Origin of the sequence: Streptomyces sp. NPDC102406 (assembly GCF_044765725.1) — a bacterium.
Lineage (GTDB): Bacteria > Actinomycetota > Actinomycetes > Streptomycetales > Streptomycetaceae > Streptomyces.
The window spans coordinates 57,672-282,949 of sequence record NZ_JBIWKP010000008.1 but is presented as its reverse complement, the minus strand read 5'-3'; the positions used below and the strand labels follow the sequence as shown (position 1 = coordinate 282,949).

Below are 225,278 nucleotides of genomic sequence, written 5' to 3'. Positions count from 1 at the left end.
GCCGCCGTCGCCGAGCACTACGGGTCGGGGCTGCTCGACGGATGGCTCGTCGACACCGTGGACGCCGGGGTCGTGGAGCGGGTCGAGTCGGCCGGTATCCGCTGCCGGGCCGTGCCACTGATGATGACCGACCCCGAGGAGGGCACCGCCGCCGCCGCGATGGCGCGCGAGGCGCTGCGGCTCGCGGAGGAGGTGCGGGTCGCGTGAGCTCTGCCGCCGCCCCCTCCTTCCGGGTCTGGGCCGTCGCCGGGATCCCCGAGGTCAGAGAAGGTGACGACCTGGCCAAGCTGATCGTCGCCGCCGAACCGTCGCTCGCCGACGGGGACGTCCTGCTGGTCACCTCGAAGATCGTCAGCAAGGCCGAGGGGCGGATCGTCCGCGCCGACGACCGGGAGGCCGCGATCGACGCCGAGACCGTACGGGTCGTGGCGCGGCGCGGGCCCCTGCGGATCGTGGAGAACAAGCTGGGCCTGGTGATGGCCGCGGCCGGGGTCGACGCGTCCAACACCCCGGCCGGGACCGTGCTGCTGCTGCCCGAGGACCCCGACGCCGCCGCGGCCTCGATCCGCGACGGGGTGCGGGACGCCCTCGGTGTCGAGGTCGGCGTCGTCGTCACCGACACCTTCGGCCGGCCCTGGCGGAACGGGCTGACGGATGTCGCCATCGGGGCCGCCGGCGTACGTGTGCTCGACGATCTGCGGGGCGGCGTCGACGCCCACGGCAACCCGCTGAGCGCGACCGTGGTCGCGACCGCCGACGAGCTGGCCGCCGCGGGCGACCTCGTGAAGGGCAAGGCGGGCGGGCTGCCGGTCGCCGTGGTGCGCGGCCTGAGCGGCGTGGTGGCCCAGGAGGGCGGCTCCGCGCGCGAGTTGGTGCGCGTGGCGCGGGACGACATGTTCCGCCTCGGCACCTCGGAGGCCGTACGGGAGGCCGTGACGCAGCGGCGTACCGTGCGGGCCTTCACCGACGAGCCGGTCGACCCGGGCGCCGTGCGCCGGGCCGTCGCCGCCGCCGTCACCGCGCCCGCGCCGCACCACACGACGCCGTGGCGGTTCGTGCTGCTGGAGTCCGAGGCGGCGCGGACCCGGCTGCTCGACGCGATGCGGGACGCGTGGGTCGCCGACCTGCGCCGCGACGGCAAGAGCGAGGAGTCGATCGCCAAGCGGGTCCGGCGCGGGGACGTGCTGCGCAACGCGCCGTACCTCGTCGTGCCCTGCCTGGTCATGGACGGGTCGCACACGTACGGGGACGCGCGGCGGGACGCCGCCGAGCGGGAGATGTTCGTCGTGGCCGCCGGGGCCGGGGTGCAGAACTTCCTGGTGGCGCTGGCCGGGGAGCGGCTCGGCTCGGCGTGGGTGTCGTCCACCATGTTCTGCCGCGACGTCGTACGGGACGTGCTCGACCTCCCGGCGCGATGGGACCCGATGGGGGCCGTCGCGGTGGGGCATGCCGCCGCCGCCCCCGCCGAGCGGGCCGAGCGGGCCGTCGCGGACTTCGTCGAGGTGCGGTGAGCACCGACCCGGCCCGGCGGGCGGCTACCACTCGGCGATGTTCACCTTGCGCATCTTGGGCTGCCTGCGGGGCGGGGCGACACCGCTCAGAAGGATGAGGCGGGCGGCCCGGTGGCGCTGGCCCGCGTAGGGGACGAGGAGTTCCAGCATCTCCTCGTCCGTCGCGTCCCGGTTGCCCGCGAGCGCGTAGCCGATGGTGTGCGGCAGGTGCAGATCGCCCGTGGTGACCTCGTCGGGGGCGCCGTTCGTGCGCTGGATCGTCTCGGCGGAGGTCCAGGGGCCGATGCCGGGGACCAGTTCGAGGCGGGCGCGGGCCCGGGCGGGCTCCATGCCGGCCGCCTCCTCCAGGCGGCGCGCCACCTGGGCGGCGCGGATGATCGTCGAGGCGCGCTTGTTGTCGACGCCCGCCTTGTGCCACTCCCAGGACGGGATCAGCGTCCACCCGCGGGCATCGGGCACGACACGCATCCGCAGCTCCTCACCGGCCGGTCCCGGCGCCGGTTCGCCGTGCCGGTGCAGCAGCAGACGCCAGGCGCGGTACGCCTCGTCCGTCGTGATCTTCTGCTCCAGGATCGACGGGATCAGGTTCTCCAGGACCAGGCCCGTACGGGTCAGGCGCAGGCCGGTGCGGCGCCGCGCCGACTCCGCGACCAGGCGGTGGCGCGGCTCGAACGGGGCCGGGTCGTCCAACTCGCCAAGCAGCGCGGGTAGTTGCTCCAGGAACCAGTCGGCTCCCGGGCCCCACGCCTGCGCCTGCACGGTGCCGTCCCGCTGGACGAGCCGGAGCGTGCCCGGGCCCTGCGGGGTACGGCTGGAGCGCCAGACGGCGCCGTCGGGCGTGGTACGGAACGTGGGGTCCGCGGGGCCCCGGCGCAGGACACCGAGCGTGAGGCCCAGGTGGAGGGGGGCCGGTGGGGTGTAGGTGCGGGTCGCCGCCGCCGTCCGGGACGGGGTCGCCGGGGCGGGCGCGGGCACGGCGGCCACGGGTACGCCCGTCCCGCCCGCGCGCACGGTGCTGGTGCGGGGCGGGGAGATCTGCGTACGGGGGGTGTATCGGCGGCCGGCCACGGGGGTCCTCGGGTGGGGCGGGTGTGCCCTACGAGGGTAGGGGACGCGGGGTCCGCTCGGGGCCCCGCTCCTCGATCGCAGGAAGACCCGTGGCCTCGCGGGCGCCTACTGGTCCGAGGAGAAGCGGACCGCCGCCGCCGGGATCGCGGCCTCGCACCAGACCCTGACGCCCGTCTGGAGCTCGTTGTCGGGGCCGACGTGCGCACCGTCGCCGATCACCGCCCCGGTCAGGATCGTGCGGGCCCCGACGCGGGCGTTCCGGCCGATCAGCGAGTCCGTGACCACCGCGCCCGGCTCGATCACCGCGCCGTCCAGGACCGCGGAGCCGAAGACGCGGGCGCCCTCGCCGACCCGCGCGCCCTCACCGACGACCGTGCCGCCGGTCAGCTTGGCGTCCGGGGCCACCGTCGCCGTCGGCAGGACCAGGCAGTCGCCGCAGCGGCCGGGCACCGCGGGGGACGGGGCGCGGCCGAGGACCAGGTCGGCGGAGCCGCGCACGAAGGCGCCGGGCGTGCCGAGGTCGAGCCAGTACGTGGAGTCGACCATGCCCTGGAGGTGGGCGCCGCTCGCCAGCAGTCCGGGGAACGTCTCCCGCTCCACCGAGACCGGGCGGCCCGCCGGGATCGTGTCGATCACCGAGCGGCGGAACACGTACGCCCCCGCGTTGATCTGGTCCGTGACGATCTCTTCGGGGGTCTGCGGCTTCTCCAGGAAGGCCGTGACGCGGCCCGTCCCGTCCGTGGGGACGAGCCCGTACGCCCTCGGGTCCTCGACGCGCGAGAGGTGCAGCGAGACGTCGGCGCCGGTCGACTCGTGCTCGTGGACCAGCGCCTGGATGTCCAGGCCCGTCAGGATGTCGCCGTTGAAGATCAGGACCGGTTCGTCGGGTCCTGAGCGCAGGCGCGAGGCGACGTTGCGGATGGCGCCGCCGGTGCCGAGGGGCTCGACCTCGGTGACGTACTCCAGGTGGAGGCCGAGGCGGGAGCCGTCGCCGAAGTACGGCTCGAAGACCTCCGCCAGGTACGACGTGGCCAGCACGATGTGGTCGACGCCCGCCGCCTTCGCCCGCGCCAGTTGGTGCGTGAGGAACGGCACGCCCGCCGCCGGGACCATCGGCTTCGGTGTGTTCACCGTGAGCGGGCGCAGTCTGGTGCCCTTGCCGCCGACCAGGAGGATCGCTTCTGTCACCTGTCGTCTCTGCTTCCTGCTGGGGCCGGCCGAACTGTCTTTCGACCGGCCAGTGTCTCAGACCGTGTGCGACCCGGGCCGACCGGCTTCAGCGGCCCTGGAGGCGGGCGGCGCTGCTGCGGGCATGGCCGAGCTTGTTGTAGAGACGGCGTCCCGGACATTCGGTTGCGAAGCCGTCCCGGTGGCCGGAGATCACATGCAATCGCACCTTCGTTCCCTTGCGGTACAGATTGCCACCACCCGACTTGAGATATGTCGTACCGCTCGGATTCGCCCCGTACAGGCCGAGCTTCCAGGCCGTGAGCCGCGCGATCGCGTTCACCGCGGCGGCGGGCGGGTTCGTGCCGCTGAACGAACCGAGCACGGCGACGCCCATGCTGTTCGTGTTGAAGCCGAGGGTGTGGGCGCCCATCACGGGCTTCGTCACGCCACCCGCCCGGCCCTCGTAGATGGTGCCGCATTTGTCTACGAGGAAGTTGTAGCCGATGTCGCGCCAGCCACTGCTCTTCACGTGGTAGCGGTAGATACTGCGAATGACGGAAGAGGCTTGTGAGCAGCGGTAGTTGTTGCCGGTCGCGCTGTGGTGCACGAAGGCCGCCTTCACCGTCTTGGTGTACGCGAACTTCTTCTCGCGCAGCTTCTCGTCCGCGCCCCAGCCCTTGCGGGTGACGATGCGCGGGCGCGCCCCCACGTACGGGCGGGCCGTGGTCGTCTCGACGTCGCCGCCGCGGGACACGATCAGCTCGTCCTCCGTCTCCTTCTTGGAGAGTTCGGGGATCTCCGTGGCCGTGTCGGCGGCGGCGTCCGTGGGGGTTTTGGCGGAGGTGCCGGCGGGGGTGGCGCCACCGGCCGGGACCGGGCCCGGACCGGGGGGCGAGGGTTCCGCGCCCGGGTCGACCAGCTCCAGGCGCAGGCCCCTGGGCAGCGGGGCCGGGGCGGCCGGCCGGGACGGGGCCTCGGTCCTCGCCGGGGCCTCGCCGTCCACCCGCACCTCCACGCCGTCGGAGTCGCCGACCCACAGGGGGGCCGTCGAGCCGCGGACGTGGCCCGACGTGTGCTCCGGGGTGTCCAGGTCCGGGGCGTCGTCGTTGTGCGTCTCCACGTCCTGCCAGGCCGACCACCTCGCCGTGCCGGTGGCACGGGTGCGGACCTGTACGTGGCCGTGGAGTTCGGCGTTCGGATCGTCCCAGACCACGCCGACCAGGGAGAACGGGCGGACATCGCGCTGCGGCAGGCCCTGTTCCTCCGGCGCGCCGGAGGCTCGGGTGGCGTTGGTGAGCGGGGCGAGGGCCAGCGACTGGGTGCTCCCCGGGATCGCGTCCCGCGCCGGGGAGGGGGCGGCGGCGTGCGAGGGGTCGGGCAGGGTGAGCGGGAGGGCCAGGGCGGCCGCGCAGGTGACGCCCACGGAAGAAGCAAGAAGTCCACGCATGCTCATGATCCTGGGCGCCCGGGAGGGGGTTCGGCCATCGGGCCGTGCCATATGGGGGGGGGTGCGGGGGGCCGCGTAGGGTGGTTCGGGTGAATGCCGCGCACCGTACTTCCGCCGCTCTCCTCCAGGCCGCTCTCGTCGCCGATCCGGGGCGGCCGCTCGTCACCTTCTACGACGACGCCACCGGGGAACGGGTCGAGTTGTCCGTCGCCACCTTCGCGAACTGGGTGGCCAAGACGGCCAATCTGTTGCAGGGCGAGCTGAACGCCGAGCCCGGGGACCGGGTCGCCGTGTTGTTGCCGGCGCACTGGCAGACGGCGGTGTGGCTGCTGGCCTGTTCGTCGGTCGGGGTCGTCGCCGAGGTGGGCGGGGACCCGGCCGCCGCCGATGCCGTCGTCAGCGGGCCCGACACGCTGGACGCGGCCCGGGCCTGTCCGGGTGAGCGGGTCGCGCTCGCGTTGCGGCCGCTGGGCGGGCGGTTCCCGCAGCCGCCCGAGGGGTTCGTGGACTTCGCCGTGGAGGTGCCCTCGCAGGGCGACCGGTTCGTGCCCTTCTCCCCCGTCGACCCGCAGGAGCCCGCGCTCGTCGTCGCCGGGGCCCGGTGGACCGGCGCCGACGTGGTGGACAAGGCCGTCGCCGACGCGCCGGGGCTCGGGCTGACCGGGCCCGGGTCGCGGCTGCTGTCCGGGCTCGCGTTCGACACGTGGGAGGGGCTGAGCGCCGGGCTCTTCGCGCCGCTCGCGGCCGGTGGCTCCGTCGTGCTGTGCCGCAATCTCGACCGGCTCGACGACGAGGCTCTCGCCAAGCGGGTCGAGAGCGAGCGGGTCACCGCCGTCGCCCGGTAGCCCGTTCGGCTCAGCTCTCCCGGCCCGTCGCCCCGGCGGGGTCCATGGTCGTAGAGACGCGTGCGACCGCATGCGGGACTTCGTAGCCGCCACGAGGGGACCCACGTGACCGACCCGGCAGCCATTCCTCCGCAGGCCGGCAGCGGGGCGCCGCTCGGCCCCGGTGGGGGCGCGACCCCTACCGGCGCCGGGCGCACCCGGCGCCGCAGGAGATGGCTGCGGTACTCGGCGATCGGTGCCGCGCTGCTGGTGATGGTGGCGGGCGGGACGGGCTGGATCGCGTACGAGCGGCTCAACGGGAACATCACGAAGGACGCGGACGCCGCCGCCGAACTCGCCCGCTACGAGAAGGAACGGCCCGGCGCGCTGGTCTCGGGGGCGCAGAACCTGCTGCTGATCGGCTCCGACTCGCGGGCCGGCGCCAACCGCGAGTACGGCCGCGACGACGGTACCCAGCGCTCGGACACCACGATCCTGCTGCACGTCGCGGCGGACCGGAGGAGCGCGACCGCCGTCTCGTTCCCCCGCGATCTGATGGTCGACGTGCCGGCCTGCCGCCGGTTCGACCACACCCGCAACGAGCCGATGTTCGCCATGTTCAACTACGCGTTCGAGGTGGGCGGTTCGGCCTGCACCATCCGTACCGTCGAGAAGATGACCGGGGTGCGGATCGACCACCACATGGTCGTCGACTTCAAGGGGTTCAAGGACATGGTCGACGCCGTCGACGGTGTCGAGGTGTGCCTGGAGGAGCCGATCGACGACGCGGACGCGCATCTGCGGCTGGCCCCCGGCCGGCATCTCCTCGACGGTGAGCAGGCCCTCGGCTACGTACGCGCCCGCAAGAGTCTCGGCAACGGCAGCGACACCGACCGGATGGACCGCCAGCAGCGGTTCCTCGGCGCGCTCGTCACCAAGGTGCAGAGCGACGGCGTGCTGCTGAACCCGGCGAAGCTGTACCCCGTGCTCGACGCGGCCACCTCCTCGCTGACCACCGACCCGGACCTCGCGAGTCTGCGCGGGCTCTACGACCTCGTGCGCGGGATGCGCGGCATCCCGGCCGACCGCATCCAGTTCCTGACCGTGCCGCGGCGGTCGTACGTCTATGACGCCAACCGGGACGAGCTCGTCCAGCCCGATGCCCGGCGGCTCTTCAAACGGCTGCGTACCGACGCGCCCGTGGTCGTCGCCCCGCAGACGCCCACGGACATCCGGGCCGGGAGCCGGCCCGCCCCCGCACCCACTTTCCGCGGCAACACGGCCCGGCAGAGCTCGTGCAGGTGAGGCGTCACAGCCGTCACGGGTAAAGCGGAAGTCATCAGTCGGCACACAGGTTCACAGAAATGAGCCGGAATGCCCAGTTGTAGGGGAGTGGAATTTGTCACCGTCGTCGCTCGACGCTGAGCTGGGCGGATAGTGTGAGCGATCCGGTGCACCCGGCCATGCTGTCCTGGCGAGGTCGCGCACTGCTTACCGACTGACCGGGCGCCTGCTTTAAGGGGGGCGAGGCGCCGCGTGGCCCCGACGGAGGATGCAGACAACCGTGGACGCGCAAGGCCGTGGGCGGGCCGACGACATCGACCCCGCAGACCAGTGGGTGCTCAACCCCAGCACCGGTGACTACGAACTGCGACTGGCCCCTTCCGCTGGGCAGTCGACCGTGCCGGCTCCCCGCCGCACCGCCCCCCGGGGCAGCAGGCGCGAGCAGCGGGACGTGCCCCCGCAGCGCAGGCGGCGCGAGCCGCCGCCGCAGCCCGCGGGGCCGGGGCGGCGCCGCTCGAAACCGAAGAAGAAGTCGACGGCGAAGAAGGTCCTGCTGTGGTCGTCGGGCAGCGTGGCCTTCGTGGTCCTCGCCGCCGCGGCCGGCGGGTACCTCTACTACCGCCACCTCGACGGCAACATCACGACGCAGGACGTCGTCGGCGCCAAGAACGGCTTCAGCAAGGACGAGGCGTTCAACATCCTCGTCATCGGCACCGACAAGCGCACCGGCAAGGGCAACGAGGGCTACGGCGACAAGGGCAGCGTCGGCCACGCCGACACGAACGTGCTGCTGCACGTCTCCAAGGACCGGACGAACGCGACCGCGCTGAGCATTCCGCGCGACCTGATCGTGGATGTGCCGGCCTGCCAGGTGAAGGACGCCGACGGCGGCCTCAAGACGATCGCGGGCTCCTCGAACGTCCGCTTCAACACCAGCCTGGGGCAGGACGAGCGGGACGCCGGCTGCACCATGGCGACCGTCAAGGCGGTCACCGGGATCACCGTCGACCACTTCATGATGGCGGACTTCAACGCGGTGAAGACGCTGTCGACCGCGGTGCGCGGCGTGGAGGTGTGTGTCGCCAAGGACGTCGACGACCCGGACTCGCACCTCAAGCTGAAGGCGGGCACGCACAACCTGCAGGGTGAGCAGGCGCTCGCGTTCCTGCGTACCCGGCACAGCTTCGGCAACCAGGGCGACCTGGACCGCATCAAGGTGCAGCAGAACTTCCTGAGTTCGCTGGCGCGCAAGATGAGTTCCGGCGACACCCTGACCAACCCGGGGAAGCTGACCTCTCTCGCCGAGGCCGCGACGAAGGCGCTCACCGTCGACAAGGGCATCGGAAGCCTGAGCAAGCTCAAGGACGTGGCCCTGGAGCTGAAGAGGGTTCCGCCGAAGAACCTGACGTTCCTGACGGTGCCGGTGCGGGACAACCCGGCGGACGGCGTCGTGCACAAGACGGTCATCGTCGACGAGGGGGCGGCCCCGCAGGTCTTCGACGCGATCAAGAACGATGTGTCGCTGACGGAGACGAAGAAGAAGCAGAAGGCCGCGGAGGACGCCAGGCTGAAGGGCGAGAAGTCCGCCGCGGGCGATGTCCGCGTCGACCTCTACAACGGCAGCGGCAGGACGGGCGCCGCGCAGGCGACGCTCACCTGGCTCCAGAACAGCGAAGGCGTCACCAAGTCCAGCCAGATGGGCAACAAGCCCGCCCAGGCCAAGACGACCCTGGAGTACTCGCCCGACCAGGCCGACCAGGCCCGCCGCCTCGCCGACATCATGGGTCTGTCGGGCTCCGCGCTGAAGGAGGGCGAGAGCGAGACGAACGACCAGGGGTTGCCGGCGATGGTGCTGATCCTCGGCAAGGACTTCAAGGGCGCGGGGACGCCCATCAGCGGTGGCACGGCGAAGGTCGAAGTTCCCAAGACGACGGCCGACAAGACTGTGTGTGCCAAGTGACCAACCTAGGCCGCCCTTCAACTGTCTAACCATGTGACAGCGGGGCGGCCGAGCCATGGTCGCGGGCGGGGAGGGTGGGGCAGGGACATGGGGCGAAGTGGCGTGCGCGGGGAGCGTGCTCGGACGGACCGCCGCGGTGAGGTGGCGTCGGGCGCCGGGGAGCCGGGGCGCGGCGAAACCGGGCAGGAAAACGTTTCCGCAGGTGAGAACAGGGCGCCGCGGGGCCGCAAACCCCTGAGCCACCGTCGGGCGGGCACCCGGCCGAGGCGGCGCAGACACCGGATACTGCGCTGGACCGCGGGCGTCCTCGCGGTCCTGGTGCTCGGCACGGCCGGTGCCGGTTACCTCTACTACCGGCACCTCAACGGCAACATCAAGACGGCCAAGCTCAATCTGGGCGAGCACAAGGTCGCCGGTCCCACCCCGAACGCGGCGGGCCAGACCCCGCTGAACATCCTGCTGATCGGCTCCGACGCGCGCGACAACAAGGAGAACCAGAAGCTGGGCGGCGCCAAGGAGACCTTCAACGGCACCCCGCTCGCCGATGTGCAGATGCTGGTGCACCTGTCGGCGGACCGCTCGAACATGTCGGTGGTCAGCATGCCGCGCGACACCCTCCTGCGCCTGCCCAAGTGCACCGACCCGGACAGCGGGAAGGAGTACGCGGCGACGATCGGCCGGCGGATGACGAACGAGTCGCTGGGCCGCGGCGGACCGGGCTGCACGGTAGCGACCTGGGAGCAGTTGACCGGCATCCACATCGACCACTTCATGATGGTCGACTTCTCCGGTGTGGTGTCGATGGCGGACGCGATCGGCGGCGTACCGGTCTGCGTGGACGCCAACATCTTCTCCAAGGACAGCCAGGGCCACGGCTCGGGGCTGAAGCTGCGGGAGGGCACGCGCCCCGTCAAGGGTGTGCAGGCCTTGCAGTGGCTGCGGACCCGCTACGGCTTCGAGGACGGCACCGACATCGCGCGCGCCAAGGCGCAGCACATGTACATGAACTCGATGGTGCGCCAACTGCGCGAGAACGCCACGTTCTCCAACCCGGGCAAGCTGCGGACCCTCGCGGAGAAGGCGACGAAGGCGCTGAAGGTCGATGACGGCCTGGACACCGTGAAGAAGCTGTACGACCTGAGCAACGAGCTGAAGAAGCCCGAGCCTGACCGCATCACGATGACGACGATGCCGTTCGTGTACGTGGGTGCCCGCGTCGCGCCCAAGGAGGGCGAGGCCGAGCAGTTGTTCCGCCTGGTGCGCGACGACATCGCGCTGGACGGCAAGGACAAGAAGAAGCCGGCCGAGGGCGGCGGGGACAAGGGCTCCACCGATCCGGCCGCGGCCGACGACAAGATCGCCGTGCAGGTGCGCAACGGTACGCGGACGGCGACGACGCCCGCGTCGGCCGGCCGGGCCTCCGCGGTGGCGCAGCTCCTGATCGGCAAGGGGTTCACGCAGACCGTGGCGGACCGGGGTCAGTCGTCGGTCGAGGACCGGACGGTGATCCGGTACCCGTCGGCCGATCTGGAGGGCGACGCGCAGCGGGTCGCCAAGTCTCTCGGTATCGGCCTGGGTTCGGTGCAGAGGTCGACGGACGTGTCCGGGGTGACGCTCTTCGTGGGCGCGGACTGGAAGACGGGGAACACCTACCCGAAGGCCGCGGCGAGCGACAAGGCCCCGCAGTCGGACCAGACCCAGAACGGCGCCGACACCGGCACGTGCATGCACGTGAACCCGGACTACACCTGGTAGCGCGGCGGGCGCGGCGGCGGGAGTGCCCTGGAGGGGGCAACTCCCGCTCCTTACGCGTCAGTTGGCGGCGGGCTCGCTGTGCACGGTCGGCCTGCGGGAGGCGATGACCTTCCGGGCGAGCGACTTCGGGCTCGTCAAGAAGCCCCAGCCCCACGACATGTGCATCGTGGCGAGGGCGACGGGGATCTGGGCGCGGGCCTTGAGGGGCAGCCCCTTGCCGGCCGGGACGGAGCCCGCGACGATCGCCGCCAGATAACCGGCCGGGAGCACGAAGGCCCACGGCGTGACGGCAGCGCCGACCACGATGCCCGCCGCGACGGCGACGAGGGCGGTCGGCGGCGCGAGGTAGCGCAGGTTGATGGAGCCCGCGTGGTAACGGGCGACCACATGGCGCCAGCGGCCGTAGTCCTTGTACTGCTTGGCCAGCGCCTTCACGGAGGGCCGGGGGCGGTAGGAGACCCTCAGCTCGGGCGAGAACCAGATGAGGCCGCCGGCGTCGCGGATGCGGAAATTCAGCTCCCAGTCCTGGGCGCGGATGAACTCCTCGTTGTAGCCGCCCTGTCGCTCCAGCGCCTCGCGCCGGAACACGCCCAGGTACACCGTCTCGGCGGCCTGCGCCGTGCCGCCGGTGTGGAAGACGGCGTTGCCCACACCGATCTTCGAGGTCATCGCGGCGGCGACGGCCTTCTCCCAGTCGTTGGTGCCCTGGGCGTGCATGATGCCGCCCACGTTCATCGCGCCGGTCTCCTCCAGGAGGCGCACGGCGGTCGTGATGTAGCCCGGCGACAGCGCGGCGTGGCCGTCGACGCGGACGACGACCGGGTGCCGCGACGCCTTGATCGCGGCGTTCAGCGCGGCCGGGGTGCGGCCCGTCGGGTTCGGCACCGTGTGCACCCGGGGGTCCTCCGCGACGAGCTGCGCGGCGATCTCGTCCGTACGGTCGGTGGACGGGCCGAGGGCGACCACGACCTCCATCTCGCCGTCGTACTCCTGCGCCAGGATCGCCTCTACGGCTTCGCGCAGGTGCCGCTCCTCATTGAGGACGGGCATGATCACGGAGACGGCCGGAAGCCGGTGGTTCGCGTTCATCGCGGATCACGTTACCGCTAACGGGGGACATGGGTGCGCGCCGCCCGGCTCACTACCGCGGTCTGGAGATCGTATGGGCCTACGGTGCTCGCGTCCCACGCCCGCCGCCGCGGAGGTGTCCCCCACGTGCCCACGCCGCCCCGCTCCCCCGCCCGTCCGAACCGCCGCCCGCCGCGGCCCGCGCAGAGCCGGCCGACCGAGCCCCTGCGCAGGAGGAAGCCCAGGTGGGGGATGCGGCTGGCCATGACGCTGTCCGCGACGGTACTGGCGGCCGCGGGGATCGGGCACGCCCTCGTCACCGGCATCGACACCGGCATCGCCCGCATCGACCCCTTCAAGGACATGAAGAACCGCCCGGCGGCCGGGCACGGCATGAACGTCCTGCTGGTCGGCACCGACGGCCGCGACAGGATCACCGATGCGGAGCGGCAGAAGTACCGGCTCGGCGGGGCACCCTGCCACTGCACGGACACCATCATGATCGTGCACATCTCCGCCGACCACGGGCGGGCGTCCGTGGTCTCCCTGCCCCGCGACTCCTACGCCGTGATGCCGCCGCACACCGACCAGAACAGCGGCGAGAAGCACCACGCCCACCCCGTCAAGATCAACGCGGCCTACGCGGAGGGCGGCCCGCAGCTCACCGTCCGTACCGTTGAGAACATGACGCACGTGAAGATCGACCACTATCTGGAGGTCGACTTCACCAGCTTCATGAGGACGGTCGACGTGCTCGGCGGCGTCGAGGTCTGCACGGCCCGCCCGCTCCGGGACTCCTACACCGGCCTCGACCTGGGCGTCGGCACGCACCGCCTCGACGGCGGCCAGGCGCTGCAGTACGTACGCTCGCGGCACACGGACGGCGCGGGCGACCTCGGCCGGATGCAGCGCCAGCAGCGCTTCCTGGCCTCGCTGATCGCGAGGACGACGTCGTCCGGGGTGCTGCTCAACCCGGTCAGGTTCCGCGACGTCACCCGGACGCTGCTCGGCTCGGTCCGCGCCGACAAGGGGTTCGGGACGGAGGAGCTGGTCCAACTGGCGGGCGCCATGCGGTCGTTCACCCCGTCGTCGTCGGAGTTCACGACCGTGCCGATCGGCAACCTCGACCACCCCGTCCCGAACATCGGCTCCACCGTGCAGTGGGACCCGGTGAAGTCCGAGAAGCTGTTCCGGGCGCTGCGCGAGGACCGGCCGCTCGCCGCGCACCGGTACCGCGAGAAGGCGGTCGCCGTCGACGTGTCGCCGCAGCAGATCCGGGTCCAGGTGGAGAACGCGACGATGGCGGCGGGCCTCGGCATGAAGGTCGACGCCGCCCTGAGGGCGACCCGGTTCCGTACGACCCGGACACCGGTGAACGCCACCGACCGCGCCGCGAAGCGGACGCTCGTGCTGTACGACCCGCGCTGGGACCGCTCGGCCGCGTCCCTGGCCGCGGCGCTGCCCGGGGCGCAGTCGCAGCCCGTGCCCGGGCAGGGGCCCGTGCTGAAGGTCCGGGTCGGGGCGGATTACCACGGGGTGCGGCGGGTGCGGGCCGAGGACGCCTACCAGGGCGAGTTCGGGGCGGTCACCGGCGACGAGGTGGTCTGCCCCTGACGGGGCCGTGCCCGTCAGTCGTCGGCAGGGCTGTTCGCGCGCAGTTCCTTGATGGCGCGGCGGCGCGCGAGCCGGTGCTGGCGGCGGATCTGCGCCTCCTGGTAGCGGCGCCGGTCGCGGTCGGTCTCCGGCAGCACCGGAGGAACAACGCGGGGCTTGCCGTCGGCGTCGACCGCCGCGAAGACCAGATAGGCCGAGCCGACCTGCTGCGCGGGCGCCGACTCGTTCCAGCGTTCGGCAAGGACCCGGACGCCGACCTCCATCGAGGTCCGGCCCACCCAGTTGACCTGGGCTTTCACATGCACGAGGTCGCCGACGCGGACCGGTTCGAGGAACGCCATCTCGTCCATGGACGCCGTCACGGCCGGGCCGCCGGAGTGCCGGCCGGCCACCGCGCCCGCCGCGTCGTCCACCAGCTTCATGATCACGCCACCGTGCACCGTACCCAGGAGGTTGGTGTCGTTGTGGGTCATGATGTGCGACAACGTCGTGCGGGAAGCCGAGGTCGGCTTGCCCGGAATATCGGTTTCCGCGCCGTGGGCCTGGTCTGTCATGCCTCCTACCCTAAGCGCGGCCCGATTGTGTCAGCTCTGCAACAGCCATGGCCCGATTTACCGACCGCCCTGTATGGCACACAGCCGTGCACGGCAGACTGACCCCATGAGCGATTGGCCCGAGGGGCGGAGCGACCGGCAGGGCGGCGGCAGCCGTGGCGGCTACGGCCGTGGCAGTGCGAGCGCACGCCCCGAAGGCGCGCGTGTCATGCCACACGTGCAGCGCCCCGTCCCGCAGCAGCAGCCCGGCTACGACGACCACCAGGCCGGGTACGACCCGTCCTACGACAGCGGCTACAACACGGGCCAGGTCTACGGCCAGCCCGCCCGCGCCGGTGGCGACGGCGGTGGCTACGGGCCGCCCGGCGGCCGTCCCGCGCGCCCGGCACCGAACTGGCGCAAGCGCATCAAGTGGACCGCCGTCACCGTGGTCACCGTGGTCGTCGTGACGAGCGTCTGCACCTACTTCTGGGCCGACTCCAAGCTCCACCGGGACGTCGACCTGTCCAAGGTCATCGACCGGCCCGAGGCGGGCGAGGGCACGAACTACCTGATCGTCGGCACCGACAGCCGCGAAGGCATGTCCGACGCCCAGAAGAAGGAGCTGCACACCGGCTCCGCCAAGGGCAAGCGCACGGACACCATGATGATCCTGCACGTGGGCGACAACGGGGACACCCTGGTCTCGCTGCCCCGCGACTCGAACGTCACGATCCCGAGCTTCAAGGGCGCCGAGTCCGGGAAGCTCTACCCGGGCACCGGCCGCCAGGTGAAGCTCAACGCCGCCTACGCCGAGGACGGCCCCGAGCTGCTGGTGCGCACCGTGGAGTCCAACACCGGGCTGCACATCGACCACTACGCGGAGATCGGCTTCGGCGGTTTCGCCGGCATCGTCGACGCGGTCGGCGGCGTCGAGATGAACCTGAAGGAAGGGTTCAAGGACAAGTGGTCCGGCGCCGACTTCAAGGCGGGCAAGCAGACCCTGAACGGCCAGCAGGCCCTCGCCTTCGTCCGTACGCGTCACGCCTTCCGCGCCTCCGACCTGGAGCGCACCAAGAACCAGCAGGCGTTCCTCGCGGCGCTCGCCCACAAGGTGGCGTCCCCCTCGACCGTCCTGAACCCCTTCAAGCTCTACCCGACGCTCGGCGCGGGCCTGGACTCGCTCGTCGTCGACAAGGACATGAGCCTGTGGAACCTGGCGTCCATGTTCATGGCGATGAAGTCGGTCTCCGGCGGCGACGGCAAGTCGATGAACATGCCCATCAACGGCTCGGTGGGCGGCAACCTGCTCTGGGACAAGACCAAGGTCAAGCAGCTCGTCGACCAGTTCAACAACGACGAGAAGGTCACGGTGACGAGCGGCTGACGCCGCCGCCATGACCACCGCCCTCGTGCTCGGCGCGGCCGGCGGCGTCGGCCGCGCCGTCGTCGCCCGGCTGATCGCCGCCGGGACCGAGGTCGTCGCCGTCGACCAGCAGCCGACGGTCCGTCAGCTTCCTGGGGTGACCGCCGCGTTCGAGGGCGACGCCACCGATGCCGACGTCATCGCCCGCGCCTTCGACGCGGCGCCCGAACCGCCCTCGGTCCTCGTGCACGCCCTGCTGTGGGAGCTGCGCGCGCCGCTCGCCGAGGTGACGCCCGCCCAGTGGCACCGGGTCTTCGACGTGGGCCTCGTCTCCGCGTGGCAGGCCGCCGCCGAACTGGTACGGCGCACGCCCGAGGGGGCCGGCGCCTCGGTCGTCCTGATCGGTTCGGTGCACGCGCACGGCGCCGCGCCCGGCTGTGCCCCGTACGCCGTCGCCAAGGCGGGGCTCGGCGCGCTCGCCCGCGCCGCGGCCACCGAATGGGGCCCGCTGGGCGTCCGCACGAACGTCGTCGAGCCGGGCTTCGTGGCCATCGAGCGCAACGCCCACCGCTGGCGGGACCCCGTGGAGCGCAAACGCATCGAGGCGGCCCATCCGCTGGGCCGCCTCTGTTCCCCCGCGGAGATCGCCGAGGTCGTCGCGTTCCTGGCGGGCCCCTCGTCCGGTTACGTCAACGGGGTCTGTCTGCCCGTCGACGGCGGGTCGCTGGCAGTCCTCCCGGAGGTCAACCGCCAGCCGCCACGAGGGAGTTGATGGGCCTACGGCAGGTTGCGGGCCATCACGATCCGCTGAACCTGATTCGTGCCCTCATAAATCTGCGTGATCTTCGCGTCGCGCATCATCCGCTCGACCGGGTAGTCACGCGTGTAGCCGTAGCCGCCGAGGAGCTGGACGGCGTCCGTGGTGACCTCCATGGCCACGTCCGAGGCGAAGCACTTGGCCGCCGCACCCTGGAACGTGAGGTCCTTGTCGCCGCGCTCCGACTTGGCGGCAGCCGCGTACGTGAGCTGGCGGGCGGCCTCGATCTTCATGGCCATGTCGGCGAGCATGAACTGGATGCCCTGGAAGTCGGCGATCGGCTTGCCGAACTGCTTGCGCTCGCGGACGTAGCCCTTGGCGTAGTCGAGGGCGCCCTGCGCGACACCGAGCGCCTGCGCGGCGATCGTGATGCGGGTGTGGTCGAGCGTCTTCATCGCCGTGGCGAAGCCGGTGCCCTCCTCGCCGATCATGCGGTCGGCGGGGATGCGGACGTTGTCGAAGTAGACCTCGCGGGTCGGCGAGCCCTTGATGCCGAGCTTCTTCTCCGGGGCGCCGAAGGAGACACCCTCGTCGGACTTCTCGACGACGAAGGCGGAGATGCCCTTCGAGCGCTTCTCCGGGTCGGTGACGGCCATGACCGTGTAGTACTCGCTGACGCCCGCGTTGGTGATCCAGCGCTTCACGCCGTTGAGCACCCAGGAGTCGCCGTCGCGCACCGCGCGCGTCTTCATGCCGGCCGCGTCCGAACCGGCGTCCGGCTCGCTGAGGCAGTACGAGAACATGCCGTCGCCCTTGGCCAGCGGGCCCAGGTACTTCTTCTTCAGCTCCTCGGAGCCGGAAAGGATGACGGGGAGCGAGCCCAGCTTGTTCACGGCGGGGATGAGGGAGGAGGAGACGCAGGCGCGGGCCACCTCCTCGATGACGATGACGGTGGCGAGCGCGTCGGCGCCGGTGCCGCCGTACTCCTCCGGTACGTGCACGGCGTGCAGGTCCGCGGCGACGAGCGCGTCGTGGGCCTCCTGCGGGAAGCGGGCCTCCTCGTCCACCGCGGCGGCGAACGGGGCGATCTTCGCCTCGGCCAGCGAGCGGATGGCGTCGCGGAGCATGTCGTGCTCCTCGGACGGGCGGTACAGGTCGAACTCCGGGTGGGAAGCCGATCCGGCCAAGGTGTCTCACGCTCCAAGCGCTGCTAATTACCGTTAAGTAACCCAAATTTTAGGTCCCGGGCCGCGTCAGGGATACGTGAGCTACGCGACAGCGTGAGAGTTGCCCGCCGAGAGGGTCTCCCATGCCCCGACTATGCTCGTCCGCGCACGCGACACCCACACCTCTGGAGCCCCCTATGGCCCTCAAGATCACTGTGATCGGTACCGGATATCTCGGTGCCACGCACGCCGCGGCCATGGCCGAGCTGGGTTTCGAGGTGCTCGGTCTCGATGTCGTGCCCGAGAAGATCGAGATGCTCACGCGGGGCGAGGTCCCGATGTACGAGCCCGGTCTTGAGGAGCTGCTGCGGCGGCACGTCGCCGGGATCGAGGGGTCCACCGGGCGGCTGCGCTTCACGATGGACTTCGCCGAGGCGGCGGCCTTCGGCGACGTGCTCTTCGTCTGCGTGAACACGCCGCAGAAGCACGGTGAGTACGCGTGCGACATGAGCTACGTGGACGCCGCCTTCACCTCGCTCGCCCCGCACCTGAAGCCGGGCGCGCTGGTCGTCGGCAAGTCGACCGTGCCGGTCGGCTCGGCGCAGCGGCTCGCCGGAATGCTGCCCGAGGGGGTGGAGCTGGCGTGGAACCCGGAGTTCCTGCGCGAGGGCTTCGCGGTCGGTGACACGCTGCACCCGGACCGGATCGTCGTCGGTGTCGGCAGCGAGCGGGCCGAGAAGCTGCTGCGGGACGTGTACGCGACACCGCTCGCCGAGGGCACGCCGCTCGTGGTGACGGACTTCCCCACGGCCGAGCTGGTCAAGACGGCGGCGAACTCCTTCCTTGCCACCAAGATCTCGTTCATCAACGCGATGGCCGAGGTCTGTGAGGCGGCCGGCGGCGATGTCGCGAAGCTCGCCGAGGCGATCGGCTACGACGACCGGATCGGGCACAAGTTCCTGCGGGCCGGGATCGGGTTCGGCGGCGGGTGCCTGCCCAAGGACATCCGGGCGTTCATGGCGCGCGCGGGTGAGCTGGGTGCCGACCAGGCGCTGACCTTCCTGCGCGAGATCGACTCGGTCAACATGCGGCGGCGCGGGGCGATGGTGGAGATGGCGCGTGAGGCGCTGGGCGGCGGGGCGTTTTTGGGCAAGCGGGTCGCCGTGCTGGGCGCCGCGTTCAAGCCGGACTCCGACGACGTGCGGGACTCGCCCGCGTTGAACGTGGCCGGGCAGATCCACCTCCAGGGCGGCCAGGTGACGGTGTACGACCCGAAGGGCATGGCGAACGCGCGGCGGCTCTTCCCGACGCTCGGGTACGCGGATTCGGCGCTCGACGCGGTGCGGGGCGCGGATGTCGTGCTGCATCTGACGGAGTGGCGGGAGTTCCGGGAGCTGGACCCGGCGGAGCTGGGCGCGGTGGCGTCGGCGCGGGTGATCCTGGACGGGCGCAACGCGCTGGACGCCTCGCTGTGGCGGGAGGCGGGCTGGACGTACCGGGCGATGGGGCGGCCGTCGGCCTGAGGGGCCGCGCCCGGGTTCGAAACGCGCGCGAGCGGTACAGAATCCTGTGCGGAACGGTAGGCACCGGTAGAAGGAGAAGCCATGGCCATCGCGAAGCTCGATGTCGTCGCTCTGGACTGTCCCGATCCGCGCGCGCTCGCCGATTTCTACGCGGCGGTCCTCGGCGGCACCCTGACGCACTCCGAGGAGGACGGTGCGTGGCTGGTCCTGGAGGTACCGGGCGGTCAGCGGTTGGCGTTCCAGAAGTCGCCGGGGTACGTGCCGCCGGCCTGGCCCGCGGCCGAGAACGGGCAGCAGGCGCATCTGGACCTGACCGTCGGGGACCTGGACCGTGCGGAGAAGGAGGTCCTTGCGCTGGGCGCGCGGGTGCTCGACGCGGAGGACCGCGACCGGAGCTGGCGCGTCTACGCCGATCCGGTCGGCCACCCGTTCTGCCTCTGCGCTGCCTAGCTAGGACCTGTTGCGCCGCCGCGCCGCCCGGGCCGTGAACTCGACGCCGCGCAGTACGCGCTGGACGTTGCCCCAGGTGAGCAGGGAGAGGTCCGGTTCGGGCCAGCCGCGGTCGATGAGTTCCGCGATGAGCGCGGGGTATCCGGTGGGGTCGCCGAGTCCTTCGGGGTGGGTGTCCCCGGTGTCGTACATGCCGCAGAGGCCGACCGTCTCGGGGCCCGCGATGTGACGTACGTGGTCCAGGTGGTCCGCCACGTCGCGCAGCGCGGGGCCGGTGCGCGCCACGGAGCAGGGGACCAGGCACAGGCCGCGCTGGGCGCGCAGTGCCGTCAGGAGGTCGTCGGGGGCGTTGTCGGGGTGGCTGTTGAGGGCGCGGGCGCCGGAGTGGGTGAGGACGACCGGGGCCTTGGACATGTCGAGGACGCGGTGGGCCGTCGCCGGGGCCGCGCCGGTGAGGTCGACGAGCATGCCGAGGCGGTTCATCTCGCGGACCATCTGCTCGCCGAGGCGGGTCAGTCCGCGGTCCCGCGGCGCCCAGGGCGCGTCGCTCAGGGAGAGGGCGCGCAGGCCGAGTGCGTGCAGGGCGCGCAGGGTGCCGAGGGAGTCACCCGCGGCGGCGGCCGGTGCGGGGCCGATGACGACGGCGATCCGGCCGTGGGCGCGGGCGTCGGCGGTCTCGGAGGCGCTGTGGGCCAGGCGCAGGCGCTCGGGGTAGCGGCTGACGACGTGCTGGACGAGGTCGAGCTGTTCCAGTGTCGAGGTGACCGGCCGGTCGGGGGCGGTGGCCAGGGCCCACAGCAGGGCGCCGGTGCCGCCGGCGCGCAGCCGCGGCAGGTCGGTCTCGACGGCGCACTCGCCCGGTTCGAGGTCGTACCAGGGCAGTCTGTCCAGCGCTCCGGGCAGTCCGCAGTAGCCGTCCGCCACCGGGTGCCGGGCCAGCAGGTCGCGGGCCTGGAGGGGGTCGGGGTGCGGGGGTTCGGCCGGCGCGGAGGGGCGGTCAAGCTCGCCCACTTCCGTGGTGGCGTTCAGTTCGTCCTGTAGGTCTGCCATGGCACGGCTCCGGCCAGAAGTATGGGGACAGGCGTGCGTCCACCGTGGCATGCGGGGGACGCCCCTTCGCGGTGGACGGCGCCGTTCGGGGGAGGCGCCGCCCGCTGAGCCGCGGTGGGTCAGCCCTGGCCGTCGAGCTGTTCGAGCGTCGCGTTGGAGGGTCCGCGCCGCGTCCGCAGCTCGCGTGCCACGTCCTCGGCGGCGCCCAGCACCCGTACGGCGTTGCCCCAAGTGAGCTTGGAGAGGTCGGTCCGGGACCAGCCGCGGGTGAGGAGTTCGGCGATGAGGTTCGGGTAGCCGGACACGTCGTCGAGGCCGTCCGGGGTGAACGCGGTGCCGTCGTAGTCGCCGCCGATGCCGATGTGGTCGACGCCCGCGACCTCGCGCATGTGGTCGAGGTGGTCGGCGACCGTGGAGACGGTGGCGCCGGGGCGCGGCCTGGACTCCTCGAAGGCGCGGTGCAGCTTCATCGCCTCGGGTGAGGAGTCGAGGTGGTGGAAGCCGTGGGCGCGCAGGTTGTCGTCGGCCGCGGCGGTCCAGTCGACGGCGGCCTGGAGGACGAACTTGGGCACGAAGGTCACCATGGCCACTCCCCCGTTGCCGGGGAGCCGCTCCAGGACGTCGTCGGGGATGTTGCGCGGGTGGTCGCAGACGGCCCGGGCCGAGGAGTGGGAGAAGATCACCGGCGCCGCCGACGTGTCGAGGGCGGCGCGCATCGTGGTGGCGGCGACGTGGGAGAGGTCGACGAGCATGCCCTCGCGGTTCATCTCCCGTACGACCTCGCGGCCGAAGGCGGACAGGCCGCCCACCCCGGGTTCGTCCGTGGCGGAGTCCGCCCAGGCGATGTTGTCGTTGTGGGTGAGCGTCATGTAGCGCACGCCGAGGGCGTACAGCGCGCGCAGGGTGGCGAGGGAGTTGTTGATCGAGTGGCCGCCCTCGGCGCCCTTGAGGGAGGCGATCCGGCCCTCCCGGCGCGCCGTCTCCATGTCCGCGGCGGTCAGTGCGGCCCGCAGGTCGCCGGGGTAGCGGGCGATGAGCTGGTCGACGCAGTCGATCTGTTCAAGGGTGGCGCTGACCGCCGCGTCCCCGGTCAGGTCGGTGCGTACGTACACCGACCAGAACTGGGCGCCGACGCCGCCGGCCCGCAGCCGTGCGAGGTCGGTGTGGAGGTGGGCGCTCTGGTCGGCGGCGATGTCGCGGGCGTCGATGTCGTAGGTGACCTGCTCGCGCAGGGCCCACGGCAGGTCGTTGTGCCCGTCGACGACGGGGAACTCGGCGAGTATCTCGCGGGCCTGCCGCAGCGCGTCGTCCGTCATGTCGTTCGCTCCCCGCTCTGTGCCGCTCACTTGCCGAAGCCGAAACCGGCGCCCGCGCCGTCGACCTTGGCGCGCAGCCGCTTGCCCTTCTCGGTGGCCTGGTCGTTCAGCTCCTGCTGGAACTCGCGCATCCGGGCGAGCAGTTCCTCGTCGTGCGCGGCGAGCATGCGCGCGGCGAGCAGGCCCGCGTTGCGCGCGCCGCCCACCGAGACCGTGGCGACGGGGACACCGGCGGGCATCTGCACGATGGAGAGCAGTGAGTCCATGCCGTCGAGGTACTTCAGCGGCACGGGCACGCCGATGACCGGCAGCGGCGTCACCGAGGCGAGCATGCCGGGCAGGTGGGCGGCGCCGCCCGCGCCCGCGATGATCGCCTTGAGGCCTCGCCCGGCGGCGTGCTCGCCGTAGGAGATCATCTCGTGCGGCATGCGGTGCGCGGAGACGACGTCGACCTCGTAGGGGACCTCGAACTCGGCGAGCGCCTTCGCGGCGCCCTCCATGACGGGCCAGTCGGAGTCGGATCCCATGACGATGCCAACAACGGGAGAGGTCATTCCGTGATCGTTCCTCTGAGATAGCCGGCTGCGTGACGGGCGCGCTCCAGCACGTCGTCGAGGTCGTCGCCGTAGGTGTTGACGTGGCCGACCTTGCGTCCGGGCTTCACGTCCTTGCCGTACATGTGGATCTTGAGCTGCGGGTCGCGGGCCATGCAGTGCAGGTAGGCGCTGTACATGTCCGGGAAGTCGCCGCCCAGGACGTTGCACATCACCGTCCACGGGGCGCGCGGGCGCGGGTCGCCCAGCGGCAGGTCGAGGACGGCGCGGACGTGGTTGGCGAACTGCGAGGTGATCGCGCCGTCCTGGGTCCAGTGCCCGGAGTTGTGCGGGCGCATGGCCAGTTCGTTGACGAGGACGCCGGGCTTCCCGTCGGGTCCGCGCGTCTCGAAGAGTTCGACGGCGAGGTGGCCGACGACCCCGAGCTCCTTGGCGATCCGCAGCGCCAGCTCCTGGGCCTCGCCCGCGAGGGTCTCGTCGAGGCCGGGCGCGGGGGCGATCACCGTGTCGCAGACGCCGTCGACCTGCTGGGACTCGACGACGGGGTAGGCGACCGCCTGTCCGTGGGGGGAGCGGACGACGTTCGCCGCCAGCTCGCGGACGAAGTCGACCTTCTCCTCGGCGAGGACCGGCACGCCCGCCTTGAACGGCTCGGCCGCGTCGGCCTCGGAGCGCACGAACCACACGCCCTTGCCGTCGTAGCCGCCGCGCACCGTCTTGAGGATGACGGGGAAGCCGTCGCCCTCGGCGGCGAACGCGGCGACGTCCGCCACGTCGCGCACGAGGCGGTGGCGCGGACACGGCACGCCGAGCGCGGTGAGCTTCGCGCGCATCTCGCCCTTGTCCTGGGCGTAGAGCAGCGCGGCGGGTCCGGGACGGACGGGGATGCCGTCCGCCTCCAGGGCCCGTAGGTGCTCGGTCGGCACGTGCTCGTGATCGAAGGTGATCACGTCACAGCCGCGCGCGAACTCACGCAGCGTGTCGAGATCGCGGTAGTCGCCTACGACGACATCACCGACGACCTGCGCCGCGGAATCCTGAGGAGTGTCACTGAGGAGCTTGAACCTGATGCCGAGCGGGATGCCCGCCTCGTGTGTCATACGAGCGAGCTGGCCCCCGCCGACCATGCCGACTACCGGGAACGTCACACCCCCAGGGTATCGGCCGTTCCACCGGCCCTCGCACGGCCTCCTTCTTGGAGGAACGTCCACAGGGGCTGTCCGGAGGCGGCTTCGGGAGCCCGTGGTTAGCATGGCTGGGTCGGTTCTCATGGGCCGCGCGACCACATCACGGGGACGACGGGGGCTGAGGCGACCACTATGAAGGCGACCACCGGCCGACGATCCGGCCCTGCGGGAAGCGGGCCCTCGTCCCGTATCGGCGCCCTGCGGCAGCGCTTCGACACGCTGGCCCGGGAGATCGCCAAGTTCGGTGTGGTCGGCGCGCTCGGTGTCCTCGTGAACTTCGCGGTCTTCAACCTGATGCGGCACGGCACGGACCTCCAGGTCGTGCGCGCCAGCGTGATCGCCACCGTCGTCGCCATCGCCTTCAACTACGTGGGGTTCCGCTACTTCACCTACCGCGACCGCGACAAGAGCGGGCGCGCGAAGGAACTGACGCTGTTCCTGCTGTTCAGCGTCGTCGGCCTGGTGATCGAGAACGGTGTCCTGTACGCGGCGACGTACGGCTTCGGCTGGGACAGCCAGCTCCAGAGCAACGTCTTCAAGTTCCTCGGCATGGGCCTCGCCACCCTGTTCCGCTTCTGGTCCTACCGGAGCTGGGTCTTCAAGGCGCTGCCCGCCCGGGAGACGGTGGCCCGTGCGGAATCGTTCCTGGACGAGTCGGACGTGCCGCCGGTCCACCGCGTGAAGCCGTAGGACACCACCGCCAGGGCCTGTCCTAGCGGACCGTGCCGGTGTCGGTGCCGTCCGGGTCGCTGCCGGGTTTCTTGAGCGGGGTCCGCGACAGGAACAGGCCGAAGACGGGCGGGGCCGCCTGGAGCATTTCGAGGCGTCCGCCGTCGGCCTCGGCCAGGTCGCGGGCGACGGCGAGGCCGATGCCCGTGGAGTTGCGGCCGCTGATGGTCCGCTCGAAGATCCGTGAACCCAGCTCGGGGGGGACGCCCGGGCCCTCGTCCGTGACCTCGATGACCGCCTGGTTGCCGGTGACGCGGGTGCGCAGGGCGACGGTTCCGCCGCCGTGCATCAGCGAGTTCTCGATCAGCGCGGCGAGGACCTGGGCGACGGCGCCCGGCGTGCCGACCGCCGTGAGGTGGTGCTTGCCGGAGGAGACGATGGCCCGGCCCGCGCTGCGGTAGGCGGGGCGCCACTCCTCCAGTTGCTGCTTGATCACCTCGTCGAGGTCGAAGCTGACGGCGGAGCCGATGCGCGGGTCGCGGGAGTTGGTGAGCAGCCGCTCGACGACGTCGGTGAGCCGCTCGACCTGTGCGAGCGCGATCGTCGCCTCCTCCTTCACCTCGGCCAGGTCGTCGGTCATGGTGATCTCCTCCAGGCGCATGGAGAGCGCCGTCAGCGGCGTACGCAACTGGTGGGAGGCGTCGGCGGCCAGGCGCCGCTCGGCGGTCAGCATGCGGGCGATGCGCTCGGCGGACCCGTCGAGGACGTCGGCCACGCGGTCCAGCTCGGGGACGCCGTAGCGCTTGTGGCGCGGGCGCGGGTCACCGGAGCCGAGGCGCTCGGCGGTGGAGGCGAGGTCGGTGAGCGGCGACGCGAGACGGTGGGCCTGGCGGACGGCGAGCAGCACGGCGGCGACGACCGCGAGCAGCGCCACGCCCGCGATGATCAGCAGGGTCCGGCCGACCTCGCGGGTCACCGCGGAGCGGGCCTCCTCGACGGTGACCTTCTCGCCCCGCTCACCCTTGGCGGTGTACGAGATGACGTCGCCCCCGGGTTCGGTGCCCAGCTCGATGGGGGCACGGCCCGGGATGGAGACGACGGCGTAGCGCTCCTCGACGGCGACCTGGTCGGCGAGGATGTCGCCGTTGACCTGCTCGCCGCTGAGCAGTCGGCTGTCCACGATGGAGGCGAGCCGGACCGCCTCCGACTCGACGCGGTCCTGCGCGCTGTTGCTGATGGTCCGGGTCTCCACGATGACGAGGGAGACCCCGAACACGGCGATGACGACCAGGACGACGGCGAGCGTGGAGTTGATGAGTCGGCGGCGCATGGGGTCAGTCTCCCGGATCGGGGCGGCGCCGCTCATGCGTGAACCGGGGGTTCACAGGCGGGCTCTCAGCTCTTCTCGAACCGGAAGCCCACTCCGCGCACCGTGGCGATGTACCTCGGGTTGGCCGCGTCGTCGCCGAGCTTCTTCCTGAGCCAGGAGATGTGCATGTCCAGCGTCTTGGTCGAGGACCACCAGGTCGTGTCCCAGACCTCGCGCATCAACTGGTCCCGGGTGACGACCCGGCCCGCGTCGCGCACGAGCACCCGCAGCAGGTCGAACTCCTTGGCGGTGAGCTGGAGTTCCTCGTCGCCCATCCAGGCACGGTGCGACTCGACGTCGATGCGCACGCCGTGCGTGGCCGGGGTCTCCTTGGGCTCGGCGGAGCCGCGCCGCAGCAGCGCCCGGACCCGGGCGAGGAGTTCGGCGAGGCGGAACGGCTTGGTGACGTAGTCGTCGGCGCCGGCGTCGAGGCCGACGACCGTGTCCACCTCGTCGGCGCGCGCGGTGAGAATCAGGATCGGCACCGTGTGCCCCTCGGCGCGCAGCCGGCGGGCGACCTCCAGGCCGTCCATCCCGGGCAGGCCCAGGTCGAGGACGACGAGATCGATGGATCCTTGCAGTCCGGCGTCGACGGCCGTGGGTCCGTCCTCCCGGACCTCGACCTCGTATCCCTCCCGGCGCAGGGCGCGAGCCAGCGGCTCCGAGATGGACGCGTCGTCCTCGGCGAGCAGTACACGGGTCATGAGGTGATGGTAGTCCGCGCCGCGGGACGGCCGCGGGGCGATCGGCCAGTGCGCGCGGCCGGGCCAAACGGAGCCGATGCCTCCGGGTTCGCTTCCTACGGCCATGGGGTGCGATCCTGGTAACCACCTTCGAATCAGCGCGCTGGTTCCACGAGGGCCTGTGATCCATCTCTCAAGTCCTTCCATATGCGCCACTGTCGTGTCGTATGGTGACCAAACGCCTGATGCACTAATGGGGGACCTTTAGGAGCGCACTGCGCACCGAGGTCCCTTTCCTGTGCGAGCCGACTGCGGTCGGTAATGACAAGGAACGACCTGTGGCCGGGCCCCGCGCGTAAGGAAGCGCGCCGGGGTGTGGATCTCGGGTCCGCCGTACCTCGTCCCGTCGCGACACCTCGCGCGGGCCATCCCCCCGGGCGTGGGGAGGACGGTAGGACTCCGGTGCCGGCCGCCCCCCACCGGGCGCGCAACCGCTCTGCGCTGCGCGTCCCGACACCCCACGAGGATCGACCATGGCGTCCAGCCTGACGAAGGACTCGGCCAGTACCCCTGGCACCGAGAAGACCTTCTTCGGCCACCCCCGCGGACTGGCCACTCTCTTCATGACCGAGATGTGGGAGCGTTTCAGCTTCTACGGCATGAAGGCCCTTCTCCCGCTGTACCTGATCGCTCCCGGCGGCATGCACATGAGTGCCACCACCGCGACGGCGATCTACTCGGTCTACATGTCGATGGTCTACCTGCTCGCCATGCCGGGCGGCTGGGTGGCGGACCGCTTCTGGGGTCCCCGCAAGACGGTCATCATCGGCGCCTCCGTCGTCATCCTCGGCCACATCACGCTGGCCCTGCCCAGCTCGGGGTCCTTCTTCGCCGGTATGGCGCTCGTCGCGCTCGGTTCCGGCCTGCTGAAGGCGAACATCTCCGTGATGGTCGGCCACCTCTACAAGGGTCCCGAGGACCCGCGCCGTGACGGTGGCTTCACGCTCTTCTACATCGGCATCAACCTCGGTGCCTTCCTCGCGCCCCTGACCATCGGCACGGTCGGCGAGAACGTCAACTGGCACTTCGGCTTCGGTCTCGCGGCGGTCGGCATGGCGCTGGGTCTGGCCCAGTTCGTGCTCGGCTCGCGTCACCTGAGCGACCAGAGCAGCGTCGTCTCCCAGCCGGCCACGCCCGAGCAGCGCCGCTCCGCCCTGCGCACCGGTCTGATCTGGCTGATCATCGCCGTCGCGCTCTACACGCTGATGGGCGTCACCGGGAACTTCGCCGACTGGGCGCTGATGCCGCTGATCATCGCGGGCCTCCTCATCCCCATCACCGTCCTGGCCCGGATGAAGCGCGACAAGGACCTCAGCACGCTGGAGCAGTCCAAGCTGTCCGGCTACATCTGGTTCTTCGTGGTCGCCGCCGTCTTCTGGATGATCTACGACCAGAACGGCTCGACCCTGTCGATCTTCGGCGAGGGCTCGACCACGAACCACCTGCTCGGGTTCGACTTCCCGACCTCCTGGTACCAGTCGCTGAACCCGATCTTCATCATGGCGCTCGCCCCCGTGGTCGCCTCCGGGTGGCTGTGGCTGAACAAGCGGGACAAGGAGCCGAGCACGGCGGTCAAGTTCGCCTCCAGCCTGACGCTCATCGGCATCTCCTTCGCCGTCTTCCTCATCCCGCTGATCGACACCGCCAACAACGGCGGCCGGGTCAGCCCGATGTGGCTGGTCGCGATCTACTTCATCCAGACCGTCGGCGAGCTGTGCCTCTCCCCGGTCGGCCTGTCGCTCACCACGAAGATGGCCCCGGAGAAGTACAGCGCCCAGATGATGGGTGTCTGGTTCCTCGCGGTCACCGCCGGTGACTCGGTCACGGGTCTGCTGACGTCCCCGCAGCTCAACGTGAACCTGAACAACTCCGGCGCCGTCGCCATCGAGGCGATCATCGCGGTCATCGCGGGCTTCGGCATCTGGACGTCCCGCAAGAAGGTCAAGGCACTGATGGGCTCCGTCAACTGACGCCCCGCCCCAGCCCCTGACAAAGGGCCGCCGCACCGTGGATCCGGTGGGGCGGCCCTTTGTCGTGTGGCGTCCGGCTTCGGCCGGTACCGTCGATGCTTATGTCCGTGCCCCGAGGTAGTGACGACCGCGACACCTGGCAGGCCACTGCTCACCTGCTGCGTTCCCCCGCCGACGCCCGGCGTCTGATGGAAGCGGTGGCTCGCGACCGCGCAGGCCAACCGGGCGTCACAAAGACGCTGGACGAGCTGCGCGCCCTCGCGGGGGACAAGGAGTGAGGAGCGCCCACCGCCGCGCCGGACCGGCGCGGCGGCCCCTTTGTTGTCGGGGGTGATTCCCGTACGGGGATCAGCGCGCCCGCAGCGACGCCACGAACGTCCCCCAGGCCGACGCCTCGAAGACGAGGGCGGGGCCGGACGGGTTCTTGGAGTCACGCACAGGGACGACGGCCTCCGGCATGTTGTCGGCGACTTCGAGGCACTGGCCGCCGTCGGTGTTGCTGTAGCTGCTCTTGCGCCAGGTCGCGGCGGCCAGGAAGTCGTCCGAGACCTCTACGCATTCGCCGCCGTCGGTGTTGCTGTAGCTGCTCTTGCGCCAGGTTGCGGCGGTCAGGTCGATCATGGTGCGCACGGTGCTCCCTCCAGCAGTTCCCCGATGAACTCCCTCGACGCGGCGGGGGACAACGCCAGGTCGCGCATCGCATCGTAGGCGAGTTGCAGCGGTTCGACTTGGCTGCTCTCCTCGATGAGTTCACCGTGGACGTCGTTCTCGGTGTACGCCACCGTACGTCCGCTCGCGTCACGCAGGAACATCACGTCGGTGTTCATCAGGCCGAAAGGCCCGGCACTGAATGGCAGCACCTGAAGCACAACGTTCGGGCGCCGGGACGCTTCCAGTAGGTGCTCGAACTGGGCGCGTTGCACCTGTGGGTCTCGCAGTCCCAGGCGCAATACGGACTCGTGCAGGATGGTGCGGAAGTTCGGGGCGCCACTCTTCGTCAGTAACTCGGCTCGGCCGAGCCGCGCTTCGACCTGCCGGGCGAGTTCTTCACCCTCGTGTCCGCCCGCGGCGAGCAGTTCGGTCGCATAGCCCTTGCTCTGCAACACACCTGGGGCGCTGCTGATGGCGAAGTGCCACAAACTCGTCGCCTCCGCCTCCAGGAGCATGTACCGGCGGTACTGCTGCTTGAACTGCGTCGGGTCGTTCTGTGCCAACTCCCAGAGGGTGAGCATGAACTCGGGGGTCCCGTAGACGTCGTCCAGGGCCTGGGCCAGTTCGGGCCCGCCCAGCGTCTGCCCGCTCTCCACCTTGCTGAGCTGGGACGCGTCCCACCCCGCCTTCTTGGCGAGCTGGCGGAGGCTGAGGCCGCTGCGCTGACGCATGACGCGGGCCTGTTCGGCATAGCGGCGGCGGGGTTCGGTGCTGCGGTCGGTGACCGTACGTCTCATCGGCATGGTGTTGCCTTTGTTGAATTTGGCGGCCAGAAGTTGCACTTGCGCTCTTTCAGGGCGTTTTCGGCTCCCCGGAGCGGCATCCTCGTAGCACCGCCCAACACGCACGGTAACTTCACCGCTGCGCCGCGTATGGGCGAATGCCGAAGAAGGGCCGGGTACGACGATGAAGACCGACAACAGCAGGGCACTCCCCCAACGGCGCAGGCGGCACGCGAGCCCGGCGCGTACATGGCCGGTGTGCGCCACCCCGGCCACGCTGCGGGCCGTCGAGCGGGCGCTGCTGCGGCTGGCGGCGGCATGAACGAGCGGGCGCCGGTCGGGTACTGCGACGTGTGCGCCGCGCTGCGGGCGCAGCGGGACGCGGCGCACGCGGCAGGGCGTGAGGGTGAAGCGGGCGTGCGGGAGCGGGAGTTGGGGGCGCACGGAAACCTGGGGCCCGCCGTCCCGGTCGCCGGGTGCGAGGTCTGTGCCGACCTCGCGGCCCGGCGGGCGCGGGCGCGTGCCGCGTACGACTACAGCGCGCAGACCGACATGAACGTAAGGCTCCGCGCCCACCTGGAGGAGGAGCACGGGGCGGCGCCGTCATGAGGTCGCGGCGGTACGACGGGGCGCTGTGGAGCGGGGTCCTCACTCTGTGCAGCGTGGGCGCGCTGCTCGCCGCGATCTGTGTCTTCGTGCGCCCGTGACCACGGCGGGGGCGGCCCGTGAGCCACCCCCGTCGTCGTCGTGTCACCGCGTCCTGGCCGCCCGGCGCGCTCGCGGCAGGAACGTGAAGACCGCGCCGCCCAGCAGGATCACCGTGCCTGCCACCAGGCCGAGCGCGCGCAGGGCGCCGTCGTGCGAGGCGCCCGTCTCGGCGAGGCCGCCGCCGCCCGCGGCGTCGGAGCCGCCCGCGGAACCGCTCGCGGAGCCACCCGAATCGGAGCCCGAGCCCGAGCCGCCGGACGCGCCGCCCTCCACCGCCGCCGCGTCGATCTCCAGGGAGACGGCCGTCTTGGTCGGCGTACAGGTCGTCGTCGTGCCCAGCGCCTTCACCGTCAGGACGCCCGGCGACAAGGTCGACTTCCCGTCCGCGCCCGGTTTGTACGTGCCGGTCAGGTCCGGAATCGTCATCGGGTCACCGGACTTGATGGGCGCCTTGTTGGTCGGGCCCTCGACGTTCACGGTGCCCTTGTCCGCGCCGCCCAGCTTCACCGCCATCGACGGCTTGACCGAGTCGGCCGGGATCGCGGCGGGGCTGTCCATCACGGACGCCCCGAACTTGACGGTCAGGGCGTAGTTCCCACCGTCCTTCTTGGCGTCGATCCGCACCGGGGACGTGGCGGTCTTGTCGCCGATCGGGGTCTTGCAGGCGTAGGGGACGGACACTTCCTTGCCGGTGAAGTCGGTCTTTCCGCCACCGCCACCGCCGCCACCGCCCCCGCCACCGCCACCACTGGTGGAGCCGCCCGTGGTCGTGGTTCCGCCGGTGCCGCTCGTCGTCCCGCCCGTACCACTCGTCCCGCCCGTACTCGTACCGCCGCCCGTACTCGTCCCGCCCCCGTCCGTCACCTTGACGGTCACAGCGGGCCTGACCGTCTCCTTCGGGGTGCACTTGGTGTCGGTGGAGATCGGCTTGTTGACGTTGATGGTGTACGCGTCCGGGGTCAGCGTCACGTCCCCGGCCGCGGTCAGTTTCAGCTTGCCCGTCATGTCGGACAGGATCATCGGGCTGTTCTTCGGGATCGCCGGGTTCTTCCGCGCGCCCTGCACCTTCAGGTCACCGCTCTGCGCGCCGCCCACCTTCACCGTGCCCGTGGGCTGCACGGTGTCGGCGCCGAGGTCGAGGACGTCCGGGTTCTTCGAGGCGGCCCGGGTCGTCTTCCAGACCACGTCGATCTCGTCGCCGACCTCGGCGGTCGCCGGGGCCGTGATGTCGGCGACCGTGGTGCCCTCGACCGGTGGCAGCCCCGAGACGGACGGCGGTATGCACTCCGTGCTGAACGAGGACTCGGCCGCCCGCGCCGGGGCGGCGGCCAGCCACAGCCCCGCACCGGACAGGATCAGGGCACAGCCGGCCGCACCGGCTCTCCGTTGCCTGCTCACGTGTTTCCTTTCGTCGTCCTGCTGTCGTCGGGCGGTGCGGAGAGCTGACCGGCCGTGGTGGCACCGGGACCGGTGTCCGGGGTGAACCACGGCAGGGTGGTGGTGGGGGACGCGGCGACGCCCGCCGGGTCCTGGGCGGGCGCCGGGCGCGGGGACCGGCGCGGGGGCCGCGCCTTCGGGAGCCGGGCGGTGAGTTCGGCCAGACGCTGGGCGCCCCGGTGACGGCCGGGCACGTACCGGTCGCGGGGGCGCAGCCGGTCCACGACCGCCATGCCGATCCGGAAGACGGCGGCGGGGACGACGACGCACAGCAGGGCCCAGAACAGCGTGACGCCCCAGGGGCGGCCCACTCCCCAGGGCTGTTCGGCGAGCACCTGCCCGCCGTACTTGAGCGACACGAGATAGTTGCCGTGGGCGCCGGCCGTCAGCTCGACGGGCAGTTCGATCCGCGCCTTGCGGCCCGGCGGGACGGTGCCGCGCCACTGCTGTTCCTCGTAGGCGGGCGCGAACACGCCGTGGGAGGTGCCGACCTGGAAGACGGGATCCTTGACCGGGGCCGTGCCGACGTTGCCGACGGTGAAGGTGAGGGTCCGCGCGGGGGGTGAGCCGAACCAGGTGAGGAGGCCGCTCGATCCGTCGAGGCGGGCGTCGGTGACCATGGAGAGCCGCCCCTCCGACTCGGCGGGGAGCGGCTTCACGGGGTGCCCGGCGACCACGAGGACGGCGTCCGAACGGGTCTTCGCCGGGCCGGTCACGCTCGCGACGTGGACGACGCACGGGCAGGGCCTGGGCGGCTCGACGACCGGTAGCTTCCTGCTGAAACCGCCCCGGGCGTCGGTGGTGACGGCGCGTCCGTCGCCGTTGGCGCAGGAGTTGGTGCCGCCGACGACACCGCGCGCGGGGCTCGACTGCCCGCAGACGAGCAGCATGAGCAGAGTCCTGGGCCGCCAGCCGTCGCCCTTGACGGTGATCGTTCCCCCGGTGCCCGCCCGTGACGTGGAGAGGCTGACGGTGGGCGCATCGGCGGCCGTGGCCCAGGGCGCCGTGCTCGCGAGGAGCGCGGCCAACAGGGCGAGGACGGCCGGCAGCCGCGTGACCGGCGCGCTGCGGAGGGTCATGGCGCACTCCTTGGGTGACCGGTGCCTTGGCGGCCTCGGCGTCGACGGCGTACGAGGCGGTGGGCGGCGCAGCCGGCGCCCGCGAGCACGGTGAGGGCGCCGCCCAGCGGACCCCAGGGCACGAACCTGGCCGTCGCCGTCGCCGAGTCGCCCGCGCCGCCGCCCGCCGTGACCGTCACGGCCACGTCGACGGCGTCGAGCGCGGGGGCGTCGTGCCAGGCTTCGGTGAGGTGGACGCGGCGGCCGGGCGGCAGCTCCACCGGCAGGGTGCGCGGCCCCTTGTCGAGGACGCGGCCGAGGATGCCGTCGGCCCTGACGGTGAGGCGGGGGGTGAGCGTCGTGTTGCCGCGGTTCACGACGTCGTACGTGATCCGGTCACCGGCGACGACCCGGACGTGCTCGACGGTGAGCGCGGCGAGGGTGGGGCCGCTGACCCGCAGGTGGACGCCGACCCGGGAGCTGCGCCCCGCGCCCCGCGCGACGATCGTGCCGGGGTGGTCGCCGGGGGTGGCGCCCGCCGGGACGGTGAGGGTGAAGGGGATCTCGGCGCGGGTGCGGGCGGGGACGCGTACGGACCGCTCGGCGAAGACGATCCAGGCGCCGGTGTCCTCGCTCCGGGCGCGCCGAGGGGAACCGGGGCGCGCGTCGGCGCCGCGCAGCGTGATCCTCAGGGGCGCGGCGGTCGGGTTGGTGACGGCCACCTTGTCCTCCAGGACGGTGCCGGGGGCGCCCTCCGCGTAGACGTACGGGCGCCCGTCCTGTGCGGCGGACGGTGGTCCGCCGCCCGCGGACGGGGTGATCGTCCAGTTCGGCGGCGCCGCCGTCACCGGCGTCGTGGCGAGGAGTGCCGACAGCAGCGCGCCCGCCGCCACAGCGCCGTAGGGGCCTCGGTCACGTCGGCGTGTGCGGCTCATGTGCGGGTCCGCGGCTCCCCGCTAGCGGGGCGTCCCCTGGTGGCGGCGGGTCAGCCACAGGGCGCCCGCGGCTCCGGCGAGGAGCACCGTGCCGCCCAGCGTGCCGAGGGCGATCGCCGAGTCCTGCGGGCCGGTCCGCGGGAGCTGGTCGCCGCCGGAGGGAGCGGAATTCGATCCGCCGGACGTGCCGCCTCCGCCCGCGCCCCGCACGGTCAGTTCCAGTGAGGGTTTCGGGCTGTTGGCGGGTGTGCAGGTCGTCGTCGTACCGAGCGCCTTGATGGTGAGGACGCCGGCCGTGAACGTCACCTTGCCGCTCTTCTTCGGCGTGTACGTGCCCGAGAGGTCACTGATCTTGATGGGTGTGTTGGCGGGGATCGCCTCGGAGTTCGCCGGTCCCGTCACCGGCACGGAGCCGCTGTCGGCGCCGCCGAGCCCGATCACCGCGCTCGGGTTCATCGCGCCCTTGCCCAGTTCGACCGGGCTGGAGGAGACGCCCTTCTGGAAGGACATCGTGATCTTGTAGCCGCTGCCGCTCCTGACGCTCCTCATGTCGATCGGGGAGACGGCTGCCTTGTTCCCGATCGGCGTCTTGCACTGGTAGTTGACGTTCTGCACCGTGGCCTGCGCCGCCGGGGCGGCCAGCAGCACCGCGGAGCCCGCCAGAGCGGCGCCGAGCGCGAACGCGGCGGTTCGTTCCTGGTACGTCCGGTACGACACCTCGATATCCCTTCGCCCGACGGTTGCTGACGGTTCATCAGATGCGGGTGGCTCAAGGTACGCCCGGGGACTTGCCGAGGGAAGACAAAGAGCACGCCGGATCGAGGACGATCCGGCGTGCTCAGGAAAGGGTGTCGGCAGGGCTCAGGCGGGGGCGCCCAGCTCCGCCCATACGGTCTTGCCCTCGACCCCGGGCGTGCGCAGGACGCCCCAGTCCAGGCAGAGGCGCTGCACGATGAACATGCCGTGGCCGCCGGGGCGCCCCGCGCGGTGCGGGGTACGCGGCTCGGGCTGTCCCGCGCCGTGGTCGGCGACCTCGATGCGCAGCACCTTGTTGTCGAGGGAGACCGTCAGCGCGTCCGGGCCACCGGCGTGCAGGCACGCGTTGGTGACCAGCTCGGAGACGACGAGCAGGACGTCCTCCGCGGCGGCCCTGAGTTCCGCGGTCGGGGCCGGCAGCCAGCCCCACGCGTTCAGCGCTTCACGGGAGAAATCGCGGGCCAGCGGCACGATGCCGCTCGCCCCTGCGAGGCTCAGCGTGCGGACCTGACGGCCGCCGGGAGCCGGTCGATCACCGGACTCGGGGCCGTGGTCGCCCGGCGAGTAAGGCCGGGTGGCACTCATCAGCACTTCACCTCACCGATTCACCAATGCAGCTTCTGCTGGGGGACTCAAGGGTTGCAGGGACGGTCGGATGTCTCCTGCCCTGCGGGACCGCGAGAACACCCGTTGATTCGACGTGGATCCTGTGACGCTGATAACGCCTCGATCACGCCGAGACAACTGGAGCGTAACTTCTCCGGCCCGGGAGTGTGGGGGCATCCGTTCACTCCACGGCGAGCGCCGCCGCCAGCGTTTCATGCACAGTGAAGACGGCGTCGGCGCCGGTGATCTCGAAGACCCGGGCCACCACCGGCCGCATCCCGGCCAGATGGACCCCGCCGCCCGCGGCCTCCGCCTTGAGGCGGGCCCCGAGCAGCACGTTCAGCCCGGTCGAGTCGCAGAATTCGAGGCGCGAGCAGTCCACGACCAGCCGGGAACCCCCGCTGACCAGGCATTCCTCAAGCGGTTCGCGCAGCAGATCAGCGGTGTGGTGATCCAGCTCACCCACCGGGGTCACCACGGCGCTCGCACCCTCTTGCCGCACCTCGACCAGAAGCCGGCCCCGGTGTGCGCTGCCGACTGTCCCGCGGTCCATGACGTCTCTCTCTCGCTGCCTTCGACGTGCCGATTGACGCCCTCGAACACTACGCCTTCTCCACAGCCCCCGGTACCCGAACAACCCCTAAGAAACGGACATTTGGGGCGATACCGCACTTGCGGGCCGGTGACGAAACCGGGTAGGCCTAGTAAGGACAGAAAACGAACCCGCGGGCTTGGGAGGCGCCGCACACCGCACAGTGCACGTATTGGCATCGGCAGCCATATGCCGAGAACGATGGAGGACATCATGTCACCCCGGCTCGACGCATCGCATACTGACCAGGCGACGTCGACACCCGCCCCGCACGGCGACCCCGACCTCGGGCCCGACGCTCTGGACGGACTCGACGGGCTCCCCGAGATCCCGCCGTTCGCCGAGGTCGGCGCGCTCGACGCCCGCGCCCTCTCCAAGACGCTCTTCGAGCGCCTGGAGTCCCTCGACGAGGGCACTTACGAATATTCCTATGTCCGCAACACGCTGGTCGAGCTGAACCTCGCCCTGGTGAAGTTCGCGGCCTCCCGGTTCCGCTCCCGCAGCGAGCCGATGGAGGACATCATCCAGGTCGGCACCATCGGCCTGATCAAGGCGATCGACCGCTTCGAGCTGAGCCGTGGCGTCGAGTTCCCCACTTTCGCGATGCCAACCATCGTCGGTGAGATCAAGCGCTTCTTCCGCGACACCTCCTGGTCGGTGCGCGTACCCCGGCGCCTCCAGGAGCTCCGTCTCGACCTCGCCAAGGCGGGCGACGAGCTCGCCCAGCAGCTCGACCGGTCCCCCACGGTGGCCGAGCTCGCCGATCGCCTCGGCCTCTCGAACGAAGAGGTGGTGGAGGGCATGGCGGCGTCCAACGCCTACACCGCCAGCTCGCTCGACGCCCAGCCCGAGGAGGACGACTCCGAGGGCGCGCTCGCGGACCGCATCGGCTACGAGGACCACGGTCTCGAGGGCATCGAGTACATCGAGTCGCTGAAGCCGCTGATCGCCGAACTCTCGTCGCGCGACCGCAAGATCCTCTCGCTGCGCTTCGTCGCCAACATGACGCAGTCCGAGATCGGCGACGAACTGGGCATCTCGCAGATGCACGTGTCGCGACTGCTGTCGCGCACCCTCGTCAAGCTCCGCAAGGGGCTGACGGTGGAGGAGTGAGCCCGTCACCTCCCGGCCCTCCGCCCGAACGGGCCCGCCTCCCTGATTCCCGGGAAGCGGGCCCGTTCGCGTACTCCGCTCAGGCGGCCCGGGCGCCCGCCCGCCACACCTCGCGCACCAACGGCACCCCCGGCCGGTACGCCAGATGTACGTGGCTCGGGGCGTCCAGGAGCGCCAGGTCCGCTCGGGCGCCGGGGGCGAGGTGGCCCACGTCCGTGCGGCGGAGTGCCTTCGCACCGCCCGCCGTGGCGGACCAGAGAGCTTCGTCCGGCGTCATACCCATGTCGCGTACCGCCAGGGCGATGCAGAACGGGACCGAGGACGTGAAGGAGGAGCCCGGGTTGCAGTCCGTGGAGAGGGCGACCGTGGCGCCCGCGTCCAGCAGGCGGCGGGCGTCCGGCCACTCGGCGCGGGTGGAGAACTCGGCGCCCGGCAGCAGGGTCGCCACCGTGTCGCTGTGGGCCAGGGCGTCCACGTCCGCGTCCGTGAGGTGCGTGCAGTGGTCGGCGCTCGCCGCGTCCAGCTCCACGGCCAGTTGGACGCCGGGGCCGTAGGAGAGCTGGTTGGCGTGGATGCGGGGGACCAGGCCCTTCGCCTTGCCCGCCGTCAGGATCGCCCGCGCCTGGTCGCCGTCGAAGGCGCCCTTCTCGCAGAACACGTCGATCCAGCGGGCGTGCGGGGCGCAGGCGTCCAGCATCTCGCCGGTGACGAGGTCCACGTACGCGGCCGGGTCGTCGGCGTGATCCGGCGACACGATGTGGGCGCCCAGGTAGGTGACCTCGTCCGTGTGCGCCGAGGCGATGCGCAGGGCGCGCTCCTCGTCGGCGGTCGTCAGGCCGTAGCCGGACTTGGTCTCGAACGTGGTCGTGCCCTGGCGCAGCGCCTCCGCGAGGTAGCGGGTGAGGTTCGCCTCCAGTTCGGCGTCGGTGGCCGCGCGGGTGGCCGCCACCGTCGTACGGATGCCTCCGGCGGAGTAGGCGCGGCCCTCCATACGGGCGTTGAACTCCTCCGTGCGGTCACCCGCGAAGAGCAGGTGGGAGTGCGAGTCGACGAAGCCGGGGATGACGGCGCGGCCCTGGGCGTCGTGCCGGGTGTCCGTGGCCGGGACCCTCGCGCTCGGGCCCACCCAGGCGATCCGGTCGCCCTCGATGACGAGCGCGGCGTCCCTGATCCGACCGAGCGGGCCGTCGCCCAGGCCTGGGTGGTTGGTGACGAGGTCGCCGATGCCGGTGATGGCCGTGGTGGTCATGCTCCTGGGTCCTCTTCCTGAAGTCACGGGGCTCCGCCCCGGGCCCCGCTCCCCGATCGCCGGAGGGGCTTGGTCAGTGCAGCGCCGCGATGGCTTCCGACAGCGCCCCCGGCACGTCGCCGACCAGCGCGTGCCGCCCGTCGCGGACGATACGGCGACCGCCCGCGAGCACGTCCGTGACGTCCTGCGCGCTCGCCGCGAACACCGCCGTCTCCGCGCCGAGCCGCGGCAGCGCGCCCGCGGTGCGGACCGAGCCCAGGTCGACCGTGACCAGGTCGGCCACCGCCCCGACCTCTATCGTCCCCGCGTCGTCCCAGCCGAGCGCCGCGTGGCCGTCGACGCTCGCCGCGCGCAGCAGGGCCGCCGCCGTCCAGTGGCCGCGCGTCCGGGACCGCAGCCGCTCGTTCAGCTCCAGGGCGCGCGCCTCCTCGAACGGGTCGATGACGGCGTGGCTGTCGGAGCCGAGGGAGAGCGGGGAGCCAGCCTGCTGGAGGGCGGGGGCCGGTCCGATGCCGTCGGCCAGGTCGCGTTCGGTCGTCGGGCACATGCAGGTGCCCGTGCCCGAACCGCCGATGAGCGCGATGTCGGCGTCGGTGAGATGGGTGTTGTGGACGCCTGTGGTGCGCGGGCCCAGCACCCCGTGTTCGGCGAGGAGTTGCGTCGGGGTGCAGCCGTGGGCGGCCCGGCACGCGTCGTTCTCCGCGGTCTGCTCGGAGAGGTGGACGTGGAGGGGGGCCTGCCGCGCGGACGCCCACTCGGCGACCGTCGCGAGCTGGTCGGCCGGGACCGCGCGCACGGAGTGGACCGCCGCGCCGATCCGGGCGTGCGGGCGCTCCTTGAGGAGGCAGGCGCGCTCGGCCCAGGCCTGCGTCGTGCCGTCGGAGAAGCGCCGCTGATGGCGGTCGGGCTCCTTGCCGAAGCCGGAGGAGACGTATGCCGTGTCGAGGAGCGTGATGCGGATGCCCGCCTCCCGCGCGGCCTCGATCAGCGCCTCGCCCATCGCGTTCGGGTCGGCGTAGGGGGTGCCGCCGGGCGCGTGGTGCAGGTAGTGGAACTCGCCGACCGCGGTGATCCCGGCCAGCGCCATCTCCGCGTACACGGCCCGCGCGAGTGCGTGGTAGCTGTCCGGGGTGAGGCGGTCCGCCACCGCGTACATGGTCTCGCGCCAGGTCCAGAACGTGCCGGAGCCGACCTGCGCCGTCGAGCGCAGCGCCCGGTGGAAGGCGTGGCTGTGGGTGTTGGCGAGGCCGGGCAGGGTGAGGCCGCGCAGGACGGTCGCGCCGGGCGGGGGCGCCGTGACCTCCTTGCGGACGGCGGTGATGCGGCCGACGCCGTCCTCGTCCGCCACGTCCACGGCCACGCCCGGCTCGACGACGGGGTCGAGCCAGGCGTGCTCCAGCCAGTACGTCGTCGTCTGCGTCTGCGTCGTCACGTGCAGGCCAGCCCTTCCAGTACGTCGGCGAGTGCGACCACCCCGGCCAGGCAGTCGTCCTCGGCCGCGGACTCGGCCGGGGAGTGCGAGACGCCCGTGGGGTTGCGTACGAACAGCATGGCGGTGGGGACGGACGAGGCGAGGATTCCCGCGTCGTGTCCCGCGCCCGTGCCGAGGACGGGGACCTTCAGCTCGTTCCCGGTGCCCAGGATGCGGGCCATTTCGTCGCGCAGCGCGTGGTCGAAGTCGACGACCGGGGTGAACGACTCCCGCGTCAGCGACACGTCGATGCCGTGCGCTTCGGCGTACTCGCGGGCCGCCTTCTCGATGGCGGTGACCGTCCGGTCCAGGGCGTCCTGGTCGGCGGCGCGCGAGTCGAGCCAGCCGCGGACCAGGGAGGGGATGGCGTTGACGCCGTTCGGCTCGACCGCGATCTTGCCGAAGGTGGCGACCGCGCCCGCGAGCCGGGCCTCCTCGCGCGCCGCGAGGACCGTCTGCGCGTACGGCAGCATCGGGTCCCTGCGGTCGGCGAGGCGGGTCGTGCCCGCGTGGTTGGCCTCGCCGCGGAAGTCGAAGCGCCAGCGGCCGTGCGGCCAGATGGCGCTCGCGATGCCGACCGCGTCACCGGACAGGTCGAGGGCGCGGCCCTGTTCGACGTGGAGCTCGACGAACGCGCCGACGCGGGCCAGGCGTTCGGGGTCGGGGCCGATCGCCTCCGGGTCGTACCCGGCCCGTTCCATGGCCCGCGGGAGCGTGATGCCGTCGGCGTCCGTGAGGGCGTACGCCTGCTCGCGGGTGAGATGGCCCGCGGTGAGGCGGGAGCCGACGCAGGCCAGGCCGAAGCGGGCGCCCTCCTCGTCACCGAAGTTGGTGATGGCCAGGGGCCTGGTGAACTCCGCTCCCCTGCGGCGGAGTTCGTCCAGGGCGGCGAAGGCGGAGACGACGCCGAGGGGGCCGTCGAAGGCGCCGCCGTCGGGGACCGAGTCCAGGTGGGAGCCGGTGACGACGGCGCCGCCGGTGCGCGGGTCGCCGAGCCAGGCCCACTGGTTGCCGTTGCGGTCCTGTTCATAGGCCAGGCCGCGGGTCTCGGCCTGGGCCTTGAACCAGGCGCGGCAGTCGGCGTCGGCGGCGGTCCAGGCGTATCGGCGGTAGCCGCGGGTGTCGTTGTTCCGGCCGATGGGGGCCAGGTCCCGCCACATCTCCAGGAAGCTCGACGAACCAGCCCCTCCGGCGTTCGAGACGCGGGGTCCGGGGCGGGGCCCCGGGTCGTCCGCCGAGTCACCGCCGATGGGGGCTGAGCGCGCAGTTCCCCGCGGCCCTGCGGGGCTCGTCACTTGCCCTCCCGCATGGGCACCCGTACGCCCCGCTCCGCCGCCACCTCGGCCGCGTGCTCGTACCCCGCGTCGACGTGGCGGATGACGCCCATCGCCGGGTCGTTGGTGAGGACGCGCTCGATCTTCTGGGCGGCCAGGTCCGTGCCGTCGGCGACGCAGACCTGACCGGCGTGGATGGAGCGGCCCATGCCGACGCCGCCGCCGTGGTGCAGGGAGACCCAGGAGGCGCCGGACGCCGTGTTGACCAGGGCGTTGAGCAGCGGCCAGTCGGCGATCGCGTCGGAGCCGTCCTTCATCGCCTCGGTCTCGCGGTACGGGGAGGCGACCGAGCCGGAGTCGAGGTGGTCGCGGCCGATGACGACCGGGGCGGACAGCTCGCCGCTCGCGACCATCTCGTTGAACCTGAGTCCGGCCAGGTGGCGTTCGCCGTAGCCGAGCCAGCAGATGCGGGCGGGCAGGCCCTCGAAGGAGATGCGTTCGGCGGCCATGTCGAGCCAGCGGTGCAGGTGCTTGTTGTCCGGGAACAGCTCCTTGATCGCGGCGTCCGTCTTGGCGATGTCCGCCGGGTCGCCGGAGAGTGCGGCCCAGCGGAACGGGCCGAGGCCCTCCTCGAAGAGCGGGCGGATGTGCGCCGGGACGAAGCCGGGGAAGTCGAAGGCGCGCTCGCAGCCGGCCTTGCGGGCCTCGTCGCGGATGGAGTTGCCGTAGTCGAAGACCTCGGCGCCCCGGTCGAGGAAACCGATCATGGCTTCGACGTGCAGGCGCATCGAGTGCCGCGCCTTGTCGGTGAAGCCCGCCGGGTCGGCCTCGCGCTCCTTGTCCCAGTCCTCGACCGCGATGCCGACCGGGAGGTAGGCGAGCGGGTCGTGGGCCGAGGTCTGGTCGGTCACGATGTCGATGGGGGCGCCGCGGCGCAGCAGTTCGGGGAAGACCTCGGCCGCGTTGCCGACGACGCCGATCGACAGGGCGCGGCGCTCGTCGCGGGCCTGGACGGCGAGTTCCAGGGCGTGGTCGAGGTTGTCGGCCTTGACGTCCAGGTAGCGGGTGCCGATGCGGCGGTCGATGCGGGTCTCGTCGACGTCGACGCAGAGGGCGACGCCCTCGTTCATGGTGACCGCGAGGGGCTGGGCGCCGCCCATGCCGCCGACGCCCGCGGTGAGGGTGATCGTGCCCGCGAGGGTGCCGCCGAACTTCTTCCGCGCCACCGCGCCGAACGTCTCGTACGTGCCCTGGACGATGCCCTGCGAGCCGATGTAGATCCACGAACCGGCCGTCATCTGCCCGTACATGGTCAGGCCCTCGGCCTCCAGCTTGCGGAACTCCTCCCAGTTCGCCCAGTCGCCGACGAGGTTGGAGTTGGCCAGCAGCACGCGCGGCGCCCACTCGCTGGTGCGCAGCACACCGACCGGCTTGCCGGACTGGATGAGCAGCGTCTCGTCCGACTTGAGGGTCTCCAGCGTGCGCACGATCGCGTCGAACGCCTCCCAGGACCGGGCCGCCTTGCCCGTGCCTCCGTAGACGACCAGCTTGTCGGGGTGCTCGGCGACCTCGGCGTCGAGGTTGTTCATGAGCATCCGCAGGGCGCCTTCCTGCTGCCAGCCGAGCGTGTTCAGCTCGGTGCCGCGCGGGGCTCGTACGGGGCGTGGTCCTGACATCGGCGGCCTCCTGGAGTGCTCCATCGTGATGCGGATATTCACATCCTGGCCATCTGAATAGAGCTAGTCAATACATTCCCAGGGGCGCCGTCCGGGTGGTTGGCTGGACCACATGGCATCCAGGGACGTATCCACGGACATCTCCACCCGACGCGACCAGGCAGTACACGCCGCCGTCAGCCAGGGACTCGTCGGCCCGGCTTCCCCCGTCACCGGACTCCTCGACGTCACCGGCGTCCGCGCCTCCGCCGCCGCGCTGGTCGCCGCCTTCGACGCCGTCACCGCTCCCGGCACCGAGGTCCTGCACGCCTTCGCCGTGAAGGCGACACCGCTCGTGCCCGTCCTGCGGCTGCTGCGCGAGGCCGGGATCGGCGCCGAGGTGGCGAGCCCCGGCGAACTCGCCCTCGCCCGCGCGGCGGGCATCGCGCCGACCCGCACCGTCCTCGACTCCCCCGCCAAGACCGGCGCCGAACTGCGCGAAGCCCTCGCCCTCGGCATAGCGGTCAACGCCGACAACCCGCAGGAACTGGCGCGCCTCGACGCGCTGGTCGCCTCCGCGCCCACCCGCTCCCCGCTCGGCCTCCGGGTGAACCCGCAGCTCGGCGCGGGCTCCATCGGCGCCCTGTCCACGGCGACCGCCACCTCCAAGTTCGGGGTGGCACTGCGCGACGAGGGCGCCCGCGACTGGGTCGTGCGGGCCTACCTCGACCGACCGTGGCTGACCCGCCTGCACACGCACTCAGGATCGCAGGGCGTCCCCCTGGAACTGATGGCACGAGGCGTACGGACCGCCTACGAACTGGCTGAGGAGATCAACGCGCTGGCCGGGCGGCAGCAGATCGACACGCTCGACATCGGCGGCGGACTGCCGGTCAACTTCGCCTCCGACGAACAGACCCCGGACTACGCCACGTACGCGGGGCTCCTCGCCTCGACCGTGCCCGGCCTCTTCGACGGACGCTACGGCCTGGTCACCGAGTTCGGCCGCTCGCTCCTCGCCAAGCACGGCACGATCCTCGCCCTGGTGGAGTACGCCAAGGAGAGCGGCGGACGGCCGATCGCCGTCACCCACGCGGGGGTCCAGGTCGCGACGCGGACCGTGTACGCCCCCGGGTCCTGGCCGCTGCGGATCGCCGCGTACGACGCGAAGGGGCGGCGCAAGACTGGGCCGGACGTCGCGCAGGACGTGGCGGGACCCGCCTGCTTCTCCGGCGACCTGCTCGCCGAGAACCACGCGCTGCCGCTGCTCGAAGCGGGCGACTACGCGGCGGCGCTCGACACCGGCGCCTACTACTTCGCCCAGCACTACTCGTACAACTCGCTCGTCCGGCCCGGCGTCCACGGCTTCACGGCCGACGGGGACGGTGTCCGGTTCGCCACCGTGCGCGCGCCGCAGACGATCGAGGAGATCGTCGCGGAGTCGGGCGGCGACCGCGCAGGCGCCCTGCTCGACCTGTAACGGGGCGGCGGATTCTAGCCGCCGCACGCATGTCCCACCGGAAAATGCCAGAACGCTCACCAGGTCACCGCACGGTGCGTAGCTTCGTCGTCACACAAACACCAGATATACCCGAACGTGGCGACCAGGTGGGGAGTTCACGGCGTGCCCGGAATCGACGAGTGCCTGCTTGAGGTCATGCGGCTGCCGGGGACGCGCGGCGCCTCCGTCGTCGACTGGACCAGCGGTCTCGCCCTGGGCACCATCGGCGACTCGCCCAACGGGGACCACGAGGCCACCGCCGCCGAGGCCGCCGAACTCGCCCGGCTCGCCGCCGAGCACCGGGCCTTCGCCCCGGCCGAGGGCAGCGACTGGTCCGAGGGGGCGGGCAGCGACAAGGCGCCGCCCGTCGAGGACGTCCTCATCACCAACCGCGACGGGTACCACCTGCTGCGTTTCGTACGGACCAGCTTCGACAGCAGCGTCTTCCTGCACCTGTGGCTCGACCGGGACGAAGGCAACCTCGCGCTCTCCCGGCTGCGCCTCGCCGACATCGCCGACCGGCTGGTCCTGGGATGAGCACCCTCCAGGCGAGCCTCTCGCCGATGCTCGGACGGCTCGCCGACGAAGGGGCCACCGGGGCGCTGATCCGCGAACACGGCACCCTCTACCTGGCGGACGGCCGCATCGTGCACGCCGAGTCGCCCGCGACACCCGGCATCGACGTGCTGCTCACGGCGGGCGGCGCGGTGCAGACCGAGCGCTGGTGGGAGGCCGTCGACCGGGCGGGCGCCCGGCAGCGCGTCGGCCGCTACCTCGTCGAGCAGGGCCGCCTCTCGGACGGCGCGCTCGAACTGTGCCACCTGGGCGCGGTCTTCGACGCCGCCTACTTCACGCTCGCGCAGAGCAGCGGCCCGACCCGCTTCCGGTACGGGGTCTCGCACTGGTTCGGCGCGGTACGGCCCGTGCCGGTCGCCGCGGTCGAACGCGAGACGCTGCGCCGCCGGGAACTGCTCCAGCGGATCTGGCCCGAACCCGACACCGACACGGCCCCCCTCGCCAGGTCCGGCGACCGGCGGCTGGCGGTGCCCGCGCGCAGGCGCCGCGTCCTGGAGCTGGTCGACGGGGAGCGGACCGCGTCGCAGATAGCGCTCGCCCTGGGCAGGCCCACCTTCCACACCCTGGTCGATCTGCGCCGCCTGGCCGCGGGCGGCCTGGTGACCACCGCCCCCTCACCGGAGGCCGCCCCGCCCGCTCCACCCCCCTGGATGGCGCACGCCGCTGTCGAGGACCCCGACATCGCGCTGCTGCGCCGGCTGCGCGCCGCGCTGGAGTCCCTGTGAAGCGCCTGCGACTCACCGGACGGGCCGGCTCCGCATCCCCCGCCACTCCCGGAAGGAGACCGCCGATGGCCGACGAGGCCGAAGTCCTCGGCGAACTACAGCGGCTGAGAGTCCGGGTGCCCCAGGTCACCGGGGCGCTCGCGGCCAGCGTCGACGGACTCGTGCTCGCGCAGGACACCACCGGCGTCGAGCCGGAGGGTGTGGCCGCGCTGACCGCCGCCGCGCTCGGCGTCGCCCAGCGCCTCTCCGACGCCACCGGGCAGGGCGGTTTCCGGGAACTCCTGGTGCGCGGCACGGACGGCTACGTCGCCACGTACGCGGCCGGTGGCACCGCGATCCTCACGCTGCTCGCCGAGGGCCGGGTCAACGTGGGGCGGCTGCACCTGGAGGGCCGCCGCTCCGGCACCCGGATCGGCGAACTGGTCGAGGCGGCCGTCGCCGACCCGCCCGTACGGGCCCGCGGCCGGTCCCGGGCCCGCACGGCGCCCACCGACACGCCACCGCCACCCGACGCCCCGGCGCCCGCCTCCACCGACAGCGGGCTGCCCGTCCGCACGCCCAGGCCAGGTCTTACCGAGCCCACCCTGAACCCTCGCACGACCCGATGAAGACAGCGCACCAGCACAGGAAAGGACCAGCACCATGGCCAACACCGAGACCGCTCTGAAGGACGCCATCGCCTCCATCGAGGGTGCGAGCGCGGCCGCCCTGGTCGACTACAACAGCGGCATGGCCCTCGGCACCATCGGAGGCTCCAAGAGCTTCGACCTGGAGGTCGCGGCAGCGGGCAACACCGATGTCGTCCGCGCCAAGCTGCGCACCATGGAACATCTCGGCCTCAAGGACGAGATCGAGGACATCCTCATCACCCTCGGCACCCAGTACCACTTGATCAGGCTGCTCAAGGGCCGCGGCGGCAACGGACTGTTCCTGTACCTCGTCCTGGACTCCGCCCGCGCCAACCTGGCGATGGCCCGCCACCAGCTCAAGAAGATCGAGGCCGACCTGGACGTCTGAGCACACCGGTCCCCGGCCTCATGCCCGGGCGGCGGCGCCGAGCCCCACCGGGTGCGGCGTCGCCGGGGGGTGCACACCAGCCGCACCTGGCACCTGGCACCTGGCACCTGGCACCTGGCCGCTCTCGCCCGTCACCGTCAACGTCTCGTCGGGCAGGGCGACTTCGCCCTCTCCTGGTGGTCCGCCCCCCACAGCCGCCGGAACGCGACCGCGGACATCGCGGACAGGCCGAGGACCGAGGCGCTGACCGGGCTCGCGTCCGGGGACATCGCGGACCTCGTCGCCCACACGACGAGCCGCCCTGGCACGTGAACCCGCGCCAGGCCGTCGTCCTGCCGACCCGGCAGGCATGACGCGGGGCGGGCTCTACTCCTCCCAGTCCGAACCCCGGCGTTCCTGCCGCTCCCGCCGCTCACGCCGCCGCTCCCCGAAGTGCGGCCAGGCGCCCGCGTGCAGGGCGTTCACGCCGACGATGCCGCCCCAGGCGATCAGCAGTCCGGGCAGGTGGGCGTTGACCACGGCGATCGCGGACAGCGGGATCGCGAGGACGAGGGTGACGACGGCGAAGCCGAAGCCCTCGCCCCAGCCGTCGCCGGCCGCGCGGCCGGTGCGCGCGTCGCGGGCGACGGCCATCTGCTGCTCGGCGAGCTGCCTGCGCACCCGGCGGTCCACGGAGGAGTCCAGGCGCTGCTCGACCTTGTCGAGGAACGAGTCGACGAGCGCGGTCTCGTACTCTTCGCCGAGTTCCCTGCGGGCGTGCAGGGTGGCGTCGAGTTCCTTCTTCAGTTCGGCGTCACGTGCCTGTTCGCGGGCTTCCATACCGTTCACGGTACGGAGCCGGGTCCCGCGGGGCATTGGGGTTAACCCCCCTTTCGCCGGTGCCGCGCCGGGCGAGCAGCCAGTACAGGGCGGCCGGGACGACGAGCCCCACGATCCAGGACACGTCCGCGCCGCCCAGCGGTGCGACGAGCGGACCGGTGTAGAAGTGGGTGGCCAGGAACGGGAGCTGGACGACGAGCCCGATCCCGTAGACGGTGAGCGCGTCCCGGCGCCAGGCGCCGTAGCGGCCGGCCGGGTCGGCGAGGGCCGGGATGTCGTAGCGCCCGCGCGAGATCAGGTAGTAGTCGACGAGGTTGATGGCGGACCACGGCGTGAAGAACGTCAGCAGGAACAGCAGGAAGTCCTTGAAGGACGACAGGAAGCTGTCCTTGCCCGCGAGGGCGACGGCCGTGCCCGCGACCATGATGACCGCGATGTACAGGGCCCGGCCGCGCCGCGACAGCACGCGCTGCCCGCGGAAACCGCTGACGCCCGTCACCATCGACATGAAGCCGCCGTACGTGTTGAGGACGTTGATGGTGAGCTTGCCGAGCGCGATGACGAAGTAGAAGAACGACGCGGCGAGGCCGGCGCCGCCGAGCGAGACGACGTAGCCGACCTGGTTGTCGAGGAACGCCTCCCCCGAACTCGCCGCGACCAGCACACCGAACGTCATCGACCACTGCGAGCCGAGCGCCGAGCCGGACAGCGTCCACCAGAACGTGGCCTTCGCGCTGGTGGTGCGCGGCAGATAGCGCGAGTAGTCGGCGACGTAGGGGCCGAACGCGAGCTGCCACGACGCCGAGAGCGACACGGCGAGCAGGAACATCGGCAGCGAGAAGTGCGCGTCACCCAGCAGCTCACCGAGGTCGACACGGTCCACGAGGCGGGCGCCCAGGTAGAGGAAGGCGAGCGCGCAGACGATGCTCGCGACGCGGCCGAGGACGTGGATGACGCGATAGCCGACGGCCGCGACGACGGCCGTGACGAGCGCGAAGACGACGATGCCGGTCGTGTCGTCGGTGTGCGTCAGTTCGGCGGTCGCCTGCCCGGCGAGGACGCTGCCGCTCGCGAAGAAGCCGACGTACATGAGGATCACGAGGAGCAGCGGCACGGCGGCGCCCTTGACCCCGAACTGGGCGCGGGACTGGATCATCTGCGGCAGGCCGAGTTTCGGGCCCTGCGCCGAGTGGAGCGCCATGACGGCGCCGCCGAGCAGGTTGCCGAGGACGAGCCCGGTCAGCGACCAGACCACGTCACCGCCGAAGACGACGGCGAGCGCGCCGGTGACGACGGCGGTGATCTGGAGGTTCGCGCCGAGCCACAGCGTGAACTGGTTGAACGCGCGCCCGTGCCGCTCACTGTCCGGGACGACGTCGATGGAGTGCTTCTCCACTACCGCTGCCATGCGCGGGCCTCCCTACTTCTTGCTGAGCCCGTGGCGGCGGGCGTAGTCGTGCGCGACGTCCTCGGGGTCCTTCTTGTCCTTGTCGACGAGCCGGTTCAGCTCGGTGAGCTGCGCGGTGGTGAGGACGTTGCCGAGCCTGGCCAGCGCCTTGCGGACGGTGGAGTCGGCCTTGCGGTCGGCGATCAGGGGGACGACGTGCTGGCCGGGCACCAGGTTCCTGGGGTCGGTGAGGACGACCCAGTGCTCGGCGGCGATGTCGGTGTCGGTGGTGAAGAGGTTCGCCACGTCGACGTCCCCCTTCTTCAGGGCGCCCTTGACCAGCGGTCCCGAGGAGTCCAGGGACTTGAACTCCTTGAACTCGACGCCGTAGACGTCCTTCAGGCCGACGGCGCCGACCTGTCGCTTCTTCACCTCGGGGGCGGCGCCGATGACGAGCTTCCCGTTGTGCCGCGCGAGATCCGCGAGCGACGTGAGCCCGTACCTGTCGGCCGTCTCCCGTGTCACCACGAACGCGTCGGAGTCCTCGGCCATCCCGTACGGGAGGATCTGGAGCCCCGCGGGGAGCGCCATGGCGAGGGCGTTCTGCATCTCGCCCTCCTCGGTGGCGGTCGACTTGGTGTCGAGGTAGTGCAGCAGGGCGCCCTGGTACTCGGGAAGCAGGTCGATGTCGCCGCCCTTGAGGGCGGGGATCAGGATTTCGCGGGTGCCGAGGTTGGGCCGCACGGTGGTCTTCACACCGGCCGCTTCGAGGACGGCCGCGTACAAGTGGCCGAGGACCTGGTTCTCGGTGAAGTTGGCGGTGCCGATGGTGACGCCGCCCTTGCTGGAGCCGCCGCCCGAGCCGCCGGAGCCCCCTCCGTCGAGCGAGGTGATGCCGCCGGAGCAGGCGGCGACGGCGGGGACGGAGGCCGCGGCGAACAGGCCGCCGAGGAGAGTGCGTCGGTTCATCTGGGGTTCTCCTAGGCGGACGTGAGGGCGGAGGGCCGGTGGCGGAAGAGGAGGCGCTGGAGGCCGGAGAGCGCGAGGTCGAGGACGACGGCGACGACCGCGACGAGGACGGCGCCGCCGAGCACCTGCACGAGGTCGCGCTGGGCGAGCCCGTCGAAGACGTAGCGGCCGAGCCCGCCGAAGGAGACGTACGCGGCGATGGTGGCGGTCGCGACGACCTGGATCAGCGCGAGCCGCAACCCGGTCATGATCAGCGGCAGCGCGAGCGGCAACTCGACCTGGAACAGCACCTGATGGGCCCGCATGCCCTGGCCGCGCGCGGCGTCCCGCACCTCCGGGTCGACCGCCGTCATCCCGGCGTAGGTGTTGGTGACGATGGACGGCACGGCGAGCGCGACGAGGGCGATGTAGACGGGCCACATCGACAGGCCGCTGGCCAGGAAGACGAGGACGACCAGCCCGACGGTCGGCAGGGCGCGGCCGAAGGAGGACAGGTTGATGGCGACGAAGGCGCCGCGCCCGGTGTGCCCGATGAGCAGGCCGACGGGCAGCGCGATGACGGCGGCGACGAGCGTGGCGATCAGCGAGTACTGGAGGTGCTCGGCGAGCCGGTGTCCGATGCCGTCGGGCCCGGCCCACTGCTCGCCGCTGACCAGCCAGGACCCGAGGTCCTTGAAGAGTTCGTACATGGTCGCTCACACCTTCCTGGTCCGGGCCCACGGCGTGAGCAGCCGTTGGACGACGACGAGTGCCGCGTCCGCGACCAGCGCGAGCAGCAGCGTCAGGACGACGCCGACGATGACGGGCGTCGGGAAGTTGCGCTGGAACCCGTCGGTGAAGAGCTGGCCGAGGCCGCCGTCGCCGATGTAGGTCGCCACGGAGACGAGGGAGATCGACATGACGGTGGCGATCCGTACCCCCGCCATGATCACCGGGAGCGCGAGCGGCAGTTCGACGGTGAGCAGGGTCCGCAGCGGCCTGGTGCCCATGGCCTTCGCGGCTTCCTTGGTCTTCTGCGGTACGGAGTCGAGCCCTTCGACGGTGTTCCGCAGGAGGACGACGAGGGTGTAGATCGTCAGGCCGGTGACGGTGGTGGTGCGGGTGAGCCCGGAGACCGGCAGGAGCAGCACGAAGACGGCGATGGAGGGGATGGTGAACAGGACGTTCGACAGCCCGAGGAGGAAGCCGCGCAGGGGCCTGACCCGGTGGGCGACGACGGCGAGCGGCAGCGATATCAGCAGTCCGCACAGGACCGCGCTGAACGCCGCTTGCAGATGGGAGAGGGTGAGAGTGGTGAGGTCGGAGCCGTGGGAGCCGATCCAGTCCCAGTCGACGGTCATGCGGCGCCCCGTCCGTTCGGCACATCAAGCCCCTCCGGCGACACATCAAGCCCCTCCGGCGATTGAGGAGCGGGGTCCGGGGCGGAGCCCCGTGACGGTGCGCCCGACAGGGCCGAGGCGTGAGCGGCCCCGGCTCCCACATGGATGTCGTCCCGGGACGAAACCCCGGTGAACACCCCGTCCGCGTCGACCCGCACCACCATCCCCACGGGCGACGCGACAGACTCGTTCAGCGCGGACAACAGCGAATCCGTATCGCGCAGCGGCCGGACGGGAAGCTCGTCCCCGGTGTCCCGCGCACGCCAGTGCAGAGGCTTGCGGGCGGCATCCAGCACCAGTTCCCACGACCCCCCGTCCGGCAACGGCGCCCGCGCCACGCCCCCCAGCACGCTCAGCGACAGAAGCTTGAGACCCCGCTCGGCCCCGAGGAAGTCCGCCACGAACGTGTCGGCGGGCCGGGCCAGCAGCTCCGCGGGTGCCGCGCATTGCACGAGGTGCCCGCCCTCGCGGAACACGGCTATCCGGTCGCCGAGCCGCACCGCCTCGTCGATGTCGTGCGTGACGAAGACGATGGTCTTGTTCAACTCCTTCTGGAGCCGCAGCAGTTCGTCCTGGAGCTGGGCGCGCACGACCGGGTCCACGGCCCCGAACGGCTCGTCCATGAGCAGCACCGGCGGGTCCGCGGCCAGCGCCCGGGCCACGCCGACGCGCTGCTGCTGGCCGCCGGAGAGCTGGTGCGGGTAGCGCTTGCCCATCTCGGGGGCGAGCCCGACCCGTTCGAGGAGGGCACCGGCGGTGGCGCGGGCCTTCTTGCGGCCCCAGCCGAGCAGCAGCGGGACGGTGGCGACGTTGTCGAGGACGGTGCGGTGCGGGAACAGGCCGGCCTGCTGGATGACGTAGCCGATGGAGCGGCGCAGCTCGGCGGCGTCCTGGTCGAGGACGTCGCGCCCGCCGACCCGGATGGTGCCGGAGGTCGGGTCGACCATGCGGTTGATCATCCGGAGGCTGGTGGTCTTGCCGCAGCCGGAGGAGCCGACGAAGACGGTCACGCCCCCTTCGGGCATGGAGAGCGACAGGTCGTGCACCGCTGTCGTGCCGTTCGGGAATCGCTTGTGGACCGCTTCGAACTGGATCATGGAGCGCCTCTGGAGTCCTCTTGCCCGGTCTGCATATCGTCATGCAGAGTTCTCGGTGCGTGAATAACTTGTCAATGGTCCCGCGTGAATCACCGGTGAATCCCCTCGGGCTGCCCGGAATGTGAGACGCACCTGCCCTGGTCAGGGCGATTGACACCCGTTCGAGGAGGAACAGCGCGTGATGCCCGATACGGCTCCCCCGGTCGTCGTGCTCGACGGCCACGGCCTCCCCGTCGACGACGTGGTCCGCCTCGCCGACGCGGGCGCCCGTCCCGTCCCCGGCACCGACGCCATGAAACGCGTCGAGGAATCCTGGAACGCGGCCCGCGAGATCGCCGCATGGGGCCGCGTCTACGGCCGCTCCACCGGCGTCGGCGCCAACCGCAGCGAGGACGTGCCCACCGAGGCCGCCGCCGACCACGGCCTGCGCCTGCTGCGCAGCCACGCCGGCGCGATCGGCGCCGAACTCCCCGAGCGCGAGGTCCGCGCCATGCTCGCCGTCCGCGCCAACCAACTCCTCGCGGGCGGCGCGGGCCTGCGACCCACCGTCGTGACCGCCCTGTGCGAAGCGCTGGAGAACGGCGCCCACCCCGCCGTCAACGAACACGGCTCGGTCGGCACCGGCGACATCGCCGCCCTCGCCCAGATGGGCCTGGCCCTCGCGGGCGAACACCCCTGGCGCGGCAAGGGCACCCCGCCCGCCGCCCAGCCGCTCGACAACAACGACGCGCTCGCCCTGATCTCCAGCAACGCCCTCACCCTCGGCCAGTCCGCCCTCGCCCTGCACGAACTGCGCGCACTCCTCACCGCCACCCAACTCGTCGCCGCCCTCAGCCTCCTGGCCGTCGACGGCTCCTACGAGGCCTACGCGCTCCCCGTCCACGAGGCCCGCCACCACAAGGGCTCCTACGACGTCGCCGCCCGGATGCGCACCCTCCTCGGCGCCCCCGACCGCCCCACCCCACCGCTCGGCCGCATCCAGGACCCCTACGGCTTCCGCTGCCTGCCCCAGATCCACGGCCCCGCCCACGACGCGGCGGACGCCCTCGAAGCCGTCCTCACCATCGAGATCAACGCCGCCGCCGAGAACCCGCTGATCTCCCCCGAGGACATGACCGCCTACCACCACGGCGGCTTCTACCTCGCCCAACTCGCCCTCGCCCTCGACCACTTCCGGCTCTCCCTCACCCAGGTCGCCCGCCTCTCCACCTCCCGCCTCTCCACCCTCAACGAACCCGCCTACACACGCCTGCGCCCCTTCCTCGCCGACGGCGCACCCGGCGCCTCCGGCGTGATGATCCTGGAGTACGCCGCCGGAGCCGCCCTCGGCGACCTGCGCGCCTTCGCCGCCCCCGCCTCGCTCGGCCACGCCGTCCTCTCCCGCGGCGTCGAGGAACAAGCGAGCTTCGCCTCCCTCGCCGCCCGCCAGACCCTGCGGCTTTGCGCCGCCTACCGCCAGATCGTGGGCTGCGAACTCGTCGCCGCGGTCCGCGCCCTCCGCCTGCGCGACCACCGCCCCGACCCGACCCTGCCGGTGGGCCGCGCCTTCGAACTGGCCGACGCGACCCTGGAGCCAGACCTCACGGACCGACCGCTCACGGGGGACGTGGAGCGGGCCGCACACCTGCTGACCCACTTCGCGGAGTGACTCAGAGCTTGCCGCCGACGACCCCGCGCCAGGTCAAGACCGCCCGTTCGAACTCCCACTGCTCCTCCAGGGCGCGCGCCTCGTGCCTCTCCCGGTCGAGCCGCATCCGGATCCGCACCGCGTGCGTCACCCGCGTCCGCGAGAAGAAGGTCTGCCGGGCCGGCTCCGCGATCCGTCACTGAGCCACCAGGCCGGCACCGCGCGATCCCCGGAACCCCTGGCGCCCCTCCGCCCGGCTGAATAAGCTCATGCACATCAATGCCCCCCTGAATGGACCGTCGGGGAGAACGGGGAGACATGAACGACCGCACGGACAGCGGCGGGCACGGTCAGGGCCCGGCCGCCCGCCTCCAGCACCTCTTCGAGGGCCACCGCCTCACACCCACCCAGCGACGCATCGCCCACTGCATGGTCCGGCGCGCCGCCGACGTGCCGTTCCTGTCCTCCGTGGAACTCGCCGAACTCGCCGGGGTCAGCCAGCCCTCCGTGACCCGGTTCGCCGTCGCCCTCGGCTTCGACGGCTACCCGGCCCTCCGCAGACACCTGCGCGAAGTGGCCCCCACCGAGCCCGCCACCACCACCGAGGCCAACGAGTACCAGCAGGCTGTCGAAGCGGAGATCGCCAACCTGCGCCACCTCGCCGATCTCCTCGCCGACCCCGAACCCGTCGAGCGCGCGGGCCGCCTCCTCGCCGCCTCGCAGCCGCTCCTGGTCCTCGGACTGCGCGCGGCGGCCTCCCAGGCCTACGGGTTCTCCTACTTCGCGGCGAAGGTCCACCCCGACGTCCGCCTCCTCGACGAGGGCGGCACGATGCTCGCCGACCGGATCGACACGGCCGTCCGCGCCGGCGCCACGACCCTGCTCTGCTTCGCCCTGCCCCGCCACCCCCGCGAGGTCGTCGACGCCCTCGCCTACGCCAGATCGGCCGGGCTCACCGTGGTCTCGGTGGCCGACTCGGCCTTCGCGCCGGTGGCCAAACACTCCGACCTGCTGCTGCCCGCCGCCGTCGGCACCGGCCTCGCCTTCGACACGGCCTGCGCGCCGATGCTGCTCGGCCGGGTCCTGCTGGAAGCGATGTGCGACGGCCTGCCCCAGGCCCAGGCCCGCCTCGACGCATTCGACGTACGGGCGGCGGAGCGCGGCCTCTTCGTGGAGTAGGGCGGCGCAACGAGAATTGCGCGGGGACCGCCGCACCCCCTGTTACGGGGGGCGGGACGACGGCGGTCCCCGCGAGGGGCACGACACCGAGTCAGGACCAGGTGTCACGCCCAGGGCGTCCATGGAGATCCGGGAGCCGCTCCGGAGATTCCTCGACGCCGCTTCTCGTCGTCCGAGGCGGGGAGCCGCTCCCGCCCCTTCCGACATCCACCAATGTGCCGGACCCGTGTTAAGCGGGTGCTGCGCGCACGTGACGCGCTCGTACCGTTTTCGCGAACCTACTTACCCGAGCTCTTCGCCAAAAAGGCCAGCAGGTCCTGACGGCTCACCACGCCCCTGGGCCTGCCCTCGACCAGCACGATCGCGGCGTCCGCCGAGCCGAGCACGGCCATCAGGTCCGCCACCGGCTCGCCGGAGCCGACCTGCGGCAGCGGCGCGGACATGTGCTTCTCCAGGGGGTCGCCCAGGGAGGCACGCTGGGCGAAGAGCGCGTCGAGCAGCTCGCGCTCCACGACGGAGCCGACGACCTCCGCGGCCATCACATCGGGGTGGCCCGCTCCGCGCTTGACGACGGGCATCTGCGAGACACCGTACTCACGCAGCACCTCGATGGCCTCGCCGACGGTCTCCTCGGGGTGCATGTGGACGAGTTCGGGCAGCGAGCCGCCGTCCTTGTCCTTGAGGACGTCGGCGACGCGCGCGCTGGGCCCGGAGTCCTCCAGGAACCCGTACGACGACAGCCACTCGTCGTTGAAGATCTTCGAGAGGTACCCGCGCCCGCTGTCCGGCAGCAGCACCACCACGACGTCGTCCGGGCCGAGCCGCTCCGCGACGCGCAGCGCCGCGACGACCGCCATGCCGCAGGAGCCGCCGACCAGGAGGCCCTCCTCCTTGGCGAGGCGGCGGGTCATCTGGAAGGAGTCCTTGTCGGAGACCGCGACGATCTCGTCGGCGACCTTGCGGTCGTAGGCGGTCGGCCAGAAGTCCTCGCCGACGCCCTCAACGAGGTACGGGCGCCCGGAGCCGCCCGAGTAGACCGAGCCCTCCGGGTCGGCGCCGACGACCTTGACGCGGCCGTCGCTGGCCTCCTTCAGGTAGCGGCCGGTGCCGGAGATCGTGCCGCCCGTCCCGACGCCGGCGACGAAGTGCGTGATGCGCCCCTCCGTCTGCTCCCACAGCTCGGGGCCGGTCGAGTGGTAGTGGGAGAGCGGGTTGTTCGGGTTGCTGTACTGGTCGGGCTTCCAGGCGCCCGGCGTCTCACGGACCAGCCGGTCCGAGACGTTGTAGTACGAGTCCGGGTGCTCCGGGTCGACGGCGGTCGGGCAGACGACGACCTCGGCGCCGTACGCCCGCAGCACGTTGATCTTGTCGGTGGAGACCTTGTCGGGGCACACGAAAATGCACTTGTACCCCTTCTGCTGCGCGACGATGGCGAGGCCGACACCGGTGTTGCCGCTGGTGGGCTCCACGATCGTGCCGCCGGGCGCGAGCTCCCCGCTCTGCTCGGCCGCCTCGATCATGCGCAGGGCGATGCGGTCCTTCACGGAACCGCCGGGATTGAAGTACTCGACCTTGGCCAGGACGGTCGCCCGCAGCCCTTCGGTCACCTTGTTGAGCCTCACGAGCGGGGTGTTGCCGACGAGGCTGATCATCGAGTCGTGGATCTGCACGTTGTCTCCGGGTCTCCTACTGAGGGTTGCGGCAAGGGTATGCCGCACATCGGCTCTTCATCTGCCGTTGCGATTGGCCGACGGTGATTACGGGGCAAGCACTTCATGGGCCGTAAAAGAGAAGAGGTGGCCGCGGAACATGTCGAGCAGGGCAAGGGTGGCACGGCGGATCGCCGCGGGTGCGGCGTACGGCGGCGGCGGGATCGGGCTGCTCGGCGCGGCCGCGGTGGGTGTGGTGCTGGCCGAGGTGCAGTTCGCGCGGCGCCAGGTGGGCAATCACGGGGCCGCGCCGATCCATCTGCCCTCGGCCGACGGGCTGTACGGCAGGGCGTACGGGGATGCGGGCACGGAGCCGGTGCGGTTCGCGATGCTGGGTGACTCGACGGCGGCGGGGCAGGGTGTGCACCGGGCGCGGCAGACGCCGGGGGCGCTGTTGGCGTCGGGGCTCGCGGCGGTGGCGGAGCGGGCGGTGCAGTTGCGCAATGTGGCGTTGCCGGGGGCCATGTCGGACGATCTGGACCGGCAGGTGGCGCTGGTTCTCGCGGATCCGGACTGGCGGCCGGACGTGTGCGTGATCATGATTGGGGCGAATGACGTCACGCACCGTATTCCGGCCACGAAGTCGGTACGTCATCTGTCGGCGGCGGTGCGGCGGCTGCGTACGGCGGGTGCCGAGGTGGTGGTGGGTACGTGTCCTGATCTGGGTTCGGTGGAGCCGGTGCAGCAGCCGTTGCGCTGGCTGGCGCGGCGTGCGTCGCGGCAGTTGGCGGCGGCGCAGACCATCGGCACGGTGGAGCAGGGCGGGCGGACGGTGTCGCTGGGGGATCTGCTGGGTCCTGAGTTCTCGGCGAATCCGCGTGAGTTGTTCGGCCCCGACAACTACCACCCGTCGGCGGAGGGGTATCAGACGGCGGCGATGGCGGTGCTGCCGACGTTGTGCGCGGCGCTGGGGCTGTGGCCGGACGAGGAGCGTCCTGACGTGTCGCGTGCGGAGGGTTTCCTGCCGGTGGCGCGTGCGGCGGCGAAGGCCGTGGAGGAGGGCGGTACGGAGGTGACGGCGGCGATGCCGACGGGGCCGCGGGGACCGTGGGCGTTGTTGAAGCGGCGTCGGCGGCGGCGTACGCCGGTGCAGGATCCGAGTCCGGCGAGGTTCAGTTCGTCGGACGTCTGAGCGGTCCGGGTCCGCCCACCCCCTGGACCACCCCCTGAGCAAGCGCTTAGAAAAATGCGGCAGGGGTCACACGGCCACACCGGTGACCTAGGGGATACGTACGGGTAACTTCCCAAGCGGTCCTGCATTTCGCCAGACACCCATGGAGCCGTGATGCCCGAAGCCGTAATCGTCTCAGCCGCCCGCTCCCCCATCGGCCGCGCTTTCAAGGGCTCTCTGAAGGATCTGCGCGCCGACGACCTGACCGCGACGATCATCCAGACCGCCCTCGCGAAGGTCCCCGAGCTCGACCCGCGCGACATCGACGACCTGATGCTCGGCTGCGGTCTGCCCGGCGGCGAGCAGGGCAACAACCTGGGTCGCATCGTGGCCGTGCAGATGGGCATGGACCACCTTCCCGGTTGTACGGTCACCCGTTACTGCTCGTCGTCGCTCCAGACGACGCGGATGGCGCTGCACGCCATCAAAGCGGGCGAGGGCGACGTCTTCATCTCGGCGGGTGTCGAGATGGTGTCGCGCTTCTCGAAGGGGAACTCCGACTCCCTGCCCGACACGCGCAACCCGTTCTTCGCCGAGGCCGAGGCCCGCACGGCGGCCGTGGCGCAGCAGGAGGGCACGTCCTGGCACGACCCGCGCGAGGACGGCCTGGTCCCGGACGCGTACATCGCGATGGGCCAGACCGCCGAGAACCTGGCGCGCCTGAAGGGTGTCACCCGCGAGGACATGGACGCCTTCGGTGTCCGTTCGCAGAACCGCGCCGAGGAAGCCCTCAAGAACGGCTTCTGGGAGCGGGAGATCACCCCGGTGACGACCCCCGACGGGACGGTCGTGAGCAAGGACGACGGTCCGCGCGCGGGCGTCACCATGGAGGGTGTCGCGGGCCTCAAGCCGGTCTTCCGTCCCGACGGCATGGTCACGGCGGGCAACTGCTGCCCGCTGAACGACGGCGCCGCCGCGCTCGTGATCATGTCGGACACCAAGGCCCGCGAGCTCGGCCTGACCCCGCTCGCCCGCGTGGTCTCGACCGGCGTCTCCGGCCTGTCCCCCGAGATCATGGGTCTGGGTCCGGTGGAGGCGAGCAAGCAGGCGCTGAAGCGGGCCGGTCTGAGCGTCGGCGACATCGACCTGTTCGAGATCAACGAGGCGTTCGCGGCGCAGGTCATCCCGTCCGCCCGCGACCTCGGGATCGACGAGGACAAGCTGAACGTCAACGGCGGCGCCATCGCGGTCGGCCACCCCTTCGGCATGACGGGCGCCCGCATCACGGGCACGCTGATCAACAGCCTCCAGTTCCACGACAAGCAGTTCGGTCTGGAGACCATGTGTGTCGGTGGCGGTCAGGGCATGGCGATGGTCGTAGAGCGGCTGAGCTGAGCCCGGGGGACCTTTCGGAGAGCGGCTGACCTGCGTCTGGCTATGCAATCGTGATCCAATCTCCCCCAGGATGTGACGTGCGTCTCGGGGGAGAAGCCTTTTCGCAGGTCAGCCGGTACCCGGCCCCTATAGGGGCTAAACGCATGGCCAAAAGACCTGTCCAATTCGTGACGTAATGCACTGACAGCCGGTTCGTCCAGGCTTCAAGCTGATGTAGGAAGTCGGGGGTCGACTTGAAACCGGGAGTACGTCAGTGAGCGCCATCCCTCTTGCATTGCTGCTCGCCACGGCCGCTGCCACAGCCGTCGGCGCCACCACCCTGCACAACGTCCGGGGTCTGCGACGGCAGCTCGCGGACCTGCGCGAGGAAGTGGCACGTGACCGCGCCGCCGGCGCGCGCCCCGGCGTGCCCACGCCCCGCACCACCTCCGCCCTGGCCGACACCGACGCCATCCGGGTCGCCGTGGCCGACGCGCTCGCCGAGGAGCGGGAGCGCGAGCTGGCGGAGGCGCGGGCGTTCTGGGCGGCGCAGGAGGCGCGTGACACCTCGGACCTGCCGCCGTTCCTGGCCGGTGGCAGTGCGCTGAGCGAGGAGTTCTTCCTGCCGCGGCAGGCCGATTTCGCGGGTCTCGAACCCCTTGTCGAGTCGGCGCTCGAACCCGAGGACGAGTTCTCCCCCAAGGAGTCCCTCCAGGGCGGCGCCCCCAGCGAGTCGCCCGAGCTGGCCGCGGCCCGGCGCCGGCACCCCTCGCACCCGGACTTCGTCCCGGTCCAGTCGCCGGTCGGCAGCGACCACGAGCGCACGGTGGCGTGTCTTGAGGAGCTGGCGCACACCCGCACGGCGCTCTCCGACGTCCGTCCGGGCCCGCTCGGCACGCTCGACGTCTACGTCTTCGCCGACGGTACGACGCTGTGCATGACCCCGGGCCACCGCGAGACGGCGGAACAGCTCGCCGCGGCGCTGCGCGACGGTGACACCCCGGTCCTGCTCGGCGGCTCCGGTGTCTCGGGCGCCTACGCCCTGACCTTCGAGTGCGCGGGCGCCACCGTGTACATCCTGGCCGACCGGGTCATAGCCTCCGCCTGACCCGGGGCGGCGGGCCCGGCCGGACCCGCTCCGGCCGGTTCAGACGCCGGCGCGCTTCATGGCCGTCTCGACCAGCTCGACGGCCTGTGCCAGTTCGTCCGCCTCCCGCAGGGCGACCGCCAGGTCCCGCGCGGCGACCGTGATCTGGTCGGCGGCGGCGAACATCCCGGCGTCCGGCATCTGGCGCACCTGCGCCCCCGGGTCCTCCAACCGCTGGGCCCGCGCCGACAGTTCTCTGGCCAGGCCCAGGGCCTCCGCGGCGGCACCCCGCTGGAGCCGACTCTGCGGGGCGGCCCGCAGCCGATCCGCGAACAGGTCCACCGCGGCGGTCAATGGCGTCGTATCAAGCACTCGGCGACTGTAGCTGTTTACAAGGGGGCGGCGCTCAGGCACGGTGGCGTGAAGGACAGGCCACATCGAAGCGTTCCGGAGGCGCCGATGTCCCAAGTGTTCTACGCGGAGACCCACCGCAATCTGCTGGCTCGTATTCCCCACTGCACCGGTCGTGAGATCTCCGACTGGTTGCGCACCGTCGAAGAAGGCCCTTGTTTCCTTCGCTTCGAGGAGAAGGTGAGCTGGCTCCGCGGTGAGCACGATCTCGCCTACGGCCATGCGAAGGCGATCGTCCACGAGTACGACCTGAGGCGCGCCGCACGACGGTTCGGCTAGCTCCCCTCCCTGACCTCCACCCCCACACACATACGGCAAGGGGCCCGCGCACCCGAAGGTGCGCGGGCCCCTGACTGCCGGGACCGGGGTCCGCTAGTCGTTGCCCTGGAGGATCGCGATGAGGCGCAGGAACTCCATGTAGATCCAGACCAGCGTCATGGTCAGGCCGAACGCGGCGAGCCACGCCTCGTCCTTGGGGGCGCCGTACGCGATGCCGTCCTCGACCTGCTTGAAGTCCAGGGCCAGGAAGCAGGCACCGAGCAGGATGCCGATGACGCCGAAGAGGATGCCGAGGCCGCCGCTGCGGAAGCCGAGGCCGTCACCGCCGCCGAAGACGGCGAACAGCAGGTTCACGGCCATCAGCAGGACGAAGGCCATCGCGGCGGCCATGACGAAGCCGTAGAAGCGGCGGTTGACGCGGATCCAGCCGGCCTTGTACGCGACGAGGACGGCCGCGAAGACGGCCATCGTGCCGAGCACGGCCTGCATGGCCGCGCCGCTCGCGATGTAGTTGTCGACGACGCTGGAGACGACACCGAGGAAGACACCCTCCAGGGCGGCGTACGCGAGGATCAGCGGCGGGGACGCCTTGCGCTTGAAGGCCTGCACGAAGCCGAGCACCATCGCCACGAGGCCGGCGCCGATCGCGATGCCGTACGACCTGGAGAGGTTGGCCTCGTCGACCGGCAGCAGCGCCCAGGCGAGGGCGGCGGTGACGATCAGCGTGCCGAGCGTGGTGGCCGTGCGCATGATGACGTCGTCCATCGTCATGCGGCCGGTGGTGGCGGGCGCCTGCGGAGCGCCGTACTGCAGGTCCTGCTGGGCGTAGGGGTTCTGCGCGTACGGGTTGCCGGCGGGCGCCTGGCCGTACGGGTGGGTCTGTGTCCCGACCGCGGGGCCCCCGGCCTGCGGCTGCTGCGCGTTGAACTGCGCGTAGCCGTTGTCGCGGCTGAACCCCCGTCGCGAGAAGACCGGGTTGCTGCTCCTCATCTCACTCCTCCATGGCCACCGTGTATGGCCTTGCCACAAGAGTAATGGTCTGGCAAAGATCCGGCCCTAGTGCTCAGGGAGGATCTTTCCCATCCTGTTACCGGCAACGTCCGGCGTACTCCCTGTGTTCCCCCGGACGCGGCCTCGCGGCGCTGTTCAGAGGGGAAATCCGGTGTAGGCCTCGGCGAGGTCGGTCTCCGCGGCCCTCGACGTGGTGAGGCGGTCGAGCCGGGCCCGCTGGATCCGGTCGTCGAAGGCGCTCGCGTCGGGCGCGCTGTGCAGCATGGCCGTCATGGCGTAGGAGAAGCTCTCGGCCTGCCAGACGCGCCGCAGACAGGTCTCGGAGTAGGCGTCGAGGAGCGCGGAGTCGCCCTTCTCCAGATGGGCGGTGAGGGCGCGGGCGAAGGTGACGACGTCGCCGACGGCGAGATTGAGGCCCTTGGCGCCGGTCGGCGGGACGATGTGCGCCGCGTCCCCGGCGAGGAAGAGGCGGCCGTGCCGCATCGGCTCCTGGACGTGGCTGCGCATGGGGGTGACGGACTTGGCCGTGATCGGGCCGCGCGCGAGGCGCCAGTGCGGGTCGTCGACCTCCAGGCGGCGGTCGAGCTCGTCCCAGATCTCGTCGTCGGCCCAGTCGTCGGCGTTCGTGCCCGCGGGGACTTGCAGGTACGCGCGCGTGACCGTGGGTGAGCGCATGGAGAGCAGGGCGAAACCGCGGTCGCTGCGGGCGTAGACCAGCTCGTCGTGGGAGGGGGCGACGTCGGCGAGGATGCCCAGCCAGCCGAACGGGTACGTGCGCTCGTACGTCCGGGAGAGCGCCTGCGGTATCGCGGTGCGGGCGACGCCCCAGAATCCGTCGCAACCCACGACGTAGTCGCACTCCAGGACGGATTCGCGGCCCTCGTGGCGGTAGCGGACGCGCGGGCTCTCGCCCTCTGTGCCTTCGACGGCCTCGACGGCCAGCGCCTCCGCCTCGAACAGGAGCGGGCCGCCGTCGGCGAGCTGGGCCGCGATGAGGTCCTTGCAGACCTCGGTCTGCGCGTAGACCATCACCGACCGGCCGCCGGTCAGGGCGGGGAAGTCGACGCGGTGGCGGCGCCGGTCGAAGCGGAGCTCGATCCCGTCGTGCGGCAGGCCCTCGCGGTCCATGCGCGCGCCGGCGCCCGCGGCGCGCAGGACGTCGACGGTGCCCTGTTCCAGGATTCCGGCGCGCTGGCGCCGCTCGACGTAGTCCCGGTCGCGGCTCTCCAGGACGACCGACTCGATCCCGGCGTTGTGCAGCAGCCTGGCCAGGAGCAGTCCGGCCGGGCCCGCTCCGATGATCCCGACGGTGGTGCGCATACGGATCCCTCTCGCGTCATTGCGTTCGCCTGGCGAACTTTCGTTCATTCAGGCTCGTGCGGATCCTCCGCCCCCGCCGTGCGGGTGTCAATGGTCTTGCGGGCACGACGACGCGCCCGCGCGCGTGAGCGAACGCGGGGAACCGGCGGAAAACGGGGAAGAAGGGTGGGCGACGGGGCGGAGGAACGAGGTCGGAGGTGCCCGGAACCGGACTTGAACCGGTACGCCCGCAAGGGCAGCGAGGTTTAAGCTCGCCGTGTCTGCATTCCACCATCCGGGCAGGCTGTGGGGCTCCGCGTCGACCTTCCGAGCCTATCCGTCGGCATCCCCCGGTCAGCGGAACATCAGCCCGATGTTGTCTTATTTTATTGGCGTCTGAGGGTGCATCAGCGCACGACAGTGGCCATACGCACTTGCCGGAGGCGTTTCCAGGTCGAGCTTCCTGTTTCTGTGGATTGACGGGATTTCACCTGCGGGGTCGACCGCGCCGAACGCTTGCGCGCCGGACCCCGCACCGGCCCCCGTGTCGGGGTTACGTGTCATCCCCAGGTATGACGCACGCTCCGCCCGTCCGACCGAAGTCGCCCCCAGGAACGGGAACTGCGGCTGACTTCACGGGCCGGATCCGCCGAGACGATGGAACAGTCCCCAGCAGTCGTCCCGACAGGAGCCCCACCCGTGACCACCACCCCCCTCGCCGGCCGGACCACCACAGCGGCGGCCCGCGCCACGGAGCTCTCCAAGGTCTACGGACACGGCGAGACCCAGGTGGTCGCGCTGGACCGGGTCACCATCGAGTTCCACCAGGCCCAGTTCACCGCGATCATGGGCCCGTCCGGCTCCGGCAAGTCGACGCTGATGCACTGCGTGGCGGGGCTCGACACCTTCTCCTCCGGCTCGGTCCGCATCGGCGAGACCGAGCTGGGCTCCCTCAAGGACAAGCAGCTCACCAAGTTGCGCCGGGACAAGATCGGTTTCATCTTCCAGGCGTTCAACCTGCTGCCGACGCTGACCGCCCTGGAGAACATCACGCTCCCCATGGACATCGCGGGCCGCAAGCCCGACAAGCAGTGGCTGGAGAACGTGATCCGGATGGTGGGCCTCGCCGACCGCCTCGGTCACCGGCCCTCCCAGCTCTCCGGCGGTCAGCAGCAGCGTGTGGCGGTGGCCCGTGCCCTGGCCTCCCGGCCGGACATCATCTTCGGTGACGAGCCCACCGGAAACCTGGACTCCCGCTCCGGCGCCGAGGTCCTCGGCTTCCTGCGCAACTCCGTACGGGAGCTGGGCCAGACCGTCGTCATGGTCACGCACGACCCGGTGGCGGCGGCGTACGCGGACCGCGTCGTGTTCCTGGCCGACGGCCGCATCGTGGACGAGATGCACGCGCCCACGGCCGACACGGTCCTGGACCGCATGAAGCGCTTCGACGCCAAGGGCCGCACGAGCTGACGCCCCGCGCCCCGCGTTCCGCCCGCCCGCCCGCCCCGCCGCACCCTCACCCCAGGACTGGCAGACACACACCCATGTTCCGCACCGCTTTGCGCAACGTCTTCGCGCACAAGGCCCGCCTGTTGATGACCGTGCTCGCCGTCATGCTCGGCGTCGCGTTCGTCTCCGGCACCCTCGTCTTCACCAACACCATCTCCTCCGCCCTGGAGAAGTCCTCGTCCAAGGGCTTCGACCACGTCGACGTGGCCCTCACCGGCGGCTACACCGAGGCGAAGGGCGACAAGGTCGGCAAGGAGACCGAGCTGACCGACGCCACCCTGGACAAGGCGCGGAGCGTGCCGGGCGCCGCCTCCGCGTACGGCGTGGTGAGCGGGTACGCCGCCGTCGCCGACCAGGACGGGAAGCTCGTCGGCAACGGCTTCTCCACCATGGGCGGCAACTACTGGGGCACCGCGAAGAACCCCGACGCGCGCTACCCCTTCGAGGACGGCGCCGCCCCGCACGGCCAGAACCAGGTCGCCCTCGACGCCGAGACCGCCAAGCGCGCCGGGTACAAGGTCGGTGACCAGGTGCGGATGTCCGTCGACGGGCCGGTCCTGACCCCGACCCTCACCGGCGTCTTCACCACCGACGACGGCAACGTCGCGGCGGGCGGCTCCCTCGCCCTCTTCGACACCGCGACCGCGCAGCGGCTCTTCCACAAGCCGGGCGCCTACGACGAGATCGACGTGCGGGCCGCCGCGGGCACCAGCCAGGACCAGCTCATGGCCGGACTCGACAAGGCGCTCGGCAAGGACGAGATCGAGACGCGGACGGGTCAGCAGCTCGCCGACGAGCAGGCGCGGACCATCTCCCAGTCGATGAGCTCGATGAAGCAGTTCCTCCTCGGCTTCGCGGGGATCGCGCTGTTCGTCGGCATCTTCATCATCGCCAACACCTTCACGATGCTGGTCGCCCAGCGGACCAAGGAACTGGCCCTGCTGCGCGCCGTCGGCGCCTCCCGCCGCCAGGTCACCCGCTCCGTCCTCCTCGAGGCGTTCGTCGTGGGCGCCGTCGCCGCCGTCACCGGGCTCGCCGTCGGCATCGGCATCGGCGCGGGCATGCGCGCCCTGATGGACTCCACGGGCGCGATCATCCCGGCCGGGCCGCTGGTCGTCTCCGCCGGCACGGTCGCCTCCGCGCTGGTCGTCGGCGTCCTCATCACGATGCTGGCCGCCTGGCTGCCGGGCCGCCGCGCCGCGAAGATCCCGCCGGTCGCCGCGATGAACACGGTGCACGCCGCCCCGACCGCGAAGTCCCTGATCCTGCGCAACACCCTCGGCTCGCTCGTCTCGGCCGCCGGTGTCGTCGCCGTGCTCGCCGCGACGACCATGAGCGGCGACAGCGGGCAGGCGCCGATGGCGTTCGGCGCCGCCCTGCTCGTCATCGGCGTCTTCATCCTCACGCCGTTGCTGTCCCGCCCGCTGATCGCCGCCGCGGCCCCGCTGCTGCGCGCCTTCGGCATCTCCGGCAAGCTGGCCCGCCTCAACTCGGTGCGCAACCCGCGCCGCACCGCGGCCACCGCCTCGGCGCTGATGATCGGCCTGACCCTCATCACCGGCCTCACGGTCGTCGCGGGCAGCCTCCAGACGGCGATCGACAAGATGGCCGCCGACTCCCTCAAGGCCGACTACGTCGTCTCCATGGCGAACGGGAACGCGCTCTCCCCCGACGTCCTGAAGACCCTCGACAAGACGCCCGGCACCACGGCCGTCAGCGGCATGTCCAACGCCGACTCGCGGATCGACGGTGACTCCGAGTACCTGACGGGGGTCAACGGCGAGACGATCGGCCGGCTCGCCGAACTCCCCATGAAGGAGGGCAGGTTCACCGTCGGCGGCACGCAGGTCGTCGTCGACGACAAGACCGCGCGGGACCACCACTGGACGGCGGGCTCCCGGTTCACCGTCGCCTACGAGGACGGCAAGAAGCAGCGGCTGAGCGTCGCCGGCGTCTACACGGCCAACGAGATGCTCAGCGGCATCATGGTCGACGCGCCCACCCTCGCCCCGCACCTGACCGAGGCCGCCTCGGACATGCAGGTCATGCTGAAGATGTCGGGCGGCGCCTCCGACGCCACCAAGGACAAGCTGACCAAGGCCCTCGGCGAGAACCCGGCCATCAAGATCCAGGACCGGCAGGACATCTCCAACGAGGTCGCCCAGATGTTCACGCTGATGCTGAACATGCTCTACGGCCTGCTCGCCATGGCGGTCATCGTCGCCGTGCTCGGTGTCATCAACACCCTCGCGATGTCGGTCTTCGAGCGTCAGCAGGAGATCGGGATGCTCCGCGCCATCGGCATCGACCGCAAGGGCATCAAGCGCATGGTCCGCCTGGAGTCGCTGGTGATCTCCCTGTTCGGCGGCGTGCTCGGCATCGGCCTCGGCGTCTTCTTCGGCTGGGCCGCGGGACAGCTCATCGGCAACGCCATGGCGACGTACGAACTGGTGCTGCCCTGGGGCCGGATCGGTGTCTTCCTCGCGCTCGCCGCGGTCGTCGGCATCCTGGCGGCCCTGTGGCCGGCCCGCCGCGCCGCCCGCCTCAACATGCTCGCCGCCATCAAGGCCGAGTAGCGACCCGGGAAGTCACGTGGCTGGGGGCGTCCGGTGCCGAACACCGGGCGCCCCCAGCCGCGTACCCGCGTACTAGTTCCAGGTACGCGCGCGCAGCGGCATCCCCGACGTTCCGCTCCGCGGGGTCTTCACCGCGAGGATCTGGTTGACGCCGATGCGGTTGCGCTCGAAGCTCAGCGCGGAGGCGGCCATGTAGAGGCGCCAGACGCGGGCCCGGCCGGGGCTGACCAGGCGCAGGGCATCGGCCCAGCGGGCCTCCAGGTTGCGGACCCACCGGCGCAGGGTGAGCGCGTAGTGCTCGCGGATCGCCTCGACGTCCCGCACCTCGAACCCGGCGCGTTCGAGGAGGGCCGTGGTGGTGCCGACCGGCGCCAGCTCCCCGTCGGGGAACACGTAGGCGTCGATGAACTCGTCGACCTCGTACGCCGACTCGTCCTCCTGGGGCCGCCGGGCGATCTGGTGGTTGAGGAGCCGCCCGCCGGGCTTGAGGAGGGCGTGGAGATCGTGCGCGTACTCCAGGTACCGCTCGGAGCCGACGTGCTCGGCCATGCCGATGGAGGAGATCGCGTCGTAGGGGCCGTCCCGTACGTCGCGGTAGTCCTGGACGCGGATCTCGACGCGGTCGGTGAGGCCCTCGTCGGCGACGCGCTTCCTGGCGTACGCGGCCTGTTCCTGGGAGAGGGTGACGCCGACGACGCTCACGCCGTGCTCGCGGGCGGCGTGGATGGCCATGGAGCCCCAGCCGCAGCCCACGTCGAGCAGGCGCATGCCGGGCTTGAGGGCGAGCTTGCGGGAGACCAGCGACAGCTTGTCGCGCTGGGCGGATTCGAGGGTGGCGTCGGGCGACTCCCAGTAGGCGCACGAGTAGACCATCGAGGGGCCGAGGACCAGCTCGTAGAAGTCGTTGCCGACGTCGTAGTGGTGGCTGATGGCCCGTTTGTCGCTGCCCTTGGTGTGCAGGTGGAGGCGGCCTCTGCGGCGCGTCTCCTCGGCGGGCGGCGCGGGTGGCGGATACGGTCCCGCGAGCTTCGCCAGCTCCCCGGCGGCGGAGCGCACCTCGGGGTCCCTGAGCGCCTGGAAGAGGCTTCTGCGCTCCCCCTCGGCGTCGGTCGGCCGCTCCCAGATCAGCTCGGCCATGACGTCGAGGGCGGCGTACAGATCGCCCTCGACGTCCAGGTCACCGGCGACCCAGGCGCGGGCCAGGCCCAGCTCGCCCGGCTTCCACAGCAGGCGGCGCAGGGCGCGTCGGTTCCGTACGACGAGCACGGGGGCGTCGGGGGGCCCCGCCTCCGAGCCGTCCCAGGCGCGCAGCCGCACCGGGAGTTCGGCACCGAGCAACCGCTCGGCGATGTTCTTCAGCCGCTGTGCGGCGTCCTGCATGGCGCACACCTCCGTGACAGGGGAAGGCCCGGAACGGTCCCACACCACGTAAACACCGAGAGGCCGCTTCCGCAGTCCCGTTGCCGCGTCACGGATCGGCAAAATGCTTGTATACACCACGTACCCGGTCGGGGTGGGCGCGGGAACGCCGAGAGGGGCCCCTCGCACCACGGATGGCGAGCGGCCCCTCTCGGGCGTGCACTGCTCGGGAACTACGCCGAGGTCAGGAGGCCTTCGCCTTCTCCTCGACCTTGCCCTCGGACTTCTCGGCCGCGGCGGGCTGGGGCGCCGGCGCCGGCTTGGCCGCCTCGTAGAACTCCTCGCGCGGGGTCTCCAGGGCACCGAGCGCGGTGATGTCGCGCTTCTGGAACATGTTGATCGTCCACTCGGCGATCACCCGGATCTTGCGGTTGTACGTCGGCATCGCCATGCCGTGGTAGCCACGGTGCATGTACCAGGCGAGACGGCCCTTGAGCTTGATCTTCATCTTGCCCATGACGATCATCGCGACGCCCTTGTGGAGGCCGAGACCGGCCACCGCACCCTTGTTGGCGTGCTCGTACTTGCGCTGCGGGAAGCCGCGCATGCCCGACACCACGTTGTCGCCGAGGACCTTGGCCTGGCGCATGGCGTGCTGGGCGTTGGGCGGGCACCAGGCGTTCGGGTTGCCGTTCTTGCGGCCGACGAGGTCCGGGACCTGGGCGTTGTCGCCCGCGGCCCAGATGTAGTCGGTGCCCTGGACCTGGAGCGTCTCGCTGGTGTCCACGTGGCCGCGCGGGCCGAGCGGCAGACCGAAGCGGGCGAGCGCCGGGTTCGGCTTGACGCCGGCGGTCCACACGACGGTGTTGGAGTCGGCCTCCAGGCCGTTGCTCAGCACGACGTGACCGTCCACGCAGGAGGGCATCGTCGTGGAGAGGTAGACCTCGATACCGCGGGACTCCAGGTGCTTGCGGCCGTAGACGCCCAGCTCGGGACCGACCTCGGGCAGCACCTTGTCGGCGGCGTCGACCAGGATGAAGCGCATGTCCTCGCGCTTCACGTTCTTGTAGAACTTGGCGGCGTCGCGCGCCATGTCCTCGACCTCACCGATCGTCTCGGCGCCCGCGAAGCCACCGCCGACGAAGACGAAGGTGAGCGCCTTGCGGCGGATCTCCTCGTCCGTCGTGGACTCGGCCTTGTCGAGCTGCTCGAGGACGTGGTTGCGCAGGCCGATGGCCTCCTCGACGCCCTTCATACCGATGCCGACCTCGGCGAGGCCCGGCGTCGGGAAGGTGCGCGAGACCGCGCCGAGCGCGATCACCAGGTAGTCGAAGGGCACCTCGTACGCCTCGCCGACGAGCGGGGCGACCGTGGCGACCTTGCGGTCCTGGTCGATGGTGGTGACGCGGCCGGTGAGAATCTCGGCTCCCGGCACAGCGCGTCGCAGCGGGACGACGACGTTGCGCGGCGAGATGCTGCCGGCGGCGGTCTCGGGGAGGAAGGGCTGGTACGTCATGTACGAGCGCGGGTCGACGACCGTGACGGTCGCTTCCGCGTAACGCATCTTCTTCAGGATGCGTCGCGCCGCGTACAGGCCTACGTACCCACCCCCGACAATGAGGATCCTGGGACGCTCCGTGGTGCTCATGCCATCGAGTATCCACCCGTCTGGAGGGGGGTGCTCGTGCGCCCCTTCACAAGGACGGGCGGTGCCTCTGCTACACTTCGCCGCCCACGTGACCCATGTCATGGTCCGCGAAGGGAACCACGGCCCGCCGCCACTCGTTGCTCACCCCTCCTGAGCAGCCACAGTGAGCCTTCGGACCCACTGGACCACCCCCGGACGCCATCTCCTCGCAACACACCGGAAACCCCGCGGACCCCTCCCGGCGCCCCCCGCGCGCGGCCCCGAACGGGCCCACGGCCGGGAAACCGCGCCCAACGGGGCCCATTTCCTTGTGAAGAACTTCACGAACTTTCCCGACGGGGTGTCGAAGGATCGCGTCGCACCCCCCGTTTCCGGTGCTCAGACGGGGCGCGACACGCTCAGGCGAGTTCGCTTGACCCCCTGGAAGCAAGCGAGGATCAGGCGAGGGACCAGGCGATGCCGTCGAGGATGTCGTGTTCGCTGACGACCACCTCGCGGGCGCCCGTCCGCTCCATGATCAGGCGCAGTACGAGGGCGCCGGAGGCGATGACGTCGACGCGGCCGGGGTGGATCACCGGGTGCAGGGCGCGCTGGTCGTGCGTGGAGGTCAGGAGCCAGTCGGTCAGCTCGGCGACCTTCTCGTACGGGATGCGGGCGTGGTGGATCGCGGCCGAGTCGTACGCGTCCAGGCCGAGCGCGAGCGCCGCGACCGTGGTGACCGAACCGGCCAGACCGACCAGGGTCCTGGCCTCGCCCAGCGGGACCAGCTCCGTCACCCGGTCGAGCGCCGCGACGATGTCCTCGCGGACCGCCTCGACCTGCTCGGGGGCGGGCGGGTCGGTGACCGTGCCGTCCGCCGCGACGAGGTGACGCTCCGTCATCCGTACGCAGCCGATGTCGACGGAGTGGGCGGCGCGCACCGCCTCGTCCCCGACCACGAACTCGGTCGACCCGCCGCCGATGTCCACGACCAGGTAGGGCTTGTCGAGGTCGGCCCGGCCGGTCAGCTCCTTGGTCGCGCCCGTGAAGGAGAACGCCGCCTCCTGGTCGCCGGTGATCACCTCGGGCTCGACGCCCAGGATGTCCAGGACGCCCCGGACGAAGTCGTCCCGGTTCGAGGCGTCGCGGGACGCGGACGTGGCCACGAAGCGGACGCGCTCCGCGCCGTGCTCCTTGATCACGGCGGCGTACTCGCGACAGGCCGCGAAGGTGCGCTCCAGCGCCTCGGGCGCGAGGCGCCCCGTCCGGTCGACGCCCTGGCCGAGCCGGACGATCGTCATGCGCCGGTCCAGGTCGCGCAGTTCACCGGTGTCCGGGTGCGCGTCGGCGACGAGGAGGCGGATGGAGTTCGTACCGCAGTCGATGGCCGCGACCCGGGTCACTCGGTCACCTCCGCGGAGACGCACGCGCCCTTCCGCCACCACTCCGGCAGCATCTCGATGGCCTCGTCGCCGAGCGGGTTGACCCCCGGGCCCGCCGCCAGCGAGTGCGCCACCAGGACGTGCAGGCACTTCACGCGGTCCGGCATGCCGCCCGCGCTGGGGAAGTTCTCCAGGACCTCGATGGCGTCGCGGCGCGCGATGTAGTCCTCGTGCGCGGCCCGGTACTGCCGCGCCAGCTCGGGGTCGCTCGCGAGCCGCTCGGTCATCTCCTTCATGACGCCGTTGGCCTCAAGGGTGCCGATGGCCGAGGCCGCGCGCGGGCACGTCAGGTAGTACGTCGTGGGGAACGGCGTGCCGTCCTCCAGGCGCGGGGCCGTCTCGACGACGTCCGGGTTGCCGCAGGGGCAGCGGTGCGCGATGGCCCGCAGGCCGCGCGGCGGGCGGCCGAGCTGCTCCTTGAACGCGTGGATGTCCGCGTCCGTGGGCGCGGTGGGCTCGGTCTGGGGCGGGGGCGTTTCCATGCCTGTCTTTCACTTCGGTGGGTGCGGAGCGTGGTGCGGGGATCAGTTCGCGCGGTCGGCCTTGTCGACGCCGTCCCAGACGTTCGAGTACCAGGGGCGGTCGGCCTCGCCCTGCTCGGTGCGGCCCGACTCGGTGGAGCGCGGGTCGGGCACCACGTACCCGGTCTCGCCGGGCATCACCATGTGCAGGCGCTCGCGGATCTGCTGCTCGGCGTAGGCGTCGTCCTGCCAGCGGGCCTTCTCGTCACGGAGCCGGTCGACCCGCTCCCTGGCCTTCTGCTGCTGGCGCTGGAGGTCCGCGATCTCGCCGCGCTGGGAGACGTACTGCCTTATCGGGTACGCGAGGGCGACCACGAGCGTGCAGACGACGAGGGCGAGCAGCGCCGCGCGGCCCGTGAGGCGGGAGCGGCGGGCCTGGCGCTTGTTCTGCGAGCGGTAGACGCGCTCCGCGGTCTGTTCGCCGAGCACGCGCAGGCGGGTGGCCGTGGAGAAGCGGGCCGAGTCGTCGCGGCCCCTGCTCCGGAGCTTTCCCGGCATCGCCTGTCGCCTCCCCGTTCCTGTCCCCGTCCGGCTTCCTACGTGCGTACGTCCCCGCACACGGTACGGGACCGAGTGCGGGGACGTACGGAACTACGCCTGCGGCGGGCGCCGGGTGCGGGTCAGCCCTTGAAGCGGGGGAACGCGCTGCGGCCGGCGTAGACCGCCGCGTCGTCCAGGATCTCCTCGATGCGCAGGAGCTGGTTGTACTTGGCGACGCGCTCGGAGCGGGCCGGGGCGCCGGTCTTGATCTGGCCGCAGTTGGTGGCGACGGCCAGGTCGGCGATGGTGACGTCCTCGGTCTCGCCGGAGCGGTGGGACATCATGCACTTGAAGCCGTTGCGCTGGGCCAGCTCGACGGCGTCCAGGGTCTCGGTCAGCGAGCCGATCTGGTTGACCTTGACGAGCAGGGCGTTGGCCGAGTTCTCCTCGATGCCGCGGGCGAGGCGCTCCGGGTTGGTGACGAAGAGGTCGTCGCCGACGAGCTGGACCTTGTCGCCGAGGCGCTCGGTGATGGTGTTCCAGCCGGCCCAGTCGTCCTCGTACAGCGGGTCCTCGATGGAGACGAGCGGGTACGCGGAGACGAGCTCCTCGTAGTACTCGGTCATCTCGGCGGCGGAGCGCTCCTTGCCCTCGAACTGGTACTTGCCGTCCTTGTAGAACTCGGAGGCGGCGACGTCGAGGGCGAGGGCGACCTGCTGGCCGGGGATGTAACCGGCCTCCTTGATCGCCTCGAGGATGAGGTCGAGGGCGGCGCGGTTCGACTCCAGGTTCGGGGCGAAGCCGCCCTCGTCGCCGAGGCCGGTGGACAGGCCCTTGGTCTTCAGCACCTTCTTGAGGGTGTGGTAGACCTCGGTGCCCCAGCGCAGGGCCTCGGAGAAGGACTCCGCGCCGATCGGGGCGATCATGAACTCCTGGATGTCGACGTTGGAGTCGGCGTGCGACCCACCGTTCAGGATGTTCATCATCGGGACGGGCAGCAGGTGCGCGTTCGGACCGCCGAGGTAGCGGAAGAGCGGCAGGTCGCTGGCCTCGGACGCGGCGTGCGCGACGGCGAGGGAGACGCCCAGGATCGCGTTGGCGCCGAGCGAGCCCTTGTTGTCGGTGGCGTCCAGGTCGAACATCGCCTGGTCGATGAGGCGCTGCTCGGTGGCGTCGTAGCCGACGAGCTCCGGGCCGATCTGCTCGATGACGGCGAGAACGGCCTTCTCGACGCCCTTGCCCTGGTAACGGTTGGGGTCACCGTCACGGAGTTCGATGGCCTCGAAGGCACCGGTGGAGGCACCGGACGGAACAGCAGCACGGCCGGTGCTGCCGTCGTCGAGGCCGACCTCGACCTCGACCGTGGGGTTGCCTCGGGAGTCCAGGATTTCCCGGGCTACGACGACGTCGATGGACGGCACGAGCATCTCCTTCTGGGATGTGACGCAGTGGTGCGGGCGGCTGCTTGGATAACTGATCCCGCACCCCTGAGCGTAACCGGCTCCGAGGCATCGGCCAGCCGACCGACCGTCTTGTGGACAACGCCGATAGCGAAATGTTTCCTAACGGAACAAAGACGGCGACCTCCGTCCCGGAAGCCGGGACGGAGGTCGCCGAAGTGAGCGGCCCTGGACCCGGCGTCCGCCGATGCCGGGTCCGTGACTACGAGGGGTTCTCTACTTGAGGTGGAGCTGCTGACCCGGGTAGATCAGGTCGGCGTCGGCGACGATGTCCTTGTTGAGCTCGAACACCTTCTGCCAGTTGGTGCCGTGCGCCTCGGCGATCTTGCTGAGCGTGTCGCCGGACTTCACCTTGTACTCGCCGTCACCCTTCTCGACCTTCTTGCCGGTCGGGGTGGTCACGGTCTCCTTCTTCGGCTGCGGCTGCGCCTGCTGGGGCTGCGCCTGCTGCTGCGGCTGCTGACGCTGCTGCGAGCGGGTCGTCGTGGAGGAGTCGGAGCGCTCCTGCTGCTGCGGCTGCGCCTGCTGCTGCGGGGACGAGTCGGCCGGAGCGGAGTTGCCGGTGGAGGCGCCGGACAGGCCCACACCGCAGCTCGGCCAGGCACCCTTGCCCTGCGAGGCGAGAACCTTCTCGGCGACCGATATCTGCTGCGCCTTGGACGCCTGGTCGGCGGAGGACGCGTAGGCGGTGCCGCCGTACGCGGCCCACGTGGAGGACGAGAACTGGAGGCCGCCGTAGTAGCCGTTGCCCGTGTTGATGGACCAGTTGCCACCGGACTCGCAGGCCGCGACCTGGTCCCACTCGGAGGTGGAGGCGGCGGAGGCGCCCGTGGCACCCATCAGCGGGACGGCGACGGCGGCACCGGCGACGCCGGCGAGCGTGGCGACGCGGACAGCCTTGGTCGGGCGGCGGTGCTTGCCCTTGCTGGAAAACAGCATGGAGAGATCCCCTCACCGACGCCTACGAGGTGAGCTGTCGGGTTCGGACCAGTGAGTGTCCGGCCGCGCAACCTAGTGCGCGGCTTAACCCCAAGCCGGCGGACCGGCACTTACCTTGGGTCCCCCGCTCCTGCCTACGGCGCTGACGCGTCGACTGTTCCCGTACGGACGTTGGCAGGATTCGGCGTGACGTCCGTCGGGGCCCGCTGTGGCGAGCGGTCACGACCGTAAGCAGTCGATCCGCCCGATTTCAAAGACGATCAGGGTCTTTGAGACTCATGTCTCACTCTCGCAAAAGCGGACATACGGGCCCCAACCAGCACTGAATTCCCGCTATTTCTCGGCCGGTTCGAGCCCGAGATCCAGACTCTGACCAGGCAGGATGAGGCCGGGGTCGGTGCCGACCGTCTTCTTGTTCAGGTCATAGAGCGCATCCCACCCGCCGCGGACGTCGTGAGCGTCCGCGATGTCCCACAGGTTGTCGCCGGAGCGGACCGTGTACGTCCCCCCGGCGCGGTCCGCCTCACGGGAGGCGTGACGCCCCTCACCCGCACGGGACGCGGACGTCTCGTCCGCCGCGCGGTCGCCCCGGTGACGGCCGCCCGTGAGGGAGTCGTCGGAGGCCGTGGGGGACGCGGAGGGGCCAGAGAGATCGGAGGGGTCGGCGCCGTCCGCCGGGTCCGAGGAGTCGGCGGAGTCGGAGCGGCCCGACTCGCCCGATCCGGCGTCCGCACCGCCCGCGACCTCGCCGGACGCTCCGCCGCCCGCCTTTTCCTCCGCCTTGTCGCCCGTAGCGCCGCTCCCCTTGTCGCCGGAGGACGCGCCCTCGGAGGCGTCAGATGACGGAGCGTCGGAAGCATCGGATGAATCCGCCGAACCAGAAGAACCGGAAGAACCAGAAGAACTGGCGGAGTCGGGCGTGTCGGAGGTGTCGGATGTGTCAGCGGTGTCCGTCGTGTCGGACCCGTCGTGATTCTTCTCTCCCGTGCCGACCGAGCCGGACGGCTTCGGGGAGGCGCTGACCCCCGGGTCGACATCGGCGGACTCGTCACCCTTGGTGAGGCCCGCCACGATCGAGCAACTCGGCCAGGCCGTGGGCCCCTTCGCGGCGAGGACCTTCTCGGCGACGGCTATCTGCTGCGAGCGGCTGGCCTCGTCCGCGCGCGGGGCGAAGTCGAGGCCGCCGTACCGTTCCCACATCTCCTGCGAGAACTGGAGTCCGCCGTAGTAGCCGTTGCCCGCGTCCAGGCTCCACTGGCCGCCGGACTCGCACTCGGCGAGCTTGTCCCAGGTGGCGGTGGAGGCGGCGTTCGCGCTGGTCGCGGCGAGCAGCGGGATCGCGATGGCGCTGCCGGTGACGCCGGCGGCGACGACGAGAGCAGGGGCCTGACGGGGGCGACGGTGTCGACCGTTCCCGGAGAGCATGCGGTTGCCTTTCGCGAGACTGATGCAGCACGCGACAGGGGTGGCGGAAGTGGTGCCGGTTGTGCCTGTGTCGCGATGACTGGTGAACGTAGCGGGACTCGAACGCTTGTCACAAGTCGATGCAGCGCAGATCACGTGAAAGTCACAGTCTTGACGGCGTGTCAGATCGCGGGGTGCCGGGCGAGCCGTGCCGCCGGGCCGGTGCCGACCACCGTCAGTGCGCCCCGTGCGGTTACGGTCGTCGGGTGAACGCCCCGAACACCGCACCCGAACTCTTCACTTGGGAGTTCGCGACCGACCCGTATCCGGCCTACGCCTGGCTCCGGGAGCACTCCCCCGTCCACTGGACGAAGCTCCCCAGCGGAGTCGAGGCGTGGCTCGTGACCCGGTACGCCGACGCGCGCCAGGCCCTCGCGGACGGCCGGTTGTCGAAGAACCCCGACCACCACGCCGAGGACGCCCAGGGCAAGAACAGGACCGGCATCCCCGGCGAGCGCAGCGCCAACCTGATGACGCATCTGCTGAACATCGACCCGCCGGACCACACCCGGCTGCGCCGGCTCGTCTCCAAGGCGTTCACCCCGCGCCGTATCGCTCAGTTCGCGCCACGGGTGCAGGAGTTGACCGACGGGCTCATCGACCGGTTCGCGGGCAGCGGCGAGGCCGACCTGATCCACGACTTCGCCTTCCCGCTCCCCATCTACGCGATCTGCGACCTGCTCGGCGTGCCGGCCGAGGACCAGGACGACTTCCGCGACTGGGCGGGCATGATGATCCGGCACGGCGGCGGGCCGCGCGGCGGTGTCGCGCGTTCCGTGAAGAAGATGCGCGGCTATCTGGCCGAGCTGATCCACCGCAAGCGCGACGACCTCAGCGACGACCTGATCTCGGGTCTCATCCGCGCCTCCGACCATGGCGAGCACCTCACGGAGAACGAGGCCGCCGCCATGTGTTTCGTGCTTCTGTTCGCCGGTTTCGAGACCACCATCAACCTCATCGGCAACGGCGTCCACACGCTCCTGCACCATCCCGCCCAGCGGGCCCTGCTCCAGCGTGCGATCGAACGCGGCGAGCACGAGCTCCTCGACACCGGCATCGAGGAACTGCTCCGCTTCGACGGCCCGGTCGAGCTCGCCACCTGGCGCTTCGCGACCGCGCCCCTCACCATCGGCGGGCAGCGCATCGCGCCGGGCGACCCCGTCCTCGTGGTCCTCGCGGCGGCGGACCGCGACCCCGCCCGCTTCAGCGAGCCCGACACCCTGGACCTGAGCCGCCGCGACAACCCGCACCTCGGCTACGGCCACGGCATCCACTACTGCCTCGGCGCCCCCCTGGCCCGGCTCGAAGGCCGCACCGCCCTGGAGACGCTGCTGCGGCGGCTGCCCGACCTCCGGCTCGCGGCCGACCCCGCCGACCTGCGGTGGCGCGGCGGGCTCATCATGCGCGGGCTGCGGAACCTGCCGGTGGAGTTCACACCCCGCTGACGCGGCGGGTCAGTCCGCCAGGCCCTCGGCGGAGCGGATCGCCGAGCGGTAGGCGCGGGCCGCCGCCCTGAGTTCGGCCTCGGGGTCCAGGCCCGCCGCCTCCGCGCGGAGCGCCAGCGCCAGGAGTTCGGGGCCGACGCCCTCGCCCGCCGGGGCGGGGACGTCGAGGCCCGCCGTCCGCACGCGCGAGCCGAGCTTCGCCGCGAGGGCCAGGCCGGGCTGGCCGACCGGGACCCCGTCCGTCACCGACGCCCGCTGCTTCTCCTGCGCCTTCGTGCGCAGCCAGTGTTCCTTGACCTCCTCGGGCGTGGTCGCGGTCTCCTCGCCGAAGACGTGGGGGTGGCGGTGGATCAGCTTGGTGACGATGCCGCCCGCCACGTCGTCGATCGAGAACGGCCCGTCGTCCTCGCCCGGCTCACCCAACTCATCCGGCTCCCCCGGCTCACCCGTCCCCCCGGGCTCACCGGGCGCCTCCTGCGCGATGCGGGCGTGGAAGACGACCTGGAGGAGTACGTCGCCCAGCTCCTCCCGCAGCTCGGCGCGGTCGCCCGTCTCGATCGCCTCCACCAGCTCGTACGCCTCCTCGATCGCGTACTTCGCCAGGTCCTCGTGGGTGCGCCCGGACGACCACGGGCACTCACGGCGGATACGGTCCATGACCTGGACGAGGTCGAGGAGGCGGGCGCCCGGCAGGTCGTAGGAGCCGGGAAGCAGTTCGAGGGACGGCATCTGGACGCGGCCCGAGCCCGCCAGCGACGCCAGGCCGTCGGTGAGGCGCCGGTCGCCCTCGGCCGTGGTCAGGACGACGACGGTGCGGTCGCCGTCCGCGCACCGGTCGACCAGGTCCCGGGCGGTGGGGAGCTCCGCCGCGAGGGTGACCTCGACGCCGGCGTCCTTCAGGTACGGGAGCTGCGGGTGCGCGGCGTCGGCGCACAGCACCTCGTCCGCGCCGCGCAGGACGTCCCACGCCTGCCAGGACAGCAGCCCCGGGGCGACGCGGTGGCTGGTGGTGAGCAGGACGATGCGGCCCGCGCCGCCGCTCGCCCCGCCGTCGGTGTCGCTGCTGGTGCCGTGCATCCCTGAAACGTTCACCACCCGAACGTAACCCAGGCCACCGACAGTCCCCGCGCCCGGCGGTGGCTCAGGGCCTCAGGCGCCCTGCGGGGTGTCCGCCGGCTGCCGGGTGACCTGCTTGAGCCAGGGCGTCCTGGCCTCCACCAGGCGGCTCGTGGGGGACACCTTCCAGGCGCCGTAGCGCGGGTTCAGATCGACGTCGAGTTCCTTGGACGCCTTGCCGAGCGCCTTCCAGAACACGGCCTGCCCCTCCTGGGTCTGCATGTCGGCGCCGAGCGCGGTCGCCAGTTTCTGCGCCTCGATCTCGGTGCGCAGGCTCTCGGTCAGCCGCTTGGGCGGGACGCTGTACTGCCCGAGCCAGGCGTTCTCCAACTGCTTCGCGCCGCCCGCCCGTTGCTCCAGGCCGGCCCGCATGTCCTGCATCTCCTTGCGGGTGACGGTGACGCCCGCGTCGGTGGCGGCGCGGTGCAGCACCCGGTCGAGGACCATCGTGTGCAGCGTGTTGCGGGTGAGGCCACCGGTCTTGGCGATGGCCTCCTGGTACTGGGCGCGGTCGGTGGTCGCGGCCTGTTGCGCGTCCCGCACCTCGTTGACCCGGGTCTCCAGTTGGGAGACCGTGATGCGCTGACCGCCGACGACGGCCGCGGCGCCGGGGTGCGCGTCGCTTCCGCAGGCGGTGAGGGCGGGAACCGCGGCGAGGGCGGTGGCGGACAGGACGAGCGCGGTACGGCGACGGCTGCTGGTGCGGCGGTGCAAGGTGAGCCTCCCTGCGGCGAGTTTGTGCGTCGGTGCACAAAGTCCGTGATCGATGGTAGGAGGTGGCCGCTGGCTCGGCCACCTATTCGACAACGATTCGCCGCGAGTTGAGGTACGAACGCCCGCGCTCAGCCGATGATCGCCACCGGGGCGTCCCACGCGTTGCGGTCCACGGTGATCGTGTAGGCGCCGCGCTTCTCCTTGCTGTTGACCATGTACTGGTGGGCGCGGCTGTGGTTCGTGTACAGCGACGCCGACCAGGGCCAGTCGGAGGTCGTCGTGTTGACCTTGTCCCACTTGGCGTACCAGAGGTTGCCCGGCAGGTCGGTGCGGTCCTTCGCGGTGGCGATCGCCGCGGCGCTGGAGCTGCTGAAACCGTAGTAGCCCGCGCGGTAGATCTTGCCGCGCAGGACCTTGTCGAAGGCGCGTACGTAGTCGAGCACGGCCTTGTTGCAGGACGCGTTCTTGATGTCGTACGGCTCCATGTCGAGGTAGAGCGCGCTGCCCGCCTTCATGCCGAGCGCGGCGGCCTTGGCGACGGCGTCCTTGCCGTCCGCCGTGCCGAGCGAGGCCGCGTTCGACGTGGTCATCTTCTCGTTCCTAGTGCCCGTCTGGCAGGGCGGCTGGGCGCCCACGTAGAGCGGGATCAGCTTCCAGCCCTGCGTACTGACCGTCTTCACCCAGGACTTGGTGAGGTTGGGCTGGGCGCAGCCGCGGTTCTTGCCGCCTATGTAGACGGCCGCCGCACCGTAGAAGCCGGTGCGCCATGCCTTCATCGCGGCGGCGGACGGCGCGGTGCAGGTGTCGAAGGCGCGGCCGGTGAACGTCTTCTGCGCGGGCCACGTCGTGGCCGCCGAGGCGCTGGTCGCGGCGAACGCGGCGCCCGCGACGACGACGGCGCCCGCGGTGCCCCACGCGATGTGACGGTTCCGCCTGGAGAGTCTGTGGCTCCCCTTGCCGCCCTTGCCGCCCTGCTCGGCGCTCCTCGATCCGGACATGAGATCCCCACCCCTGTGTGCTGTCGGTTGTGATCTTCGGCTAGGAAGATCTTCGGCTACGAAAGATAGCCGCTCGGCGCGGACCCGCTCAGCCCCGGACCTGTCCCAGCCACTGGAGCGTGCGGCGGACCTCCGCCGGGAACGGGTGGCCGGGCCCGTGCAGCCGCTCCGCGTCGTGCAGGAGGCGGATCAGGGTCTCGTGCGCGGCGCCCCGGTCACCGACGGCCAGCAGCAACTGGCCGATGCGGCGGCGCACGTCGAGGGCGAGGCGCAGGTCCGTGGTCGCGTACTGGTTCTCGTAGTACGGCAGCAGCGAGCGGTACTCGGCGAGCGCCGCGGCCGGTTCGCCGAGGGCTTCGAGGCACTGGGCGGCCTCGTAGCGGAACTGGAGCGACTGCGGGTCGGCGTGGCCCGCCTCGGCGGCGCGCTCGTCGGCGAGGCGGCGCAGCTCGGGCAGGGCGCGGCGGTACTGCCCGTCGTCCATGAGCGTGGCCGCGTACTGCTTGCGCAGGGTGCGGACGACGGGTGAGTGCTCGCCGTGCTGTTCGGCCGCGGCGGGCAGGATCGCGCCGAGGATGTCGACGGCCTGCGTGATGCGGCCCTCGCCGAGGAGGCGCTTGACCTCGTCGACGGCGCGGGCGACGTCGGGGCGCTCGCCCTGGACGTCGGATCCGTCGGGCTGCGGTGCGGGCGTGCGCGCCCGGTCCGGCCAGGGCGCGTGCGGGCGCAGGAACGGGCGGGTCGGGTCGAGCGGATGGCCGGTGGGCACCCCGCGCGCGGGCAGCAGCGGGAGCAGTTCCTCGTACGTCTGCTGGGCGGAGGCCGGCCGGTGCTGGGGGTCCTTGGCGAGCAGGCGCAGGACGAGGTTCTCCAGCGCCTCGGGGACCTCGGGGCGCAGGCGTCGCACCGGCATCGGGGGCTCGTACAGGTGGCGGTGGAGGATGCCGAGGGCGGTGGTGCCCGCGAACGGGACGTCGCCGCTGAGCAGTTCGAAGAGGAGCACGCCGAGGGCGTACAGGTCGGTGTAGGGGCCGACGGCGCCGCCCATGGCCTGCTCGGGCGCCATGTAGGCGGGGGTGCCGATGGGTGATCCGGTGTGGGTGAGGCGGGTGGTGTCGGTGTCCATGACGGAGGCGACACCGAGGTCGAGGACGGTGAGCGTGCCGTCCTTCTTGACCATGACGTTGCGGGGCTTGAGGTCCCGGTGGACGATCGGCACCGCGTGCACGGCGGAGAGCACGGCGCAGAGCTGCGCGGCGACCGAGACGGCCCAGGGCCATGGGTACGGGTCGTGCTCGGCGAGGTGGTCGGCGAGGTCGGAGCCGTCGATGTACTGCATGACGAGGTAGAGGAACGAGGAGGCGTCCTCGCCCTCGCTGCCCGCGTCGTGCACGGTGACCAGGCCGGGGTGGTCGACCTGCGCGGTGACGCGGCACTCGCGCAGGAAGCGGCGGCGCAGCTCGTCGGCCTCGGCGCCCGCGACCCGGTCGGGGCGCAGGAGTTTGACGGCGACGCGGCGGTCCAGGCGCTTGTCGTACGCCGTCCAGACCTGGCCCATGCCGCCCTGGCCGATGAGCGTGGACAGTTCGTAGCGTCCGGCGATGACCCGGCCGCCGCTCGCCGTCGGAGGAGGCGGGATGGTCACCGGCCGCCGTCCTCCCGCTTGCGCAGGTAGTCGCTCAGCTCGTCCAGCTCGGCGCGGACCTGGTCGATGCGGTGCGGCGGCTGCGGCGGGGTCTGGGGGCGCGGGGCCGTGGGCGGCGGGGCGGGCACGGGCGTGGGGGCCGCGGCCTGGGTGGGCATCGCGTGCATCGGCGGGGTGGGCGCCTGGGGCCGCGGCTGTCCGTACGGCTGCGTCTGCGGCTGGGGCTGGGGCTGGGGGTAGCCGTACGGCTGCTGCGCGCGCGGCATGCCGTACATGGCCGGGCCCGCGAGGGGCCGGTCGCGGTGGGCGTGGCGGATGTCGGCGACCAGGTAGTACGTGACGGAGACCACCATGTTGACGAGCATGAGGCCCATCCCCGTGTTCCCGTACCACGTGGTGAACTCCTCGCCGCCCGGGTCGCTGAACACGCCTGCCCAGCACACGAGTTGGACCGCGGCCACGGCTATGAAGACCCGCATGTCGACCTTGCGGCGGGTGGTCAGGGCGAGCCGCAGCATCGGCGCGAAACCGAGGAAGCCGACGGTCAGGACGGCGATGGCCACGAAGAGCACGCGCATACCGGCCTGCGCTCCGGACGAGGGGAGCCTGGGCGGGGGCGCGAAGCCGTGGCCGTGCATGACTGCTCCTGCTGGTGGGTGCCTGCGTGCGAAGTGCGTACTGCTCCGAGCGTATAGGTCGACGAGGACAACCGGCCCCGGGTTGTACGCACTCCGCTTCACTCCGGTTCGAGGACGCCGTCGGTGAGGCCGTCGTGGAGGCCCTGGACGAGTTGTTCGCCGAGCCGGCTCGCGAGGCGCAGCGCGTCCTCGAAGGCGGCGAGGGACCTGAACCGGGCGCCGTAGCGGGCCTGTTCGGCCAGGGGCAGGCGCGGCAACTGGAGGCGGCGCACGTCGAGCCGGGTCGCGGTGGACGCGTAGCTGCTGGCCTGCCGGTTGTTGGCGGTGCCGCGCAGGAACCCGGCGAGGAACCACGGGTCGAGCGCCGCCGGGTCCGGCCTGAGCAGGGCGAGGCCGCGGCCGAGGGCGGCGCCCGCGGTGGCCTCGTCGACGACGCGCGCGACGGCGCCGCCGCCGACGACGGGCACCACGACGTCCCCGCTCTCCAGGAGGAACGGATCGCCGTCGACGGCGGCGGCGCCGGGAGTCCCCGAGGGGGCGGTGCCGGTGAGCACGTCGTGGTCAGTGAGCACGGGCACGCGCGCGTGGCCGCCACTGCGGCCGGAGGCGGCGGCCGTGGTGACCGTGGCGGCCGTCGCGGCTGTCGCGGCCGTGTGCAGGGTGAGGGCGCCCGCGCGCGCGAGTTCGCCGATCGTGGTCTGCGGCCAGCGCGCGGGGGACGCGGCCCGGTCCGCGTCCTTCGGGGCGAGTCTCGTGGTCAGGCGCAGGGTGTCGGCCAGCCGCTCGCGCACGTCGGCCAGTTCCGCGGTGCCGCCGCCCGCGGTCGGTGGCGGCAGGCGGCGGGCGGGCGCGAGATCGACCTCGTCGTCGAGCAGTTCGATGACGGGCACGGACCGGGCGAGCCCGGGGCGCTCCGCCAGTGATCCGGTGCGGTCGAAGACCCGCCAGGCGTCGAGCACGGCCTCCTGCACGTCGGCCCAGGGCTGCTTCTCGCGTACGTCACCGGCGGCGGGCTGCGAGGTCGTGTCGACGAGCAGCAGCTCGGGCGCGGCCGGGAGGTGGGCGGTGGGCCTGCGCAGGACCCACAGATGCAGCGGGATGTTGTTCGGCGGGACGGCGCCCGCGGGCAGCGCGACGACCGCGCGCAGGGCGCCGCGGCGCAGCAGATCGGCGCGGATGCGGCGGCCCGAGCGGCGGGAAGCGACGGCGGGCGGCATCAGGAGCACCGCCGTCCCGCCGTCCTTGAGGCGGGCCAACGCGTGCTGCACCCAGGCCAGTTCGGATTCGGTGCGGGCCGGGAAGCCGTACTCCCAGCGCGGGTCGTAGGCCAGCTCGTCGTGGCCCCAGCCGCGCTCGTTGAACGGCGGGTGGGCGAGCACCACGTCGGCCCGTACGTCGCTGAGGGCGTCGTGGCGCAGGGTGTCGGCGGCGGCGGTGCGCAGGGTGGGGGCGGCCACTTCCCCGTCCTGTCCGTCGAGGGCCAGGCGCAGCGCGGTGAGCGCGGCGAGTTCGGCGCTGGCGTCCTGGCCGTAGAGGCGCTGTCCGGGGCGGGGGTCCAGGGCGCGGGCGGCGTGCAGGAGCGCGCCGGTGCCGCAGGCCGGGTCGAGGGCGGTGGCCGCCGGTCCGGCGAGGGCGGCCATCAGCTCGGCGGGGCCCGGCGGGGTCAGGGTGTACTGGCGCGGGTTGGCGTCGAGGTGGCGGCCGAGGAGGAAGGCGAAGGTGGAGCGGGCGCCCCGCTCGGCGGCGAGTTCGGCGGCGCCGCGCAGCAGGGGCACGGACGGCAGCAGGTCGGAGGCGGCCGGGGTGGGCAGGGCGCGTTCCGTGGCGTGTCCGAAGCGGGGGGTGAGGACGCCTTCGAGGGCGGCGGGCAGCAGGGCGGCCAGGGCGTGGTCGTCGTCCGTGCGTGCGAGGGCGAGCCATTCGGTGGGCCGGTCGTGCACGAGGAGCAGGGCGCTTCCGGTGTGCAGCAGGGCGGTGACCGGGCCCGCCGGGTGTCCCGCGAGCTGCTGCCACACGCGCTCGCGCAGGGGGACCTCGGCGAGCTTGCCCTGGGCGCGCAGCCAGTCCTCCACCTCGGCGAGCGCGAAGGAGGGGCTGGTGTCGGTGCCGCCGACGGGCTTGGGGAAGTCGGCGTGGCGGCGCCGCCAGTTGCTGACCGCGGCCCGGCCCACTCCGGCGAGCCGGGCGATACCGGCCGCCGTCACTTCTGTCGCGTTGTCCTGCACCGCGGCGTCTCCCCTCGTGGCGATGTGTGTACACCCGAGCCTATCGACTTCGACATAAGAACCCGGTTCACAGGCCCGCACCCATCAACGACCGTGAACACGGTTGACTCGGTTCACAGGCTGTGGTCTGCTTAACCCAGCCAACCGCCGGATACACGGAAAGCCGGGGGGAGGTTGGCGTCTCTCATCTCGGAGGAATCCATGTCCCAGACCCAGCAGCAGCCGCAGTACCCGCCGTTCCAGCAGCAGCCGCACCAGGCCGCGCGGAACGGGCTGGGCACGGCGGCGCTGATCCTCGGTGTCATCGGCGCGCTGTCCGGCCTCATCCCGTTCATGTTCTGGCTGGCCGGCATCCTCGGCGTGATCGCTCTGATCCTGGGCCTGACGGGCCGTGGCCGCGCCAAGCGCGGCGAGGCCACGAACAAGGGCGTGGCGCTGACCGGCGTGATCCTCGCGCTGGTCTCCCTCGGCCTCGCCGTCTTCGGCGCCTACACCACGTTCAAGGCCGTCGACGACGCGGTGGACGACATCAACAAGTCCATCTCCGACACGAAGGCCAAGGACACCAAGACGTCCGGCGACGCGAAGGACGCGGGCAAGGGCGGCGCGAACAAGGACGACAAGAAGCCCGCCGCCAAGGCCCTCGACGCGGGCGACTCCGTGATCTACGACGACGACCTGACGGTGTCGGTGTCGAACGCGGTGGCGTACAGCCCGAGCGAGTACGCGGCCGGTCACACCAAGGGCCACCACGCCTACAAGGTCACTGTCACGGTCACCAACGACAGCAAGGAGAAGTTCGACTCGTCCCTGCTCAGCACCGACGCCCGCGCCGGACAGGACGGGGTCGACGCCGAGCAGATCTTCGACGAGAAGGTGGGCACCGGTTTCGACGGCACGATCCTGCCGGGCAAGAAGGCCACGGTCGTCTACGCCTTCGACACCCCGGCCGCGGCCAAGAACCTGACCGTCGAGGTCACGCCCAGCTTCGAGTACGACGCCACGCAGTGGGACCTGAAGCTGTAACCGTCCCTGGCACTCCCGAGCACCGACGGATGCGGCCCGCGCTCACAGCGCGTGCCGCATCCACACATTCGGCTCGACGTAAACGGCGTGGTCGTGCTCCGGTTCGCAGCGCACCGGCACCAGGGCACCGGGCACCTCCACGGCGCCCGCGGTGTCGAAGGGGAGACCGGTCCACGCCCGCCACTGCGCGAGCGACCCGGACACGGCCATCGAGGCGGGGGCCACCTTGCCGATGACGGCCCCGGCGCGCGCGTGCACCCGCAGCCAGGGATCGCTCGGCAGACCGTCCGACTCCCGCACCCGGTACGCGTACTCGCTCATCGGCACGGCGGGCTCCACGTGCTTGGCGCTGGGCCGCACCGGCGCGACGACCTCGCGAAAGCCCCGGCCCCGCGCGTTCTCCCGCATCGCAGCGAGCATCCGCCCGGACAGGCCCCTGCCCTGCATCCCCGGCACGACGGTGATCTCGATGGCGCTGACGGTGTCCGGGGCGCGACCGCTCTCCCGGTCGGCGAACGCCCACTGGAGCACCTGGTCCCAGCCCCGGTCGGGCAACTCTCCGCGCCCCTCGGCGCGCAATGCGAACGGCACGCTGAAACCGCGGGCCACGACGGCCCCCTCGGCGTCGGTGGCGACCAGCACGTACTCGGGCAACTCGGCACGGACCCAGGGCATCAGCAGCAGGGCGACCGGGTCCTGCACGGCGAAGACCGGCCAGTTGTCCGGCATCGTCCACATCGCCGCGGCGAGTTCGGGACGCTCCGCGAGGGTGGTGACGGTCAGTTCGGGTTCTTGCCGCGCGTCCATACCGTCATCGTGCATGGAACCGTGGCGGCGCCGCAGTCGGATTTCCCCCGGTCGGCAGCTTCTGCCCCGGGCAGGTGCCCAGCACCTTCTTCATGGCGTCCCGCTCGGCGGCGGTCACCCACACCCCGTACTTCTTCTTCACCGCGACCTGCCCGGCGACGTACGTGCACCGGTACCCCTTGTTGGGCGGCAGCCAGGTGGCCGTGTCCCCGTCACCCTTGCTGCGGTTGGGCGTCGCGTCCACGGCGAGCAGGTTCAGCGGGTCGTTGGCGAAGGCGATGCGCTTGCTCGGCTCCCACCGGAAGGCGCCCTTCTGCCAGGCGTCGGACAAGGCGACGAGGTGATCGATGTCGACCTTGCTGCGCCCGCGCCTGAAGGTGATGTCCTTGCCGCCGTAGGGGTCGGGGGCGAGCGTGCCGGAGACGACCTTGCAGTCCCCGTCGGCGTAGCGGACGGAGGTCAGGTCGCGTTTCAGGATGTCGTCGCGGGTTCCGCAACTGTTCGAGTCCGTGTCCGCCCAGGCGGTGCCGAACCGTTCGCGCGCGTAGCCGGTCTTCGGGGCGCGGCCCTTGACCGTCAGCGTGTCGACCGCGGCGAGCGCGCTGCCCGCCTTGCCCTGGGGCTCCGGTCCCGGGTCGCCGCCCGCCCTGTCCGTCTCGGCCTTGCATCCGGTGACGGCCACCGCGGCCAACAGGACGACCGCCGCTTTCCGCCCAGCGCCTCGCACCACGGCACTCCCTCCCCTTCGGGTCGCTCACGACCTCCGTCACCGTACCGAAAGCATGATCACATCTGAGCCGATGCCCGGGGCAGACGATGCCGCCCCGGGCGCCGGAGCGCCACCCCGCGTCCCGTCCGGCTACGAGCCCAGGATCGTCGTCAGGAACTCACCGACCCACGACAGCAACTCCCGCCCGACCAAAGGCTTTCCGCCCACCTTCGCCGTCTTCGGGCGCGGTACGAGGATCTGGTGCGAGGCCGGCTTGATGACCGTGCCGGGGTGCAGCCGCTTGAGGCGCAGCTCCTGCGACTCCCTCAACTCCACCGGCGCGAACCGGATGTTGTTGCCCTGGAGGACGATCTCGCCGACGGAGCAGGCGCGGGCGAGCATCCGCAACCCCGCGACCAGTAGAAGGTTCTCGACCGGCTCCGGAAGCTTTCCGTAGCGGTCGGTCAGCTCCTCGCGGACCTGGCGGACGTCGTCCTCCGTGGTGGCGGAGGCGATGGCACGGTACGCCTGGAGGCGCAGGCGCTCGCCGGGCGCGTAGTCGTGCGGGACGTGCGCGTCGACCGGCAGCTCGATCTTGACCTCCAGGGGCGGCTCCTCCTCCACGCCGCCCTCGATGGAGGCCCGGTAGTCCGCGACGGCCTCGCCGACCATCCGTACGTAGAGGTCGAAGCCGACGCCCGCGATGTGCCCGGACTGTTCGCCGCCGAGGAGGTTGCCCGCGCCGCGGATCTCCAGGTCCTTCATCGCGACGTACATGCCGGCGCCCATCTCCGTGTGCTGGGCGATGGTCGCGAGGCGTTCGTGGGCCGTCTCCGTGAGCGGCTTCTCCGGCGGGTACAGGAAGTACGCGTAGCCGCGCTCCCGGCCACGCCCCACCCGGCCGCGCAACTGGTGGAGCTGGGAGAGCCCGAAGTTGTCGCCGCGCTCCACGATGAGCGTGTTGGCGTTGGAGATGTCGATGCCGGACTCGACGATCGTCGTCGAGACGAGGACGTCGAACTTCTTCTCCCAGAAGTCCACCACGACCTGTTCCAGGGCCTGTTCGGACATCTGGCCGTGGGCCGTCGCGATCCGGGCCTCGGGGACGATGGTGCGGAGCCTGGCCGCCGCCCGGTCGATGGACTCGACGCGGTTGTGGATGTAGAAGACCTGGCCCTCGCGCAGCAGCTCGCGGCGGACGGCCGCGCCGATCTGCTTCTCCTCGTACGGGCCGACGAAGGTGAGGACCGGGTGGCGCTCCTCGGGCGGCGTGGTGATCGTCGACATCTCGCGGATGCCGGTCACGGCCATTTCGAGCGTACGGGGGATGGGGGTCGCGGACATGGTCAGGACGTCGACGTTCGCGCGGAGCTTCTTCAACTGCTCCTTGTGCTCGACGCCGAAGCGCTGCTCCTCGTCGACGATGACCAGGCCCAGGTCCTTGAACTTGGTCTCGGAGGAGAACAGGCGGTGGGTGCCGATGACGATGTCGACGGAGCCGTCGCGCAGCCCTTCCAGGGTCGCCTTCGACTCGGTCTCGGTCTGGAAGCGGCTGAGCGCCTTCACGCTGACCGGGAACTGGGCGTAGCGCTCGGAGAACGTGCCGAAGTGCTGCTGCACGAGGAGCGTCGTGGGCACGAGGACCGCGACCTGCTTGCCGTCCTGGACCGCCTTGAACGCGGCGCGCACCGCGATCTCCGTCTTGCCGTAGCCGACGTCGCCGCAGATCAGACGGTCCATCGGGACCGTCTTCTCCATGTCCTCCTTGACCTCGGCGATCGTGGTGAGCTGGTCGGGGGTCTCCACGTACGGGAAGGCGTCCTCCAGCTCGCGCTGCCAGGGCGTGTCCGGGCCGAAGGCGTGGCCGGGGGCGGCCATGCGCGCGCTGTACAGCTTGATCAGGTCGGCGGCGATCTCCTTGACGGCCTTCTTGGCGCGCGCCTTGGTCTTGGTCCAGTCGGCGCCGCCGAGGCGGTGCAGGGTCGGGGACTCGCCACCGACGTACTTGGTGATCTGTTCGAGCTGGTCGGTGGGGATGTAGAGGCGGTCGCCGGGCTGGCCGCGCTTGGCGGGCGCGTACTCGACGACGAGGTACTCGCGGGTCGCGCCCTGGACGGTGCGCTGCACCATCTCGATGTAGCGGCCGACGCCGTGCTGCTCGTGCACGATGTAGTCGCCGGATTCCAGGGTGAGCGGGTCGATGGTCTTGCGGCGCCGCGCGGGCATCCGCTGGCCGTCCTTGCCGGCGGTCTTCTGGCCGGTCAGGTCGGTCTCGGTGAGGACGGCGAGTTTCAGCTCGGGGTGGACGAAGCCGACTTCGAGGCAGCCGCAGGAGACCTGCACGACGGACGGGGCGAGCTGGTCGAGGTCCTTGTCGAGGCGGGCGGCGATGCCCTCGCCGCCCAGCACCTCGACGGTGCGGGCCGCAGGGCCGTGCCCCTCGGTGACGTAGACCGTGCGCCAGCCGTCGGCGAGCCAGCCCTTGGTGTCGGCGAGGGCCTTCGCGGTGTCGCCGCGGTAGGTGTCGGGGGCGTGCATGCCCAGCTTGAGGGTGTCCGCGTCCAGGTCCAGATCGGCCGCGAACGGCGAGACCGACCACCACATCATGCCCAGCTCGCGCGCCCGCTCCCGGACGTCCGCGATGCCCCACAGGGAGGCCGCGCCCACGTCGATGGGGGCTTCGCCACCGGTCGCCGACGCCGCCCAGGACGCCTGGAGGAACTCCTGCGAGGTGGCGACGAGGTCGGCGGCGCGGGTGCGCACCCGCTCGGGGTCGCAGACCACCGCCATCGCGCCCTCGGGCAGCACGTCGAGCAGCAGCTCCATGTCGTCCACGAGGACGGGCGCGAGGGACTCCATGCCCTCGACGGCGATGCCCTCGGCGATCTTCCCGAGGAGTTCGCCCAGCTCCGGGTGGAGTTCGGCGAGGTCCGCCGCCCGCGCGCGTACGTCGTCGGTGAGCAGCAGCTCACGACAGGGCGGGGCCCACAGGCCGTGCTCGGCGATCTCCAGCGAGCGCTGGTCGGCGACCTTGAAGTAGCGGATCTCCTCGACGTCGTCGCCCCAGAACTCGACGCGCAGCGGGTGTTCCTCGGTCGGCGGGAAGACGTCGAGGATGCCGCCGCGCACCGCGAACTCGCCGCGCTTCTCGACCAGTTCGACGCGCGCGTACGCGGCGGCGGCCAGCGCCTCGACGGTCTCGTTCAGGTCGGCGCTCTGTCCGCTGCGCAGGGCGACGGGCTCCAGGTCGCCGAGCCCCTTGACCTGGGGCTGGAGGACGGAGCGGACGGGCGCGACGACGACCGAGACCGGGCCGGTCTCGGGGTCGTCGGCGCGCGGGTGCGCGAGGCGGCGCAGCACGGCGAGGCGGCGGCCCACGGTGTCGGAGCGCGGGGAGAGGCGTTCGTGCGGCAGCGTCTCCCAGGACGGGAACTCCGCGACCTCGTCCTCGGGGAGCAGCGAGCGCAGGGCGGCGGCCAGGTCCTCGGCCTCGCGTCCGGTGGCGGTGACCGCGAGGACGGTCCGCTTCGTCTCGCGGGCGAGGGCGGCCACGGCGAAGGGGCGGGACGCGGGCGGGCCCACGAGGTCGATGTGCATCCGGTTGCCGTCGCCGGCGGCCTTCACCGCTTCGGTGAGGGCCGCGTCCTTGACGACGGCGTCGAGCAGTCCGTACAGGCTCATGGGTGGGGCTTGGCCTTTCCCGTCCAGGGGTGGGCAACGCGAGATACCCGACACGTCGAACGGGCCGGGGGTTCCAGGGTACGTCGCCGGGGTGACGGTCGCCCGATCGAGGGACCGCACCGAAGGCGCAGGAAGAGAGCGCATCATAGTGACGGATCACGGACAGCCCGCGACGGTTTTCGTCAACCCCAACGAGCTGGCGGAGCTGGAGGAACGGGTACTGGAGCTGGAGGAACAGCTGGCCGCGGCCCAGTACCGCGCCGAGAAGGCCGCAGGGACGTTCGTCGGTGTACCGCACGAAGAGGTCGGCAAGCTGCTCGGCCTGGAGCGTGCGTGAGCTACCAGGTCGTCTGGCACGAGTGAGCGACCAACACCGCCGTCCGTTTCCTCAAGGACGACCCGCCCCGACGGCCTGCGGCAGGTCTACGTCGCCGCCGACATGCTCGCCGACGACCCACGCCCGCTCGGTACGACCGCATACGGGTCCCCGGAGCTGCGGCGTATGCACGTCGGCCGGTACCGCCTCCTGTACGAGATCGATGACGGCACCATCACCGTCGTCGTCCTGGCCGTCGGACGCATCTCATGACCAATGCTGAGGGGCCCCGCCTGCGCGGGGCCCCTCAGCGTTTCCCACCAGACGACTAATCCGTCGCGATGGCGTTCAAGACGTTCATCCGGCCCGCCCGGAACGCGGGCACCAGCGCCGCGAACAGGCCCACGAAGGCCGACGCGACGAAGACCGAGAGGATCGTCGGCCAGGGGATCTCCAGGACGCCGAGTCCTTCCAGGGCCAGAAGCTTCTGGGCCGTCGCGCCCCAGCCCATGCCGAGCCCGAGGCCGAGCAGGGCGCCGAAGAGGGCGATGACCACCGACTCCAGGCGGATCATGCGGCGCAACTGGCGGCGGGAGAGGCCGATGGCGCGCATCAGGCCGATCTCGCGGGTCCGCTCGACCACCGAGAGGGCGAGGGTGTTCACGACGCCGAGCACCGCGACGATGATCGCGAGGGCGAGGAGCCCGTAGATCATGTTGAGGAGCTGGCCGATCTGGTCCTTGAGGGTCTGCTTGTAGTCGGTCTGGTCCTTGACCTTGACGGTCGGGTCGGCGGCGACGGACTTCTTGAGCTCCTTGTACGCCTGGTCCGCCTTGCCGTCGGCGGCCTTGGCGAACATCATGCCGTTCAGCGGGACCCGGTCCGCCGGGAGGTACCGGGTGGCGGTCGCGATGTTGGTGTACATCGCGCCCTTGTCGAAGACGGTGTCGTCGGAGGTGATCGCGGCGACCTTGAGCTTGGCGGTGCGGCCGTGCTCGAAGGCGACGGTCAGCGCGTCGCCCACCTTGACGCCGTTCTTCTTGGCGAAGTCGGAGCCGACGGACATGGCGTCCGCCCCGTACGCCGCCTTCAGCGTCCCGGAGGTCGCTTCGCGGCGCAGGTCCTGCGCGTAGGAGGGGCTGGCCGCGACCAGTTCCTCCTTCTCCTTCGTGCCGCCCGGGGTGGTGAGCGTCGTCTTGACGTACTTGACCTCGGTGACGTGGGCGATGTCGCCGGACGCCGTGACCTTCTTCAGGGCGGCGGCGGCCTGCGGGGTGATGGTGCCGTTGCTGGGTTCGACGATGAAGTCCGCGCCGACCGACTTGTCGAGCTGGTCGGTGGCCGAGGCGACCATCGAGGAGCCGACGACGGAGAGGCAGGCGACGAGGGCGAGCCCGATCATGAGGGCCGCGCCGGTGGCTCCGGTGCGGCGCGGGTTGCGCAGCGCGTTGCGTTCGGCCATCCGTCCGACGGGGCCGAAGAAGCGGAGCAGGACGGCGCTGATCACCCGGACCACGATCCCGGCGAGGAGCGGGCCGATGACGACGAAGCCGATGAGGGTGGCGACGATGCCGGTGCCGAGCCACAGGGAGCCCTGGCTCGCCTTGTCGGCCTGCGCGGCGAGGTAGAGCGCGAAGCCGCCGCCGCCCGTGAGGACGAGCCCGAGCACGGCGCGTACGACGCCGGCCTTGACGTCGGCCGGGGTGCCCGCGTCGCGCAGGGCCGCCATCGGGGAGACCTTCCCGGCCCGGCGTGCGGGCAGGTACGCGGCGAGGACGGTGACGACGATGCCGAGGAGCAGGCCGATCGCGGGCGTCGTCCACCTCACGGTGAGGTCGTCGGTGGACAGGTCCATGCCGGCGGCCGACATCAGCTTCATCAGGCCGACGGCGAGTCCGACACCGGCGCCGACCCCGACGACGGAGCCGACGACGCCGAGGAGCAGCGCCTCGACCAGGACCGAGCGGTTGACCTGCTTGCGCGAGGAACCGATGGCCCGCATCAGGCCGATCTCCCGGGTCCGCTGCGCGACCAGCATCGAGAACGTGTTGATGATCAGGAAGATGCCGACGAGGAACGCGATCCCGGCGAAGCCGAGCAGCGCGTACTTGATGACGTCCATGAAGGAGGAGACGTCGGAGGCGTTGGCGTCCGCGGCCTCCTGCTGCGTCTGGATCTTGTAGGTGGCGCCCGCGGAGAGTTCCGCGGCGACGTTCCGCTTCAGCCTCGTGTCGCTGACACCGTCCTCGGCGGTGGCGCTGATCTGGGTGAACCGGCCGGTCGCGCCGATGAGTCGGCGCTGGGCGGTGGCGGTGTCGAAGTAGACGACGGCCGCGCCCGGGTTGGTGACGGTGAAGGAGGCGATGCCGACGATCTTCGCCTTGAAGTCGCCGGTGGCGGCGATGGTGCGCAGTTCGTCGCCGAGCTTCAGGTGGTGCTTGTCCGCGGTGTCCGCGTCGATCATGAGCTCGGTCGGTCCGCGCGGGGAGTGTCCGGAGGTGATCTCCATGGAGCGGAGGTCGTTCCTGGTCCAGTTCCCCGCGATGGTGGGGGCACCGTTCTCGGAACCCATGTTCTCGTTGTGCGAGTCGACGACGGTCACGTCCATCGAACTGACGGCGCCCTCGGCCGACTTGACGCCGTCGGCCTTGCGCACGGCATCGAGCGTGGAGGCGGGCAGCGACTCGGGGCGGCCCGTCGCGGTGCCCTCGGTCCCGGAGTCCTTCGGGCTGACGGTGACGTCGGCCGCGGTGGCCGTGAACAGCTTGTCGAACGTCTTGTCCATCGTGTCCGTGAACACGAGCGTCCCGCAGACGAAGGCGACCGACAGGAGGACGGCGACCGCGGAGAGCGCCATCCGGCCCTTGTGCGCCACGAAGTTGCGCAGCGACGTCTTCAGCACGGTGTTGGCGCTCATGACGTACGCCCCCGGGCGTCGAAGTCCTTCATCCGGTCCAGGACGGCCTCGGCGGTCGGGCGGTGCATCTCGTCGACGATGCGGCCGTCCGCCAGGTACAGGACACGGTCGGCGTAGGAGGCGGCGACCGGGTCGTGGGTGACCATCACGATGGTCTGGCCCAGCTCGTCCACGGAGCGGCGCAGGAAGCCGAGGACCTCGGAGCCCGCCCGGGAGTCCAGGTTGCCGGTGGGCTCGTCACCGAAGATGATCTCGGGCCGGGCGGCCAGCGCGCGGGCCACGGCGACGCGCTGCTGCTGGCCGCCGGAGAGCTGGGTGGGCCGGTGCTTGAGCCGACCGGCGAGCCCGACGGTCGCCACGACCTGCTCCAGCCACTTCCGGTCCGGCTTGCGGCCCGCGATGTCCATGGGGAGCGTGATGTTCTCCAGGGCGTTCAGCGTGGGCAGCAGGTTGAACGACTGGAAGATGAACCCGATCCGGTCGCGCCGCAGTTGCGTGAGCTTCTTGTCCTTCAGCCCGGTGATCTCCGTGTCGTCCAGGTGGATCTGTCCGGAGGTCACGGTGTCGAGCCCGGCCAGGCAGTGCATCAGCGTCGACTTGCCGGACCCGGACGGGCCCATGATCGCGGTGAACTGCCCGCGGGCGACGTCCACGTCGACGTGGTCGAGCGCGACGACGCGGGTCTCCCCCGACCCGTACGCCTTCACGACCTGCCGCGCCCGCGCGGCAACAGCCGTTCGCCCTCCAGTGCCCCCGTGCCTGGGAATGGTCACAGCCGTTGTCACGGTGTTTCTCCTATGTCGGTCCCGCCCGTCCGCAGTGCTCTGCGGTACGTCCAAGTCTGGTGACGCGGGGCCCCGGGCGCGCTGGTGGAAGTCACCGTCTTTCCCGGGGGAAAACCCCACCCCCCGACGGTAGGAAGAACCCCCCGCCCGGCTCGTCCTCCAGGGGGACGAGCGGTCCCCGGTCCGCTGTACGGAGATACCCCTAAGGGAGAGACGGCCCCCGCCCGGACCCGCTCTCAGGGTCGGCTCCGGCCCGGGGAGCCTCCGATCGGTTCGCGCGAACCCTCGCCCGCGCGCGTACCTCCGAGTAACGTTCCGGCTCCTCACGCACTCCCCGCGGTCCGCCCGTCCCCGGCGGGCCCGAGCCGCGCAAGGAGAACGGGATGCCGCACCCCTCCCCCGCCTACCGCTCCCCGGCCCGCCGCCTCCCCCGCCACCCCGACCTGCCCCCGCCCGGCGGCCCGAGCCACGAACTGGTCCTGCTGCGCACCGCCTACCGGCGCCTGCGCCGCGTCGCCACCCTGACCGCGCTCGGCTACTTCACGCTCTTCCTGCTCCTGTCGGCGTTCGCCCCGGCCGTGATGAACCGCTCCGCCACCGGCGGCCTCTCCACGGGCCTCCTCATCGGCCTGTGCCAACTCCCGGTCACCTGCGTGGCGTTGGTGCTGTACGAGTACACGGCCCGGCACCGCGTCGACCCGCTCGCCCACCGGCTGCGACGGCAGGGCAGGCGCCCGTCGGGCGGCGGGCGATGAGCGGCCCCTCAGCGGAGTCGATGTCGCTGGTCGCCTTCACGGCCGTGGCGACGGTCACGCTCCTGCTGTGCGTCATGACGGGCCCGGACCGCGACGACCTGGAGGAGTTCTACACCGGCTTCGGACGGCTGACGCCGATGGGCAACGGCCTGGCCATCGCCGGGGACTACATCTCGGCGGCGACCGTGCTCGGCACCGGCGGCATCATCGCGCTCATGGGCTACGACGGCGTGGTCCTCGCCCTCAGCACGGCGCTCTCCCTGACGCTCCTGATGTTCCTGCTGGCCGAACCGCTGCGCAACGCGGGCCGGTTCACGATGGGCGACGCGCTGGCCCGCCGGATGCCGGGCAGGGCGGTACGCGTCACCGCCTGCGCCACCACCCTCATCGCGCTCCTCCCCCTCATGCTGGTCCAACTGGCGGGCACCGGCGATCTGTTGGCGTTCCTGCTCGGCTTCACCAGCGAGGGCTTCAAGACCGGCTGCGTCGTCGCCGTGGGCGCGCTGATGATCAGCTACGCGGCGATCGGCGGCATGAAGGGCACCGCCGTCATCCAGATCGTGAAGATGGTGATGCTGCTCGGCTCGGGCGTCGTCGTCGCGGCCCTGATCCTGCACCGCTTCGACTGGAACCCCGGCACACTCCTCGCGACGGCGGCACGGCAGAGCGGGGAGGGCCGCGCCTTCCTCACCCCCGGCCTGCAGTTCGCGGGCGGCCCGAGCCCCCGCCTCGACATGATCAGCGCCCAGCTCACGGTGGTCCTCGGCGCGGCATGCCTGCCGCACGTCACGATGCGCATGTACACGGCGCGGCACGCGCGCGAGGTACGGCGCTCGATGTCCTGGGCGGTGTCGTCGGTGGGCGTCTTCGTCCTGATCGTCTCCGTCGTCGGGATCGGCGCGACGGCGCTGCTGGGCCGGGCGGCGATCGTGGCGGCCGACGCGCAGGGCAACACGGCGTACCTGCTGGGCGCGCGGGCGGCGTTCGGCCCGTCGGCGTCCACGACGGAGTCGCTGCTCTTCACGACGGTCACCACCGCCCTGTTCCTCACGCTGCTCGCCTCGGTCGCCGGAATGATCCTGGCCTGCGCGAACTCCCTTGCGCACGACGTGTTCGCGTACGGCAGGCGGCAGTCGACCGAGCGCGGGGAGCTGCGGACTGTGCGGGTCGCGGCGCTCGCGGTCGGGGCGCCCGCCATCGCGCTGGCCACCCTGGTCCAGCACCGCAACCTCCAGCCGCTGGTCACGCTCTCCTTCTGCCTGGGCGCCTCGGCCCTGGCGCCCGCCCTGGTCTACAGCCTGTTCTGGCGCCGCTTCACGCGCGCGGGCCTGCTGTGGACGCTGCTGGGCGGCACCGCGGCGTGCCTGGTTCTGATGACGGGCACCAACCTGGTCTCGGGCACCCCGGCCTCGGCCTTCCCCGACCGGGACTTCAACTGGTTCCCGTTCACGACGACGGGCCTCGCCTCCATCCCGCTCGGCTTCCTCCTCGGCTGGCTCGGCACCGTCCTGACACCGCCGCGCAGGGCCGCGGAGCAGCGGCGCCGGTACGAGGCGGTGGAGGAGTGGATCCTGGCGGGCGCGGTGCGGCGGGAGAAGGGCCGGCGCTGAGCGGCGGGGCTCACTTGCCGAGCCGCTCCGCGACGGCCGCGCGCCGTGCGAACACCTCGTCCCGCAGCTCCGCCATCTCCCGCAGCGCCTCCCGGCGCTCCCGCTTGCCGAGCCGGTCGATGTAGAGGCGGCCGTGCAGGTGGTCCGTCTCGTGCTGGAGGCAGCGGGCGAAGTAGCCGCGGCCCTCGACGACCAGGTCGTTGCCGTCCTTGTCCTTGCCCCGGACGACCGCGTGGTCGGGGCGTGCCAGGGGCTTGTAGGGGCCGGGCACCGACAGGCAGCCCTCCATCTCCTCGACGAGTCTGCGCCCGGCGAGGGGCTCCTCGTCCAGGACGGGGTTGGCGATGTGGCCGACGTGGCGGACACCCCAGTCGTCCTCGATGTCCCAGACGAACAGCCGCAGGTCCACGTCGATCTGGTTGGCCGCGAGGCCCGCCCCGTGCGCGACATGGTTCGTGGCGAACATGTCGTCGATCAGACGCGACAGCTCCGGCGTGCCGAACTGCGCGTCCGTGACCGGCTTGCAGGGGCGGTGCAGCACCTCCTCACCGACCACCGTGATGCGCCGTACCGTGCCCCGCTCGACCTCCGGCCGCAGCCCCTCACCCATTGCCGTCAACTCCTCGTCGCCCTTCAGCACTTGACCAAACGCTTTGCAAAGTAGCACCCTTTGCAAAGTGACTGAGGAAGAAGTGATCGAGGAAGAAGTGACCGGAGCGGCGGGGCGGGCCGCGCGCCCGCTGCCCGACCACCCCGTCCGCATCGCCCTGCTCGACCTGCTGGCCGAACTCGGCACCCTCACGTCCTCGCAGGCCGCGGCCCGCCTCGGCCACAGCTCGGGACTGTGCTCCTTCCACCTGCGCCAGCTCGCCCGGCACGGCCTCATCGAGGAGGCCTCCCACAGCGGCGGGCGGGCGCGGCCGTGGCGGTTGCGCTGGGACGACCCGCGCCAGTCGGTGCGGGTCACCGAGCGGACCCTGAGCGCCGCACTGCATCTGACCCCCGACGAGACCGACGCGCTCGCGGCCGGGATCCAGGAACTGATCGCCCCCTACGAACGGCGCCGCCACCACCCGGCCGGAGCCGAGCCCGTGGCGGCCACCGTCCGGCTGCGCCCGCTGCCGCACCCCGCCTGAGGGGCGCTCCACAAGGGGCGCTCTACTCCGCCGTGGCCCGCCCCGTCAGCGACGCCAGTGAGTTCCGCACGTGGTCCATGTGGGCGCGCAGCTCGTCCCGCGCCTCGTCGTGCTCGCGCAGCAGCCGCTCCGTCTCCCGAGTGATCTTCTCCTCCTGGGCCCGCGCCCGTGCGAGCAGTTCCGCCGCGGCGGCCTCGGCGTCCTCCTGACGGTGCCGGGCGGCCTCCCCCGCCTCGGCGAGGGCCCGCCTCGCCGCCGAGAGCCGCTCCTGCGCCGCGTCGAGGGACGCGGTCTCCCGCGCGTCGGCGGCGGCCTCGATCCCGGCGCTCTCCCGCTCGAACCTCTCGGTCCGCTCGGCGTGCTCCTCCGCCTGCTCGGCCAGAAGCCGCTCGCCGCGCTCGCGTGCCTCGCGCAGCACGCCCAGGGCCTCTTCCCCGGTCTCCTTCGCGTCGCTCCGCGCGGCGGCCCGGATCTCGTCGGCGCGGGCCCGCGTCTCCTCCTCCCGGCGCCGGGCCCACGCGTCGGCCTCGGCCAGCACCTCGTCGGCATGGGCCCGCGCGGCGTCCCGCGCCGCACGCCCCGCCACGGCCGCGGCCTCGGCCAGGGCGTTGGCCTCGGTCTGCGCCGCGTACCGGACGGCGGCGGCCTCCTCCTCGGCCAGCTCCAGCAGGTACTGCGCGCGCCTGCCGAGCGTCTCGTAGGTCTGCGGGGCGAGGTGGGCGACGACCCCGCGCAGCCGCTCGGCCTCCACCTCAAGCTCCTCGGCGCGCGCGGTCAGGCGGGCGACCCGGTCCCGCGCGTCGGCCAGGGCGCCGGACAGCTCCGCGACCCTGGCCTGCACCTGCTCGGGGCGGTAGCCACGGCCTCGTACGACGACGAACCCGTACGGCGACGCCGATGCGCCTGCTGCACCGCTCATCTCGTTCCTCCAACCCGTGCGATGTTCTGCGCGAAGGGCGCACATCCTGATGGACCGACCGGAAGCGTCCGCAACACGACACACGTGCCACACGACTCGACCCACCCGGTCAAGGATGCGTCAATTGGTGTCGAAAGTCGGAATCGCGGTGTCCTCGCGCAACGCCGCGAACAGCCGCTCGGCCTTGCTCCGGTCCCACTCGACGACATCACCGGCACCGTAGACGTACGACTCGCCCGCCACCGGCACGGTCGCCGTCCGGTCCAGCGAGGACATGTCCCGGCCCATGACGGCCAGCGCGCCGACACCGCTACCGGTGTCGACGGTGATCGCACCCAGTGAGGCCCGCAGGAACGGCACCAGCCTCCACGGCGGCAGCAGCACCGCGGGACCCAGCGCCTTGTGCGCGATCGCGTCCACCAACCGCCTCTCCCGCTCGACACGCCCCAGATCCCCTCGCGGGTCGGAGTAGCGGGCCCGCGCGAACCGCAACGCCTGGACCCCGGTCATGTGCTGACAACCCGCGTCGAAGTCGGCACCGGACTTCTCGTCGTGCAGACCCCCCCGCGGTACGCAGACACGGACACCGCCGAGCGAGTCGACGACGTCCACGAGACCCAGAAAGTTGATCTCCGCATAGTGGTCGAGGCGCAGACCGGTCGCCTGCTCGACGGTCCGGGTCAGCAACTCGGCGCCGCCCAGCGCGTACGCCGAGTTGATCTTCCCCCGGCCGTGGCCGGGGATCGGCACGTAGGAGTCGCGCGGAATCGAGATCAGATACGGGCCCGTGGCGCCGTGGTGCAGCAGCATGATCGTGTCGGTGTTCAGACCACCGTCATTGCCGACGTGCAGCTCCTTGCGCTGTTCGGGGCTCAGGGCGGCCCGCGAGTCCGAACCGACGAGCAGCCAGTCCGTGCCCGAGCCCGCCGCCGGACGGCCCGCGTCGGCCCCGAAGGCGTCCGTGGTCCGCAGCTTCGAATCGGCCCAGAAATACAGGCCGGTGCCATATCCGAGCAGCACCACGAGGACCAAAAGCAGCGTCACCAGGACGCGCCGGGGCAGGCGCCGCCTCCGCGCCGCCCCGGTCCGCCTCCGTGTGCCTGCCATGAGCGCATGATCGGGGCGCCCGACCGATCCCGCAGGTCGAGCGCCCCGGTCGGATGCCGCGCCGCGGCGCTACAGCAGACCGTCCCACATCTGCTCCAGCAACACAGACCACCAGGTCTCGGGCGAACCGAGCGCCGCCGGGTCGATCATGTTGAGCTGCGCCTGGAAGTCGACGGTCCAGCGGCCCGCCTGCTCCGGATTGAGACCGAAGCGCAGCCGCCACATCCGCCCCAACAGCCCCAGCGAACGGGCGAACTCCGGCAGCCCGCTGTTCACGAACTGCGGCGCCACGGGCGCTCCCCCCGGCCCCGCCTCCACCGGCACGGCCACGATGTGCGCCGTCCCGTACTGGACACAGACCGCCTTGCCGAAGTCACTGCCCATCACCAGGTACGAACCCGCGTCCGAAGCCGGCTGCACCCCGCGCTCCTGCGCCAGCTCGGCCAGCGTCGGCACCGGACGGCCCGGCTGAGCCTGCGCCCAGAAGAACGGCCCGAAGTCCGCCGGCAGCCCCGCCACGACCAGCGTGTGCGCCACGACGTCCGGCACGCCCTGCCGCGACACGGCCCGCTGGTCGAACCGGAACACCCCGGGCCCGAACGCCGCGGCCAACTCCTGCGCGATGCCCTCCGGCGGGACCGGCGGCGCGGGCTGCGCGGGCGGCAGCGGCGCACGCACCGGCGCGGGCCGGGCCGGACCGTCCGCCACCTGGTGCAACTCGCCCTGATGCGCGATGAGTTGCTGCATGCCCTGCTGACGCGACGCATGATCGGTGCCGTACGGCGCGATCGACGTGATCCGCGCCTGCGGCCACTGCTCCTGAATCATCCGCGAGCAGTACGCGCCCGGCAGCGCGCAGGACTCCAGCTCCGTGTGGAGTTCGAGGACCTGGTCCGGCGGGATGTTCATGGCCCGCAGCTCATGGAAGATCTGCCACTCCGGGTGCGGCGTACCCGGCGCGGAACGCCGGATGAGCTGCTGCTCGGAGCCGTCGGGCGCGCGGTAGCGCAGCACGGCCTGATAGCCGGGGCCCACGGTCGGCAGACCGGCCGGTGGCTGCTGCGGATACCCGTACGCCGCCGGGGGCGGACCGCCCGGGATCTGCTGCCCGGGCACCGGCGGCGGCAGCGCGCCGGGCGGCGGACCGACGGGCCCCCGCGGCCCCGGCCCGGCGAGCATCGTCGCGGCATGGGGAGCACCGCCACCGGGCGGCGGCGGTGTGGCGCCGGGCGGCCTCGGCGCGGCGGGCGGACCGGGCGGCGGCGGGGGCTGCCCGGGACCACCGACGGCCGGTCCGGCCAGCATCGTCGCGGCGTGATGCACCCCGTCGCCGGGCGGCGGGGGCGTATGACCGGGCGGCTTCGGCGCACCGGGCACACCCGGCACCTGCGGCTGCCCGTCCGGGCCGAGCGAGGACACCAACTGCGTCGGCACATAGCCGCCCGCGGGAGCACCGGGAGCCCCAGGAGCCCCGGGCGCACCCGGTGGCGGCGGCGTCCCGGGACCCCGCGCCGGACCCTGCGCCTTGCTGGTGGCGACATCGGCGATGTCCCCCGCGCCGGGAGCGGGCGGCGGAGGCATCCCCGGCGGAGGCGTCCCCGGCACAGCGGCACCAGGCGCGGGCGGCGGCAACACAGGACCCGGAGCAGGCGGCGGAGGCGGCGTCCCCGGCACAGCCGAACCCGGCACCGGAGGCGGCATCGCACCCGGAGCGGGCGGAGGCGGCGCGGCCCGCTCGTCCAGCGCGGGCGCCACCGACGTACGCGGAAGCTGACTGCCGCCCGAGATCAAGGCGGTCTTCGCGTCCGGCGTGGCACCGGCCCGCGGCGCCTCCTCGGACAGCGGCGGCGCGAACACCGTCTCGGGCAGCGGCACCGAACGGTCGTCCTCGTCACCCACCCCGTTCGTGTCCGTACCGGCCCACGGCGTCGCACCCACCGGCACCCCCGGAACGGAGTCCCGCGGCTCGTCCGCCACCGAAGCGGGAGACGAGGCCGACGCACGGCGATCGGGAATGCCCAGCTTGTCCGCCGCCTCCTGCAACCACTCCGGCGGACTCAACAAGAACGACGTCTGATTCAGATCCACCCGCTCAGGCGCCCGCGGAGCGACCGGCTCGGCCGGCCCCTCCGGCACCCCGTACTCCTCCTCGTAGCGCCGGATCACCTCACCCACGGGCAGCGAAGGCCACAGCGTGACGTCCCCACTGTCCCGCGCGAGCACGAGCCGCTGCCCGCCACCGTCGGAGACCGGACCGGCCTCCCGGTCCTCCGCCCACACCACGAAACCCAGCTCGAACTCCCGGACCCGCACCTCCCGGTGCTGGTACGCGGGCACATCACCGTTGATCCACTCCTCGGCGCGCTCCTGCGCCTGCGCGAACGTCACCATCGGACCCTCACCCCTCGTCCGCGTTCTTCGTCGGGACGGCGCTCGCGAAACCGCCGTCCACCATCAGGTTCGCGACCGTCTCCAACTCCGGCGGATTACCGGCCAGTCGAGACAGGAACACATCGAAATCGTCCCCACACGGCAGCAACAACCGCTCCACACGCTCGGCGACCGACCAGCCGGCCGACTCACCACCGTCCCGCGCGTCGTCGTACGCACAGAACCACACCGAACCCGTCGCCACACCCCGCACCTTCACGGCGAGGATGCCGCCCTGCACAAAACCCACCGCCAAATAGTCCTTGGTCAGATGATCCCGCAGACACTTGTTGATGTAGACCACGTCATTGACCGCGGCCTCGTCACGCACCGTGAAGAACGGCTGGTCGATCAACAGACCGAGATCGGCGTCGAGCGCGGCACCCACCGGCGCACACCCACCCGCCGCCTTCAAGAACGACCGGTACGCACCCGGCAACCGATACCCCAAGTCCTCCTCAACCCCGAGAACCTGCTGCTCGGTCACCGCCACCACCGACTTCGGCAACCCGAAATGCGCGGGCCGGGTGTCCTGCAACGGCCGCGTACCCCGCTTGTGCTGATCGACGGCGGCCGTCGCCAGCCCACCGTGATGGCGCAGCAACGCCTTCACCTCCACCGGGACCAGCTCAAGGCGGCGCGAACCGCGCACATGGTGCCAAGTCCAGCCGTGCGGCGTCGCCACCGCCGGGATCGTGTCCCACAACTCGTGCCCGGACGCGGCCAGCGCGGCGTTCGCCGACACATAGTCCGTCAGACGCAACTCATCGACACCGAACCCCTCGGGCGGCTCCGCGATCTCGGCCGCGGCCCGCGCGTACGCGGAGAAATCCGGATAGCCGTCACTGTCCACCCGCACCCCCCTGGGATGCCGGGCGGCACGGACCGGGTCAGGGAAATTCACTACCTGCCCGGCATAAGCCGCGTTCGGCGGCGCGGCCTGCTCCCCGAGCCGACCTGTCGTCATGGCGGTTGCCCCCTGCGGCGCTGTTGACGGGTTCCGGTTCCGCACCGAAAACGTGCCCTGTTGTGACACGTATCGATCGCGGACAACGACAGCCTATGCGGTCGTACGACACCGGTCACCGGCCCTCCGGATCCATGACCAGCAGTCACCCCCGTGTCACCACCCCGTGACGATCAGGCGTGTCGACGGGTACCGGCTTCCACACCAGCCACCCCATTTGGCACTCTGTGCAGGCAACCCGGGGGATTGCAGGAGGGGAAGCACCACATGCACACCGGTACCGCAGAGCCGACCACAGCCACGGAGGCGCCGTCCGGCGACGACCCGCGCGTCGGCTGGAGCGCCGCCGATCCCATCGACGTACCCGTACTGCGCGGACGACGCGACGGCATCCTGCCCGCCGTCGCCGCCGCGCTGTCCGTACGCGGCAACACGCTCACAGCCACCGCCGCCCGAAGCGAGATCGCACCCGCTCTACACCCGCTGGTCCAGGACTTCCTGGACACACTCACCAGCGCCCAGCGCGACCGGTTCACCGGACGCTGCGCGGAAACCATCCTCATCTCACGCCACCTCACAGCCAGCGACGCCGAACGCATCGAGAAGTCCAAACGCGCCCGACGCAGACCCATGACGACCAGCGAAGCCCGCAAAGCCCTCAAACACGCCAAACTCACCACCCGGCGCATCCGCGAGGACGGCGACCCACTGCACGGCGGCTTCGCCCGCCCCTGCCGCGCCTGCGCCGCACTGACGGCCCACTTCGGCGTACGCGTGGTGGACCCGACAGCAGACTCAGCCGAGAGCGAGACCGCCCCCTGATGCCGAGCACCGAACCCGCACCGGCCGACCGCACCACCAGCACCCGCTTCACCGTGCCCGTCGACGCCGCACTACGCGCCGCCGGCTGGCGCCCCGGCCGCTGGGACATCAAACAGGCCGAGTTCTGGGCCGACGCCCTGCGCACCCACATCTCCCCCGCCGGCCACCGACACGCCGTCTTCCCCGCGGCGGTCGAGGCCTGGGCCGAATTCGGCGGCCTCCACCTCACCCCCACAGGACCCGGCCGCCAGATCGCCCCCGTCCAACCCCACCTCGACCCCCTGCACGGCCTCCACATGGCCCGCACCCTCGGCGACCTCGGCCGCGCCCTCGACACCGAAGTCAGCCCCCTCGGCGCCGAATCCGGCACAGAAGCCCTGCTGGCGATCGACACCGAAGGCCGCGTCTACGCCCTCGACCACAGCGGCGACTGGTACCTGGGCCCCGACATCGACCGCGCCCTGGAAACCCTCGTCACCGGCGTCCAGCCACCCCGCCTCCGAGCAGCGGCCTAGCACACCAGGACGACACCCACGACCCCCTACGCCGCCGGCAACACCGCCGACACCCGATAACCCCCCGCATCCGTCGGCCCCGACACAAAGACACCGCCAAGACCCGACACCCGCTCCTTCATCCCCACCAACCCGTTCCCACCCGACGGCAGACCCGCCGACGACGCGTCCGACGGCACCGGCGGCGGCTCGTTCTCCACCTGCATCGCCACCTCGGCACCCCGATGCGCCAGACGCACATACGTCTTCGCCCCCGCCGCATGCTTGTGCACGTTCGTCAACGCCTCCTGCACCACCCGGTACGCCGTCTGCTCCACCACCGCCGCGTACTCCCGCGCCTCCCCCTCCACCGTCATCTCCACCACCATCCCCGCCTCCCGGGACTGCCCCACCAACTCATCCAGCTCCGCCAACCACGGACCGTCCCCCGCCCCAGCCTCCGCCTCCGCCCGGGACGCCGCCGCAGCCGCCGCCATCCCGACCGCCGCGAGCGGCAGCACCTCCACGCTCCGGCCGGGCCTCGACGCGGACTCCCCCGCCCGCAACACCCCCAACATCTCCCGCAACTCCGTCAACGCCTGCCGACCCATGTCCCCCACCAGCGCCGCGTTGCGCACCGCCTTCTCCGGATCCTTCCGCGCCACCGCCTGCAACGCCGCCGCATGCACCACCATCAACGACACCCGATGCGCCACCACGTCATGCATCTCCCGCGCGATCCGCGTGCGCTCCTCACCCCGCGCCCACTCCGCCCGCTCCTCGGCCCGCTCCGCGAGCAACGACAACTCCCGCTCCAACGACTCGTTCCGCTCCCGCAGGCTCTCCATCAGACGACGCCGCGCCCCCACGTACAGCCCCAACAGCAACGGCGGCGCCGTCACCCCCAACGACGTGGTGATCGCCACGAACGGCACGAACCAGCCACCCACCTGGAACCGGTCGCTGTGCACCATGTCCTGCTGCGCCCGCACCACCGACACGATCAGCGTCCCGACGAACGACATCCCCGCCAGCGCCCCGATGATCCGGCGCGGCATCTCCGAGGCGGCCAGCGAGTACAGCCCCACCACCGTGAGCATGATCCCCATCTGCGCCGGCGTCACCGCCACCGAGACCAGCACCACCGCGATCGGCCAGCGCCGCCGCAGCACCAGCGTCGCCCCGGTCAGCACGCCGAAAAGGACCCCCGCCCAGACCGGCAGACCCGCCTTGTGCGCGAACGCCACCCCCTCGAACGCACACTCCACGGCAGACGCCGCCGCGAGCCCCCCGTCCAGCGCGGCACCGCGCCGCCGCTCCCACCACCACGGCCCCCCGGCCGCGGCTCGGTGAACTTCCCCCGTCGTGGTCATACCCCCAGCCTACGGTCGGCCGCCGCCCGATTTCCGGCGAGTTTTACTTACTGGCCTACACCACACCCCAGATTCGAACAGACCCGAAACCCGCCGGTATCACTCGAACTACTGACCTGCACGGGATTCCGCCCCGGACGCCCACATTCCGCCACAGCCTTTGCCTATGACACACGCCACAGGCAAGTACACGGAATTCGAGGCCCTACGAGAACGGGCGGTGGGGCTGCGCCGCGACGGTTTGAGCCTCAGCCAGATCTCCGATGAGCTCGGGATCCGCAATAGGGCGCTGCTGGGTCGTCTCGTCCAGGGCGAGCCGCCCGCAGAATGGACCAAACGCCCGCGGGCGAAGGACGACCTACGCCTACGTGCGCGCGAGCTGCGCGGCCAAGGCCGGACCTACAACGAGATCCGGGCCGAACTGGGCTGTTCGAAGAGTTCGGTCTCGCTCTGGGTTCGAGACCTGCCCGCGCCTGAACCCCGCTGCACCCCCGAGGAGCAACGGGCACGGATGAATGCGGGCCTGGCGAAGTTGCGTGCCAGGCAGGACGAGGAGCGTGAAGCGACCAAGCAGGCGGCGGCCCGCGCGGTCGGAGAACTCACCGACCGCGAACTCTTCCTCGCGGGCGTCAGCCTCTACTGGGCCGAGGGAACCAAGGACAAACCGCATACCCGCCGCGAGATCGTGGAGTTCGTGAACAGCGATCCCGGCGTGATCACCGTGTTCCTCGCATGGCTGGACCTTGTGGGCGTGGACCGCGCGCGCCTGCACTGCCGGGTCATGATCCACGAGTCCGCCGACGTCGGCGCGGCCGAGCGCTACTGGGCCGGTGTTCTCGGCATCGGGGAAGACCGACTCGGCAAAACGGTGCTCAAGAAGCACAACCCGGCGACTCTCCGCAAAAACGTAGGAGACGGGTATCACGGCTGCCTTGCCATCAGGGTGCGCCAAGGAGCCGACCTGTACCGTCGCATCGAAGGCTCTTGGTGCGGCATAGTGTTGGGAGCCCGGCCGACAGCCTGACGTAATGTCCGGTTTAGGCCGTAATGGTCCCCCGTGGTGTAATTGGCAGCACTGTGGCTTTTGGTGCCATCTGTCCGGGTTCGAGTCCTGGCGGGGGAGCCGCTTGGTGCGGGGCTCGACCTGTATAGGTCGGGCCCCGCCCCCGTTTCCCCCCACGAACGCCCCGGTATCCTGCGGATGTCCACCCCATTCGAAGCCGAAGGGCACCCCGTGAGCGCCAACCGCCCGGCCGCCGTCGTCGTTCTCGCAGCGGGTGAGGGCACCCGTATGAAGTCGGCCACCCCCAAAGTCCTGCACGAACTCTGCGGCCGGTCGCTGGTCGGCCATGTGCTGGCCGCCGCGCGGGAGCTGGACCCCGAGCAGCTCGTCGTGGTGGTGGGGCACGAGCGCGAGAAGGTCACCGCGCATCTGGGCGCCGTCGACGCCGAGGTCCGCACCGCCGTACAGGCGGAGCAGAACGGCACGGGTCACGCCGTGCGCGTCGGTCTTGAGGGGCTGGCCCCCGAGGGCGCGCTGGACGGCACTGTCGTGGTGGTGTGCGGTGACACCCCGCTGCTGACCGGGGAGACGCTGGCCGAGCTGACCGCCACGCACTCCGCCGACGGCAACGCGGTGACCGTGCTGACCGCCGACGTGCCGGATGCCACCGGTTACGGCCGCATCGTCCGGGACGCCGGCTCCGGCGCCGTGACGGCGATCGTCGAGCACAAGGACGCCACCGAGGTCCAGCGCGCGATCACCGAGATCAACTCGGGTGTCTTCGCGTTCGACGGCCGGCTGCTCGCGGACGCTTTGAAGAAGGTGCGTACGGACAACAGCCAGGGCGAGGAGTACCTGACGGACGTGCTCGGCATCCTGCGTGGGGCCGGGTACCGGGTGGGGGCGTCCGTGGCGCGTGACCACCGGGAGATCGCGGGTATCAACAACCGTGTGCAGCTCGCCGAGGCGCGTCGCATCCTCAATGACCGGCTGTTGGAGCGCGCGATGCTGGAGGGTGTCACGGTCGTCGATCCGGCCAGCACGTTCGTCGATGTGACGGTCACGTTCGACCGTGATGCGACGATCCTGCCGGGTACGCAGTTGCACGGGGCGACGCATCTGGGTGAGGGCTGCGTCGTCGGTCCGAACACGCGGCTCACGGACACCGCGGTGGGTGCCGGTGCCCGGGTGGACAACACGGTCGCCAATGAGGCCGAGATCGGCCCGCAGGCGTCCGTCGGGCCGTTCGCCTACCTGCGTCCCGGTACGCGCCTCGGTGTCAAGGCCAAGATCGGTACGTATGTCGAGACGAAGAACGCGACGATCGGTGAGGGTACGAAGGTGCCGCATCTGTCGTACGTGGGGGATGCGACGATCGGTGACTTCTCCAACATCGGTGCGGCGAGCGTGTTCGTGAACTACGACGGGGAGGCCAAGCACCACACGACGGTGGGGTCTCACTGCAAGACGGGTTCGGACAACATGTTTGTGGCTCCTGTCACTGTCGGGGACGGTGCGTACACCGCTGCCGGGTCGGTGATCACGAAGGATGTGCCCGCGGGTTCGCTGGCCGTGGCCCGTGGCCAGCAAAGGAATATCGAGGGTTGGGTCGCCCGGAAGCGTCCGGGGAGCGCGGCCGCGAAGGCGGCGGAGGCGGCGTCGCGGGAGCCGGGCAGCGAAGGCTGACCGGAAACAGGTGCGTCCGACACGGCGTACCGTGATAGATGCTCACGATTCGCCTGGCTCGCTGCTATAGGGACGCGCGGGCAGCTGCGGCGGACGAACTCGTCTGAGGAGACTAGTGCTGTGACCGGGCTTAAGACGCAGGGCGAGAAGAAGATGATGTTCTTCTCTGGCCGCGCCCACCCCGAGCTTGCGGAGGAGATCGCACACCAGCTCGGTGTCGGGATCGTTCCGACGAAGGCTTTCGATTTCGCCAACGGTGAGATCTACGTCCGCTACCAGGAGTCCGCTCGCGGTGCCGACTGCTTCCTGATCCAGAGCCACACGGCTCCGATCAACAAGTGGATCATGGAGCAGCTCATCATGATCGACGCGCTGAAGCGTGCGTCGGCCCGCTCCATCACTGTCATCGTGCCGTTCTACGGTTACGCGCGGCAGGACAAGAAGCACCGTGGTCGTGAACCTATTTCGGCGCGGCTGATCGCGGATCTGATGAAGACCGCGGGTGCTGACCGGATTCTCACGGTCGATCTGCACACGGATCAGATCCAGGGCTTCTTCGACGGTCCGGTGGACCATCTGTTCGCGTTGCCGATCCTGGCGGACTACGTGGGCGCGAAGGTGGATCGCTCCAAGCTGACCGTCGTCTCCCCCGACGCCGGGCGCGTGCGCGTCGCTGACCGCTGGTGCGATCGTCTCGGCGCGCCGTTGGCGATCGTGCACAAGCGCCGCGACAAGGATGTCGCCAATCAGGTCACGGTGCACGAGGTCGTCGGTGATGTGGAGGGCCGGGTCTGTGTGCTGGTCGACGACATGATCGACACGGGTGGCACGATCTGTGCCGCCGCGGACGCGCTGTTCGCGCATGGGGCCGAGGACGTCATAGTGACGGCGACGCATGGTGTGCTGTCGGGTCCGGCGGCGGACCGGCTGAAGAACTCGAAGGTGAGCGAGTTCGTCTTCACGAACACGCTGCCGACGCCGAACGAGTTGGAGCTCGACAAGATCACGGTTTTGTCGATCGCTCCGACGATCGCCTCCGCGGTGCGTGAGGTCTTCGAGGACGGTTCGGTGACCAGCCTCTTCGAGGGTGAGGCGTAAAGATCCATTTGGGTACGGCCTTGCTCGCCGAGTAGACTGCTGAAGTTGCTCGGCGAGGGAGGCCGTACTTTTTTGTGCGGTGCTCCGTTATCGACGCGCTCTTCGTAGCAGGCCGTTCGTGGCCGGGTGACCATTTTTTCTCTGGTTTTTCCCAGTTCTACGAGGAGTTGAGAGCGCATGTCCGAGGTCAAGCTCGCCACTGAGGTCCGTTCGGAGTTCGGCAAGGGTGCCGCCCGCCGCATCCGCCGCGAGAACAAGGTTCCCGGTGTCGTCTACGGTCACGGTGGTGACCCGATCCACGTCACGCTGCCGGGCCACGAGCTGCTGCTCGCCCTGCGTACGCCGAACGTCCTGCTGGCCCTGGAGCTCAATGGCACGAAGCAGCTCGCCATCCCGAAGGCCGTGCAGCGTGACCCGCTGAAGGGCTTCCTGGAGCACGTCGACCTGCTTCTGGTGAAGCTGGGCGAGAAGGTCACCGTCGATCTCCCGATCGTTGTCGAGGGTGAGCTGGCGGCCGGTGCGAACCTGCTTGAGCACGTGATGAACACGCTGTCGGTCGAGACCGAGGCGACGCACATCCCCGAGTCGGTCACGGTTTCCGTGGCGGGCCTGGACTCCGGTGACGCGGTGTACGCCAAGGACATCACGCTGCCGTCCGGCACCACGCTGGCCGTCGACGGTGACGCCGTTGTGCTTCAGGTCCTCTCCGCGCAGGCCGAGGAGCCTTCCGCCGAGGCCGAGGGCGACGCGGCCGCGGAGGCCTGAGCCTTCGTCGTCTGACCTGGTGTACGGGGTGGTGGGCATGGTCCGCCACCCCGTACAGCTATCTCTAGCGGAGGAATCGCATGTCCGACGACAACGCTCCCTGGCTGATCGCCGGGCTCGGCAATCCCGGTCCCGAGTACGCGATGAACCGGCACAACGTCGGTTTCATGGTGGCGGATCTGCTGGCGCGGCGGATGGGTGCCAAGTTCAAGCGGGCGACGAAGGGGCAGGCCCAGGTCGTGGAGGGCCGGATCGGTCCGCCCGGGCCCGCGAACCGGCGGGTGATCCTGGCGAAGCCGATGTCGTACATGAACGTCTCCGGTGGGCCGGTGACGGCGTTGCGGGACTTCTACAAGGTGCCCACGGAGCACATCGTGGCCGTCCATGACGAGCTGGACATCGACTACGGGGTGCTGCGGCTGAAGCTGGGTGGCGGGGACAACGGGCACAACGGGCTGAAGTCGATGACCAAGGCGATGGGCTCGGACTATCACCGGGTGCGGTTCGGGATCGGTCGGCCGCCGGGGCGGATGCAGGTCGCGGATTTCGTGTTGAAGGACTTCTCGTCGGCGGAGCGCAAGGAGCTGGACTATTTCGTGGACCGGGCGGCCGACGCGGTGGAGGCGCTCGTCATCGAGGGTCTGGAGCGGGCGCAGTCGACGTACAACTCCTGAGCCTGTCAACTCCTGAGCCTGTCGACTCCTGAGCCTGTCGACTCCTGAACCCTGTCACCTCTTGAACCCTGTCACCTCTTGAACTCTTCCGGGAGTTGACCGTACGCGTATCCATGGCCAAAGATCACGGCCATGGCTTCAGCGGCGTCTGTGTCGATGTACCGGCGGGTCGCGGCGTTGGCCGTCGCCCTGCTTCTGGTGGTGGCGGGGTTCTGGGCGTCGTGGGGCGCCGCGCAGCACGTGATGTTCCCCAAGGGGCGCGCGCACGGTGAGCTGCTGGTCGAACGGTGCGCGGGCAGCAGGTGCAGCGGGCCGCTGGTCTCGGCGCGCGGTGACGCGGACGTGTGGATGCGGCGCTCGGTCGGTGTGAAGAAGGGCGCCCGCATCGCTGTGGTCGTCAAGCCGAGCAGTCGGCAGGCCGTGCGTTCGGGGGCGGCCGGGTTCTTCACCGCGTTCGTGCCGCTGGGCGGTGCGCTGCTGCTCGCGTCGATCGTTCTGGCGGGCGGGATGCTGAACCGGCGCCTGGCGTGGATCACGTCGGGCGCCGGTCTCGTGCTGCTGACGGCGGCGTTCGTCGCCGTCAGCGGCTAGCGACGGGTCAGCCGGTGTTGCGCAGTCCCGCGGCCACGCCGTTCACGGTGAGGAGCAGGGCGCGAGCGAGGGTCGGGTCCGGTTCCTGGCCGGCCGCGGCGGCGTCGCGCTGGCGCTTGAGGAGGGCGACCTGGAGGTAGGAGATCGGGTCGAGGTAGGCGTCGCGGATGTCGAAGGTCTGCTTGAGCACCGGGTGGGCGTCCAGGAGTTCGCTCTCGCCGGTGACGCGCAGCACTTCCCGTACGGTCAGTTCGTGTTCGGCCTCGATGTCGGTGAAGACGTGCTTGAGGTTGTCGGGGACGAGGGTGTCGACGTAGTGGCGGGCGATGCGCAGGTCGGTCTTGGCGAGCGTCATCTCGACGTTGGAGATGAAGTTCTTGAAGAAGTGCCACTGTTCGTGCATCTCGTCGAGCATGGAGTCGAGGCCCGCTTCGCGCAGTGCCTTGAGGCCGGAGCCGACGCCGTACCAGCCGGGCACGATCTGCCGTGACTGGGTCCAGCCGAAGACCCAGGGGATGGCGCGCAGGCCGTCGAGGGAGACGCCGGAGCCGGGGCGGCGTGAGGGCCGGGAGCCGAGGTGCAGGTCGGCGAGCTGGTCGACCGGCGTCGACGCGACGAAGTACGTCGGCAGGTCCGGGTCCTCGACGAGCTTGCGGTAGGCGGCGTGCGCGGCGTCGCTCATCACGTCCATGGCGGCGTCCCAGCGGGCGAGTGCCTCGTCGGACTGGCGGGGCGCGGTGTGCAGGGCGGAGGCCTGGAGGGTGGCCGCGACGGTCAGTTCGAGGTTCTCGCGGGCCAGGGACGGCACGAGGTACTTGTCGGAGATGACTTCGCCCTGTTCGGTCACCTTGATCTCGCCCTCCAGGGTTCCCCAGGGCTGGGCGAGGATGGCGTCGTGCGAGGGGCCGCCGCCGCGGCCGACGGTGCCGCCGCGGCCGTGGAAGAGGCGCAGGCGGACGCCGTAGCGGTGGGCGACGTCGCGCAGGCGGCGCTGGGCGCGGTGGATCTCCCACTGGGAGGTGGTGATGCCGCCGAACTTGGAGGAGTCGGAGTAGCCGAGCATGACCTCTTGGACGTCTCCGTTGAGCGCGACGAGGCGCCGGTAGGAGGGGTCGGAGAGCATGTCTTCGAGGATGGTGTCGGCGGCCTTGAGTTCGTCGGTGGTCTCCAGGAGCGGCACGATGCCGATTTTGGCCCAGCCGGCGTGCAGGTCGATGAGTCCTGCCTCGCGGGCGAGGACGGCCGCGGCGAAGACGTCGTCGGCGCCCTGGCACATGGAGATGATGTACGACTCGATGACCTCGGGCCCGAACACGTCGAGGGCCTTGGCGACGGTGTGGAAGACGCCGAGGGTCTTCTCGCCGGCCGCGTCGAGCGGGGCGGGGGTCGGGGCGAGCGGGCGCCGGGACCTGAGTTCCTTGGCGAGGAGCTTGCCGCGGTAGTCGCGGGGCATGTCGGCGTAGCGCCACGATTCCTCGCCGAGGCGGTCGAAGAGCTGGCCGAGGGCGTGGTGGTGGGCGTCGGCGTGTTCGCGTACGTCCATGGTGGCGAGCTGGAGGCCGAACGCGGCGAGGGTGCGGATCGTGCGGTTCATGCGGCCGTCGGCGAAGAGGCCGCCGCGGTGTTCGCGCAGGGAGGTCTGGATGAGGGTGAGGTCGCGGAGGAGTTCGGCGGTGCCGAGGTAGTCGCGGCCCTCGACGTGCGGGGTGTTCCTGGCGAGCCGTTCCTTGGTGTTCTCGAGCTTCTGCCGGATCGCGGTGGCCTTGAGCCGGTAGGGCTCCTCGGCGTTGAGCCGCTTGTAGCGGGGGCTGATCTCGGGCAGGCGCTCCAGGTCGTCCTGGAGGGAGGCGAGCAGTTCCTCGGTGGCGCCGGTGTAGCGGATCGAGTTGGAGAGGAAGCCGCGCAGTTCGTCGATGAGGTCGAGCGCGTCGTTGATGCCGTGCTCGTGCTGGAGGATCAGGACGTCCCAGGTCACCTGGGGGGTGACGTTGGGGTTGCCGTCGCGGTCGCCGCCGATCCAGGTGCCGAAGGTGAGGGGGCGGGTCTCGTCGGGGAGGGCGACGCCGACGCGTTCCAGTTCGGCGGTGAGGTCCTCCAGTACGTCGCCGACGGCGCCGGCGTGCAGTTCGTCGAGGTAGTAGATCGCGTTGCGGGACTCGTCGGTGACCTCGGGGCGTACGACGCGCAGCTCGTCGGTCTGCCACACCAGGTCGATGTTCTCGGCGAGGCGGGTGTCGTAGCGGCGGCGGTCGGTCTCCAGGACCGGGGTCTCCAGGAGCGTGGCGATGCGGCGCAGCTTGTTGAGGACGGAGCGGCGGGCGGCCTCGGTGGGGTGTGCGGTGAAGACGGGGCGCACGTTGAGGTTGCGTACGGTCTCGCGCAGGTGGTCGGGGTCGGCGTCCTTGAGGCGGTCCGCGGTGCGGGCGAGGAGGCTGCCCTCGGCGGCGCGCTTGGCGCGCAGTTCGCGGCCGCGGTGCACCTGCTCGGTGACGTTGGCGAGGTGGAAGTAGGTGGAGAAGGCGCGGACCAGCTTGGCGGCCGTCTCCAGCTCGGTACCGCGCAGCAGCTCGGCGGCGGCCTCGCCGTCCTCGCGCGTCAGGCGGCGGACCTTCTCGACGAGTTCGAGGAGTTCGGGCCCCTCCTGGCGGACGAGGGTCTCGCCCAGCAGGTCGCCGAGGCGGCGGATGTCGGCGCGCAGCTCGGGGCTGGTTCTCGTCGCAACGGTCGATTCGTCGGCACTGCTCACAGGTGCGGCTCCTTGCAGTGGTGAAGCTCGTCTGGAGGGAGGAGTCCCCGGAACCGGGTAGGAGTCCCGGGTGGAGATTCAGAGCGGACCGCGCTGTCCGACCGTTTCCAAGGATATGTGCCCGCGCTCTCGGCACCGCCCGGGGCCTCGTGGCGTCCGGTTACGCGCTGCTGTGCCTACGACCCCGTAAGTTACGGAACCGTAGGGACCTGGAGGTGCGGGTACGTCGTCCGTGGATCTCCGTCGGTCTCCTCACCCGTCGCGACCCGTCTCAACCCCTCCGGCCCCCGATCGACCGATCTCCCCCACTCCCCCACACATCCCATCCGCCCTCCAGACCCCCACAACCTTCTTGACCCTCGACATACAGGGGACTTTCCATGACCACACATTCCGATGTGATCGAGAACGCCCCGGAGGGGGCGTCCGGACCCTCCTCCAGTACGGACCCGAACCGGGCGGCACCGGCGACGCTGGGCGGTGAGCGCAAGCGGTCCGTGGAGCAGATCACGCTGCTGCTGTTCATCGTCGTGCCGTTCCTGGCCCTGGTCGCGGCGGTGCCGCTGGCCTGGGGCTGGGGGGTGAGCTGGCTCGATCTCGGGTTGCTTGTCTTTTTCTACTATCTGGGTTGCCACGGCATCACGATCGGTTTCCACCGCCATTTCACGCACGGGTCCTTCAAGGCGAAGCGTCCGTTGCGCATCGCGTTGGCCGTCGCCGGTTCGATGGCGGTCGAGGGGCCGCTGGTGCGCTGGGTCGCGGATCACCGCAAGCACCACAAGTTCTCCGACGCGGAGGGCGACCCGCATTCGCCGTGGCGGTACGGGGAGACGGTGCCGGCCCTGCTGAAGGGCCTGTGGTGGGCGCACATGGGCTGGATGTTCGACGAGGAGCAGACCTCGCAGGAGAAGTACGCCCCTGATCTGATCAAGGACCCGGTGTTGCGGGCGGTCTCGCGCCAGTTCGTGCTGTGGACGGCGGTGTCGCTGTTCCTGCCGCCGCTGATCGGTGGTCTGGTGACGATGTCGTGGTGGGGCGCGTTCACGGCGTTCTTCTGGGGGTCGCTCGTGCGGGTGGCTCTGTTGCACCACGTGACCTGGTCGATCAACTCGATCTGTCACGCGGTGGGCAAGCGGCCCTTCAAGTCCCGGGATCGTTCGGGCAATGTGTGGTGGCTGGCCGTCCTGTCCTGCGGCGAGTCCTGGCACAACCTGCACCACGCCGATCCGACGTCGGCGCGCCACGGGGTGCTGCGCGGCCAGCTCGACTCCTCGGCGCGGCTGATCCGCTGGTTCGAGCAGTTGGGCTGGGCTTCGGACGTGCGCTGGCCGTCGAAGGAGCGGGTCGCCGCGCGCCGCAGGGCCGAGGCCGCCGACGCGGTGTGAGCCCGGCACGGCATGATGGGGCGCGTGGCGACCGACTCAAGTACCCCGGGTAATGCGAGCAGCGACAGTGCCGACCGCCCTCGGCGTGCGCGGCGGACGCGGATGACGGGGGCGGAGCGCCGCCAGCAGTTGCTGGAGATCGGCCGGACGCTGTTCGCCGCCAAGGGGTTCGAGGGCACGTCGGTGGAGGAGATCGCGGCGAAGGCCGGGGTCTCCAAGCCGGTGGTGTACGAGCACTTCGGCGGCAAGGAGGGGTTGTACGCGGTCGTCGTGGACCGGGAGATGCGCCAGCTTCTGTCCATGGTGACGAGTTCCCTCACGGCCGGTCATCCGCGTGAGTTGTGCGAGCAGGCGGCGTTCGCGCTCCTGGACTACATCGAGGAGTACACGGACGGTTTCCGCATCCTGGTCCGGGACTCTCCGATCCCGCAGTCCACGGGTTCCTTCGCGTCGTTGATCTCGGACATCGCCACGCAGGTCGAGGACATCCTGGGCCGGGAGTTCAAGGCCCGCGGTTTCGATCCCAAGCTGGCGCCGCTGTACGCGCAGGCGCTGGTCGGCATGGTGGCGTTGACGGGTCAGTGGTGGCTGGACGCGCGCAGGCCGAAGAAGGCGGAGGTCGCGGCGCATCTGGTGAATCTGGCGTGGCACGGCTTGGACGGCCTGGAGCCGAAGCCGCGTTTGATAGGGCACCGGAAGAGTTAGGGGTGCGGGCCGGTGGCCGGGGTGACCGCCACGACGAAGATCCGGCGGAACGGCAGGACGGTGCCGTGCGGTGTCGCCGGGTAGGCCGTGCGCAGCAGGTCGCGGTACTGCGTCTCGAAGGCGTCGCGTGCTTCGGGGTCGTCCGCGAGGGCGGTGAGCACGGGGCGCAGGCCGGTTCCCCTGACCCAGTCCAGGACCGGGTCGTCGCCGGTCAGCAGGTGGGTGTAGGTCGTCTCCCAGGCGTCCACGGCGCAGCCGAGGCCGGTGAGCCGTTGCAGGTAGGCGGTGGGGGTGAGCACGGCGTCGGTGTGTCGCAGGATTGTGCCGAGCCGGTCGCGCCAGCGGGGGGACTGGGCGAGTCGGCGCATCAGGACGTGGCTGGGGGCCTCGAAGTTGCCGGGCACCTGGAAGGCGAGGGTGCCGCCGGGTGTGAGGGCGTCGAGGAGTGCGGGGAAGGTGTCGGTGTGGTTCGGCACCCATTGGAGTGTCGCGTTCGATGCGAGCAGGTCGTACGTCTCCGGGGGTGTCCAGCGCGTCAGGTCGGCGGGCGCGAAGTCGATGTGGCCGCCGCCGGTGGTGGGCCCGGCGTACGACGCGGCGCGGGCGAGCATCTCGGGTGAGTTGTCGTAGCCGGTGATGTGGGCGGTGGGCCAGCGTCCGGTGAGCAGTGGCGTGCTGTGGCCGGGGCCGCAGCCGAGGTCGGCGATGCGGGCCGGTTCGCGGGGCAGGGCGGGGACGCGGGCGAGGAGGTCCGCGTAGGGGCGGGCGCGGTGGTCGGCGTGCCGGAGGTACTGCTGGGGGTCCCAGAGGGGTGTGGGTGGCGTCGTCTCCATGGTTCCAGGGTCCCGAACGCTGTATCTCGATGTCAAGAAAGTTGACGTCAAGAGACTTCACATCGACACACCCCCTACACTGATCGTCATGGAGGACGAGGTCGACCGTCTGGTCGCAGCGTGGCGCCGGGAGCGCCCCGACCTCGACGTGGAGCCCCTTGAGGTGCTCAGTCGGGTCAGCAGACTCGCGCGCCATCTCGACCGCGCCCGCCGCCTCGCCTTCGCCGAGCACCAGCTCGAACCGTGGGAGTTCGACGTCCTCACGTCACTGCGCCGCGCCGGTTCGCCGTACCAGCTCTCGCCGGGGCAGCTCCTCACGCAGACGCTGGTGACGTCCGGCACGATGACCAACCGCATCGACCGGCTGGCCAAGAAGGGCCTCGTCGAGCGTCTGCCGGACCCCAGCGACCGACGCGGCGTCCTGGTCCGGCTCACCGAGGAGGGGCGGGACCGGGCGGATCAGGCCCTGGCGGGGCTGCTCGCGCAGGAGCGGGCGATCCTGGCCGAGCTGTCCCGCACGGACCGCTCCGAACTGGCCTCGCTCCTGCGTCAGTTGACGGCCCCGTTCGACAACATCCCGGGATAGCGGGCGCCCGGCCTAGCTGGCCGCCTCCAGGTCGACCGGCCCCACGCCCGCCCGGCGCGCGAGCGCGACCGCGGCCAGTGTCGAGTGCACCCCGAGCTTCCCGAGCACGTTCTGCATATGGGTCCGCACCGTGTGCGGTGACAGGAACAGCCGCTCGGCGACCGCCTTGCGGCCGAGCCCCGCCACCATGCACCGCAGGACCTCCCGCTCGCGCGGGGTCAGGGACTCGACCAGCCGCTCGGACTCGGTGCGGTGCTTGCGGGCCGCGGTCAGCTCCCGCAGGACGCCCGTGAGCAGCGCCGGGGGCAGATGCGTCTCGTCCCGCAGCACGCCTCGGATGACGGTCAGCAGGCGGGACAGGGAGCAGTCCTTGGCGACCCAGCCCGAGGCGCCGGCCTGCAACGCGAGCGCGGCGCGCCGCGGGTCGTCCCGCTCGGCGAGCACCACCGTGCGCACGGCGGGCTGGCCCGAGCGGACGCCCGCCACCAGCGAGATGCCGTCGACGAGCCCTTCCTTGGCGGGGCCGTCGGGCACGACGGTCGGCGGGCGCATGCCCTGCATGGACACCGCGCCCAGGTCGGCGTCGACCAGCAGCACATCGAATCTGCGCCCCTCGGCGGCCCCCCGGTCCAGGCAGCGCAGGGCGGCGGGTCCGCTGCCCGCGGCCGACACCTCGACGTCCGGCTCGGCGGCGAGCGCCGCGGCCAGGGACTCGGCGAAGATGCGATGGTCGTCGACGACCAGAACCCGGATACGAACCACGTGACAACCCCCTTCCCCGCGCCCTCTGTTGAGCGCGGGGTACCCCATCGTCGGGAGAAGGACCAACACAGGTACGGCGCCCGAAGTGCGGGTCACCGCGGTCGCACGGCCGCCGCCGCGCCGGAATCCGCTACCCCCACCCCGGGCGTCGTACCCGGCTGTCTCGCCCCCTGATCAACACCGGCCCCCACCGGTGTTTTCCTCAGAGTAGAGCCGCGGGCCAGGAGGGGAAGGCTATTCACAGAACTGGTTACCCGTTGGCCGGGTGGCGACTGTCCGGCGCGTTTATGGTGAGTCACATGTTTCGCATCGAGACAGAAGTCGACAAAGAGCGCCGCCTTCTGCTCAGGTCACTGCTTCAGGAGGACAATGCGGCGGCGTCCCCGACCTTGCGTGACCTGCGGGGCACCGCGGCGGATCGCGAGACCCCGCTCCAGGTGTGGGCGGTGGCGGACGACGGCGCGCTGGCCGGCGGGCTCGACGCGCACACCTGGGCGAGATGGCTGCACGTCGATCTGCTCTGGGTCGCCGACGGGCACCGGGGCGCGGGACTCGGCTCCCGGCTCCTGGCGGAGGCGGAGCGCCTCGCCCGCGAGGAGCACGACTGCGTCAACTCCCGTGTGGAGACCTGGGACTTCCAGGCCCCCGGCTTCTACCGGCAGCACGGGTACGACGTGGTCGCGGTGGTGCCGGACTATCCGCCGGGGGTCAAGGAGTTCACGCTGACGAAGCGGCTGGGCTGAGCCGGCCCATTCAGCTCACCCGGTGGGCGCCGGGCGAGGGCACGGCGGGGAACACGCGCGGCGCCGTGTACCCGGCCTCCTCGAAGGCCGCCGTCACCGCCTTGGTGACGGCGTCCGCGTCGGCGCTCTCCACCAGGACGACCGCCGAGCCGCCGAAACCGCCGCCCGTCATCCGGGCGCCGAGCGCGCCGGAGGCCACCGCCGTGTCGATGACGAGGTCCAGTTCCGGGCAGGAGATGCGCAGGTCGTCGCGGAGCGAGGCGTGGCCCTGGTTGAGGATCGGGCCTATGGCGCGGACGTCCGCGGAGCGGCCGGTGTCCAGGAGGCCGATGACCTGCTCGACGCGGTGGTCGTCGGAGACGACGTGGCGGACGTAGCGGACGACCTTCTCGTCCACCCCTGACCGCTCCAAGGTGGCGAGCGCGTCACCGAGTTCGGCGTAGGCGACGTCCCGCAGGTGCGAGACGCCGAGGACGCGGGCGCCCTCCTCGCAGCCCGCGCGCCGCTCCGCGTACGCGCCGTCGCCCAGCTCGTGCTTGACGCGGGTGTCGACGACGAGGAGCTCCAGGCCCCGCGCGGCCAGGTCGAAGGGGACCTGACGGGTCGACAGGTCGCGGCAGTCCAGGTGCAGGGCGTGGCCCTCGGTGGCGCACGCGGACGCCATCTGGTCCATGACGCCGCACGGGACGCCGACGAAGACGTTCTCGGCGCGCTGTGCGAGGACCGCCAACTCCGGTCCGCTGAGTTCGAGTCCGAAGAGTTCGTTCAGCGCGCAGGCGGTCACGACCTCCAGGGCGGCCGAGGAGGACAGGCCCGCGCCGGTCGGGACGGTCGACGCGAGGTGGAGGTCCGCGCCGGTGACGGCGTGACCGGCGTCGCGCAGCGCCCAGACCACTCCGGCCGGGTAGGCGGCCCAGCCGCCCTGCCCGTACGCCGACAGCGGGGTCAGCTCGTCGACGCGCAGCTCGGTGACGGGGGCGTCGATGTCGGCGGAGTGCAGCCGCAGCACGCCGTCCGTGCGCCGGGCCACGGCGGCGACCGCGGTGTGCGGCAGCGCGAGCGGCATGACGAAGCCCTCGTTGAAGTCGGTGTACTCGCCGATGAGGTTGACGCGGCCGGGGGCCGCCCACACCCCCGCGGGCTCGTACCCGTACAGGTCCTTGAACTGCGCGGCGACAGACATGAGTTGGCTACCTACTCTGCTACGGGGCTACGAGTGACGACCGGTGCCGGGACTGGGCGAACCGCCAGGCGTCGGCGACGATTCCCGCGAGGTCCGCGCGGGACGGGTTCCAGCCGAGGCGCTCGCGCGCGGTGGCGGCGGAGGCCACGAGGACGGCCGGGTCACCGGCGCGGCGCTCGGCGGCGACCTCGGGGATCGGGTGCCCGGTGACCTTGCGGGCGGTCTCGATGACCTCGCGGACGGAGAAGCCGTTGCCGTTGCCGAGGTTGCAGATGAGGTGCTCGCGGGGGCGGGCCGCGTCGACGGCGAGGAGGTGCGCCTCGGCCAGGTCCGCGACGTGGATGTAGTCGCGCACGCAGGTGCCGTCGGGCGTCGGGTAGTCGTCGCCGTAGACGGAGATGGCGTCGCGCCGGCCCTGGGCGACCTGGAGGACGAGCGGGATGAGGTGCGACTCGGGGTCGTGGCGCTCGCCGCAGTCGCCGTAGGCGCCGGCCACGTTGAAGTAGCGCAGGGAGACGGCGGCCAGTCCGTGCGCGGCGGCCTCGCCGGTGATCATGTGGTCGACGGCGAGCTTCGAGGCGCCGTACGGGGAGGTGGGCGCGGTGGGGTCGGTCTCCGTGATGGGCGTGGAGACGGGCTCGCCGTAGGTGGCCGCGGTGGAGGAGAAGACGAGCTTGCGCACGCCGGCCGTGCGCATGGCGGCCAGCAGGGCCATCGTCCCGCCGACGTTGTTGTCCCAGTACTTCTCGGGCTTCACGACCGACTCGCCGACCTGGGAGAACGCGGCGAAGTGGAGGACCGCGTCGAAGGAGGCGTCCAGCCACCGGGCGGCGTCGCGGATGTCGCCCTCGACGAAGGTGGCGCCCGCGGGCACGCCCTCGCGGAAGCCGGTGGAGAGGTTGTCGAGGACGGTGACGTCGTGGCCCGCCTCGATCAGGTGCTGGGCGACGACGCTGCCGACGTATCCCGCGCCACCGGTGACCATGTACTTCTTCGGAACGGTCTGGCCCATTACTTGCTCGCTACCTCTCGCAGTCGCTCGGCCGCGGTCTCCGGCGGCACGTCGTTGATGAACACGCTCATGCCGGACTCGGAGCCCGCGAGGAACTTCAGCTTGCCGGAAGTGCGGCGGATGGTGAAAAGCTCCAGGTGCAGCGCGAAGTCGTCGCGGCCGACACCTTCGAACTCGTCCAGCGTGCCGAACGGGGCCTGGTGCCAGGCCGCGATGTACGGCGTCGGCGGCTCACCCTCACCGAAGATCCGGTCGAAGCGCTTCAAGAGTTCCAGATAGACCTTGGGGAACTCTGTGCGCGCCGCCTCGTCGAGCCCGAGCAGGTCGGGGACCTGGCGCTTCGGGTAGAGGTGCACCTCGTAGGGCCAGTGGGCGGCGTACGGCACGAAGGCCACCCAGTGCTCGCCGTCGATGACGACGCGCGAGCCGTCGGCGATCTCCCGCTCGACGGTGTCGGCGAAGAGGTTGCGGCCGCCGGTCTGCTCCTTGTGCTGGGCGAGCGAGCGCAGCATGAGGGCGGTGCGCGGGGTGGTGAAGGGGTAGCCGTAGATCTGGCCGTGCGGGTGGCCGAGGGTGACGCCGATCTCGGCGCCGCGGTTCTCGAAGCAGAAGACCTGCTCGACGGAGTCGAGGTGGGAGAGTTCCGCGGTCCGGTCGGTCCACGCCTCCAGGACGAGCCCGGCCTGCTCCTCGCTGAGGTCGGCGAAGGACGTGTCGTGGTCGGAGGTGAAGCACACGACCTCGCACCGGCCGGAGTCACCGGCGAGCGAGGGGAAGCGGTTCTCGAAGACGGCGACGTCGTAGGAGGAGTCGGGGATCTCGCTGAGGCGGTCCCCCTCGGACGGGCAGAGGGGGCACTCGTCGGCCGGCGGGTGGTAGGTGCGCCCCTGCCGGTGCGAGGCGATCGCGACGGCGTCGCCGAGGAGCGGGTCGCGGCGGATCTCGGAGGTGGTGACGGTGCGCTCCAGCGGGCGCCGGTCGGCCGCCTCCCGTACGACGTCGTCGCGCGAGTCGTAGTAGATGAGCTCGCGCCCATCGGCAAGCCGGGTCGACGTCTTCTTCACGTCCGACACTCCTCATCGCGCCAACCAAACAGAACCGAACACAACAAAGCATAAGCCAACAGTCCCGTCAAGGGAACGGATCGTGACGGACGCCCTCGATCACAATCAAACAAAGAACATCAGGCGAAGTGTTCACTTATTGAAGACGGAGGCGTAGGTTCCGGTCTGATTCAGTTCGCGCAACGAAGCGAGTTCCCATGCAGTCCCCCACAACGTCCGCCGTGACAACCCTGGCCGAAGGGCTACGGCTGCCCACCAACGGCCTCGACTACGCGATCCTGGCGATCTACTTCGTGGTCGTCCTCGGTATCGGCTTCATGGCCCGCCGCTCGGTGAAGACCAGCCTCGACTTCTTCCTCTCCGGACGATCCCTGCCCGCCTGGGTCACGGGGCTCGCGTTCGTCGCCGCCAACCTGGGCGCCACCGAGATCCTCGGCATGGCCGCGACCGGAGCGCAGTACGGCGTCGCCGTCGTCCACTGGTACTGGATCGGCGCCATCCCGGCCATGGTCTTCCTCGGCCTGGTCATGATGCCCTTCTACTACCGCTCGAAGGTGCGCTCGGTCCCGGAGTTCCTGCTCCAGCGATTCGACAAATCCGCACACCTGCTCAGCTCGGTCCTGTTCGCCTTCGCGGCAATATTGATCGCGGGCGTGAACCTCTACGCCCTGTCGATCGTCGTCGAGGCGCTGCTCGGCTGGCCGCAGTGGGTGGCCATCGTGGTCGCGGGCGCGTTCGTCCTCGCGTACATCACCATCGGCGGTCTGTCCTCGGCGATCTACAACGAGGTCCTCCAGTTCTTCGTGATCCTGGCGGCCCTCATCCCCATCTGCATCATCGGCCTCAAGCGGGTCGGCGGCTGGGGCGGCATGACCGACTCCCTGAAGTCCCAGCACGGCGACAACTTCATGTCGGCCTGGGGCGGCACCGGCATCGGTGACGCCAACCCGCTCGGCGCGAACTGGCTCACGATCATCCTCGGCCTCGGCTTCGTGCTCTCCTTCGGCTACTGGACGACGAACTTCGCCGAGGTGCAGCGCGCCCTGTCGGCCAAGAACCTCTCCGCCGCCCAGCGCACCCCGCTGATCGCCGCGTTCCCGAAGATCTTCATCGTCTTCCTGGTGATGATCCCGGGCATGGTCGCCGCGGTGCTCGTCCCGAAGATCGGCGGCGCCGGCTCGGACCTCACCTACAACGACGCGATCCCGTACCTGATGCAGGAGCTGCTGCCGAACGGTGTGCTCGGCATCGCCGTCACCGGTCTCCTGGCCGCCTTCATGGCGGGCATGGCGGCGAACGTCTCGTCCTTCAACACCGTGTTCACGTACGACATCTGGGCCAAGTACGTGAAGACCGACAAGCCCGACGGGTACTACCTGAAGTTCGGCCGCGCCATCACCGCGATCGGCGTCGTCCTCTCGATCGGCACGGCGTTCATCGCGTCGTCGTTCTCGAACATCATGGGGTACCTCCAGACCCTGTTCTCCTTCTTCAACGTCCCGATGTTCGTCGTCTTCATCATCGGCATGTTCTGGAAGCGCGCGTCCATGAAGTCGGGCGTGTGGGGCCTGGTCGCCGGTACGACGGCCGCGATGGTGAACTACTTCTACATCTACAAGCAGGGCGTCATCGACATCCCGACCGACCAGGGCGCCAACTTCGTCTCGGCGATCGTCGGCTTCGTCGCGGGCGCGGTGGTCATGGTGGTGGTCACCCTCTTCACGGCTCCCAAGCCGGAGGCGGAGCTGGCGGGACTGGTGTACGGCACGACGGCCCCCGGCATCGAGGAGCCGCCCGCCGAGGGCGACGACGCCTGGTACCGCAAGCCGGCGCTGCTCGGCTGGGGCGCCATCGTCGTGGCCGCCCTCTGCTACCTCCCCTACTCCCTCTGATCGGAGGCCCGACCCACCATGTCTGAACTCCAGAACGACGTCTCCGAGTTGGAGCGCAAGTCCGCGACGGCGGCCCGCCTCTTCGACATCCGGCGCATCATCGGCGGCCTGTTCGTCGTCTACGGCGTGATCGTCACGATCGCCGGCATCACGGCCTCCGACGCCGACCTCAAGAAGGCCGAGGACATCAACATCAACCTGTGGACGGGCCTCGGCATGCTCGCCCTCGGCCTGTTCTTCCTCGTCTGGCTGAAGCTGCGTCCGACGGCGCCGCCCACGCCGGACGACGGGGAGTGACCCTCACCCGGACCGCGCACGGGGCCGGGGTTCCGCATCCACGGGTGCGGGGCTCCGGCCCCTTCGCCGTGGGGTACCCCCATACCCCCATACCCCCATAACGCAGACGTCCCGCCCCGCTGGTGAGCGGGACGGGACGTGATGTGGAGCGCTGGGCAGGCCTTGCACCTGCATTTCCCCGCAGGAAGCGGGGCGTCTTTCCTTGGACGACCAACGCACTGTTCGTCTCCCGCTGTCGCGGTGACCAACAAGATCAACTGTAGCTCAGGAATCCGGTCCCGTCGAGTCCGGTGTGGCGGACGGGTCCTGGGACGGCGGCTGCGCCGAGGGCACCGGACCGGCCCGGTCGAGCAGGCCGGTGCGGGCGGCCAGCGCCGCCGCCTCCAGGCGGGAGCCGACGCCGAGCTTCATCAGGACGCGCTGGACGTGCGTACGGGCGGTGGAGGGGGCGATGCCCATGCCCGCCGCGATCAACCGCGTGTCCTCCCCGTCGGCGACCCGCACCAGGACCTCGACCTCACGGGGCGTCAGCATCTGGAGCAGCCGCTGCCCCTCGTCGTCGGGTTGCGCGGCGGGGTTGAGGAGTTCGCTGAACGCGCCCTGGAGCAGCGCCGGGGCCACGGCCGCCTCGCCCGCCCTGGCCTTCATCAGGGCCCGCTCGACCCCCTCTATGCGCTCGTCGTGGCGTACGTAGCCGGAGGCGCCGGCCGCGAAGGCCGCGGCGATGCCGCGCGGGGACGGGACGGGGCCGAGGACCACGACCGCCACCTGGGGGCGCTCCCGCTTGATGCGGAGCACCGGGTCGAAGGTGCCCGGTTCGGCCGGGGTCGCCGTGCCGATGAGGCAGACCTCGGGGGCCCGGGAGATGACCAGTTCGGCGGCGCCCGCGGCGGGCGCCGCCGCGGCGAGCACCCGGTGCCCGCGCAGTTTCAGGGCCGAGGCGAGTGCCTCGGCGAGCAATCGGTGGTCGTCGACCACCATGAGCCGCACACCCATTGAGCCAACCCCCCAGTTCGCCCCAGAAGCAGTCAGGAATCTCCCGGGCCCCCCATGGACAGGCGAGCCCCCCGACTCCCCGTCCTCCTTCATCCCCCGGAAGCTACACGCTTGTTCGACGTTGCGCGCCCCCTACCGGTCAGAAGCGGCCCGCATTGCTGAAATCACCGGTCTTTCCGGGGTGACGGCGACGGCCCCGCGCCCCTGGTGAGGGTGCGGGGCCGTCAACCGGCGTATTGCGCGGACTACTTGGCAGTGAAGCCGATGGCCGCGTACTGCTTGTCGTCCGCCGAGTACGGCTCGCTGATCAGATCCTTGCCCATGAACAGACGGCCGTTGGAGTACAGCATCTCGGACGACTTCGGCACCATCCGGCTCAGCACGTTCCGCACGCTCTGGGTCGCGGGCGTCTCCAGCAGCACCGTCTGCTTGCCGGCCTCGGGGTCGATGGTGACGACCTGGGCGCCCTTGTCGTAGGGGCCGTCCTTGTACGCCAGCACGTTGCCGCCGTCCATGCGCAGCGGGAAGATCTCGTAGTCGGCGCCGCTGTCGAAGCGGTCACCAGTGATCTTCCCGTCGGCCAGCGAGTACGACACGATCTCGTTGACCTGGTCGGTGCCGCTGCCGTCGTGCTGCTGGGACGGCAGGTAGAGGCGGTCGTTGCCGACGACGACGCCCTTGCAGCCGTGCACCTCGCCGACCTCGCAGTCGACGTCGTACTTCTCCGGGTCAATGGTGATCTTGGCACGCAGCTTGTTGCCGGTGTCGTCGAGCGCGAACGCGTCGGTGTACTTGACCTCTTCGCCGAGCGCGACACCGAAGGTGACCGGCTTGCTGGAGAACACCGACAGGAGGTTGACGCTGCCGGGCGCGCCGGGGACCTTGTACGTCGAGCGCGGTTTGCCGGTGGCCGGGTCGAGGACCTGGATCTCGTAGGTCTCCGCGTCGAAGTCACCGCACTTGCGGACCGCGACGAGTTGCTCGCCGCCGCGGTAGCCGACGTCCTCGCAGCTTCCCTGCTGCGGCTTCCACAGCGACTTGCCCGAGGTGATGTCGAAGGCCGCGCCGCCGTCGTAGCCGCCGCCGACCGCCAGCGTGGTGCCGCTGACGGACAGCTCCTTGAAGGCGATCTTCTGCCCGCTCACCTCGACACTGTCCGACCACACCTTCTTCCCGGTGTTCACGTCGAACACCGTGATCTCGGTGCACTTGAAGTAGTCCTTGTCCTTCTTGCGCTTGCCGTCCTCGGAGAGCACGGCGGCCAGTCCGGCCTCGGTCACCTCGGGGGAGGCACCGCAGGTCTGCCCGGTCAGCGGCAGGGTCCACTTCTTGGTGCCGGAGTCCGGCTCGTAGCCGATGAGCTGGTTGAGCTCCGCCTTGGCGTACGTGGAGTCGGTCAGCCAGGAACCGGCCACGCTCCACACGGCGTCCTTGGCGACCTTGGGCGCGGGGAGCTGGAAGGCGATGCTCGCCGCGGTGCTGCCCGGGACCTTCTCCTCGCCGCCGGCGGGACCGGAGCCGTCCTTGCCCTGGTCGCCGTCCTTGCCGTCGGCGGAGGTCTTCTTGTCGTCCTTGCCGTCGTCGGACGAGCCGGCGTAGAGGATCCCGCCGCCGACGATCAGGGCGATCACGACGACGGCCGCGGTGATGATCCAGACGATCGGCGAGGGCTTCTTGCCGCCGCCCCCGCCCGGAGCGGTCATCGCCGCGGTGGGCGGCTGCGGGTACCCGTACTGCGGCTGCCCGTACGGCTGCTGGCCGAACTGGGGCTGCCCGTAGGGCTGCTGCGGCTGTCCGTACGCGGGCGGTGGCGGCTGGTGCGGCTGCTGGCCCGGGTAGCCGTAGCCCGGCGCGCCCTGCGGGGGCGGGGGCGGCGCCTGCGGGTAGCCGTAGCCGGGGGCGTCCTGCGACGGCGCGGGCGGTGTCGGGGCGCCGAAGCCGCCGGGCGGGGGCGTGGTGGGCGCGCCGAAACCACCGGCGGGCGGCGCGGCCGGGGGCTGCGGGGCCGCCGGGGAGTCGGGCTGCTGCTTGCGGAGCGGGTCCTGCGGCGGCTCGTTCGGCGGCTGCTGCGGGGGCGGGGGCGGCTGCGTCATGACGTGGGGTACCTCGGGATGCCTGAAGGTGAGGACGGGGACGGAAAGGGTGCGGGAGGGGCGCTCAGTCGCCGTAGGCCAGCATCAGTTTCTGCTGGCCCTTGGCGCTGCCGGACAGGTTGGTGGCGGAGAGGTAGAAGCGCCCGTCGACCCAGGCGACGTCCTTGGAGTAGAAGCCGCTCTCGATCTCGGCCGTGCCCGCCGGGTTCTGGAGCAGCGTCTTCGGCGTGTGCGAGCCCGACACCGGGATGGAGACCACGCGCCCGGCGGAGCCGCCGTACGACGCCTCCATGTACGCGACGACGGAGCCGCCCTCGACCTTCAGGGGCACCAGCGACTGGTCCTCGGGCGAGCTGACCCGCCAGCGCTCCTTGCCGCTGGTGAGGCTGATGGCGACGACCTCGTTCTTGCCGCCGGTCCTGCCCTTGGTCGGCATGTAGAGGGTGGAGGCGTCCGCGGTCACGCCCTGGCAGCCGTTCAGGTTCCTGGTGAGGAAGGAGAAGCTGGAGCCGCAGCCGGTGTCGAGGCCGTCGACGCCGACCTCGGACTGCACGGAGACGGTGTCGTTCTTGAAGACGGCGATGTTGTACTTCTTGTCGTCCTGGTTGGTGCTGTACACGATCAGCGGGCTGACGGAGTACACGTTCGCGATCGACCAGTCCTTGGGGAACTTCTTCGTCCACAGGACCTTGCCGGTCCCGGGGTCGAGCCGGCGCAGCTCCTCGTGCCCGTTGTCGCCGCCCGCTCCGCAGGACGCGATCGAGAGCAGCTTGCTCTTGTCGCCGGTGTAGGCCTTGGGGAAGCAGTCGGTGCCGTACTGCTCGACGACGAACTTCTTCTTCTTGCCTGTGGTGGCGTCCAGCGCGATGCCCGACATCTGGCGGCCGACCATCAGGGTGTCGGCGCCGACGTACGACAGGGAGATGCTGGTCCCGGTGCCGTCGAAGAAGTCGTCCTTGTCCTCGCGCTCGGGGATCTTCGCCGTCCAGCCCTTGGCGCCGGTCGCCAGGTCGATCTCCTGGATCTGGTTGCAGTGGGCGCGGGAGCTGGTGCCGCTCATGTACGCGACGACGATCTTCCCGGCGTCGGACGGGGTCTTGGTGACGGAGCAGATCTTCTGCGGCAGCGTGACGGCGGGCCAACTGACCTTGCCGTCCGCGACGTCGTACCCCAGGACCTCCTTGTAGGCGGCCTTGGCGGCGACCTTGTCGGTGATCCACATGCCGGGGGCGTCGGCGCCGTTGCTGCCCACCTTGGGGGCGGTCTTGTACCAGAGGACCTTCGCCTCGCCGTCCTGGCGGCCCGCGTTGAGGTCCTCCTCGCCGCCGTGGCCGTCGCCCTGGCCGTCGCCCGGGTTGACCGGGACCGACGCGGACGCCTTGGGGTCCGTGTCCTTGCCGGCGGTGTCCTTCTTGCCGTCACCGTCGTCGCCGCCCGCCACCGCGAACACGACGCCGCCCGCGACGAGCAGCAGGGCGACGGCCCCGGCGGCGATCGCCCAGGTCTTCCCCTTGCTGCCGCCACCGCCGGGCGGGGTGGGCGGCTGCTGCGGCGGGTAGCCGTACGGGGGTTGCTGCTGCGGCTGCCCGTAGGGACCGGGCTGCTGGGCGTACGGGCCCGGCTGCTGGGGATACCCGTACGGTCCCGGCTGCTGCGGCGGCGGGCCGTAGGGGCCGGGCTGCTGCTGGGGCTGCTGGGGATACCCGTAACCGGGCTGCGGCGGCGGGTCCTGTGGTGCTCCGAAGCCGCCGGACGGCGGCTGGCTGGGCGGCTGAGTCATCAGCGCTCCCCCTCTTTCCCTGCTGATGTACCGGCACGCCTGGGTGTTTTCCGGACGTTCTCAAGTCGGTCACGGGTGCGCTCAGGCCGCCCCCAGCGGCCCTTTCTATCACTGTGGACACGTATGCGAAGGGCCGGTCCAGCCCCTGTTCCCAAGGGAGAACCGGCCCGTGATGGGTCCGTTACGCGTCTACACGCGGCCTTCACGCATCGTCGGCCAGTTCCAGCCAGCGCATTTCCAGGTCCTCGCGCTCGGCGATGAGTGCACGCAGCTCCGCGTCCAGCTTGGCCACCTTCGCGAAGTCCGTGGCGTTTTCGGCGATCTGGGCGTGCAGCGTGCTCTCCTTGCCGGAGATCTTGTCCAACTGGCGCTCGATCTTCTGGAGTTCCTTCTTGGCGGCACGGGTGTCGGCGGACGACGGGCCGGACCCGGCGGTGGCGGCGGGGGCCGCCACCGGCGCCGGGGCGGCGGCGTCGATCATCCGCTGCCTGCGCTCCAGGTACTCCTCGATGCCGCGCGGCAGCATCCGCAAAGTGGCGTCGCCGAGCAGCGCGTAGGTGTTGTCGGTGGTGCGCTCGATGAAGAACCGGTCGTGGGAAATGACGATCATGGAGCCGGGCCAGCCGTCGAGCAGGTCCTCCAACTGCGTCAGCGTCTCGATGTCGAGGTCGTTGGTGGGCTCGTCGAGGAAGAGGACGTTCGGCTCGTCCATGAGGAGGCGCAGGAGCTGGAGGCGGCGCCGCTCACCACCCGACAGGTCACCGACCGGCGTCCACTGCTTCTCCTTGCTGAACCCGAACTGCTCGCAGAGCTGGCCCGCCGTCATCTCGCGGCCCTTGCCCAGGTCGACGCGGTCGCGGACCTGCTGGACGGCCTCCAGGACCCGCAGGGTGGGGGGCAGCTCCGTCACGTCCTGCGACAGGTAGGCGAGGCGGACCGTCTTGCCGACGACGATCCGCCCGGCGACCGGCTGCTCCTCGCCCTGGGTGCGGGCGGCGTCCGCGAGGGCGCGCAGCAGCGAGGTCTTGCCCGCGCCGTTCACGCCGACCAGGCCGACGCGGTCGCCGGGGCCGAGGTGCCAGGTGAGGTGCTTGAGCAGCACCTTGGGCCCGGCCTGGATCGTCACGTCCTCCAGGTCGAAGACGGTCTTGCCGAGCCGGGCGCCCGCGAACCGCATCAGCTCGCTGGTGTCGCGCGGCGGCGGCACGTCGGCGATCAGCTCGTTGGCGGCCTCGATGCGGTAGCGGGGCTTGGAGGTGCGGGCCGGGGCGCCGCGGCGCAGCCAGGCCAGCTCCTTGCGCATCAGGTTCTGCCGCTTGGTCTCCTCGGTCGCGGCGATCCGCTCGCGCTCGGCGCGGGCGAACACGTAGTCCGAGTAGCCGCCCTCGTACTCGTAGACGTCGCCCTTCTGCACGTCCCACATGCGGGTGCAGACCTGGTCGAGGAACCAGCGGTCGTGCGTGACGCAGACGAGCGCCGAGCGGCGGGCCTGGAGGTGGCGGGCGAGCCAGGCGATGCCCTCCACGTCGAGGTGGTTGGTGGGCTCGTCGAGGATGAGCAGGTCGGGGTCGTCGATGAGAAGCTTGGCGAGGGCGATGCGGCGGCGCTCGCCGCCGGACAGCGGGCCGATCACGGTGTCCAGGCCCTGCTGGAAGCCCGGCATGTCGAGGCCGCCGAAGAGGCCGGTCAGCACGTCGCGGATCTTGGCGTTGCCCGCCCACTCGTGGTCGGCGAGGTCACCGATCACCTCGTGGCGCACGGTGGCCGCCGGGTCGAGGGAGTCGTGCTGCGTCAGCACGCCCAGGCGCAGACCGCCGCTGTGCGTGACCCGGCCGGTGTCGGCCTCCTCCAGCTTGGCGAGCATCCGGATCAGGGTCGTCTTGCCGTCCCCGTTGCGGCCGACCACGCCGATCCGGTCACCCTCCGAGACCCCGAGGGAGACACCGTCGAGCAGGGCACGAGTGCCGTAGACCTTCGTGACGTTCTCGACGTTGACCAGATTGACTGCCATTTCGCTCCTGCCAGGGGGTGACCGGTTGTCCAGGGTAATCGGGGTCGGGGGGTGGGCTTCGCGCCGCGGGTTCTCGGGGACGCGGGAGCGTGGGCGACCGCGGGCCGGTGGCGCGGCAGCCACGGCGGAGGGCGCGGCAGTGCTAGCGCAGGGTCGCGCCCGGGGCCGGGGACGGCGCCACCCGTACGGCGCGGCACGTCCCGGAGGCGGCCAGCGCGTCGGCGATCCCGCGGGCGGCCTCTTCGTCCGCCGCGAGGAACGCGGTCGTCGGGCCGGACCCCGAGACCAGGGAGGCGAGGGCCCCGCCACGGGCGCCCGCGTCGAGCGTGGCCTTCAGGGACGGGAAGAGGGAGAGCGCGGCGGGCTGGAGGTCGTTGGAGACGGTCGCGGCGAGGGCCGCCGCGTCACCGGCGCGCAGCGCCTCCACAAGCGCGGCGGAGGCGACGGGCTCCGGGGCCGCGGGGCTCAGCCGGTCGAACTCCCGGTAGACCGCGGGCGTGGAGAGGCCGCCGTCCGCGACCGCGAACACCCACCAGAACTCCCCGCCCACCTCCAGGGGCTGAAGCAGCTCGCCGCGTCCGGTGCCGAGCGCCGCCCCGCCGACCAGGCTGAACGGGACGTCGCTGCCCAACTCGGCGCAGAGGGCGAGGAGTTCTTCCCGCGAGGCCCCGGTGCCCCACAGCGCGTCGCAGGCCACGAGGGCGCCGGCCGCGTCGGCGGAGCCGCCCGCCATGCCACCGGCCACGGGGATGTCCTTGGCGATGTGGATGCGTACCTTCGGGTCGCCGAGCCCGTGCCGTGCGGCCAGCGCGATCGCGGCGCGCGCCGCCAGGTTCGTACGGTCCAGGGGGACCTGGTCGGACCCGGGGCCCGTGCACGTGAGGGTGAGGGAGTCGGCGGGCTCCACCGTCACCTCGTCGTACAGGCCGACGGCGAGGAAGACGTTGGCGAGGTCGTGGAAGCCGTCGGGGCGGGCGGGGCCCACCGCGAGCTGGACGTTGACCTTGGCGGGGACGCGTACGGTCACGCTCACGCGGCGCCGCCCTTCGAGGAACGAGCCTCCGCGATCCGCGCGAACTCCTCGACGGTCAGCGCCTCGCCGCGGGCCTGCGGCGACACCCCGGCCGCGACCAGGGCGGCCTCGGCCGCGGCGGCGGAACCGGCCCATCCGGCGAGGGCGGCGCGCAGCGTCTTGCGGCGCTGGGCGAAGGCGGCGTCGACGACCGCGAAGACCTCTTCCCTGGACGCGGTCGTGGCGATCGGCTCGGCCCGGCGGACGAGGGCGACGAGGCCGCTGTCGACGTTCGGGGCGGGCCAGAAGACGTTGCGTCCGATGCTGCCGGCGCGCTTGACCTCGGCGTACCAGTTGGCCTTGACGGAGGGGACGCCGTAGACGCGCGAGCCGGGGCCCGCGGCGAGCCGGTCGGCGACCTCGGCCTGGACCATGACGAGGGTGCGCTCGATGGTCGGGAAGGTGTCGAGCATGTGCAGCAGGACGGGGACCGCCACGTTGTACGGCAGGTTCGCGACGAGGGCGGTCGGCGCCGGGCCCGGCAACGCGGTGACCTGCATGGCGTCCATGTTGACCAGGTCGAAGACGTCCTTCTTGGCCGGGATGCGGGCCGCGATCGTGGCGGGCAGCGCGGCGGCGAGCGTGTCGTCGATCTCGACGGCCGTCACGTGCCGGGCCACGTCGAGCAGCGCGAGGGTGAGCGAGCCGAGTCCGGGGCCGACCTCGAGGACCACGTCGTCCGCGGTGACCTCCGCGGTGCGGACGATCCGGCGGACCGTGTTGGCGTCGATGACGAAGTTCTGGCCGCGCTGCTTGGTGGGGCGGACGCCGAGGGCGGCGGCCAGTTCGCGGATGTCGGCCGCGCCGAACAGGGGGCCTTGGGGGTCAGGGGTGCTCACCGTTCAAGGGTACGGGTCACTCCCGCCCCGGGTTCACCCGTGCAGGCGGGGCCCGCAGTGCGGCCAGGGGCTCGCGCCGCGCCGCACGTACAGCTTCTTCGCCCGGTACGTCTGTTCGGCGGCGGGCGCGTCCTGGGGGCGGCCGGAGCCGCCGAGGCTGTGCCAGGTCTGCGTGTCGAACTGATAGAGGCCGCCGTAGGTGCCGGTGGCGTCGGTCGCGGTGGGCCGGCCGCCGGACTCGCAGGCGGCCAGCGAGGACCAGTTCAGGGTGTCGGCGCCGGTGACGGCGTCGGGCATGGGGCGCGTACCGACCCGGACGAGCTGCGGGCGCGGCTCGCGCACCGTCTCGGTGCTGACGCGGCGGGGCCGTTGCCGGACCCCGTTGACGGTGCGCACGGCGTAGGTGATCCGGCGCAGGCCGGGCTCACCGGCCTGGGTGACGACCTCCGTGCCCCGGAACGCCGACGGGTCCTGGGTGCGGTGGGTCGTGAAGGGGATCAGCTCCTCGCGCACCTCCCTGGTGCCGGTCACCCGCATCACCGTGATCGTCTGTCCGTCGCGCGGGAAGCTCGCGGCGGGCGCGGAGGTGGTGTCCTGGCCGTGCAGCACGATCCCGGCCTCGGTGAGGGCCTCGCCGACGGTGGCCGCGTTGGTGCGCAGGGTGCGGCGCCGCCCGTCGGCCATGACGGTGACGCTGCGCTCGGTGCGTACGTCGAGGTCGAGGCCGTGCCGTGCGATGCGCTGGGAACGGGAGACGGAGAGGTACGCGCCCTCGGCCCGCACGCCGAGCTGTCTGAGCGCCCCGTCGACGGTGCGGGCGGTCGTCCACACCTGGCGGCGCTGCCCGTCGAGGGTGAGCCTGACGGGGCGGCCGTAGCGGACGGCGACCTCGTCGCCGCTGGCCAGGGCGGCGGTCCGGCCGGGCGCCACGATGTCGTGGGCGTCGACGTCGACGCCCTCGTCGGCGAGGAGTTCGCCGACGTCGTCGGCGAAGGTGTGCAGGGTGCGCTCCTTGCCGTCCACGCTGAGCGTGATCGCCTTGTCGTCGGCGACGAACGCGGTGGTGCCGCCCGCGAGGAACGCGACGACCAGCGCCTGCGGGAGCAGTCTGCGCAGGGTGTCGGGGCGCTGCTCGGTCTTCTTGCGGCGGGCGGCGCGGCGCGCGGCGGCCCGGCCGGTGGGCCGCTCGGCGCGCCGGTCGGCGGGCTGGTCGGCTCTCGCGGGCGCGGGGCCCGGGGTCTGGTGCGGGAGGCGGGGCTCGGTGGGGGCGGTGGCCCGCTCGTGCGCGTACTCGTAGGCGGGGCGGTACGTGTCGTGTGCGTCGGCGGGGCCCGGCCGGTACGGCCCGTACGGGTCCACGTACGTCTTCTCGTACGCGGTCGCGTACGTGTCCTCATACGTCTCGTACGGCGTATTGCTCACGACGACGCTCCAGGCGCTCCAGGGGCCCGCCCCCGGGCGGGGGCGGATCGGGCGAGCAGAACCTAGCGGAGCGATGGTCACTCTCCAAAGCAGCGCGACTACTCAGTGTCGCGACTCTGCCCGAAGGTGAGCCGGTCCGATCGTTATCGGTCAGTAACCGAAGGCGCGGGCGGTGTTGGCGGAGACCGCCGTCGCGAGGGCTTCCTCGGTGATGCCCTTGACCGCCGCCATCGCGCGGAGCGTGACCGGAATGAGATACGGCGCGTTAGGCCGTCCGCGGTACGGGGCCGGGGTCAGGAACGGCGCGTCCGTCTCGACGAGGACGAGTTCGAGGGGCGCCACGGCGAGGGCGTCCCGCAGGGGCTGCGCGTTCTTGAACGTCACGTTGCCCGCGAACGACATGAAGTAGCCCTCGGCCGCGCAGACTTGGGCCATGGCGGCGTCACCCGAGTAGCAGTGGAAGACGGTGCGTTCGGGGGCGCCCTCCTCCTTCAGGACGCGTAGCACATCCTCGTGCGCCTCGCGGTCGTGGATGACCAGCGCCTTGCCGTGCCGTTTGGCCATCTCGATGTGGGCCCGGAAGGACCGCTCCTGGGCGGCCTTGCCGTCGGGCCCGGTGCGGAAGTAGTCGAGTCCGGTCTCGCCGACCCCCTTGACCTGCGGGAGCGCGGCGAGCCGGTCGATCTCGGCGAGCGCCTCGTCGAGCCCCGCGTCACCGAGCGGCTGCCGGGCGCCCTGCCGGGACCAGTTGTCGGGGTCGCCATGGACGATGCGGGGGGCTTCGTTCGGGTGCAGGGCGACGGTCGCGTGCACGCGCGCGTGCGCCTCGGCGGTCTCGGCCGCCCACCGCGAACCGGCGAGGTCGCAGCCCACCTGCACCACGGTCGTCACGCCGACCGCCGCCGCCTTGGCGAGGCCCTCCTCGACGGTGCCCGCCTGCATGTCGAGGTGGGTGTGCGAGTCGGCGACCTCCACCGCGAGGGGGGCGGGCAGCGGCGGAGGGGTGGCGTCCTTGGAACGGTCGGGGCTCATGCCCCGATCCTACGAAGCCGTGCTCACGCTTCCTTCTTGTGGTGGCCGAAGGGGTGCAGCAGATCGGACAGGTGCCAGTGGTGGCGCTCGGCGGCCGGGACCGCCGCGGGCTCGGGAACCTCCACCGGACCGGCGGGCGGCGCGGAGTGCCTGGGGTGCATCACGTCGAGCACCGAGGACACCCGGCCGGCCCGCATGATCCGTACGACGTGGCCGTCGCAGTTCAGGCAGGTGGGACGGGTCAGCGGCGACGGCACCCGCTCGCCGTCCGCCACGTAGGTCACGAACTGCGCACCGTCGCCGTCGACGTGGTGCTCTATCGCGTAGGACTGCTCCCAGCCGTGCCCGCACCGCATGCAGGCGAAGGAGTACGACTCGTGGACGACGGATATCGCCGCGCCGTGAGTCGGGGCGGGGATCTTCTCAGCACCGGTCGCCGCCTTGGAGACTGCGAACTCGCTCATTCCGGCTCCTCTTGTCCGCTGGACAAGCACTGCCCGTGGGCAGCCTGGGGACGGGTACGTCCCTTCAACCAGTGGACGCCCCCGCCGGACCGGGCGCAAAAGACCTGTCGACTGTTTGAGGCGATTTGGCATTTCCCTGCCTGAATGGCCCGGCAGCCGGTCTTCGCTTTGCTTTTCCGGTTGGTCCTTTACGCGCTCATGGGGTCTGACGCGCCGCATTCTTTGCCGCGACCACGGCATCGAAGACCGTCCGCTTGGGTAGCCCCGCGTCGGCGGCCACCGCGGCGATCGCCTCCTTGCGCCGTTCCCCCGCCTCCTCCCGCACCCGCACCCTGCGTACCAGCTCATCGGGGGTGAGGTCGTCGCCCGACCGCTCCGGGGCGCCCTCCACGACGACGGTGATCTCGCCCCGTACGCCGTCGGCGGCCCATTCGGCGAGTTCCTTCAGCGGCCCGCGCCGCACTTCCTCGTACGTCTTGGTGAGTTCCCGGCACACGGCGGCCCTGCGGGTCGCGCCGAACGCCTCGACCATCGCGGCGAGCGTGTCGTCGAGGCGGTGCGGGGCCTCGAAGTAGACGAGGGTGCGGCGCTCGTCCGCGACGTCCTTCAGGCGGCTCAGCCGCTCGCCCGCCTTGCGCGGCAGGAACCCCTCGAAGCAGAACCGGTCGACGGGAAGGCCGGACAGCGCGAGCGCCGTCAGCACGGCCGAAGGGCCCGGCACGGCGGTGACCCGGATGTCCCGCTCGACCGCGGCGGCGACGAGCCGGTACCCGGGGTCGGAGACCGACGGCATGCCCGCGTCGGTGACGAGCAGCACGCGCGCGCCGCCCGCCAGGGCCTCGACCAGTTCGGGGGTGCGGGCCGCCTCGTTGCCCTCGAAGTACGACACGACGCGCCCGCCGACCTGCACGCCGAGCGCCTGCGTGAGCCGCTTCATGCGCCGGGTGTCCTCGGCGGCGACGACATCGGCGGCGGCCAGCTCCTGGGCGAGCCGCGGCGGCGCGTCGGAGACGTCGCCGATGGGCGTGCCCGCGAGCACGAGCGTTCCGGTCTTGGCGGGCTGGGGGGAATCCGGGCTTCCTGTCACGGTTCCATCCTCGCAGCACCGCTCCGGCCGGGTCGGTCGGACCGGCGCTGCGGGGATGGAACTCGCACAGCGCCGTTCCCTACGATGGCGCGGTGACCAGTACCGCGTCGTCGTCCCACCCGACCCCGACCAGCGCCCCGCCCGAGCAGGACCTGGCCGGGGAGCGGCAGCCGTCGGCGTGGCTGCGCGGCCTGCGCCGGTTCGGGTACCGGGCACCGGAGAGCAGCGGCGACGTGCGGACGCGCCTCGTGCCACCGCATCCCGCGCCGTCCTCCCGGCTGTGGGCGTCGTTCGGCCTGAGCCGCTTCACCGCCGGGCGGGCCGACGCGATCCTCGGCTGGGCGGGACCGCTGCTCGTCACGTTCGTCGCGGGCCTGCTGCGGTTCTGGAACCTCGGCAGCCCGAAGGCGGTGATATTCGACGAGACGTACTACGCGAAGGACGCGTGGGCGCTCATCCACCGCGGCTACGAGGTGAACTGGGCCAAGAACGCCAACGACCTGATCCTTCAGAAGAACGGCCACGTCGCCGTCCCGACGGACGCCTCCTACGTGGTGCATCCGCCGGTCGGCAAGTACGTCATCGGGATCGGCGAGTGGCTGTTCGGCCTCGACCCGTTCGGCTGGCGGTTCATGACGGCGGTCCTCGGGACGCTGTGCGTGCTCATGGTGTGCCGGATCGGCCGGCGCCTGTTCCGCTCCACGTTCCTGGGCTGCCTGGCCGGGGCGCTGCTCATGGTGGACGGCCTCGCGTTCGTGATGAGCCGCACCGCGCTGCTCGACTCGGTCCTCGTCTTCTTCGTCGTGGCGGCCTTCGGCTGCCTGGTCGTGGACCGGGACAGGGCCCGGGAGCGGCTGGCCGCGGCGCTGCCGGTCGACGCGCACGGCCTGGTCCGCCCCGACGCGCACATCGCCGAGACCCTGCGCCTCGGGTGGCGCCCCTGGCGTCTGCTCGCCGGGCTCTGCCTGGGCCTGGCAGCCGGCACGAAGTGGAATGGGTTCATCTACCTGGCGGCGTTCGCGCTGATGTCGGTGCTGTGGGACGTCGGTTCGCGGCGGGTGGCCGGGGCGCGGCGCCCGTACCTCGCGGTGCTCAAGCGGGACGTCCTGCCCGCGTTCGTCTCGACGGTCCCGGTCGCGATCGCCACGTACGTCCTCTCGTGGCTGGGCTGGATCCTCTCCCCTGGCGACGGCTCCGGCGGCTATTTCCGCAACTGGGCGGCGACGGCGGGCAAGGGCGGTCACTTCACCTGGCTGCCGGACTGGGTGCGCAGCCTGTGGCACTACGAGCACGAGGTCTGGGAGTTCAACACCCACCTCAGTTCGCCGCACACCTACCAGTCCAACCCCTGGAGCTGGATGGTCGACGGCCGCCCGGTCTCCTACTTCTACGAGTCCCCGGCGGCCGGACGACAGGGCTGCCCGGCGGACACGGCCGACAAGTGCGCCCGCGAGGTCCTCGCGCTCGGCACCCCGCTGCTGTGGTGGGCGGCCTGCTTCGCGCTCCTGTTCGTCCTGTGGCGCTGGTTCTTCCGGCGCGACTGGCGGGCGGGCGCGATCGTCTGCGGCGTGGTCGCGGGCTACGCGCCCTGGTTCCAGTACCAGGAGCGGACGATCTTCTACTTCTACGCGGTCGTCTTCGCACCGTTCCTGTGCCTGGCGCTCGCGATGATGCTGGGCGCGATCATCGGCCGACCGGGTTCGAGCGAACGGCGCCGGGTGATCGGCGCGGCGGGCGCCGGGGTGCTCGTCCTGCTGATCGCCTGGAACTTCATCTACTTCTGGCCGATCTACACCGGCCACGCCATCCCTATCGATTCCTGGCGGTCGCGGATGTGGCTGGACACTTGGGTCTAGCTGGGCAAACGAACGGGAGGGGCGCGGCTGTTGCCGCGCCCCTCCCGTCGTTGTTGGCCGTTGTCGGTCGACCTGGGCCGCCCTCGGACGGCCCACCGACGGCCCCGTCAGCCCATCCGGTTTGGCTCTGGGGTCTCGTCCACGCACCCGTGCTGCGTTCGGTCGTTGACCCCGCGTTCACCACTGGCAGTAGGCCACGGCAGCATCGTCCCCGGACTTGTAGCGCGGCCATCGGATCCCCGTGGGGTCCGTGGCCTCAACTCCCCGCACCGACTCGATCAGTTTCCGCGGCCCACCGGCCTGGAGCGTGGCGAACACATCAGCCCAGGTCGCAGCGCCGTATTCCGTGACCAGCCTCGACACACCGTCCGACATGACAGCAGCCGACCGGACGTCTCGGAGGGAGATAGTGCCGGTCAGGGCGTGCTCCGCCGCCTCTGGACGGGCGGCAGCAACCCAGTATCCCTCTGGCGTATTGCGGACCTGCCGCTGAGCGAGCACGAGTCGCTGTAGGGCTTCCCTATGTCCTGGAGTGTGAGTCTGGTGACTCTCGACCTCAGCCCTCAGGCTGGGCAAGGTGTCGTCCACACGAAGGTCAGTGATCACGGTGTAGCCGTTGGTGCCATTGAGAACGATCGGTGAGTCGGCCAGCACTAGGTGATCGATAGTTCCGTAGTTGTGCCGCAGGATTGCAACCGTGGCCGATGGCGTCCCAGGATCACTGAGATCACAGTTCGGATGCATCGCCGCTACACGTTCGAGAGCATCGGCAAGGCCTTCCGATAGAGGCCGGTCAAGGTCTGCCAAGGCCGCTAGAAGAGACCCCCCGAGGTTGGCGACGTACCACGGGACTCCATGACGGCATCCCGTGGGTAGGCCAGCCGTGCTGAGCCCGTCCAGCACCACGGCGAGTGTGGGGGTGCCGGCCACCCAGTCTTCGTTGGGGTTGGCTCCCCCACCTTGCGTTTCAAAGCAGACGCGCATGATCAGCTTTCGTGTCGGTAAAGCGGGGTGACGCGACGGCTCTCCAGCACTTCCAGCGTCTCGGGGTCGTAGCGGCATGAGATCAGCGTCGAGAAGCGCTTCGTACGAACCTCCCTGTACAGCTCTGCCAAGTTGTGCTCCAAGTAGTGCACGACCCCGTTCGCCCCGATGGCGTGGATACCGGCGATGTACAAGAACGTCCCGCGCCCGTCTAGGCGCGGAAGGCGTCCGAGATATCCGAAGTCGCCTGCGGATCCGTCCTCATCCATCGGGGACCGGAACTCATCGCCGGTCCTCTGGTCCAACAGGTGCCAGGCACGATCCTTCTCAAACCGCAGGTTGTCGTCCCCCTCCAGCACCTGGGCAACAATGGGCGACAACCGAGGGCCGCAGATAACGACGTGGTTGTCACGGTTGAGGTTGACGATGCCGGTCGGCGGGATCACCTCGTACTGAGCCTCAAGCTTCATGCCGCCGAGAAGCTTCCGCAGATGCTCGAAGTTGTCGAGGTCTTCCTGCACCACGACCGCACTCGGGTTCTCGTCGGGCCCCTTATCCGCCTCGGGCTTCCCACCGAGAGACACAGTGACCAGGTTCGTACCGAAGAACGCCCTCTCGGGGGGCGGCCCAGCGGACGCTAGTTGCCCGACTCGCCCGCGACTCACGCCCAATTTTGCGGCGATTTCCGCTTGCGTCATGCCTGACGCCTGCGCCTCTTCGATGGCTTCGCGGCGGATGCGGGACAACTCCAACACCCAGGCCTGATACGTCGCCATCAGGTCAATCGCGGCCTTAGCGCGCTCCACCGGGACCGCAACGTCAGTGACCCGCTTCATGTCGTCGTGCACAGTGCTCCAATCTCCGCCTAGGGGGGCTAGCGAACCCTATCGCGAGAGGGGGTTGCGCGCAGCCGCAGGTTTGCCTACGGTACCTAACAAGCGAGACGGCAACCCCCCCTAAGCAAGTTGGGGAGGGACCCCTTTTGCACTGCTTGACCTGCACGGATAGCGCCCAGAGGAAACCCCGCAGGGGGGAGTACGAAGTGAGCGCGCACCGATTGAGAACTCCATAGGTGGGCCCCGCCTCCCCGAGTCGAAAAGGCGGACCACGCGGCCACTGGCCGCGCTTCGACCTCGCGGCAGTCGCCGCACCGGTTGCCTCCGCTGCTCGTCTCGCACGAGCAGCGCCGAGGGGAGCCGAGTCAAAAAGGAGCCTGTCATGGGGCTGTTTGGAACGTCGGCCAAGGCCATGTCCGTGCCCAAGCGTGAGTGCCCGCAGTGCTGGCAGCACGCGCACGACCCGAAGGCCCACCGGGGCTTGCGGGGTGACTGTCCGCAGTGCGTGGACCACATGGTCAACGGCTGCCCGGGATTCAACCGGCGCTGACCGCGCCGTCCATTCGCTCAAATCACCTTCAACGGCGCGAGCCCCCGGAGCTGGCACTCCGGGGGCTCTGTTCGGGCCGTTGCCACCTGCTAGGGAGAACACGACCCATGGACCACATCGTCACTGTTCAGGACGCTGTTACCGCGTTCGCCGACTTCATGGAGCCCACCGACGCGGAGCTGGCCGCGATCGAGCAGGAGATGCCCGTCGTTCTGGCGGACGTCGACCTGCTCGACGCGCACATCGTCACCCTGGACCGGACACCGACCGAGCTGGACGAGCGGCGTATCCGCCGGGCCCGCCGCCGGGCCCTGGCCGCCCGCGTCGCCCTGCTCAACAGGCCGGTCATGACCGGCCTGTCCGGAGGTGCCGCATGAGCGCCACCGTCCGCGACCTGCCCGCCGCGCACGCCGAGGTAAAGGCGGAGATCACCCGCACCGACAGCAAGGCCAGTCTCCTGCTGGCCTTCATCGGCGCCGTCCTGGCCGGCGTGTGGAGCGCGAGCCAGAACCTGCCGCTCACCGCCGCCGTACTCGTCCCCGGCCTTGCCGGGATCGCGGTACTGCTGGGCGCCGCCGCACTGCTGCTGTCCTCGGTACGGCCGAACCTGTCCGGCCGCCACGGCTTCCCGCTGTGGGCCACGCTCACCCCGGAACAGATCCGGGAGGCGGTGGCCACCGACATCGCCACCGACATCGCGGGCCTGTCCCGCATCGCCGTCACCAAGTTCACCGCCCTGCGCCGCGCGATCGACCTGACCCGCATCGGCGGCGCCCTGCTGATCGTGGCCGCCGTGTTCGCGTTCGGGGGAGCGGTATGAGCACGGTTGCCGAGTACCGCGAGCAGCGCCGCATCGACGCTGCGGCGGCGGAGGAACGCCGCGCGATGCGGGAGCGGTCCGCCGATGAGCGGGCCGCTCGGTTGCGGGAGCAGGCGCGCGCCGATCAGGAGCGGGACCGTGAGGTGCGGCTGCAACGGCGGCAGGAGCGGGCGGCACGTCGTGCTGCGTCCCTGACGCCGGGGCAGGTGTACCGGCGGGGCACGCTGGCGCTGGTCGTGGCGTCCGGTCTCGCGTCTCTGCCCGCACAGGTGCTGCACTTCGTGGGCATCTCACCGATGCTGCTGCCTCTGCCGCTCGCGTTGGAAGGCACGGCGTGGGTGGTGGCCGCCGGGGTCGCTTACGCCGACTCCCGGCACCTGGCCGCACGGGTGCGGTGGCTGCTGCGTGCGCTGGTGGTTGCTTCCGCCGGGTTCGCCGCGTCCATCAACTACACCTATGGCGCGCACCTGCCGAACCTGTCCGGCGCGGACGCGACGACAGCCGGTTGGGGGCTTGCGGCAGTCACCTTGTTCGGGCCGCTGCTGTTCGAGATCCGGCAGTGGGTGTGCACGCTGGCTGCGGTCGCTGAAGATGACGACCGGCGCGAACGCGGGCGTCATGCCCGGACGCGCCGGTGGCATCACCGCCGGGTCGCCCGGATCGCCGATCGGCTGCTGTCCGCCGCGCCCTTCGGATCGCTGACCACCGAGCAGGCGTGGGCGCGGGCATGGCAGATCCACACCGGGGCCACGACTCCCGGCATGACGCCCAATCTGTACCGCAAGGCCACTCGATCGGCCGCCGCGCTGGTCGAGGCGCAACGCCCGATCGACGATCCCAAGAATGCGGAGGAATCGACCGACACCGAGATGAAACGGTCTACGGCTGACCTGCCGGTATCGACCCCGACGCCGATCACGGCGAACGTGCGGGAACTGCCCCGACCGGTCGCGGTGGGCTTCCTCAAGTCGACCTTGCCGACCAAGCCTGTCCCCTCGATCACCCCGGCCCCCGTCGCGCCGGTCGAGCACCGGTCGGTGGCCGCCGAATCGAGTCGCCCGCGTCGGGCCACGGGCCGGGTGCCGGATGCCGCGAAGCCGATCCGTCCCAAGCGCACCCCCGAGCAACTGCTTGCCGAAGCGCGCACGGCCACGGCCGGATGGGCGGACGACAAGCTGACGGCGGAAGGCATCCGCCGTGAGCTTCACACGTCCCCGGCGAAGGCCCGCACGCTGCGCGACACCCTGCGCTCCGAACGCGGCATGCAGGCCGCCTGATGGCCACGCTGCCCGTCTACCGGTGGCGCCTGGCCCCCGACGGCTTGGCCACCTACCGCCAACTCCGCGCCCTCGGTCTACGTCCGGGCGGCCAGGACGTGGCCGCGCAGGTGGAGCGGCCCCGGCGTCGCCGGGGCCCGCTGGTCGCCTACCTCTACCGCATCGACCGCGCCAAGCCGGTACGGCCGATGACGGCGGCACGGTGGGCGGCCCTGGCCAAGGCCAACGCCGCCCGCCGCACCTGCCCCGAGTGCAGCCGGGATGCCGGATACGTCATCCCCGCCTCGCTCGGCATGTGCGTGACCTGCCACGACACCCCTTCGGCTGTCGCCGAGCGCGAGGCGTACGACACCGAACGTCTCGCCGCCGGCCTCCTGCGCTGACCCCACCCCACCTGACCAGGGCCCGCCCGCCGTGGGCCCTGGTTCCTCCTGCCCGCCTGCGGGCTGTCTGGAGACACCACCCATGAGTGACAACGTCGTTCACCTGCATAAAAACCCTGTCGAGACCTCCGCCCCGGATGCTTCGGTGACCACCCTCACGGTGGTACCGCCCGCGCGTCCGGTGCCGCTGTGGGTGCGTTCCGGACGCGCGATCCGGCACGCGGTCACGCACGAGCACACCCGCACGGTCGGCCGCCTGGCCGTGCGGCACACCATGTATGTGGCCGGGGGCACGAAGATCGTGGCCCGCCGCGCGTGGGACGGACGCACCGCATCCCGCTACGAACGCATGCTCCGCGCCGCCGAAGCGGCCGGGAACTATGAGGTGGCAGCCGAGTGGGAGGAGCGCGGGCAGCGCTACCGCGAGGCCCGCCACCGCCGCCGCATGGACCTGCTCACCTCCCCCGTCGACGCGGCCAAGGGCGCCGCCGCGGGGACCGGTCTGGGCATCGGCGGTCTCCTCGTCCTCGGCATCGCCATGGCGGTAGCCACCAAGGACGTGGGCGATGTGGTCACGCCGCTGATGGCGGTCATCGACTTCATCCGCCTCATGCTGTGGATCGTCCAGATCGTGTGGGGCCCGCTCATCACGATCGGCCCGATCCTCGCCCTGCTCGGACTGTGGACCGTCGGCCGCAACTCCCAGGCCGCCCCCTACTGGGCACTGCCGGACAACATCCGCAACGGCGAGGGCGAACCGATCACACCGTCGATCGTCGTCAAGGCCCTGCGTGACCTGGGGGTACCCGCCCTGCGCAACGCCATCAAGGAGATGGGTGACGCCGGGGCCGGGATGCTGGGCCCGATCCGGATTGCCGGATGCGGGGTCGAAGTCGACGTGACCCTGCCCTCCGGTGTGTCCACGATCGAGGTGCAACAGCGGCGCCGGAAGCTGGCGGAGAACCTGACCCGCCACGAGCACGAGGTGTTCATCACCATCCCGCAGGCGGCCCGCACGGTCCGGCTGTGGGTGGCCGACTCCGGTGCGCTGGACGAGCCGATCGGCCCGTCCCCGCTGACCACGGACGACACCCTGACCGCCGACTACGCCAAGGGCAAGGCGCCGTGGGGTCAGGACCTGCGCGGCGACGCAGCGGCACTGAGCCTGTATCAGCGCCACCTGCTCATCACGGGCTTGTCCAACCAGGGCAAGACGGTCGCCCTGCGCTCGCTCGCGCTGTGGCTCGCGCTGGACAAGTCCGTTGAGTTCCTGATGGGTGACCTCAAGGGCGTCGGTGACTGGGCCATGTTCGACGGTCTCGCCCGCACCCTGATCCAGGGGCCGACGGATGAGCACGTCATCCAGGTGACCGAGATGGTGGAGGGCGCCGTGGAGGAGATGAACCGCCGTATCCAGGCGCCGCCCGGCACGGTGTTCCCGCCGCTGATCGTGCTGGTGGATGAGGCGCAGGTGGCGTTCATGTGCCCGCTCAAGGACGATGACAAGCGCCCGTATGGCGGCTCCAAGGCCAACTCCCGCTACTTCATGGCCGTGCGCAAGATTCACAACCAGGGGCGAGCGGTCAACGTCCTGATGTGGCAGGGCACTCAGGACCCCACCGACCAGAACCTGCCCAAGCTCGTGCGGGAAGGCGCCCACACCCGCGCCTCGCTCGCACTGGGTACCGAATCACAGGCCCGCATGGCGCTGGGAGACAAGGCCGTGGACGGCGGCGCCGCCCCGAACCTGCTCCGACCCGGCCTGGACCGGGGCACCCTGGTCGTGGCCTCCGACGGCATCGCCATCCCGGCCGGCCAGTCGTCCATCACGGTGCGCACCCACTACATCGACGACGACGCGGCCGAAGCCATCACCGACCGCGCCAAGGCGATGCGCGACGGCGTCACTACCCTGACCGTGATCGAACGGGGCGAGGAACGCGACCCGCTGGCCGACATCGCGTCCGTTGTCGGCGACGCGCCACGCGTGCTCACCCAGACCGTGCTTCAACGGCTCGCCGCCCTGAACGAGAACGCCTACGGCCGCTGGTCGTTCGGTGACCTCAAACGCGCCCTGGAGGACGCTGGCGCCGACCCGTACAAGTCCGACGGGCGCATGGTCGTGGGCCGTGAGCGGGTGGCCCGCGCTCTCTCCAACCGCGACACCGAGGGTTCCGTTTCTGCCTCCGAGTGAAGGGAGGCAAGCACCCGGCGGGCCAGGGAGGCAGGGAGAACTCCCTGATCCCCTCCCTGTCCTGCCTCCCTGGCTCTGACCTGCGTAAATGATCGTTCAGGGAGTCAGGGAGGCGTGCAGGTCAGCACCCCTGAAACCACCTCCACAGCACCCCTGCAAGGGGGTGCCTCTGCCTCCCTGACCCACACCCGGAAGGGATTCCGCATGCTGCCCGAACCCGCCCACCACACCCACGCCGAAGCGCCCGTCATCGTTCACCAGCCCGCCCCGATCCAGCACGTGCAGGCCGCTCCGGTCGTCGCCGTGCAGCCCGGCTACATCCCCACCGTGCAGACCATCGTCCTGCCCGACGGACGCGCCGTCACCGGCTACGCCCTCAACCCCGCCCAACCCGAACCCCTCGCGGTCAAGCCGCCCGTCTCCCGCGCTGCGGTGAACGTCGCCCTCGGCGGGGTCGGCTTCCTCGCGGTATGCGGCGGGCTGCTGCTGCTCACCACGTTCATCGCCGCACTCGCCGCGCTCATCCACCAGCTCATCATCCTGGCCGCCGTCATCTTCGGCGGTTGGATCGCGGTGCAGGTGCTGGGTGCCTCGCGCGGCGGGACCACGGTCAACATCCGCAAGGCCGTCTTCAAGCGCAACCACTTTCATAGCTGACCAACCGAGGGGAGCACGTGCCATGCCCGTATCCCGCCGTATCGGCGCCGCTCTGAGCATCACCGCTTTAGGGGTCGGTCTGCTGACCGGCTGCCTGCCCGAGGGGCCGCCCGGTGTCGTCGTCGCCAAAGACAACCGCTGGGACTCCGCGACCAAAACGCGCCCCAACTACCTGACTGTGCGCACCGCCAACGGTGAGCGCAAGGACTTCAAGGTCTCGGTCGAGAACTTCGACCGCTGCACCGTCGGCGAGCACTATCCCGCCTGCACCAAGAGCAAGAACGACTCCTAGCTACGCCAAGGGCGGCCCCCTACGTCTCGCCAAAGTCGCGGGGCCGCCCTTGTCACCCAGCACCTGCAACAGGACTGGAGACACCCAGCATGACCGAACCGACCGACATCAGGCGAGTACCGATCGCATCCCAGCGTCTGAGCGTGGTTGACGCGGCCTCGACCGGAGCAGGCAATCAACTGATCCCCAGCGGCATCGTGGAACTGTTCCGTGGGCCTGGAGGCTGGGCAGAGGGCCTGCGCCTGCTCGGCCTGGCCGACATCGGCCTGGAGTGGGACACCGCCGCGTGCAGGACTGCGCACGCCGCCGGCCACGTGACCATCCAGACCGACGTTGCCGCCTACCCGACAGACCCGTTCAAGGGCCGCATCGCCGGGCTCATCGCCTCACCCCCGTGCCAGGCCTGGTCCCGCGCCGGGAAACGCGCCGGACTCGCCGATCAAGCGCTCGTCCACCAGGCGGTGTCCGACCTCGCCCATGGCCGCGACGCCCGCGCCGCGCTCCTCGACCAGTGCACGGACAAGCGGTCCCTGCTCGCCGCAGAGCCGATGCGCTGGCTGCACGACCTGCGCCCGGAGTGGGTGTGCCTGGAAGAAGTCCCCGACGTGCTCCCGCTGTTCCAGCAGTACGCCGACATCCTGCGCCGCTGGGGCTACAGCGTGTGGATCGGCATCCTCAACGCGGCCGACTACGGCGTACCGCAGACCCGCAGGCGCGCCATTCTCCTGGCCTCCCGCCTCCGCGCTGTGAGCGCACCCGATCCGACCCACGCCAAGAGCCCGGCGCTCGACCTGTTCGGCGGGTGCCAGGCCCCCTGGGTGTCCATGGCCGACGCGTTGAGCCTGCCGCCCGGCGTCACCATCAACACCCGCGGAGAGCGCACCACACCCGGCGGCAACGAATTCCCGGCCGACCGCCCGAGCAACGCGCTCACCGGTAGGGCCCGTTCCTGGAAGCTCCGCTCCGGGCAGGGCTGGAAACTGCCCGATGGCAGCGTCGAACGATACGAGCGGGCGGTCAGCGAGCCCTCCTTCACCATCACCGGCACCGCGAACCGCTGCAAGTGGGTGGGCGCCGGCGTCGAGGAACGCAACCTGACCCTCGAAGAGGCCGCGATCCTCCAATCGTTCCCGGCCGATCACCCCTTCCACGGCACCCGGACCAAGCAGTTCGAACAGGTTGGCAACGCAGTCCCGCCCCTGCTAGCCGCGCACATCGTCTCCGTGCCCACCGGCATCCCCGTCCGATCCCCCCTGGGGGTGGCGGCATGACCGGCGACCTGATCACCGCCGCACTGAACGCCGCCGCACACGGCTGGCACGTCTTCCCGCTACGTCCCGGCACCAAGCGGCCCGCACTGCACGGCGAGAGCGTCTGCCCACGCACCGGAGCGTGCGAGCACGGGCATGTGAAGTGGGAGCAGCGCGCCACCACCGACCCCGACCGCATCCACGCCGCATGGTCCACCGGCCCGTTCAACGTCGGCATCGCCACCGGCCCTTCCGGCCTGGTCGTCCTCGACCTGGACATGCCCAAGGACAAGAGCAATGCGGACGCGCCTGACGGCGCGGCAACCTTCGGGGCGCTCTGCGAGCGCGCCGGGCACGCCGTCCCCGACACCTACCGTGTGCGGACCGCGAGCGGCGGAACCCACCTGTACTTCACCGCCCCCGACGGTGTCCGCTACGCCAACACGGCGGGCACCATCGGCGAGTTGATCGACACGCGGGCATGGGGCGGGTACGTCGTCGCGGCAGGCAGCACCACCCCGGCGGGAGCCTACGAAGCCGTCAGCGGCTCCGTGGCGCTCCCACTGCCCGAATGGATGCAAACCATCCTGAAACCGGCCCCTAGGCCATCTGTGGCCCCTCTGAGGCTTCCTGCGGTCGACGGGAGCCGTGCGGCACTCGCCGCACTCGACGCTGAGTGCGCCATCGTCGCGGCGGCGCCCGAGTCGCAGCGCAACACCACGTTGAACCGCAGCGCGTTCAAGGTGGGCAGGTTCGTCGCGTGGGGCGACCTCCCCCGGCACGTGGCAGAGGAGGCCTTCCAAGGGGCGGGGGAGGCGAGCGGACTCACGCCGGCCGAGTGCCGCACCACCATCCGCAGCGCCCTGGACAGCTCCGCCCGCACCGTCCGGCCACGGGAGGCAGCATGACCACCGCCCCCCGCCTCCCCTTGGAAGGCCAACCCGCCACCAGGGCACGGCTGCACGCCGCCCCACAGGCTGTGGACACGACGGCGGTGGGCGCCCGAAAGGTGGTCGCCGAAGGCGTCCGCACTGCTCGTGGCATGGACCCGCACGGCGGCGACGGGCGCCGTCCCATCGCGTGGCTGACCATCAACGCGCCCGGTCGCGGCACCATCCCCACCGCCACCTCGTGGTGCGCGTGCGGACGCGACCGCAGCGCCGTTGGCATCCGCCGGGTGCTCGCCCTCATCGACGACCACACCGCCCACCGCACCGCCTGCCCCCTGCGCAACCCCCAGGAAGGAAGGGCCGCCGCATGACCGACCACACCGACGGCGCCGCACTGCTGGACGAGGTGGAAGCCTTCCACCGCCGCTTCAACGTCTTCCCCACCGACGCCGCATACGTCGCCGTGGCCCTGTGGGACGCACACGCGCACCTGCTCGACTGCTTCGACTCCACACCGCGTCTCGCGTTCCTGTCCCCCGAACCGGGGTCGGGCAAGTCGCGGGCCCTGGAGATCGTGGAAACGCTCGTGCCGCATCCCATGGTCGCGGTCAACGCATCCGCCGCCGCCCTCTTCCGGGCGGTGTCCGGAGCGGACGGGCGGCCCACGATCCTGTTCGATGAGATCGACACGATCTTTGGCCCCAAGGCCGGGGACAACGAGGACCTGCGCGGCTTCCTGAATGCCGGACACCGCCGCACCGGAGTGACGTACCGGTGCATCGGCGACGGCGGTAACCAGACCGTGCAGGCCTTCCCCTCGTACTGCGCGGTCGCGGTCGCGGGGCTCGGATCGCTGCCGGACACGATCCTGACGCGCTCCATCGTCATCCGTATGCGCCGCCGGGCCCGCAACGAACGCGTCGAACCCTTCCGCGCCCGCCTCCACGAAGCCGAGGGGCACAAGCTCCGCGACCGGCTCGCCACATGGGCCGAGCAGGCACGGGGATTCGTGCTGGGGGCGTGGCCGGACATGCCCGAGGGGGTCACCGACCGCCCCGCCGACGTGTGGGAACCGCTGCTCGCCATCGCCGACGCCATCGGCGGATCGTGGCCCGAGCGAGCACGGGAAGCCTGCGTGACGCTGGTCAAGGCGGCACAGACCACCGACAAACACAGTCTCGGCATCCGGCTGCTCACCGACCTGCGCGATCACGTCCTGATCGGCGTCGACAAGCTGCCCACCATCGCCATCCTCGACCGGCTCAACGCCCTCGATGACGCCCCGTGGGCCGACCTCGACGGCAAACCCTTCGACAACCGGCGCCTTGCCCGGATGCTCGGGGAGTACATGACGGGCGACAACACCCCCATCCGCTCCCGGAACATCCGCACCGCCGGCGGGGTGCTCAAGGGCTTCCACGCGGAGGACCTGACGGACGCCTGGGCGCGGTACTGCCCGCCCCCTCCCCAGGAGTCCGCTACAGCCGCTACGCCGCTACAGCCCAGCTCAGAGCACCTGAATCTGTAGCGGCACCGAAGCGTGTAGCGGCTACACCCGCTACGGCGTAGCGCACGCGTAGCCGCTACACGCCACCCCTCCGCTACAAAAACACCCCCGCTGACCTGCGATGTAGCGGCGTAGCGGATGTAGCGGACTTCCCAGAAGGGCCCCACGACGCTCACACCGATAAGGACCCGCATGCGCTCCCTGACTCCGACAGACAGCGGTCCGCGCGCCACTCTCCGAGCCGGATTGCCTGACCGCTACCTCACCCCCGACGACATCGCCGAAATCTTCGAAGTGCCCAAGGAAACCGTCTACCAGTGGCGCAAGAAGCGCACCGGACCGCCCGGTTTCCGCATCGGCAAGCACGTGCGCTACGACCCCGCCGACGTGCAGTCCTACGTCGCCGAACTCCGCCGTACGGCCATCGACGCCGCCTGACGTAACCACCGTTCAACTCGACTGGGAGGGCAGCTCAGCGGCCCTCCCAGTGTGCTGTCGAGAAGGGACCACCACCCAAATGGCAGGCCACATCCAAGACCGCTGGTTCAAGACCGAGACAGACGCCGACGGGAAAACCAGTCGCGTTAAGACCGAGCGCTACGGCACCGGACTCCGCTACCGGGCCCGTTACATCGGCCCCGACGGCAGCGAGAAGTCCAAGAGCTTTGCCGATGGGCAGAAGCGTCTCGCCGAGAAGTGGCTGACCAACATCGAGGCCGACATGTCGCGCGGCCAGTACACCGACCCTCGCGCTTCACGGATCACCTTCCGGCAATACGCCGAGAAGTGGGTAAAGGCTCACCCGGGCGAGATCAACAGCCGCGAGGCAGCGGAACGACGCCTGCGACTGCACGCCTACCCCTACTTCGGAACTCGTCCGCTCGGCTCGTTCAAACCGGAGCACATCCGTTCCTGGCTCGCCGAGTTGGAACCTGTGGCTCCTGCCGAATCCAGTCGCCGCATCATCTTTGGCACGGTCTCCGCAGTCCTCAACGCGGCAGTGGATGACGGACTGCTCGCGAAGAACCCGTGCCATGCCCGATCGGTGACGGTCCCGAAGGCTGCTCCGGGGCAGGTCGTGCCCTGGACTATCCCTCAGGTCTTCACGGTCCAGGAGGCGCTACCGGAACACTTCCGGGCCGCCGTCGCTGTCGGCGCCGGTTGCGGTCTTCGGCAGGGTGAAGTCTTCGGCCTCTCGGTCGATGAACTCAACATCGAGGGTGGTTGGCTGCACGTGAACCACCAGCTCAAGCGAATCCGGGGCAAGTACGTCTTCGCGCGGCCGAAAGGAAACAAGACCAGGAAGGTTCCACTCCCCGAAGTCGTCGGCGTCGCGCTCAGCGCACACATCAAGCGGTTCGCGCCGGCGCCCATCACGCTGCCCTGGCGTACCCCCGACGGAGCGCCCGTCACCAAGCGGCTGTTGTTCTCCGGAGACAGAGGCGATCACGTCCGCGTAAGCCACTTCAACGACTCGAAGTGGAAACCTGCTCTGGTGGCTGCCGGGATCATCCCGGAGCCCGAGAAGGGCAAGCGATATGCCGCCGCGCCGGACGACGGCATGCACGCGCTGCGCCACTTCTACGCGTCGGTGCTACTCGACGCGGGAGAGAACATCAAGGCCCTGAGCCAGTACCTCGGTCACGCCGATCCCGGCTTCACCCTGCGCACGTACACGCACCTCATGCCGAGCAGCGAGGGCCGCACGCGGAAGGCTGTGGACCGGATCTTCAGGGGGCCCGTGGAGCAAGATCACGGCCCAGAGACGGCCCAGGCAGCCTGACGGACTACCGACCTGCCCACATCGTCCCAGGTCGGGGCGCACGCAACCCCGACCATCCGGGATTCCATCTACTTCTGGCCGATCTACACCGGCCACGCCATCCCGATCGATTCCTGGCGTTCACGGATGTGGCTGGATACGTGGGTGTGAGCTGGTTTCGGCCGCAGGTGTGATCACTCTTCGGACACCTTCGGACACCATCTGGACAACACCCTGCGCAGCGGGGTTCCCACGTGCCTAGAGTCCCTTCGGTCAGATCCTGGGGAGGGGACGCGCATGCGCAAGGGGGTCAAGGTCGCCCTGGTCGGTGGGGTGTTCGCCGTGATGGTGGGCGGCGCCGGGTATGGGGCCTACAACATCGTCACGGCGGTGTCGGGCGCCGGGGGTTCGTCGGCGGCGGGTGCGCCCGGGGCGCGCAGGAGCGGGCCGCCGACGGGCGAGGAGATCAAGGAGACGTCGGCGAAGTTCCTCGCGGCGTGGGCGAGGAACGACGCGGACGGGGCCGCGTCCGCCACGAACTACGCGGACAGCGCGCGGCCCGCGCTCCAGGGCTGGCGCGACGACGGGCACGTCATCCGCACCGTGCTGAAGGCGGGGACGCCGGTCGGCGCCCGGGTTCCCTTCACCGTGCGGGCCACGGTGTCGTTCGAGGGCAGGAAGCGGACGCTGGCGTACGACTCGTCGCTGACGGTCGTGCGCGGTGAGACCACGGGCAAGGCGCTCGTGCGGTGGCGGCCGTCCGTCCTGCACCCGGCCATGCGCGAGGGCGACACGCTCGTCACCGGCGAGTCCGCGGCGCCGCCCATCGAGGCCGTGGACCGTGACGGGGCGGTGCTGTCGAAGGCGAAGTACCCCTCGCTCGGGCCCGTTCTGGACACGCTGCGCGCCAAGTACGGGGAGGCGGCGGGCGGTTCGCCGGGGGTCGAGACGTTCATCCGGCACGAAGGCAGCGACGGGACGAGCACCGAGAAGACGCTGCTCACCCTCGCCAAGGGCAAGCCGGGCACCCTGCGTACGACGATCAGGGCGGGCGCGCAGGCGGCGGCCGAGCAGGCGGTGACGAAGTTCTCGAAGTCGGCGGTGGTGGCGGTCAAGCCGTCCACGGGCGAGGTCCTCGCGGTCGCCAACCACGGGTACGGCGAGTTCAACGCGGCGTTCGAGGGGCGGCTGGCCCCCGGCTCCACGATGAAGGTCATCACCGCGGCGGCGTTGATCGACAACGGTGTCACGTCGATGACCGGCAAGGCGCCGTGCCCGGACTCGGCGGTCGCCCTGAGCCAGACCTTCCACAACCTCACCGGCATGCGGCCGAACGAGGGCGCGACGCTGGCCGACAGCTTCCAGCGCTCCTGCAACACCGCCTTCATCAAGCTCTCCGACGAGCTGGGCGCGGACACGTTCGCGGCCGAGGCGCGGAACCGGTTCGGGCTCGGCAAGGACTGGCAGACGGGGATCGTGTCGTACGACGGCGCGGTGCCGGTCAACGGGAACTCGGACGACCCGGCCGGGATGATCGGCCAGGGCAAGGTGACGATGAACCCGCTGAACATGGCGTCGGTCACGGCGACCGCGATCACCGGCGCGTTCCACCAGCCGATCCTCGTCTCCCCGGAGCTCGGCGACCGTCGGCTCGCCACCGCGCGGGGGCTGCCCGCCTCGACCGTGTACCAGCTCAAGCAGATGATGCGGCTGACCGCGACCTCGCCGACCGGTACGGCGCGCGACGCGATGGCCGGACTCACCGGGGACATCGGGGCGAAGACCGGTTCCGCGGAGGTCGACGGGCAGGCCGTGTCCAACTCCTGGTTCACGGGATACCGGGGCGATGTGGCCGCCGCGGCGATGGCGGAGAGCGGCGGACACGGCGGCGACGCGGCCGGACCGATCGTGGCCTCGGTGCTGCGCGCCGGATCGTAACGAAACCGCGGGCTCCTGTACGGCGTTCTGTCCTACGACGGAAGCGACTTGGGCCACCCCGTAATCTGGGCCACCCGCAGAACACCGGAGGACGAACGTTGGGCACCAGAGGCAGGCGCAGGCCCCCAGAGCGCCGGAACACCCACACCCTGGTGATCGGCGCGGCAGCCGCCGTGGCCGTCGTCGGGGCCGGCGTCGGCGCGTACGCCCTGATGGACGGCGGCGCGGTGTCCTCCGCCGCGGTGGACGACAAGCCGAGCGTCCCGACGGGCCCGCCGAGCGCCGCCGAGGTCACGGCGGTGTCCGGCCGGTTCCTCACCGCCTGGCAGTCCGGCGACGTGGCGCGGGCCGCCGCGTACACGGACGACGCGGCCACCGCGAGGACCGCGCTCACGGAGCTGGCGAAGGACGCCCACCTCGACGACATGAAGATCGTCCCGGGCGTCCGGGCGGGCGCCCGCGTCCCCTTCCACGTCACGTCGATGGTCTCGTACGCGAAGAAGCCCGGCGGGGCCGGGTTCAGCAAGCCGTACGCGTACGACTCCTCGCTCACGGTGGTGCGCCGCAAGAGCGACGGGAAGGTCCTCGTCGACTGGCGGCCGTCCGTCGCCCACCCGGAGCTGAAGGACGGCGACCGGCTCGTCACCGGGGAGGCCGGTGATCCGCCGATCAAGGCGGTGGACCGCGCGGGCGGCGAGCTGACCGCGAAGAAGTACCCCTCCCTCGGCACCGTCCTCGACGGGCTGCGCGAGAAGTTCGGCAAGAAGGCCGGCGGCACGGCCGGCATCGAGCTGCGCGTCGTGCGCAAGGAGCCCGCGAAGGGCACCGGCAAGGGTGCCGCGAAGAACGCGCTGCCCGACAAGACGCTGCTCACCCTCTCCGAGGGCACCCCGGGCACCGTGAGGACGACGATCAGCCCGGCCGTGCAGACCGCCGCGGAGAAGCAGGTCGCCTCGCGGGAGCGGGCCTCCGTCGTCGTGCTGCGGCCCTCGACCGGCGAGATCCTGGGCGTGGCCAACTCCAGCCCGGGCTTCAACACGGCGTTCCAGGGGGCGCTCGCGCCCGGCTCCACGATGAAGGTCATCACGTCGTCGCTGCTCCTGGAGAAGGGGCTCGCGGACGTCGACAAGAAGCACCCGTGCCCGAAGTACTTCACGTACGGGCACTGGAAGTTCCAGAACGACGACAAGTTCCAGATCAAGAACGGCACGTTCAAGGCGAGCTTCGCCGCGTCCTGCAACACCGCCTTCATCAGCCAGGCCCCGAAGCTGGAGAACGACTCGCTGACCAAGCAGGCGCAACAGGTCTTCGGGCTCGGGCTCGACAACTGGGCGATCGGCGTGCCCAGTTTCGACGGCGCGGTGCCGGTGCAGTCGGACGCGCAGATGGCGGCGTCGCTGATCGGGCAGGGCGGGGTGCGGATGAACCCGCTCAACATGGCGTCGGTCGCGGCGACCGTGAAGTCCGGCACCTTCCACCAGCCCTACCTCGTCTCGCCCGACGTCGACCACCGCACGCTCGCGAAGGCCGCCCGGTCCCTGTCGGGCGGGACCGCCGCGAAGCTGCGGGAGCTGATGCACTACACGGCGGTCGCGGGCACGGCCGTGAAGCCGATGTCCGGGCTCGGCGCCGACATGGGGGCGAAGACGGGCTCGGCGGAGGTCGACGGGCAGAAGGAGCCCAACGGCTGGTTCACGGCCTGGCGCGGGGATCTCGCGGCGGCGGCGGTGGTCCAGCAGGGCGGACACGGCGGCGACTCGGCGGGCCCGATCGTGCGGCAGATGCTGCTCAACGGCGGCTGACGGGCGGTTCACCGGGCGGGAACGACGCCCCTGAGCGGCTCCCGAAGACCGGCTCTCAGGGAGCTGAGCGCTTGAACCCCGAGTTCACCGCCGTGATGCCGCCGTCCACGGGAAGCGTCACCCCGGTCACCCACGCGGCGTCGCGCGACGCGAGGAAGGCCACGGCCGCCGCGATGTCCTCCGGCTCCCCGATCCGGCCCAGCGGATACAGCTCGCGCAGGGCGTCGGGGTCGCGGTCCTGGTCCGTCCAGGCGGGGGTGCGGACCGTGCCCGGGGCGACGAGGTTGACGCGGACGCCGCGCGGGCCCGCGTGCCCCGCGAGGGTGCGTGTCAGGGAGACCAGGCCCGCCTTGGCGGCGCTGTAGGCGTGGTTGCCGAAGTCCTGGAGGCCGTTGACCGAACCGACGCCGACGATCGCGCCGCGACCGGAGGCGGCCAGGTGCGGCAGGGCCGCCTTGCAGCAGCGGTAGGCGCCGGTGAGGGAGAGATCGAGGTCGCGGGCCCACGCCTCGTCGTCCTCGTCCTCGAAGAGGGCGGCGTCGGCGTGGCAGGCGTAGGCGTTGTTGACGAGGACGTCGAGACGGCCGAAGGCATCGACGGCGCCCGCGACGGCGGCCTCCACCGAACCCCGGTCGCCCACGTCGCAGCGGTGCGCGACGGCGGCGCCGCCCTGCTCCCGGATCTCTCCCGCGGTCTTCTCCGCGGCCGTCAAGTCGACGTCGGTGACGAGGACTTGAGCACCCTCGGCGGCGAGACGGCGGGCGACGGCGGCGCCGATGCCACGTCCCGCGCCGGTGATCAGAGCCGCGTACCCCTCAAAACGTGTCATGCCCCCGACGCTACTCGGGAACGCTCCCCCGAGCCGCCCCCGAGGGTGAACACACCTCGCGCACCGCTCTGACCAGGGCCTGGGCGCGCGGGTCGGCGGTGACGCCCTTGCTCATCCCGTTGGTGACGTAGCCGAACGCGATGCCCGTCTCCGGGTCGGCGAAGCCGAGGACGCCGCCGCGCCCGGGGTGGCCGAAGGAGTGCGGGGTCAGGAGCGGGGAGGCGATGCCGTGCAGCATGTGGCCGAGGCCGAAGCGGGACGGGACGACGAGGACGCGGTCGGGGCCCGAGGAGGCCTCCGTCCGGGCGAGCCGGACCGTCTCCGGGGTGAACAGCCGCGTACCGCCGTCCACCTCACCGATCAGCGCGGCGTAGAGGCGGGCCAACCCGTCGGCGGTGCCGATGCCGCCCGAGCCGGGGAGTTCGGCGGCGCGGTAGGCCGGGTCGTTCTCGTCCGGCGCCGGGGTGATCGTGTCGAAGGCGCGCCGGGTCAGGGACGCCGGGTTCGTGTACGCCTCGACGAGGGCCCGCTTGGGGCGGGAGCGCGGGGCGCCGGGCACGGTCGGCGGCTCGATCGGGCCGATGCGTCCGGCGCGGTGGGCCTGGGCCTCGGGCAACCCGATCCACACGTCGGCGCGGGCCGGCCCGGCCAGTTCCTCGGCGACGAACGTACCGAGGGAGCGGCCGGTGACCCGGCGCACGAGTTCGCCGGTGAGCCAGTTGTACGTCTGCGCGTGGTAGCCGTGCTCGGTGCCGGGCGCCCAGAACGGGGCCTGCGCCGCGACGGCCGCGGCACCGCGCTCGGGGTCGGTGGCCTCGGCCGGGGTCAGCGGCCGGTCCAGGGCGGGGACGCCCGCGCGGTGCGCGAGGACGTGCCGGACGAGCGCGCTCTCCTTGCCGTGCGCCTTGAACTCGGGCCAGTACGCCCCGACGGGGGCGTCCAGGTCGAGCAGCCCGCGCTGGTGCAGCAGGAGCAGGGCGGCGGCGGACACGCCCTTGGTGGCGGACCGCAGGATCTGCGCGGTCCCGGGGCCCCACTCCGCCCCGCCGTCCCCCTCGGCGCCCCCGACTCCCCCGACTCCCCCGTCGATGTTGCGCGTCCCCGCATACAGGTCGACGACCTTGTGCCCGTCCCGGTAGACGACGACGCCCGCGCCGCGCTCGCCGCGCTCTTCGAAGTTCTGGGCGAACACCGCCCTGACACCTTCGAATCCGGGCGCGGTCGTGCCGTTCACTGCTGTATCCACGGTAGGTGCAACCGGCACCGATGCGGTCGCATTCCGCGCGGACACGGCTCAGGCCCCCAGGCTCCGGCTCCAGCGGAGCTCGCCGTCGTGCAGGACCCCGGTGGGGGCGAGCCCGGCGGCGCGGGCCACGGCTGCGGACGCGTGGTGGTCGGGGTGGACATGAGCGATCACGGTCCGGACCTCCCCCGTCGCGGCGAGCCGGCCGACGAGCCCCCGGGCCGCCTCGACGGCGATGCCCCTGCCCTGCCACGGGGTGCCGACCACCCAGGCGACCTCGGCGAGGGACCCGGTGACCGTCGCCTGGACGGTGCCGGTCAGGCAGTTCTCGGCGCGCAGCAGGACCACCCAGTTCAGCCAGGTCACGGCCGGGTCGGGGGAGCCCGCGGTCAGGCGCTCGTAGCGGGCCCGCAGGGAGTCCGGGGTGTCGGGGGCGCCGCCGATGAAGGTGTGCAGCGCCGGATCGGACAGGACGACGGCCATCTCGGCCGCGTGCCCGACCTCGACCGGCAGGAGGTCGAGGCGGGCGGTGGCGAGAGCACCGGCCGCCGGCGGGTGGTTCAAGCCGTCTTCCCCGCGACCGACTTCGGGTCGAAGCCGAACGGCAGTTCCAGGCGGTGGGCGCGCATCAGGTCCTCGTCCGCGAGGAGATCACCGGTCGCGCCGTCCGCCGCGATGACGCCCTCGCTGAGGATCACCGCGCGGGGGCAGAGTTCGAGGGCGTAGGGCAGGTCGTGCGTGACCATGAGGACCGTGACGTCCAGCGAGCGCAGGATGTCGGCGAGTTCGCGGCGGGAGGCGGGGTCGAGGTTGGAGGACGGCTCGTCGAGGACGAGGATCTCCGGCTCCATCGCGAGGACCGTGGCGACCGCCACCCTGCGGCGCTGACCGAAGGAGAGATGGTGCGGGGGCCGGTCCGCGTACTCCTCCATGCCGACCGAGGCGAGCGCCTTGCGGACCCGCGCCTCCAGTTCGGGGCCCTTCATGCCCGCGGCGGCCGGGCCGAACGCGACGTCCTCGCGGACCGTCGGCATGAACAACTGGTCGTCCGGGTCCTGGAAGACGATGCCGACCTTGCGCCGGATCTCCGCCATGTTCCGCTTCCCGACGGGCAGGCCCGCGACCGTGACGGTACCGGCGCCGCCGGTCAGGATGCCGTTCAGGTGCAGGACGAGGGTGGTCTTGCCCGCGCCGTTCGGGCCGAGCAGCGCGACCCGTTCGCCCTTGCCGATGGTCAGGTCGACGCCGAAGAGGGCCTGATGTCCGTCGGGGTAGGCGAAGGCGAGCCCGGACACGTGCAGGGAGGCAGGAGAGGCAGTCACAGGGTCCATCCCAGCAGACACACCACGAGTGCCGCACCCGGCAGGGCCAGCGCGGACGACCACTGCGTCCGGGAGGCCGTCACCTCGTCGATCACCGGCATGGAACCGGCGTACCCCCGGCTGACCATCGCCAGGTGCACGCGCTCGCCGCGTTCGTAGGAGCGGATGAACAGCGCCCCCGCCGACTTGGCGAGGACACCCCATTGCCGTACGCCCCTGGCCTCGAAGCCGCGCGACTCCCGGGCGATCTTCATGCGCCGCATCTCGTCCGTGATGACATCGCCGTAGCGGATCATGAACGAGGCGATCTGGACGAGGAGGGGCGGCAGCTTCAGGCGTTGCAGGCCCAGCAACAGCTCGCGCAGTTCCGTCGTGGACGCCAACAGGACCGACGCCGCGACGCCCAGCGTGCCCTTGGCCAGGACGTTCCACGCGCCCCACAGGCCGCTCTCGCTGAGGGAGAGGCCGAGCACCTGCACCCGTTCGCCCTCCGCGACGAACGGCATGAGGACCGCGAAGGCGACGAAGGGGACCTCGATGAACAGCCGCTTCAGCAGATAGCCGGCCGGGACGCGGGCCGCGTACGCGACGGTCGCGAGGAGCATCGCGTAGAGCGCGAACGCCCACATCGCCTCGCGCGGTGTGGAGACGACGACCACGACGAAGCAGAGGACGGCGGCGAGCTTGGTGTGCGGCGGCAGGGCGTGCACGGGCGAGTGCCCGGCGCGGTAGAGGCGGTGCGCGTGTCCGGCGCCCATGTCAGACGGTCTCGCCTGCGGTGACCTCGGTGGAGGCCACGTCGTCGGTACGCCGCCTGCGCAGCGCCCAGAAGACCCCGGTCCCGGCGACGACGGTCACGCCGACGCCGATGATCCCGGCGAGGCCGCCGGAGAGACGGGCGTCGCTGACGTCCTTGACGCCGTAGTCGGCGAGCGGGGAGTCGGCGGCGGCGTGTTCCTCGGTCTTCTTGTCGATGCCCTTGTCGTGGGCGACCTTCTCCAGGCCGTCGGGGCTGGCCGAGGCGTAGTAGGAGACGAACCCGGCGAGTACGAGGGAGGTGACCAGGCCCGTGATCCAGACCTTGCGGTGCGAGCGGGCGGCCACCGGGGCGGGCGCGGCGGCCGGAGCGTCGACGAGCGCGCCGCCGACCCGCAGCTTGAGCGGCTGGGTGAGGCCACGGGCGCCGTACACGAGGTCGGGGCGGACGGCGACGACGGCGCCGACGGTGAGCGCCGTGATCGCCGCCTCGCCGATGCCGATGAGGACGTGCACGCCGATCATCGCTGTGGCGACCTTGGCGAGGGAGACGTCGGTGGTGCCGCCGATCGCGTAGATGAGGGTGAAGACGACGGCGGCGGCCGGGACGGAGAGCACGGCGGCGACGAAGGAGGCGACGGTGATGGAGCGCCGGCCGCGGGGCAGCACCTTCACCAGGCCGCGGAAGACGAGGTAGGACACGACCGTGGTGGTGATGGCCATGTCGGTGATGTTCACGCCGAGCGCGGTCAGGCCGCCGTCCGCGAAGAGGACGCCCTGCATGAGGAGCACGACGGACACGCACAGGACCCCGGTGTAGGGGCCCACGAGTATCGCGGCGAGCGCGCCGCCGAGGAGATGTCCGCTGGTGCCCGCGGCGACGGGGAAGTTCAGCATCTGCACGGCGAAGATGAACGCCGCGACGAGCCCGGCGAGCGGGGCGGTGCGTTCGTCCAGTTCACGACGGGCGCCGCGCAGGCTGACGGCGACGGCGCCCGCGGCGACGACACCGGCGGCCGCCGAGACGGGGGCGTTGACGAATCCGTCGGGTACATGCATGGCAGGGGCTCCGGCGCTCGGGCAGATGGTTAACCGTTCGATGATAGGCCCTTGTTGCGAACTGTTCGCAAGAGCGTCCCACCCCCAATTGGTCCCGTCCCGTACAGCCCACACACTCGGATTTAACAGACATATGGGACATTGGAAGACATGACCGTCGGCATAGAGCACTTCGTCGAGCAGTACGTCCGGGCCCACGTCGTCACCGACTCCCCCGACGCCCACCGGGCCGTCCCGGTCGTGCTGCGCTACGACGGCCTGGTCCACGTCGCCCTGGACGGCGCCCCCGAGTGGGTCTTCCCGCGCGAGCTGCTGGAGCGCGGGCTGCACTCCCCGGTCACCGGCGGCGCCGTCCGGATCTGGCCCTGCGGACGCGTCCAGGCGGTCATCGAGTTCCACGCGCACCGCCCCGGACAGCCGAACGGGGTGACGGTCGTGCAGTTCGACGTGAAAGCGCTGATCCGCTTCCTGCGTCGTACGTACACGTCCGTCACCCCGGCGACGGTCACGCACTGACCGTCCGGCGCCCGGTCAGGCGTCGACGAGCTTGCGGTCCCGCCCGGCGCGTCCGGCGGCCTCGGCCGCGTTCAGGCCCTCACCCTCGACGTCCACGTCGGGCAGCACACGGTCCAGCCACCCCGGCAGCCACCACGCCTTCTTGCCGAGCAGCGCGAGCACCGCGGGCACGATCGTCATGCGGACCACGAACGCGTCGAAGAAGACGGCGATCGCCAGGCCGAAGCCGATCATCTTCACCATCTGCTCGGAGGAGCCGATGAAGCCCGCGAACACCGCGATCATGATGACGGCCGCGGCGGTGACCACCCGGGCGCCGTGCCGGAAGCCGGTCACGATCGCCTGCGCGGGCCGCTCCCCGTGGACGTACGCCTCGCGCATCCGGGTGACGAGGAAGACCTCGTAGTCCATGGCGAGACCGAAGACGACGCCCACCATGAAGATCGGCATCATCGACATGATCGGGGTGGTCTGGTCCACGCCGAAGACCCCGCCGAGCCAGCCCCACTGGAAGACGGCGACGACGGCGCCGAGCGCGGCGAGCACCGAGAGCAGGAAGCCGAGGGCCGCCTTGAGCGGGACGAGAACCGAGCGGAAGACGACCATCAGGAGCAGGAAGGCGAGGCCGACGACGAGCGCGAGGTAGGGCACGAGCGCGTCGTTGAGCTTCTGCGAGACGTCGATGTTCATGGCCGTGGAGCCGGTGACCGAGAGCTCGGCGCCGGTGTCGGCCTTGATGTCCTTGCCCGCGTCGCGGATGGCGTGGACGACGTCCTCGGTCTCGACGGAGGACGGCTTGTACTTCGAGACGACGTTGACGATGGCCGTGTCACCGGCCTTGTTGAACGTGGCCGGGGTGACGGCCGCGACGCCCTCCGTCTTCTTGATCTTCGAGACGACCTCGTCGACGGCGGCCTTCGGGTCGTCCGCGCCCTTGGCGTCGACGACCGTCATGAGCGGGCCGTTGAAGCCCGGACCGAAGCCGTCGGAGAGCAGGTCGTAGGCCTTGCGCTGGGTGGTGTCGGTGGGCTGCACGCCGTCGTCGGGCAGGCCGAGTTCGAGCGAGGCGACGGGTACGGCCATCGCGCCGAGGCCGATGACGCCCGCGACGAGGACCATGACCGGGCGGCGCAGCACGAAGCGGGCCCAGCGGGTGCCCATGTTGACCTTGGGCTCGGTCTTCTCGGCGGAGTCGAGCGCCTTGCGGGCCTTGCGGCCGTGGACGCGCTTGCCCGCGTAGCCGAGCAGCGCCGGTATGAGGGTCAGCGCGATGAGCACGGCGATGGCGACGGTGCCGGCCGCCGCGACGCCCATCTTCGTCAGCATCGGGATGTTGACGACGGCGAGGCCGACCAGCGCGATGACGACGGTCAGCCCCGCGAAGACGACGGCCGAGCCCGCGGTGCCGACGGCCCGTCCGGCGGCCTCCTCGCGCTCGCGGCCCTCGGCGAGTTCGGCGCGGTAGCGGGAGACGATGAACAGGGCGTAGTCGATACCGACCGCGAGGCCGATCATCATGGCCAGGGTGGAGGTGGTGGTGCCGAGGTCCAGCGCATTGGCCAGGGCGGTGATCGAGGAGACGCCGATACCGACGCCGATGAGCGCGGTGAGCAGCGGCAGCCCGGCCGCGAGCAGCGAGCCGAAGGTGATGACGAGGACCACGGCCGCGATGGCGATGCCGATGACCTCGGTGGCGCCGGTCTCCGGCATGGCCTGGAGGGCGTCACCGCCGACCTCGACGGTCAGGCCGGTCTCCTTGGCCTGGTCGATGACCTTCTGGAGCGCGTCCCGGTCGTCGTCGGTCAGCTCCATCGAGGAGACCTTGTACGAGGCCGAGGTGTAGGCGATCGTGCCGTCCTTGCTCACCGTCTTGCCGGCGAACGGATCGGCCACCGAGGCGACCTGCTTCGAGCTGGACTTGAGGGCGGCGACGGTGTCCTGGACGTCCGCCTTGTTCGCGGCGTCCGTGAGCTTCTCACCGGCCGGCGCCTTGAAGACGACACGGGCGGTGGCGCCGTCCGCGGCGGAACCGGGGAAGCGCGCGTCGAGGAGGTCGAACGCCTTCTGCGCCTCGGTGCCGGGGATCGAGAAGGAGCTGGAGGCGGCGGTGGGCGCGGTGGCGGCGCCGACGCCCGCGAGCGTCAGCAGCGCCACCCATATCAGGGCGACGAAGTGCCGTCGGCGGAAGGCGAGCTTGCCGAGTTTGTAGAGGAAGGTGGCCACGAAGGCGTACTCCGGTCAGGTCAGGGGGCAGGGGGGAATCGCCCGACGACGTGAGCGGTCGCGTCAGGTACGGGGAAGGGTGGGGCGGGAAAGGGGTCAGGCGCTGAGGGCGGGGAGGACGACAGCGTCGATGTACGAGGTGAGATACGCCTGGGTGGGCGGCATCTCGTCGATGAGCGTGCGGGTGGCGAACGCGCCGATCAGCATGTGGAGGACATAGCCGAGCGCCGGGTTGTCGGGCCGGATCTCGCCGCGCTGCACGGCTCTTTCGAGGAGCCGGTCGAGCCCCGACAGCTCGGGCGCCACGATCCACTCCCGGAAGGCCTCCAGCAGATCCGGGTTGGCGTGCACCGCCACCATCAGGCCGCGCATCAGGGCGCTGTTCTGCTCCATGTGACAGTCGTCGTCCCGCAGCGCCATCGCGTGCAGGTCGCCGCGGAGCGAGCCGGTGTCGATCGTCTCGAAGCGCGGCTTCTGGTGCCGCAGCGCCTTGACGACGAGTTCGGCCTTGCCGCCCCACTGGCGGTAGAGCGTCGCCTTGCTGGCCCGGGTGCGGGCGGCCACGGCGTCCATGGTCAGGGCGTCGTAGCCGACCTCGCGGAGCAGATCGAGCACGGCGCCGTACAGCTCGGCCTCGCGCTCGGGGGTGATCCGGCTGCGGCGCACCGTTGCCTCCGCGACCATGACCGTCCCCTCTCCTCGGGTCTCCTCGATCTCGTACGCCCTGAACATACCGCGGCGACTAACGAAACGAAACCGTTTCGTACGTGGGGTGTGCCACACCTGTGCGCGGCGCCCGGTTGCCGGGTACCCCGTCGCGGAAAAGCATGGGGAGGTGACAGAAGAAGCAGCCGAGGCGTACCTGAGGTTCCCGCACCTGAGCGGCGAGCGACTGTGCTTCGTCGTCGAGGACGACCTGTGGGTCGCGCCGCTCGACGGCTCGGCGCGGGCCTGGCGGCTCACCGTCGACCGCACCAAGGTCAGCCACCCGCGGTTCTCGCCCGACGGCACGCAGATCGCGTACACGACCTGGCGCAGCCTGGACCCGGAGATCCAGCTCGCCCCGGTGGACGGCGGCGCCGCCCGCCGCCTCACCTACTGGGGCAGCGTGGACACCCAGGTACGCGGCTGGACCCCGGACGGCGACATCCTCGCGGTCGCCTCGCACGGCGAACCGTTCTCCTACTTCACCTTCGCCTACCGTGTGCCCACCGACGGCTCCCCCGGCGGCAAGCTGCCCTGGGGCCCGGTCTCCGACATCCAGGTCGCCGACATCGCAGGGGAGCGGCGGACGCTGCTGCTCACCGGCACGCCGCCGCACGAACCGGCCGCGTGGAAGCGCTACCGGGGCGGCGCCCAGGGCCGCCTCTGGGTGCACGGGCAGCGCATCCTCGCCGACCTGGACGGGCACCTCGACGCCCCGATGTTCGTGGACGGCCGCATCGCGTTCCTCTCCGACCACGAGGGCATCGGCAACGTCTACTCGTGCCTGCCCGACGGCTCCGACCTGACCCGGCACACCGACCACGACGCCTTCTACGCCCGGCACGCCTCCTCCGACGGCACCCGCGTCGTCTACCAGTGCGCGGGCGAGCTGTGGCTCCTCGACTCGCTCGCCCCCGACTCCGTACCGCGCAGGCTGCCCGTGCGGCTCGGCGGCCCGCGCACCGGCCGCCGCGCCTACCAGGTCCCGGCCGCCCTCCACGTCGACGCCCTGTCCGTCGACGAGACCGGGCGGGCGAGCGCCGTCGTCGTCCGCGGCAGCCTGTACTGGCTGACCCATCGCGACGGCCCGGCCCGCACCATCACCGACACCCCGGGCGTACGCGTCCGGCTGCCCGAGATGCTCGGCTCCGGCGCCCAGGTCGCCTACGTCACCGACGCCGCGGGCGACGACGCCGTCGAGATCGCCTACCTGCCGCGCGCGGCGGGCGACCGCGCCCCGCTGCGCCTCGACTGCGGCGATCTGGGCCGCGTCCAGGAACTGGTCAGCGACCCCGACGGCACGCGCCTGGCGGTCGCCTCGAACGACGGCCGGCTGCTGCTCGTCACGGTGCCCCCGGCGGAGGGCGCCGACGCGGTGGCCGAGGAGCCCGGGTGCGAGGTCACCGAGCTGATCCGGTCGACGAACGGGCCCGTCCGCGATCTCGCCTTCTCCCCCGACGGCGCCTGGCTGACCTGGTCGCACCCGGGCATCGGCCGCTCCCTGCGGCAGATCAAGATGGCCCGGATCAAGGACCGCACGATCGTCGACGTCACCAACGGCCGCTTCGAGGACGAGAACCCGGTCTTCACCCGCGACGGCCGCTACCTGGCGTTCCTGTCGTGGCGTGGCTTCGACCCGGTCTACGACGTGCACACCGGCGACCTGTCCTTCCCGCTCGGCTGCCGCCCCTACCTCGTACCGCTGTCGTCGGCCACGGCCTCGCCCTTCGCGCTCTCCCCCGACGGGCGCACCGCCGCCGGTGGTCTGGACCCCGTGGAGGAGGGTGGTTCGGGGCTCACCCAGGCCGCGCCGACCGTGGAGATCGAGGGCCTCGCCAACCGTGTGGTCCCCTTCCCCGTCGCCGCCTCCAAGTACTCGGGACTCCACCCCGTCGCGGGCGGCGGCCTGGTCTGGCTGCGCTGGCCGATCTCGGGCGCGCTCGGCGAGACGTTCGCCAACCCCGCCGACACCTCGTCCCAGCCCACCCTCGAACACTTCTCCCTCGCCAAGTGCAAGAAGACGCAACTCGTCGACCACATGGACTGGTTCGCGGTCAGCGGCGACGGCACCCGGCTCGTCGTCGGCGACGAGGGCGAACTGCGCGCCGTCCCCTCCACCGAGGCGGGCGACAACGACTCCACGGTCTGGATCGACCTGCGCCGCATCCTGCACGAGGTCGACCCGGCCGCCGAGTGGCGCGGCGCCTTCGAGGAGGCGGGCCGGATCATCCGCGCCTACTTCTGGGAGCCGGACATGTGCGGCATCGACTGGTCCGCGGTGCTGGACCAGTACCGCCCGCTGGTCGAACGGGTCGCGTCCCCGGACGAGTTCGCGGACCTGCTGCGCGAGGTCCTCGGCGAGCTGGGCACCTCGCACGCCTACGTCTCCGCGGCCCGCCGCAACGAGGGCCCGGCCCACTACCAGCGCGCCCAGGGCCTGCTCGGCGCCAACCTCGTCCGCCGGGACGGGCAGTGGATGGTGGCCGAGATCCTGCCCGGCGAGTCCTCCGACTCCAAGGCCCGCTCCCCGCTGGCCGGCACCGGCATCCGTGAGGGCGCCGTCCTCACCCACGTCGACGGCCGCCCGGTCGACCCGGTCACCGGCCCCTTCCCGCTGCTGGCGGGCGCGGGCGGCACGACCGTCGAGCTGACCTTCGCCCGGGCCGGGGGCGGGGGCCGCCCGCGCCGCGTCGCCGTGGTCCCCCTGGTCGACGAACGGCCGCTGCGCTACCAGGACTGGGTGGCAAAACGCCGGGCGGTCGTACGGGAGCTGAGCAACGGCCGGTGCGGCTATCTGCACATCCCCGACATGGGCGGCTCCGGCTGGGCGCAGTTCAACCGCGACCTGCGCATGGAGGTCTCCCGGCCCGCGCTCATCGTCGACGTACGCGGCAACGCGGGCGGCCACATCAGCGAGCTGGTCGTCGAGAAGCTGACCCGGAAGATCATCGGCTGGGACCTGACCCGCAACGCCCAGGCCGTCTCCTACGCCTCGAACGCGCCGCGCGGCCCGGTCGTCGCCCTCGCCGACGAGGCGACCTCCTCCGACGGCGACATGATCACCGCGGCGTTCAAGCTGCTCGGGCTCGGCCCCGTCGTCGGCCAGCGCACCTGGGGCGGCGTCGTCGGCATGACCGGGCGCCACCGGCTCGGCGACGGCACGGTGATCACGGTGCCGATGAACGCGGCGTGGTTCCCCGAGTACGGCTGGTCCATCGAGAACCGCGGCGTCGAACCCGACGTGGAGGCGCTGCGCACCCCGCTCGACTGGGCGGAGGGGCGGTACGCGCAGCTCGACGACGCGGTCCACATCGCCCTGGACCTGCTGGAGAAGGAGGGCGCGAAGACACCGCCGGACCACTCGGACGTCCCCGACCGGCGGCGGCCCGAACTGCCGCCCCGGTAACGGCTGTGGGCCCCGCCCGGCGTCCCGGGTGGGGCCCACGTCGCTCAGGGAAGAGCGTCAGGAGTCGCGGTCCTGGCGGAAGCGGTCCTGCGCGTCCTGCGCGGCGTCCCGGGCCTTGTCACGGCCCTGCGAACCGCGCTCGCGGAGCTCGTCCTGGCCCTGCCGGCCGCGCTCGCCCGCCTCGTCCCGGGCGCCGCTCGCGCGGTCCTTGGCCTTGTCGGAGAGCTCTTCGCCCTTGTCCTTGAACTGGTCCATGATGCCCATGCTGTGTTCACTCCCGAAGGGGGTTGGGGGGGGTGGGGCTCGACCAGAGTGACACGCCGGGACATCGGGCGCATTTCGATCAATAACGGACCGTACGCACCCGAGGAGACCGCTGCTCAGCGCCCCCGTACGGTCTCGTCGGCCGCACCGCCCGCACCCACGAGCCCCCGCGACACGCTGCCGAGCCGCGGCTCGAACCGCCGCATCTCGCGCTGCCCCACCGCCCCGATGATCCCGGGCAGGTACCCGCGGATGCCCTGCATGCCCCGCAGCCACCACTGCGCGTACACGTGCGAGGCCCGCCGCTCGATGCCCACCACCAGCCGGTCGACGGCGGGGCCCAGCGGGTACGTCCTGTTCGACGGCCACGGCAGCCGCTCGCGCAGCTCACGCATCACGTCGTCCTGGTCGGCGCCGCGCACCATGTCCGTGTCGGTCCAGGACAGGTAACCGACGCCGACCCGTACGCCCTTGTAGCCGACCTCGGCGCGCAGCGCGTGCGCGTACGCCTCGACACCCGACTTGGAGGCGCAGTACGCGGTCATCATGGGCGCGGGCGTGATCGCGGCGAGCGAGGCGATCTGGAGCAGGTAGCCGCGCGACTCCATCAGGACGGGCAGGAAGGCGCGGGCCGTCACGGCGGAGCCGATGAGGTTGACCTCGATGACGCGGCGCCAGGCGTCCGGGTCGGAGTCCACGAAGGGGCCGCCCGCGGCGACACCGGCGTTCGCGACGACGATGTCGACCTTCCCGAACCGCTCCTTCACCTCGGCTGCGACCCGGGCCATCGCCTCGTGGTCCGTGACGTCGGCGTGCCACCAGTCGGCGTCGGCGTGCAGCCGCCCCGCGACCTGCTTCAGCTCGTCCGGCTCCAGGCCGACCAGCGCGATCTTCGCGCCGCGCGCCGACAGCTTGCGGGCGAGCAGTTCACCGACGCCTCGCGCCGCGCCCGTGACGACCGCGACCTGTCCCTCCAGGCTGACCTTGCTCATGCGACATCCGCCCCCTTCTCGGTTCGGTACTCCAGGTGATCGGCGGCCAGTTCACGGATCTTCCCCGTGACGGCCTCCGGGGCCTCGATGGGCGTCATGTGCCCGAGGCCCGGCAGTTCGGTCAGGCCCGCGCAGTCCGGCAGCGCGGCGGCGATCCGCCGGGCGTGCACGACGGGCGTGAGCCGGTCCGCGGTTCCGCCCAGCACGGCCACCGGAAGCGTCAACTCCCCGAGCGCGGCGTCCATGTCGAGCGTCTTCAGGACGTGCGACCAGCCGTGCCGCACGGCCCGCGGGCAGGCGTGCACGATCCGCGCGCACGCCTCGACCTTGTCCGGTGCCGCGCCAGGGCCCATGGTCGCGAACCTCAGGACGCGTTTGCCGAGCGGCGTGACCGGCCCGAGCGGCGCCTTGGAGCCGAGGATCGCCTGGGTGACCCGGGTGCGCAGCGCGCCCGCGAGGAGCAGCGGCACGACCGTCGCCTCCGCGACCAGGCGCGAACTGCCGGTGCTGCACAGCAGGACGGCCGCGGCGTGCTCCTTGAACCCGGGTCGCGCGGCGGCGGCCATCATCGTCATGCCGCCCATGGAGTGCCCGACGAGCACCGCCCGCTCGCCCGGCGCGAGCGTCGCGTCGAGCACGGCCTCCAGGTCGTCGGCCAGCATGTCGGCGGTGTACGGGAGTCGCGCGGCGGCGGGCGATCGCCCGTGCCCGCGCTGGTCGTACACGATCACCCGGTGGCCGTCCGCGAGGGCGCGGATCTGCGCGGCCCAGAAGGCGGTCGAGCAGGTCCAGCCGTGGGAGAGCACCACGGCGGGCGCGTCCTCGGGGCCGTGCACCTCGACGTGCAGCCGCGATCCGTCCGCCGAGACGGCGGTCAGTTCACGGGCGGCGACGGGCGGCGCGAAGGGCCCGGTCGTCATGTGCGTCGTACGGCTCATGCGGCGCTCGCCCCCGCCTTCGTCCTCGACCCCTCGCCCGCACCGGCCCGCGGCTCCCGGGCGGGGGCGCGGACCACCTCGTACTCCCCGACGTCGACATGGCGTGTGGCCTGCCGGAACTCGGTGGTGGTGCCGGGCCACACGGTCGTGTTGACCCCGTTCTCGTCGAGGTACCAACTGTTGCAGCCGCCGGTCTTCCACACGGTGCGCCTCATCCGGTCCTGGACGCGGTTGTTCCAGCCGGTGACGGCACTCTCGCGCGGGGTGAGGGCGACCCGGCCGCCGAGGACGTCCAACTGCCGCAGATAGTCGGCCAGGTAGTTCAACTGGGCCTCGATCATCAGGATCATCGAGGAGTTCCCGAGCCCGGTGTTCGGCCCGATGACCGTCATGAAGTTGGGGAAGCCGGCTGCGGTTGCCCCGCGCAGTGCGGCCATCCCGCCCTTCCAGCTCTCGGCGAGGCTGACGCCGTCCGCGCCGATGACGCGCCGCGCGATCGGCATGTCGGTGACGTGGAACCCGGTGCCGAAGACGATCGCGTCCACCTCGGCCTCGCTGCCGTCGGCGGCGATGAGGGTGCTGCCCCGGATCTCGCTCAGGCCCGAAGCGACGACGTCGACATGGGGCTGAGCCAGCGCCGGGTAGTACGTGTTGGACAGCAGGATGCGCTTGCAGCCGATGCGGTAGTCAGGGGTCAGCTTGGCGCGCAGCGCCGGGTCCTTGATCGCCCGGTACATGTTGCGCTTGGCGAGCTGTTCGACCAGGCCCAGTTCGTCGGGGCGCTTGGTGAACGCCTGCACCTGCAACTCCCGTATGCCCCACAGGAGTCCGCGCCGGGCCTGGGTGGTGAAGGGCACCTGCCGGTGCAGCCAGCGTTCGGCCCTGGTGATGGCGCGGTCGGCGCGGGGCATGACCCACGGGGGCGTGCGCTGGAAGAGGGTGAGCCGCCCGACCTCCTTCTGGATGGCGGGCACGATCTGGATGGCGGAGGCGCCCGTACCGATCATGGCGACGCGCTTGCCGCGCAGGTCGTAGTCGTGGTCCCAGCGGGCGGAGTGGAAGACCTTGCCGGGGAAGGTGTCGATGCCGGGGATGTCCGGCGTCTTGGGGTCGGAGAGCGGCCCGGTGGCGGAGACGACGACATCGGCGGTGAGCGTGCCGCTCGTGCTGCCGATCTCCCACCACAGCTTCTCGTTGTCCCACCGCAGTCGCGTCACCTCGGAGTTCAGGCGGATGTGGGACCGCAGCCCGAAGGTGTCGGTGACGTGCTCCAGGTACTGCCGGATGCGCTCCTGCCCGGAGAAGGTGCGCGGCCAGTCCGGGTCGGGCGCGAAGGAGAACGAGTAGAGGTGGGACGGCACGTCACACGCGCACCCCGGGTAGCTGTTGTCACGCCAGGTGCCGCCGACCGCGTCGGCCCGCTCCAGCACCACGAAGTCGGTGACGCCCTCGCGGCGCAGCCTGACCGCCGCGCCGAGCCCGCCGAAGCCGGACCCGATCACCGCCACCCGTACGTGCTCGTGTTCCTGCTCGGCCATCCCGGCGCCTCCCTTGCCGCACGACTCTGCCAGTGAACACTGGCGCAATGGGGAGCGTAGAGCAGCCTCGTACTGATGGGTAGGGGTCGAGCCGAGGAAAGTTACCGCCAGTACGACATAGGGTTCCGACGTGGCCGAAGAAGCAGCGGATCGGGGCCCCGGGCCCGGCAAGGACGAGGAGCACGGCGGTGTGCGCGAAACCGGCGGCGTCCGCGAGTTCCGCATGGAGGAGCTGGCGAAGGCCGCCGGCATCACCGTGCGCACCGTGCGCTTCTACCGCGAACGCGGCCTCATCAAGCCGCCCCGCCGCGAGGGCCGCATCGCCTGGTACGACGAGACGCACCTGACCCGCCTGCGCACCATCGCCGCCCTGCTGGAGCGCGGCCACACCCTCAACGGCATCGCCGAACTCTCCGAAGCCTTCGACCGGGGCCGCGACGTGGGCGAACTCCTCGGCATGGGCGAGCCCACCGAGGAGACCCCGGTCCGCCTCACCCCCGAGGAGCTGGCCGACCACTTCGCGGGCCAGGACACCCCCGAGAACCTCCAGGCCGCCCTGGACCTCGGCTACCTGGGCACCGACGGCGAGGAGATCGTGCACATCAGCCGCCGCCTCCTGGAGGTGTCCGCGGCCCTGGTCCGCGAGGGCATCCCGCTGGCCGAGGTCCTCGCGGCGGGCAGCCGCGTCCGCGAGCACGCCGACGCCATGGCCGCCCTCTTCACCGACATGATCCTCGCGCACGGCACCGGCAAGGACGTCCAGCGCCTGCGCCCCCTGGCCAGATCCGTGGTCGAGGCCGAACTCTCGATGGCCCTGGACCGCAGACTCGGCTCATCGGGGTAGCCACCAGCGCGCCTTGTAGATCCCGCCCCCGACCAGCTTGTACGCGCCCTCGGGCCGGTGCGCGCTCACCGTCGTCGTCCACCAGGTCTCCCCGAGCCCCGGCTCGGGCACCGTGGTGACGACCCGGCCGGTCCGCGGATCGTCCCCCACGCACTTCACGCCCTTGCGGGAGATCTCCGCGGCGCCCGCGAAGTCCTGCGCGAAGGTCCGGCCGCGCGTCGCGTACTGGTGGACGGAGGCGCTGGTGGACACCCACAACCGCCCGGGCAGCCCCGCGACGGGGAACAGATCGTGCCCGCCGGCCGACCTGCCCGGCGTCGCGACCGGCAGCGGATCGGCGAACCGCCGCACGAGCCGTGGCCGCGCCGCGCCGCCCGCCACCGCGAACGCCACCAGCTCGTCGTCGCCCAGCGCCCACAGCAGCCGGTTCTCCCAATCCCAGTGCAGCCCGTGCGCGCCCTTCAGCTCGGCCTCGGCGAACCGGGTGGCGCGCGTCCCCAGCGAAGCGGCGTAGAGCCGCACGCGCGCCCCCGTACTGCACGCGACGGCGACGTTCCCGTCGGGCAGGATCTCGGCGGAGTGCGGGTTGAACGAATCGTCCCCGGGGGAGACGGCCGTACCCCAGTACCGCCGCCCGCCCGGCCACTCCACGACGCCCACGAACCCGAACGACGCCGTGGTCAGCAGGAACGTCCGCCCGCGATGGAGCCGCACCTTGGCCTCGCTCGGGTACACCCAACTGACCTCGGGCTCCAGGTCCCGGTACCGGCCGTCCCCCAGCGGCGAGAACGCCCACCGCACCACCCCCGGCTCAGCCACCGGGTCCCAGGGGGCGCGCGCCGGATCGAGCACCAGGATCCGGCGGCTCGCCTGCTCGGTGAGGAGCACGTGCGGCGCCTTCACCCCCGCCGACGCCCCCGGCCCGGCGGTCCCGAACGCGATCCCGGCCCCGACGCCCACAGCCCCGGACAACAGCCCACGCCGGGACGGAACACACGCACCGCGAGAAGTGCGGGAACTACGCGAACCACGCGAACCACGAGAAATGCCTGCCACGAGAATTCCCCCTCAGGACGCCTCACACCCTAGGCTCCCCCGGGTCCTGAGTCCCGGGGCTACTCGAAGACGACTGTCACCGGCGCGTGGTCCGACCACCGCTCCTCATGCGTGGCGGCCCGCTCCACGTAGGCCTTCAGCGCCCTGGCCGCGAGGCCGGGGGTCGCGACGGCGAGGTCGATCCGCCAGCCGGTGTCGTTGTCGAAGGCCCGCCCCCGGTACGACCACCACGAGTACGGCCCCTCGACGTCCGGGTGCAGCGCCCGCACGACATCCACGTAGCCGCCGTCCGTCGCCTCGAAAACCTGGCCGAGCCACGCGCGCTCCTCGGGCAGGAAGCCGGAGCTCTTCCTGTTGCCGCGCCAGTTCTTGAGGTCCGCCTCGGCGTGGGCGATGTTCCAGTCGCCGCAGACGACGACCTCCCGGCCCTCGGCGGCGGCGCGCACCCGCAGCCCCTTCAGGTACTCCAGGAACTCGGCCATGAACCGGATCTTCTCGTCCTGCCGCTCGGTCCCCACCTCGCCGGACGGCAGATAGAGGCTGGCGACGACGACACCCGGCAGATCGGCCTCGACGTACCGGCCGCTGCCGTCGAACTCGGCGGACCCGAACCCGATCCGCACCGCTTCCGGCGCGCGCCGCGTGTAGAGCGAGACCCCGGCGCGCCCCTTGGCGGCGGCCGGCGCGTGCACGACGTGCCAGCCCTCGGGTTCGCGCACCTCGGCGGGCAGTTGGCCGGGCTCGGCGCGCACTTCCTGGAGGCAGAGCACGTCGGCGTCGGTCTCGGCGAGCCACTGCACGAAGCCCTTTTTGGCGGCGGCGCGCAGGCCGTTCACGTTCACGGTGGTCACTGTCAGCACCGGGCAACCGTACCGGCACACTGGACGGATGAGCCGCATCCCTGAGCATAGAGATACGATTCACCGCATGACTATCCACTCTTTGCCCGCCCCCTCCGCCACCTCCGCCACTTCCGCGGTGAACCTGCGCACCGTTTCCTTCGACCATCCCGACGCGGTGGCACTGAGCGACCGCGTCCAGCTCGAATACGCGGAGCGCTACGGCGACGAGGGCGACCTCACCCCTCTCGACCCGTCGATGTTCACCCCGCCGCGGGGCCTGTACCTGATCGCGTACGACGCCGCGGGCACGCCTCTCGCGACGGGCGGCTGGCGCAGCCAGGACGCGAACGACGAGGGGTACGCGGACGGCGACGCCGAACTCAAGCGGATGTACGTCATCCCGGAGGCGCGCGGCCTGGGCCTCGCCCGCCGGATACTCGCGGCCCTGGAGGCGGACGCCCGTGCGGCGGGCCGCACCCGCATGGTCCTCGAGACGGGCACGAAGCAGCCGGAGGCGATGGCGCTCTACGAGTCCTGCGGCTACGAGCTGTGCGTCAAGTTCGGCCTCTACCGCTTCGAGGAGCTGAGCCGCTGCTACGCCAAGCCGCTCCAGCCCGGCGCCTAGGACACAAGGCATCCAGGACACAAAGCAAGAACCCCGCCGGTCACCCGGCGGGGTTCTCAATTGCGGTGGACCTGTGGGGATTTGAACCCCAGACCCCCTCGATGCGAACGAGGTGCGCTACCAGACTGCGCCACAGGCCCTTGCAACGAGTGAAACTCTAGCATCCCGATCGGGGTGCTTGGAAATCCGCTCCCTGGCTGGTCAGCCGGGTCACTCGTTGGCGGCCCTGGGCCGCCCGTCGCCGCCCGCGGCGCCGACGTCGTACTGATCGAACAGCGGGGTCCTGCCGCGCTCGCGGGAGCGCCGGGCGGAGGCGGCGCGGCGGGCGTCGCTGCGACCGTCGTCGGCGGTCTGCTCCTGCTGCGGCTCGGGCTCGGGCTCGGACTGCTCCGCCGCGGACGAGCGGGCCGCGCTCCAGGTCTCCGGGGCGCCGTAGTCGATGTTCCCCCCGGCGCGGGGGGCGACCGGGGCGGTCACATAGGTGGGCAGCGGCACGGGGACCGGGTCCCAGCTCTCGCCGGGTCCCGGGCGGCGCTGCCGTTCGCGCTGCTGGTCGACCCACTCCGCGTGGTCGGTCTGCTCGACGAGCGCGCGCCGGTCGGCGGCGAGCGCGTCGACCCCGCTGCCGGTGGCGGTCTCGGCGCCGGGTCCGTCCTCCGCGTCTTCGCCGGCGGCGTGCTGCGCTGTGGCCTGGCGCCTGCGCGGCTGCCGCTCCCGCAGGCGCTGCGCGGCGATCTCGGCGCGGCGGCGGTCCATGACGTAGGCGAAGCGGCGTCGTTCCTGGGCGCGCAGATAGACGATGTAGGTGCTGAGCAGCACGGCGGGCGCCGCGGGGGCCCACAGGAACGCGATGCCGCCGACCCCGGCCACGACGGCGCCGGCGGAGAAGGCGACGAAGAGCAGCACGGTGGTGCGGCGGCGGCGCGCGAGGACCTTGGTGCGCCGGGCGCGGGCCTGTGCCTCGGCGGAGGCCGCGGCAGACGAGGTGCGGGGGCGGCGGGGCCCGGTGGGGGCCGTGGGTTGCGGCGCCGGGGTGGGGGCCGGTGCCCGGCGGGGCTCGGGGGCGGGCTCCGCGGGCTCAGGCTCGGGCTCGTCGGCCTGGGGCGTGACGAAGCCCCGGACGTCCACCGCGTCGGTGACCGCGTCCGGGTCCACCGGATCGCCGCGCCGCTCGTCCGTCTCCGGCGAGCGCGTCTGCAAGTCCTTGGCGTACCGGCGCTCCATGCCCGCCCGTCCGGACAGAAGTCGGATGGCGGTGCTGAAGCGTTCCGTCGGACGGGCTTCGTTCAGCTCGTCCTGCCTACGGAGCCACATCGGCACCAAGTAGGCGGCCCAGGCCCCGACGATGACTGCGTAGATGAGGCCGCTGCTGCTCACGCCTCACACCGTAGAGGGGTTTGCGCGGAGCCATCCGCCAATTGAGCCGGTGTGTCGCACGATCTGGCTGATATTTCGAGCATTTTTTGCGACTGGTGCGATCAACTGGCTGACCGGGGTGCGAATTTCAATGGCTCGCCCGGTCGTTCGCCGATCAATTTCGAACATTTATTTTATTTCGAGGGTGCCCCGGGGTCGATCGCGCTGGAGGCGCCCGGACCTGCGGCGTTGCCGCGGCGCCCACGCCGCCAGCGCCTGAGGAGCCCCTCGGGGACCTCTTCGGCGGTGAGGGCGTAGACGAGATGATCGCGCCAGCCGCCGTCGATGTGAAGATACCGTGGACGCAGGCCCTCCTCGCGGAATCCGAGTTTCTCCACGACGCGGCGGCTCGGCCCGTTCTCCGGGCGAATGCAGACCTCGATGCGGTGCAGGCCCACCGTGCGGAAGCAGTGGTCGACGGCGAGCGCGACGGACGTGGGCATCACCCCGCGCCCGGCCACGCCCTGGTCCACCCAGTAGCCGACATGGCCCGAGCACATTGAGCCCCAGGTGATCCCGGCGACCGTCAACTGGCCCACCAGACGGCCCTCGTACTCGATGACGAAGGGCAGCATGCGGCCCGCGTTCGCCTCCGAGCGCAGGTGGCGCACCATCTGCCGGTAGGTCGGGCGGTGGGCGATGGGACCGGTCGGGCTGGGCGGCGGGATCGTCGCCTCCCACGGGCGCAGCCAGTCGCGGTTGCGGCGGTTGACCTCGCGCCAGGCGCGCTGGTCGCGCAGCCTTATCGGGCGGAGGACGACGTCGCCCTCCGTCAGGACGACGGGCCAGGACGGGCTGTTCAGTGCGCACCCCCTGTGGCGTGGGCGTCGGGTCTCGGGTGGTCGCCGCCGCGGAGCTGGTCCACGGCGTGCGTCAGCAGCGGTGCCAGGACGGCGAGACCGTCCCGCACGCCACCGCTCGAACCCGGCAGGTTCACGATCAGTGTGCGCCCGGCGACTCCGGCGAGGCCACGGGAGAGCGCGGCGGTGGGCACGTGCTGCCGTCCGTGGGCACGGATCGCCTCGGGGATGCCCGGCACCTCGTGGTCGATGACGCGGGCCGTGGCCTCGGGGGTGCGGTCGGTGGGCGAGATCCCGGTGCCGCCGGTGGTGACGACCACGTCGTACGCGGCCTCGACCGCGGCGCGCAGGGCGGCCTCCACGGGGTCGCCGTCCGGCACGACCTGGGGGCCCGTGACGTCGAAGCCCAGCTTCTCCAGGGCCGCGGCGATCAAGGGGCCGCCCTTGTCCTCGTAGACCCCGGCGGCGGCGCGGTTGGAGGCGGTGACGACCAGGGCGCGGTAGGCGGCGGTCCCGGTCATGCCCGGTCCTCGCGCTTCCAGTCGCCGGACTTGCCACCCGTCTTCTCCTCGACGCGGATGTCCGTGATGACGGCTCCCTTGTCGACCGCCTTGACCATGTCGACGACGGTGAGCGCGGCGACCGAGACCGCCGTGAGGGCCTCCATCTCGACGCCCGTACGGTCCGTCGTCCGCACCGTGGCCCGGATCTCCACCGCGTCGTCCGCCACGGACAGGTCCAGCTCCACGCCGGAGACGGCCAGCGGGTGACAGAGCGGGATGAGGTCCGGGGTGCGCTTCGCCCCCATGATCCCGGCGATACGGGCCGTCGCCAGGGCGTCGCCCTTGGGCATGCCCTCGCCGCGCAGCAGTTCGATCACGCGCGGCGAGACGAGGACACGGCCGCCGGCGCGGGCGGTGCGCGCGGTGACGTCCTTCTGCGAGACGTCGACCATGCGGGCGGCGCCCGCCTCGTCGATGTGGGTGAGTCGGTCCTGCGAAGTGCTCATGGTGCTGTGGCGCTCCCGATGCGAGCCGTGCGCGGTGCGGCGCGCCGGACTGTCTGTGCGCGACACGGTATCGCGGCCCCCCGGCGCCCGGCCCGGTCAGCCCAGCAGGACCACGTCGACCTCCGTGCCGGGCTCCACCGATGTCACGTCCTCACCGACCACGATCAGCGCGTCAGCCTGGGCGAGCGCGGCGATCAGGTGCGAACCGGAGCCGCCGACGGGGGCGACCTCGCCCTTCTCGGCGTCGTACGCGCCTCGCAGGAACTGGCGTCGGCCCCCGGGCGAGGTCAGCGCCTTGTCGGCGGTGAGCACCGCGCGCGTGGTGGGGCGGTGCACGGAGGCTGCGGGCAGGCCCATCAGCGCGCGGATCGCGGGCCGCACGAACAGCTCGAAGGAGACATAGCTGGAGACCGGGTTGCCCGGCAGGGCGAGCAGCGGGGTGTGGTCGGGGCCGACGGAGCCGAAGCCCTGCGGCTTTCCGGGCTGCATGGCGAGCTTGCGGAACTCGACGCCGCCGCCCGCGCCGATGCCGCCCTCCTCGTCCGGGTCGCCGATCGAGGACAGGGCCTCCTTCACGACGTCGTACGCGCCCACGCTGACACCGCCCGTCGTGACGACGAGGTCGGCGCGGATGAGCTGGTCCTCGATGGTGGAGCGGAGCGTCTCCGCGTCGTCGGCGACGGCCCCGACCCGGTAGGCGAGGGCTCCCGCGTCCCGCGCCGCGGCCGTGAGGGCGAAGCTGTTGGAGTCGTAGATCTGGCCCTCGTGCAACTGCTCGCCCGGCTGGACGAGTTCGCTGCCGGTGGAGACGACGACGACGCGCGGGCGCGGGTGCACCCGTACGGTGCCGCGGCCGATCGCGGCGAGCAGGGCGATCTGCGGCGGGCCGAGCACCGTGCCCGCCGTGAGGGCGCGGTCACCGGCCCGGACGTCGCTGCCCTGCGCGCGTACGTGCGCGCGTGCCTCGGCGGGGCGGTGGACGCGGACCTCGCCCGAGGCGCCCTCGGGGGCGGTGGAGTGGGCGGCCATCGAGGAGGCCGGGCCCGCGCCGAGCCCGCCGTCGGTCCACTCCACGGGGACGACGGCCTCGGCGCCGGGCGGCAGGGGGGCGCCGGTCATGATGCGGGCGGCCTGGCCGGGGCCGACGGTGGGCTGCCCGGAAGGACCGACCTGGCCCGCCGCGACGTCGCCGATCACCGTGAGTACGGCGGGGTACTCCTCGCTCGCGGCGGCGACGTCGGCGACGCGCACCGCGTACCCGTCCATCGAGCTGTTGTCGAACGGCGGCAGCGAGACGGGCACCGTCACGTCCTCGACGAGCACGCAGCCCTGGGCGTCGAGGAGCTGGAGCTCGATGGGGTCGAGCGGGTGGACGGTGCTGAGGATGTCCTCCAGGTGCTCGTCCACCGACCACAACTGCTGCTGGCCGGCGCTGGACGAGGTGGTCGCGCTGCTCAAGGTGCTACATCTCCTCGGTGACGTAACTGCGAAGCCAGGCACGGAAGTCCGGGCCCAGGTCCTCACGTTCGCATGCGAGTCTGACAATGGCACGCAGATAGTCGCCCCGGTCGCCGGTGTCATAGCGGCGGCCCTTGAAGACGACGCCGTGCACCGGGCCGCCGATCTTCTCGTCCGCGGCGAGCTGCTGGAGGGCGTCGGTGAGCTGGATCTCGCCGCCGCGCCCCGGCTCGGTCCGGCGCAGCACGCCGAAGACGGCCGGGTCCAGGACGTAGCGGCCGATGACGGCGTAGTGGGACGGGGCGTCGGCCGCGTCCGGCTTCTCCACCAGGTCGGTGACCTGGACGACGTCCTCGTCCTCGGTGGCCTGGACGGCGGCGCAGCCGTAGAGGTGGATCTGGGACGCCTCGACCTCCATGAGGGCGACGACGCTGCCGCCGTGCCGTTCCTGGACCTCGACCATGCGGGCGAGCAGCGGGTCGCGCGGGTCGATCAGGTCGTCGCCCAGGAGGACCGCGAAGGGCTCGTCGCCGACGTGGGGAGCGGCGCAGAGCACGGCGTGGCCCAGGCCCTTGGGGTCGCCCTGGCGCACGTAGTGCATGGTCGCCAGGTCGCTGGACTCCTGGACCTTCGTCAGGCGGGCCGCGTCGCCCTTCTTCTGGAGGGCCGACTCCAGCTCGTAGTTGCGGTCGAAGTGGTCCTCCAACGGCCGCTTGTTGCGACCCGTGATCATCAGGACGTCGTCGAGACCCGCGGACGCGGCCTCTTCGACCACGTACTGGATCGCGGGCTTGTCCACCACGGGAAGCATCTCCTTGGGAGTCGCTTTCGTGGCCGGCAGGAACCGGGTGCCGAGACCCGCGGCAGGGATGACAGCCTTGGTGATCCTGGTGTGCGCGTCAGTCATGCCCGTCACCCTATCCGGCACCTATGGGCGGAATCTGTGGGTCCGCTTTGTTGGCACATATATGCGTGGACAAGGAGAGGTTTGTGAACCGGCCATGAGCCAGTACCCGGAGAGCGCGCCCGGCGCCCACCCTGACAAGCGCGCGTTGCGGCGAGAACTCCTCGCGGTGAGGAACGCGTTGCCCGTGCATGACGTGCGGGCGGCGGAGACGGTTCTCGCCGAGCGGGCCTTCGAGGTGGCCGAGCTGGCGGGCGCGCGCACCGTCGCGGCGTACGTCTCCGTGGGGGGCGAGCCGGGCACGGCGGCGCTCCTGGACGCCCTCCGCGCGCGCGGGATGCGGGTTCTGCTGCCGGTGCTGCTGCCCGACAACGATCTGGACTGGGGGACGTACGAGGGGCCCTCCTCGCTCGTCCGCGTCCAGTACCCGGGGAAGATGGCCCTCTTGGAGCCGGGCGGCGAGCGGCTCGGACCTGACGCCGTGACGACCGCCGACGTCGTGCTGCTGCCCGGGCTCGCCGTGGACGCGCGCGGGATGCGGCTCGGCCGGGGCGGCGGCTCGTACGACAGGGTGCTGGCGCGTCTTGCGGCGGCCGGTGCGCACCCCGCCCTCGTCGTGCTGCTCTACGACGCCGAAGTCGTCCCGCACGTCCCGGCGGAGGCGCACGACAAGGCGGTGCACGCCGTGGTGACACCATCGGGCGCGCGCCGCTTCACCTAGCGAACGAGGGCTCCAAACGGACCAGGGCTCCAGAAGAGGGCTCCAATGCCGAAAGGGGCCTCCACGCGCGCGTGGAGGCCCCTTTCGGCATAGCCACTCCTACTGCTACTGCCCTACGGCTTGAGGACCAACGTGTCCGAGGTGTCGGCGCCGACGGCCTTCTCGGTGAAGCGCCACGGCAGCAGCTCGCCCTTGACCCACTTGTCGGTCTGGTCCGTGTAGTGGGCGCTGTAGGTGTGGCCCGAGGCGCCCGTGAGGTTGATCCACCTGGACTTGTCGAGGTCTCCCAGGTTGACCACCATGCGCATCGACGGGACCCAGTCGACGCCGTAGCCGCCCGCCGCGTTCCAGCCGGTGGCGTTGACGGCCGCCTCGCCGCCGCCGAGCTTCCAGGGGCCGCGGTTCAGTACGTACTGGAGCCAGCCCGGGCCCTCGGTGCCGAGGGTCTGGTTCTTCAGCTCCAGCTTGTGCAGGCGGCCCCAGCTCCAGGTGTCGATGTCCTTGCCGAGCTTGGCCGTGAGGTCCCAGCGGGCGTCCTTCATGGCGCGGGCGAGGAGTTGGTCACGGGTGGCCGTCGGGGCGTTGTTGCGGTTGCCCGGCGTCTTCCACCACTCGTTCTTCTCATCGTTGATGATCTTGCGGACGACCTCGAACCAGCGGTCGCCGCCGTCCGGCTGCGCCGTGTGCGCGTCCCGCCGGCCGCACTCGCGGACCTTGCGGTCCTCGTCGGCCGGGCCGGTGTTGTCGACCGGCGTGACGCTCAGGCACTGCCCCTCGATCCGCAGCTCCTTGGGCAGCTTGTTGCCGAAGGCGAGCTTCAGGATGTTGCGCCACACGGAGTTGAAGTACGCCGCCGCCGCCGAGTCCGGGTTCTGGGTGTAGTCCCAGTTCTCCAGGAGCTGCTGCGCCTGACGGACGTAGCCGTCCTTGACGTCGATCTTGAGCAGCTTGGGCACGAGCAGCTTGGCGATCTCGCTGCTGTTGTCCATCTGCATGGTGCGCATGTCGTCGGTGGAGATCTTCCCGCCACCGTCGATCTTCGACTTGATGAGGTCGGTGATCCGCTGGCTGCGGGTGCCGTAGCCCCAGTCCTTGGTGAGCGTGTAGGGGTAGTCCTTGCCGACGACCGCCTGGTTGGCGGTCACGATGTAGCCGCGCTCGGGGTCGTACTCGTAGGGCAGTTCGTCCTGCTTGATGTAGCCGGTCCACTTGTATTCCGGGTCCCAGCCGGGCGCGGGCAGCGAGCCGTCGCCCTCGCCGCGCATCGGGATGCGGCCGGGCAACTGGTAACCGATGTGGCCCTCGACGTCGGCGTACGTGAGGTTCTGCGAGGGCACCTCGAAGTCGGCGGCGGCCTCGCGGAACTCGGTCCAGTTCTTCGCCTTGTCGATCTCGAAGACGGCGTCCATGGTGTTGCCGGGGTCGAGCGCGGTCCAGCGCAGCGCGATGCCGTAGCCGTCGCCGCGGTCGGGGGCCGTGGTGCCCACGGGGGCCTTCTTGCCGACCTTGACGAGTTCGTCGTTGCGGTCGGAGAGCAGGGGCCCGTTGTTGGTCTCACGGACGGTGATCGTCTTGGACGTGCCGCCGGCGACCTTGATGACTTCCTCGCGCGTCTTGAAGCGCACGGTCTTGTCGTCGTACAGGTAGCCGTCGCCGTCGAACCGCTCCAGGTAGAGGTCGGTCACGTCGGCGCCCGAGTTGGTCAGGCCCCAGGAGATGTCCTCGTTGTGGCCGATGACCACGCCCGGCATCCCGGCGAAGGTGTAACCCGTCACGTCGTACTGGCACTTCGAGGAGACGCTCGTGCAGTGCAGCCCCATCTGGTACCAGACGGAGGGCAGTTGCGGCGCCAGGTGCGGGTCGTTGGCGAGCAGCGGCTTGCCGGTGATGGTGTGGTCGCCGGAGACGACCCACGAGTTGGAGCCGATGCCGTTGCCGTTGGGTCCGAGGCCCGCGGAGTCGGGGATCTGGTCCAGGGCGTCGGCGAGGCCGCCCAACTGGCTCTGGAGGCCGCTGGAGGCCCCTGTGCCGCCCGTTGTGCCGCCCGTCAGGCCGGTACCCGCCGTCGACCCGCCGGTGCCCGTCGTGGTCCCGCCGGTGCCCGTCGTGGTCCCGCCCGTACCCGCCGTCGTCCCGCCGGTGCCGGTCTGTGTCCGCGAGCCGGAGGCCGAGGTGTCGTACGTGCCCGTGGCGCTGTCGTAGGCGCCCTCCTGCACGATCGGCTTGTGCCGGTCGTAGGGATACTCCGGGTAGAGGTCCTTGATCTGCTTGGCGCTGAGGCGGCTCGTCATCAAGGAGCGGTCGATCTCGTCCTGCATGTTGCCGCGCAGGTCCCAGGCCATCGCCTTCAGCCAGGCGACGGAGTCGACCGGGGTCCACTCCTGCGGCTTGTAGTCGTTCTCGAAGCCGAGCGCCACGTACTCCGCGGAGATCGCCTTGGCGCTCTTGCCCGCCAGGTAGGAGTTGACCCCCTTGGAGTACGCCTGGAGGTACTTCTTCGTCGCGGGCGACAGTTTGGAGTCGTACTCCTTCTGCGCCACCCGGTGCCAGCCCAGGGTGCGCAGGAACTCATCGGTCTTGACCTGGCTCTTGCCGAACATTTCGGAGAGCCGCCCGGAGGTCGTATGACGGCGCACGTCCATCTCGTAGAACCGGTCCTGCGCCTGCACGAACCCCTGCGCCATGAACAGGTCCTCGTCCGAGGACGCGTAGATCTGCGGGATGCCGTAACCGTCCCGCTTGACCTGTACGGGCCCGTCGAGCCCGTCGAGCCGGACCGAACCCGTGGTCTGCGGCAAGGAGGCGCGCACGCTGTCGACGCCCCAATAGGCCCCGTATCCGATGCCCGCGACGACGGCCAACACCAGGACGATCACGAGCAGTCGGGCTCGGCGCCCCTTCTTCTTGCCGGACTGGCGACCGGCGGAGGGCTTCGTGGAGGAGGGCATCGCGATCCTTGCTGTCCTTCGCTAGCGGCTGGCTGGAGCAACCATACGAGCAGTGCGGTGCGGGCCCGGACGCGGAGTCAGGAAGCGGGCCCGTCCGGACGTTGCGGGAGCCCGCGCGGCACGGCCCGAAGGAGGCCGGAGGGAGGGCCCGAGCGATGGCCCGAGCGATGGCCCGAGCGATGGCCCGAGCATCAAGAAAGCGTTAACGATTAGGTAAGGTAACGAAGTACCTCGCTCGTCGACCATGGAGCGAGGCCCCCGCATCTCCGACACCCGCCCCTGCGACGACCTCTCGCGGAAGGACCAGCCCCTGACTGTCCACCACCTCAACCAGCTCCTGCTCGTGAGCGCGCTCGTGCTGCTCATCGCGGTCGCCGCGGTACGTGTCTCCTCGCGCAGCGGACTGCCCAGCCTGCTCCTCTACCTGGGCATCGGCATCGCCATGGGTCAGGACGGCATCGGCGACGTCTCCTTCAGCGACGCCGAGTTGACGCAGGTCATCGGCTACGCGGCCCTCGTCGTGATCCTCGCCGAAGGCGGCCTGGGCACGAAGTGGAAGGAGATCAAACCGGCGCTCCCCGCGGCCGTCGCCCTGTCGCTCGTGGGCGTCGCGGTGAGCGTGGGGGTGACGGCGGCGGGCGCGCACTACCTGGTGGGCCTCGCATGGCACCAGGCCCTCATCATCGGCGCCGTGGTGTCCTCCACGGACGCGGCGGCCGTCTTCTCCGTCCTGCGCAAGGTGCCCCTCCCGTCGCGCATCACCGGCGTCCTGGAGGCGGAGTCGGGCTTCAACGACGCCCCTGTCGTCATCCTCGTCGTCGCGTTCTCGGCCGCGGGCCCGGTGGAGCACTGGTACGTCCTGGTCGGCGAGATCGCCCTGGAACTCGTCATCGGCGCCGCCCTCGGCCTCACCGTCGGCTGGCTCGGCTCCTACGGGCTGCGGCACGTCGCACTGCCCGCCTCCGGCCTCTACCCCATCGCCGTCATGGCCATCGCCACGGTCGCCTATGCCGCGGGCGCCATGGCCCACGGCAGCGGCTTCCTCGCCGTCTACCTGGCCGCCATGGTCATGGGCAACGCCAAGCTGCCGCACTGGCCGGCCACCCGCGGCTTCGCCGAAGGACTCGGCTGGATCGCGCAGATCGGCATGTTCGTGCTGCTGGGGCTGCTCGTCACACCGCACGAGCTGACCGACGACATCGTGCCCGCGCTCGTCATCGGGCTCGTCCTCACCGTGGTCGCGCGCCCCCTGGAGGTCATCCTCAGCCTGGCGCCGTTCCGCATACCGTGGCGGGAACAGGCCCTCATGTCGTGGGCCGGGCTGCGCGGCGCCGTGCCCATCATCCTGGCGACTATCCCGATGGTGACCGGCGTCGAGGGCAGCCACCGGATCTTCAACATCGTCTTCGTGCTGGTCGTCGTCTACACCCTCATCCAGGGCCCGACCCTGCCGTGGCTCGCCAGGAAGCTGAAACTCGGCACGTCGGAGGAGGCCGCCGACCTCGGCATCGAGTCCGCGCCGCTGGAGCGGCTGCGCGGGCACCTGCTGTCCGTGTCCGTCCCCGAGGGCTCCCGGATGCACGGCGTGGAGGTCGGCGAACTACGGCTGCCCAAGGGCGCCGCCGTCACCCTGGTCGTGCGCGAGGGCACCTCCTTCGTGCCGTCCCCCACCACGGTGCTGCGCCACGGCGACGAACTCCTGGTCGTGGCCACCGACCCGGTGCGTGACGCGGCCGAGGCGCGGCTGCGCGCCGTCGCCCAGGGCGGCAAGCTCGCCGGCTGGCTGGGCACAGGGGGCGAAACCGCCCGTTAACATGGTGGGGCGGACCAAAGATCCACATAGCTGCGATCGCCGCACCGAAGAACCACGATCCCAAGATCTACGAACCACCGACTCTGCCTGATGTAGAGCCGGCGCGACCGCAAAGCGGCCGCGGTCCCCTTGCAGTGCCGCCCTCGAAGTGGCCGCACCGCCTGGCCCAGGGCCTCTCCTGGCGCGGACCGCAGGTATCACTCGGTTCCCGGCGCATATGAGGACGGCTCTCGGCCCGGTACCCCTCGACCAGGGGAGACCGGGCCACCAGGCGGCAGAAAGGCGAGGGCCGTGCCAGAGAAGGCCACGGTTTTCGACACCCCCGACGTGACCCCCGACGTACGTCCGGGCTACGGACAGTTGCTGCGCACCCGCGGGGCCTGGACGTTCCTGCTCCCCGGCTTCGCGGCACGCCAGCCGTTCGCGATGCTGACCATCTCCATCGTGCTGCTCGTCCAGCACACCTCCGGCTCGTACGGGACCGCCGGCGCGGTCTCCGCGACGACCGGGGTCTCCATGGCACTGTTCGCGCCCTACAGCGGCAAACTGGCCGACCGCCTCGGCCAGCGGGCCGTCCTGCTCCCCGGCGTCCTCGTGCACTGCGCCTCGGGGATCGCCCTGACCGCCCTCGCCCTGTCCGGGGCGCCCACGTGGACCCTGTTCCTCGCGGCCGTGCCGACAGGCGCCTCCACGCCCCAGGTCGGGCCCATGGTGCGGGCCCGGTGGGGCGTCACGCTCCAGGGCTCGCCGCTGATGCAGACCGCGGCCGCCTTCGAGTCGGTCACCGACGAGTTCACGTTCGTCCTCGGGCCGCTGTTCGCCACCGCGCTGTGCACGGGCGTCAACCCGGCCGCCGGGCTCGTCACGGAAGCCGCGCTCACCCTGGTCGGCGGCCTGCTGTTCGCCGCCCAGAAGGGCACGCAGCCCACCCCGTCGGCCCGGGCCCGCGACGAACACGGGTCCTCGGCTCCGCACGCGCGCGTGGAGCACGTCTCCGCGCTCCGCGTCCCCGGCGTGCGGGTGCTCATCGTGACGTTCCTCGGCATCGGCTCCGTCTTCGGCGGCATGCAGGTCTCGCTCGCCGCCTACACCGAGGCGATCGGCGAGCCCGGCCTCAACGGCGTCCTCTACGGAACCTTCGCCGCGGGCAACATGCTCTCCGGCATCGTCTGCGGCGCCATCGCCTGGAAGATCGCGCCGCAGCGCCGCCTGCTCGTCGCCTACACCGCCCTGGCGCTGACCGCGTCCGGCCTGTGGGCGGCACAGTCAGTACTGCTGCTCGCCGGACTCGGGCTGCTGGTCGGCGTCTGCATCGCGCCCGCCCTGATCACCGGCTACACCCTCGTCGAGTCGATCGTCCCCGCGGGCTCCCGCACCGAGGCCTTCACCTGGCTGACCGGCGCCGTCGCCTTCGGCCAGGCGGTCGCCGTGACGGTCGCGGGCCAGCTTGAGGACCGGTTCTGGGACGGCGCCGGGTTCCTGGTCCCGATGGCGGGCACCGTGCTCGCCCTCGGGGTCATGTACCTGCTGCGCTCGCGGCTCGTACCGGCGCCCTCGGGACGCACCGTGGCACGTGGCGTGGGTCACCGACAGCCGGTGACAGTGGACTGATCTCGCGGAATACGTCACTATGGACCGTCGTTAGCACTCATCGAGTGAGAGTGCCAGGAGGAAGACACAGTGCCGACTTACCAGTACCAGTGCACCGAGTGCGGCGAAGGCCTCGAGGCGGTGCAGAAGTTCACCGACGACGCCCTCACCGAGTGCCCCAACTGCGGTGGCCGCCTGAAGAAGGTTTTCTCGGCTGTCGGCATCGTCTTCAAGGGCTCGGGCTTCTACCGCAACGACAGCCGCGGCTCCTCGTCGAGCAGCACCCCGGCGACGTCGTCCTCGAAGTCGACCTCCGACGCGTCGTCCTCGACCTCGTCGTCCTCTTCCTCGTCCTCGGACACGAAGTCGTCGTCGAGCTCGTCCGGCTCCTCGACGTCCAGCAGCTCGGCCGGTTCCTCCAGCTCGTCGTCCGCCGCCTAGGCGCGACCTTCCGCGAGTTCCGCGCGACGCACCAGACCCCGCCGTCCCCGACGGCGGGGTCCTCGGCGTTTCCGCCCTTGGTTACTGTGCTGACCATGGCGACCAACGCGAACACCCGTGCCGATGCCGAGATCGGCGTGATCGGCGGCTCCGGCTTCTACTCGTTCCTCGACGACGTGACCGAGGTCCAGGTGGACACCCCCTACGGGCCTCCCAGCGACTCGCTCTTCCTGGGGGAGGTCGCCGGGCGCCGCGTCGCCTTCCTGCCCCGCCACGGGCGCGGCCACCATCTGCCGCCGCACCGCATCAACTACCGCGCCAATCTGTGGGCGCTGCGCTCGGTGGGCGTACGCCAGGTCCTCGGCCCCTGCGCGGTCGGCGGGCTCCGGCCGGAGTACGGGCCGGGGACGCTGCTGGTGCCGGACCAGTTCGTCGACCGTACGAAGTCGCGGGCGCAAACCTACTTCGACGGGTTGCCGCTGCCGGACGGGACCGTGCCGAACGTCGTGCACGTCTCGCCCGCCGACCCGTACTGCCCGACGGGCCGCAAGGTCGCCGTGAAGGCCGCGCGCGGCAAGGACTGGGAGCCCGTGGACGGCGGCACGCTCGTCGTGGTCGAGGGCCCGCGCTTCTCGACCCGCGCCGAATCGCGGTGGCACGCCGCGATGGGCTGGTCGGTGGTCGGCATGACCGGGCACCCGGAGGCGATGCTCGCCCGTGAACTGGAGCTCTGCTACACGTCCTTGACCCTCGTCACGGATCTCGACGCCGGCGCCGAGACCGGTGAGGGCGTCTCGCACGACGAGGTGCTCAAGGTGTTCGCGGCGAACGTGGGCCGCCTGCGGACGGTGCTGTTCGACGCGGTCGCGGGCTTGCCGACCACCGAGGAGCGGGACTGTCTGTGCACCGGGGCGCTCGGGGGCATGAACCCGGGGATCCGGCTGCCGTGACGCGCAGTGCTTGAACCGGTCGAGGTGGCCGGGGCGGTTGAGGTGGCCGGGGCGGTTGAGGTGGCCGGGTCGGTCGCTACGGCCGGGGCGGTTGAGGTGGCCGGGGCGGTCGAGGTGGCCGGGGCGGTCGAGGTGGCCGGGGCGGTCGAGGTGGCCGGGGCGGTCGAGACAGCCGGGTCAGTCGCGACAGCCGGGGCGGTCGCGACAGCCGGGGCGGTCGCGACGGCTCGGTCGGTCGCGACGGCCTGGTCAGTCACGACGGCTCGGTCAGTCACGACGGCTCGGTCAGTCACGACGGCTCGGTCGGTCGAGACGGCCGGGTCAGTCACGACGGCTCGGTCAGTCACGACAGCCGGTTCGGTCACGACGGCTCGACCGGTCGAAACGGCCGGGTCAGTCACGACAGCCGGGGCAGTCACGACAGCTCGGTCGGCGCCCGGTTTCGCCTTGTGGGTGACGGAGTTGTCCACAACCCGGCGGTAGTACACGGGGCTCAGCGGGCGGCGGCGGAGAGGTGGATCGTGGTCGGTGCGACGGGATGACCCCCGTCACCCATCCGACCCGACCCACAGGCGGTGACGGCCATGTCCGCGACGACTCTCCCGGCCCAGCTCAGCACTCCCCCGACGTCCGAGGTGCCCTCCTTCCCTCCCGTACGCGTACGGGGCCCGCGGTGGCGGCCCGGACGGGCGGGGCGGCGTCGGCGCGGGCCGGCCGTCGTCGCGGGCCTCGCCCTGGCCGCGGCGGCGCTGGCGGCAGGGGTGCCCTCGTCCGACGCGGGGCCGGGGCACGAGAGGGCGCAGTCGCCGCCCGGGGAGCGGGCGCGTGAGCCCGCCGTGTCGGTCTCGGTGTCGGCGCCGGTGCGGATCGCGGACGCGGGGGCGGTGCGGCTGCTGCGGCCGGGCGACCGGGTGGATGTGGTGGCGGCGCGGGCGGACGGCAGGCCCGGCGTGCGGGTCCTCGCCTCGCGGGCCCGGGTGACATCCGTACCGGAGGTGCCCGAGGAGGGGACGACCCCGGACCAGGCGGGTGCGCCCATGGCCGCGGGCGGATCGCTGGTGGTGCTGTCGGTGGGCCGTGCCACGGCCGTGCGGCTCGCGGGCGCCGGGGCCAACTCCCGCCTGGCGGTGACGTTGTGGTGAGGGCACGCGTGCGGGCCTGGGCGAAAGCCGTGGCGGCGTACGTGTCATCGCCCCGTCCCTCGATCGAGTTACCGGATTGGACAGGTCTGACCCGTGCTGTCGTAGGTTGCGAAGCCGTTTGCTCCGGACCCGGCGCACGTGACGAAAGGCCCCTTGGTGAGCGAGAAGAAACAGCCGAGCCTGTGGGAGGGCTTCAAGACCTTCCTGATGCGCGGCAACGTGATCGATCTGGCGGTCGCGGTCGTCATCGGTGCCGCGTTCACCAACATCGTGAACGCGGTGGTGAAGGGCGTCATCAACCCGATCGTCGGCGCCTTCGGCACCCAGGACCTGGAGGGCTACACGTCCTGCCTGAAGGGCCCGTGCACCGGCGACGACGGCATCGAGATCCTGTGGGGCTCGGTCCTCAGCGCGGCGCTCGCCTTCCTCATCACGGCCGCGGTCGTCTACTTCCTGATGGTGCTGCCGATGGCCAAGTACCTGGCCCGGCAGGCCGCGCGCAAGGCGGCGAAGGAAGGGGCGCAGGAGACCATCGAGGTCTCCGAGCTGGAAGTGCTCAAGGAGATCCGCGACACGCTCGTGGCGCAGCGCGGCGGCTCGGGACACCCCGAGTCCTAGGGTCTGTCCGCCTGAGACCCGCCCGCCCACCCCGGCGGGGCCTCAGATGTGGTGGGGCGGCTTCTCGTCGAGGAAGCGGGCCAGGTCGGCGGCGCCGCTGTCACCGGCCGTGGGTCGCTCGCCCCAGCCGCGGTCCGTGTCGTCGGCGGACTGGGCCGTCAGCGGATCGTCGAAGATCAGCGCGGCCTTCGGGTCTCGCGGCTCGGGCCGGGGGGCGTCACTCATGAATCCAGGGTACGTCCCGGCGCCGGTCTTCGGCCGAGGACAGAGGCGCCCGGAGAACAGGAGGCAGAAGACGGAGGACAGAGGCGCCCACCTCTAGGCGCCGCGCGGGCTACGTACGGCGCCGCGCAGGCTACGCACGGCGCATCCCGTGCTACGCAAGGCACATGACGACGACGTTCAACAACGCCCTCACCGACGTGACCGGCGTGCGGGTCGGGCATGCCACCCGCGTCGGGGACGGATTTCTGACCGGGACCACCGTCGTGCTCGCCCCCGAGGGCGGCGCGGTCACCGCCGTCGATGTGCGCGGCGGCGGCCCCGGCACCCGGGAGACGGACGCGCTCGACCCGCGCAACCTGGTGCAGCGCATCGAGGCGATCGTCCTGACGGGCGGCAGCGCGTACGGGCTCGACTCCGCGTCCGGCGTGATGGCCTGGCTGGAGGAGCACGGCCGTGGGGTCCCGGCGGGCGGGCCGGGGCGCGTCGTCCCGGTGGTCCCCGCGGCCTGCGTCTTCGACCTCGGCCGTGGCGGCGACTGGGGTGCGCGCCCGGATGCCGCGACGGGCCGCGCCGCGGTGGCCGCCGCGGCGGCGACGGATCCGTGCTCCCCTGTGCCGGAGGGGAATGTGGGCGCGGGCACCGGGGCGCTCGTCGGGCCCTTGCGCGGCGGTGTCGGCACGGCGTCCGCCGTGCTCGGCTCGGGGATCACGGTGAGCGCGCTGGTGGTCGCCAATGCGGCGGGTTCGGCGCTGGATCCGGCGACCGGGGCGTTGTACGGGGAGTTCTTCGCGGGCCGGGGACCTGTGACGTACCCCGCGCCCGGTGTGCACCGGGCGGCGAGCGACCGGTTGGCCGCCGCCACGGCGGCGAACACCCCTCTGCCCCTCGCGGACCCGACCCCGCCGCCGCTCAACACCACCCTCGCCGTCGTCGCCACCGACGCCGATCTCAGCCGCGCACAGGCGCAGAAGGTCGCGGGCACCGCGCACGACGGGATCGCGCGCGCCGTCCGCCCCGTGCATCTGCTCAACGACGGTGACACGGTCTTCGCCCTCGCTACCGGCGCACACCCGCTCGACGCCGCGAACCCGCTCGCGCTCAACGAGATCCTGGCCACCGGCGCGGACCTGGTGACGCGCGCGATCGTACGGGCCGTGCGCGCGGCGGAGTCGGTCCACGGCCCCGGCGGCACGTACCTGTCCTATAGCGACCTCTATGCGCCTCCGGGGGCGTGACGGGTCCCGCTACGTAACAGAACTGTCCCTGTGTCCACCTTCACAACAAGCGGAAGGAACCTCTCCAGGCGTCTCGGGCTCTCTCCACACATCGGGCAACCACGGCAACCGCCGGGAAGCCCGCGAAGAGCAGCAAAGAAGCTGAACGCCACCGAAGACCCTCAGAGCAACATGAACAGGAGCAGACCGTGAGAAGGCAGAACCTGGCCGTCGCGTGCGCCACCCTCGCCCTCGGCGCCCTCACCCTCACGGCCTGCGGCGGCAGCGCCAACGCCGACGCGGACAAGGACGGCAAGAGCAGCGCGCAGGACGCCCCGCAGATCACGATCTCGGCCAAGGACGGTTCCACGGGCGCGTCCATCAACGCGACCGGCGTCAAGGTCCGCGACGGCAAGCTCACCGACGTGAAGATGGTCGAGGCCGCCTCCGGCAAGCAGGTCCCGGGCACGATCGCCAAGAGCGGCGCGTCCTGGAAGCCGAAGGAGCAGTTGGAGCGCGGCACCAAGTACCGCCTCTCCGCCACCGCCAAGGACGGGGACGGGCACACGGCCGCGGCCAACTCGATCTTCTCGACCGTTTCGAGCGCGAACAGCTTCGTCGGTACCTACACGCCGGACAACGGTGCGACGGTCGGCGTCGGCATGCCGGTGTCGTTCACGTTCGACAAGGCGATCACGGAGAAGAAGGCCGTGCAGTCGCACATCACGGTCACCTCCAGCAGCGGGCAGCAGGTCGTCGGCCACTGGTTCGGCGCCCAGCGTCTGGACTTCCGGCCGCAGGACTACTGGAAGGCCGGCTCCAAGGTCACCATGAAGATCGACCTCGACGGCGTCGAGGGGGCGAACGGCATCCACGGCGTGCAGGACAAGACGGTCACCTTCACCGTCGGCCGCAAGCAGGTCTCCACGGTCGACGCGCACACGCAGCAGATGACGGTCGTACGGGACGGGCAGACCGTCAAGACCGTCCCGGTCTCGACGGGCAGCGCCCAGCACCCCACGTACAACGGCCAGATGGTGATTTCCGAGAAGTTCGTGCAGACGCGGATGAACGGCTCGACGGTCGGGTTCGGCGGCGAGTACGACATCCCGGACGTGCCGCACGCGATGCGCCTGTCGCAGTCCGGGACGTTCATCCACGGCAACTACTGGAGTGCGCCGGGCATCTTCGGCGCCCAGGGCACCAGCCACGGCTGCGTGGGCATGCGCGACGTCAAGGGCGCGGGCGGCGACACGACCGCCAAGTGGTTCTTCGACAACTCGCTCGTCGGTGACGTCGTGGTCATGAAGAACTCCCCCGACAAAACGATCGCCCCCGACAACGGCCTCAACGGCTGGAACCTGAGCTGGAGCCAGTGGACGGCCGACAGCGCCGTCTGACCCCCTCCCACCAGGGCGGATCAGCACAAGCGGCAGGGCGGGACAGCGCGCCCCGCGCGGGAACCTTCCGCGTGGGGCGCGCGTTGTGCAGGCAGGTTTCCCAATTCCCGTTCCCCGTTTGCAATTTCAGGGACATGATGTCGGACGCAGGGGCTACGGTATGCACCCACAAGGTGACATGCAGCAATGCCGGGAGGTGCCTTGAGCGTTCCGTACGACCACGAGTTCGACGCCGCGTCGTCCGCCTCGTCCCCCTCGTCGCCTGATGAGTACCTGACGCAACTGCTCGGCCGTGCCCTGAACTCCTTCGAACTGCCCGACGAGACCCTGCACCTGCTCGACAGCGCGCTCGCGTACGCCGGTTCCCTGCACTCGGCCCACCACAGCGCGGGCCGGCACCGGGAGACGTACCGGCACACCTGGCTCCTCGCCGACGGCAGTGCCGTCACGCTCTGGGAGCTGGTGCACAACACGGGCCGGGACGGCAGGGAGCAGCACGAGATCTACGTGACCGAGGACGAGTTGCATCTGGCGACGAGCCGGTTGCCGTTGCCCCCCGAGGCCGCGCCGGACTTCGACATCCAGGTGCCCCTCGTCCCCGCGCGACTGTCGGCGGTCGCGCCCGAGCGGCGCCACTTCGGCCCCTCGGACCCGGACAGCACCGTGGACCACGCGCGTCGGCTGCTGCGCCGCGCGGAGAACCCGGACCCGGGGACCCGGCCGGGCCCCGGCACCGTGGGGCTGCTGCGGGAGGCGTGCGCGCACCAGATCACGCAGGCGTTCGGCCGCCGCGTCAACCAGGGATTCGCCCTGTACGAGCACGCGTTCCTGCTGCGGGACGGGAGCGAGGTCAGCCTGTGGGAGGTCGAGCACACGGCGACGCCGGACGGCCGCCACATGTGCGAGGTGTATCCGACGCAGGAGGCGGCGCGCGCGGCGATCGAGCACCGGGCGGCGACGCGCCGGACGAGCGCCTGAGAAGCCAGGGTCCGATTCGGTCCAGGGGGCCGGTTCAGCTCAGGGGGCGGAGTCGCCCCGGAGGCCGGAGGCCGGACTCAGTTCCGCCCGAACTGTCGCACCAGCCCGGCGAACGCGTCCTGCTCGTCGGCGGTCAGCGGGACCGACTCCAGCGCGGGCGCCCGCGACTGGCCCGGCAGCACGCCCAGCGACCGGGTCCGCGGTCGGGGCGGGGCGAGAGCGACGACGCGCACCAGCCGGACCAGGCCGACCACCCATGCCACGCCGGCGACCGCGAGCATCACCAGACCTATCTGCTGAAGGAACGACACGTGCTCAGGCATGCGTTCCAGTGAACACCACGGTCCGGGCCAATAGCCCCGGACCGTGACGTATCTCGCAGGAACGGACAGTTCCGACCTCCGCCTCACCCAGGGGGCGTCACACGGCCGCCGGCACCTTCGGGTCGGTGCCCGTCGTCGCCTCCGCGCCGTCGGTGCCGGTCGCCGTGCCGGACTCCGTCCTGCGCATGCCCTTGAGGACGACGACCAGGGCCGTCGCGACACAGACACCGGCCGCGACCGCGACCAGATACAGGAACGGGTTGCCGATCAGCGGGACCACGAAGATGCCGCCGTGCGGGGCCCGCAGGGTGCAGCCGAAGGCCATCGACAGGGCGCCGGTGACCGCGCCGCCCGCCATGGAGGCGGGGATGACGCGCAGCGGGTCGGCCGCGGCGAACGGGATCGCGCCCTCGGTGATGAAGGAGGCTCCCAGCACCCATGCCGCCTTGCCGTTCTCCCGTTCGGCCTTCGTGAACAGCCTGCCGCGCACCGTGGTGGCGAGCGCCATGGCCAGCGGCGGCACCATGCCCGCGGCCATCGCGGCGGCCATGACCTTCAGGGAGCCGTCCGACGGGTCGGCGAGACCGCCGACCGCGAAGGCGTACGCCACCTTGTTGAGCGGGCCGCCGAGGTCGAAGCACATCATCAGACCGAGGATCACGCCGAGGACGACCGCGTTGGCGCCGGAGAGGGAGTTGAGCCAGTCCGTCAGGGCGCTCTGGAGGGAGGCGATCGGCTTGCCGATCACCACGAACATCAGGAACCCGACGGCGATCGAGGACAGCAGCGGGATCACGACGACCGGCATGATGCCGCGCAGCACACCCGGCACGTTCACCCGCTGGATCGCCATGACGACGCCGCCCGCGATGAGACCGGCGGCGAGACCGCCGAGGAAGCCCGCGTTGACGGTCAGTGCGATGGACCCGCCGACGAAACCGGGTACGAGCCCCGGCCGGTCCGCCATCCCGTACGCGATGTAGCCCGCGAGGACCGGGACGAGGAAGGCGAACGCCGCCTGGCCGGTGTAGAACAGCAGCGCGGCCCAACTGGTCGTGGAGCCCCAGTCGAAGCTGTCGAGCAGGGTCTCGACCTTGACGTCCGCGACCTCGTACCCGCCGATCGCGAAACCGAGCGCGATGAGCAGGCCGCCCGCTGCGACGAACGGCACCATGTAACTGACGCCCGACATCAGCCACTTGCGCAGCTTTGTCCCGTAACCGTCCGCAGATTCCCCGGAGTTGTCCACAGGTGTGGACAACGGGGTCGCGCCGGGGTCCGTCGCCTCGCCGCGGGCCGCCTTCTCCCGTACCTCGGTGATGAGAGCGGCGGGGCGGTTGATGCCGGCCTTGACGCCGACGTCGACCGTGGGCTTGCCGGCGAAGCGTTCCTTCTCGCGGACGGGGACATCATGGGCGAAGATCACGCCGTCCGCCGCGGCGATCACCTCGGGTGCGAGGCGGGTGAAGCCCGCGGAGCCCTGCGTCTCCACCACCAGCTCCACGCCGTCGGTGTCGCGGGCCGTGTTCTCCAGGGACTCGGCCGCCATGTAGGTGTGGGCGATGCCGGTGGGGCAGGAGGTGACGGCCACGATCTTGAACGGGGCGTCCTTCACCGAGGACCGCGGCCCGGCCGCCTCCGCCGAGCGCTCCTCGGGCGTCGGGGTCTCCTCGGGCGCCGGGGTCTCCTCGGGCGCCGGGGTCTCGCCGCGGATCAGTGCCGCCGTCCGCCCCGCGTCGGTCGCCGAACGCAGCGCCGCCTTGAAGTCCTCGTCCATGAGCTGGCGGGCGAGCGAGGAGAGGATCGTGAGGTGGGCGTCGTCCGCGCCGGCCGGGGCCGCGATCAGGAAGATCAGATCGGCGGGCCCGTCCGGCGCGCCGAAGTCGACGCCCTGTGCCGCGCGGCCGAACGCGAGGGTCGGCTCGGTGACGTGCGCGCTGCGGCAGTGCGGGATGCCGATGCCGCCGTCGAGGCCGGTCGGCATCTGGGCCTCCCGCGCGGCGACGTCGGCGAGGAAGCCGTCAAGGTCGGTGACGCGGCCCTCGGCCACCATGCGTGCGGCCAGCGAGCGGGCCGCCGCCTCTTTGGTGTCGGCGGACAGGTCGAGGTCGACCAGGTCCGCAGTGATCATCTCGGCGGCGGTCATCGCGGGCTCCTTCGCGTACGCGTCTGCTGGTTCGTCGGGAGGCTGCTGCGCTCCACCACACGGGACTTCACGTCAGGGGACTGCACGTCACGGGACTGCACGTCAGGGGACTTCACGTCATGCGTCCTCACGTCACCGGCTCCTTCAGGGGCAGGTCCATCGGGACCTGCGGCGTGAGCGTCACCGCGTCCGGGTCCAGGTCGGCCGGGGTCGGCATCGCGCTGCCCGGTAGCTGGACCGCCGCCGCGCCGTGGGCGACCGCCGAGGCCAGGGCCCCGGGCCCCGCCCCGCCCGCGATCAGGAAGCCGGCCAGGGAGGAGTCGCCCGCGCCCACGTTGCTCCGTACGGCGTCGACCGGGGCGCTCGCGAACCAGGTGCCCGCGGCGTCGACGAGGAGCTGTCCGTCCGCGCCGAGCGAGGCGAGGACGGAGCCCGCGCCCCACTCCCGTAGCTCCTCGGCCGCCTTGACCGCGTCGCCGACCGTGGCGAGCGGGCGGCCGACGGCCTCGGCGAGCTCCTCGGCGTTGGGCTTCACCACGTCGGGGCGCTCGCGCAGGGCCGCCAGGAGTGCGGGCCCTGAGGTGTCGAGGGCGATACGGGCGCCCGCGTCGTGCGCGCGGGCCACCAGCTCGGCGTACCAGGACGGTGCGAGGCCGCGCGGGAGGCTGCCGCAGCAGGCGATCCAGTCGGCGCCCGCCGAATGGGCGCCGACGGCGTCGAGCAGCGCCGCGGCTTCCGCGGCGGTGAGTTCGGGCCCGGGGGCGTTGATCTTCGTGAGGGTGCCTTCGGGCTCGGCGAGCGCGATGTTCGACCGGGTGTGGCCCGCGACGGGGACGGGGGCGACCTCGATGCCCTGCTCGGCGAGGAGTTCGGCGACGAGGGCGCCGGGGGCGCCACCGAGCGGCAGTACGGCCAGGGTGGTGGCGCCGGCGGCGGCGACGGCCCGCGAGACGTTGACGCCCTTGCCGCCCGGGTCCATGCGTTCGCGGGTGGCGCGCACGACCTCGCCGCGGTCGAGGCCGGGGACCTCGTAGGTGCGGTCGAGGGACGGGTTGGGGGTGACGGTGAGGATCATGCCGGGGGTCGCCGCTTTCGTGGGGTGCCTGCGAGGGGTGCCGTGGTCCGCGTGCGCGGGGCGCCGCGGGGGCCTGGGTTCACGCGCGGATCACCTCCGTGCCGCCCGCCTCGATCGCGGCGGCGTCCTCGGGGCCGAGACCGGTGTCCGTGATGAGCAGGTCGACGTCGGCGAGGTCGCCGAAGCGGGCGAAGTGCTCCTGGCCGAACTTGCCGGAGTCGGCGAGCAGCACGACCCGGCGGGCCGCGGCGACGGCCGCACGCTTCACGGCGGCCTCGGCGAGGTCGGGCGTGGTCAGTCCGGCCGCGGCGGAGAACCCGTTCGCCGCGACGAAGGCGACGTCCGCGCGGATCTCGCCGTACGCGCGCAGGGCCCAGGCGTCGACGGCGGCGCGGGTCCGGTGGCGGACCCGGCCGCCGATGAGGTGGAGCTGGATGCCGGGGTGGTCGGCGAGGCGGGCCGCGGTCGGCAACGAGTGGGTGACGGCGGTCAGTGCGGACTCCAGCGGGAGGGCCGCGGCCAGCCGGGCCACCGTCGAACCGGCGTCGAGGATGACGCTGCCCTCGGCCGGCAGTTCGGCGAGCGCGGCGCGGGCGATGCGGTCCTTCTCGTCGGCGGCGGTGCCCTCGCGCTCGGCGAGGTCGGGCTCGAAGTCGAGCCGCCCGGCCGGGATGGCGCCGCCGTGCACCCGGCGCAGGAGACCGGCCCGGTCCAGGGCCTTCAGGTCGCGCCGGATGGTCTCGGCGGTGACCTGGAACACCTCGGCGAGCGACAGGACGTCGACCCGTCCGCCGTCGCGTGCGAGGCGGAGGATCTCCTGCTGGCGCTCCGGTGCGTACATGCCCGCCTACCTGCCTGTCTGCCTGTGTTCTTGCCCGTCGGGATGCCCGAATGTGTGGCTTCACCCTGAGGTTACGGCCACACATCCGCAATGTAAACAGGTTCGGACATCTCGCGGACACAAACAGACACGAGGGCAAGAGGTAGGCGGCAGGCGCAGGCAGGCAGCACGCCCTCTACTGGTCCTACCGGTCCTACTGGTCCTACTGGTCCTACTGGTTCCCGTCGGCCGCGGCCTTCCGGGGAAGGGCGAACATGAGCAGGAAGATGCCGACCAGGGTGCCCGCGGCCCACAGCAGGGACGTGTGGAAACCGTCGATGAAGGCGGCGCTGCCCGCGCCCCGCTTCATGTGGTCCTCCACGACATTGAAGAAGATCACCGAGACCAGGCTGAGGCCGAGCGCGTTGCCCATCTGCATGACCGTGTTGATGAGCCCGGAGGCCGAACCGGCGTGCTCGCGCGGCACCTCGGAGAGGATCGCGTCCGTCAGCGGGGCGACGATCAGGCCCATGCCGGCGCCCATCACGACGAGCGGGAGGGCCATCTGCCAGGAGGCGATGCCCAGGCCGTAGTGGCCGGACTCCCAGACGTAGACGAGCACCCCCGCGGCCATGGTGAGCGCGCCCGCCTGAAGCACCTTGCGGCCGAAGCGCGGGACCAGCTTCTGCACGGAGAGACCGGCCGCGACGGAGACGGCGAGGGAGAACGGCACCCCGGTCACGCCCGCCCGCAGCGCGCTCCAGCCGAGACCGAGCTGCATGTAGAGCGTCCAGGTCAGGAAGAAGATGCCCAGTGTGAGGCCGAAGACGGTCTGCACGGCGATGCCCGCGGCGAAGCTCTTGACCTTGAACAGGGACAGCTCGATCAGCGGGGAGCCGTCGCGCCGGATCTTCGCCCTCTCGTACGCGATCAGCACGGCGACGATCACGACGGACGCCGCCATCATCACGTAGCCCCAGACCGGCCAGCCGTTCTCGCGGCCCTGGGTCAGCGGGTAGACGAGGGCCAGCATGGCGAGGGTGACGAGGACGACGCCGACGAGGTCGAGCTTCAGCGCCTTCGGCGCCTTCGACTCGGTGATGAAGCGCGAGCCGAGGAACAGGGCGGCGAGGCCGACGGGCAGGTTGATCAGGAAGATCGGCCGCCATTCGAGGCCCGCGATGTTCCATTCCGTCAGCAGCGCGCCGAGCAGCGGTCCGGTGACGGCCCCGAGGCCGACGATCGCGCCGAACAGCCCGAAGACCTTGCCGCGCTCGTGCGCCGGGAACGTCGCGTGCACGATCGACAGGACCTGCGGCACCATCAGCGCCGCCATGCCGCCCTGGAGGATGCGGGAGGCGACCAGCATCTCCGGGTTCGCGGCGAGGCCGCACAGCGCGGAGGCCAGCGTGAACCCGGCGATGCCGAGAAGGAAGAGTCGCTTGCGGCCGAAGATGTCGCCGAGCCGGCCGCCCGTGATCAGCAGCGCCGCGAAGGCGAGCGCGTATCCGGCCGTGATCCATTGGATCTGCCCGGTGGTGGCGCCCTCGTCGTGCTGGATGGTGGGCAGGGCGACGTTGACGATCGTGACGTCGACGAGGTCCATGAACGCGGCCGTCATCACGATGGCCAGGGCGAACCAGCGCCGCCGGTCGCTGGGCGGCGTCTCGGGTGCCGCCGCGGGCGTCTGCGGTGTCCGCGTCGCCGCTGGTACGGGTGCGGCCTTCGGTACGGGCGTAGCCGTCGTCGGTGAGGTCATGACAGGAACGTAGGGCGGCTGTAGGTCAGGACGTGACCTAGATGGGCGCCATCATGGGGGCATGACGACGACCAGTACGGACACTCCGGCCCGGTTGCTCCAACTCCTCTCCCTGCTCCAGACCCCGCGCGAATGGCCCGGCGGCGAGCTCGCTGAGCGGCTGCGGGTCTCCCGCCGCACCGTACGCAGGGACATCGACCGGCTGCGCGACCTCGGCTATCCCGTGCAGGCGTCGATGGGCGCCGACGGCGGCTACCGGCTCATCGCGGGCAAGGCGCTGCCGCCGCTCGTCCTCGACGACGAGGAGGCGGTGGCGATCGCGGTGGGACTTCGGGCGGGCGCCGGGCACGCGGTGGAGGGCATCGAGGAGGCCTCGGTGCGGGCGCTGGCCAAGCTGGAACAGGTGCTGCCGTCCCGCCTGCGGCACCGCGTCAGCACGCTCCAGGCGGCCACCATCCCGCTGACCTCGGGGGACGGCGCCACCATCGCACCCGAGACGCTGACCGTCATCGCATCGGCCGCGGCGGGCACGGAACGGCTCCGGTTCCACTACCGCGCGGCCGACGGCACGGAGACGCGCCGCCTGGTGGAACCGGTCCGGCTGGTCTCGACGGGGCGCCGCTGGTACCTGGTGGCGTACGACATCGATCGCGACGACTGGCGTACGTTCCGGGTCGACCGGGTGTCGGAGCCGTTCGCCACCGGGGCGCGGTTCGCCCCGAGGGAGGTGCCGGAGGGGGACGCGGCGGAGTATCTGCGCCGGTCGATGGAGGCGGGGAGCGGGGCCGCGTACGAGCTGGACGTCGAGTTCGCGGCGACGGTCGAGGAGGTCGCCGCGCGGGTGCCTGCCGCGGTGGGGCGGCCCGTACCCCTGCCGGACGGCGGCTGCCGGCTCCGGGCGAACGCGTCAGGACCGGTGGAGTGGATGGCGGTCCGCCTCGCGATGACCGGCTTCGACCTCCGCGTCCGGGGTCCTGAGGAACTGGTGGCGGCGGTGCGCGAGTTGGGCTCCCGGATGACGCGGGCCGCCGCGCCCGGCGGACACGGGTCGGGCGGCTCGCGCGGTACAGCGCGGGCCGCCCGATGACCAGGTTCCCGGAGGACTACGCCGCCGCGTCGAACCCGGTGTCCCGCGCCAGCTTCTTCAGTTCGAGAAGGGCGTGCTTCTCGATCTGACGGATCCGCTCACGCGTCAGTCCGTGCTCCTTGCCGACCTCGGTCAGCGTCCGCTCACGGCCGTCCTCGATGCCGTAGCGCATCTTGATGATGGACGCGGTGCGCTGGTCGAGCCGGCCGATCAGATCGTCCAGCTCCTCGGAGCGCAGCAGCGTCAGCACGGACTGCTCGGGAGAGACGGCCGACGTGTCCTCCAGGAGGTCGCCGAACTGCGTCTCGCCCTGGTCGTCCACCGCCATGTTCAGCGAGACCGGGTCGCGCGCCCAGTCCAGAACGTCGACGACGCGCTCGGGCTTGGTGTCGAGCTCGGCGGCGATCTCGGTGGGCTCGGGGTCCCGCCCGTTCTTCCGGTTGAACTCGCGCTGGACACGGCGGATCCGGCCCAGCTCCTCCACCAGGTGGACGGGGAGGCGGATCGTGCGGGACTGGTCGGCTATGGAGCGGGTGATGGCCTGGCGGATCCACCACGTGGCGTACGTGGAGAACTTGAAGCCCTTGCGGTAGTCGAACTTCTCGACCGCGCGCACCAGGCCCGCGTTCCCCTCCTGGATCAGGTCGAGCAGGGGAAGGCCACTGCGCGGGTAGCGGCGGGCGACCGCCACGACCAGGCGCAGGTTCGACCGGATGAAGATGTCCTTGGCCTTCTCCGACTCGGCGACCAGCGCCTCCAGCTCCTCGCGGGACGCCTTGCCCGCGGCCTCGCTGTCGGAGACCTCCCCGTCGAGGATCTGCTGGGCGTAGACGCCCGCCTCGATGGTCTGGGAGAGATCGACTTCCTTTGCGGCGTCGAGCAGCGGTGTTCGCGCTATCTCGTCGAGGTACATACCGACCAGGTCGCGGTCGGCGATCTCCCCGCCTACGGCGCGAACACTGCGTGCCGCATCAGTCTCGCCGGAGACGGCGGACTTACGACGGGCTACGGCACGGGTTGCCATGCGTGCTCCCTTGCGATGGTAGGTCGGCTGGGCCGGACGGCTCACACACCCTCCCGGGTGCCCTGCTTCCGAAAGAAACAACGACTGGAATCCGGACAGAATTCCCAAGCCGCCCCATGATTTTTGTGATCATGCAGTACCCTGTGCCGCCACGCGCCACGCGAAGGGAAACCGCGCTGATGCCGGAGCTCATAGAGGTGCAGGTCAGACCGGGAGTCGAGGAAGACCTCGAAGACCTCACCCACCTCTACAACCACTATGTGCGTGAGACGCCGATCACCTTCGACACGGACGCTTTCACTCCGGAGGAGCGACGTCCTTGGCTGCTCTCCCACCCTGAAGACGGCCCGTACCGTCTATTGGTTGCGCGGGACCGGCGGGAGGGATCTTCGGGCCGGCTCCTCGGGTACGCCACGTCGAGCCCCTTTCGCGCGAAGGCCGCGTACGACACCTCGGTGGAGGTGACCGTCTACTGCGCCCCGGACGCGGGCGGTCGCGGTATCGGGACCCTCCTCTACAAAGCCCTCTTCGAGGCGCTCGCGGACGAGGACCTGCACCGCGCGTACGCGGGGGTCACCCAGCCCAACGAGGCCTCGGTCCGCCTCCACACCCGCTTCGGCTTCACCCACGTCGGCACGTACCGGGAGGTCGGGCGGAAGTTCGGCGCGTACTGGGACGTCGCCTGGTACGAGAAGCCACTCGGCGACGAGGACCGCCGACAGCCGTAGGCGGCCCGGACCCTCGGTCCCGTCCGGGCCTACCCGAACTGGACCGACCTCTTGGCCAGCCCCAGCCAGAACCCGTCGATCACCGAGCGCTGCGTGTCCAGCTCGCCGCAGGCGTCCGCCGCGCCCATCGTCACGAACAGCGGGGCGAAGTGCTCCGTACGGGGGTGGGCGAGGGTCCCGGCGGGTGACTTGCGGGCGAAGTCGAGCAGCCCGTCCACGTCCCCCGCGTCGAGGGCCCGCCGCCCCCAGTCGTCGAACTCGGCCGACCACGAGGGGATGCCGCCCTGGCGCAGCGCGGCGAGGTTGTGCGTGAAGAACCCGGAGCCGACGATCAGCACGCCCTCGTCCCGCAGCGGGGCGAGCCGCCGCCCGATCTCCATCAGCCTGCGCGGGTCGAGCGTCGGCATGGAGACCTGGAGGACCGGGATGTCGGCGTCCGGGTACATCTCGACCAGCGGGACGTACGCGCCGTGGTCGAGGCCGCGGTCCGGCACGTCCTGGACGGGGGTGCCCGGGGCGCGCAGCAGCTTGCGTACGGAGTCGGCGAGCGCGGGGGCGCCAGGGGCGGCGTAGCGCACCTGGTAGTAGTGCTCGGGGAAGCCCCAGAAGTCGTAGACGAGGGGGACGGTCTCGACGGCGCCGAGGGCGAGCGGGGCCTCCTCCCAGTGGGCGGAGACGACGAGGATCGCCGTGGGGCGCGGCAGACCGGCGGACCAGGCGGCGAGCTGGCCCGGCCACAGGGCGTCGTCGGCGAGCGGCGGGGCGCCGTGGCTGAGGTAGAGCGCGGGCATGCGCTCGGGCGCGGGTGCGAGGGACACGGCGACCTCCTTGAACTTTCAAGCTATGGACCTACAAAGGTAGCCCGTGTTTGTTTAACCTTCAAGGAGGAGGTCTTTACGATGGAGCCGATGGACGAGACCGAGAACGACACGACGACGCAGTGGCTGAGCGCGGACGAGCAGCGCGTCTGGCGCGCCTACCTCCACGCCACCACTCTCCTGGAAGACCACCTCGACCGGCAGTTGCAGCGCGACGCCAAGATGCCGCACATCTACTTCGGGCTGCTGGTCCAGCTCAGTGAGGCGCCCATGCGGCGGCTGCGGATGACGGAGCTGGCGATGAGCGCGAAGATCACCCGGTCGCGGCTCTCGCACGCGATCGCGCGCCTGGAGAAGAACGGCTGGGTGCGGCGCGAGGACTGCCCCTCGGACAAGCGCGGCCAGTTCGCGGTCCTGACGGACGACGGCCTGGAGATTTTGAAGGAGACCGCCCCCGGCCATGTCGCGGCGGTCCGCCAGGCCTTCTTCGACCGGCTCTCCCCCGAACAGCAGAAGTCCCTCGGCGAGATCATGCGGATCGTCGCCGAGGGACTTCAGCCGAAGGAGGCCGGGGCGGACCTCCCCTGGCTCAGGTAGGACCGGGCCGGGGCCCGGGGGTCAGTGCGCGACCACCGGCACCCGGAACTCGTCCTCGACACCCTCCGCGGCCCCGTCACCGGAGGCCGCGGCCGGGCCGGAGCCAGGAGCGCGGGTGTTGATGAGCGTGAAGGCGAGCGTGGCGGAGACGGCGAGGATGCCGACCGCCCACCAGATGGCGTGGGTGTAGCCGCTGACCATGGCCTGCGCCTGGAGGAGCTGGGCGTTGCGCGCGCCGGCCGCGTGGTCCGCGATGTACGCGGTCGTGGCGGAGGCCGCGATCGTGTTCAGCAGGGCGGTACCGATGGCGCCGCCGACCTGCTGCGAGGTGTTGACCATCGCGGAGGCGACACCGGCGTCCCGCGCCTCGACACCGATCGTGGCGAGCGACATGGCGGGCATGAACGCCGTACCCATACCGAGGCCGAGCAGGAGCTGGCCCGGCAGGATCAGACCGGCGTACGAGGAGTCCACCGAGAGCTGCGTGAGGATCAGCATGCCGAACGCCGCGAGCAGGAAGCCCGGGCCCATCAGCAGGCGGGGGCTGACGCGCGTCATCAGACGGGCGCCGATCTGGGTGGAGCCCGTGATCATGCCCGCGATCATCGGCAGGAACGCGAAGCCGGTCTTGACCGGCGAGAAGCCCTTCACGACCTGGAGGTAGTAGGTCAGGAAGAGGAACAGGCCGAACATCGCGATCACGGCGAGGCCGAGGGAGGCGTAGACACCGCCGCGGTTGCGGTCGGTGACGACGCGCAGCGGCAGCAGCGGGTGCTTCACCCGGGCCTCGACGGCGACGAAGGCGAGCAGCAGCACGGCGGCGGCGATGAACAGGCCGTAGGTGGTCGCGTCGGACCAGCCGTTGGACTCGGCGCGCGTGAAGCCGTAGACGAGGGAGACGAGACCGAGGGTCGACAGGACGACGCCCGGGATGTCCAGCGGCGAACGGTTGCGGCCACCGGCCGGCTCACGGATGACGAAGAAGGCGCCGAGCGCGGCGACGGCCGCGAAGGGGATGTTGACGAAGAAGGTCCAGCGCCAGTTCAGGTACTCGGTGAGGAAACCGCCGAGGATCAGGCCGACGGCGCCACCGCCACCGGCGATCGCACCGTAGATGCCGAACGCCTTCGCGCGCTCCTTGGCGTCCGTGAACATCACGGCGAGGAGGGAGAGGGCGGCCGGGGCGAGCAGTGCGCCGAACAGGCCCTGGAGGGCCCGGGCGCCGAGCATCATCGCCTCGTTCTGGGCGGCGCCGCCGATCGCCGAGGCGAGGGCGAAGCCGACGAGACCGGTCACGAAGGTCTGCTTGCGGCCCCACAGGTCGGCGATGCGTCCGCCGAACAGCAGCAGCCCGCCGAAGGCGAGGGCGTAGGCGGTGATGACCCACTGCCGGTTGCCGTCGGAGATGCCGAGGTCCGTCTGGGCGGAGGGCAGGGCGATGTTCACGATGGTGGCGTCGAGCACCACCATGAGCTGGGCGAGCGCGATGAAGACGAGCGCCTTCCAGCGGCGCGGATCGCCTTCGAGAGGGGCGGCTGTCTTCTGTGCCGTTTTCGATGCCGTTTTCGGCAAGGGGGTACCCACAGCGGGACTCCAAGTCGTGAAAGTCGTGAAAGTCGTAGATAAGGCGGAGAAATCGGTTCGGTGCGGAAATGCTGGGCGAGCCGCCCTTACGCGGACGTGGACGGGCTGCCCGGGGTCTGTGTGCGGCGGACGCGGACGAGAACTCGGCCCCGAAGGAAGGTCCGGGGGTCAGTCCTTACGGAGGTCCTCCAAGGTCGCGGCCACGCCCGGGAGTTCCGAGCGGGCGGGTGCCATCAGGCCGTCGAGGAGCAGTTGGAGATGGCGGTGGACGAACCGGTCGAAGTCCAGGCATGCCGTGCCGGGCAACGGCCGGGTGAGCTGGGACAGGGCGACCATCAGATCCCCGACGCCGATGTCGGTGCGCAGCTCCCCGGCCGCGTGCGCCCGCCCGATGAGTTCCTCGATGCGGGCGGTCAGCCGGTCGAGGGCGGCGAGCACATCCGGATGGTCCTTGTCGAAGGTGGCTTGAAGGGTCGGGCACAGCGCGCCGATGCGTTCGTCGGCGGCGGCGTGCACGAAGGTGCGCAACGCCGTGAACGCGCTCACGTCGCCGGCGTCCTCGGCGGCGAGGCCGTTCTCGGCGTGCTCGGCGATGCGGTCCGTGACCGAGAGGACCACGTGGTGCATCAGCTCGCCGCGGTCCCTGAAGTTCCGGTACAGCGTGGCGTTGCCGACACCGGCGCGGCGGGCGACCTCGTCGAGCGGGAGATCGGTCCCGTACTCGACGAGCAGCTCGCGCGCCGCGGCGACGATCCGCTCCCGGTTGCGCAGCGCGTCGGCCCGCGGACGCGGCGCGCGACGCTGCGGCACGGTGGGGGCGGTGGCGGCCACGGCGGTCTCCTTCTCGGTCGGTCGTCGTCTACTGCTTCTGCGATGACGCTGGTCCGCGAACCGGGGAGCGAGTCCCCGCTTTGTGCGGACAGTGAGCTAAACGGGGAAACCGTCCCCGGTTATTTCCCACCGCCCGTGTGACCTGCCTCACACCTCCTCCCGCCGAGAACCGCCCGAACGGCGCACCCAGCGCGCGACCCGCACACCCCCGACACAGGGTGATCGAAAGGGTCCCGACGGCGAGAGGCACCGGATGCGGGAGCAGCGGATACGCGGGGGCCGTCGCGGCGCGACGCTCGCCGGCGCCACCGCGGTGGCCCTCGCCCTCACCATGACCGCCAGCACCGGCCGCCTCACCGGCACCTCCCCGACCGCGGCGGGCCCGGTGGCCCCGGTCAGGACGGTCTCCCTCGCCCCCTGCATGCTCCGCGGCACCCTCGGCGTACAGATGTCGGAGGGAGTGCCGACGGGCCCCGGCTACGCCCGTTCCACCGGCACCGTACGAGCCCTCAACCTGATGATCGACTTCTCGGACGCGCCCGGCGAGGGAAAGGCGATGGACCGGTTCGGGGAGTTCTTCCCCGAGACGCAGCGCTGGTTCCGCACGGGCTCGTACGGCCGCCTCACCTACCTCCCCGAGACCCCGGTCAGACACTGGCTCCGGATGCCGAAGCCGTTCTCCGCGTACGAGATAGACCGCGGCGCCCCCTTCGAACCCGGCTACCGCGAACTGGTCGACGACATCGTGGCCGCCGCCGACCCGGACGTGGACTTCCGCCGGTACGACCTCGCGAACATCCTGGTCACCCCGAACGCCGGCCCCTCCGCCCTCGACACGGTCCTCTCGGTGACGTTCGCGGGCAACCACGAGGCGCCCGTCGCCGACGGCGTCCCGATCGCGAACGCCTCCTTCGTCTACTCCCGCCAGGACGACGGCTCCGGTTCGTACGCCGAGACCGGCTACCGCGTCCTGCCGCACGAGAACGGCCACGTCTTCGGACTGCCCGACCTCTACACCCAGGACGGCGGCGGCGCCGTGGGCCACTGGGACATCATGAGCGAGGACTGGGGCGTCGGGAACGACCTGCTCGGCTGGCACAAATGGAAACTGGGCTGGCTCGACGACTCCCAGATCGGCTGCGCGGCCCGTTCCGGCACGACGGAACACCTGCTGGCACCGCTGTCCCGGAACGACGGCGACAGGGACGGGGACAGGCACGGGGACAGGCACGGCAGCACGAGGACGAAGCTGGTGTTCGTCCCGCTGACCGCGCGCACGGGCTACGCGATCGAGGTCAGGACCCAGGAGGGCAACGACGAGTCGGTCTGCCGCCCCGGTGTCCTGATCTACAAGGTCGACGCGGACGTGGACACCGGCCGCGGCCCCATCACGGTGAAGGACGCCACCCCCGACAGCGGCGGCTGCACCCGCCGCCCGAACGTCCACGCGGAACTCTCCGACGCGACCTACCGCGAGGGCGACGTGTTCAGGGACCGCAGGGCGGGCGTGCGGATCTCGGTGACGTCGGCGGACGCGTCCGGGGACTACCGGGTGTATGTCACTCGGCGCTGAGGGGCGTTCTGGGGTTTGGGGTGGGAGTGGGGGTGGGGGTGGGCCTGGGTGCGGAGCTGAGGTGCGCTGCGGAGGGTGCGGGCTCGGAGGAGGCGGGCTCGGCGGTTGCAGACTCGGAGAAGGCGGGCTCGGAGGAGGCGGGCTCGGCGGTTGCAGACTCGGAGAAGGCGGGCTCGGCGGTTGCAGACTCGGAGAAGGCGGGCTCGGAGGATGCGGGATCGGGCGTTCCGGTTGCGTCGAACCGCTGCCTGACCTCCCGCTTCAGCACCTTCCCGGTGGCGTTGCGCGGCAGTTCCGCCTCCTGTACGAGGACGTGTGCGGGCACCTTGAACGCCGCGAGGGACGCGGCGGCGAACTCCCGCAGCGCCTCCGCGTCGAGCCTGGACCCCGGCCGCGCCCTGACCACGGCGGCGACCTCCTCCCCCAGCACCGGGTGCGGCACGCCGACGACGGCCGCCTCCAGGACATCCGGGTGACCGTGCAGGCACGCCTCGACCTCGACGCAGTACACGTTCTCGCCGCCCCGGATCACCATGTCCTTGATGCGGTCGACGACGCTGATCCGCCCCTCGGACAGCACCGCCAGATCCCCCGTACGGAACCAGCCGTCCGCCGTGAAGGCCTCCTCGGTCGCCGCCGGATCCTCCCAGTAGCCACGGACCAGACACTGCCCGCGCAGCCACAACTCCCCGACCGCGCCGTCGGGCATCGACTCACCGCCGGGCCCGGCGATCCGCGCCTCGACGGCGGGGGCAAGCCTGCCCACGCTCTCCGGCCACCTCCGGTACTCCGCACCGAAGTTGGCGGTGACCCCACCCAGGGTCTCGGTGAGCCCGTAACCGTTGCGGGGCTCGATCCGCTCACCGTGCCGGGCCGTGAGACTCCCGACCAGACGCGGCGGCGCGGCGGCGCCCCCGGTGTTGAACATGGTCAGGGTCGCCAAGGCGTCCCCCAACTCCCTGGCCCGCTCCAGCAACTGCAAGGCGGTGGCCGGCACCCCGCCGAACGCGGTGACCCCGTGCTCACGGATCATCGCCAGCGCCTTGTCGGTGTCCCACTTCCGCAGCAGCACCAGCGTGCCGCCCGCCGCCATCGCCCCGTAGAACCCGGTGAACGCCGCCACGTGGAAGAAGGGAAAGGTGAGCAGCCCGACCGGCGCGGGCCCCTGCCCCGGCACGACGCCGCGCGCCAACGCCGAGAGGGCCGCGAAGTAGCGCGGGTTGGTGATGGCCCCCATATGAGCGTGGTGCGTGGCCACAGCTCCCTTGGGCCGCCCCGTGGTCCCGGAGGTGTAGAGAATGGTCGCGTCCGCGTCGGGCTCGACGTCGATGTCGGGCGGCCCGAGCAGGGGATCGGCGGCGGGCAGATCGACGTACCGCTCGATACGCTCCCCCCTGACGTCCCGCCCCTCCTCATGGAAGACGAGCACCCAGGGCTTGTCGGAGGCCTCCTCACGCCAGGCGGCGACCCGCTCGAACCGCTCCCCGTCCACGAGCAGCACGCCGGGCCGACAGTCGTCGAGGGCGTACGCGAACTCGTCCGCGGTCCACCACGAATTGAGCGGCACGGCCACGAGCCCCGCCAACTGGGCCGCCCAGAAAGCGACTTGCCACTCGGGATGATTCCGCATGGCGATGACGGCACGATCCCCGGGCCGCAGCCCGTACCCCTCACCCGTGTCCAGCAGCCGCCGGGCAAGCGCGCTCGCGGCGGCGAAGAACTCCCCGTACGTCATCCGCCCGTCCTCGGAAACCAAGAACGGCGTCTTCCCGAACGCCCAGGTCGTCTCCACGAACTCCCGCAAGGTCCGCGGCCCCTCCGCGTACGCGAGCCGCCCGTCCTCCCCCCGCACCACAGCGAAGGGAGCACCCGGCGCAGTCAACAACGCTTCCAGGGATTCCATCCCCGGACGCTATGTCCTCCGTCCGCCTCCACGTCAAGGTGCATGCACTGGCTCGGGGCCCGGCTCGCCCTACCCCTGCCCTGGTCATCGGTCCCCCTGCGCGCCCGCTCACCTCACCGCCCTGCACACAGCCGCCCCACCGGAACCCGCTCAGCCGCCGATGGCCAACCCGCTACACTGTCGGCGGTGGCGCAGGCCTGCACGCTTGCCCACTCCCGCGCCTTCGTAGCTCAGGGGATAGAGCACCGCTCTCCTAAAGCGGGTGTCGCAGGTTCGAATCCTGCCGGGGGCACGCTTTTGATCAGGGCAGATGCCCCGGAAACCGCAAGTCAAGCGGGGTCCGGGGCATTTCTGTCTCAGTCCTAGGTACTGTCCCGGTACAGAGTTGGGCAGTCCCGATACACCCTTAGTACCGGAGCGCGGCCCCTAAATAACCCCTAAACGATCAGGCCATCCGTGCAGGTCGCAGCACACAAGTCCGGCCCCCCTCAGTGTCGGAGGGGGGCCGGACCTGTGTGCGCCGCTCGCTGTCCGGGGGCCACCCACAGAGCGGCAGCGCACGATCTTGGGTTGTTGTCACCGCTTACGACTTCCCATGCTGCCTAGCGGATGCAGGCCAGGCGGGACATTCACCCTTACGGGTGAACGGACGTTCGAATACTTCACACTACAGCTACCTCTGCGGCATGTGGCATATGCCGCAGAGGTTCTTGGCTTTACCGGGTGCCCGCTCGCCGAACGCCCCGACCTGACTAGGTCCTCACCCGTCGCCGGAAACTCGGCCATCGGATCGCGCAGCTACGGGTCGCCGCAGACCTCTCTCAGGAGGAACCGGGTGACCGGGCGGGCTGGAGCGCCGCGGTATCCAGCGGTACGAGGCGGGCTCGCGCGATCCGCAGTACTCGGACCTGCTCTTGATCGCCCAGGCGCTGCGCTGCCACATCACGGACCCACTGAATTGAAAGCTCCAGCCGTCGGCGGGGTCCGGGTCGACGACTGGAAGCACTGCCCTGCATCCTCATGCATATATCCACGGAACGTAAGACTGTAGTTGCCACGAGTACACACGTTCCGTTCGCACCCCGTGTGAAGTGCCTACGCACCGTGTGACCTCTGGGTATGGGTGGGCGGCGCCCCTTTGCGCATTTCGCCGCCGCCCACTCGCCCGCACCGGGGGGTGCGGCGTCTGCGAGGCGACCCCGTGGTGGCGGGGCCGCCTCCTTCCGGCTCGGACCGGAGCCGAGGTACCGAACCGGGCGCGGGCCGCGGGACATCGCGGACCGCTACCCCACCGCCCACACAGGGGGGTAAGCGGCGGGAGCGAGGAAGACTCAACGCGAACGGCGGCGCAGCAGCTTCCTGAAGTGGCCGAGCGCGGGGCACTTCTGGTGCATGTGGATCATCACGCCCCCGGCGGACATGCTGACCCGTGCGTAACTCTCGAACGGCTCATGCGGCTTGATCGTCTGACTACACCGCCAGCAGATCACCGACGCACCTTGCGTAGCGTCTCCATGAGGGCCCTGCGGGTGGGACACGCACGCCAGTTCATCGAGCAGCGCTTGCACCTCGTGGCGTGATCGAGCAGCGCCCGGTACGCCAGGTCTATCGCTGTCCCGGCCGGTGCAGCCGCCCCCCTGGGCTTCGGATGGGGTGTCTCTGCCGTCATGACCGCCTCCGCTCGATGATCGTGAAACGACCGTAGAGGCGAGGCACACGAGGCAGGGGGCCAAAATGGCCCCCCTTGTTCAGGCCGCCAAGAGACCGAGCTTGACCGCCAGGTCGGATGCGCGCTGACGGCGGGCCGGGACCTTTGCTTCTGTCTCTTCCAGCACGATCGCCTTGGCGTAGCCGTTGTACCGGATCGTCTCGGGCGCAGCCTTGTGCGCCTTCTCCAATGTGGCGAGGGCGACGTCGGGCTGGCCATCCAACTGGTAGCCGCGGGCTTCCTCGATCCTGTGCCGGGCACGGCGCGGCCGGGACTTGATCGTGAACTCGTCGGCCGCCGCAGCCTGCCGAACCGACTCCCCGCCAGCGTGGAGCTCGACAGCCACAGTCACCGCGTGTGCGCCCATGATGGCCCGCGAGAACGACGTGACCGGGTGGTAGTAGTCCTCTGGCAGCCGGGCCGCGATAGCGCGCGCCTGATCCCAGTACCTCCAGGCCGTGCCGGTCTCCATGCGGCGGGCCGCCGTGTATCCGGCCTCGAACGTGAGCGCACCCACGACGGCTACGACATCGTCACTGGCGTCCGGTAGCAGCGGTTGGAGGTAGTGCAGCGTCTCCAAATTCACGGCGTCGGCGGCGTCGTAGTGGTCAGGACCCGAGTCGCGGTGTGCCTGCGCGGCGAGCCAGGCCGCGACCCCGAGGGCGTGCGGGTCCTCGGATTCCTGCGCTGCGATCAGGCCGCGCTCGGCCACGCGCCACAGCAGGGCTGCGTCCGGCTGGTAAGCGACGAAGAACTGGCTGAGGCTGTAGACCTCCGCAAGGACAGCCTGAGCCGTCCGGCGCTCGGCCGCCGACCCGGCCTGCCGTACGGAGAGTTGTGCATCCCGGATCAGGCCCGGCAGCAGGCCGCCGATGACCTCGCGGTGGTTCGGTGCCTTGTGCCGGGCCTCCCAGGCGTGGGCGAGGCGGGCGGCCACGTGCTCGGCTGGCGGCGCCTCACCAGTCACCGGCAGCGGGAACGCGTCCACCGCCGCCTTGACGGCAGGCAACCTCGGATGGCCGGGGCCGGTGAACAGCGGTACGTCCACGGCATGTCCGGTCAGCTCGGATAGATCCCGGACACGCAAGGCCTCAGCGATGCGGAGGACATCCTCCAGGCGGGGCGCATGCAGCCGCCCCGTCTCTACCTTCTTCACCCAGTCTCCGTTTCGGGCGATGAGGCCACCGAGCTGATCGCGTGTCAGGCCCCGGCGGGTACGAAGGATCTGCATTCTCTGCCCGAAGATCAACGGGTCGGCGTACGGGTCCGGGGTAGCATCAGATGGCACGGTCTCGCCCCTCCACTCTGTACAGGTCGCACTGCCAGGGTATGGGGCGAGGCCATTTTCATGTGAGGGGTATCACGACCCCCAACCGGTCCGGGGCCCTTGGTCACGTGTACTGGCGGCGCGTGGGGTCCAGCGCGGCGGTGGTTGGGGACGGCTGCTCGTCATCAGGCGTAGGTGCGGGTGCCCCGTCGCGTCGGCAGACCAGTGCGTCAGGGTCCCCCGGTGGGGGTTGCAGTGTGTATCCGTCAGGGCAGGTCTGCCCGTCGCGGCCGTCAGCCCCGTCCGCTCCGTCGGCGCCGGCCGGGCCCGGAGGACCTGCCGGTCCGGGCTCGCCCTGTGGTCCGGCGGGGCAACTGGTCGAGCAGGGCGAGGGCTCGAAGTCCACCGTCCACCAGGCCTACAAGGCTCTTGAGGCCGAAGGACTGGTCACGTCGTCCCGAGGACACGGCACCGTCGTACGGCAGCAAGTGCCGCTGAAACGGCTCGGCATCGCGCGATACGACAAGGCCAAGTGGCGCGACAGCGACGAGGTAGCGTTCATCGCGGACCGTGTGGCATCGGGACGCAGCTACCGCCGCAACGAGCAGACCCAGACCGTGAGCCGAGTCGAAGCCCCGCCGCTCGTCGCGGCCGCCCACGGTCTGCCCGAAGGCGCAGAGGTTTACGCGCGCGCCCGAGTTGTGAAGGAAGGCGACCAGCCGACTCACACCCACACGAGCTACTACCGGCCCGAGCACGTCGAGGGCACGCGGATCGTGGACCCGACTCCGGGGCCTGCCGGTCGTGGCGGTGGGCTCAAGGGGCTGCACGACGCCGGATACGAGATCGACCACATGAAGGAAGAGATCTTCGCTCGGGCGCCCTCATCAGACGAGGTGAAGCTCTTGCAGCTCCCGCCCGGTGAGCCTGTCATAGAGCTGCATCGAACGACCTATACCGCCTCTGGCACAGTGGTCGAATTCGCCATTGGTGTGCACGCGGCTTCGCGCTTCGCCTGGGAGTACGACTTCAAGGTCCCGGACTCCGCGAAGGGCGAGAAGGGGCAGTGATGATCTCGACGCAGGCATGGGACGACGCACGGCGCCTGTGGGACTACCACCAGATGGGCCACACCCTGAGGCCTTGCTCAGTCGCTATCGGCCTGGGCAGCCACGACCTGGGCGTGGCCGACACGGCGGTGGACCTGTACAACCGCGGCTTCGCCCCCTTGCTTGTGTTCACCGGAGCCACCAGCCCGACGACCCGTGACCTCATGCCACGGGGCGAGGCCATCCACTACCGGGAACGGGCGCTCGAACTCGGTGTCCCCAGCTCTGCCGTGCTCGTCGAGACCGAGGCGAGGAACACCGGCGAGAACATCCGCTTCTCGAAGACCGTGCTCGAAACGGCCGGCATCCCGGTCTCCTCCGTGCTTCTGATCAGCAAGCCGTACGAGGAGAGGCGCGCGTACGCCACGGCTCGGAAGCTGTGGCCCGAGGTCGAGATCCTCAACGCTTCCACCCCGATGACGTTCGGCGAATACGTCGATTCCATCGGAGACGCCCGCAAGGTCATCGACATGCTTGTGGGCGCACTACAGAGGCTACTGATCTACCCCCAGCAGGGATTCATGATCAGTCAAAGCGCGCCGGACGACGTGATTCAGGCGTACGAGCGGTTGTGCCACGAGGGCTTCACGAGCCGCCTCGTCGCCACCGGCCAACGCTCCGCCTGATGAAGCCCTCAACGCCTCTCCACTCGGTGTCCGTGGCGGGCGTCGTCGTGCGCGAGGACGGACGCGTGTTGGTGATCCGTCGAGCCGACAACGGGCGATGGGAGCCGCCGGACGGAGTCCTGGAGTGGGACGAGGCCATCGAGGATGGGGTGTGCCGCGAGGTCTTCGAGGAGACCGGGATCAAGGTGCACGTCGAGCGCCTGACCGGGGTCTTCAAGAACATGACGGTCGGGGTCGTGGCCCTGGTCTTCCGATGCAGCCCCCACGGCGGGACCGCACAGCTCTCGGACGAATCGATCGCCGTCACCTGGCTTGCCCCGGACGACGCCATGGACTCGATGAGCGAGGCCTACAGCATCCGCATCGCAGACGCCCTCACCGACGACATGGCACCCCACATCCGAACCCATGACGGCCGTAGGCTCACCGACCCGGCAGGCAGCTAGTCCAACCGACTGGGGCCCAGGGGTTGTTACAGGTTTCTCTACCTCATCAAGCCCCGGCTGCGCTCCGCTCCGCCGGGCGGGCTTCCCGGCTCCGCTGCCCTTCGCGCTCATGCCTTCGGCCCGCGCTACGGGCGCTGCGCCGATGCGCGCCCACAAGGGGTAAGGCCGGGAGCATGAGTCGATTACCGCCACACCCCAGACACGGTCAAAGACGATGCCTCCGGCGGGGGCGCTCCGGCACCGGGGGCCGGGGGTAGCGCTGACGGGTGTGGATCCGCAGGTGGTTGCGAGGGCTCCCCACCGATCACCAATCACAGATCACCGATCACCAATCACAGATCCACAGCTCTGCACTATTACTCCAGTCTCCCGAGCGCTGGCAGCTCCCTCTCAACTCCCCCCACCCGCCGACAAACCCCCCGCTCGCCCCAGCCCCGGGCCCGACCCCGGACCCCCGCCCCTCCTCGCCCTGACCAGTGCCGACGTGATCGCCGAGACGGTTGTCGTCGCCGCCAGGCTGCCCACCGTGAGCATGGCGACGCCTACCGCGAAGAGGCCGCTGGAGTCGTCCGACCAGTCCGTCCAGGCGGCGATGGTCAGGCCCGTCGTGGTGCCGATGACCGCGCCGGGGACGTGGCCGCGGGAGGCCGCCCAGATCACCGGGGCCAGCAGGGTCGCCGTGAGGCCGAGTACCTGCCAGGCCTCGTAGGGGCCCGTCGTGGAGCCGTCGGGGTGGACGTCGCGGTGCTGGTCCCAGCCCAGCCAGGCGGCCCATGCCGCCAGTGCGACGCCGGCCAGGGCCAGGGTGGGGACGAGGCGGTGCAGCGGATTGCGGGGTCGTTGTTCCATAAGGTCAGCGTTCCCCGTCGTCGCCCGGTCGACCAGAGCGCAGGTACTCAGACGGAGGCGGGTCGGAGTGAGTGTCTGTGCGGGTCAGCCGCGTTCGCGTATGCCGCCGACCGTCTTCAGGAGGCGGTCCGCCCGTGCGCGTAGTACCGGGTGCGCGAGGACCGTGTTGCGCAGGCCCCTGACCGGGCGCCGCCACAGGCGGTGGGCCGCCGCCACCGGGTGGGGGCGGGTCGCGAAGCCCTCGCAGACGCGGAGTTCGCGGGTCTTGAGCCAGTCCTTGTACTCCTTCTCGCCGCGGCCCCAGTCCATGAGGCGGATGCCCTGGCGGCCGGCCGCCTCGACCATGCGCAGGTGCATCATCAGGCCCGGCGAGTAGTAGCTGAACTCGGGGTCGTAGGCCGTGAACCAGGCCGCGAAGACCGTGCGCGACGTCGGTCCGAAGTGGGCCGCCACCGGGCGGTCGCCCGCGTAGACGACCGAGAGGACGCCCGTGAAGTGGTTCTCGCGGACGTCGAAGAGGTGGTCGACGAGGTCGACGATCCAGGGGCGGGCGAAGCGGTCCATGCGGCCGGTCCTGCGGTACTGGGCCGACTTCCACGTCATGAGGCGGCGCAGCACCTTCGGGTCGCGCTCGTCGTAGACGAAACGCATGTCCCCTACGTCGCGGCTCAGGCGGCGTTCCTTCTTCAAGGTCGTCTTGGCCTGGCCGGGGTAGGTGGCGCGCAGCCATTCCTCGTACGAGTCCTGGCCGCCGTCCTTCAGGTCGAGCACCGGGGAGGCGAACGTGCCGGTGACGTACCGCCCGAAGGGTTTCTGCTCCTCCACGAGGTGGTCGAACTCGAAGACCGACAGGCCGCAGGCGCGCAGCAACTCCTGCGCGTCCCAACTGACCCCGGGTCTGTGCACCAGTGCCTGGCAGTCGGAGAGGCCGAGGCCGATGGCGCGGCCCACGCCCGCCCGGCCTCTTTCGTAGGGGAGGAAGCCGACCGGTTCGCCCCCGTCGTGCAGGACCGCCACCTGCGCCCGGCCCCGGTGTCTGCCGACCCCGGCGGCGAACTCCGGTGCCAGGAAAGGGTTCTGGTAGTCCGGTGACTCGTCCATCGTCTCGTGCCAGGCCCCGCGGAGCGACGCGCTCAGGTCCTCGGGTCTGTACGTCGTGATCTTCACTTACGGACGCCCCCCTAGGGCCTGTCCTAGTCCCCCATGGGGCTCAAAGGTCGCGAAACAGTACGCACGCTGTCAAGAGTGCTTCTGCGCTTCTGCGTCTGACGGTCTCCCCTGGAGCACCGGCGTCCACGGTGTTCGCCCGGCGTCCTGGATCCGGACGTGGACGTGCATGTCGTGCCAGCCGTCCGTGTGCAGCGCCGAGCTGCGGCGCGTGCCCTCCAGTGGGTAGCCGGCCTTGAGGGCCACCCGGCACGACGCCTCGTTGCGGGTCGAGTGCTCCAGGTCCAGCCGGTGGAAACCCACGCCGAGCGCCCAGTCCGTGAGCGCGGTCAGTGCCATGGGGGCCACGCCCTGGCCGCGGGCCTGCGGCATCACCCAGTAGCCGATCTCCGCCAGTCCGTCCAGGAGGTTCATGTCGCGCAGGGCCATCCGGCCGAGCGGGGTCCCGTCGGAGGCCCGCGTGACGATCCACTGGGCCGCTTTCTCCCGCCGCCATCCCTCCTGCGCTTCCACGACCCAGGCGCGCGCCTCGTCCAGGGATTCCATGCTGCGTGCGTGCCAGTACCGCAGGGCCGGGTCCTGGAAGGCGTCGTGGACGGCTTGCGCGTGCGACAACGCCGGTGCTTGTAGCGCCAGTTCGCCGTCCGGTGTGCGGAGTGTCGGTTGCGGTGTCCGGGTCAGGGTGCCGGGGGTGATCACATGCTTGATCTCGATGGGCATGCTCGCATCATCGTCACGATCGTCGCGGCCTCGCATGCGATATCCGGCACGGAGGGTGGGGTGGGGGGGTGGCTCACTTTCTCCTGTTGCAGCATGTGCGCGCGGGTTGCATTGCGTTTGTTAGCGTCCCACCGCAACGCCCCGCGAGGTTCCTGGAAGGTGGTGAGCCGCTTGTCGGTGCGGTCTCCTCGTGCCCGCGTCGTCTGTGTCGGCGAGACGATGGCGCAGGTCACCCCCGTCGACGGGGAAGGGCTCGAACGCAGTCGCGCGCTGCGGCTCGCCGTCGCGGGCGCCGAGTCCACCGTCGCCCAGTACCTAGCCGACCTCGGGCACCGGGCCGCCTGGGTCAGCCGCGTCGGGGACGATCCGTTCGGGCGGCGCGTCGTTACGGCGGTCGCCTCGCGGGGTGTCGATGTGTCCGGTGTGCTCACCGACCCCGCGGCCCCGACCGGCGTCTACTTCAAGGACCCGGGGCCCGCGGGCACCCGCGTGCACTACTACCGGGCCGGTTCCGCGGCCTCCCTGATGGGGCCCGGCGATGCCGACCGGGTCGACCTCGCCGGTGTCCGGCTGCTGCACCTGACAGGGATCACCCCCGCCCTGTCCGAGGGGTGCGCGGCGCTCACGCGGGCCCTGATGGAGCGGGCGGCCGACAGCGGGACACTCGTGTCGTTCGACGTCAACCACCGGCCCGCGCTGTGGGGTTCGTCCGCCCATGCCGGCGCGGTGCTGTGCGATCTCGCCCGGCGCGCCGATGTCGTACTCGTCGGACGGGACGAGGGCGAGACGCTGTGGGGGACGCCGACCGCCGAGGACATCCGTGACCGTCTCGCGCCGCGCGGCACGCTCGTCGTCAAGGACGGGTCCGTCGGCGCGGTCGAGTTCCCCGCGTCCGGCGCCGGCGGGGTGTTCGTGGCGGCGCCCGTCGTGGACGTCGTCGAGGCCGTCGGCGCCGGGGACGCCTTCGCCGCCGGGTACCTCGGCGCCCTGCTGGACGGCGCGGCGGCGCGCGAACGGCTCGCTCTCGGGCACCGGCTCGCCGGGCGCACCTTGCGCAGCGTCGAGGACTACGTACCCGTTGAGGAAGAGGACCACGTGCCCGGTGGGGAAGAAGGCCACGTACCCGGTGGGGAAGAGGACCACGTACCCGCTGGGGAAAGGGACTGACATCGTGTCGCAGACCGTACGGCGGGCCATCGAGATCCTGGAGTTCGTCGCCCGCAGGCCCCGCACCCAGACCGAGGTCGGTGAGCATCTGGGGGTGCATCGTTCGACCGCGCTGCGCATCCTGGAGTCGCTGACCGACGGCGGGCTCGCGCGCAGGCTCCCCGACGGACGGTACGCGGTCGGGCACCGGCTCGCCGGGCTGGCCCATCTCGCCGCGGAGCAGTTCGGGTTGACGGACGTGGCCGCCGACCATCTGCGCGGCCTCGGCGAGCGGTGCGGGCACACCGTGCACCTTGCCGCGCTGGAGGGCGACCGGATCGTCTACGTGGACAAGGTCGACCCGGTGGAGGGCGTGCGGCTCTACTCGGAGATCGGGCGCCCGGTGCCGCTGCACACCGCCGGGGTCGCCAAGGCGATCCTCGCGCACCTGCCGCGCGAGCGCGCCGACGCCCTCCTCGCCGACTGCGACTTCGCGGCGTACACCGGCACGACGCTCACCCGGCCCGCCGCCTACCGCGAGGCCCTCGACGAGACGCGGGCCCGGGGCTGGGCCGTCGACGACGGCGAGTACGAGGACTACGTGAACTGCCTGGCGGTGCCCGTCCGGGACAGCGGCGGCGAGGTGGTCGCCGCCGTGTCCGTGACCGCGTTGAAGGCGCGGGCGGACCTGGCCGCCCTCACCTCCGGTGTGCTGCCCGATCTGGCGGCCACCGCCGAGACGATCTCCAAGGAGCTGGGATGGCGTCCGTGAAACCCGCGAGGACCGCACCGGTGGCCCCCACCTTCGACGAGCTGTTCGCCGGGGCGCCGGTCATGGCGATCCTGCGCGGCATGCCGGTCGCCACCACCGTCGAGCTGGCGGTGCGCGCCTGGGACCTGGGCATCGACTGCGTCGAGGTGCCGGTGCAGGACGAGGCGGCCGGGCAGGTGCTCGCCGCCGTCGTGGCGGCGGGCGCCGAGCGCGGCAAGCCGGTCGGCGCGGGCACCGTGACCTCGGCCGGGCGGCTGGAGCGGGCGGTGGCGGCGGGCGCCGCGTTCACGGTCGCCCCGGGCCTCGACGCCGACGTGGCGCGGGCCAGTGTCGCCGCGGGGCTGCCGCATCTGCCCGGGGTGGCCACGCCCAGCGACGTGCAGGCGGCCCGGGCGCTGGGTCTGACCTGGCTGAAGGCGTTCCCGGCGAGTGTGCTCGGGGCGGACTGGTTCCAGGCGATGCGGGGGCCCTTCCCCGAGGTGCCGTTCGTCGCCACGGGAGGCATCGACGCGGGGAACGCCGCCGCGTACCTGTCGGCCGGGGCCCGCGTCGTCGCCGTCGGGTCGGCGCTGGAGGACGACGATCAACTTCCGCGCCTGGCCGCGTTGTTGGCCCGCTGAGCCGACATCCACCGGCCGAGCGCGGGAGGCGCCGAAAAAGATCCCGCAAGGGGCCCGATACCGGACTCGCGCCCCTATTCTGGGTGGCCATGGAGGGGGACTCCTCGGGGCCGCTGATCGTCATGCCGCAGTCGGACGCGCCGCGTGACGCTGATGTCGAGCTGCCCGCGGAAGGTCCCGACGTCACCGCGCTGCCGGAGATCCGGCCCCGCGACCCGGTGGCCGCCGACGAGCGGGACGCACGGGCAGGGCTGGCCGCGGGCGAGCTGCTGGCCGGGCAGTACCGGGTGGTGCGGCGGCTCGGGCTCGGTGGGATGGGCGACGTGTATCTCGCCCGCGACGAGAAGGTCGACGACCGCGAGGTAGCCGTCAAGACGCTGCGGCCCGGCCATGTCGCCTTCGCCGCCCACGCGTTGGAGGAGGAACGGCAGGCGTTCGCCGACCTCAACCACGAGGGCATCATCCCCGTCTTCAACTACGGCACCCATGAGACCGTCGGCGACTTCCTCGTCCTGCCCTATGTCGACGGGCTCAACCTGGACGAGGTGCGGGCGCTCGCACGGCTCACCCCGGCCCGGTTCGGCGACGCCCGCTTCCACGAGTTCGTGCTCGCCTACGGGGTGCGCATCCTGTCGGCCCTCGACCACCTGCACTCCCGGCCCGCCTCCGCCACCACCCTCGTGTACGGGGACCTCAAGCCGCAGAACGTGATGCACGACGGCGCCGCCATCAAGGTCGTCGACGTCGGCTCGATCCGGCCCGCGGGCGCGCCGGGCCTGACGACGTACGGCTACCGCGCCCCGAACGTGCCGCTCCGACCCAACGAGGTGGCCGGGGCCAGCGAACCCCAGGACGACCTGTTCGGGCTCGGCGAGACGCTGCGCACCCTGTGCGGGCTCGGCGAGCACCCGCGCGATCTCGGCCCGCTCGGCGCCCTCGACCGGCTGCGGGAGGGCGACACGCTCGCGGCCCGCGCCGCCCTGCTCACCACCACGCCCGCCCCCGAGGGCCTCGGCCTGCTGTCGCTGGCCCGGGTGCTGCGCCGCGCCACCCGCTCCACGCCCGCCGACCGGTTCGCCGACGCCCACGAGATGGAAGTACAACTGCGCGGGGTGTGGCGGGAGTTGCGGTCGCTGCGGACCCGGGACGAGACGTTCGAGCCGTCGCCGCTGTTCCTCCAATCGCCGTACGCGCTCGACGACGGGCTCGGCACCGCGCCCGCCCTGCCCCGCTGGGCCGTGCCACCCGGCGAGGACCCCCCGGGCCCGCTGCACGAACCACCGGCCGCCGCCGACGCCGCGGCCCGGCTGCCCGTGCCGCGGCCCGACCCGCACGACGACCACCACGCCGAACTCAGCCGCCTCGCCGACGCCGACCCGGCGGCGCTGCTCCAGAACACCGCCGACTGGCGCGAGTCACCCGAAGTGCGGCTGCTGCGCTGCCGGTTGCGGCTGCGGGTCGCCCTGCGCGGCGAACTCGACGAGGCCGGGCTCACCCTCGCCGAGCAGGAACTCGCCGGTGCCGCCGACGCCATAGGACGGGAGCGCGCGCGGCACGACTGGCGCATCGACTGGCACCAGGGCCTCGTCGCCCTCGCCCGCGACGACGTCGCCTCGGCCCGCCACCACTTCGACCAGGTCTACGGGGCGATCCCCGGCGAGTACGCGCCCAAGCTCGCCCTCGGCCACTGCGCCGAACGCCTCGGCCGGCACCGCGAGGCGCTCACCCTCTACGAAGCCGTACGGCTGCGCAATCCGTCGCTGGGC

208 protein-coding genes, 4 tRNA genes, 1 pseudogene and 1 riboswitch (2 of these 214 cut by a window edge) are annotated in these 225,278 nt (G+C 71.3%); of the genes and pseudogenes, 97 read left to right on the top strand and 116 right to left on the bottom strand.

The genetic code is table 11. The features are described 5' to 3' along the window. Both cofD and ACIRF8_RS28775 read left to right on the top strand, forming a co-directional pair. Window positions 1-207: the end of a 2-phospho-L-lactate transferase gene (cofD, locus tag ACIRF8_RS28780; protein ID WP_404219313.1), read on the top strand. It extends 765 nt beyond the left edge of the window; 207 of the gene's 972 nt are visible here — the last part of the coding sequence; its start codon lies off the left edge, out of view; it ends in the stop codon at window positions 205-207. Next, on the top strand, window positions 204-1,511 hold the full coding sequence (locus ACIRF8_RS28775; RefSeq protein WP_404219311.1) for a coenzyme F420-0:L-glutamate ligase: 1,308 nt from the start codon (window positions 204-206) through the stop codon (window positions 1,509-1,511). The genes cofD and ACIRF8_RS28775 overlap by 4 nt, the downstream gene beginning before the upstream one ends. A 24-nt stretch (window positions 1,512-1,535) precedes the next feature. Here ACIRF8_RS28775 and ACIRF8_RS28770 read toward each other — a convergent pair whose 3' ends face one another. The 3 genes from ACIRF8_RS28770 to ACIRF8_RS28760 all read right to left on the bottom strand — a co-directional run bounded on the left by ACIRF8_RS28770 (window position 1,536) and on the right by ACIRF8_RS28760 (window position 5,196). Beyond that, window positions 1,536-2,579 (bottom strand): DNA-3-methyladenine glycosylase family protein, encoded by a 1,044-nt coding sequence (locus ACIRF8_RS28770; RefSeq protein WP_404219308.1) that lies wholly within the window; start codon window positions 2,577-2,579, stop codon window positions 1,536-1,538. 105 nt (window positions 2,580-2,684) lie between these two features. Continuing rightward, the gene (locus ACIRF8_RS28765; RefSeq protein ID WP_404219306.1) at window positions 2,685-3,767 is read right to left on the bottom strand and encodes a sugar phosphate nucleotidyltransferase; all 1,083 of its coding nucleotides are present in this window, start codon (window positions 3,765-3,767) and stop codon (window positions 2,685-2,687) included. Window positions 3,768-3,855: 88 nt separating this feature from the next. Further along, window positions 3,856-5,196 carry a peptidoglycan recognition protein gene (locus ACIRF8_RS28760; protein ID WP_404219303.1) on the bottom strand — a complete coding sequence of 447 codons (1,341 nt, stop codon included), beginning with the start codon at window positions 5,194-5,196 and terminating at the stop codon, window positions 3,856-3,858. Window positions 5,197-5,285: 89 nt separating this feature from the next. Here ACIRF8_RS28760 and ACIRF8_RS28755 point away from each other — a divergent pair, with 89 nt between their 5' ends. The 4 genes from ACIRF8_RS28755 (at window position 5,286) to ACIRF8_RS28740 (ending at window position 11,019) form a co-directional block, all read left to right on the top strand. Then, on the top strand, window positions 5,286-6,041 hold the full coding sequence (locus tag ACIRF8_RS28755; protein WP_404219301.1) for a TIGR03089 family protein: 756 nt from the start codon (window positions 5,286-5,288) through the stop codon (window positions 6,039-6,041). A gap of 123 nt (window positions 6,042-6,164) precedes the next feature. After that, window positions 6,165-7,325 carry an LCP family protein gene (locus ACIRF8_RS28750; RefSeq protein WP_404219380.1) on the top strand — a complete coding sequence of 387 codons (1,161 nt, stop codon included), beginning with the start codon at window positions 6,165-6,167 and terminating at the stop codon, window positions 7,323-7,325. Window positions 7,326-7,584: 259 nt separating this feature from the next. After that, a complete protein-coding gene (locus ACIRF8_RS28745) occupies window positions 7,585-9,264 on the top strand; it encodes an LCP family protein (protein WP_404219298.1) in 1,680 nt (559 codons plus the stop codon). 87 nt (window positions 9,265-9,351) lie between these two features. Beyond that, window positions 9,352-11,019, top strand: a complete 1,668-nt coding sequence (locus ACIRF8_RS28740) for an LCP family protein (protein WP_404219295.1) — start codon at window positions 9,352-9,354, stop codon at window positions 11,017-11,019. A 57-nt stretch (window positions 11,020-11,076) separates the two neighbouring features. On the opposite strand, the gene ACIRF8_RS28735 is transcribed toward ACIRF8_RS28740, so the two are convergent. Further along, complete coding sequence (locus tag ACIRF8_RS28735; RefSeq protein WP_404219293.1) at window positions 11,077-12,108, bottom strand: glycosyltransferase family 2 protein; 1,032 nt, start codon at window positions 12,106-12,108, stop codon at window positions 11,077-11,079. Between the two features lie 243 nt (window positions 12,109-12,351). Here ACIRF8_RS28735 and ACIRF8_RS28730 point away from each other — a divergent pair, with 243 nt between their 5' ends. Beyond that, window positions 12,352-13,701: an LCP family protein gene (locus ACIRF8_RS28730; protein WP_404219291.1), complete on the top strand. Its 1,350-nt coding sequence runs from the start codon at window positions 12,352-12,354 to the stop codon at window positions 13,699-13,701. Between the two features lie 14 nt (window positions 13,702-13,715). Here ACIRF8_RS28730 and ACIRF8_RS28725 read toward each other — a convergent pair whose 3' ends face one another. After that, complete coding sequence (locus ACIRF8_RS28725; protein WP_404219289.1) at window positions 13,716-14,255, bottom strand: acyl-CoA thioesterase; 540 nt, start codon at window positions 14,253-14,255, stop codon at window positions 13,716-13,718. A gap of 106 nt (window positions 14,256-14,361) precedes the next feature. Between ACIRF8_RS28725 and ACIRF8_RS28720 the strand changes: the two genes are divergently transcribed. Continuing rightward, window positions 14,362-15,621 carry an LCP family protein gene (locus ACIRF8_RS28720; protein ID WP_404219287.1) on the top strand — a complete coding sequence of 420 codons (1,260 nt, stop codon included), beginning with the start codon at window positions 14,362-14,364 and terminating at the stop codon, window positions 15,619-15,621. Window positions 15,622-15,631: 10 nt separating this feature from the next. After that, window positions 15,632-16,372 (top strand): SDR family NAD(P)-dependent oxidoreductase, encoded by a 741-nt coding sequence (locus ACIRF8_RS28715; RefSeq protein ID WP_404219285.1) that lies wholly within the window; start codon window positions 15,632-15,634, stop codon window positions 16,370-16,372. A 5-nt stretch (window positions 16,373-16,377) separates the two neighbouring features. Here ACIRF8_RS28715 and ACIRF8_RS28710 read toward each other — a convergent pair whose 3' ends face one another. Beyond that, window positions 16,378-17,544 carry an acyl-CoA dehydrogenase gene (locus ACIRF8_RS28710; RefSeq protein ID WP_404219283.1) on the bottom strand — a complete coding sequence of 389 codons (1,167 nt, stop codon included), beginning with the start codon at window positions 17,542-17,544 and terminating at the stop codon, window positions 16,378-16,380. A 176-nt stretch (window positions 17,545-17,720) separates the two neighbouring features. Here ACIRF8_RS28710 and ACIRF8_RS28705 point away from each other — a divergent pair, with 176 nt between their 5' ends. Both ACIRF8_RS28705 and ACIRF8_RS28700 read left to right on the top strand, forming a co-directional pair. Then, window positions 17,721-19,046 carry a UDP-glucose dehydrogenase family protein gene (locus tag ACIRF8_RS28705; RefSeq protein ID WP_404219280.1) on the top strand — a complete coding sequence of 442 codons (1,326 nt, stop codon included), beginning with the start codon at window positions 17,721-17,723 and terminating at the stop codon, window positions 19,044-19,046. 81 nt (window positions 19,047-19,127) lie between these two features. After that, window positions 19,128-19,496 (top strand): VOC family protein, encoded by a 369-nt coding sequence (locus ACIRF8_RS28700; protein ID WP_404219278.1) that lies wholly within the window; start codon window positions 19,128-19,130, stop codon window positions 19,494-19,496. On the opposite strand, the gene ACIRF8_RS28695 is transcribed toward ACIRF8_RS28700, so the two are convergent. From ACIRF8_RS28695 to ACIRF8_RS28680, 4 genes are all read right to left on the bottom strand, one after another. Continuing rightward, window positions 19,497-20,546, bottom strand: coding sequence for a membrane dipeptidase (locus ACIRF8_RS28695; protein ID WP_404219276.1), 1,050 nt, complete (start codon window positions 20,544-20,546; stop codon window positions 19,497-19,499). A gap of 119 nt (window positions 20,547-20,665) precedes the next feature. Beyond that, entirely contained in the window at window positions 20,666-21,862 is a 1,197-nt protein-coding gene (locus ACIRF8_RS28690; RefSeq protein ID WP_404219274.1) for a dipeptidase, read from the bottom strand. A 26-nt stretch (window positions 21,863-21,888) separates the two neighbouring features. After that, window positions 21,889-22,416: a 5-(carboxyamino)imidazole ribonucleotide mutase gene (gene purE / locus ACIRF8_RS28685; protein WP_404219271.1), complete on the bottom strand. Its 528-nt coding sequence runs from the start codon at window positions 22,414-22,416 to the stop codon at window positions 21,889-21,891. Continuing rightward, entirely contained in the window at window positions 22,413-23,564 is a 1,152-nt protein-coding gene (locus tag ACIRF8_RS28680; protein ID WP_404219269.1) for a 5-(carboxyamino)imidazole ribonucleotide synthase, read from the bottom strand. The genes purE and ACIRF8_RS28680 overlap by 4 nt, the downstream gene beginning before the upstream one ends. 171 nt (window positions 23,565-23,735) lie before the next feature. Here ACIRF8_RS28680 and ACIRF8_RS28675 point away from each other — a divergent pair, with 171 nt between their 5' ends. Beyond that, window positions 23,736-24,293, top strand: a complete 558-nt coding sequence (locus ACIRF8_RS28675; RefSeq protein ID WP_404219267.1) for a GtrA family protein — start codon at window positions 23,736-23,738, stop codon at window positions 24,291-24,293. Between the two features lie 22 nt (window positions 24,294-24,315). Here ACIRF8_RS28675 and ACIRF8_RS28670 read toward each other — a convergent pair whose 3' ends face one another. Together ACIRF8_RS28670 and ACIRF8_RS28665 are read right to left on the bottom strand one after the other, a co-directional pair. Beyond that, the gene (locus ACIRF8_RS28670; protein WP_404219265.1) at window positions 24,316-25,602 is read right to left on the bottom strand and encodes an ATP-binding protein; all 1,287 of its coding nucleotides are present in this window, start codon (window positions 25,600-25,602) and stop codon (window positions 24,316-24,318) included. Window positions 25,603-25,667: 65 nt separating this feature from the next. Continuing rightward, on the bottom strand, window positions 25,668-26,345 hold the full coding sequence (locus ACIRF8_RS28665; protein ID WP_324771572.1) for a response regulator transcription factor: 678 nt from the start codon (window positions 26,343-26,345) through the stop codon (window positions 25,668-25,670). Between the two features lie 512 nt (window positions 26,346-26,857). Between ACIRF8_RS28665 and ACIRF8_RS28660 the strand changes: the two genes are divergently transcribed. Continuing rightward, window positions 26,858-28,354 carry a peptide MFS transporter gene (locus ACIRF8_RS28660; protein ID WP_404219263.1) on the top strand — a complete coding sequence of 499 codons (1,497 nt, stop codon included), beginning with the start codon at window positions 26,858-26,860 and terminating at the stop codon, window positions 28,352-28,354. Between the two features lie 107 nt (window positions 28,355-28,461). Continuing rightward, on the top strand, window positions 28,462-28,632 hold the full coding sequence (locus ACIRF8_RS28655; protein WP_404219261.1) for a hypothetical protein: 171 nt from the start codon (window positions 28,462-28,464) through the stop codon (window positions 28,630-28,632). A 70-nt stretch (window positions 28,633-28,702) separates the two neighbouring features. Here the strand turns inward: ACIRF8_RS28655 and ACIRF8_RS28650 are convergent, their stop codons facing one another. Beyond that, window positions 28,703-28,975: a DUF397 domain-containing protein gene (locus tag ACIRF8_RS28650; RefSeq protein WP_404219259.1), complete on the bottom strand. Its 273-nt coding sequence runs from the start codon at window positions 28,973-28,975 to the stop codon at window positions 28,703-28,705. Then, entirely contained in the window at window positions 28,972-29,808 is an 837-nt protein-coding gene (locus ACIRF8_RS28645) for a helix-turn-helix transcriptional regulator (RefSeq protein WP_404219378.1), read from the bottom strand. The genes ACIRF8_RS28650 and ACIRF8_RS28645 overlap by 4 nt, the downstream gene beginning before the upstream one ends. Window positions 29,809-29,971: 163 nt before the next feature. Here ACIRF8_RS28645 and ACIRF8_RS28640 point away from each other — a divergent pair, with 163 nt between their 5' ends. Both ACIRF8_RS28640 and ACIRF8_RS28635 read left to right on the top strand, forming a co-directional pair. After that, a complete protein-coding gene (locus ACIRF8_RS28640) occupies window positions 29,972-30,109 on the top strand; it encodes a hypothetical protein (RefSeq protein WP_404219257.1) in 138 nt (45 codons plus the stop codon). Beyond that, complete coding sequence (locus ACIRF8_RS28635) at window positions 30,106-30,396, top strand: hypothetical protein (RefSeq protein ID WP_404219255.1); 291 nt, start codon at window positions 30,106-30,108, stop codon at window positions 30,394-30,396. Before ACIRF8_RS28640 ends, ACIRF8_RS28635 begins: the two co-directional genes overlap by 4 nt. Before the next feature lie 141 nt (window positions 30,397-30,537). On the opposite strand, the gene ACIRF8_RS28630 is transcribed toward ACIRF8_RS28635, so the two are convergent. The 6 genes from ACIRF8_RS28630 to ACIRF8_RS28605 all read right to left on the bottom strand — a co-directional run bounded on the left by ACIRF8_RS28630 (window position 30,538) and on the right by ACIRF8_RS28605 (window position 35,840). Further along, window positions 30,538-31,893 (bottom strand): hypothetical protein, encoded by a 1,356-nt coding sequence (locus ACIRF8_RS28630; RefSeq protein WP_404219253.1) that lies wholly within the window; start codon window positions 31,891-31,893, stop codon window positions 30,538-30,540. After that, window positions 31,890-33,011 (bottom strand): hypothetical protein, encoded by a 1,122-nt coding sequence (locus tag ACIRF8_RS28625; RefSeq protein ID WP_404219251.1) that lies wholly within the window; start codon window positions 33,009-33,011, stop codon window positions 31,890-31,892. The genes ACIRF8_RS28630 and ACIRF8_RS28625 overlap by 4 nt, the downstream gene beginning before the upstream one ends. After that, window positions 33,008-33,925: a hypothetical protein gene (locus tag ACIRF8_RS28620; RefSeq protein ID WP_404219249.1), complete on the bottom strand. Its 918-nt coding sequence runs from the start codon at window positions 33,923-33,925 to the stop codon at window positions 33,008-33,010. Before ACIRF8_RS28620 ends, ACIRF8_RS28625 begins: the two co-directional genes overlap by 4 nt. Before the next feature lie 21 nt (window positions 33,926-33,946). Further along, window positions 33,947-34,642 carry an LPXTG cell wall anchor domain-containing protein gene (locus ACIRF8_RS28615; RefSeq protein WP_404219247.1) on the bottom strand — a complete coding sequence of 232 codons (696 nt, stop codon included), beginning with the start codon at window positions 34,640-34,642 and terminating at the stop codon, window positions 33,947-33,949. 144 nt (window positions 34,643-34,786) lie between these two features. Next, a complete protein-coding gene (locus tag ACIRF8_RS28610; RefSeq protein ID WP_404219245.1) occupies window positions 34,787-35,266 on the bottom strand; it encodes an ATP-binding protein in 480 nt (159 codons plus the stop codon). Between the two features lie 202 nt (window positions 35,267-35,468). After that, window positions 35,469-35,840: an STAS domain-containing protein gene (locus ACIRF8_RS28605; RefSeq protein ID WP_404219243.1), complete on the bottom strand. Its 372-nt coding sequence runs from the start codon at window positions 35,838-35,840 to the stop codon at window positions 35,469-35,471. Between the two features lie 240 nt (window positions 35,841-36,080). On the opposite strand from ACIRF8_RS28605, the gene ACIRF8_RS28600 reads away from it, so the two are divergent. Beyond that, the gene (locus tag ACIRF8_RS28600; protein ID WP_404219241.1) at window positions 36,081-36,992 is read left to right on the top strand and encodes an RNA polymerase sigma factor SigF; all 912 of its coding nucleotides are present in this window, start codon (window positions 36,081-36,083) and stop codon (window positions 36,990-36,992) included. 79 nt (window positions 36,993-37,071) lie between these two features. On the opposite strand, the gene hutI is transcribed toward ACIRF8_RS28600, so the two are convergent. The 4 genes from hutI to hutU form a co-directional block, all read right to left on the bottom strand. Continuing rightward, window positions 37,072-38,241 (bottom strand): imidazolonepropionase, encoded by a 1,170-nt coding sequence (gene hutI / locus ACIRF8_RS28595; protein WP_404219239.1) that lies wholly within the window; start codon window positions 38,239-38,241, stop codon window positions 37,072-37,074. A gap of 73 nt (window positions 38,242-38,314) precedes the next feature. Then, window positions 38,315-39,673 (bottom strand): formimidoylglutamate deiminase, encoded by a 1,359-nt coding sequence (locus tag ACIRF8_RS28590; RefSeq protein ID WP_404219237.1) that lies wholly within the window; start codon window positions 39,671-39,673, stop codon window positions 38,315-38,317. Further along, window positions 39,670-40,878 (bottom strand): allantoate amidohydrolase, encoded by a 1,209-nt coding sequence (locus ACIRF8_RS28585; protein ID WP_404219376.1) that lies wholly within the window; start codon window positions 40,876-40,878, stop codon window positions 39,670-39,672. Before ACIRF8_RS28585 ends, ACIRF8_RS28590 begins: the two co-directional genes overlap by 4 nt. A gap of 125 nt (window positions 40,879-41,003) precedes the next feature. Next, window positions 41,004-42,662, bottom strand: a complete 1,659-nt coding sequence (gene hutU / locus ACIRF8_RS28580) for a urocanate hydratase (protein WP_404219235.1) — start codon at window positions 42,660-42,662, stop codon at window positions 41,004-41,006. A gap of 112 nt (window positions 42,663-42,774) precedes the next feature. Between hutU and ACIRF8_RS28575 the strand changes: the two genes are divergently transcribed. From ACIRF8_RS28575 to ACIRF8_RS28550, 6 genes are all read left to right on the top strand, one after another. Continuing rightward, window positions 42,775-44,121, top strand: a complete 1,347-nt coding sequence (locus ACIRF8_RS28575; protein ID WP_404219233.1) for a diaminopimelate decarboxylase — start codon at window positions 42,775-42,777, stop codon at window positions 44,119-44,121. Window positions 44,122-44,265: 144 nt separating this feature from the next. Further along, window positions 44,266-44,679, top strand: coding sequence for a hypothetical protein (locus ACIRF8_RS28570; RefSeq protein WP_404219231.1), 414 nt, complete (start codon window positions 44,266-44,268; stop codon window positions 44,677-44,679). Beyond that, window positions 44,676-45,443 carry a DUF4388 domain-containing protein gene (locus tag ACIRF8_RS28565; protein WP_404219229.1) on the top strand — a complete coding sequence of 256 codons (768 nt, stop codon included), beginning with the start codon at window positions 44,676-44,678 and terminating at the stop codon, window positions 45,441-45,443. The genes ACIRF8_RS28570 and ACIRF8_RS28565 overlap by 4 nt, the downstream gene beginning before the upstream one ends. Window positions 45,444-45,508: 65 nt before the next feature. Further along, window positions 45,509-46,051: a roadblock/LC7 domain-containing protein gene (locus ACIRF8_RS28560; RefSeq protein ID WP_404219227.1), complete on the top strand. Its 543-nt coding sequence runs from the start codon at window positions 45,509-45,511 to the stop codon at window positions 46,049-46,051. A gap of 34 nt (window positions 46,052-46,085) precedes the next feature. Then, entirely contained in the window at window positions 46,086-46,460 is a 375-nt protein-coding gene (locus tag ACIRF8_RS28555) for a hypothetical protein (RefSeq protein ID WP_404219225.1), read from the top strand. Between the two features lie 69 nt (window positions 46,461-46,529). Next, window positions 46,530-46,772: a hypothetical protein gene (locus ACIRF8_RS28550; protein WP_404219223.1), complete on the top strand. Its 243-nt coding sequence runs from the start codon at window positions 46,530-46,532 to the stop codon at window positions 46,770-46,772. A gap of 54 nt (window positions 46,773-46,826) precedes the next feature. On the opposite strand, the gene ACIRF8_RS28545 is transcribed toward ACIRF8_RS28550, so the two are convergent. From ACIRF8_RS28545 to ACIRF8_RS28520, 6 genes are read right to left on the bottom strand one after another with little or no spacing between them, the layout of a single operon-like run. After that, window positions 46,827-47,279 carry a hypothetical protein gene (locus ACIRF8_RS28545; RefSeq protein WP_404219221.1) on the bottom strand — a complete coding sequence of 151 codons (453 nt, stop codon included), beginning with the start codon at window positions 47,277-47,279 and terminating at the stop codon, window positions 46,827-46,829. Further along, the gene (locus ACIRF8_RS28540; RefSeq protein ID WP_404219218.1) at window positions 47,254-48,687 is read right to left on the bottom strand and encodes a purine-cytosine permease family protein; all 1,434 of its coding nucleotides are present in this window, start codon (window positions 48,685-48,687) and stop codon (window positions 47,254-47,256) included. Before ACIRF8_RS28540 ends, ACIRF8_RS28545 begins: the two co-directional genes overlap by 26 nt. A 12-nt stretch (window positions 48,688-48,699) precedes the next feature. Next, window positions 48,700-49,635, bottom strand: coding sequence for an ABC transporter substrate-binding protein (locus tag ACIRF8_RS28535; RefSeq protein WP_404219216.1), 936 nt, complete (start codon window positions 49,633-49,635; stop codon window positions 48,700-48,702). Window positions 49,636-49,646: 11 nt separating this feature from the next. Next, window positions 49,647-50,324, bottom strand: coding sequence for an ABC transporter permease (locus ACIRF8_RS28530; RefSeq protein WP_404219214.1), 678 nt, complete (start codon window positions 50,322-50,324; stop codon window positions 49,647-49,649). 6 nt (window positions 50,325-50,330) lie between these two features. Continuing rightward, complete coding sequence (locus tag ACIRF8_RS28525) at window positions 50,331-50,975, bottom strand: ABC transporter permease (RefSeq protein WP_404219212.1); 645 nt, start codon at window positions 50,973-50,975, stop codon at window positions 50,331-50,333. After that, complete coding sequence (locus ACIRF8_RS28520) at window positions 50,972-52,111, bottom strand: ABC transporter ATP-binding protein (RefSeq protein WP_404219210.1); 1,140 nt, start codon at window positions 52,109-52,111, stop codon at window positions 50,972-50,974. Before ACIRF8_RS28520 ends, ACIRF8_RS28525 begins: the two co-directional genes overlap by 4 nt. A gap of 181 nt (window positions 52,112-52,292) precedes the next feature. Here ACIRF8_RS28520 and ACIRF8_RS28515 point away from each other — a divergent pair, with 181 nt between their 5' ends. Next, on the top strand, window positions 52,293-53,759 hold the full coding sequence (locus ACIRF8_RS28515) for an aromatic amino acid ammonia-lyase (protein ID WP_404219208.1): 1,467 nt from the start codon (window positions 52,293-52,295) through the stop codon (window positions 53,757-53,759). A gap of 1 nt (window position 53,760) precedes the next feature. On the opposite strand, the gene ACIRF8_RS28510 is transcribed toward ACIRF8_RS28515, so the two are convergent. Further along, window positions 53,761-53,889, bottom strand: a complete 129-nt coding sequence (locus ACIRF8_RS28510) for a hypothetical protein (protein WP_404219206.1) — start codon at window positions 53,887-53,889, stop codon at window positions 53,761-53,763. Between the two features lie 167 nt (window positions 53,890-54,056). Here ACIRF8_RS28510 and ACIRF8_RS28505 point away from each other — a divergent pair, with 167 nt between their 5' ends. After that, complete coding sequence (locus ACIRF8_RS28505; protein ID WP_404219204.1) at window positions 54,057-54,917, top strand: MurR/RpiR family transcriptional regulator; 861 nt, start codon at window positions 54,057-54,059, stop codon at window positions 54,915-54,917. 278 nt (window positions 54,918-55,195) lie between these two features. Here ACIRF8_RS28505 and ACIRF8_RS28500 read toward each other — a convergent pair whose 3' ends face one another. Beyond that, window positions 55,196-56,587 carry a cystathionine beta-synthase gene (locus ACIRF8_RS28500; RefSeq protein WP_404219202.1) on the bottom strand — a complete coding sequence of 464 codons (1,392 nt, stop codon included), beginning with the start codon at window positions 56,585-56,587 and terminating at the stop codon, window positions 55,196-55,198. A gap of 139 nt (window positions 56,588-56,726) precedes the next feature. Between ACIRF8_RS28500 and ACIRF8_RS28495 the strand changes: the two genes are divergently transcribed. The 3 genes from ACIRF8_RS28495 (at window position 56,727) to ACIRF8_RS28485 (ending at window position 60,219) form a co-directional block, all read left to right on the top strand. After that, on the top strand, window positions 56,727-57,758 hold the full coding sequence (locus ACIRF8_RS28495) for an SGNH/GDSL hydrolase family protein (RefSeq protein WP_404219200.1): 1,032 nt from the start codon (window positions 56,727-56,729) through the stop codon (window positions 57,756-57,758). 153 nt (window positions 57,759-57,911) lie between these two features. Further along, entirely contained in the window at window positions 57,912-59,132 is a 1,221-nt protein-coding gene (locus ACIRF8_RS28490; RefSeq protein WP_404219198.1) for an acetyl-CoA C-acetyltransferase, read from the top strand. A 262-nt stretch (window positions 59,133-59,394) separates the two neighbouring features. Next, window positions 59,395-60,219, top strand: a complete 825-nt coding sequence (locus ACIRF8_RS28485) for a hypothetical protein (RefSeq protein ID WP_404219374.1) — start codon at window positions 59,395-59,397, stop codon at window positions 60,217-60,219. Between the two features lie 39 nt (window positions 60,220-60,258). On the opposite strand, the gene ACIRF8_RS28480 is transcribed toward ACIRF8_RS28485, so the two are convergent. Continuing rightward, window positions 60,259-60,570, bottom strand: a complete 312-nt coding sequence (locus ACIRF8_RS28480; RefSeq protein WP_404219196.1) for a hypothetical protein — start codon at window positions 60,568-60,570, stop codon at window positions 60,259-60,261. Between the two features lie 87 nt (window positions 60,571-60,657). Here ACIRF8_RS28480 and ACIRF8_RS28475 point away from each other — a divergent pair, with 87 nt between their 5' ends. After that, window positions 60,658-60,888: a DUF4287 domain-containing protein gene (locus tag ACIRF8_RS28475; RefSeq protein WP_404219194.1), complete on the top strand. Its 231-nt coding sequence runs from the start codon at window positions 60,658-60,660 to the stop codon at window positions 60,886-60,888. Window positions 60,889-60,981: 93 nt separating this feature from the next. On the opposite strand, the gene ACIRF8_RS28470 is transcribed toward ACIRF8_RS28475, so the two are convergent. The 3 genes from ACIRF8_RS28470 to ACIRF8_RS28460 all read right to left on the bottom strand — a co-directional run bounded on the left by ACIRF8_RS28470 (window position 60,982) and on the right by ACIRF8_RS28460 (window position 63,499). Next, complete coding sequence (locus ACIRF8_RS28470; protein WP_404219192.1) at window positions 60,982-61,878, bottom strand: Bax inhibitor-1/YccA family protein; 897 nt, start codon at window positions 61,876-61,878, stop codon at window positions 60,982-60,984. Window positions 61,879-62,034: 156 nt separating this feature from the next. Further along, entirely contained in the window at window positions 62,035-63,219 is a 1,185-nt protein-coding gene (locus ACIRF8_RS28465; RefSeq protein ID WP_404219190.1) for a 4-hydroxybenzoate 3-monooxygenase, read from the bottom strand. A 198-nt stretch (window positions 63,220-63,417) separates the two neighbouring features. Next, window positions 63,418-63,499 (bottom strand) — tRNA-Leu (locus ACIRF8_RS28460). A 398-nt stretch (window positions 63,500-63,897) separates the two neighbouring features. Here ACIRF8_RS28460 and ACIRF8_RS28455 point away from each other — a divergent pair. After that, window positions 63,898-64,668 (top strand): ABC transporter ATP-binding protein, encoded by a 771-nt coding sequence (locus ACIRF8_RS28455; RefSeq protein ID WP_404219188.1) that lies wholly within the window; start codon window positions 63,898-63,900, stop codon window positions 64,666-64,668. A gap of 74 nt (window positions 64,669-64,742) precedes the next feature. Further along, window positions 64,743-67,283, top strand: coding sequence for an ABC transporter permease (locus ACIRF8_RS28450; RefSeq protein ID WP_404219186.1), 2,541 nt, complete (start codon window positions 64,743-64,745; stop codon window positions 67,281-67,283). A 72-nt stretch (window positions 67,284-67,355) separates the two neighbouring features. Here the strand turns inward: ACIRF8_RS28450 and ACIRF8_RS28445 are convergent, their stop codons facing one another. From ACIRF8_RS28445 to ACIRF8_RS28410, 8 genes are all read right to left on the bottom strand, one after another. Then, window positions 67,356-68,663, bottom strand: coding sequence for a class I SAM-dependent methyltransferase (locus ACIRF8_RS28445; RefSeq protein ID WP_404219184.1), 1,308 nt, complete (start codon window positions 68,661-68,663; stop codon window positions 67,356-67,358). A 223-nt stretch (window positions 68,664-68,886) separates the two neighbouring features. Further along, window positions 68,887-70,290: an NAD(P)/FAD-dependent oxidoreductase gene (locus ACIRF8_RS28440; RefSeq protein WP_404219182.1), complete on the bottom strand. Its 1,404-nt coding sequence runs from the start codon at window positions 70,288-70,290 to the stop codon at window positions 68,887-68,889. 437 nt (window positions 70,291-70,727) lie between these two features. Then, window positions 70,728-71,672: an exopolyphosphatase gene (locus tag ACIRF8_RS28435; protein WP_404219180.1), complete on the bottom strand. Its 945-nt coding sequence runs from the start codon at window positions 71,670-71,672 to the stop codon at window positions 70,728-70,730. After that, window positions 71,669-72,193 carry a DUF501 domain-containing protein gene (locus tag ACIRF8_RS28430; RefSeq protein ID WP_404219178.1) on the bottom strand — a complete coding sequence of 175 codons (525 nt, stop codon included), beginning with the start codon at window positions 72,191-72,193 and terminating at the stop codon, window positions 71,669-71,671. The genes ACIRF8_RS28435 and ACIRF8_RS28430 overlap by 4 nt, the downstream gene beginning before the upstream one ends. A gap of 42 nt (window positions 72,194-72,235) precedes the next feature. Then, window positions 72,236-72,730 carry a septum formation initiator family protein gene (locus ACIRF8_RS28425; protein WP_404219176.1) on the bottom strand — a complete coding sequence of 165 codons (495 nt, stop codon included), beginning with the start codon at window positions 72,728-72,730 and terminating at the stop codon, window positions 72,236-72,238. 122 nt (window positions 72,731-72,852) lie between these two features. After that, a complete protein-coding gene (gene eno, locus ACIRF8_RS28420) occupies window positions 72,853-74,133 on the bottom strand; it encodes a phosphopyruvate hydratase (RefSeq protein WP_324772650.1) in 1,281 nt (426 codons plus the stop codon). 255 nt (window positions 74,134-74,388) lie between these two features. Beyond that, window positions 74,389-75,111, bottom strand: coding sequence for a transglycosylase family protein (locus ACIRF8_RS28415; protein WP_404219173.1), 723 nt, complete (start codon window positions 75,109-75,111; stop codon window positions 74,389-74,391). A 4-nt stretch (window positions 75,112-75,115) separates the two neighbouring features. After that, window positions 75,116-75,308, bottom strand: a riboswitch (cyclic di-AMP (ydaO/yuaA leader). 136 nt (window positions 75,309-75,444) lie between these two features. Further along, a complete protein-coding gene (locus ACIRF8_RS28410) occupies window positions 75,445-76,536 on the bottom strand; it encodes a transglycosylase family protein (protein WP_404219171.1) in 1,092 nt (363 codons plus the stop codon). A gap of 245 nt (window positions 76,537-76,781) precedes the next feature. Here ACIRF8_RS28410 and ACIRF8_RS28405 point away from each other — a divergent pair, with 245 nt between their 5' ends. Then, window positions 76,782-78,020: a cytochrome P450 gene (locus ACIRF8_RS28405; RefSeq protein WP_404219169.1), complete on the top strand. Its 1,239-nt coding sequence runs from the start codon at window positions 76,782-76,784 to the stop codon at window positions 78,018-78,020. Window positions 78,021-78,029: 9 nt separating this feature from the next. Here the strand turns inward: ACIRF8_RS28405 and ACIRF8_RS28400 are convergent, their stop codons facing one another. The 6 genes from ACIRF8_RS28400 to ACIRF8_RS28375 all read right to left on the bottom strand — a co-directional run bounded on the left by ACIRF8_RS28400 (window position 78,030) and on the right by ACIRF8_RS28375 (window position 85,356). Further along, window positions 78,030-79,097 carry a MazG family protein gene (locus tag ACIRF8_RS28400; protein WP_404219371.1) on the bottom strand — a complete coding sequence of 356 codons (1,068 nt, stop codon included), beginning with the start codon at window positions 79,095-79,097 and terminating at the stop codon, window positions 78,030-78,032. 72 nt (window positions 79,098-79,169) lie between these two features. Next, window positions 79,170-79,850 (bottom strand): SurA N-terminal domain-containing protein, encoded by a 681-nt coding sequence (locus ACIRF8_RS28395; protein WP_404219167.1) that lies wholly within the window; start codon window positions 79,848-79,850, stop codon window positions 79,170-79,172. Between the two features lie 128 nt (window positions 79,851-79,978). Continuing rightward, window positions 79,979-80,848, bottom strand: coding sequence for a glycoside hydrolase domain-containing protein (locus tag ACIRF8_RS28390; protein ID WP_404219165.1), 870 nt, complete (start codon window positions 80,846-80,848; stop codon window positions 79,979-79,981). 88 nt (window positions 80,849-80,936) lie between these two features. Then, window positions 80,937-82,433 carry a protein kinase gene (locus ACIRF8_RS28385; protein ID WP_404219369.1) on the bottom strand — a complete coding sequence of 499 codons (1,497 nt, stop codon included), beginning with the start codon at window positions 82,431-82,433 and terminating at the stop codon, window positions 80,937-80,939. Window positions 82,434-82,489: 56 nt separating this feature from the next. Further along, window positions 82,490-83,131, bottom strand: a complete 642-nt coding sequence (locus tag ACIRF8_RS28380) for a hypothetical protein (RefSeq protein WP_404219163.1) — start codon at window positions 83,129-83,131, stop codon at window positions 82,490-82,492. 98 nt (window positions 83,132-83,229) lie between these two features. Next, on the bottom strand, window positions 83,230-85,356 hold the full coding sequence (locus ACIRF8_RS28375) for an N-6 DNA methylase (RefSeq protein ID WP_404219161.1): 2,127 nt from the start codon (window positions 85,354-85,356) through the stop codon (window positions 83,230-83,232). A 201-nt stretch (window positions 85,357-85,557) separates the two neighbouring features. On the opposite strand from ACIRF8_RS28375, the gene ACIRF8_RS28370 reads away from it, so the two are divergent. Beyond that, a complete protein-coding gene (locus ACIRF8_RS28370; RefSeq protein WP_404219159.1) occupies window positions 85,558-86,382 on the top strand; it encodes a DUF4190 domain-containing protein in 825 nt (274 codons plus the stop codon). Window positions 86,383-86,424: 42 nt separating this feature from the next. Here ACIRF8_RS28370 and ACIRF8_RS28365 read toward each other — a convergent pair whose 3' ends face one another. The 3 genes from ACIRF8_RS28365 to mfd all read right to left on the bottom strand — a co-directional run bounded on the left by ACIRF8_RS28365 (window position 86,425) and on the right by mfd (window position 91,579). After that, the gene (locus ACIRF8_RS28365) at window positions 86,425-87,189 is read right to left on the bottom strand and encodes an N-acetyltransferase (protein ID WP_404219157.1); all 765 of its coding nucleotides are present in this window, start codon (window positions 87,187-87,189) and stop codon (window positions 86,425-86,427) included. Between the two features lie 4 nt (window positions 87,190-87,193). After that, complete coding sequence (locus ACIRF8_RS28360) at window positions 87,194-87,919, bottom strand: HNH endonuclease family protein (protein WP_404219155.1); 726 nt, start codon at window positions 87,917-87,919, stop codon at window positions 87,194-87,196. Between the two features lie 129 nt (window positions 87,920-88,048). After that, window positions 88,049-91,579, bottom strand: a complete 3,531-nt coding sequence (gene mfd / locus ACIRF8_RS28355; RefSeq protein WP_404219153.1) for a transcription-repair coupling factor — start codon at window positions 91,577-91,579, stop codon at window positions 88,049-88,051. Window positions 91,580-91,727: 148 nt separating this feature from the next. On the opposite strand from mfd, the gene ACIRF8_RS28350 reads away from it, so the two are divergent. Beyond that, on the top strand, window positions 91,728-91,916 hold the full coding sequence (locus ACIRF8_RS28350; RefSeq protein WP_404219151.1) for a type II toxin-antitoxin system prevent-host-death family antitoxin: 189 nt from the start codon (window positions 91,728-91,730) through the stop codon (window positions 91,914-91,916). A 102-nt stretch (window positions 91,917-92,018) separates the two neighbouring features. After that, window positions 92,019-92,168, top strand: a complete 150-nt coding sequence (locus ACIRF8_RS28345) for a type II toxin-antitoxin system RelE/ParE family toxin (RefSeq protein WP_404219149.1) — start codon at window positions 92,019-92,021, stop codon at window positions 92,166-92,168. Between the two features lie 55 nt (window positions 92,169-92,223). Here the strand turns inward: ACIRF8_RS28345 and ACIRF8_RS28340 are convergent, their stop codons facing one another. Together ACIRF8_RS28340 and ACIRF8_RS28335 are read right to left on the bottom strand one after the other, a co-directional pair. Further along, window positions 92,224-94,812: an ABC transporter permease gene (locus ACIRF8_RS28340; RefSeq protein WP_404219147.1), complete on the bottom strand. Its 2,589-nt coding sequence runs from the start codon at window positions 94,810-94,812 to the stop codon at window positions 92,224-92,226. Further along, window positions 94,809-95,597, bottom strand: a complete 789-nt coding sequence (locus ACIRF8_RS28335) for an ABC transporter ATP-binding protein (protein WP_404219145.1) — start codon at window positions 95,595-95,597, stop codon at window positions 94,809-94,811. The genes ACIRF8_RS28340 and ACIRF8_RS28335 overlap by 4 nt, the downstream gene beginning before the upstream one ends. 383 nt (window positions 95,598-95,980) lie before the next feature. Here ACIRF8_RS28335 and ACIRF8_RS28330 point away from each other — a divergent pair, with 383 nt between their 5' ends. Both ACIRF8_RS28330 and ACIRF8_RS28325 read left to right on the top strand, forming a co-directional pair. Further along, window positions 95,981-96,352 (top strand): DUF485 domain-containing protein, encoded by a 372-nt coding sequence (locus ACIRF8_RS28330; protein ID WP_404219143.1) that lies wholly within the window; start codon window positions 95,981-95,983, stop codon window positions 96,350-96,352. Then, complete coding sequence (locus tag ACIRF8_RS28325) at window positions 96,349-97,962, top strand: cation acetate symporter (RefSeq protein WP_404219141.1); 1,614 nt, start codon at window positions 96,349-96,351, stop codon at window positions 97,960-97,962. The genes ACIRF8_RS28330 and ACIRF8_RS28325 overlap by 4 nt, the downstream gene beginning before the upstream one ends. Window positions 97,963-97,972: 10 nt before the next feature. On the opposite strand, the gene def is transcribed toward ACIRF8_RS28325, so the two are convergent. Continuing rightward, window positions 97,973-98,572, bottom strand: coding sequence for a peptide deformylase (gene def / locus ACIRF8_RS28320; RefSeq protein WP_404219139.1), 600 nt, complete (start codon window positions 98,570-98,572; stop codon window positions 97,973-97,975). A 67-nt stretch (window positions 98,573-98,639) separates the two neighbouring features. Here def and ACIRF8_RS28315 point away from each other — a divergent pair, with 67 nt between their 5' ends. Beyond that, window positions 98,640-99,098 (top strand): helix-turn-helix domain-containing protein, encoded by a 459-nt coding sequence (locus ACIRF8_RS28315; protein WP_404219137.1) that lies wholly within the window; start codon window positions 98,640-98,642, stop codon window positions 99,096-99,098. Window positions 99,099-99,120: 22 nt separating this feature from the next. On the opposite strand, the gene ACIRF8_RS28310 is transcribed toward ACIRF8_RS28315, so the two are convergent. The 4 genes from ACIRF8_RS28310 to ACIRF8_RS28295 form a co-directional block, all read right to left on the bottom strand. Next, window positions 99,121-100,017, bottom strand: coding sequence for a cellulose-binding protein (locus tag ACIRF8_RS28310; protein ID WP_404219135.1), 897 nt, complete (start codon window positions 100,015-100,017; stop codon window positions 99,121-99,123). A 120-nt stretch (window positions 100,018-100,137) separates the two neighbouring features. After that, window positions 100,138-101,124, bottom strand: a complete 987-nt coding sequence (locus ACIRF8_RS28305; RefSeq protein WP_404219133.1) for an LCP family protein — start codon at window positions 101,122-101,124, stop codon at window positions 100,138-100,140. Window positions 101,125-101,193: 69 nt separating this feature from the next. Next, window positions 101,194-103,515, bottom strand: a complete 2,322-nt coding sequence (locus tag ACIRF8_RS28300) for an SUKH-4 family immunity protein (protein WP_404219131.1) — start codon at window positions 103,513-103,515, stop codon at window positions 101,194-101,196. Between the two features lie 7 nt (window positions 103,516-103,522). After that, complete coding sequence (locus ACIRF8_RS28295; RefSeq protein ID WP_404219129.1) at window positions 103,523-104,521, bottom strand: SMI1/KNR4 family protein; 999 nt, start codon at window positions 104,519-104,521, stop codon at window positions 103,523-103,525. 267 nt (window positions 104,522-104,788) lie between these two features. Between ACIRF8_RS28295 and ACIRF8_RS28290 the strand changes: the two genes are divergently transcribed. Together ACIRF8_RS28290 and ACIRF8_RS28285 are read left to right on the top strand one after the other, a co-directional pair. Continuing rightward, window positions 104,789-105,343, top strand: a complete 555-nt coding sequence (locus tag ACIRF8_RS28290; RefSeq protein ID WP_404219127.1) for a YwqJ-related putative deaminase — start codon at window positions 104,789-104,791, stop codon at window positions 105,341-105,343. Then, window positions 105,343-105,858 carry an SUKH-3 domain-containing protein gene (locus ACIRF8_RS28285; RefSeq protein WP_404219125.1) on the top strand — a complete coding sequence of 172 codons (516 nt, stop codon included), beginning with the start codon at window positions 105,343-105,345 and terminating at the stop codon, window positions 105,856-105,858. The genes ACIRF8_RS28290 and ACIRF8_RS28285 overlap by 1 nt, the downstream gene beginning before the upstream one ends. Before the next feature lie 26 nt (window positions 105,859-105,884). On the opposite strand, the gene ACIRF8_RS28280 is transcribed toward ACIRF8_RS28285, so the two are convergent. Further along, the gene (locus ACIRF8_RS28280) at window positions 105,885-107,210 is read right to left on the bottom strand and encodes a sensor histidine kinase (protein ID WP_404219123.1); all 1,326 of its coding nucleotides are present in this window, start codon (window positions 107,208-107,210) and stop codon (window positions 105,885-105,887) included. Between the two features lie 166 nt (window positions 107,211-107,376). On the opposite strand from ACIRF8_RS28280, the gene ACIRF8_RS28275 reads away from it, so the two are divergent. From ACIRF8_RS28275 to ACIRF8_RS28245, 7 genes are all read left to right on the top strand, one after another. Further along, window positions 107,377-108,234: a hypothetical protein gene (locus tag ACIRF8_RS28275; RefSeq protein WP_404219121.1), complete on the top strand. Its 858-nt coding sequence runs from the start codon at window positions 107,377-107,379 to the stop codon at window positions 108,232-108,234. Between the two features lie 27 nt (window positions 108,235-108,261). Further along, window positions 108,262-108,333: transfer RNA gene (locus ACIRF8_RS28270), tRNA-Gln, on the top strand. Between the two features lie 111 nt (window positions 108,334-108,444). After that, window positions 108,445-109,899, top strand: a complete 1,455-nt coding sequence (gene glmU, locus ACIRF8_RS28265) for a bifunctional UDP-N-acetylglucosamine diphosphorylase/glucosamine-1-phosphate N-acetyltransferase GlmU (protein ID WP_404219119.1) — start codon at window positions 108,445-108,447, stop codon at window positions 109,897-109,899. Window positions 109,900-110,019: 120 nt separating this feature from the next. Continuing rightward, window positions 110,020-110,997: a ribose-phosphate diphosphokinase gene (locus ACIRF8_RS28260; RefSeq protein ID WP_404219117.1), complete on the top strand. Its 978-nt coding sequence runs from the start codon at window positions 110,020-110,022 to the stop codon at window positions 110,995-110,997. Window positions 110,998-111,174: 177 nt separating this feature from the next. Then, window positions 111,175-111,762, top strand: a complete 588-nt coding sequence (locus tag ACIRF8_RS28255) for a 50S ribosomal protein L25/general stress protein Ctc (protein WP_404219115.1) — start codon at window positions 111,175-111,177, stop codon at window positions 111,760-111,762. An 80-nt stretch (window positions 111,763-111,842) separates the two neighbouring features. Next, window positions 111,843-112,436 carry an aminoacyl-tRNA hydrolase gene (gene pth, locus ACIRF8_RS28250; protein ID WP_404219113.1) on the top strand — a complete coding sequence of 198 codons (594 nt, stop codon included), beginning with the start codon at window positions 111,843-111,845 and terminating at the stop codon, window positions 112,434-112,436. Window positions 112,437-112,568: 132 nt separating this feature from the next. Beyond that, window positions 112,569-113,027, top strand: a complete 459-nt coding sequence (locus ACIRF8_RS28245) for a hypothetical protein (RefSeq protein WP_404219111.1) — start codon at window positions 112,569-112,571, stop codon at window positions 113,025-113,027. Window positions 113,028-113,034: 7 nt separating this feature from the next. Here the strand turns inward: ACIRF8_RS28245 and ppc are convergent, their stop codons facing one another. Beyond that, a complete protein-coding gene (ppc, locus tag ACIRF8_RS28240) occupies window positions 113,035-115,773 on the bottom strand; it encodes a phosphoenolpyruvate carboxylase (RefSeq protein ID WP_404219109.1) in 2,739 nt (912 codons plus the stop codon). A gap of 380 nt (window positions 115,774-116,153) precedes the next feature. Between ppc and ACIRF8_RS28235 the strand changes: the two genes are divergently transcribed. Together ACIRF8_RS28235 and ACIRF8_RS28230 are read left to right on the top strand one after the other, a co-directional pair. Then, window positions 116,154-117,158 (top strand): acyl-CoA desaturase, encoded by a 1,005-nt coding sequence (locus tag ACIRF8_RS28235; RefSeq protein WP_404219107.1) that lies wholly within the window; start codon window positions 116,154-116,156, stop codon window positions 117,156-117,158. Between the two features lie 12 nt (window positions 117,159-117,170). Then, window positions 117,171-117,863 (top strand): TetR family transcriptional regulator, encoded by a 693-nt coding sequence (locus tag ACIRF8_RS28230; protein ID WP_404219105.1) that lies wholly within the window; start codon window positions 117,171-117,173, stop codon window positions 117,861-117,863. Here the strand turns inward: ACIRF8_RS28230 and ACIRF8_RS28225 are convergent. Then, window positions 117,860-118,696 carry a trans-aconitate 2-methyltransferase gene (locus ACIRF8_RS28225; RefSeq protein WP_404219103.1) on the bottom strand — a complete coding sequence of 279 codons (837 nt, stop codon included), beginning with the start codon at window positions 118,694-118,696 and terminating at the stop codon, window positions 117,860-117,862. The two genes, ACIRF8_RS28230 and ACIRF8_RS28225, sit on opposite strands and share 4 nt — an antisense overlap. An 88-nt stretch (window positions 118,697-118,784) precedes the next feature. On the opposite strand from ACIRF8_RS28225, the gene ACIRF8_RS28220 reads away from it, so the two are divergent. Beyond that, the gene (locus ACIRF8_RS28220) at window positions 118,785-119,282 is read left to right on the top strand and encodes a MarR family winged helix-turn-helix transcriptional regulator (protein WP_404219101.1); all 498 of its coding nucleotides are present in this window, start codon (window positions 118,785-118,787) and stop codon (window positions 119,280-119,282) included. A gap of 12 nt (window positions 119,283-119,294) precedes the next feature. On the opposite strand, the gene ACIRF8_RS28215 is transcribed toward ACIRF8_RS28220, so the two are convergent. Then, window positions 119,295-120,044, bottom strand: a complete 750-nt coding sequence (locus tag ACIRF8_RS28215; RefSeq protein ID WP_404219099.1) for a LuxR C-terminal-related transcriptional regulator — start codon at window positions 120,042-120,044, stop codon at window positions 119,295-119,297. A 287-nt stretch (window positions 120,045-120,331) separates the two neighbouring features. Here ACIRF8_RS28215 and ACIRF8_RS28210 point away from each other — a divergent pair, with 287 nt between their 5' ends. Beyond that, complete coding sequence (locus ACIRF8_RS28210; RefSeq protein WP_404219097.1) at window positions 120,332-120,787, top strand: GNAT family N-acetyltransferase; 456 nt, start codon at window positions 120,332-120,334, stop codon at window positions 120,785-120,787. A gap of 10 nt (window positions 120,788-120,797) precedes the next feature. On the opposite strand, the gene galK is transcribed toward ACIRF8_RS28210, so the two are convergent. From galK to galT, 3 genes are read right to left on the bottom strand one after another with little or no spacing between them, the layout of a single operon-like run. Beyond that, window positions 120,798-121,970: a galactokinase gene (galK, locus tag ACIRF8_RS28205; protein WP_404219095.1), complete on the bottom strand. Its 1,173-nt coding sequence runs from the start codon at window positions 121,968-121,970 to the stop codon at window positions 120,798-120,800. A 19-nt stretch (window positions 121,971-121,989) separates the two neighbouring features. Further along, entirely contained in the window at window positions 121,990-122,982 is a 993-nt protein-coding gene (galE, locus tag ACIRF8_RS28200) for a UDP-glucose 4-epimerase GalE (protein WP_404219093.1), read from the bottom strand. Continuing rightward, entirely contained in the window at window positions 122,982-124,046 is a 1,065-nt protein-coding gene (gene galT / locus ACIRF8_RS28195; protein ID WP_404219091.1) for a galactose-1-phosphate uridylyltransferase, read from the bottom strand. The genes galE and galT overlap by 1 nt, the downstream gene beginning before the upstream one ends. A gap of 221 nt (window positions 124,047-124,267) precedes the next feature. On the opposite strand from galT, the gene ACIRF8_RS28190 reads away from it, so the two are divergent. Next, window positions 124,268-125,938, top strand: a complete 1,671-nt coding sequence (locus ACIRF8_RS28190) for a sodium:solute symporter family protein (RefSeq protein WP_404219089.1) — start codon at window positions 124,268-124,270, stop codon at window positions 125,936-125,938. Window positions 125,939-125,956: 18 nt separating this feature from the next. Continuing rightward, window positions 125,957-126,235, top strand: a complete 279-nt coding sequence (locus ACIRF8_RS28185) for a hypothetical protein (protein ID WP_404219087.1) — start codon at window positions 125,957-125,959, stop codon at window positions 126,233-126,235. A 264-nt stretch (window positions 126,236-126,499) separates the two neighbouring features. Here the strand turns inward: ACIRF8_RS28185 and ACIRF8_RS28180 are convergent, their stop codons facing one another. The 10 genes from ACIRF8_RS28180 to rsmI form a co-directional block, all read right to left on the bottom strand. Further along, window positions 126,500-127,231 carry a LuxR C-terminal-related transcriptional regulator gene (locus ACIRF8_RS28180; protein WP_404219085.1) on the bottom strand — a complete coding sequence of 244 codons (732 nt, stop codon included), beginning with the start codon at window positions 127,229-127,231 and terminating at the stop codon, window positions 126,500-126,502. 245 nt (window positions 127,232-127,476) lie between these two features. Next, the gene (locus tag ACIRF8_RS28175; protein WP_404219083.1) at window positions 127,477-129,324 is read right to left on the bottom strand and encodes a PQQ-binding-like beta-propeller repeat protein; all 1,848 of its coding nucleotides are present in this window, start codon (window positions 129,322-129,324) and stop codon (window positions 127,477-127,479) included. A gap of 64 nt (window positions 129,325-129,388) precedes the next feature. Further along, window positions 129,389-131,104, bottom strand: a complete 1,716-nt coding sequence (locus tag ACIRF8_RS28170) for a PQQ-binding-like beta-propeller repeat protein (RefSeq protein ID WP_404219081.1) — start codon at window positions 131,102-131,104, stop codon at window positions 129,389-129,391. A gap of 202 nt (window positions 131,105-131,306) precedes the next feature. Continuing rightward, on the bottom strand, window positions 131,307-133,115 hold the full coding sequence (locus ACIRF8_RS28165) for an ABC-F family ATP-binding cassette domain-containing protein (RefSeq protein WP_404219078.1): 1,809 nt from the start codon (window positions 133,113-133,115) through the stop codon (window positions 131,307-131,309). A 142-nt stretch (window positions 133,116-133,257) separates the two neighbouring features. Further along, complete coding sequence (locus tag ACIRF8_RS28160; RefSeq protein WP_404219076.1) at window positions 133,258-134,148, bottom strand: 4-(cytidine 5'-diphospho)-2-C-methyl-D-erythritol kinase; 891 nt, start codon at window positions 134,146-134,148, stop codon at window positions 133,258-133,260. Continuing rightward, window positions 134,145-135,026, bottom strand: coding sequence for a 16S rRNA (adenine(1518)-N(6)/adenine(1519)-N(6))-dimethyltransferase RsmA (gene rsmA, locus ACIRF8_RS28155; RefSeq protein WP_404219074.1), 882 nt, complete (start codon window positions 135,024-135,026; stop codon window positions 134,145-134,147). Before rsmA ends, ACIRF8_RS28160 begins: the two co-directional genes overlap by 4 nt. A 33-nt stretch (window positions 135,027-135,059) precedes the next feature. Then, the gene (locus ACIRF8_RS28150; protein ID WP_404219072.1) at window positions 135,060-136,448 is read right to left on the bottom strand and encodes a ubiquitin-like domain-containing protein; all 1,389 of its coding nucleotides are present in this window, start codon (window positions 136,446-136,448) and stop codon (window positions 135,060-135,062) included. A 150-nt stretch (window positions 136,449-136,598) separates the two neighbouring features. Then, window positions 136,599-137,480: a TatD family hydrolase gene (locus tag ACIRF8_RS28145; protein ID WP_404219070.1), complete on the bottom strand. Its 882-nt coding sequence runs from the start codon at window positions 137,478-137,480 to the stop codon at window positions 136,599-136,601. Between the two features lie 23 nt (window positions 137,481-137,503). Further along, window positions 137,504-137,944, bottom strand: coding sequence for a hypothetical protein (locus tag ACIRF8_RS28140; protein ID WP_404219068.1), 441 nt, complete (start codon window positions 137,942-137,944; stop codon window positions 137,504-137,506). A gap of 196 nt (window positions 137,945-138,140) precedes the next feature. Next, window positions 138,141-139,031 (bottom strand): 16S rRNA (cytidine(1402)-2'-O)-methyltransferase, encoded by an 891-nt coding sequence (gene rsmI, locus ACIRF8_RS28135; RefSeq protein ID WP_404219066.1) that lies wholly within the window; start codon window positions 139,029-139,031, stop codon window positions 138,141-138,143. A gap of 92 nt (window positions 139,032-139,123) precedes the next feature. Here rsmI and ACIRF8_RS28130 point away from each other — a divergent pair, with 92 nt between their 5' ends. After that, the gene (locus ACIRF8_RS28130; protein ID WP_404219064.1) at window positions 139,124-140,887 is read left to right on the top strand and encodes a dolichyl-phosphate-mannose--protein mannosyltransferase; all 1,764 of its coding nucleotides are present in this window, start codon (window positions 139,124-139,126) and stop codon (window positions 140,885-140,887) included. A 177-nt stretch (window positions 140,888-141,064) separates the two neighbouring features. On the opposite strand, the gene ACIRF8_RS28125 is transcribed toward ACIRF8_RS28130, so the two are convergent. Continuing rightward, the gene (locus ACIRF8_RS28125; protein ID WP_404219061.1) at window positions 141,065-141,694 is read right to left on the bottom strand and encodes a hypothetical protein; all 630 of its coding nucleotides are present in this window, start codon (window positions 141,692-141,694) and stop codon (window positions 141,065-141,067) included. A gap of 179 nt (window positions 141,695-141,873) precedes the next feature. Next, window positions 141,874-142,719 carry a sigma factor-like helix-turn-helix DNA-binding protein gene (locus tag ACIRF8_RS28120; RefSeq protein ID WP_404219059.1) on the bottom strand — a complete coding sequence of 282 codons (846 nt, stop codon included), beginning with the start codon at window positions 142,717-142,719 and terminating at the stop codon, window positions 141,874-141,876. A 370-nt stretch (window positions 142,720-143,089) separates the two neighbouring features. Between ACIRF8_RS28120 and ACIRF8_RS28115 the strand changes: the two genes are divergently transcribed. The 16 genes from ACIRF8_RS28115 (at window position 143,090) to ACIRF8_RS28040 (ending at window position 158,029) form a co-directional block, all read left to right on the top strand. Then, window positions 143,090-143,257 (top strand): pRL2-8, encoded by a 168-nt coding sequence (locus ACIRF8_RS28115; protein WP_404219057.1) that lies wholly within the window; start codon window positions 143,090-143,092, stop codon window positions 143,255-143,257. A 107-nt stretch (window positions 143,258-143,364) separates the two neighbouring features. Beyond that, the gene (locus ACIRF8_RS28110; RefSeq protein WP_404219055.1) at window positions 143,365-143,634 is read left to right on the top strand and encodes a DUF6284 family protein; all 270 of its coding nucleotides are present in this window, start codon (window positions 143,365-143,367) and stop codon (window positions 143,632-143,634) included. Beyond that, entirely contained in the window at window positions 143,631-144,077 is a 447-nt protein-coding gene (locus ACIRF8_RS28105) for a Pycsar system effector family protein (RefSeq protein WP_404219053.1), read from the top strand. The genes ACIRF8_RS28110 and ACIRF8_RS28105 overlap by 4 nt, the downstream gene beginning before the upstream one ends. Next, window positions 144,074-145,354 carry a hypothetical protein gene (locus tag ACIRF8_RS28100; RefSeq protein ID WP_404219051.1) on the top strand — a complete coding sequence of 427 codons (1,281 nt, stop codon included), beginning with the start codon at window positions 144,074-144,076 and terminating at the stop codon, window positions 145,352-145,354. Before ACIRF8_RS28105 ends, ACIRF8_RS28100 begins: the two co-directional genes overlap by 4 nt. After that, entirely contained in the window at window positions 145,354-145,737 is a 384-nt protein-coding gene (locus tag ACIRF8_RS28095; RefSeq protein WP_404219049.1) for an RRQRL motif-containing zinc-binding protein, read from the top strand. The genes ACIRF8_RS28100 and ACIRF8_RS28095 overlap by 1 nt, the downstream gene beginning before the upstream one ends. 82 nt (window positions 145,738-145,819) lie before the next feature. Then, window positions 145,820-147,931 carry an FtsK/SpoIIIE domain-containing protein gene (locus ACIRF8_RS28090; protein ID WP_404219047.1) on the top strand — a complete coding sequence of 704 codons (2,112 nt, stop codon included), beginning with the start codon at window positions 145,820-145,822 and terminating at the stop codon, window positions 147,929-147,931. Window positions 147,932-148,135: 204 nt separating this feature from the next. Then, entirely contained in the window at window positions 148,136-148,588 is a 453-nt protein-coding gene (locus ACIRF8_RS28085) for a hypothetical protein (RefSeq protein ID WP_404219045.1), read from the top strand. Between the two features lie 22 nt (window positions 148,589-148,610). Beyond that, entirely contained in the window at window positions 148,611-148,880 is a 270-nt protein-coding gene (locus ACIRF8_RS28080) for a hypothetical protein (RefSeq protein WP_404219043.1), read from the top strand. A 143-nt stretch (window positions 148,881-149,023) separates the two neighbouring features. After that, the gene (locus ACIRF8_RS28075; protein WP_404219041.1) at window positions 149,024-150,151 is read left to right on the top strand and encodes a DNA cytosine methyltransferase; all 1,128 of its coding nucleotides are present in this window, start codon (window positions 149,024-149,026) and stop codon (window positions 150,149-150,151) included. Next, window positions 150,148-151,038, top strand: coding sequence for a bifunctional DNA primase/polymerase (locus ACIRF8_RS28070; protein WP_404219039.1), 891 nt, complete (start codon window positions 150,148-150,150; stop codon window positions 151,036-151,038). Before ACIRF8_RS28075 ends, ACIRF8_RS28070 begins: the two co-directional genes overlap by 4 nt. Further along, on the top strand, window positions 151,035-151,391 hold the full coding sequence (locus ACIRF8_RS28065; RefSeq protein ID WP_404219036.1) for a hypothetical protein: 357 nt from the start codon (window positions 151,035-151,037) through the stop codon (window positions 151,389-151,391). Before ACIRF8_RS28070 ends, ACIRF8_RS28065 begins: the two co-directional genes overlap by 4 nt. Beyond that, complete coding sequence (locus ACIRF8_RS28060; protein WP_404219034.1) at window positions 151,388-152,548, top strand: DUF3631 domain-containing protein; 1,161 nt, start codon at window positions 151,388-151,390, stop codon at window positions 152,546-152,548. The genes ACIRF8_RS28065 and ACIRF8_RS28060 overlap by 4 nt, the downstream gene beginning before the upstream one ends. A 171-nt stretch (window positions 152,549-152,719) precedes the next feature. Beyond that, entirely contained in the window at window positions 152,720-152,965 is a 246-nt protein-coding gene (locus ACIRF8_RS28055) for a helix-turn-helix transcriptional regulator (protein ID WP_404219032.1), read from the top strand. A 79-nt stretch (window positions 152,966-153,044) separates the two neighbouring features. Next, window positions 153,045-154,310, top strand: coding sequence for a tyrosine-type recombinase/integrase (locus tag ACIRF8_RS28050; protein ID WP_404219030.1), 1,266 nt, complete (start codon window positions 153,045-153,047; stop codon window positions 154,308-154,310). A 276-nt stretch (window positions 154,311-154,586) separates the two neighbouring features. Continuing rightward, window positions 154,587-156,227 carry a penicillin-binding transpeptidase domain-containing protein gene (locus ACIRF8_RS28045; protein ID WP_404219028.1) on the top strand — a complete coding sequence of 547 codons (1,641 nt, stop codon included), beginning with the start codon at window positions 154,587-154,589 and terminating at the stop codon, window positions 156,225-156,227. A gap of 152 nt (window positions 156,228-156,379) precedes the next feature. Beyond that, window positions 156,380-158,029 carry a penicillin-binding transpeptidase domain-containing protein gene (locus ACIRF8_RS28040; RefSeq protein WP_404219026.1) on the top strand — a complete coding sequence of 550 codons (1,650 nt, stop codon included), beginning with the start codon at window positions 156,380-156,382 and terminating at the stop codon, window positions 158,027-158,029. Between the two features lie 55 nt (window positions 158,030-158,084). Here ACIRF8_RS28040 and ACIRF8_RS28035 read toward each other — a convergent pair whose 3' ends face one another. Genes ACIRF8_RS28035 through ACIRF8_RS28010 form a run of 6 tightly spaced genes read right to left on the bottom strand, consistent with a single transcriptional unit; the run spans window position 158,085 to window position 163,238 of the window. Further along, complete coding sequence (locus tag ACIRF8_RS28035; protein WP_404219024.1) at window positions 158,085-158,858, bottom strand: SDR family NAD(P)-dependent oxidoreductase; 774 nt, start codon at window positions 158,856-158,858, stop codon at window positions 158,085-158,087. 10 nt (window positions 158,859-158,868) lie between these two features. Beyond that, complete coding sequence (locus ACIRF8_RS28030) at window positions 158,869-160,092, bottom strand: serine hydrolase domain-containing protein (protein WP_404219022.1); 1,224 nt, start codon at window positions 160,090-160,092, stop codon at window positions 158,869-158,871. A gap of 60 nt (window positions 160,093-160,152) precedes the next feature. Continuing rightward, entirely contained in the window at window positions 160,153-160,665 is a 513-nt protein-coding gene (locus ACIRF8_RS28025; RefSeq protein ID WP_404219019.1) for a GNAT family N-acetyltransferase, read from the bottom strand. Then, window positions 160,662-161,432, bottom strand: a complete 771-nt coding sequence (locus tag ACIRF8_RS28020) for an energy-coupling factor ABC transporter ATP-binding protein (protein WP_404219017.1) — start codon at window positions 161,430-161,432, stop codon at window positions 160,662-160,664. The genes ACIRF8_RS28025 and ACIRF8_RS28020 overlap by 4 nt, the downstream gene beginning before the upstream one ends. After that, window positions 161,420-162,181, bottom strand: a complete 762-nt coding sequence (gene cbiQ, locus ACIRF8_RS28015) for a cobalt ECF transporter T component CbiQ (RefSeq protein ID WP_404219015.1) — start codon at window positions 162,179-162,181, stop codon at window positions 161,420-161,422. Before cbiQ ends, ACIRF8_RS28020 begins: the two co-directional genes overlap by 13 nt. A 1-nt stretch (window position 162,182) precedes the next feature. Then, complete coding sequence (locus ACIRF8_RS28010; RefSeq protein WP_404219013.1) at window positions 162,183-163,238, bottom strand: energy-coupling factor ABC transporter permease; 1,056 nt, start codon at window positions 163,236-163,238, stop codon at window positions 162,183-162,185. Window positions 163,239-163,388: 150 nt separating this feature from the next. Here ACIRF8_RS28010 and ACIRF8_RS28005 point away from each other — a divergent pair, with 150 nt between their 5' ends. Then, entirely contained in the window at window positions 163,389-163,754 is a 366-nt protein-coding gene (locus ACIRF8_RS28005) for an SsgA family sporulation/cell division regulator (RefSeq protein ID WP_404219010.1), read from the top strand. 15 nt (window positions 163,755-163,769) lie between these two features. Here the strand turns inward: ACIRF8_RS28005 and ACIRF8_RS28000 are convergent, their stop codons facing one another. Both ACIRF8_RS28000 and ACIRF8_RS27995 read right to left on the bottom strand, forming a co-directional pair. Further along, window positions 163,770-165,977, bottom strand: a complete 2,208-nt coding sequence (locus tag ACIRF8_RS28000; protein ID WP_404219007.1) for an MMPL family transporter — start codon at window positions 165,975-165,977, stop codon at window positions 163,770-163,772. Window positions 165,978-166,073: 96 nt separating this feature from the next. After that, a complete protein-coding gene (locus tag ACIRF8_RS27995; protein WP_404219367.1) occupies window positions 166,074-166,661 on the bottom strand; it encodes a TetR/AcrR family transcriptional regulator in 588 nt (195 codons plus the stop codon). A 151-nt stretch (window positions 166,662-166,812) separates the two neighbouring features. On the opposite strand from ACIRF8_RS27995, the gene ACIRF8_RS27990 reads away from it, so the two are divergent. Continuing rightward, entirely contained in the window at window positions 166,813-170,088 is a 3,276-nt protein-coding gene (locus tag ACIRF8_RS27990) for a S41 family peptidase (RefSeq protein WP_404219005.1), read from the top strand. Between the two features lie 57 nt (window positions 170,089-170,145). Here ACIRF8_RS27990 and ACIRF8_RS27985 read toward each other — a convergent pair whose 3' ends face one another. The 4 genes from ACIRF8_RS27985 to ACIRF8_RS27970 form a co-directional block, all read right to left on the bottom strand. After that, window positions 170,146-170,343: a hypothetical protein gene (locus ACIRF8_RS27985; protein ID WP_404219003.1), complete on the bottom strand. Its 198-nt coding sequence runs from the start codon at window positions 170,341-170,343 to the stop codon at window positions 170,146-170,148. 125 nt (window positions 170,344-170,468) lie between these two features. Further along, entirely contained in the window at window positions 170,469-171,344 is an 876-nt protein-coding gene (locus tag ACIRF8_RS27980) for an SDR family oxidoreductase (RefSeq protein WP_404219001.1), read from the bottom strand. Further along, complete coding sequence (locus ACIRF8_RS27975; RefSeq protein WP_404218999.1) at window positions 171,341-172,282, bottom strand: alpha/beta fold hydrolase; 942 nt, start codon at window positions 172,280-172,282, stop codon at window positions 171,341-171,343. Before ACIRF8_RS27975 ends, ACIRF8_RS27980 begins: the two co-directional genes overlap by 4 nt. After that, window positions 172,279-173,820: a flavin-containing monooxygenase gene (locus tag ACIRF8_RS27970; protein ID WP_404218997.1), complete on the bottom strand. Its 1,542-nt coding sequence runs from the start codon at window positions 173,818-173,820 to the stop codon at window positions 172,279-172,281. Before ACIRF8_RS27970 ends, ACIRF8_RS27975 begins: the two co-directional genes overlap by 4 nt. Before the next feature lie 223 nt (window positions 173,821-174,043). Between ACIRF8_RS27970 and ACIRF8_RS27965 the strand changes: the two genes are divergently transcribed. Beyond that, window positions 174,044-174,664: a MerR family transcriptional regulator gene (locus ACIRF8_RS27965; protein WP_404219364.1), complete on the top strand. Its 621-nt coding sequence runs from the start codon at window positions 174,044-174,046 to the stop codon at window positions 174,662-174,664. Here ACIRF8_RS27965 and ACIRF8_RS27960 read toward each other — a convergent pair. Then, window positions 174,653-175,636: a DUF6528 family protein gene (locus tag ACIRF8_RS27960; protein WP_404218995.1), complete on the bottom strand. Its 984-nt coding sequence runs from the start codon at window positions 175,634-175,636 to the stop codon at window positions 174,653-174,655. The genes ACIRF8_RS27965 and ACIRF8_RS27960 overlap by 12 nt on opposite strands. 143 nt (window positions 175,637-175,779) lie before the next feature. After that, window positions 175,780-176,619, bottom strand: a complete 840-nt coding sequence (locus ACIRF8_RS27955; RefSeq protein ID WP_404218993.1) for an exodeoxyribonuclease III — start codon at window positions 176,617-176,619, stop codon at window positions 175,780-175,782. Window positions 176,620-176,647: 28 nt separating this feature from the next. Here ACIRF8_RS27955 and ACIRF8_RS27950 point away from each other — a divergent pair, with 28 nt between their 5' ends. Beyond that, window positions 176,648-177,187, top strand: a complete 540-nt coding sequence (locus ACIRF8_RS27950; RefSeq protein WP_404218991.1) for a GNAT family N-acetyltransferase — start codon at window positions 176,648-176,650, stop codon at window positions 177,185-177,187. A gap of 66 nt (window positions 177,188-177,253) precedes the next feature. Here the strand turns inward: ACIRF8_RS27950 and ACIRF8_RS27945 are convergent. The 7 genes from ACIRF8_RS27945 to galU all read right to left on the bottom strand — a co-directional run bounded on the left by ACIRF8_RS27945 (window position 177,254) and on the right by galU (window position 182,777). Further along, window positions 177,254-177,327, bottom strand: a tRNA-Ala gene (locus ACIRF8_RS27945). Window positions 177,328-177,397: 70 nt separating this feature from the next. After that, window positions 177,398-178,564 carry a gephyrin-like molybdotransferase receptor GlpR gene (gene glpR / locus ACIRF8_RS27940; RefSeq protein ID WP_404218989.1) on the bottom strand — a complete coding sequence of 389 codons (1,167 nt, stop codon included), beginning with the start codon at window positions 178,562-178,564 and terminating at the stop codon, window positions 177,398-177,400. 173 nt (window positions 178,565-178,737) lie between these two features. Beyond that, entirely contained in the window at window positions 178,738-179,406 is a 669-nt protein-coding gene (locus tag ACIRF8_RS27935) for a GNAT family N-acetyltransferase (protein ID WP_404219362.1), read from the bottom strand. Further along, window positions 179,403-179,924, bottom strand: coding sequence for a molybdenum cofactor biosynthesis protein B (locus tag ACIRF8_RS27930; protein ID WP_404218987.1), 522 nt, complete (start codon window positions 179,922-179,924; stop codon window positions 179,403-179,405). The genes ACIRF8_RS27935 and ACIRF8_RS27930 overlap by 4 nt, the downstream gene beginning before the upstream one ends. Further along, a complete protein-coding gene (gene moaC, locus ACIRF8_RS27925; protein ID WP_404218985.1) occupies window positions 179,921-180,412 on the bottom strand; it encodes a cyclic pyranopterin monophosphate synthase MoaC in 492 nt (163 codons plus the stop codon). Before moaC ends, ACIRF8_RS27930 begins: the two co-directional genes overlap by 4 nt. Window positions 180,413-180,508: 96 nt before the next feature. Next, a complete protein-coding gene (gene glp, locus ACIRF8_RS27920; protein WP_404218983.1) occupies window positions 180,509-181,870 on the bottom strand; it encodes a gephyrin-like molybdotransferase Glp in 1,362 nt (453 codons plus the stop codon). A gap of 4 nt (window positions 181,871-181,874) precedes the next feature. Continuing rightward, window positions 181,875-182,777: a UTP--glucose-1-phosphate uridylyltransferase GalU gene (gene galU, locus ACIRF8_RS27915; protein ID WP_404218981.1), complete on the bottom strand. Its 903-nt coding sequence runs from the start codon at window positions 182,775-182,777 to the stop codon at window positions 181,875-181,877. A gap of 94 nt (window positions 182,778-182,871) precedes the next feature. Between galU and ACIRF8_RS27910 the strand changes: the two genes are divergently transcribed. Beyond that, window positions 182,872-183,495 carry a 5-formyltetrahydrofolate cyclo-ligase gene (locus ACIRF8_RS27910; protein WP_404218979.1) on the top strand — a complete coding sequence of 208 codons (624 nt, stop codon included), beginning with the start codon at window positions 182,872-182,874 and terminating at the stop codon, window positions 183,493-183,495. A gap of 113 nt (window positions 183,496-183,608) precedes the next feature. Here the strand turns inward: ACIRF8_RS27910 and ACIRF8_RS27905 are convergent, their stop codons facing one another. Next, on the bottom strand, window positions 183,609-186,443 hold the full coding sequence (locus tag ACIRF8_RS27905; RefSeq protein WP_404218977.1) for a penicillin acylase family protein: 2,835 nt from the start codon (window positions 186,441-186,443) through the stop codon (window positions 183,609-183,611). Between the two features lie 244 nt (window positions 186,444-186,687). On the opposite strand from ACIRF8_RS27905, the gene ACIRF8_RS27900 reads away from it, so the two are divergent. From ACIRF8_RS27900 to mscL, 6 genes are all read left to right on the top strand, one after another. Then, on the top strand, window positions 186,688-188,256 hold the full coding sequence (locus ACIRF8_RS27900) for a potassium/proton antiporter (protein WP_404218975.1): 1,569 nt from the start codon (window positions 186,688-186,690) through the stop codon (window positions 188,254-188,256). A gap of 291 nt (window positions 188,257-188,547) precedes the next feature. Beyond that, complete coding sequence (locus tag ACIRF8_RS27895) at window positions 188,548-189,867, top strand: MFS transporter (protein ID WP_404218973.1); 1,320 nt, start codon at window positions 188,548-188,550, stop codon at window positions 189,865-189,867. A gap of 69 nt (window positions 189,868-189,936) precedes the next feature. Continuing rightward, window positions 189,937-190,287: an FmdB family zinc ribbon protein gene (locus ACIRF8_RS27890; protein WP_404218971.1), complete on the top strand. Its 351-nt coding sequence runs from the start codon at window positions 189,937-189,939 to the stop codon at window positions 190,285-190,287. Window positions 190,288-190,382: 95 nt separating this feature from the next. Beyond that, complete coding sequence (locus ACIRF8_RS27885; RefSeq protein ID WP_404218969.1) at window positions 190,383-191,237, top strand: S-methyl-5'-thioadenosine phosphorylase; 855 nt, start codon at window positions 190,383-190,385, stop codon at window positions 191,235-191,237. Between the two features lie 584 nt (window positions 191,238-191,821). Beyond that, entirely contained in the window at window positions 191,822-192,379 is a 558-nt protein-coding gene (locus tag ACIRF8_RS27880; protein WP_404218966.1) for an RcpC/CpaB family pilus assembly protein, read from the top strand. A gap of 156 nt (window positions 192,380-192,535) precedes the next feature. Further along, window positions 192,536-192,997 carry a large conductance mechanosensitive channel protein MscL gene (gene mscL, locus ACIRF8_RS27875; protein WP_404218964.1) on the top strand — a complete coding sequence of 154 codons (462 nt, stop codon included), beginning with the start codon at window positions 192,536-192,538 and terminating at the stop codon, window positions 192,995-192,997. Window positions 192,998-193,039: 42 nt separating this feature from the next. Here the strand turns inward: mscL and ACIRF8_RS27870 are convergent, their stop codons facing one another. Continuing rightward, window positions 193,040-193,222 carry a hypothetical protein gene (locus tag ACIRF8_RS27870; RefSeq protein WP_404218961.1) on the bottom strand — a complete coding sequence of 61 codons (183 nt, stop codon included), beginning with the start codon at window positions 193,220-193,222 and terminating at the stop codon, window positions 193,040-193,042. Window positions 193,223-193,386: 164 nt separating this feature from the next. Between ACIRF8_RS27870 and ACIRF8_RS27865 the strand changes: the two genes are divergently transcribed. The 3 genes from ACIRF8_RS27865 to ACIRF8_RS27855 all read left to right on the top strand — a co-directional run bounded on the left by ACIRF8_RS27865 (window position 193,387) and on the right by ACIRF8_RS27855 (window position 196,814). Then, a complete protein-coding gene (locus tag ACIRF8_RS27865; RefSeq protein WP_404218959.1) occupies window positions 193,387-194,457 on the top strand; it encodes a P1 family peptidase in 1,071 nt (356 codons plus the stop codon). 188 nt (window positions 194,458-194,645) lie between these two features. Further along, the gene (locus ACIRF8_RS27860; protein WP_404218957.1) at window positions 194,646-195,836 is read left to right on the top strand and encodes an Ig-like domain-containing protein; all 1,191 of its coding nucleotides are present in this window, start codon (window positions 194,646-194,648) and stop codon (window positions 195,834-195,836) included. Window positions 195,837-196,037: 201 nt separating this feature from the next. Continuing rightward, window positions 196,038-196,814 (top strand): DUF6227 family protein, encoded by a 777-nt coding sequence (locus ACIRF8_RS27855; protein WP_404218955.1) that lies wholly within the window; start codon window positions 196,038-196,040, stop codon window positions 196,812-196,814. A gap of 77 nt (window positions 196,815-196,891) precedes the next feature. On the opposite strand, the gene ACIRF8_RS27850 is transcribed toward ACIRF8_RS27855, so the two are convergent. The 5 genes from ACIRF8_RS27850 to ACIRF8_RS27830 form a co-directional block, all read right to left on the bottom strand. Then, window positions 196,892-197,137 (bottom strand): hypothetical protein, encoded by a 246-nt coding sequence (locus ACIRF8_RS27850; RefSeq protein ID WP_404218954.1) that lies wholly within the window; start codon window positions 197,135-197,137, stop codon window positions 196,892-196,894. Window positions 197,138-197,234: 97 nt separating this feature from the next. Further along, window positions 197,235-199,283 carry a fructose-specific PTS transporter subunit EIIC gene (locus ACIRF8_RS27845; RefSeq protein WP_404218952.1) on the bottom strand — a complete coding sequence of 683 codons (2,049 nt, stop codon included), beginning with the start codon at window positions 199,281-199,283 and terminating at the stop codon, window positions 197,235-197,237. Between the two features lie 127 nt (window positions 199,284-199,410). Then, the gene (gene pfkB / locus ACIRF8_RS27840) at window positions 199,411-200,358 is read right to left on the bottom strand and encodes a 1-phosphofructokinase (protein ID WP_404218950.1); all 948 of its coding nucleotides are present in this window, start codon (window positions 200,356-200,358) and stop codon (window positions 199,411-199,413) included. A gap of 79 nt (window positions 200,359-200,437) precedes the next feature. Continuing rightward, on the bottom strand, window positions 200,438-201,199 hold the full coding sequence (locus tag ACIRF8_RS27835; RefSeq protein WP_404218948.1) for a DeoR/GlpR family DNA-binding transcription regulator: 762 nt from the start codon (window positions 201,197-201,199) through the stop codon (window positions 200,438-200,440). Between the two features lie 211 nt (window positions 201,200-201,410). Further along, window positions 201,411-202,937, bottom strand: coding sequence for an MFS transporter (locus ACIRF8_RS27830; RefSeq protein ID WP_404218947.1), 1,527 nt, complete (start codon window positions 202,935-202,937; stop codon window positions 201,411-201,413). Between the two features lie 61 nt (window positions 202,938-202,998). On the opposite strand from ACIRF8_RS27830, the gene ACIRF8_RS27825 reads away from it, so the two are divergent. Further along, window positions 202,999-204,024 (top strand): helix-turn-helix transcriptional regulator, encoded by a 1,026-nt coding sequence (locus ACIRF8_RS27825; protein ID WP_404218945.1) that lies wholly within the window; start codon window positions 202,999-203,001, stop codon window positions 204,022-204,024. Window positions 204,025-204,040: 16 nt separating this feature from the next. On the opposite strand, the gene ACIRF8_RS27820 is transcribed toward ACIRF8_RS27825, so the two are convergent. Beyond that, window positions 204,041-205,048, bottom strand: coding sequence for an RNA polymerase sigma factor RpoD/SigA (locus ACIRF8_RS27820; RefSeq protein ID WP_404218943.1), 1,008 nt, complete (start codon window positions 205,046-205,048; stop codon window positions 204,041-204,043). 179 nt (window positions 205,049-205,227) lie between these two features. On the opposite strand from ACIRF8_RS27820, the gene ACIRF8_RS27815 reads away from it, so the two are divergent. Beyond that, complete coding sequence (locus ACIRF8_RS27815; protein WP_404218941.1) at window positions 205,228-205,776, top strand: GNAT family N-acetyltransferase; 549 nt, start codon at window positions 205,228-205,230, stop codon at window positions 205,774-205,776. Window positions 205,777-205,805: 29 nt separating this feature from the next. Here the strand turns inward: ACIRF8_RS27815 and ACIRF8_RS27810 are convergent, their stop codons facing one another. Beyond that, complete coding sequence (locus ACIRF8_RS27810) at window positions 205,806-206,567, bottom strand: dioxygenase (RefSeq protein WP_404219360.1); 762 nt, start codon at window positions 206,565-206,567, stop codon at window positions 205,806-205,808. Between the two features lie 117 nt (window positions 206,568-206,684). Between ACIRF8_RS27810 and ACIRF8_RS27805 the strand changes: the two genes are divergently transcribed. After that, window positions 206,685-207,191: a MarR family winged helix-turn-helix transcriptional regulator gene (locus tag ACIRF8_RS27805; protein WP_404218939.1), complete on the top strand. Its 507-nt coding sequence runs from the start codon at window positions 206,685-206,687 to the stop codon at window positions 207,189-207,191. A 21-nt stretch (window positions 207,192-207,212) separates the two neighbouring features. On the opposite strand, the gene ACIRF8_RS27800 is transcribed toward ACIRF8_RS27805, so the two are convergent. Together ACIRF8_RS27800 and ACIRF8_RS27795 are read right to left on the bottom strand one after the other, a co-directional pair. Beyond that, complete coding sequence (locus tag ACIRF8_RS27800) at window positions 207,213-208,763, bottom strand: MFS transporter (protein ID WP_404218937.1); 1,551 nt, start codon at window positions 208,761-208,763, stop codon at window positions 207,213-207,215. Window positions 208,764-208,943: 180 nt separating this feature from the next. After that, window positions 208,944-209,606, bottom strand: coding sequence for a TetR/AcrR family transcriptional regulator (locus tag ACIRF8_RS27795; protein ID WP_404218935.1), 663 nt, complete (start codon window positions 209,604-209,606; stop codon window positions 208,944-208,946). Window positions 209,607-209,859: 253 nt separating this feature from the next. Between ACIRF8_RS27795 and ACIRF8_RS27790 the strand changes: the two genes are divergently transcribed. Continuing rightward, entirely contained in the window at window positions 209,860-211,179 is a 1,320-nt protein-coding gene (locus tag ACIRF8_RS27790; protein ID WP_404218933.1) for a M6 family metalloprotease domain-containing protein, read from the top strand. Here the strand turns inward: ACIRF8_RS27790 and ACIRF8_RS27785 are convergent. Further along, window positions 211,166-213,082 (bottom strand): class I adenylate-forming enzyme family protein, encoded by a 1,917-nt coding sequence (locus ACIRF8_RS27785; RefSeq protein ID WP_404218931.1) that lies wholly within the window; start codon window positions 213,080-213,082, stop codon window positions 211,166-211,168. The genes ACIRF8_RS27790 and ACIRF8_RS27785 overlap by 14 nt on opposite strands. 219 nt (window positions 213,083-213,301) lie before the next feature. On the opposite strand from ACIRF8_RS27785, the gene ACIRF8_RS27780 reads away from it, so the two are divergent. After that, window positions 213,302-213,374: transfer RNA gene (locus tag ACIRF8_RS27780), tRNA-Arg, on the top strand. A gap of 556 nt (window positions 213,375-213,930) precedes the next feature. Beyond that, the gene (locus ACIRF8_RS27775) at window positions 213,931-214,044 is read left to right on the top strand and encodes a helix-turn-helix domain-containing protein (RefSeq protein WP_404219358.1); all 114 of its coding nucleotides are present in this window, start codon (window positions 213,931-213,933) and stop codon (window positions 214,042-214,044) included. Between the two features lie 786 nt (window positions 214,045-214,830). Here the strand turns inward: ACIRF8_RS27775 and ACIRF8_RS27770 are convergent. Further along, window positions 214,831-216,021 (bottom strand): helix-turn-helix domain-containing protein, encoded by a 1,191-nt coding sequence (locus ACIRF8_RS27770; RefSeq protein ID WP_404219356.1) that lies wholly within the window; start codon window positions 216,019-216,021, stop codon window positions 214,831-214,833. 407 nt (window positions 216,022-216,428) lie between these two features. Here ACIRF8_RS27770 and ACIRF8_RS27765 point away from each other — a divergent pair. The 3 genes and pseudogenes from ACIRF8_RS27765 to ACIRF8_RS27755 all read left to right on the top strand — a co-directional run. Beyond that, a pseudogene (locus tag ACIRF8_RS27765) lies at window positions 216,429-217,127 on the top strand (GntR family transcriptional regulator); the annotation flags it as partial. Beyond that, entirely contained in the window at window positions 217,127-217,792 is a 666-nt protein-coding gene (locus ACIRF8_RS27760) for a YdcF family protein (protein WP_404218929.1), read from the top strand. The pseudogene ACIRF8_RS27765 and the gene ACIRF8_RS27760, both read left to right, overlap by 1 nt. Beyond that, complete coding sequence (locus tag ACIRF8_RS27755; RefSeq protein WP_404218927.1) at window positions 217,792-218,238, top strand: NUDIX domain-containing protein; 447 nt, start codon at window positions 217,792-217,794, stop codon at window positions 218,236-218,238. Before ACIRF8_RS27760 ends, ACIRF8_RS27755 begins: the two co-directional genes overlap by 1 nt. 390 nt (window positions 218,239-218,628) lie before the next feature. On the opposite strand, the gene ACIRF8_RS27750 is transcribed toward ACIRF8_RS27755, so the two are convergent. The 3 genes from ACIRF8_RS27750 to ACIRF8_RS27740 all read right to left on the bottom strand — a co-directional run bounded on the left by ACIRF8_RS27750 (window position 218,629) and on the right by ACIRF8_RS27740 (window position 220,974). Next, a complete protein-coding gene (locus tag ACIRF8_RS27750) occupies window positions 218,629-219,087 on the bottom strand; it encodes a hypothetical protein (protein ID WP_404218924.1) in 459 nt (152 codons plus the stop codon). An 84-nt stretch (window positions 219,088-219,171) separates the two neighbouring features. Further along, complete coding sequence (locus ACIRF8_RS27745; protein ID WP_404218922.1) at window positions 219,172-220,254, bottom strand: GNAT family N-acetyltransferase; 1,083 nt, start codon at window positions 220,252-220,254, stop codon at window positions 219,172-219,174. A 72-nt stretch (window positions 220,255-220,326) separates the two neighbouring features. Continuing rightward, entirely contained in the window at window positions 220,327-220,974 is a 648-nt protein-coding gene (locus ACIRF8_RS27740; protein ID WP_404218920.1) for a GNAT family N-acetyltransferase, read from the bottom strand. A gap of 177 nt (window positions 220,975-221,151) precedes the next feature. Here ACIRF8_RS27740 and ACIRF8_RS27735 point away from each other — a divergent pair, with 177 nt between their 5' ends. The 4 genes from ACIRF8_RS27735 to ACIRF8_RS27720 all read left to right on the top strand — a co-directional run. Then, on the top strand, window positions 221,152-222,141 hold the full coding sequence (locus ACIRF8_RS27735) for a sugar kinase (protein WP_404218918.1): 990 nt from the start codon (window positions 221,152-221,154) through the stop codon (window positions 222,139-222,141). 4 nt (window positions 222,142-222,145) lie between these two features. After that, window positions 222,146-222,892, top strand: coding sequence for an IclR family transcriptional regulator (locus ACIRF8_RS27730; protein WP_404218916.1), 747 nt, complete (start codon window positions 222,146-222,148; stop codon window positions 222,890-222,892). After that, entirely contained in the window at window positions 222,880-223,512 is a 633-nt protein-coding gene (locus tag ACIRF8_RS27725; RefSeq protein WP_404218913.1) for a bifunctional 4-hydroxy-2-oxoglutarate aldolase/2-dehydro-3-deoxy-phosphogluconate aldolase, read from the top strand. Before ACIRF8_RS27730 ends, ACIRF8_RS27725 begins: the two co-directional genes overlap by 13 nt. Window positions 223,513-223,601: 89 nt before the next feature. Beyond that, on the top strand, window positions 223,602-225,278 hold the 5' portion of the coding sequence (locus tag ACIRF8_RS27720) for a tetratricopeptide repeat protein (RefSeq protein ID WP_404218911.1). It continues 597 nt past the right edge of the window; the window shows 1,677 of its 2,274 coding nt (coding positions 1-1,677); it begins with the start codon at window positions 223,602-223,604; the stop codon falls past the right edge of the window.

Coding starts and splice junctions, on each gene's coding strand:
- ACIRF8_RS28280 (WP_404219123.1), bottom strand. CDS start 107,210: ATGACCACGACGGGGGAAGTTCACCGAGCCGCGGCCGGGGGGCCGTGG.
- ACIRF8_RS28380 (WP_404219163.1), bottom strand. CDS start 83,131: ATGCACGGCCACGGCTTCGCGCCCCCGCCCAGGCTCCCCTCGTCCGGA.
- ACIRF8_RS28760 (WP_404219303.1), bottom strand. CDS start 5,196: ATGCGTGGACTTCTTGCTTCTTCCGTGGGCGTCACCTGCGCGGCCGCC.
- ACIRF8_RS28450 (WP_404219186.1), top strand. CDS start 64,743: ATGTTCCGCACCGCTTTGCGCAACGTCTTCGCGCACAAGGCCCGCCTG.
- ACIRF8_RS27965 (WP_404219364.1), top strand. CDS start 174,044: ATGGAGGAGCTGGCGAAGGCCGCCGGCATCACCGTGCGCACCGTGCGC.
- ACIRF8_RS28520 (WP_404219210.1), bottom strand. CDS start 52,111: ATGATCCAGTTCGAAGCGGTCCACAAGCGATTCCCGAACGGCACGACA.
- ACIRF8_RS27975 (WP_404218999.1), bottom strand. CDS start 172,282: ATGAGCCGTACGACGCACATGACGACCGGGCCCTTCGCGCCGCCCGTC.
- ACIRF8_RS28410 (WP_404219171.1), bottom strand. CDS start 76,536: ATGCTCTCCGGGAACGGTCGACACCGTCGCCCCCGTCAGGCCCCTGCT.
- ACIRF8_RS28505 (WP_404219204.1), top strand. CDS start 54,057: ATGAACGACCGCACGGACAGCGGCGGGCACGGTCAGGGCCCGGCCGCC.
- ACIRF8_RS28300 (WP_404219131.1), bottom strand. CDS start 103,515: ATGGTGACGTTCGCGCAGGCGCAGGAGCGCGCCGAGGAGTGGATCAAC.
- hutU (WP_404219235.1), bottom strand. CDS start 42,662: ATGTCAGGACCACGCCCCGTACGAGCCCCGCGCGGCACCGAGCTGAAC.
- ACIRF8_RS27970 (WP_404218997.1), bottom strand. CDS start 173,820: ATGGCCGAGCAGGAACACGAGCACGTACGGGTGGCGGTGATCGGGTCC.
- ACIRF8_RS28430 (WP_404219178.1), bottom strand. CDS start 72,193: ATGGAAACGCCCCCGCCCCAGACCGAGCCCACCGCGCCCACGGACGCG.
- galE (WP_404219093.1), bottom strand. CDS start 122,982: ATGGGCCAGACCGTTCCGAAGAAGTACATGGTCACCGGTGGCGCGGGA.
- ACIRF8_RS27810 (WP_404219360.1), bottom strand. CDS start 206,567: ATGCCCGCGCTCTACCTCAGCCACGGCGCCCCGCCGCTCGCCGACGAC.
- ACIRF8_RS28080 (WP_404219043.1), top strand. CDS start 148,611: ATGCCCGTATCCCGCCGTATCGGCGCCGCTCTGAGCATCACCGCTTTA.
- ACIRF8_RS28445 (WP_404219184.1), bottom strand. CDS start 68,663: ATGCAGGACGCCGCACAGCGGCTGAAGAACATCGCCGAGCGGTTGCTC.
- ACIRF8_RS28715 (WP_404219285.1), top strand. CDS start 15,632: ATGACCACCGCCCTCGTGCTCGGCGCGGCCGGCGGCGTCGGCCGCGCC.
- ACIRF8_RS28665 (WP_324771572.1), bottom strand. CDS start 26,345: ATGACCCGTGTACTGCTCGCCGAGGACGACGCGTCCATCTCGGAGCCG.
- ACIRF8_RS28170 (WP_404219081.1), bottom strand. CDS start 131,104: ATGACTCAGCCGCCCAGCCAGCCGCCGTCCGGCGGCTTCGGAGCACCA.
- ACIRF8_RS28540 (WP_404219218.1), bottom strand. CDS start 48,687: ATGGCAGCGGTAGTGGAGAAGCACTCCATCGACGTCGTCCCGGACAGT.
- ACIRF8_RS28370 (WP_404219159.1), top strand. CDS start 85,558: ATGTCCCAGACCCAGCAGCAGCCGCAGTACCCGCCGTTCCAGCAGCAG.
- ACIRF8_RS27995 (WP_404219367.1), bottom strand. CDS start 166,661: ATGGTCGCGGAGGCAACGGTGCGCCGCAGCCGGATCACCCCCGAGCGC.
- ACIRF8_RS28245 (WP_404219111.1), top strand. CDS start 112,569: ATGGCTTCAGCGGCGTCTGTGTCGATGTACCGGCGGGTCGCGGCGTTG.
- ACIRF8_RS28390 (WP_404219165.1), bottom strand. CDS start 80,848: ATGTCCGGATCGAGGAGCGCCGAGCAGGGCGGCAAGGGCGGCAAGGGG.
- ACIRF8_RS28700 (WP_404219278.1), top strand. CDS start 19,128: ATGGCCATCGCGAAGCTCGATGTCGTCGCTCTGGACTGTCCCGATCCG.
- ACIRF8_RS28670 (WP_404219265.1), bottom strand. CDS start 25,602: ATGCGCCGCCGACTCATCAACTCCACGCTCGCCGTCGTCCTGGTCGTC.
- ACIRF8_RS28495 (WP_404219200.1), top strand. CDS start 56,727: ATGTCGAGCAGGGCAAGGGTGGCACGGCGGATCGCCGCGGGTGCGGCG.
- ACIRF8_RS27905 (WP_404218977.1), bottom strand. CDS start 186,443: ATGCCCTCCTCCACGAAGCCCTCCGCCGGTCGCCAGTCCGGCAAGAAG.
- ACIRF8_RS28565 (WP_404219229.1), top strand. CDS start 44,676: ATGAGCACCCTCCAGGCGAGCCTCTCGCCGATGCTCGGACGGCTCGCC.
- ACIRF8_RS28440 (WP_404219182.1), bottom strand. CDS start 70,290: ATGAGCACCACGGAGCGTCCCAGGATCCTCATTGTCGGGGGTGGGTAC.
- mfd (WP_404219153.1), bottom strand. CDS start 91,579: ATGAGCCTGTACGGACTGCTCGACGCCGTCGTCAAGGACGCGGCCCTC.
- ACIRF8_RS28235 (WP_404219107.1), top strand. CDS start 116,154: ATGACCACACATTCCGATGTGATCGAGAACGCCCCGGAGGGGGCGTCC.
- ACIRF8_RS28095 (WP_404219049.1), top strand. CDS start 145,354: ATGGCCACGCTGCCCGTCTACCGGTGGCGCCTGGCCCCCGACGGCTTG.
- ACIRF8_RS28330 (WP_404219143.1), top strand. CDS start 95,981: ATGCCGCACCCCTCCCCCGCCTACCGCTCCCCGGCCCGCCGCCTCCCC.
- ACIRF8_RS28525 (WP_404219212.1), bottom strand. CDS start 50,975: ATGACCGTCGACTGGGACTGGATCGGCTCCCACGGCTCCGACCTCACC.
- ACIRF8_RS28340 (WP_404219147.1), bottom strand. CDS start 94,812: ATGAGCGCCAACACCGTGCTGAAGACGTCGCTGCGCAACTTCGTGGCG.
- ACIRF8_RS28115 (WP_404219057.1), top strand. CDS start 143,090: ATGGGGCTGTTTGGAACGTCGGCCAAGGCCATGTCCGTGCCCAAGCGT.
- ACIRF8_RS27900 (WP_404218975.1), top strand. CDS start 186,688: ATGGAGCGAGGCCCCCGCATCTCCGACACCCGCCCCTGCGACGACCTC.
- galU (WP_404218981.1), bottom strand. CDS start 182,777: ATGACTGACGCGCACACCAGGATCACCAAGGCTGTCATCCCTGCCGCG.
- ACIRF8_RS27790 (WP_404218933.1), top strand. CDS start 209,860: ATGCGGGAGCAGCGGATACGCGGGGGCCGTCGCGGCGCGACGCTCGCC.
- ACIRF8_RS28735 (WP_404219293.1), bottom strand. CDS start 12,108: ATGAACGCGAACCACCGGCTTCCGGCCGTCTCCGTGATCATGCCCGTC.
- ACIRF8_RS28230 (WP_404219105.1), top strand. CDS start 117,171: ATGATGGGGCGCGTGGCGACCGACTCAAGTACCCCGGGTAATGCGAGC.
- ACIRF8_RS28255 (WP_404219115.1), top strand. CDS start 111,175: ATGTCCGAGGTCAAGCTCGCCACTGAGGTCCGTTCGGAGTTCGGCAAG.
- cbiQ (WP_404219015.1), bottom strand. CDS start 162,181: ATGGGCGCCGGACACGCGCACCGCCTCTACCGCGCCGGGCACTCGCCC.
- ACIRF8_RS27740 (WP_404218920.1), bottom strand. CDS start 220,974: ATGCCCATCGAGATCAAGCATGTGATCACCCCCGGCACCCTGACCCGG.
- ACIRF8_RS28470 (WP_404219192.1), bottom strand. CDS start 61,878: ATGAGGAGCAGCAACCCGGTCTTCTCGCGACGGGGGTTCAGCCGCGAC.
- ACIRF8_RS27770 (WP_404219356.1), bottom strand. CDS start 216,021: ATGCAGATCCTTCGTACCCGCCGGGGCCTGACACGCGATCAGCTCGGT.
- ACIRF8_RS27880 (WP_404218966.1), top strand. CDS start 191,822: ATGTCCGCGACGACTCTCCCGGCCCAGCTCAGCACTCCCCCGACGTCC.
- ACIRF8_RS28515 (WP_404219208.1), top strand. CDS start 52,293: ATGCCCGATACGGCTCCCCCGGTCGTCGTGCTCGACGGCCACGGCCTC.
- ACIRF8_RS27785 (WP_404218931.1), bottom strand. CDS start 213,082: ATGGAATCCCTGGAAGCGTTGTTGACTGCGCCGGGTGCTCCCTTCGCT.
- ACIRF8_RS28475 (WP_404219194.1), top strand. CDS start 60,658: ATGTCCCAAGTGTTCTACGCGGAGACCCACCGCAATCTGCTGGCTCGT.
- ACIRF8_RS28220 (WP_404219101.1), top strand. CDS start 118,785: ATGGAGGACGAGGTCGACCGTCTGGTCGCAGCGTGGCGCCGGGAGCGC.
- ACIRF8_RS27865 (WP_404218959.1), top strand. CDS start 193,387: ATGACGACGACGTTCAACAACGCCCTCACCGACGTGACCGGCGTGCGG.
- ACIRF8_RS28705 (WP_404219280.1), top strand. CDS start 17,721: ATGGCCCTCAAGATCACTGTGATCGGTACCGGATATCTCGGTGCCACG.
- ACIRF8_RS28185 (WP_404219087.1), top strand. CDS start 125,957: ATGTCTGAACTCCAGAACGACGTCTCCGAGTTGGAGCGCAAGTCCGCG.
- ACIRF8_RS28005 (WP_404219010.1), top strand. CDS start 163,389: ATGACCGTCGGCATAGAGCACTTCGTCGAGCAGTACGTCCGGGCCCAC.
- ACIRF8_RS28045 (WP_404219028.1), top strand. CDS start 154,587: ATGCGCAAGGGGGTCAAGGTCGCCCTGGTCGGTGGGGTGTTCGCCGTG.
- def (WP_404219139.1), bottom strand. CDS start 98,572: ATGGGTGAGGGGCTGCGGCCGGAGGTCGAGCGGGGCACGGTACGGCGC.
- ACIRF8_RS27980 (WP_404219001.1), bottom strand. CDS start 171,344: ATGAGCAAGGTCAGCCTGGAGGGACAGGTCGCGGTCGTCACGGGCGCG.
- ACIRF8_RS28180 (WP_404219085.1), bottom strand. CDS start 127,231: ATGGGTGTGCGGCTCATGGTGGTCGACGACCACCGATTGCTCGCCGAG.
- ACIRF8_RS28145 (WP_404219070.1), bottom strand. CDS start 137,480: ATGAGCCCCGACCGTTCCAAGGACGCCACCCCTCCGCCGCTGCCCGCC.
- ACIRF8_RS28600 (WP_404219241.1), top strand. CDS start 36,081: ATGGAGGACATCATGTCACCCCGGCTCGACGCATCGCATACTGACCAG.
- ACIRF8_RS28610 (WP_404219245.1), bottom strand. CDS start 35,266: ATGAGTGCCACCCGGCCTTACTCGCCGGGCGACCACGGCCCCGAGTCC.
- ACIRF8_RS28105 (WP_404219053.1), top strand. CDS start 143,631: ATGAGCGCCACCGTCCGCGACCTGCCCGCCGCGCACGCCGAGGTAAAG.
- ACIRF8_RS28645 (WP_404219378.1), bottom strand. CDS start 29,808: ATGCCGATGAGACGTACGGTCACCGACCGCAGCACCGAACCCCGCCGC.
- ACIRF8_RS27835 (WP_404218948.1), bottom strand. CDS start 201,199: ATGTACGCACCGGAGCGCCAGCAGGAGATCCTCCGCCTCGCACGCGAC.
- ACIRF8_RS28555 (WP_404219225.1), top strand. CDS start 46,086: ATGGCCAACACCGAGACCGCTCTGAAGGACGCCATCGCCTCCATCGAG.
- ACIRF8_RS27820 (WP_404218943.1), bottom strand. CDS start 205,048: ATGGCAACCCGTGCCGTAGCCCGTCGTAAGTCCGCCGTCTCCGGCGAG.
- ACIRF8_RS28725 (WP_404219289.1), bottom strand. CDS start 14,255: ATGACAGACCAGGCCCACGGCGCGGAAACCGATATTCCGGGCAAGCCG.
- ACIRF8_RS28175 (WP_404219083.1), bottom strand. CDS start 129,324: ATGACGCAGCCGCCCCCGCCCCCGCAGCAGCCGCCGAACGAGCCGCCG.
- ACIRF8_RS27825 (WP_404218945.1), top strand. CDS start 202,999: ATGACGACGACCAGTACGGACACTCCGGCCCGGTTGCTCCAACTCCTC.
- ACIRF8_RS27870 (WP_404218961.1), bottom strand. CDS start 193,222: ATGAGTGACGCCCCCCGGCCCGAGCCGCGAGACCCGAAGGCCGCGCTG.
- ACIRF8_RS28740 (WP_404219295.1), top strand. CDS start 9,352: ATGGGGCGAAGTGGCGTGCGCGGGGAGCGTGCTCGGACGGACCGCCGC.
- ACIRF8_RS28345 (WP_404219149.1), top strand. CDS start 92,019: ATGCTCGCCGACGACCCACGCCCGCTCGGTACGACCGCATACGGGTCC.
- ACIRF8_RS28310 (WP_404219135.1), bottom strand. CDS start 100,017: ATGAGCGGTGCAGCAGGCGCATCGGCGTCGCCGTACGGGTTCGTCGTC.
- ACIRF8_RS28465 (WP_404219190.1), bottom strand. CDS start 63,219: ATGCGCACCACCGTCGGGATCATCGGAGCGGGCCCGGCCGGACTGCTC.
- ACIRF8_RS28620 (WP_404219249.1), bottom strand. CDS start 33,925: ATGAGCCGCACACGCCGACGTGACCGAGGCCCCTACGGCGCTGTGGCG.
- ACIRF8_RS28605 (WP_404219243.1), bottom strand. CDS start 35,840: ATGGACCGCGGGACAGTCGGCAGCGCACACCGGGGCCGGCTTCTGGTC.
- ACIRF8_RS28110 (WP_404219055.1), top strand. CDS start 143,365: ATGGACCACATCGTCACTGTTCAGGACGCTGTTACCGCGTTCGCCGAC.
- galK (WP_404219095.1), bottom strand. CDS start 121,970: ATGTCTGTCGCCGCGCAGTTCAAGGACCTGTACGGGTACGAGCCCGCG.
- ACIRF8_RS28560 (WP_404219227.1), top strand. CDS start 45,509: ATGGCCGACGAGGCCGAAGTCCTCGGCGAACTACAGCGGCTGAGAGTC.
- ACIRF8_RS27805 (WP_404218939.1), top strand. CDS start 206,685: ATGGACGAGACCGAGAACGACACGACGACGCAGTGGCTGAGCGCGGAC.
- pth (WP_404219113.1), top strand. CDS start 111,843: ATGTCCGACGACAACGCTCCCTGGCTGATCGCCGGGCTCGGCAATCCC.
- ACIRF8_RS28720 (WP_404219287.1), top strand. CDS start 14,362: ATGAGCGATTGGCCCGAGGGGCGGAGCGACCGGCAGGGCGGCGGCAGC.
- ACIRF8_RS27910 (WP_404218979.1), top strand. CDS start 182,872: ATGAGCCAGTACCCGGAGAGCGCGCCCGGCGCCCACCCTGACAAGCGC.
- ACIRF8_RS27885 (WP_404218969.1), top strand. CDS start 190,383: ATGGCGACCAACGCGAACACCCGTGCCGATGCCGAGATCGGCGTGATC.
- ACIRF8_RS28625 (WP_404219251.1), bottom strand. CDS start 33,011: ATGACCCTCCGCAGCGCGCCGGTCACGCGGCTGCCGGCCGTCCTCGCC.
- ACIRF8_RS27750 (WP_404218924.1), bottom strand. CDS start 219,087: ATGGAACAACGACCCCGCAATCCGCTGCACCGCCTCGTCCCCACCCTG.
- ACIRF8_RS28010 (WP_404219013.1), bottom strand. CDS start 163,238: ATGCATGTACCCGACGGATTCGTCAACGCCCCCGTCTCGGCGGCCGCC.
- pfkB (WP_404218950.1), bottom strand. CDS start 200,358: ATGATCCTCACCGTCACCCCCAACCCGTCCCTCGACCGCACCTACGAG.
- ACIRF8_RS28400 (WP_404219371.1), bottom strand. CDS start 79,097: ATGCACGGCACCAGCAGCGACACCGACGGCGGGGCGAGCGGCGGCGCG.
- ACIRF8_RS27930 (WP_404218987.1), bottom strand. CDS start 179,924: ATGACCGGGACCGCCGCCTACCGCGCCCTGGTCGTCACCGCCTCCAAC.
- hutI (WP_404219239.1), bottom strand. CDS start 38,241: ATGACCACCACGGCCATCACCGGCATCGGCGACCTCGTCACCAACCAC.
- ACIRF8_RS28055 (WP_404219032.1), top strand. CDS start 152,720: ATGCGCTCCCTGACTCCGACAGACAGCGGTCCGCGCGCCACTCTCCGA.
- purE (WP_404219271.1), bottom strand. CDS start 22,416: ATGACCTCTCCCGTTGTTGGCATCGTCATGGGATCCGACTCCGACTGG.
- ACIRF8_RS28070 (WP_404219039.1), top strand. CDS start 150,148: ATGACCGGCGACCTGATCACCGCCGCACTGAACGCCGCCGCACACGGC.
- ACIRF8_RS28285 (WP_404219125.1), top strand. CDS start 105,343: ATGCCGAGCACCGAACCCGCACCGGCCGACCGCACCACCAGCACCCGC.
- ACIRF8_RS28545 (WP_404219221.1), bottom strand. CDS start 47,279: ATGGAAGCCCGCGAACAGGCACGTGACGCCGAACTGAAGAAGGAACTC.
- ACIRF8_RS27955 (WP_404218993.1), bottom strand. CDS start 176,619: ATGCGGCTCATCCGTCCAGTGTGCCGGTACGGTTGCCCGGTGCTGACA.
- moaC (WP_404218985.1), bottom strand. CDS start 180,412: ATGAGCACTTCGCAGGACCGACTCACCCACATCGACGAGGCGGGCGCC.
- ACIRF8_RS28100 (WP_404219051.1), top strand. CDS start 144,074: ATGAGCACGGTTGCCGAGTACCGCGAGCAGCGCCGCATCGACGCTGCG.
- ACIRF8_RS27830 (WP_404218947.1), bottom strand. CDS start 202,937: ATGACCTCACCGACGACGGCTACGCCCGTACCGAAGGCCGCACCCGTA.
- ACIRF8_RS28635 (WP_404219255.1), top strand. CDS start 30,106: ATGAACGAGCGGGCGCCGGTCGGGTACTGCGACGTGTGCGCCGCGCTG.
- ACIRF8_RS28415 (WP_404219173.1), bottom strand. CDS start 75,111: ATGCTGTTTTCCAGCAAGGGCAAGCACCGCCGCCCGACCAAGGCTGTC.
- ACIRF8_RS28675 (WP_404219267.1), top strand. CDS start 23,736: ATGAAGGCGACCACCGGCCGACGATCCGGCCCTGCGGGAAGCGGGCCC.
- ACIRF8_RS28050 (WP_404219030.1), top strand. CDS start 153,045: ATGGCAGGCCACATCCAAGACCGCTGGTTCAAGACCGAGACAGACGCC.
- ACIRF8_RS28660 (WP_404219263.1), top strand. CDS start 26,858: ATGGCGTCCAGCCTGACGAAGGACTCGGCCAGTACCCCTGGCACCGAG.
- ACIRF8_RS28490 (WP_404219198.1), top strand. CDS start 57,912: ATGCCCGAAGCCGTAATCGTCTCAGCCGCCCGCTCCCCCATCGGCCGC.
- ACIRF8_RS28165 (WP_404219078.1), bottom strand. CDS start 133,115: ATGGCAGTCAATCTGGTCAACGTCGAGAACGTCACGAAGGTCTACGGC.
- ACIRF8_RS27760 (WP_404218929.1), top strand. CDS start 217,127: ATGATCTCGACGCAGGCATGGGACGACGCACGGCGCCTGTGGGACTAC.
- ACIRF8_RS28140 (WP_404219068.1), bottom strand. CDS start 137,944: ATGAGCGAGTTCGCAGTCTCCAAGGCGGCGACCGGTGCTGAGAAGATC.
- ACIRF8_RS28305 (WP_404219133.1), bottom strand. CDS start 101,124: ATGGCAGGCACACGGAGGCGGACCGGGGCGGCGCGGAGGCGGCGCCTG.
- ACIRF8_RS28090 (WP_404219047.1), top strand. CDS start 145,820: ATGAGTGACAACGTCGTTCACCTGCATAAAAACCCTGTCGAGACCTCC.
- ACIRF8_RS27725 (WP_404218913.1), top strand. CDS start 222,880: ATGGCGTCCGTGAAACCCGCGAGGACCGCACCGGTGGCCCCCACCTTC.
- ACIRF8_RS27850 (WP_404218954.1), bottom strand. CDS start 197,137: ATGCCTGAGCACGTGTCGTTCCTTCAGCAGATAGGTCTGGTGATGCTC.
- ACIRF8_RS28295 (WP_404219129.1), bottom strand. CDS start 104,521: ATGACGACAGGTCGGCTCGGGGAGCAGGCCGCGCCGCCGAACGCGGCT.
- ACIRF8_RS28290 (WP_404219127.1), top strand. CDS start 104,789: ATGCACACCGGTACCGCAGAGCCGACCACAGCCACGGAGGCGCCGTCC.
- ACIRF8_RS28535 (WP_404219216.1), bottom strand. CDS start 49,635: ATGAACCGACGCACTCTCCTCGGCGGCCTGTTCGCCGCGGCCTCCGTC.
- ACIRF8_RS28065 (WP_404219036.1), top strand. CDS start 151,035: ATGACCACCGCCCCCCGCCTCCCCTTGGAAGGCCAACCCGCCACCAGG.
- ACIRF8_RS28575 (WP_404219233.1), top strand. CDS start 42,775: ATGGCATCCAGGGACGTATCCACGGACATCTCCACCCGACGCGACCAG.
- ACIRF8_RS27845 (WP_404218952.1), bottom strand. CDS start 199,283: ATGACCGCCGCCGAGATGATCACTGCGGACCTGGTCGACCTCGACCTG.
- ACIRF8_RS28085 (WP_404219045.1), top strand. CDS start 148,136: ATGCTGCCCGAACCCGCCCACCACACCCACGCCGAAGCGCCCGTCATC.
- ACIRF8_RS27815 (WP_404218941.1), top strand. CDS start 205,228: ATGCCGGAGCTCATAGAGGTGCAGGTCAGACCGGGAGTCGAGGAAGAC.
- ACIRF8_RS27755 (WP_404218927.1), top strand. CDS start 217,792: ATGAAGCCCTCAACGCCTCTCCACTCGGTGTCCGTGGCGGGCGTCGTC.
- ACIRF8_RS28225 (WP_404219103.1), bottom strand. CDS start 118,696: ATGGAGACGACGCCACCCACACCCCTCTGGGACCCCCAGCAGTACCTC.
- ACIRF8_RS27985 (WP_404219003.1), bottom strand. CDS start 170,343: ATGGACCAGTTCAAGGACAAGGGCGAAGAGCTCTCCGACAAGGCCAAG.
- ACIRF8_RS28035 (WP_404219024.1), bottom strand. CDS start 158,858: ATGACACGTTTTGAGGGGTACGCGGCTCTGATCACCGGCGCGGGACGT.
- ACIRF8_RS28210 (WP_404219097.1), top strand. CDS start 120,332: ATGGTGAGTCACATGTTTCGCATCGAGACAGAAGTCGACAAAGAGCGC.
- ACIRF8_RS28530 (WP_404219214.1), bottom strand. CDS start 50,324: ATGTACGAACTCTTCAAGGACCTCGGGTCCTGGCTGGTCAGCGGCGAG.
- ACIRF8_RS28325 (WP_404219141.1), top strand. CDS start 96,349: ATGAGCGGCCCCTCAGCGGAGTCGATGTCGCTGGTCGCCTTCACGGCC.
- ACIRF8_RS28060 (WP_404219034.1), top strand. CDS start 151,388: ATGACCGACCACACCGACGGCGCCGCACTGCTGGACGAGGTGGAAGCC.
- ACIRF8_RS28650 (WP_404219259.1), bottom strand. CDS start 28,975: ATGATCGACCTGACCGCCGCAACCTGGCGCAAGAGCAGCTACAGCAAC.
- ACIRF8_RS28020 (WP_404219017.1), bottom strand. CDS start 161,432: ATGGACCCTGTGACTGCCTCTCCTGCCTCCCTGCACGTGTCCGGGCTC.
- ACIRF8_RS28690 (WP_404219274.1), bottom strand. CDS start 21,862: ATGACGGACGACGCGCTGCGGCAGGCCCGCGAGATACTCGCCGAGTTC.
- ACIRF8_RS28640 (WP_404219257.1), top strand. CDS start 29,972: ATGAAGACCGACAACAGCAGGGCACTCCCCCAACGGCGCAGGCGGCAC.
- ACIRF8_RS27950 (WP_404218991.1), top strand. CDS start 176,648: ATGACTATCCACTCTTTGCCCGCCCCCTCCGCCACCTCCGCCACTTCC.
- ACIRF8_RS28730 (WP_404219291.1), top strand. CDS start 12,352: ATGACGCTGTCCGCGACGGTACTGGCGGCCGCGGGGATCGGGCACGCC.
- ACIRF8_RS28425 (WP_404219176.1), bottom strand. CDS start 72,730: ATGCCGGGAAAGCTCCGGAGCAGGGGCCGCGACGACTCGGCCCGCTTC.
- ACIRF8_RS28695 (WP_404219276.1), bottom strand. CDS start 20,546: ATGGCAGACCTACAGGACGAACTGAACGCCACCACGGAAGTGGGCGAG.
- ACIRF8_RS28365 (WP_404219157.1), bottom strand. CDS start 87,189: ATGGACGCGCGGCAAGAACCCGAACTGACCGTCACCACCCTCGCGGAG.
- ACIRF8_RS28275 (WP_404219121.1), top strand. CDS start 107,377: ATGACACACGCCACAGGCAAGTACACGGAATTCGAGGCCCTACGAGAA.